At 40.2% G+C, this 230,686-nt stretch carries 219 protein-coding genes, 2 tRNA genes and 2 pseudogenes (2 of these 223 only partly in view); 127 read left to right on the top strand and 96 right to left on the bottom strand.

The features are described 5' to 3' along the window. Positions 1–294, bottom strand: partial view of a photosystem II manganese-stabilizing polypeptide gene (gene psbO / locus ACE1CA_RS02630; RefSeq protein WP_413280175.1) — the 5' portion only. The gene continues 534 nt to the left of window position 1, outside the view; only the first 294 of its 828 coding nucleotides appear in the window; the start codon lies at positions 292–294; its stop codon lies beyond the left edge, outside the window. 555 nt (positions 295–849) lie between these two features. Between psbO and ACE1CA_RS02625 the strand changes: the two genes are divergently transcribed. Beyond that, entirely contained in the window at positions 850–1,569 is a 720-nt protein-coding gene (locus ACE1CA_RS02625) for an MORN repeat-containing protein (protein ID WP_413280176.1), read from the top strand. A 44-nt stretch (positions 1,570–1,613) separates the two neighbouring features. Here ACE1CA_RS02625 and ACE1CA_RS02620 read toward each other — a convergent pair whose 3' ends face one another. Beyond that, positions 1,614–2,426: a tetratricopeptide repeat protein gene (locus ACE1CA_RS02620; protein ID WP_413280177.1), complete on the bottom strand. Its 813-nt coding sequence runs from the start codon at positions 2,424–2,426 to the stop codon at positions 1,614–1,616. Positions 2,427–2,655: 229 nt separating this feature from the next. On the opposite strand from ACE1CA_RS02620, the gene ACE1CA_RS02615 reads away from it, so the two are divergent. Further along, positions 2,656–4,959 (top strand): methyltransferase domain-containing protein, encoded by a 2,304-nt coding sequence (locus tag ACE1CA_RS02615; RefSeq protein ID WP_413280178.1) that lies wholly within the window; start codon positions 2,656–2,658, stop codon positions 4,957–4,959. Between the two features lie 375 nt (positions 4,960–5,334). Here the strand turns inward: ACE1CA_RS02615 and ACE1CA_RS02610 are convergent, their stop codons facing one another. From ACE1CA_RS02610 to ACE1CA_RS02585, 6 genes are all read right to left on the bottom strand, one after another. Next, complete coding sequence (locus tag ACE1CA_RS02610) at positions 5,335–7,560, bottom strand: O-linked N-acetylglucosamine transferase, SPINDLY family protein (RefSeq protein WP_486517629.1); 2,226 nt, start codon at positions 7,558–7,560, stop codon at positions 5,335–5,337. 126 nt (positions 7,561–7,686) lie between these two features. After that, positions 7,687–8,223 (bottom strand): type IV pilin-like G/H family protein, encoded by a 537-nt coding sequence (locus ACE1CA_RS02605; protein ID WP_486517628.1) that lies wholly within the window; start codon positions 8,221–8,223, stop codon positions 7,687–7,689. Between the two features lie 301 nt (positions 8,224–8,524). Further along, positions 8,525–9,061 (bottom strand): type IV pilin-like G/H family protein, encoded by a 537-nt coding sequence (locus ACE1CA_RS02600; protein ID WP_486517628.1) that lies wholly within the window; start codon positions 9,059–9,061, stop codon positions 8,525–8,527. Between the two features lie 301 nt (positions 9,062–9,362). Then, a complete protein-coding gene (locus ACE1CA_RS02595) occupies positions 9,363–9,899 on the bottom strand; it encodes a type IV pilin-like G/H family protein (RefSeq protein ID WP_486517627.1) in 537 nt (178 codons plus the stop codon). A gap of 109 nt (positions 9,900–10,008) precedes the next feature. After that, positions 10,009–11,340 (bottom strand): class I SAM-dependent methyltransferase, encoded by a 1,332-nt coding sequence (locus ACE1CA_RS02590; RefSeq protein ID WP_413276294.1) that lies wholly within the window; start codon positions 11,338–11,340, stop codon positions 10,009–10,011. Positions 11,341–11,424: 84 nt separating this feature from the next. After that, positions 11,425–12,756 carry a class I SAM-dependent methyltransferase gene (locus ACE1CA_RS02585; protein ID WP_413276293.1) on the bottom strand — a complete coding sequence of 444 codons (1,332 nt, stop codon included), beginning with the start codon at positions 12,754–12,756 and terminating at the stop codon, positions 11,425–11,427. A gap of 346 nt (positions 12,757–13,102) precedes the next feature. Between ACE1CA_RS02585 and trxB the strand changes: the two genes are divergently transcribed. After that, positions 13,103–14,473, top strand: a complete 1,371-nt coding sequence (gene trxB, locus ACE1CA_RS02580; protein WP_413276292.1) for a thioredoxin-disulfide reductase — start codon at positions 13,103–13,105, stop codon at positions 14,471–14,473. A gap of 118 nt (positions 14,474–14,591) precedes the next feature. Beyond that, on the top strand, positions 14,592–16,370 hold the full coding sequence (locus tag ACE1CA_RS02575) for a tetratricopeptide repeat protein (RefSeq protein WP_413276291.1): 1,779 nt from the start codon (positions 14,592–14,594) through the stop codon (positions 16,368–16,370). Between the two features lie 17 nt (positions 16,371–16,387). Here the strand turns inward: ACE1CA_RS02575 and ACE1CA_RS02570 are convergent, their stop codons facing one another. Then, positions 16,388–16,948: a class I SAM-dependent methyltransferase gene (locus ACE1CA_RS02570; protein ID WP_413276290.1), complete on the bottom strand. Its 561-nt coding sequence runs from the start codon at positions 16,946–16,948 to the stop codon at positions 16,388–16,390. 219 nt (positions 16,949–17,167) lie between these two features. Here ACE1CA_RS02570 and ACE1CA_RS02565 point away from each other — a divergent pair, with 219 nt between their 5' ends. After that, positions 17,168–18,052, top strand: coding sequence for an ABC transporter permease (locus ACE1CA_RS02565; protein ID WP_413276289.1), 885 nt, complete (start codon positions 17,168–17,170; stop codon positions 18,050–18,052). A gap of 33 nt (positions 18,053–18,085) precedes the next feature. Continuing rightward, a complete protein-coding gene (locus ACE1CA_RS02560; RefSeq protein WP_413276288.1) occupies positions 18,086–18,967 on the top strand; it encodes an ROK family protein in 882 nt (293 codons plus the stop codon). Between the two features lie 44 nt (positions 18,968–19,011). Here ACE1CA_RS02560 and ACE1CA_RS02555 read toward each other — a convergent pair whose 3' ends face one another. Together ACE1CA_RS02555 and pyrG are read right to left on the bottom strand one after the other, a co-directional pair. After that, positions 19,012–19,437, bottom strand: a complete 426-nt coding sequence (locus ACE1CA_RS02555; RefSeq protein WP_413276287.1) for a hypothetical protein — start codon at positions 19,435–19,437, stop codon at positions 19,012–19,014. Positions 19,438–19,673: 236 nt separating this feature from the next. Beyond that, positions 19,674–21,407, bottom strand: coding sequence for a CTP synthase (pyrG, locus tag ACE1CA_RS02550; RefSeq protein ID WP_413276286.1), 1,734 nt, complete (start codon positions 21,405–21,407; stop codon positions 19,674–19,676). A 190-nt stretch (positions 21,408–21,597) separates the two neighbouring features. On the opposite strand from pyrG, the gene ACE1CA_RS02545 reads away from it, so the two are divergent. Genes ACE1CA_RS02545 through ACE1CA_RS02535 form a run of 3 tightly spaced genes read left to right on the top strand, consistent with a single transcriptional unit; the run spans position 21,598 to position 24,523 of the window. Continuing rightward, positions 21,598–22,146, top strand: coding sequence for a pyridoxamine 5'-phosphate oxidase family protein (locus tag ACE1CA_RS02545; RefSeq protein WP_413276285.1), 549 nt, complete (start codon positions 21,598–21,600; stop codon positions 22,144–22,146). A gap of 16 nt (positions 22,147–22,162) precedes the next feature. Beyond that, positions 22,163–23,935, top strand: coding sequence for an N-acetylmuramoyl-L-alanine amidase (locus ACE1CA_RS02540; protein WP_413276284.1), 1,773 nt, complete (start codon positions 22,163–22,165; stop codon positions 23,933–23,935). A gap of 36 nt (positions 23,936–23,971) precedes the next feature. Continuing rightward, entirely contained in the window at positions 23,972–24,523 is a 552-nt protein-coding gene (locus ACE1CA_RS02535; protein WP_413276283.1) for an NUDIX hydrolase, read from the top strand. 62 nt (positions 24,524–24,585) lie between these two features. Here ACE1CA_RS02535 and ACE1CA_RS02530 read toward each other — a convergent pair whose 3' ends face one another. The 4 genes from ACE1CA_RS02530 to aroC form a co-directional block, all read right to left on the bottom strand. Beyond that, positions 24,586–25,035 carry a DUF29 domain-containing protein gene (locus ACE1CA_RS02530; protein ID WP_413276282.1) on the bottom strand — a complete coding sequence of 150 codons (450 nt, stop codon included), beginning with the start codon at positions 25,033–25,035 and terminating at the stop codon, positions 24,586–24,588. 318 nt (positions 25,036–25,353) lie between these two features. After that, positions 25,354–27,468 carry a bifunctional arginine dihydrolase/ornithine cyclodeaminase gene (gene argZ, locus ACE1CA_RS02525; protein WP_413276295.1) on the bottom strand — a complete coding sequence of 705 codons (2,115 nt, stop codon included), beginning with the start codon at positions 27,466–27,468 and terminating at the stop codon, positions 25,354–25,356. A gap of 490 nt (positions 27,469–27,958) precedes the next feature. Then, positions 27,959–28,813, bottom strand: coding sequence for an MBL fold metallo-hydrolase (locus ACE1CA_RS02520; RefSeq protein ID WP_413276281.1), 855 nt, complete (start codon positions 28,811–28,813; stop codon positions 27,959–27,961). Continuing rightward, on the bottom strand, positions 28,803–29,915 hold the full coding sequence (gene aroC, locus ACE1CA_RS02515; protein ID WP_413276280.1) for a chorismate synthase: 1,113 nt from the start codon (positions 29,913–29,915) through the stop codon (positions 28,803–28,805). The genes ACE1CA_RS02520 and aroC overlap by 11 nt, the downstream gene beginning before the upstream one ends. A 600-nt stretch (positions 29,916–30,515) precedes the next feature. Between aroC and ccmS the strand changes: the two genes are divergently transcribed. Continuing rightward, positions 30,516–30,950, top strand: a complete 435-nt coding sequence (ccmS, locus tag ACE1CA_RS02510; RefSeq protein WP_459563565.1) for a beta-carboxysome assembly chaperone CcmS — start codon at positions 30,516–30,518, stop codon at positions 30,948–30,950. Between the two features lie 4 nt (positions 30,951–30,954). On the opposite strand, the gene ACE1CA_RS02505 is transcribed toward ccmS, so the two are convergent. Further along, positions 30,955–31,851: an alpha/beta fold hydrolase gene (locus ACE1CA_RS02505; protein WP_413276278.1), complete on the bottom strand. Its 897-nt coding sequence runs from the start codon at positions 31,849–31,851 to the stop codon at positions 30,955–30,957. Positions 31,852–31,947: 96 nt separating this feature from the next. Between ACE1CA_RS02505 and ACE1CA_RS02500 the strand changes: the two genes are divergently transcribed. The 15 genes from ACE1CA_RS02500 to ACE1CA_RS02430 all read left to right on the top strand — a co-directional run bounded on the left by ACE1CA_RS02500 (position 31,948) and on the right by ACE1CA_RS02430 (position 49,800). Beyond that, a complete protein-coding gene (locus ACE1CA_RS02500) occupies positions 31,948–32,742 on the top strand; it encodes a DUF928 domain-containing protein (RefSeq protein WP_413276277.1) in 795 nt (264 codons plus the stop codon). 31 nt (positions 32,743–32,773) lie between these two features. Further along, positions 32,774–34,996, top strand: coding sequence for a CHASE2 domain-containing protein (locus tag ACE1CA_RS02495; protein ID WP_413276276.1), 2,223 nt, complete (start codon positions 32,774–32,776; stop codon positions 34,994–34,996). A gap of 93 nt (positions 34,997–35,089) precedes the next feature. After that, positions 35,090–35,938, top strand: a complete 849-nt coding sequence (locus ACE1CA_RS02490) for a glycosyltransferase family 2 protein (protein WP_413276275.1) — start codon at positions 35,090–35,092, stop codon at positions 35,936–35,938. A gap of 121 nt (positions 35,939–36,059) precedes the next feature. Next, positions 36,060–36,734: an FkbM family methyltransferase gene (locus ACE1CA_RS02485; protein WP_486517626.1), complete on the top strand. Its 675-nt coding sequence runs from the start codon at positions 36,060–36,062 to the stop codon at positions 36,732–36,734. 10 nt (positions 36,735–36,744) lie between these two features. Continuing rightward, the gene (locus ACE1CA_RS02480) at positions 36,745–37,866 is read left to right on the top strand and encodes a glycosyltransferase family 4 protein (RefSeq protein ID WP_413276273.1); all 1,122 of its coding nucleotides are present in this window, start codon (positions 36,745–36,747) and stop codon (positions 37,864–37,866) included. An 8-nt stretch (positions 37,867–37,874) separates the two neighbouring features. Continuing rightward, complete coding sequence (locus ACE1CA_RS02475) at positions 37,875–38,939, top strand: NAD-dependent epimerase/dehydratase family protein (RefSeq protein WP_413276272.1); 1,065 nt, start codon at positions 37,875–37,877, stop codon at positions 38,937–38,939. Positions 38,940–38,992: 53 nt separating this feature from the next. Then, positions 38,993–40,306 carry a glycosyltransferase gene (locus ACE1CA_RS02470; RefSeq protein WP_413276271.1) on the top strand — a complete coding sequence of 438 codons (1,314 nt, stop codon included), beginning with the start codon at positions 38,993–38,995 and terminating at the stop codon, positions 40,304–40,306. Further along, a complete protein-coding gene (locus ACE1CA_RS02465) occupies positions 40,306–41,373 on the top strand; it encodes an NAD-dependent epimerase/dehydratase family protein (RefSeq protein ID WP_413276270.1) in 1,068 nt (355 codons plus the stop codon). The genes ACE1CA_RS02470 and ACE1CA_RS02465 overlap by 1 nt, the downstream gene beginning before the upstream one ends. A gap of 27 nt (positions 41,374–41,400) precedes the next feature. Next, positions 41,401–42,879, top strand: coding sequence for a glycosyltransferase family 39 protein (locus ACE1CA_RS02460; RefSeq protein WP_413276269.1), 1,479 nt, complete (start codon positions 41,401–41,403; stop codon positions 42,877–42,879). Between the two features lie 66 nt (positions 42,880–42,945). Continuing rightward, positions 42,946–44,040 (top strand): hypothetical protein, encoded by a 1,095-nt coding sequence (locus ACE1CA_RS02455; RefSeq protein WP_413276268.1) that lies wholly within the window; start codon positions 42,946–42,948, stop codon positions 44,038–44,040. A gap of 57 nt (positions 44,041–44,097) precedes the next feature. Then, the gene (locus ACE1CA_RS02450) at positions 44,098–45,051 is read left to right on the top strand and encodes a radical SAM/SPASM domain-containing protein (protein ID WP_413276267.1); all 954 of its coding nucleotides are present in this window, start codon (positions 44,098–44,100) and stop codon (positions 45,049–45,051) included. Positions 45,052–45,241: 190 nt separating this feature from the next. Next, positions 45,242–46,153 (top strand): FkbM family methyltransferase, encoded by a 912-nt coding sequence (locus ACE1CA_RS02445; RefSeq protein WP_413276266.1) that lies wholly within the window; start codon positions 45,242–45,244, stop codon positions 46,151–46,153. Beyond that, on the top strand, positions 46,150–47,160 hold the full coding sequence (locus tag ACE1CA_RS02440) for a glycosyltransferase family 4 protein (protein WP_486517625.1): 1,011 nt from the start codon (positions 46,150–46,152) through the stop codon (positions 47,158–47,160). The genes ACE1CA_RS02445 and ACE1CA_RS02440 overlap by 4 nt, the downstream gene beginning before the upstream one ends. A gap of 140 nt (positions 47,161–47,300) precedes the next feature. Next, positions 47,301–48,581, top strand: a complete 1,281-nt coding sequence (locus ACE1CA_RS02435) for a hypothetical protein (RefSeq protein WP_413276264.1) — start codon at positions 47,301–47,303, stop codon at positions 48,579–48,581. Next, positions 48,526–49,800 (top strand): glycosyltransferase family 4 protein, encoded by a 1,275-nt coding sequence (locus ACE1CA_RS02430; protein ID WP_459563563.1) that lies wholly within the window; start codon positions 48,526–48,528, stop codon positions 49,798–49,800. The genes ACE1CA_RS02435 and ACE1CA_RS02430 overlap by 56 nt, the downstream gene beginning before the upstream one ends. Here ACE1CA_RS02430 and ACE1CA_RS02425 read toward each other — a convergent pair. Next, positions 49,773–50,576: an FkbM family methyltransferase gene (locus ACE1CA_RS02425; protein ID WP_413276262.1), complete on the bottom strand. Its 804-nt coding sequence runs from the start codon at positions 50,574–50,576 to the stop codon at positions 49,773–49,775. The two genes, ACE1CA_RS02430 and ACE1CA_RS02425, sit on opposite strands and share 28 nt — an antisense overlap. A gap of 94 nt (positions 50,577–50,670) precedes the next feature. Between ACE1CA_RS02425 and ACE1CA_RS02420 the strand changes: the two genes are divergently transcribed. The 6 genes from ACE1CA_RS02420 to ACE1CA_RS02395 all read left to right on the top strand — a co-directional run bounded on the left by ACE1CA_RS02420 (position 50,671) and on the right by ACE1CA_RS02395 (position 57,042). Continuing rightward, positions 50,671–51,777: a glycosyltransferase gene (locus ACE1CA_RS02420; protein WP_413276261.1), complete on the top strand. Its 1,107-nt coding sequence runs from the start codon at positions 50,671–50,673 to the stop codon at positions 51,775–51,777. Further along, the gene (locus tag ACE1CA_RS02415; protein WP_413276260.1) at positions 51,774–52,946 is read left to right on the top strand and encodes a glycosyltransferase; all 1,173 of its coding nucleotides are present in this window, start codon (positions 51,774–51,776) and stop codon (positions 52,944–52,946) included. The genes ACE1CA_RS02420 and ACE1CA_RS02415 overlap by 4 nt, the downstream gene beginning before the upstream one ends. Before the next feature lie 22 nt (positions 52,947–52,968). After that, complete coding sequence (locus ACE1CA_RS02410) at positions 52,969–53,697, top strand: class I SAM-dependent methyltransferase (protein WP_413276259.1); 729 nt, start codon at positions 52,969–52,971, stop codon at positions 53,695–53,697. A gap of 7 nt (positions 53,698–53,704) precedes the next feature. Continuing rightward, a complete protein-coding gene (locus ACE1CA_RS02405) occupies positions 53,705–54,274 on the top strand; it encodes a YdcF family protein (protein WP_459563564.1) in 570 nt (189 codons plus the stop codon). Positions 54,275–54,356: 82 nt separating this feature from the next. Further along, positions 54,357–55,391, top strand: coding sequence for an SGNH/GDSL hydrolase family protein (locus ACE1CA_RS02400; RefSeq protein ID WP_413276257.1), 1,035 nt, complete (start codon positions 54,357–54,359; stop codon positions 55,389–55,391). Between the two features lie 295 nt (positions 55,392–55,686). Further along, positions 55,687–57,042, top strand: coding sequence for a glycosyltransferase family 4 protein (locus ACE1CA_RS02395; RefSeq protein ID WP_413276256.1), 1,356 nt, complete (start codon positions 55,687–55,689; stop codon positions 57,040–57,042). 6 nt (positions 57,043–57,048) lie between these two features. Here the strand turns inward: ACE1CA_RS02395 and ACE1CA_RS02390 are convergent, their stop codons facing one another. The 8 genes from ACE1CA_RS02390 to sufB all read right to left on the bottom strand — a co-directional run bounded on the left by ACE1CA_RS02390 (position 57,049) and on the right by sufB (position 65,170). Next, positions 57,049–57,522 (bottom strand): TspO/MBR family protein, encoded by a 474-nt coding sequence (locus tag ACE1CA_RS02390; protein WP_413276255.1) that lies wholly within the window; start codon positions 57,520–57,522, stop codon positions 57,049–57,051. A gap of 313 nt (positions 57,523–57,835) precedes the next feature. Then, positions 57,836–58,405, bottom strand: coding sequence for a hypothetical protein (locus tag ACE1CA_RS02385; protein WP_413276254.1), 570 nt, complete (start codon positions 58,403–58,405; stop codon positions 57,836–57,838). 243 nt (positions 58,406–58,648) lie between these two features. Beyond that, the gene (locus ACE1CA_RS02380; protein ID WP_413276253.1) at positions 58,649–59,104 is read right to left on the bottom strand and encodes a hypothetical protein; all 456 of its coding nucleotides are present in this window, start codon (positions 59,102–59,104) and stop codon (positions 58,649–58,651) included. 107 nt (positions 59,105–59,211) lie between these two features. Next, the gene (locus tag ACE1CA_RS02375; RefSeq protein ID WP_413276252.1) at positions 59,212–59,847 is read right to left on the bottom strand and encodes a type I restriction endonuclease subunit R; all 636 of its coding nucleotides are present in this window, start codon (positions 59,845–59,847) and stop codon (positions 59,212–59,214) included. A gap of 98 nt (positions 59,848–59,945) precedes the next feature. Next, positions 59,946–61,208 carry a SufS family cysteine desulfurase gene (locus tag ACE1CA_RS02370; RefSeq protein ID WP_413276251.1) on the bottom strand — a complete coding sequence of 421 codons (1,263 nt, stop codon included), beginning with the start codon at positions 61,206–61,208 and terminating at the stop codon, positions 59,946–59,948. Positions 61,209–61,408: 200 nt separating this feature from the next. After that, positions 61,409–62,755 carry a Fe-S cluster assembly protein SufD gene (gene sufD, locus ACE1CA_RS02365; RefSeq protein ID WP_413276250.1) on the bottom strand — a complete coding sequence of 449 codons (1,347 nt, stop codon included), beginning with the start codon at positions 62,753–62,755 and terminating at the stop codon, positions 61,409–61,411. Then, complete coding sequence (gene sufC, locus ACE1CA_RS02360) at positions 62,752–63,540, bottom strand: Fe-S cluster assembly ATPase SufC (protein ID WP_413276249.1); 789 nt, start codon at positions 63,538–63,540, stop codon at positions 62,752–62,754. Before sufC ends, sufD begins: the two co-directional genes overlap by 4 nt. A 193-nt stretch (positions 63,541–63,733) precedes the next feature. Then, complete coding sequence (gene sufB, locus ACE1CA_RS02355; RefSeq protein ID WP_413276248.1) at positions 63,734–65,170, bottom strand: Fe-S cluster assembly protein SufB; 1,437 nt, start codon at positions 65,168–65,170, stop codon at positions 63,734–63,736. 265 nt (positions 65,171–65,435) lie between these two features. Here sufB and sufR point away from each other — a divergent pair, with 265 nt between their 5' ends. Both sufR and ACE1CA_RS02345 read left to right on the top strand, forming a co-directional pair. After that, on the top strand, positions 65,436–66,095 hold the full coding sequence (gene sufR, locus ACE1CA_RS02350) for an iron-sulfur cluster biosynthesis transcriptional regulator SufR (protein ID WP_413276247.1): 660 nt from the start codon (positions 65,436–65,438) through the stop codon (positions 66,093–66,095). Positions 66,096–66,111: 16 nt separating this feature from the next. Continuing rightward, entirely contained in the window at positions 66,112–66,369 is a 258-nt protein-coding gene (locus ACE1CA_RS02345) for a hypothetical protein (RefSeq protein WP_413276246.1), read from the top strand. A gap of 71 nt (positions 66,370–66,440) precedes the next feature. On the opposite strand, the gene ACE1CA_RS02340 is transcribed toward ACE1CA_RS02345, so the two are convergent. Continuing rightward, a complete protein-coding gene (locus ACE1CA_RS02340; protein ID WP_486517950.1) occupies positions 66,441–67,553 on the bottom strand; it encodes an IS630 family transposase in 1,113 nt (370 codons plus the stop codon). Between the two features lie 100 nt (positions 67,554–67,653). Between ACE1CA_RS02340 and ACE1CA_RS02335 the strand changes: the two genes are divergently transcribed. The 3 genes from ACE1CA_RS02335 to ACE1CA_RS02325 all read left to right on the top strand — a co-directional run bounded on the left by ACE1CA_RS02335 (position 67,654) and on the right by ACE1CA_RS02325 (position 68,821). Further along, entirely contained in the window at positions 67,654–68,034 is a 381-nt protein-coding gene (locus ACE1CA_RS02335) for a hypothetical protein (RefSeq protein ID WP_413279219.1), read from the top strand. Between the two features lie 102 nt (positions 68,035–68,136). Continuing rightward, a complete protein-coding gene (locus ACE1CA_RS02330; protein ID WP_413279218.1) occupies positions 68,137–68,400 on the top strand; it encodes a hypothetical protein in 264 nt (87 codons plus the stop codon). Then, entirely contained in the window at positions 68,384–68,821 is a 438-nt protein-coding gene (locus ACE1CA_RS02325) for a PIN domain-containing protein (protein ID WP_413279217.1), read from the top strand. Before ACE1CA_RS02330 ends, ACE1CA_RS02325 begins: the two co-directional genes overlap by 17 nt. 162 nt (positions 68,822–68,983) lie before the next feature. On the opposite strand, the gene ACE1CA_RS02320 is transcribed toward ACE1CA_RS02325, so the two are convergent. After that, positions 68,984–70,066, bottom strand: a complete 1,083-nt coding sequence (locus tag ACE1CA_RS02320) for an ATP-dependent 6-phosphofructokinase (RefSeq protein WP_413279216.1) — start codon at positions 70,064–70,066, stop codon at positions 68,984–68,986. A gap of 186 nt (positions 70,067–70,252) precedes the next feature. Between ACE1CA_RS02320 and ACE1CA_RS02315 the strand changes: the two genes are divergently transcribed. After that, entirely contained in the window at positions 70,253–71,392 is a 1,140-nt protein-coding gene (locus ACE1CA_RS02315; RefSeq protein WP_413279215.1) for a M14 family metallopeptidase, read from the top strand. Positions 71,393–71,473: 81 nt separating this feature from the next. On the opposite strand, the gene ACE1CA_RS02310 is transcribed toward ACE1CA_RS02315, so the two are convergent. The 3 genes from ACE1CA_RS02310 to ACE1CA_RS02300 form a co-directional block, all read right to left on the bottom strand. Then, positions 71,474–72,652, bottom strand: coding sequence for a class I SAM-dependent methyltransferase (locus tag ACE1CA_RS02310; protein WP_413281891.1), 1,179 nt, complete (start codon positions 72,650–72,652; stop codon positions 71,474–71,476). Positions 72,653–72,843: 191 nt separating this feature from the next. Then, the gene (locus ACE1CA_RS02305) at positions 72,844–74,028 is read right to left on the bottom strand and encodes an NAD(P)H-quinone oxidoreductase subunit H (protein ID WP_413281892.1); all 1,185 of its coding nucleotides are present in this window, start codon (positions 74,026–74,028) and stop codon (positions 72,844–72,846) included. A 373-nt stretch (positions 74,029–74,401) separates the two neighbouring features. Beyond that, entirely contained in the window at positions 74,402–74,695 is a 294-nt protein-coding gene (locus tag ACE1CA_RS02300; RefSeq protein ID WP_413281893.1) for a hypothetical protein, read from the bottom strand. A 308-nt stretch (positions 74,696–75,003) separates the two neighbouring features. On the opposite strand from ACE1CA_RS02300, the gene rsmH reads away from it, so the two are divergent. Next, positions 75,004–75,903 carry a 16S rRNA (cytosine(1402)-N(4))-methyltransferase RsmH gene (gene rsmH / locus ACE1CA_RS02295; RefSeq protein WP_413281894.1) on the top strand — a complete coding sequence of 300 codons (900 nt, stop codon included), beginning with the start codon at positions 75,004–75,006 and terminating at the stop codon, positions 75,901–75,903. Positions 75,904–75,920: 17 nt separating this feature from the next. Here the strand turns inward: rsmH and ACE1CA_RS02290 are convergent, their stop codons facing one another. Further along, positions 75,921–77,786: an ATP-binding protein gene (locus ACE1CA_RS02290; protein WP_413281895.1), complete on the bottom strand. Its 1,866-nt coding sequence runs from the start codon at positions 77,784–77,786 to the stop codon at positions 75,921–75,923. Positions 77,787–78,539: 753 nt separating this feature from the next. Between ACE1CA_RS02290 and ACE1CA_RS02285 the strand changes: the two genes are divergently transcribed. From ACE1CA_RS02285 to ACE1CA_RS02270, 4 genes are all read left to right on the top strand, one after another. Beyond that, positions 78,540–79,286: a response regulator gene (locus tag ACE1CA_RS02285; protein WP_413281896.1), complete on the top strand. Its 747-nt coding sequence runs from the start codon at positions 78,540–78,542 to the stop codon at positions 79,284–79,286. 100 nt (positions 79,287–79,386) lie between these two features. Next, a complete protein-coding gene (locus ACE1CA_RS02280; protein ID WP_413281897.1) occupies positions 79,387–81,066 on the top strand; it encodes a SpoIIE family protein phosphatase in 1,680 nt (559 codons plus the stop codon). A gap of 3 nt (positions 81,067–81,069) precedes the next feature. Further along, a complete protein-coding gene (locus ACE1CA_RS02275; RefSeq protein WP_413281898.1) occupies positions 81,070–81,501 on the top strand; it encodes an ATP-binding protein in 432 nt (143 codons plus the stop codon). 386 nt (positions 81,502–81,887) lie between these two features. Then, the gene (locus ACE1CA_RS02270; RefSeq protein ID WP_413281899.1) at positions 81,888–82,328 is read left to right on the top strand and encodes a hypothetical protein; all 441 of its coding nucleotides are present in this window, start codon (positions 81,888–81,890) and stop codon (positions 82,326–82,328) included. 7 nt (positions 82,329–82,335) lie between these two features. Here the strand turns inward: ACE1CA_RS02270 and ACE1CA_RS02265 are convergent, their stop codons facing one another. Further along, on the bottom strand, positions 82,336–82,764 hold the full coding sequence (locus ACE1CA_RS02265; protein ID WP_413281900.1) for a ketosteroid isomerase family protein: 429 nt from the start codon (positions 82,762–82,764) through the stop codon (positions 82,336–82,338). 112 nt (positions 82,765–82,876) lie between these two features. Beyond that, positions 82,877–83,398 carry an orange carotenoid protein N-terminal domain-containing protein gene (locus ACE1CA_RS02260; RefSeq protein ID WP_413281901.1) on the bottom strand — a complete coding sequence of 174 codons (522 nt, stop codon included), beginning with the start codon at positions 83,396–83,398 and terminating at the stop codon, positions 82,877–82,879. 247 nt (positions 83,399–83,645) lie between these two features. On the opposite strand from ACE1CA_RS02260, the gene queG reads away from it, so the two are divergent. The 13 genes from queG (at position 83,646) to ACE1CA_RS02195 (ending at position 98,182) form a co-directional block, all read left to right on the top strand. Further along, positions 83,646–84,620 carry a tRNA epoxyqueuosine(34) reductase QueG gene (gene queG, locus ACE1CA_RS02255; RefSeq protein ID WP_413281902.1) on the top strand — a complete coding sequence of 325 codons (975 nt, stop codon included), beginning with the start codon at positions 83,646–83,648 and terminating at the stop codon, positions 84,618–84,620. Between the two features lie 28 nt (positions 84,621–84,648). Next, positions 84,649–85,299 (top strand): HAD-IA family hydrolase, encoded by a 651-nt coding sequence (locus ACE1CA_RS02250; protein WP_413281903.1) that lies wholly within the window; start codon positions 84,649–84,651, stop codon positions 85,297–85,299. Positions 85,300–86,075: 776 nt separating this feature from the next. Then, positions 86,076–86,978, top strand: a complete 903-nt coding sequence (locus tag ACE1CA_RS02245; RefSeq protein ID WP_413281904.1) for an MBL fold metallo-hydrolase — start codon at positions 86,076–86,078, stop codon at positions 86,976–86,978. 69 nt (positions 86,979–87,047) lie between these two features. Continuing rightward, on the top strand, positions 87,048–88,133 hold the full coding sequence (locus ACE1CA_RS02240; protein ID WP_413281905.1) for a bifunctional riboflavin kinase/FAD synthetase: 1,086 nt from the start codon (positions 87,048–87,050) through the stop codon (positions 88,131–88,133). 104 nt (positions 88,134–88,237) lie between these two features. Beyond that, entirely contained in the window at positions 88,238–89,146 is a 909-nt protein-coding gene (locus ACE1CA_RS02235) for an AAA family ATPase (RefSeq protein WP_413281906.1), read from the top strand. Positions 89,147–89,216: 70 nt separating this feature from the next. Continuing rightward, positions 89,217–89,777 carry a diheme cytochrome C gene (locus ACE1CA_RS02230; RefSeq protein WP_413281907.1) on the top strand — a complete coding sequence of 187 codons (561 nt, stop codon included), beginning with the start codon at positions 89,217–89,219 and terminating at the stop codon, positions 89,775–89,777. A 503-nt stretch (positions 89,778–90,280) separates the two neighbouring features. Then, the gene (secA, locus tag ACE1CA_RS02225; RefSeq protein ID WP_413281908.1) at positions 90,281–93,091 is read left to right on the top strand and encodes a preprotein translocase subunit SecA; all 2,811 of its coding nucleotides are present in this window, start codon (positions 90,281–90,283) and stop codon (positions 93,089–93,091) included. Positions 93,092–93,443: 352 nt separating this feature from the next. Continuing rightward, the gene (sbcC, locus tag ACE1CA_RS02220) at positions 93,444–96,473 is read left to right on the top strand and encodes an exonuclease subunit SbcC (RefSeq protein ID WP_413281909.1); all 3,030 of its coding nucleotides are present in this window, start codon (positions 93,444–93,446) and stop codon (positions 96,471–96,473) included. Between the two features lie 34 nt (positions 96,474–96,507). Continuing rightward, positions 96,508–96,579, top strand: a tRNA-Thr gene (locus ACE1CA_RS02215). Between the two features lie 104 nt (positions 96,580–96,683). Continuing rightward, on the top strand, positions 96,684–96,941 hold the full coding sequence (locus ACE1CA_RS02210; protein WP_413281910.1) for a hypothetical protein: 258 nt from the start codon (positions 96,684–96,686) through the stop codon (positions 96,939–96,941). Then, positions 96,938–97,345 (top strand): type II toxin-antitoxin system tRNA(fMet)-specific endonuclease VapC, encoded by a 408-nt coding sequence (gene vapC / locus ACE1CA_RS02205; protein ID WP_413281911.1) that lies wholly within the window; start codon positions 96,938–96,940, stop codon positions 97,343–97,345. Before ACE1CA_RS02210 ends, vapC begins: the two co-directional genes overlap by 4 nt. 179 nt (positions 97,346–97,524) lie before the next feature. Further along, a complete protein-coding gene (locus tag ACE1CA_RS02200) occupies positions 97,525–97,950 on the top strand; it encodes a PIN domain-containing protein (RefSeq protein ID WP_413281912.1) in 426 nt (141 codons plus the stop codon). Beyond that, positions 97,940–98,182 (top strand): DUF4926 domain-containing protein, encoded by a 243-nt coding sequence (locus ACE1CA_RS02195; protein ID WP_413281913.1) that lies wholly within the window; start codon positions 97,940–97,942, stop codon positions 98,180–98,182. Before ACE1CA_RS02200 ends, ACE1CA_RS02195 begins: the two co-directional genes overlap by 11 nt. Before the next feature lie 140 nt (positions 98,183–98,322). On the opposite strand, the gene ACE1CA_RS02190 is transcribed toward ACE1CA_RS02195, so the two are convergent. Next, complete coding sequence (locus ACE1CA_RS02190; protein WP_486517624.1) at positions 98,323–98,445, bottom strand: hypothetical protein; 123 nt, start codon at positions 98,443–98,445, stop codon at positions 98,323–98,325. A gap of 77 nt (positions 98,446–98,522) precedes the next feature. On the opposite strand from ACE1CA_RS02190, the gene ACE1CA_RS02185 reads away from it, so the two are divergent. From ACE1CA_RS02185 to ACE1CA_RS02175, 3 genes are read left to right on the top strand one after another with little or no spacing between them, the layout of a single operon-like run. Continuing rightward, the gene (locus tag ACE1CA_RS02185; RefSeq protein WP_486517623.1) at positions 98,523–98,723 is read left to right on the top strand and encodes a hypothetical protein; all 201 of its coding nucleotides are present in this window, start codon (positions 98,523–98,525) and stop codon (positions 98,721–98,723) included. Continuing rightward, positions 98,724–98,987 (top strand): hypothetical protein, encoded by a 264-nt coding sequence (locus ACE1CA_RS02180; RefSeq protein ID WP_413281915.1) that lies wholly within the window; start codon positions 98,724–98,726, stop codon positions 98,985–98,987. Positions 98,988–99,038: 51 nt separating this feature from the next. Next, the gene (locus ACE1CA_RS02175; RefSeq protein ID WP_413281916.1) at positions 99,039–102,932 is read left to right on the top strand and encodes a zinc-ribbon domain-containing protein; all 3,894 of its coding nucleotides are present in this window, start codon (positions 99,039–99,041) and stop codon (positions 102,930–102,932) included. A 9-nt stretch (positions 102,933–102,941) separates the two neighbouring features. Here ACE1CA_RS02175 and ACE1CA_RS02170 read toward each other — a convergent pair whose 3' ends face one another. From ACE1CA_RS02170 to ACE1CA_RS02145, 6 genes are all read right to left on the bottom strand, one after another. Further along, a complete protein-coding gene (locus tag ACE1CA_RS02170; RefSeq protein ID WP_413281917.1) occupies positions 102,942–103,511 on the bottom strand; it encodes a Uma2 family endonuclease in 570 nt (189 codons plus the stop codon). A gap of 184 nt (positions 103,512–103,695) precedes the next feature. Then, positions 103,696–104,025, bottom strand: a complete 330-nt coding sequence (cutA, locus tag ACE1CA_RS02165) for a divalent-cation tolerance protein CutA (RefSeq protein ID WP_413281918.1) — start codon at positions 104,023–104,025, stop codon at positions 103,696–103,698. Beyond that, on the bottom strand, positions 104,018–104,923 hold the full coding sequence (locus ACE1CA_RS02160; protein ID WP_413281919.1) for a pentapeptide repeat-containing protein: 906 nt from the start codon (positions 104,921–104,923) through the stop codon (positions 104,018–104,020). Before ACE1CA_RS02160 ends, cutA begins: the two co-directional genes overlap by 8 nt. A 352-nt stretch (positions 104,924–105,275) precedes the next feature. Beyond that, positions 105,276–106,259 carry a transposase gene (locus ACE1CA_RS02155; protein WP_413281920.1) on the bottom strand — a complete coding sequence of 328 codons (984 nt, stop codon included), beginning with the start codon at positions 106,257–106,259 and terminating at the stop codon, positions 105,276–105,278. Between the two features lie 15 nt (positions 106,260–106,274). Beyond that, the gene (locus ACE1CA_RS02150; protein ID WP_413281921.1) at positions 106,275–107,393 is read right to left on the bottom strand and encodes a hypothetical protein; all 1,119 of its coding nucleotides are present in this window, start codon (positions 107,391–107,393) and stop codon (positions 106,275–106,277) included. Positions 107,394–107,536: 143 nt separating this feature from the next. Beyond that, complete coding sequence (locus ACE1CA_RS02145) at positions 107,537–108,199, bottom strand: Npun_F0813 family protein (protein ID WP_413281922.1); 663 nt, start codon at positions 108,197–108,199, stop codon at positions 107,537–107,539. 538 nt (positions 108,200–108,737) lie between these two features. On the opposite strand from ACE1CA_RS02145, the gene ACE1CA_RS02140 reads away from it, so the two are divergent. Then, positions 108,738–108,811 (top strand) — tRNA-Arg (locus ACE1CA_RS02140). 148 nt (positions 108,812–108,959) lie between these two features. Here the strand turns inward: ACE1CA_RS02140 and ruvC are convergent. Further along, the gene (gene ruvC / locus ACE1CA_RS02135; protein ID WP_413281923.1) at positions 108,960–109,442 is read right to left on the bottom strand and encodes a crossover junction endodeoxyribonuclease RuvC; all 483 of its coding nucleotides are present in this window, start codon (positions 109,440–109,442) and stop codon (positions 108,960–108,962) included. A 301-nt stretch (positions 109,443–109,743) separates the two neighbouring features. On the opposite strand from ruvC, the gene ACE1CA_RS02130 reads away from it, so the two are divergent. Then, positions 109,744–111,147, top strand: a complete 1,404-nt coding sequence (locus tag ACE1CA_RS02130; RefSeq protein ID WP_413281924.1) for a gluconeogenesis factor YvcK family protein — start codon at positions 109,744–109,746, stop codon at positions 111,145–111,147. After that, the gene (gene tsaE / locus ACE1CA_RS02125; protein WP_413281925.1) at positions 111,144–111,605 is read left to right on the top strand and encodes a tRNA (adenosine(37)-N6)-threonylcarbamoyltransferase complex ATPase subunit type 1 TsaE; all 462 of its coding nucleotides are present in this window, start codon (positions 111,144–111,146) and stop codon (positions 111,603–111,605) included. Before ACE1CA_RS02130 ends, tsaE begins: the two co-directional genes overlap by 4 nt. Here tsaE and ACE1CA_RS02120 read toward each other — a convergent pair whose 3' ends face one another. Beyond that, entirely contained in the window at positions 111,606–112,937 is a 1,332-nt protein-coding gene (locus ACE1CA_RS02120) for a dihydroorotase (RefSeq protein ID WP_413281926.1), read from the bottom strand. It lies immediately after the preceding gene. A gap of 138 nt (positions 112,938–113,075) precedes the next feature. On the opposite strand from ACE1CA_RS02120, the gene lepB reads away from it, so the two are divergent. Further along, positions 113,076–113,705 (top strand): signal peptidase I, encoded by a 630-nt coding sequence (gene lepB, locus ACE1CA_RS02115; RefSeq protein ID WP_459563736.1) that lies wholly within the window; start codon positions 113,076–113,078, stop codon positions 113,703–113,705. A gap of 112 nt (positions 113,706–113,817) precedes the next feature. Here lepB and ACE1CA_RS02110 read toward each other — a convergent pair whose 3' ends face one another. Continuing rightward, complete coding sequence (locus tag ACE1CA_RS02110) at positions 113,818–115,056, bottom strand: dihydroorotase (protein WP_413281928.1); 1,239 nt, start codon at positions 115,054–115,056, stop codon at positions 113,818–113,820. A 162-nt stretch (positions 115,057–115,218) separates the two neighbouring features. Then, complete coding sequence (locus tag ACE1CA_RS02105) at positions 115,219–116,616, bottom strand: histidine phosphatase family protein (RefSeq protein ID WP_459563735.1); 1,398 nt, start codon at positions 116,614–116,616, stop codon at positions 115,219–115,221. 110 nt (positions 116,617–116,726) lie between these two features. Here ACE1CA_RS02105 and ACE1CA_RS02100 point away from each other — a divergent pair, with 110 nt between their 5' ends. From ACE1CA_RS02100 to ACE1CA_RS02070, 7 genes are all read left to right on the top strand, one after another. After that, positions 116,727–117,053, top strand: a complete 327-nt coding sequence (locus tag ACE1CA_RS02100; protein WP_413281929.1) for a type II toxin-antitoxin system RelE/ParE family toxin — start codon at positions 116,727–116,729, stop codon at positions 117,051–117,053. A gap of 4 nt (positions 117,054–117,057) precedes the next feature. Beyond that, a complete protein-coding gene (locus tag ACE1CA_RS02095; protein ID WP_413281930.1) occupies positions 117,058–117,345 on the top strand; it encodes a helix-turn-helix domain-containing transcriptional regulator in 288 nt (95 codons plus the stop codon). A 7-nt stretch (positions 117,346–117,352) separates the two neighbouring features. Continuing rightward, entirely contained in the window at positions 117,353–117,712 is a 360-nt protein-coding gene (locus ACE1CA_RS02090) for a DUF5678 domain-containing protein (protein WP_413281931.1), read from the top strand. Between the two features lie 133 nt (positions 117,713–117,845). Beyond that, positions 117,846–118,169 carry a hypothetical protein gene (locus ACE1CA_RS02085; protein WP_413281932.1) on the top strand — a complete coding sequence of 108 codons (324 nt, stop codon included), beginning with the start codon at positions 117,846–117,848 and terminating at the stop codon, positions 118,167–118,169. A 97-nt stretch (positions 118,170–118,266) separates the two neighbouring features. After that, positions 118,267–119,793 carry a CPBP family glutamic-type intramembrane protease gene (locus tag ACE1CA_RS02080; protein WP_413281933.1) on the top strand — a complete coding sequence of 509 codons (1,527 nt, stop codon included), beginning with the start codon at positions 118,267–118,269 and terminating at the stop codon, positions 119,791–119,793. A gap of 141 nt (positions 119,794–119,934) precedes the next feature. Next, positions 119,935–122,346, top strand: coding sequence for a heavy metal translocating P-type ATPase (locus tag ACE1CA_RS02075; RefSeq protein ID WP_413281934.1), 2,412 nt, complete (start codon positions 119,935–119,937; stop codon positions 122,344–122,346). Positions 122,347–122,506: 160 nt separating this feature from the next. After that, on the top strand, positions 122,507–122,923 hold the full coding sequence (locus ACE1CA_RS02070) for an FHA domain-containing protein (RefSeq protein ID WP_413281935.1): 417 nt from the start codon (positions 122,507–122,509) through the stop codon (positions 122,921–122,923). Between the two features lie 55 nt (positions 122,924–122,978). Here ACE1CA_RS02070 and ACE1CA_RS02065 read toward each other — a convergent pair whose 3' ends face one another. Then, positions 122,979–123,326 (bottom strand): hypothetical protein, encoded by a 348-nt coding sequence (locus tag ACE1CA_RS02065; RefSeq protein ID WP_413281936.1) that lies wholly within the window; start codon positions 123,324–123,326, stop codon positions 122,979–122,981. Positions 123,327–123,487: 161 nt separating this feature from the next. Between ACE1CA_RS02065 and tmk the strand changes: the two genes are divergently transcribed. Continuing rightward, positions 123,488–124,198 (top strand): dTMP kinase, encoded by a 711-nt coding sequence (gene tmk, locus ACE1CA_RS02060; protein WP_413281940.1) that lies wholly within the window; start codon positions 123,488–123,490, stop codon positions 124,196–124,198. Positions 124,199–124,225: 27 nt separating this feature from the next. Next, positions 124,226–125,194 carry a DNA polymerase III subunit delta' gene (locus tag ACE1CA_RS02055; RefSeq protein ID WP_413281937.1) on the top strand — a complete coding sequence of 323 codons (969 nt, stop codon included), beginning with the start codon at positions 124,226–124,228 and terminating at the stop codon, positions 125,192–125,194. A 3-nt stretch (positions 125,195–125,197) separates the two neighbouring features. Here the strand turns inward: ACE1CA_RS02055 and ACE1CA_RS02050 are convergent, their stop codons facing one another. Beyond that, positions 125,198–125,752 (bottom strand): Uma2 family endonuclease, encoded by a 555-nt coding sequence (locus ACE1CA_RS02050; protein WP_486517622.1) that lies wholly within the window; start codon positions 125,750–125,752, stop codon positions 125,198–125,200. 173 nt (positions 125,753–125,925) lie between these two features. Here ACE1CA_RS02050 and ACE1CA_RS02045 point away from each other — a divergent pair. Then, a pseudogene (locus ACE1CA_RS02045) lies at positions 125,926–126,387 on the top strand (DUF29 domain-containing protein). Positions 126,388–126,496: 109 nt separating this feature from the next. Here ACE1CA_RS02045 and ACE1CA_RS02040 read toward each other — a convergent pair. After that, positions 126,497–127,699 (bottom strand): quinone-dependent dihydroorotate dehydrogenase, encoded by a 1,203-nt coding sequence (locus ACE1CA_RS02040; protein ID WP_413279248.1) that lies wholly within the window; start codon positions 127,697–127,699, stop codon positions 126,497–126,499. Between the two features lie 237 nt (positions 127,700–127,936). Between ACE1CA_RS02040 and ACE1CA_RS02035 the strand changes: the two genes are divergently transcribed. Continuing rightward, positions 127,937–130,882 (top strand): GAF domain-containing protein, encoded by a 2,946-nt coding sequence (locus tag ACE1CA_RS02035; RefSeq protein WP_413279249.1) that lies wholly within the window; start codon positions 127,937–127,939, stop codon positions 130,880–130,882. Positions 130,883–130,899: 17 nt separating this feature from the next. Here ACE1CA_RS02035 and ACE1CA_RS02030 read toward each other — a convergent pair whose 3' ends face one another. From ACE1CA_RS02030 to ACE1CA_RS02015, 4 genes are all read right to left on the bottom strand, one after another. Next, positions 130,900–131,331, bottom strand: coding sequence for a hypothetical protein (locus ACE1CA_RS02030; protein ID WP_413279250.1), 432 nt, complete (start codon positions 131,329–131,331; stop codon positions 130,900–130,902). Between the two features lie 167 nt (positions 131,332–131,498). Continuing rightward, positions 131,499–131,687: a hypothetical protein gene (locus ACE1CA_RS02025; RefSeq protein WP_413275382.1), complete on the bottom strand. Its 189-nt coding sequence runs from the start codon at positions 131,685–131,687 to the stop codon at positions 131,499–131,501. A 30-nt stretch (positions 131,688–131,717) separates the two neighbouring features. Beyond that, the gene (locus tag ACE1CA_RS02020; protein WP_413275381.1) at positions 131,718–131,999 is read right to left on the bottom strand and encodes a hypothetical protein; all 282 of its coding nucleotides are present in this window, start codon (positions 131,997–131,999) and stop codon (positions 131,718–131,720) included. Positions 132,000–132,001: 2 nt separating this feature from the next. Further along, positions 132,002–132,181 (bottom strand): hypothetical protein, encoded by a 180-nt coding sequence (locus ACE1CA_RS02015; RefSeq protein WP_413275380.1) that lies wholly within the window; start codon positions 132,179–132,181, stop codon positions 132,002–132,004. Positions 132,182–132,506: 325 nt separating this feature from the next. Between ACE1CA_RS02015 and ACE1CA_RS02010 the strand changes: the two genes are divergently transcribed. From ACE1CA_RS02010 to ACE1CA_RS02000, 3 genes are all read left to right on the top strand, one after another. Then, entirely contained in the window at positions 132,507–133,268 is a 762-nt protein-coding gene (locus ACE1CA_RS02010; protein ID WP_413275379.1) for a hypothetical protein, read from the top strand. A 321-nt stretch (positions 133,269–133,589) separates the two neighbouring features. Continuing rightward, positions 133,590–134,153, top strand: a complete 564-nt coding sequence (locus ACE1CA_RS02005) for a cyclic nucleotide-binding domain-containing protein (RefSeq protein WP_413275378.1) — start codon at positions 133,590–133,592, stop codon at positions 134,151–134,153. A gap of 43 nt (positions 134,154–134,196) precedes the next feature. Continuing rightward, on the top strand, positions 134,197–134,901 hold the full coding sequence (locus tag ACE1CA_RS02000) for a hypothetical protein (RefSeq protein WP_486517621.1): 705 nt from the start codon (positions 134,197–134,199) through the stop codon (positions 134,899–134,901). A gap of 144 nt (positions 134,902–135,045) precedes the next feature. Here the strand turns inward: ACE1CA_RS02000 and ACE1CA_RS01995 are convergent, their stop codons facing one another. Further along, a complete protein-coding gene (locus ACE1CA_RS01995; RefSeq protein ID WP_486517620.1) occupies positions 135,046–136,398 on the bottom strand; it encodes a GAF domain-containing sensor histidine kinase in 1,353 nt (450 codons plus the stop codon). Positions 136,399–136,832: 434 nt separating this feature from the next. On the opposite strand from ACE1CA_RS01995, the gene ACE1CA_RS01990 reads away from it, so the two are divergent. Next, a complete protein-coding gene (locus tag ACE1CA_RS01990; RefSeq protein WP_413275375.1) occupies positions 136,833–137,153 on the top strand; it encodes a DUF3155 domain-containing protein in 321 nt (106 codons plus the stop codon). Positions 137,154–137,551: 398 nt separating this feature from the next. Here the strand turns inward: ACE1CA_RS01990 and ACE1CA_RS01985 are convergent, their stop codons facing one another. After that, complete coding sequence (locus ACE1CA_RS01985; RefSeq protein ID WP_413275374.1) at positions 137,552–138,088, bottom strand: cofactor assembly of complex C subunit B; 537 nt, start codon at positions 138,086–138,088, stop codon at positions 137,552–137,554. Positions 138,089–138,130: 42 nt separating this feature from the next. Beyond that, complete coding sequence (locus tag ACE1CA_RS01980) at positions 138,131–138,532, bottom strand: PadR family transcriptional regulator (protein WP_413275373.1); 402 nt, start codon at positions 138,530–138,532, stop codon at positions 138,131–138,133. Positions 138,533–139,336: 804 nt separating this feature from the next. Here ACE1CA_RS01980 and ACE1CA_RS01975 point away from each other — a divergent pair. The 4 genes from ACE1CA_RS01975 (at position 139,337) to nth (ending at position 143,442) form a co-directional block, all read left to right on the top strand. Further along, positions 139,337–139,918, top strand: coding sequence for a DUF3611 family protein (locus tag ACE1CA_RS01975; protein ID WP_413275372.1), 582 nt, complete (start codon positions 139,337–139,339; stop codon positions 139,916–139,918). A gap of 436 nt (positions 139,919–140,354) precedes the next feature. Continuing rightward, positions 140,355–141,650 (top strand): serine--tRNA ligase, encoded by a 1,296-nt coding sequence (gene serS / locus ACE1CA_RS01970; RefSeq protein WP_413278327.1) that lies wholly within the window; start codon positions 140,355–140,357, stop codon positions 141,648–141,650. Positions 141,651–141,688: 38 nt separating this feature from the next. After that, a complete protein-coding gene (gene rseP, locus ACE1CA_RS01965; RefSeq protein WP_413278326.1) occupies positions 141,689–142,780 on the top strand; it encodes an RIP metalloprotease RseP in 1,092 nt (363 codons plus the stop codon). Continuing rightward, entirely contained in the window at positions 142,777–143,442 is a 666-nt protein-coding gene (nth, locus tag ACE1CA_RS01960) for an endonuclease III (RefSeq protein WP_413278325.1), read from the top strand. The genes rseP and nth overlap by 4 nt, the downstream gene beginning before the upstream one ends. 351 nt (positions 143,443–143,793) lie before the next feature. Here the strand turns inward: nth and ACE1CA_RS01955 are convergent, their stop codons facing one another. Continuing rightward, positions 143,794–143,970 carry a hypothetical protein gene (locus ACE1CA_RS01955; RefSeq protein ID WP_413278324.1) on the bottom strand — a complete coding sequence of 59 codons (177 nt, stop codon included), beginning with the start codon at positions 143,968–143,970 and terminating at the stop codon, positions 143,794–143,796. Between the two features lie 56 nt (positions 143,971–144,026). Between ACE1CA_RS01955 and rpsN the strand changes: the two genes are divergently transcribed. Further along, the gene (gene rpsN, locus ACE1CA_RS01950; protein ID WP_413278323.1) at positions 144,027–144,329 is read left to right on the top strand and encodes a 30S ribosomal protein S14; all 303 of its coding nucleotides are present in this window, start codon (positions 144,027–144,029) and stop codon (positions 144,327–144,329) included. Between the two features lie 72 nt (positions 144,330–144,401). Here the strand turns inward: rpsN and ACE1CA_RS01945 are convergent, their stop codons facing one another. Then, complete coding sequence (locus ACE1CA_RS01945; RefSeq protein WP_413278322.1) at positions 144,402–144,731, bottom strand: hypothetical protein; 330 nt, start codon at positions 144,729–144,731, stop codon at positions 144,402–144,404. Positions 144,732–144,861: 130 nt separating this feature from the next. On the opposite strand from ACE1CA_RS01945, the gene aat reads away from it, so the two are divergent. After that, positions 144,862–145,437, top strand: coding sequence for a leucyl/phenylalanyl-tRNA--protein transferase (gene aat, locus ACE1CA_RS01940; RefSeq protein ID WP_413278321.1), 576 nt, complete (start codon positions 144,862–144,864; stop codon positions 145,435–145,437). A gap of 42 nt (positions 145,438–145,479) precedes the next feature. Here the strand turns inward: aat and ACE1CA_RS01935 are convergent, their stop codons facing one another. Beyond that, positions 145,480–146,298 (bottom strand): DUF3598 family protein, encoded by an 819-nt coding sequence (locus ACE1CA_RS01935; RefSeq protein ID WP_413278320.1) that lies wholly within the window; start codon positions 146,296–146,298, stop codon positions 145,480–145,482. A 737-nt stretch (positions 146,299–147,035) separates the two neighbouring features. Here ACE1CA_RS01935 and ACE1CA_RS01930 point away from each other — a divergent pair. The 3 genes from ACE1CA_RS01930 to ACE1CA_RS01920 all read left to right on the top strand — a co-directional run bounded on the left by ACE1CA_RS01930 (position 147,036) and on the right by ACE1CA_RS01920 (position 151,139). Further along, positions 147,036–150,290, top strand: a complete 3,255-nt coding sequence (locus tag ACE1CA_RS01930) for a Calx-beta domain-containing protein (RefSeq protein WP_413278319.1) — start codon at positions 147,036–147,038, stop codon at positions 150,288–150,290. Between the two features lie 69 nt (positions 150,291–150,359). Then, positions 150,360–150,923 carry a peptide deformylase gene (gene def / locus ACE1CA_RS01925; protein ID WP_413278318.1) on the top strand — a complete coding sequence of 188 codons (564 nt, stop codon included), beginning with the start codon at positions 150,360–150,362 and terminating at the stop codon, positions 150,921–150,923. A 21-nt stretch (positions 150,924–150,944) separates the two neighbouring features. Further along, positions 150,945–151,139, top strand: coding sequence for a hypothetical protein (locus ACE1CA_RS01920; RefSeq protein ID WP_413278317.1), 195 nt, complete (start codon positions 150,945–150,947; stop codon positions 151,137–151,139). Positions 151,140–151,330: 191 nt separating this feature from the next. Here the strand turns inward: ACE1CA_RS01920 and ACE1CA_RS01915 are convergent, their stop codons facing one another. The 4 genes from ACE1CA_RS01915 to ACE1CA_RS01900 form a co-directional block, all read right to left on the bottom strand. Further along, entirely contained in the window at positions 151,331–151,957 is a 627-nt protein-coding gene (locus ACE1CA_RS01915; RefSeq protein WP_413278316.1) for a hypothetical protein, read from the bottom strand. 324 nt (positions 151,958–152,281) lie between these two features. Next, positions 152,282–153,913, bottom strand: coding sequence for a CHAT domain-containing protein (locus tag ACE1CA_RS01910; protein WP_413278315.1), 1,632 nt, complete (start codon positions 153,911–153,913; stop codon positions 152,282–152,284). Positions 153,914–154,124: 211 nt separating this feature from the next. After that, a complete protein-coding gene (locus ACE1CA_RS01905; protein WP_413278314.1) occupies positions 154,125–156,440 on the bottom strand; it encodes a protein phosphatase 2C domain-containing protein in 2,316 nt (771 codons plus the stop codon). Positions 156,441–156,512: 72 nt separating this feature from the next. Then, positions 156,513–156,770 carry a DUF6737 family protein gene (locus tag ACE1CA_RS01900; RefSeq protein WP_413278313.1) on the bottom strand — a complete coding sequence of 86 codons (258 nt, stop codon included), beginning with the start codon at positions 156,768–156,770 and terminating at the stop codon, positions 156,513–156,515. A gap of 240 nt (positions 156,771–157,010) precedes the next feature. Here ACE1CA_RS01900 and ACE1CA_RS01895 point away from each other — a divergent pair, with 240 nt between their 5' ends. Next, entirely contained in the window at positions 157,011–157,268 is a 258-nt protein-coding gene (locus ACE1CA_RS01895) for a hypothetical protein (protein WP_413278312.1), read from the top strand. Between the two features lie 209 nt (positions 157,269–157,477). Here ACE1CA_RS01895 and ndhM read toward each other — a convergent pair whose 3' ends face one another. Together ndhM and ACE1CA_RS01885 are read right to left on the bottom strand one after the other, a co-directional pair. Next, positions 157,478–157,831, bottom strand: a complete 354-nt coding sequence (gene ndhM, locus ACE1CA_RS01890; RefSeq protein WP_413278311.1) for an NAD(P)H-quinone oxidoreductase subunit M — start codon at positions 157,829–157,831, stop codon at positions 157,478–157,480. Between the two features lie 150 nt (positions 157,832–157,981). After that, a complete protein-coding gene (locus ACE1CA_RS01885) occupies positions 157,982–158,530 on the bottom strand; it encodes a LeuD/DmdB family oxidoreductase small subunit (protein ID WP_459563624.1) in 549 nt (182 codons plus the stop codon). Between the two features lie 489 nt (positions 158,531–159,019). Between ACE1CA_RS01885 and hpsJ-B the strand changes: the two genes are divergently transcribed. The 10 genes from hpsJ-B (at position 159,020) to argH (ending at position 170,031) form a co-directional block, all read left to right on the top strand. Beyond that, complete coding sequence (gene hpsJ-B / locus ACE1CA_RS01880) at positions 159,020–159,844, top strand: hormogonium polysaccharide biosynthesis protein HpsJ (RefSeq protein WP_413278309.1); 825 nt, start codon at positions 159,020–159,022, stop codon at positions 159,842–159,844. Positions 159,845–159,961: 117 nt separating this feature from the next. Continuing rightward, positions 159,962–160,858 (top strand): glycosyltransferase family 2 protein, encoded by an 897-nt coding sequence (locus ACE1CA_RS01875; RefSeq protein WP_413278308.1) that lies wholly within the window; start codon positions 159,962–159,964, stop codon positions 160,856–160,858. Positions 160,859–161,504: 646 nt separating this feature from the next. After that, entirely contained in the window at positions 161,505–162,230 is a 726-nt protein-coding gene (locus ACE1CA_RS01870) for a DUF502 domain-containing protein (RefSeq protein WP_413278307.1), read from the top strand. Between the two features lie 180 nt (positions 162,231–162,410). Then, entirely contained in the window at positions 162,411–163,037 is a 627-nt protein-coding gene (nusB, locus tag ACE1CA_RS01865) for a transcription antitermination factor NusB (protein ID WP_413278306.1), read from the top strand. 122 nt (positions 163,038–163,159) lie between these two features. Then, positions 163,160–164,887 (top strand): signal recognition particle-docking protein FtsY, encoded by a 1,728-nt coding sequence (ftsY, locus tag ACE1CA_RS01860; RefSeq protein WP_413278305.1) that lies wholly within the window; start codon positions 163,160–163,162, stop codon positions 164,885–164,887. 598 nt (positions 164,888–165,485) lie between these two features. Next, positions 165,486–167,039 carry a PP2C family protein-serine/threonine phosphatase gene (locus ACE1CA_RS01855; RefSeq protein WP_413278304.1) on the top strand — a complete coding sequence of 518 codons (1,554 nt, stop codon included), beginning with the start codon at positions 165,486–165,488 and terminating at the stop codon, positions 167,037–167,039. Between the two features lie 138 nt (positions 167,040–167,177). Next, positions 167,178–167,429 (top strand): hypothetical protein, encoded by a 252-nt coding sequence (locus tag ACE1CA_RS01850; protein WP_413278303.1) that lies wholly within the window; start codon positions 167,178–167,180, stop codon positions 167,427–167,429. Between the two features lie 90 nt (positions 167,430–167,519). Then, positions 167,520–167,912: a helix-turn-helix domain-containing protein gene (locus tag ACE1CA_RS01845; protein ID WP_486517615.1), complete on the top strand. Its 393-nt coding sequence runs from the start codon at positions 167,520–167,522 to the stop codon at positions 167,910–167,912. Next, positions 167,825–168,466 (top strand): IS630 family transposase, encoded by a 642-nt coding sequence (locus tag ACE1CA_RS01840; RefSeq protein WP_413278992.1) that lies wholly within the window; start codon positions 167,825–167,827, stop codon positions 168,464–168,466. Before ACE1CA_RS01845 ends, ACE1CA_RS01840 begins: the two co-directional genes overlap by 88 nt. A 176-nt stretch (positions 168,467–168,642) precedes the next feature. Then, positions 168,643–170,031: an argininosuccinate lyase gene (argH, locus tag ACE1CA_RS01835; protein WP_413278397.1), complete on the top strand. Its 1,389-nt coding sequence runs from the start codon at positions 168,643–168,645 to the stop codon at positions 170,029–170,031. A 176-nt stretch (positions 170,032–170,207) separates the two neighbouring features. On the opposite strand, the gene ACE1CA_RS01830 is transcribed toward argH, so the two are convergent. Further along, positions 170,208–170,396 (bottom strand): hypothetical protein, encoded by a 189-nt coding sequence (locus tag ACE1CA_RS01830; RefSeq protein WP_413278398.1) that lies wholly within the window; start codon positions 170,394–170,396, stop codon positions 170,208–170,210. A gap of 198 nt (positions 170,397–170,594) precedes the next feature. On the opposite strand from ACE1CA_RS01830, the gene ACE1CA_RS01825 reads away from it, so the two are divergent. Continuing rightward, positions 170,595–171,050, top strand: a complete 456-nt coding sequence (locus ACE1CA_RS01825) for an NUDIX domain-containing protein (RefSeq protein ID WP_413278399.1) — start codon at positions 170,595–170,597, stop codon at positions 171,048–171,050. A gap of 111 nt (positions 171,051–171,161) precedes the next feature. Here the strand turns inward: ACE1CA_RS01825 and ACE1CA_RS01820 are convergent, their stop codons facing one another. Continuing rightward, complete coding sequence (locus ACE1CA_RS01820; protein ID WP_413278400.1) at positions 171,162–171,914, bottom strand: pantothenate kinase; 753 nt, start codon at positions 171,912–171,914, stop codon at positions 171,162–171,164. A gap of 113 nt (positions 171,915–172,027) precedes the next feature. On the opposite strand from ACE1CA_RS01820, the gene ACE1CA_RS01815 reads away from it, so the two are divergent. The 5 genes from ACE1CA_RS01815 to ACE1CA_RS01795 all read left to right on the top strand — a co-directional run bounded on the left by ACE1CA_RS01815 (position 172,028) and on the right by ACE1CA_RS01795 (position 176,809). Further along, positions 172,028–173,749, top strand: a complete 1,722-nt coding sequence (locus tag ACE1CA_RS01815) for a diflavin flavoprotein (RefSeq protein ID WP_413278401.1) — start codon at positions 172,028–172,030, stop codon at positions 173,747–173,749. A 364-nt stretch (positions 173,750–174,113) separates the two neighbouring features. Next, positions 174,114–175,838: a diflavin flavoprotein gene (locus ACE1CA_RS01810; protein ID WP_413278402.1), complete on the top strand. Its 1,725-nt coding sequence runs from the start codon at positions 174,114–174,116 to the stop codon at positions 175,836–175,838. Between the two features lie 84 nt (positions 175,839–175,922). Continuing rightward, positions 175,923–176,114, top strand: coding sequence for a DUF2281 domain-containing protein (locus tag ACE1CA_RS01805; protein ID WP_413278403.1), 192 nt, complete (start codon positions 175,923–175,925; stop codon positions 176,112–176,114). After that, the gene (locus ACE1CA_RS01800; protein ID WP_413278404.1) at positions 176,101–176,499 is read left to right on the top strand and encodes a type II toxin-antitoxin system death-on-curing family toxin; all 399 of its coding nucleotides are present in this window, start codon (positions 176,101–176,103) and stop codon (positions 176,497–176,499) included. The genes ACE1CA_RS01805 and ACE1CA_RS01800 overlap by 14 nt, the downstream gene beginning before the upstream one ends. A 28-nt stretch (positions 176,500–176,527) precedes the next feature. Then, entirely contained in the window at positions 176,528–176,809 is a 282-nt protein-coding gene (locus ACE1CA_RS01795) for a hypothetical protein (RefSeq protein WP_413278405.1), read from the top strand. 24 nt (positions 176,810–176,833) lie between these two features. Here ACE1CA_RS01795 and ACE1CA_RS01790 read toward each other — a convergent pair whose 3' ends face one another. From ACE1CA_RS01790 to ACE1CA_RS01775, 4 genes are all read right to left on the bottom strand, one after another. Beyond that, positions 176,834–177,364 (bottom strand): phycobiliprotein lyase, encoded by a 531-nt coding sequence (locus ACE1CA_RS01790; RefSeq protein ID WP_413278406.1) that lies wholly within the window; start codon positions 177,362–177,364, stop codon positions 176,834–176,836. A 287-nt stretch (positions 177,365–177,651) separates the two neighbouring features. Continuing rightward, complete coding sequence (locus ACE1CA_RS01785) at positions 177,652–178,869, bottom strand: glycosyltransferase family 2 protein (RefSeq protein ID WP_413278407.1); 1,218 nt, start codon at positions 178,867–178,869, stop codon at positions 177,652–177,654. Between the two features lie 179 nt (positions 178,870–179,048). After that, positions 179,049–180,566, bottom strand: coding sequence for a carotenoid oxygenase family protein (locus tag ACE1CA_RS01780; protein ID WP_413278437.1), 1,518 nt, complete (start codon positions 180,564–180,566; stop codon positions 179,049–179,051). Between the two features lie 86 nt (positions 180,567–180,652). Next, positions 180,653–182,110 (bottom strand): folate/biopterin family MFS transporter, encoded by a 1,458-nt coding sequence (locus ACE1CA_RS01775; RefSeq protein WP_413278408.1) that lies wholly within the window; start codon positions 182,108–182,110, stop codon positions 180,653–180,655. A 316-nt stretch (positions 182,111–182,426) separates the two neighbouring features. On the opposite strand from ACE1CA_RS01775, the gene ACE1CA_RS01770 reads away from it, so the two are divergent. Further along, the gene (locus ACE1CA_RS01770; protein WP_413278409.1) at positions 182,427–183,635 is read left to right on the top strand and encodes a hypothetical protein; all 1,209 of its coding nucleotides are present in this window, start codon (positions 182,427–182,429) and stop codon (positions 183,633–183,635) included. A 114-nt stretch (positions 183,636–183,749) separates the two neighbouring features. Here ACE1CA_RS01770 and hisB read toward each other — a convergent pair whose 3' ends face one another. Both hisB and fabI read right to left on the bottom strand, forming a co-directional pair. Beyond that, positions 183,750–184,394 carry an imidazoleglycerol-phosphate dehydratase HisB gene (hisB, locus tag ACE1CA_RS01765; protein WP_413278410.1) on the bottom strand — a complete coding sequence of 215 codons (645 nt, stop codon included), beginning with the start codon at positions 184,392–184,394 and terminating at the stop codon, positions 183,750–183,752. 27 nt (positions 184,395–184,421) lie between these two features. Further along, positions 184,422–185,201: an enoyl-ACP reductase FabI gene (gene fabI, locus ACE1CA_RS01760; RefSeq protein ID WP_413278411.1), complete on the bottom strand. Its 780-nt coding sequence runs from the start codon at positions 185,199–185,201 to the stop codon at positions 184,422–184,424. Between the two features lie 463 nt (positions 185,202–185,664). Between fabI and ntcA the strand changes: the two genes are divergently transcribed. The 3 genes from ntcA to ACE1CA_RS01745 all read left to right on the top strand — a co-directional run bounded on the left by ntcA (position 185,665) and on the right by ACE1CA_RS01745 (position 188,872). Beyond that, positions 185,665–186,336, top strand: a complete 672-nt coding sequence (ntcA, locus tag ACE1CA_RS01755; protein WP_413278412.1) for a global nitrogen regulator NtcA — start codon at positions 185,665–185,667, stop codon at positions 186,334–186,336. A 145-nt stretch (positions 186,337–186,481) separates the two neighbouring features. After that, positions 186,482–188,152, top strand: a complete 1,671-nt coding sequence (locus ACE1CA_RS01750; protein WP_413278413.1) for a DUF3084 domain-containing protein — start codon at positions 186,482–186,484, stop codon at positions 188,150–188,152. Positions 188,153–188,404: 252 nt separating this feature from the next. Then, positions 188,405–188,872 (top strand): pre-16S rRNA-processing nuclease YqgF, encoded by a 468-nt coding sequence (locus ACE1CA_RS01745; RefSeq protein ID WP_413278414.1) that lies wholly within the window; start codon positions 188,405–188,407, stop codon positions 188,870–188,872. 31 nt (positions 188,873–188,903) lie between these two features. Here ACE1CA_RS01745 and ACE1CA_RS01740 read toward each other — a convergent pair whose 3' ends face one another. Further along, complete coding sequence (locus ACE1CA_RS01740; RefSeq protein ID WP_413278415.1) at positions 188,904–189,167, bottom strand: DUF3146 family protein; 264 nt, start codon at positions 189,165–189,167, stop codon at positions 188,904–188,906. Between the two features lie 182 nt (positions 189,168–189,349). Between ACE1CA_RS01740 and ACE1CA_RS01735 the strand changes: the two genes are divergently transcribed. Then, the gene (locus ACE1CA_RS01735; RefSeq protein ID WP_459563626.1) at positions 189,350–190,780 is read left to right on the top strand and encodes a GTP-binding protein; all 1,431 of its coding nucleotides are present in this window, start codon (positions 189,350–189,352) and stop codon (positions 190,778–190,780) included. Positions 190,781–190,838: 58 nt separating this feature from the next. Here the strand turns inward: ACE1CA_RS01735 and ACE1CA_RS01730 are convergent, their stop codons facing one another. Next, positions 190,839–192,536, bottom strand: a complete 1,698-nt coding sequence (locus ACE1CA_RS01730) for a mechanosensitive ion channel (protein ID WP_413278417.1) — start codon at positions 192,534–192,536, stop codon at positions 190,839–190,841. 377 nt (positions 192,537–192,913) lie between these two features. On the opposite strand from ACE1CA_RS01730, the gene ACE1CA_RS01725 reads away from it, so the two are divergent. After that, complete coding sequence (locus ACE1CA_RS01725; RefSeq protein WP_486517619.1) at positions 192,914–193,375, top strand: SRPBCC family protein; 462 nt, start codon at positions 192,914–192,916, stop codon at positions 193,373–193,375. Positions 193,376–193,511: 136 nt separating this feature from the next. Here ACE1CA_RS01725 and ACE1CA_RS01720 read toward each other — a convergent pair whose 3' ends face one another. The 5 genes from ACE1CA_RS01720 to ACE1CA_RS01700 form a co-directional block, all read right to left on the bottom strand. Beyond that, a complete protein-coding gene (locus ACE1CA_RS01720) occupies positions 193,512–194,336 on the bottom strand; it encodes a SirB1 family protein (protein ID WP_413278419.1) in 825 nt (274 codons plus the stop codon). Then, on the bottom strand, positions 194,337–195,059 hold the full coding sequence (locus tag ACE1CA_RS01715; protein WP_486517618.1) for an actin-binding WH2 domain-containing protein: 723 nt from the start codon (positions 195,057–195,059) through the stop codon (positions 194,337–194,339). Positions 195,060–195,209: 150 nt separating this feature from the next. Then, the gene (locus ACE1CA_RS01710) at positions 195,210–196,001 is read right to left on the bottom strand and encodes a tetratricopeptide repeat protein (RefSeq protein ID WP_413278421.1); all 792 of its coding nucleotides are present in this window, start codon (positions 195,999–196,001) and stop codon (positions 195,210–195,212) included. A gap of 349 nt (positions 196,002–196,350) precedes the next feature. Further along, positions 196,351–196,842 (bottom strand): DUF29 domain-containing protein, encoded by a 492-nt coding sequence (locus ACE1CA_RS01705; RefSeq protein WP_413278422.1) that lies wholly within the window; start codon positions 196,840–196,842, stop codon positions 196,351–196,353. Between the two features lies 1 nt (position 196,843). After that, entirely contained in the window at positions 196,844–199,060 is a 2,217-nt protein-coding gene (locus ACE1CA_RS01700; RefSeq protein ID WP_459563627.1) for an amylo-alpha-1,6-glucosidase, read from the bottom strand. A gap of 156 nt (positions 199,061–199,216) precedes the next feature. On the opposite strand from ACE1CA_RS01700, the gene ACE1CA_RS01695 reads away from it, so the two are divergent. Continuing rightward, entirely contained in the window at positions 199,217–199,474 is a 258-nt protein-coding gene (locus ACE1CA_RS01695; protein ID WP_413278424.1) for a CRR7 family NDH-1 assembly protein, read from the top strand. 108 nt (positions 199,475–199,582) lie between these two features. After that, positions 199,583–199,954, top strand: coding sequence for a hypothetical protein (locus ACE1CA_RS01690; RefSeq protein WP_459563625.1), 372 nt, complete (start codon positions 199,583–199,585; stop codon positions 199,952–199,954). Between the two features lie 78 nt (positions 199,955–200,032). On the opposite strand, the gene ACE1CA_RS01685 is transcribed toward ACE1CA_RS01690, so the two are convergent. Together ACE1CA_RS01685 and ACE1CA_RS01680 are read right to left on the bottom strand one after the other, a co-directional pair. Next, a complete protein-coding gene (locus tag ACE1CA_RS01685) occupies positions 200,033–200,806 on the bottom strand; it encodes an SDR family oxidoreductase (protein WP_413278425.1) in 774 nt (257 codons plus the stop codon). Positions 200,807–201,098: 292 nt separating this feature from the next. Next, positions 201,099–201,965 (bottom strand): Cif family virulence factor, encoded by an 867-nt coding sequence (locus ACE1CA_RS01680; protein WP_413278426.1) that lies wholly within the window; start codon positions 201,963–201,965, stop codon positions 201,099–201,101. 46 nt (positions 201,966–202,011) lie between these two features. Here ACE1CA_RS01680 and murG point away from each other — a divergent pair, with 46 nt between their 5' ends. The 6 genes from murG to ACE1CA_RS01650 all read left to right on the top strand — a co-directional run bounded on the left by murG (position 202,012) and on the right by ACE1CA_RS01650 (position 205,438). Next, the gene (gene murG / locus ACE1CA_RS01675; protein ID WP_413278427.1) at positions 202,012–203,124 is read left to right on the top strand and encodes an undecaprenyldiphospho-muramoylpentapeptide beta-N-acetylglucosaminyltransferase; all 1,113 of its coding nucleotides are present in this window, start codon (positions 202,012–202,014) and stop codon (positions 203,122–203,124) included. A 127-nt stretch (positions 203,125–203,251) separates the two neighbouring features. Beyond that, the gene (locus ACE1CA_RS01670) at positions 203,252–203,401 is read left to right on the top strand and encodes a hypothetical protein (RefSeq protein ID WP_486517617.1); all 150 of its coding nucleotides are present in this window, start codon (positions 203,252–203,254) and stop codon (positions 203,399–203,401) included. 26 nt (positions 203,402–203,427) lie between these two features. Further along, positions 203,428–204,042, top strand: a complete 615-nt coding sequence (locus ACE1CA_RS01665) for a Uma2 family endonuclease (RefSeq protein WP_413278428.1) — start codon at positions 203,428–203,430, stop codon at positions 204,040–204,042. A 14-nt stretch (positions 204,043–204,056) separates the two neighbouring features. After that, positions 204,057–204,644 carry a Uma2 family endonuclease gene (locus tag ACE1CA_RS01660; RefSeq protein WP_413278429.1) on the top strand — a complete coding sequence of 196 codons (588 nt, stop codon included), beginning with the start codon at positions 204,057–204,059 and terminating at the stop codon, positions 204,642–204,644. 84 nt (positions 204,645–204,728) lie between these two features. Continuing rightward, complete coding sequence (locus ACE1CA_RS01655) at positions 204,729–204,941, top strand: PASTA domain-containing protein (protein ID WP_413278430.1); 213 nt, start codon at positions 204,729–204,731, stop codon at positions 204,939–204,941. 89 nt (positions 204,942–205,030) lie between these two features. Further along, positions 205,031–205,438, top strand: a complete 408-nt coding sequence (locus ACE1CA_RS01650) for a hypothetical protein (RefSeq protein WP_413278431.1) — start codon at positions 205,031–205,033, stop codon at positions 205,436–205,438. Between the two features lie 139 nt (positions 205,439–205,577). Here the strand turns inward: ACE1CA_RS01650 and ACE1CA_RS01645 are convergent, their stop codons facing one another. Then, a complete protein-coding gene (locus tag ACE1CA_RS01645) occupies positions 205,578–206,180 on the bottom strand; it encodes a thioredoxin family protein (protein WP_413278432.1) in 603 nt (200 codons plus the stop codon). A gap of 67 nt (positions 206,181–206,247) precedes the next feature. Here ACE1CA_RS01645 and ACE1CA_RS01640 point away from each other — a divergent pair, with 67 nt between their 5' ends. Further along, complete coding sequence (locus tag ACE1CA_RS01640) at positions 206,248–206,652, top strand: NIL domain-containing protein (protein ID WP_413278433.1); 405 nt, start codon at positions 206,248–206,250, stop codon at positions 206,650–206,652. Between the two features lie 7 nt (positions 206,653–206,659). On the opposite strand, the gene ACE1CA_RS01635 is transcribed toward ACE1CA_RS01640, so the two are convergent. The 6 genes and pseudogenes from ACE1CA_RS01635 to ACE1CA_RS01610 all read right to left on the bottom strand — a co-directional run bounded on the left by ACE1CA_RS01635 (position 206,660) and on the right by ACE1CA_RS01610 (position 214,898). After that, positions 206,660–207,697, bottom strand: coding sequence for a DUF3616 domain-containing protein (locus ACE1CA_RS01635; protein ID WP_413278434.1), 1,038 nt, complete (start codon positions 207,695–207,697; stop codon positions 206,660–206,662). Between the two features lie 134 nt (positions 207,698–207,831). Beyond that, positions 207,832–207,942 (bottom strand): annotated as a pseudogene (locus ACE1CA_RS01630) (DJ-1/PfpI family protein); the annotation flags it as partial. A gap of 184 nt (positions 207,943–208,126) precedes the next feature. Beyond that, positions 208,127–210,997 (bottom strand): Calx-beta domain-containing protein, encoded by a 2,871-nt coding sequence (locus tag ACE1CA_RS01625; RefSeq protein WP_413278435.1) that lies wholly within the window; start codon positions 210,995–210,997, stop codon positions 208,127–208,129. Between the two features lie 445 nt (positions 210,998–211,442). Continuing rightward, positions 211,443–213,584 carry an aminodeoxychorismate synthase gene (gene pabB, locus ACE1CA_RS01620; RefSeq protein WP_486517616.1) on the bottom strand — a complete coding sequence of 714 codons (2,142 nt, stop codon included), beginning with the start codon at positions 213,582–213,584 and terminating at the stop codon, positions 211,443–211,445. Positions 213,585–213,606: 22 nt separating this feature from the next. Beyond that, entirely contained in the window at positions 213,607–213,993 is a 387-nt protein-coding gene (locus tag ACE1CA_RS01615) for a hypothetical protein (protein ID WP_413277530.1), read from the bottom strand. After that, positions 213,990–214,898 carry a TIGR02587 family membrane protein gene (locus ACE1CA_RS01610; RefSeq protein ID WP_413277531.1) on the bottom strand — a complete coding sequence of 303 codons (909 nt, stop codon included), beginning with the start codon at positions 214,896–214,898 and terminating at the stop codon, positions 213,990–213,992. The genes ACE1CA_RS01615 and ACE1CA_RS01610 overlap by 4 nt, the downstream gene beginning before the upstream one ends. A gap of 139 nt (positions 214,899–215,037) precedes the next feature. Here ACE1CA_RS01610 and ACE1CA_RS01605 point away from each other — a divergent pair, with 139 nt between their 5' ends. After that, complete coding sequence (locus ACE1CA_RS01605; protein ID WP_413277532.1) at positions 215,038–215,925, top strand: Uma2 family endonuclease; 888 nt, start codon at positions 215,038–215,040, stop codon at positions 215,923–215,925. A 43-nt stretch (positions 215,926–215,968) separates the two neighbouring features. Continuing rightward, positions 215,969–216,142 (top strand): hypothetical protein, encoded by a 174-nt coding sequence (locus ACE1CA_RS01600; RefSeq protein WP_413277533.1) that lies wholly within the window; start codon positions 215,969–215,971, stop codon positions 216,140–216,142. A gap of 72 nt (positions 216,143–216,214) precedes the next feature. On the opposite strand, the gene ACE1CA_RS01595 is transcribed toward ACE1CA_RS01600, so the two are convergent. Together ACE1CA_RS01595 and ACE1CA_RS01590 are read right to left on the bottom strand one after the other, a co-directional pair. Then, positions 216,215–218,512 carry a DUF3769 domain-containing protein gene (locus ACE1CA_RS01595; protein WP_413277630.1) on the bottom strand — a complete coding sequence of 766 codons (2,298 nt, stop codon included), beginning with the start codon at positions 218,510–218,512 and terminating at the stop codon, positions 216,215–216,217. A gap of 116 nt (positions 218,513–218,628) precedes the next feature. Next, positions 218,629–218,745 (bottom strand): photosystem II reaction center protein I, encoded by a 117-nt coding sequence (locus ACE1CA_RS01590; protein ID WP_413277631.1) that lies wholly within the window; start codon positions 218,743–218,745, stop codon positions 218,629–218,631. Positions 218,746–218,971: 226 nt separating this feature from the next. On the opposite strand from ACE1CA_RS01590, the gene ybiA reads away from it, so the two are divergent. The 3 genes from ybiA to ACE1CA_RS01575 are packed head-to-tail and all read left to right on the top strand — an operon-like array spanning position 218,972 to position 221,365. Beyond that, entirely contained in the window at positions 218,972–219,436 is a 465-nt protein-coding gene (gene ybiA, locus ACE1CA_RS01585; protein WP_413277632.1) for a riboflavin biosynthesis intermediates N-glycosidase, read from the top strand. A 58-nt stretch (positions 219,437–219,494) separates the two neighbouring features. Next, positions 219,495–220,238: a 16S rRNA (uracil(1498)-N(3))-methyltransferase gene (locus ACE1CA_RS01580; protein WP_413277633.1), complete on the top strand. Its 744-nt coding sequence runs from the start codon at positions 219,495–219,497 to the stop codon at positions 220,236–220,238. Positions 220,239–220,297: 59 nt separating this feature from the next. Continuing rightward, positions 220,298–221,365, top strand: a complete 1,068-nt coding sequence (locus ACE1CA_RS01575) for a tetratricopeptide repeat protein (protein WP_413277634.1) — start codon at positions 220,298–220,300, stop codon at positions 221,363–221,365. A 41-nt stretch (positions 221,366–221,406) separates the two neighbouring features. On the opposite strand, the gene ACE1CA_RS01570 is transcribed toward ACE1CA_RS01575, so the two are convergent. Beyond that, a complete protein-coding gene (locus ACE1CA_RS01570) occupies positions 221,407–221,898 on the bottom strand; it encodes a hypothetical protein (protein ID WP_413277635.1) in 492 nt (163 codons plus the stop codon). 502 nt (positions 221,899–222,400) lie between these two features. Here ACE1CA_RS01570 and sir point away from each other — a divergent pair. Beyond that, positions 222,401–224,431, top strand: a complete 2,031-nt coding sequence (sir, locus tag ACE1CA_RS01565; protein ID WP_413277636.1) for a sulfite reductase, ferredoxin dependent — start codon at positions 222,401–222,403, stop codon at positions 224,429–224,431. Positions 224,432–224,650: 219 nt separating this feature from the next. Here the strand turns inward: sir and ACE1CA_RS01560 are convergent, their stop codons facing one another. Then, the gene (locus tag ACE1CA_RS01560) at positions 224,651–225,487 is read right to left on the bottom strand and encodes a pentapeptide repeat-containing protein (RefSeq protein WP_413277637.1); all 837 of its coding nucleotides are present in this window, start codon (positions 225,485–225,487) and stop codon (positions 224,651–224,653) included. Positions 225,488–225,885: 398 nt separating this feature from the next. On the opposite strand from ACE1CA_RS01560, the gene ilvD reads away from it, so the two are divergent. After that, positions 225,886–227,559, top strand: a complete 1,674-nt coding sequence (ilvD, locus tag ACE1CA_RS01555; RefSeq protein WP_413277638.1) for a dihydroxy-acid dehydratase — start codon at positions 225,886–225,888, stop codon at positions 227,557–227,559. Positions 227,560–227,574: 15 nt separating this feature from the next. On the opposite strand, the gene ACE1CA_RS01550 is transcribed toward ilvD, so the two are convergent. From ACE1CA_RS01550 to ACE1CA_RS01530, 5 genes are all read right to left on the bottom strand, one after another. Beyond that, the gene (locus tag ACE1CA_RS01550) at positions 227,575–228,207 is read right to left on the bottom strand and encodes a nucleotidyltransferase family protein (RefSeq protein ID WP_413277639.1); all 633 of its coding nucleotides are present in this window, start codon (positions 228,205–228,207) and stop codon (positions 227,575–227,577) included. Positions 228,208–228,359: 152 nt separating this feature from the next. Then, positions 228,360–228,641, bottom strand: coding sequence for a hypothetical protein (locus ACE1CA_RS01545; protein ID WP_413277640.1), 282 nt, complete (start codon positions 228,639–228,641; stop codon positions 228,360–228,362). 20 nt (positions 228,642–228,661) lie between these two features. Beyond that, positions 228,662–229,186 (bottom strand): hypothetical protein, encoded by a 525-nt coding sequence (locus ACE1CA_RS01540; RefSeq protein ID WP_413277641.1) that lies wholly within the window; start codon positions 229,184–229,186, stop codon positions 228,662–228,664. Between the two features lie 160 nt (positions 229,187–229,346). After that, positions 229,347–229,574, bottom strand: a complete 228-nt coding sequence (locus ACE1CA_RS01535; RefSeq protein ID WP_413277642.1) for a type II toxin-antitoxin system HicA family toxin — start codon at positions 229,572–229,574, stop codon at positions 229,347–229,349. Next, on the bottom strand, positions 229,567–229,776 hold the full coding sequence (locus ACE1CA_RS01530) for a type II toxin-antitoxin system HicB family antitoxin (RefSeq protein WP_413263608.1): 210 nt from the start codon (positions 229,774–229,776) through the stop codon (positions 229,567–229,569). Before ACE1CA_RS01530 ends, ACE1CA_RS01535 begins: the two co-directional genes overlap by 8 nt. A 186-nt stretch (positions 229,777–229,962) precedes the next feature. On the opposite strand from ACE1CA_RS01530, the gene ACE1CA_RS01525 reads away from it, so the two are divergent. Together ACE1CA_RS01525 and ACE1CA_RS01520 are read left to right on the top strand one after the other, a co-directional pair. Continuing rightward, a complete protein-coding gene (locus tag ACE1CA_RS01525; protein WP_413277643.1) occupies positions 229,963–230,211 on the top strand; it encodes a helix-turn-helix domain-containing protein in 249 nt (82 codons plus the stop codon). A 44-nt stretch (positions 230,212–230,255) separates the two neighbouring features. Then, a protein-coding gene (locus tag ACE1CA_RS01520; RefSeq protein WP_413277644.1) for a DNA-methyltransferase crosses the window boundary here: on the top strand, positions 230,256–230,686 show its start. The gene runs 547 nt beyond the window's last position; the window shows 431 of its 978 coding nt (coding positions 1–431); the start codon lies at positions 230,256–230,258; its stop codon lies beyond the right edge, outside the window.

Genomic DNA, 230,686 nt, shown 5'->3' with positions numbered 1-230,686 from the left:
CAGTAGTTTGCCGGGAATGAATTCTGCTTGTTGGCGTTTGTTAAGTGGTTCTTCTTTAACAAAGAAAGTTGTGGGTTGTAAGCACAATCCCCTAATTACGTAAGATTCACCGGATTTAAGTGCGATCGCTCCGCGAGTAGTTTCTTCTAACTGCGGGCAATTATTAGCTAAACCAGTGCCTTTAATCTGATCGTATGTCAGTTGCTCGGTAGCTGTTGCTGGGCTTTCGCTACAAGCAGTTAGCACACACAAGCATAATGCTAGGAGTGCAACGATAAAACCGCGATACCTCATGGTCAACCTCTGTACCTAACTTCAATCTCTACTTAAACTCAAATGTGAAAATTATTGCCCTGCCGTCAAACATCATGCCAATCTACTTAGGCTTTGCAAGCTCTGGCTGTGATACCTTGAGACGGGGGTAGTCGGCTTGACTATTCTCCTTCTCTAGGAAATCTTTTGAACTATTGCCTAATTCTAGACTGGATTCATTAGATTTTTTATTGGCTCGGCTAAATCTCATACAGCATTTTACAGAAAAATGTGCTCACTCCCACTGTTAAATTAACTATTAATTGAAGTTAAGTAGTTTGTGTTATGGAGTAACTGGGAGAATGGTGAGAGCAAAATTTTTCCTTATATTTCTCGCTTTCCAACATTAAATTAACTATATTACGATTGATTAACTTTGTAGCGTTTTTAAGTAATTATGTGCTTTGAGCCTGACTAACTTATAGCGAAAATCTCAAATCTAAAATCGAATGACATAATTAGATTGCCAGGTGACAAATGATGAAAAATTGCGATAAAACATTTTGTTGATAGGAGATAAGGGAGATTGTTTACCGTATGTTTAGCCCAATTCAGAAGTTAGGAATAGTAGTATTAGCGGCTTCTAGTTTGGGAATCATTACTAATATGATGAAACCCATGCCTTCGGTTGGTCAAGTTGTGATTAAATTTGCGGATGGCACTTATTGTGAGGGAGCTTTTCAAGGTAACAGGCTCAACGGTAAAGGAGTTTGCGCGTATAAGGATAAAGGTTCTTACAGAGGACAGTTTCGTGATGGTCAACCTAATGGAATAGGTGTGTTTATATTTAAGGAAGGCGATCGCTATCAAGGACAATTTGTTAACGGTCAACCAAATGGCTATGGGGAATTCATATTTAAAGATGATAACCGTTATCAAGGAGAATTCCGCAATGGTCAGCCTAATGGTACGGGTGCATTCATATTTACAAATGGCGATCGCTATCGTGGCGAATTTCGCAATGGACAATTTCACGGTTTGGGAGTATTTTCTTATGCTAATGGCGATCGCTACCAAGGTCGGTTTGTCAATGGTCAAATTCTTGGCGGCGGTGTATTTGTTAGTAATGATGGTACGCGATGTCAAGGAGAATTTTTTAACAATACTTTAGATGGCAGAGGAGTTTGTGTCGATAATAAAGGTAATCGTTATCGGGGTGAACTTCGTAACGCTTTACCTCATGGCAGAGGTAATATTGTGTTTGCTGATGGACGCAGCTTTTCTGGACAATTTCGTAATGGTGAACCAGTCCGCTAAATAAATTTAAAACTAGAAGGAGCGGGAATTGTCAATTCGTTAAGTTAAGTAGACTTAGGCTTTGGTAATTTGACACTTACGGCTCCTTCTGGTGAAATAATTACTTTTCCTCCCTGTGCCTCTATTTTCTGTATTACTTGCTTACGAGTCCGATCGTCATTGGAGTTTAACGCATTTACTAATACCATTGCCCAAACAGCTTCTTGAGCCGATGTAAGGTCAGGATCGTTACCTAAAAATTCCGCAGTTTTGCGAGAAAGTGCCGCAATATTTTCACTTTCTGCATCCAAATGTTCGCCAGCCCATTCTGCTGCTTTCGTAAAGGATTTTTCGGCTCTTTTAGCATCTCCTAAAAACAATAGTTCATCAATACCTTTATAGCGCCAAACATAATAAGCTCTAGGTTGTTTGGAACTAAGCAATTTTAATCCTTTTTCCATCAACGCAATAGATTTTTCTGGTTCTCCACCAAATAGAGAAACACTATTAGATAAAAATAGATATGATTGCAAAAAGTGGGGATCGCGGTTTACAATAATCTCAAAGTACTCTGGGCTTAATTCATATCCAGTGCGACTGCGGGCAACATCATCACCAAAATATTGTAGGAAACTCAGCATTACCCAATCAGCTATTAAGTTGCTAAATCCCAAAGAAGGTATTTTTTGGATCAACTCTAATCGGAGTTTTTCTGCCGCTACTTCTCTTTTTAAATCTTCGATCGATGCAGTTTTTGATTTGGTGATGAGTTGATTCAACTGAGGTACTTGCAGCCCTACTAGTGCTAATAAACACACAAGAGCTACTAAAGAAGTTACTAAAGAAGAGGAAAATTTAAATCGAGATAGTGTAAACATAAACTTCAACCCAATTTTTGTCCCTTAACCAAGTGTCAAAACTATCTATAATAACTAATAAACTATTTTATAGCGTTTTTCTTGCCTTGAGAGTCCACCCAAGTTTTTTACTGTTCCCTGTCTGCTAAAGGGAAGAGATTTGGGCTTCATCAGCATAAGAATTGCTACATATAGCGTAACTTTTCTCATGAAACCAAGTAATTATATCCTTTTTTAATCCTTTAATCCAATGATGAAATGCAAAATTTGTCAATCACCAGCTATTCATTTTGCCAATGCTAGAATTCTGAATAAATATGATGTTGATTACTTCAAATGTGAAAATTGCGGATTCGTTCAAAGTGAAGAACCTTATTGGCTTTCAGAAGCATATACTAATGCCATAGCCAGTAGTGATGTAGGCATAGTCTTCCGAAACTTAGAATTTTCCAAAATTACCAGTAACATAATATTTTCTATTTTCGATTATGATAAGCAATTTTTAGATTACGGTGGAGGTTACGGTTTATTTGTGCGCCTCATGCGAGATGCTGGGTTTGATTTTTATTGGTATGATAAATTTTGTGAAAACATTTTTGCCAAAGGTTTTGCCACAGGATTAGAAGATAGTGAATACGAACTAGTAACTGCTTTTGAAGTATTTGAACATTTTGTCAATCCCTTAACGGAAATTGAGAATATTTTAAGGTTTTCACGAAATATATTGTTTAGTACTAGATTACTACCAGGAAATAATCCTAAACCGGATGAGTGGTGGTATTATTCTTTATCTGAGGGACAATATAATGCCATTTATACAGTTAAATCTTTATTTCTACTTGCTGAAAAATTGGGATTGAATTTCTATTCAAATGGTTCAAATCTATATTTGCTCACAGAAAAGCAGATACCAGAAATTTTATTTGAGAGTTTATGTTATGCTCCTCCACCAAATAATAAACTTCCTTCTTTGATTACGAAAGATTATTTAAAAATAATTGGGCAAAGTGAAGAAATTGAGGAAGAATTACCTCCGCCAAATGTTAGATATTTAGATAAAGATAAATTTAAAGTAATTATTGATGGAGTGTTTTTTCAGTCGTTTAAGACAGGGATTGCCCGACTATGGAAATCTTTATTAGAAGAGTGGGTAAAAGATGGTTTTGCAGAACATATTTTAGTATTAGATAGAGGGAAAACTACTCCGAAAATTTCGGGAATAAATTACCGAGACATCCAACTTTACAATTATAGTATGGCATCTTTCGATCGAGAAATGCTCCAAAAGATTTGTGATGAGGAGAATGCTGATTTATTCATTTCTACTTACTATACAACACCAATTTCAACGCCATCAGTATTTATGGCTTATGATATGATTCCTGAAGTTTTAGGATGGGATCTTAGCGAACCCGCTTGGCAAGAAAAGCATTTTGGGATTCGGCATGGAGTTGCTTACATTACTATTTCGGAAAATACAGCCAAAGATTTAGTAAGATTTTTTCCCGACATTTCACCAGAGTCAATTACTGTAGCTTATTGTGGTATCGATCGCAATTTAAGCCCAGCAAGTACTGAAGAAATCAATAATTTCAGAACTAAGTACGGAATTACGAAACCTTATTTTTTATTAGTAGGCGCAAGAAGCGAGCATAAAAACGGCATTTTATTTTTTCAGGCATTCGACAAACTTTATAATAAATTTGGATTTGATATTGTTTGTTCAAGTTTCGATCCTATATTTGAAGATGAATTTCGTGTCTATACTTCCGGTTGCACTGTCCACAAACTACAACTGAACGATATAGAATTAAAAGCTGCTTATTCTGGTGCTGTCGCGTTAGCTTTTCCCTCTCAATATGAAGGATTTGGTTTACCTGTTTTAGAGGCGCTTGCTTGTGGTTGTCCGGTGATTACTTGTTCTAATTCTTCAATTCCAGAAGTAGCAGGAGAAGCAGCATTATATGTAAACTATAACGATGTTGAGGGAATGGTAAATGCTTTATGCGATGTGCAAAAACCTGGAGTACGCAACTTATTAATTGAGCTTGGATTGACACAGGCGAAAAAGTTTGCTTGGACAAAAATGGCAAATGAAGTGCGCTCAGTTCTAATCAACACATCTCTGCTAAATTTAAAACTAAGAGCAGTTAATATGATAATTTTCCCTGATTGGTTACAGCCAGAAGAATCTATATATTTGGAATTAGAAGCAATAATTAGGGTTTTGGGAACTCATGAAGATAGAAACCAAATTACCCTGTTAATCGACATTAGTAGTATTTCCGAAAATTCCGACTTAGATGTGAATCTGTTGTTATCTAGTGTGGTGATGAATCTGCTTATGCAAGAAGATGTAGATGTTACTCATGGACTGGAAATATCAACTGTTGGCAAACTAGATTTTCCACAATGGGAAGTTTTGTTAACCCGCCTTCACTCTCGAATTAGTTTGGGAAATGAAAATCAACAGACGATCGCAGCAACAGCAGAAACAATACCGTTAATTACATTAGATAACCTTGCCAATACGCGATTCGCTTCGGCAACTTAAATAAGTAATAGTAAAAGACTACACAGCCAAAGATTACTATACTAATTATGGCTTTGCCTCCCACTTTGAAAAAGTTGTCCCAGAGGGAGTTATGGTATTATCACCTTATTACCATCGGAAAATATTAGAGAAAGTTTATTTTGATTATAAAGCAATAACATTTAAAAATGGCTCTCCCGTACTTGTGGTGGAAAACTCTGGTTTTAGGGACTGGGGACTGGGGACGTTCGGCTGAGCGCTCACGTCGAAGCCTAGGGACTGGGAAACTTTGTGGAGTAAGCACTTTGCTAATTAATTAGGTTTACTTATCACCATGAGTACTGGAGAGCCTTAAAAATTTAAATATAAAAGGCTTTTAGCTTCTGCCTTTTTGCACTATTTTTGAATATACCTCGCCCACATTTCTTGGAAAGCAGTTTCCATTTCACGAGTAAATTGCTCGGCATTCCATAGAAGTGATGTTTGCCTTGACTGTCGCAATTTCTCCGCAACTTTTTGCCGCAAAGCTGCATCTTTCCCTAACTTTACACCCCAGTTTACATATTCTTCATCTGTCCAAGCAATTCCTTCAGTTACACCAACATTCATCATCATAGTGTAACTATTACGACTGGCAAATTGTTCGCCCACTTTTGTCACCAAAGGAATACCCATCCACAAGGTTTCTAAAGTGGTAGTTGCTCCATTATAAGGATAAGTATCTAATACGATATCAGCAATTCCTAGATTAGCTCGATGAATTTCTTCAAAGGCGACATCTGGAAGAAATCTGAGTCGATCGCTACTCAAACCTTCTGATTCTGCTATCTTAATAAAGAAGCTTTTTAGGGAATTTTGTTCAGCAGAACCTTTAATTAAAAAATAGCTATTAGGTACTTGTTTCAAAATTTTCATTTGTAACCGAACTGTGTCGGGATGTCGCTTAAAGCCCATTTGAGAACTAAAGTAGATAATAGCATCTTGAGGAATTTCTAAGCGATCGCGACGTAAAGTAGGAACTCCAATTTCAAAACCATCTACCGCTAAATAAGTTTTTGGTAATCGCCAAAGAGTTTCGCTATATTCTTGTTGCGCTGTTTCCGGTAAAACATAAGGATCGACTATAAAATAATCAACTGCTGGTATTCCTGAAGCATCCCAACCTAACCAAGTCACTTGAATCGGTGCTGGTTTAAGAGAAGTAATTTCCGAGATTACATCTAATGTAATACTATCTAAATCAACTAAAATATCTATTTCATCCTGATAAATTTGCTCGGCAATTTCAGCAGCATCTAAACCAAATTTATAAGCTTTATGTACTTGGCTAATATACCATTCCTGTAAGGGATCTTGACGTTGTTGAGCATTAATTAAATAAGCGTAAGTTTGAAACCGATCGCGATCATGATATTTAAACAACCAACGTGCGATCCAACCTACAGAATGTCTTTTTAAACAGTGGGAAACATAGCCAATTTTTAAAGGTTTATCTAGAGTGGGTTTTTGAATATCAGCTTTTCTTGGTGGATATAGAGAGTAGCGATCGCCAGCATGAGATTTAATATTGAACTGACAAATTTCAGCCACTTGATTTTGCAAGCGTCTATTATTTTTCAGATCGTCTCGAAAATAGGGTAAAAAGTAAGTAGAAGAAAACAACCGAATAACTGTCGTTAAATCAAGCGTTTTATCTTCCATTGTAAATAGAGACTGCAACAGCGATTCATGTCTTTGAAAAACCGAAACAGCTTCCGACCAATATTCACCAGCTGCCACCATTAATCCCCGAATAATCAGATGATTAGCAAAAACTTTTTCCGCTAACCCAGAGAATAAAGAATAGCAGAGTTTAGCCATTTCTATTCCTTGAGAATACTCGCCTGCATCCTGATAAAAATTAGTTAATTGAATCAAAACCTCTGGACTAATCGGATCGAATTGTAAAGCCAATTCCAAAAAACGTGCTGCCAATGCCGCTTTTTTAGCAGAGTAAGCTATTTTAACAGAAGTTATAATTAAGCGATCGATAAAAATATAAGGTTCAGGCACAAACGGTACACAAGCAGAGGCAAATTCCAAAGACGATGGGTGCAAAGGAACCACATCTAACACTCTTTCCAATACCTGCATTAACAGTTGAGAATCTAAATCTTTCAATTCGGAAGACTGAAGAATTTCCACCACTCCAAAAGAATTTAATTCTTCTCCTGTAAAACTTTCCAAGTTAATAGCTAACAAAATTAAGCGTAATAAATTGTTAATATTGTTAATATTTACCGGATTAATTTCTCGAATATGTTGACGAATTAACCAAGCAACCGAATAATCTAATATAGCCTCTCGCCGTTGAGCTTCTGTTTCGAGAACCTGGATTAATTCCTCTGTCCACAGTTCAATTTGTTCTGGCTCTGCCTCTGCCATTGCTGAGAACCAAGTCATCTGAGCCTCAGTTTCTTTTTCTTGCAAAAGCAAAACTAATCCTAAATACCAATAATAAGATTGGTTGTTAGGTTCAGATGAAATTGCTTGTTCGTATAGGTTTACAGCTGGAACATAATTCCCAGTCACCAAACATTGATAAGCCTGTTGTTGCCAATTCATCTCATTACTAGGAGTCATACGATAGAGCAAGAAAATTTTTGAGTTTCAACAAAAACAAAGTGGGTAACGTACAGTTTGCACTACCCACCTTACCAATTAATTCAATTGAAGATTTAACAAATCTTGCCAATGGAAAATCTCATCCTAGATGCTTTGCATTGGGTCATTACACTTGACTTCAGTATCGCTAACACTTGCGGGCTGAGGGTCTTGACCTGCGGTTTTATGTTCGCAGACCACTGCTTGGGAGGTTTTGTCGGCTCCCGCAGGTCCAATCAAAGCGACGGTGCCACTGTAACCTTTGAGTGCGGTACTGAGCATTTTACCCAGAACGATCGCTTTCTTGTCATCTCCAGACAGTTCATATTTGTAGTTAGTGGTTTGTGTCTTAATCCCTACCCCTAAACTCGCCCAAGCGTTTGTGTCTGATTGGGTGACAAATTTGCTGTTTTCTGTGTAGAAAGCTTGTTGGGATTTGTTGACTGAGCTAACATATTGCTTCGCTTCTGCCTGTTTGCCTTTGTTGGCTTGGTTGAGGAAAGATGGTAAAGCGATCGCTGCCAGAATCCCGATGATGATGATTACCACTAACAGTTCAATCAGGGTGAAACCTTGCTCTCCTGATGCCCGTTTCTTTTGGTTTAGGTGGAGCAAGAATTTAGCCTTAAATGTAGAGTTCATGGAAGTTTCTCCTTTAGTTATTGATTAAGTGTTTCCTTCTTTCTATATAGAACTTACCCACATTTCTCTGGTTTCATATCACCTGAATCCCAAATTTTGGAAAATTCTTCAGTTCAATTTTGTTCAAACTAGGACTGAGGCAGAGAAATATCCTAACCGCTTTGGCGACGGTTACATAATAGAGCGAGAAAATTTTTCAGTTTCAACAAACAACAAGGTGGGTAACGTACAGTTTGCACTACCCACCTTACCAATTAATTCAGTTGAAGATTTAACAAATCTGGTCAATGAGAAATCTTTCCTAGATGCTTTGCATTGGGTCATTACACTTGACTTCAGTATCGCTAACACTTGCGGGCTGAGGGTCTTGACCTGCGGTTTTATGTTCGCAGACTACTGCTTGGGAGGTTTTGTCGGCTCCCGCAGGTCCAATCAAAGCGACGGTGCCACTGTAACCTTTGAGTGCGGTACTGAGCATTTTACCCAGAACGATCGCTTTCTTGTCATCTCCAGACAGTTCATATTTGTAGTTAGTGGTTTGTGTCTTAATCCCTACCCCTAAACTCGCCCAAGCGTTTGTGTCTGATTGGGTGACAAATTTGCTGTTTTCTGTGTAGAAAGCTTGTTGGGATTTGTTGACTGAGCTAACATATTGCTTCGCTTCTGCCTGTTTGCCTTTGTTGGCTTGGTTGAGGAAAGATGGTAAAGCGATCGCTGCCAGAATCCCGATGATGATGATTACCACTAACAGTTCAATCAGGGTGAAACCTTGCTCTCCTGATGCCCGTTTCTTTTGGTTTAGGTGGAGCAAGAATTTAGCCTTAAATGTAGAGTTCATGGAAGTTTCTCCTTTAGTTATTGATTAAGTGTTTCCTTCTTTCTATATAGAACTTACCCACATTTCTCTGGTTTCATATCACCTGAATCCCAAATTTTGGAAAATTCTTCAGTTCAATTTTGTTCAAACTAGGACTGAGGCAGAGAAATATCCTAACCGCTTTGGCGACGGTTACATAATAGAGCGAGAAAATTTTTCAGTTTCAACAAACAACAAGGTGGGTAACGTACAGTTTGCACTACCCACCTTACCAATTAATTCAGTTGAAGATTTAACAAATCTGGTCAATGAGAAATCTTTCCTAGATGCTTTGCATTGGGTCATTACACTTGACTTCAGTATCGCTAACACTTGCGGGCTGAGGGTCTTGACCTGCGGTTTTATGTTCGCAGACCACTGCTTGGGAGGTTTTGTCGGCTCCCGCAGGTCCAATCAAAGCGACGGTGCCACTGTAACCTTTGAGTGCAGCACTGAGCATTTTACCCAGAACGATCGCTTTCTTGTCATCTCCAGACAGTTCATATTTGTAGTTAGTGGTTTGTGTCTTAATCCCTACCCCTAAACTCGCCCAAGCGTTATCGTCTGATTGGGTGACAAATTTGCTGTTTTCTGTGTAGAAAGCTTGTTGGGATTTGTTAACTGAGCTAACATATTGCTTCGCTTCTGCCTGTTTGCCTTTGTTGGCTTGGTTGAGGAAAGATGGTAAAGCGATCGCTGCCAGAATCCCGATGATGATGATTACCACTAACAGTTCAATCAGGGTGAAACCTTGCTCTCCTGATGCCCGTTTCTTTTGGTTTAGGTGGAGCAAGAATTTAGCCTTAAATGTAGAGTTCATGGAAGTTTCTCCTTATAGTTATTGATTGAGCGTTTTTTCTTTATATACAGAACTTACCCACATTTCTCTGGTTTCATATCACCTGAATCCCAAATTTTTGGAGTTTTGTTCAACTCCCTTGAGGAGAGCGTTCTAGAAGTACAAACCCAATTTGCTCCAGGGTAATTAGCATCTGCTTGACGGTTTCAAAGGCGGTCATCTCGTCAGTCGGTTCTAGAGTGACCGGATTGACTGGTCGCACCTGGCACCAATGTTTGACCAAGGACGACATTGACTGTGACTTTTCCAGTAGAGGAATTAGGCCCGATATTACTGTACTGTCCATCAATAAGAGTGGTTCTTTGGTAAAGTTTAGGTATTTGGCGATTTCCATTGCTTGAGGCTGGCTGGCGCTGTCTAGCATTTCTTGTTTCACTTCTGGTACTTTCAGATTGGGATGGAGATGGACTTCCGCTCCTGACCAGTCTTCGTCAAGCCAGTCTGTTACAAGTACTGGGCTAGGGGCTGCGTTGGAGTGTCCACACCAAAAATCCAGCAAGCGGTGGACAGGATTTAATAGTTCGTATAAATGGAGACGCTCTTCTAGGGAGAGACCGGGTAGACTCATGCCGAGAAATACGGGTAAGTCTTCTGGTTCTTTAAACAGATCCATTACGTCCCACCAAGGCCAACGTATCATAGAGATAAACTCTAAGTCAGCACTTTTCAATGCGGCAAACATTTCTGGAATGGTGTATCCCGTATCTCCTTGGAACAGGTAGTTCATTAGATACCATTCTTCGTTCTCTCTGAGTTCGGGTTTCCAGGTACGCACTTTTAGCACGACATCATCTTTTAATGCTTCGATCGTTTCTCGAACTAGCTCTATTTCTAATTCCCCTGGATTTTCGTCCATAAAACCCATCAACTTAAATACTTGTTGAGCCGTAAAATAGCTGTGTCGTTGAATTGAGCTATGGAGATTAGTCCGAATAATGCCTTCTGGTTTTAAAACTGATTTCATAGCTCGTAGTCCGGCTACTAAATCGGGGATGAGATATAATACTTCGTCGCAGTTAATGTAATCAAATTCTTTTCCTAATTTGGGTAAATCCTCTATGCCAAGGACATGGAATTCTGTATTTTGAAATCCGTGATATTTTAGGCGCTGTTCGGCTAATTTAATGGAAGCTTCGGAAAGGTCGATTCCGATTATTTGTGCTCCGGGATTAGCGATCGCTAATGCTAATGATTTAAATCCGCTACCGCAACCTGCGTCTAATATAACTTTTCCTTCATTCTTGACAACTTTTTGGTATCTCAAGTAGTAAGGAGTGATCAGGTTATGGATTGATAGGAATTTAACGTTTTTTGGGTAATTATCTAGAGGAATTCTGGGATAGGGGGCTGAATCAAATTGTTGACGGATTTTTTCTATTGAATCAGGTGTTTGCTCGTTCATTGTTAAATTAACTTAATGCTTAAGTTTGGCAGTTGATAACAAGTCTAAGTTCTGGTAATGAGTGAAGGCTCAAAGCGAGAAAGCTCAATTGTTTATTGCTCTTCGCTCTATAAATACAAAGCCGAGTTGTTCTAGGGAGATTAGTAATTCTTTGACAAATTTAAAGGCAGTTTGTCGATCGCTGGCTTCGTAGCTTGCTGGATTAATCGGTCGCAACATTAGCGATCGTTCCCATAATGATTCTACAGATTGGGGTTCCTCTGTTAGAGGCAGCAATGTTGCTACTGCTGCACTGTCCATCATCAAGGAAGGATCTTTGCTGAATGCTAAATATTTGTGCATTTCTAATAATTTGATGTCTACAACGCTGGCGATCATTTCTTTTTTTACTTGTGGGACTTTTAAGCTGGGATGTATATATACCCAAGCTTCCAGCCACTCTCGATCCGTCCATTCTGTGAGGGGAACTGGGGGAGTAACTGCTCCTGGATGTCCGCACCAAAAGTCTATTAAACGGTGAATAGGATTTAATAGTTCGTATGTATGTAGCTTTTGTTCTACTGATAGATTTGGTAAGTTAGTTGCCATTAATGGCGGTAATCGATCGGGTTCTTCAAGCAAATCAACTATGTCCCAAAACGGCCAATTTACCATACTGATGAATTCTAAATCTGCTGCTCTGAGCGCCGCAAACATTTCTGGGATGGTATAACCGCGATCGCCTTCAAGTAAATAATTTGCTAAATACCATGCAGGGTCGTTCTCATACTGAGGTTTCCAGGTGTTAACTTTCAGAGAAACATTATTTTTGAGGGCTTTCATCGTTTCCCGAACTTTTTCTATTTCTGGCTCTCCAGGAGCTTGATTCATCAATCCCATTAAATCAAACAATTTTTGAGCCGCATAAAAGTCTGCTCTCACTCTTGAACTATGCAGGTTAGCCCGGATGATTCCTTCTGGTTTTAGCACTGACTTCATTGCTTGCAATCCCGCCACTATGTCGGGTAGCAGGTACAAAGTCTCATCGCAGTGAATATAATCAAATTCTCTGCCCAGTTTGGATAAATCGTAGATAGAGAGAGGATAAAACTCTACGTTTTTAATACCGTGATATTTTAAGCGTTCTTTTGCTAATTTGACAGACTCTTCGGAAAGGTCAACTCCAACGATTTTTGCTCCCGGATTGGCGACTGCTAACGCTAAGGATTTGAAGCCTGTGCCACAGCCCGCATCTAAAATTACTTTACCTTCTGTCTCTACAACTTTTTTGGCTCTTAGGTAATAAGCTGTCGCCATGTTATAGAGGGTCAGATATTTCATGTCATTCGGGTAATCCTCCAAGGGAATTCGCGGATATGGCGCTGCATCAAATTGCTGACGAACTTTTTCTAGGGAATCTAATGCTTGCTCATCCATTTATTCAGTTCTCCTAGTTTATCTATGCTGGTAAGTAAAGATATATAATACCTACGCTACCTTCAGTATTCCCGTTTTTTCCGCAAAACTACCATTAAACCTCTTAAGATAAATCCCTGGAGGGTAAAGCATTTGTGCCGGAAAATGCTGATGCCTACGGTACGCACTCGCGATCGCCTGTACAGCCATCGATTTTCGCAAGAGGTTTACTGGCAACTTGTTGTCGGCTCTAGGCTGCTGATAAGGGATTAGATAAATTTTCTATTACTTGCTCAAACTAAGCTCAATAATGTTACAAAACCTTATGCTATATTATTAAACGTAGTCGTTATGAGTTTAATTAACTATGACAAATACGAATGTAGAGAATGTGGTAATTATTGGTTCTGGGCCTGCGGGATATACAGCAGCGATTTATGCGGCGCGGGCTAATTTAAAACCGTTTGTATTTGAAGGTTTTCAAGCAGGGGGGTTGCCTGGTGGTCAGCTAATGACGACGACGGAAGTGGAGAATTTTCCGGGTTTTCCTGAAGGGATTACTGGGCCACAATTAATGGATCGGATGAAGGCGCAGGCGGAACGTTGGGGTGCGGAGTTGTTCACGGAGGATGTGACTTTTGTGGATTTAAGTCAACGTCCGTTTGTGGTTCGTTCTGAGGAAAGGGAAGTTACAACTCACAGTATTATAATTGCTACAGGTGCGACGGCGAGACGGTTAGGTTTACCTAACGAACACCAATATTGGAGTCGGGGAATTTCGGCTTGTGCGATTTGTGATGGCGCGACTCCGATTTTTCATGGTGCTGAGTTGGCGGTTGTTGGTGGGGGTGATTCGGCGTTGGAAGAGGCGGTTTATTTGACTAAGTATGGTTCTCGCGTGCATTTGTTGGTGCGAAGCGAGAAGATGCGTGCTTCTAAGACGATGCAGGATCGGGCCTTGAGTAACCCAAAAATTACGGTACATTGGAATACTCTGCCAGTGGATGTGGTGGGTGAAGGCGATCGGATGACTGGGATCAAAGTCCGCAACACACAAACAGAGGAAGAAAGTGTAATTGAGGTGAAGGGTTTGTTTTATGCGATCGGTCACACTCCCAACACTTCTTTGTTTAAAGGACAATTAGAACTTGATGATGTGGGTTACATTGCCACTAAGCATGGTTCGGTAGAAACTAGTGTGGAAGGCGTGTTTGCTGCGGGTGACGTGCAGGATCATGAGTTCCGCCAAGCGATCACGGCTGCTGGTACTGGTTGTATGGCAGCGATGTTGGCGGAAAGATGGCTTTCAGCTAATAGTTTAATTCAGGAATTTCACAAAACACCTGATGCGGAAAAGGCTGATAGCCCTGAAGAAGTGAAGGAAAGCAAGGAAGTTTTAGAGGCTGAGTTTAGTATTGATGATACTCGCCATGAGGGTGGCTTTGCGCTGCGGAAGTTGTTCCACGATAGCGATCGCTTATTGGTAGTTAAGTACGTTTCTCCTCATTGTGGCCCTTGTCATACTCTCAAGCCAATTCTTAACAAAGTTGTAGATGAGTTTGAGGGCAAAATTCACTTCATCGAGGTGGATATTGAGAAAGATCCAGATATTGCAGAAAATGCTGGAGTGACGGGAACGCCGACAATTCAATTCTTCAAGAATAAGGAATTGTTGACAGAACTCAAGGGAGTAAAACCAAAGAGTCAATACCGTGAGTTAATTGAAAGTTATCTTTAGTGTTTGATCCCCCCTAACCCCCCTTGGTAAGGGGGGAACAAGACTTTACTTTAAATCTGCTTCTTAAGCCAGTTATGCTAGGAATGTCAGATTTAAGTAAAGAAATTAATTTATAAAAATGGTGAATTTGGCACAACAAGCAGCGGAATTTTTACTTCAAGATGAGTACGATCAGGCGATCGCTATCTACGAAGAATGTATTGCTGCCGATCCTAACGTTATGTTTAATTATTGGATGTTGGGATTGACTTTCCTTTTACAAGGAAGAGAAGAGGAAGCACAAGCTTGTTGGTTATCAGCAATACTATCAGGAAATTCTGTAGAAATAGAAACTTGGACAAGGGAATTAATTGAGATTTTGGAAACCGAGGGAATACAACGTTTAGAAGCTGGTAAATACGAACAAGCAGAAAGAATTTATTTGCAGATTATAGAACAAGTACCCGATCGGGCTATTGCTTATAAAAATTTAGGTAATGTTGCGTTGCATCAAGGGAAGTTGGTGGAGGCGATCGCTTATTACCAGAAAGGGATTGAATTAGAACCTAATGAGGCAATAACTTATTACCATTTAGCGATTGCTTTTCATCAGCTGGATCGGTTAGAAGAAGCGATCGCTTGTTATCGTGAGTTTCTTGGTTTTAATCCCAACGATCCGATAACTTTAAACAATTTAGGTAATGCTTTGCAGAGACAGGGTAAATTTGCCGAAGCGATCGATTGTTACCAAAAATCACTGGCTTTAGATGACACCAATGCTTTAGCTTATAATAATTTGGGAACTGCTTTTAATAGTCAAGGCAATTTAGCAGCAGCACTTGCTTGTTTTGAACAGGGTTTAATTTTAGAGCCAAACAACGCTGAATCTCATTATAATCTAGCTACATTTTATCAGGAACAACGTCTGTATGAAAAAGCATTAGCTTGCTGCGATCGGGCTATAGAAATTAACCCAAATTATGCTGATGCTTATTGGACTCGTTCATTAATTTTACTTAGATTAGGAGACTATAAACGCGGTTTTATTGAATACGAATGGCGTTGGCAAAGAAAGGAAAATAAACCACGTACTTTATCAAAACATATTTGGGATGGCGCAAATTTAGCAGGTAAAACTATTTTACTGCAAGCCGAACAGGGCATGGGAGATTTGATTCAATTTATCCGCTATGTACCTTTATTAGTAAAGCTTGAAGGTTGTGTAGTAGTCGAATGTCACCCGCCACTTGTCAGGTTATTAAAAAGTGTTACTGACATCAAAAAGGTTGTAGCTATAGGCGATCGATTGCCTGAATTTGATGTTTACATTCCCCTGCTTAGTTTACCGAGAATTTTGGGGACAACGCTAGAAACAATTCCAGCCGAAATTCCCTATTTAAAACCTTGGGAATCTGTTAGTTTAAAATTGGAAATACCATCTAGTAATTGTCTAAAAGTTGGGTTAGTATGGGCTGGTAATCCCGAACATCCAAGCGATCGACAAAGATCCTGTTCGCTACAGGATTTTTTACCCATTTTAAATTTGCAAAATATTGTTTTCTATAGTTTACAAAAAGGTGTCAAGTCAGCAGAAATCAACGAAATTTCTTGCCCGACAAACTTATTAGATTTAAGCAGTAAAATTAATGATTTTGCTGATACCTCGGCGGTGATATCGCAACTGGATTTAGTAATAACTGTGGACACATCTGTTGCCCATTTAGCTGGAGCATTGGGTAAGCGAGTATGGGTACTTTTATGCTACAATGCTGACTGGCGATGGCTGACTGAGCGAGAGGATAGCCCTTGGTATCCAACTATGCGTTTATTTCGGCAAAATCGACGGGGAGATTGGCAAGAATTAATCGAAAGGTTAGCCCAATCTTTGCAAGAATTAGCAACAAATAAGCAGGGCTAATGCTACTAATGAATTCCTTATTTTACAACTTCTAAAACCATTTCAATTTGTTCAATCAAGTTATTGTAATAAGTGCTTTCTGAAAGGAGAAATTCCACGTCTACTTCTGGTTCTGGGTGGAGATTAAACCAAAAAGAACTAGGTTTATAAAATGTTTCAATTAATTCAAAATTAACACCTAAATATAATCCAAGTGAGGAATTAGCAGCTTGTTCTTCTATCCATTTACGATTTAATCGTTGGGAAAAAAGCGACAACCCCATAGGAGTTACTACCCGCACATGAGTAGGGTCATCAAAAAAGAAATCGTGACGGTGATGAGGTACAACGATCGTAATTTTTGCGCCCGGTTGACAGATGCGATACATTTCTTTAATAAGATTCAGATAAGTTTTGCTATCTTGCCCTAAATGTTCCAAAACGTGAATGAGCAGGATTTCAATTACTGAATTATCTTTCCAAGGCCAAGGAAAAGTTTCTAAGTCGTGTTTGACATCGGGATTACCGTATTTATCTACGTTAATATAACCCTCAAAGTGTCTTTCACCACAACCTAAATTCAGCCGTAAGTCAGTCATACTTGTAGTTTCCCTTTGAAAAAATGTATTGAATTTGAGTCAGCTAGTGCAAGAGGGGAGAAAGCAAAAGGTAAAGAAAGTTTGTCACAAGCTTTTTAAGTTTAGTTTAGATTAATCTTAGCGCTTAACATAGACTTTACTCCAGTGATAGATGGAATTGCGGAAATTAAACGGACATTACGAAGTATGATTTAATTTAAGTAGTTTTCTCGCTCTGCAATGACTCCGACAAAAGTTCAGTTTCCTAAATTGTTACGATTTTCCCAAAGTGCAAGTCTCTCGATGCAATTAATGACGATCGGGTTTATCATTACTCTAATCTTCGTCTTAGTTGCTATCTTAGCCCCAACATTCCAATCTTGGGGATGGTTACAAGACCCCACGCAATCATTAAAAAACCCGATTAACGAACCTCCTTCTTGGCAACATTGGTTTGGTACAACTAGCCAAGGTTACGATGTTTTTTCCCGGACTTTGTTTGGTAGTCAAGCAGCTATACAAGTAGTAATTCTCGCCACAATATTGAGTTTGTCGATCGGTGTACCTTTAGGTTTAATCAGTGGATATTTAGCCGGAAGATTAGACCGATTATTGCTATTTTTGATGGATAGCATTTACACTTTACCAGGATTATTGTTGTCAGTAACTTTGGCTTTTGTGGTCGGTAAAGGAGTTGTAAATGCTGCGATCGCACTTAGTATATCCTACATTCCTCAATATTACCGAGTGGTGAGAAACCACACAGTTAGCGTCAAAAACGAATTATTTATTGAAGCGGCGCAAGCAATGGGTGCAGACACTTGGACAGTGCTTTCTCGCTACTTATTTTTAAATGTAATTCAAAATGTTCCGGTGTTATTTACTCTTAACGCCGCTGATGCTATTCTCATACTTGGAGGATTGGGATTTTTAGGATTAGGACTTCCCGACGAAGTACCAGAATGGGGACATGATTTAAAATTAGCTTTGGAAGCATTACCCACAGGTATTTGGTGGACAGCCCTTTTTCCTGGTTTAGCCTTAACCTTATTAGTAGTAGGATTATCTTTATTAGGTGAAGGATTGAGCGAATTTTTTAATCCAAAATCCCGAAGACAACAGTAAAGCAAAATCAAATCAAAAATCTAAAATTGCCAGATGCAAGCAGAAGTAATAGGCATAGACTTGGGAGGAACCGCAATTAAATTAGGTCGGTTTTCTAAAGATGGTAAATGCGAACAATCTTTAACAGTACCGACACCCCAACCTGCAACACCAGAAGCAGTTATTCAAGCATTGGTAGCAGCAATAAATAGTTTGGAAATAGCATCAGTAAAAGCGATCGGAGTGGGTACTCCAGGGCCAACTGATGCGGCGGGAAAAGTTGCTAAAATTGCAATTAACTTAGTAGGTTGGCAAGATGTACCTTTGGCTGAATTACTGGAAACAAAAACAGGTTTACCAACTATTATTGCTAATGATGCTAACTGTGCTGGGTTAGGGGAAGCGTGGTTAGGTGCAGGAAGAAATTTTCGCAATTTAATATTACTAACTTTGGGTACTGGAGTAGGCGGCGCAATTATTTTAGATGGCAAACTATTTACAGGACATCAAGGCGCAGCAGGGGAATTAGGGTTAATTAGTTTAAATCCAGAAGGGCCAAAATGTAATAGTGGAAATTGTGGTTCTTTGGAACAATATGTCTCAGTGCAAGCAATTCGTCGCCTCACGGGTTTAGAACCTTTGGAATTAGGGGAATTAGCTGAAAAAGGCGATCGCCAAGCTTTAGAATTTTGGCAAAATTATGGCAAAAATTTAGGTGTAGGTTTAGCAAATTTAATTTATATTCTCACCCCGGAAGCAATTATAATTGGTGGCGGAATTAGCGCCAGTGCTAAGTTTTTCTTTCCCGCAGCTTTAGCAGAAATAGAACAAAGAGTTTTACTTAGTTCTCGCGCAGGTTTGCAACTTTTGTTAGCAGAATTAGGCAACCAAGCGGGAATGGTAGGCGCAGCCAAGTTAGCATGGCAAATGTTATAAACAATAAATCCCCGACTTCTTGAAGAAGTCGGGGATTTATTAAATTATTCTTCAATTAAAGATAAACCAGTTGATTGTTTAATATAATTCTGAATTTTTCTGTATGCTTCTGCGTTATTACTGGGCTGAATTATAATCGGTAACGACCCTTCCGGCAACCAAAAAGTAATTCTGCCATTTGGTTCTAAGCAAAAAGTACTAATCTTTTTAAGATTAATTATATACTCCTTTTGTTCGTAATCAAATCTTACCCAGTGTTCCTCGAAAGCTATGTTGGTGGATTGCTGAATGTAAGCCGTTATGATGCGATGTACTTCTGGATTTGCATCGGGGCTAATGACAAAGGGATAGGAACTATCTGGTAGCCAAAACGTGATCCTCCTGTTTGGTTCGTAAGCAAAACCAGTAAGGCGGTCTAGGTCTACTATATATGCTTTTCTGTCGTAATTAAATTTAATCCAGTATGTCACAGAGATTCTTCCTCGCGATCGCTATTTCCTCTATTCACTCGTTTTTTAATCAATCCGTATAAATCTGTTTCCTTGAGTATAAAATAGTTCAGCTAATTCATATTGAAAGTTTTCAATTGACTCAGCTGATAAAGCTAGAGGGAAAGGCTAAAAAGTATTTTTTTCACCTTTCCCTTTTTTCCCTTTCTCACTTCTGCCTTTCCTGGGTGAAATTGTCCATTTTAAGTGGTTAATTTTCAGTATTTAATTTCTGTTGTAGCATTCAAAATGGGGTCTTTATCAGCATCAGCAATTATCACTTGTTCGATGGTATTTACTGTTGGTGAAATAATGAATTTTTGACTGGGTATAGAAGTTACGCTTTCTCCAGATTTAACTTTGTTAAAGGCTGCTTCAATAAAGCCTTTAAATAAAGGGTGAGGTGTACTCAGACGCGATTGAAATTCTGGGTGAAATTGGGTAGCAATGAAGAACGGATGACTGGTAAGTTCGATAATTTCTACTAAGCGCCCATCGGGTGAAGTACCGCTAATAATATAGCCATTTTCTAAAAACAGGTTGCGATAAGCGTTGTTAAATTCGTACCTGTGACGATGGCGTTCATAAACTACTTCTTTTTGATAGAGTTGTTTAGCCAAAGTATTCGGTGCTAATCGACAAGGGTAAAGTCCCAATCTCATGGTACCGCCCAAGTTTACTACATCATGTTGTTCGGGCAAAAGGTTAATCACTGGATTAGGAGTATTCGGATTAAATTCGGCACTATTTGCATCTTTTAATCCAGCGACATTTCTTGCCCATTCCAAAACAGAACATTGCATTCCTAAGCATAAACCTAAGAAGGGAATTTGATGTTTTCGGGCGTATTCTACAGCGCTAATTTTACCATCTACACCGCGACTGCCAAATCCTCCGGGCACAACTATACCATCAACATTTTGCAGATATTTTTCTGCATTTTCAGCTTCAATATCTTCTGAGTTTACCCATTTTAACTTTAGGTCGAGGGAAAGTTCGATCGCACCATGACGCAAGGCTTCTACCATTGATAAGTAAGCATCACTTAAGCTGACATATTTACCTACAATAGCAATTTCAATGCTATTTTTAGGACTATAAAGGCGATCGACTAAAGTTTGCCAATTACTTAAATTAGGTTTGCGCTGTTCTAATTGCAATAATTCTAATGCTTGTTGAGCTAATCCTTCCCTTTCTAAAAGTAGCGGTACTTCATAAATACTTTTAGCATCAATGGAAGCAATGACACATTCTTCTGCTACATCGCAAAATTCGGATAATTTACGTTTGAGACTATTGGGAATTGGCCGATCGCTCCGACATACTAGAATATCTGGTTGAATCCCGATCGATCGCAATTCCTTTACTGAATGCTGCGTTGGTTTAGTTTTCATTTCCCCCGCTGAGGGAATCCAAGGTACTAAAGTAACGTGCATATAAAGCACATTTTGCCTTCCCACATCTTTCCGAAATTGGCGAATTGCTTCTAAAAATGGCAGCGATTCAATATCTCCTACTGTGCCACCAATTTCTGTAATTACCACATCAGGATTAGTATTTTTAGCAACTCGGTGAATGCGCTCTTTAATTTCATTAGTAATATGGGGAATTACTTGCACTGTTCCCCCCATATAATCACCACGTCGTTCTTTATTAATTACCGCCTGATATATTGCGCCTGTAGTAACACTATTGAGGCGAGACATTGATGTATCTGTAAAGCGTTCGTAGTGTCCTAAATCTAAATCTGTTTCCGCACCATCTTCGGTGACAAAAACTTCTCCATGTTGAAAGGGACTCATTGTTCCCGGATCGACGTTAATATATGGGTCTAGTTTCAGGATGGAGACAGAATAATCCCGCGACTTGAGCAACCGCCCCAAGCTTGCTGCTACAATTCCCTTGCCAATACTAGAAACTACACCGCCTGTTACAAAGACAAACTTAGCCATAAAATGCTTAAATTGAGAGCGTTCTTCCAAGCTACCCGGTTAATTGTGCCACAATCCTAACCTTTGTGATTATGGTCTACAACCCCTTACACAGGATAGCATTTTTGTCAAAGAGTTATTCCGTTAATTTTACCCAAAATTTCTTTTAGTCGATCTTTTGTAAATCTCTAATGATGTATCGAGGTTATTTATGGCTAAATTTTACACTCAGTTGGACGATCGTTTACGCCAATTTATTGAAGAACAAAAGGTATTTTTTACTGCTACTGCGCCAAATTCTGGGCGAATTAATTTATCACCCAAAGGTATTAATACTTTTCGTTGTCTTGATGCCAAAACTGTGGCTTATTTAGATTTAACTGGTAGTGGCAATGAAACGGCGGCTCATTTATATGAAAATGAGCGAATGACAATTATGTTTTGCAGTTTTACGGAGAAACCTTTGATTTTAAGACTTTATGGCAAAGGGCAGGTAATGAGTCCGAAAGATGTAGAATGGTCGCAGTTTTATAATTTGTTTGATTCTTTACCGGGAGAACGACAAATTATTGTCTTAAATATCGATTCAGTGCAAACCTCTTGCGGTTATGGCGTACCAATTTTTGAGTTTAAGGAGGAAAGGCAAACTTTGAAAGAATGGGCGATTAAAAAGGGCGAACAGGGAATTTTTGACTATTGGCAACAGAAGAATCAAACCAGTATTGATGGATTGCCAACCAGAATTTTAGAAAATCGTTAAGGATGCAAGATTACTCATGGAAAAACCTGTAAAATTAGCTGGGTTAGGAATTGGAATTGCTTTTACTATATTTAGTTCAATTACAGAGATTACTATGGCACAACAATCCTTAATTATTTCTTTCCCTCCACAGAGCGAATATCAAACAAGTTCTGATAAAATGTTTTTTTTGGGTTCTGCACCACCCGCAGGCGATGTGTTAGTAAATGGGCAACCAATTCAAAGGAGTCCGGCAGGACATTTTGCGCCGAGATTTGCTTTAAAAGTAGGCGAAAATGTCTTTGTTTTCCGCTATCAGAATCAACAAAGACAGATTAAAGTCAATCGGATTTCTCAACAAGCAAATTTACCAAAAGGTTTAGCTTTTGCTCAAGGTTCCTTGTTACCTTCAGTAAATATTGCTAGATTACCGGGAGAGTTGATTTGTTTTAGTGCGATCGCACCAAGCAACGCTAAAGTTACTGTTAAATTAGGCGATCAAAATATTCCTTTATCTCCTCAAGTAAAAAATGTAGAATTGCCCTCCAATTCAGCAGTTTTAGCCAATCAAAATCAACCAATTACTACTTCAGTAATTGGAAAATATGAAGGTTGCGCTGTTCCTTCAGAAGCGGGAGAATTAGGATTTCCAGAATTTCAATTAACTGCAAATGGAAATACTGTATCTCAGGTAGGTAAAGGCAAAATTTCCATATTAACTCCCGCAGATTTAGAAATAGCTGAAATAATTGTAAATGAAGGAGTTGCCCGCACTGGGCCAAGCACAGATAATTCACGTTTAACACCTTTACCAAAAGGCACAGTAGCAACAATAACTGGGCGAGAAGGTGACTGGATAAGATTAGATTATGGTGGTTGGATTAAAGCCGCAGAAGTGCGAATTTCCAGAGGAAGTGTACCACCAAAATCGATTATTCGGAGCGTGAGTGCGCGAGAAATTCCCGGTGCAACTCAAGTAACATTTCCCTTGCAAGTTCCTGTACCTGTGAGCGTACAACAAGGCGATCGTACTTTCACCCTTACACTTTACAACACCACAGCCCAAACTGATACTATTCGCCTTGATGATAACCCGTTAATTTCTCGTTTGGATTGGCAACAAGTCGCACCAAATCAAGTGCAGTATACCTTTAATTTAAAGTCCGATCGGCAATGGGGTTATCAACTAAAATATGAAGGAACGAGTTTAGTTTTAACTTTAAGACATTCACCAACACCTTCCTCACAAATTGAGAAACCTTTAACGGGTATTACTATTTTATTAGATCCCGGACATGGGGGAACAGAACCAGGGGCAGCAGGGCCAAATGGTTATTTGGAAAAAGATGCTAATCTGAGTGTATCTCGATTATTGCGAGACCAATTAGTTGCCAGGGGTGCAACAGTTTTGATGACGAGAGAGGATGATAAAACTGTATCTTTGCCAGAACGGGTAGCGATGATTGATAGTGTACAACCTGCGATCGCAATTTCCATTCATCATAACTCCCTTCCCGACTATGGCGACGCTTTTAATACTAGCGGTGTGGGAACTTTTTGGTATCATTCTCAAGCCCATAGTTTAGCAGTATTTTTGCAAAAATATGTAGTGCAAAAATTAAACCGCCCTTCCTACGGAGTGTATTGGAATAACCTCGCATTAACTCGCCCTTATTCCGCCCCTTCAGTATTATTAGAATTAGGTTTTATGAGCAACCCTTTTGAATTTGAATGGGTAACAAATCCTCAAGAACAAAGTAAGTTAGCTGCAATTTTAGCAGATGGAATTACAGAATGGTTTAAGCAGTGATTGGGGATTGGGGATTGGGGACTGGGGACTGGGAAAATGACAATAAAAAAATGGAAAATTCTTAAATCAAAACTCGTTTTTAATAATAAATGGGTGTCAATTCGGCAAGATGAAGTAGAATTGCCGAAAGGGGAAATCATTGATGATTTTTTCGTCGTAGTTCGTCCAGATATTGCCTTAGTTTTCCCCGTTACTGAAAATCAAGAAATTGTGTTTGTGCGCCAATATCGACACGCGACTGGGGAAATTTTATTAGAACTTCCAGCAGGAAGTTTTCACCCAGAAATAGAAGATGCGGAAGTTGCGGCGCGAAGAGAACTAGAAGAAGAAACAGGTTATGTTGCAGAGGAGTTGATTAAATTGGCAACTTTATACGATAATCCGATTAAAGATACGAATAAAATTCACTTATTTTTGGCAAAAAATGTGCAGTTAACCGGAAAACAAAATCTTGATATTACAGAAGAAGTGGAAGTAGTTTTAATCCCAATTGCTCAGGTAATGACTAAAATTACTAATGGGGAAATTCGAGTTTCAGGAACGATCGCAGCTATTTTCTTAGGATTTAATTTCTTGTCTGAGAGTTAACAACAATAGAAATTACTGCCTTTTTTACATCAGTCCAATTTGTCTGCTTTCAACAAGTGGAATTATCTAGGCCACCAAGTCCGATCGCGTAGTTCATCAAGAGAGTAGGGGCATTGAGAAGGAAACTCAACCGAATTCTGAGTTTTTAATTCCACATAACCTTTTGCATCCTGGTAGATCTGTTCTAATTCATCTTCTAAGTAATTAAGAAGGGTTGTTGTTAATTTTCGATTTAGTTGTACTCTAAAATTATAAATTTCACTTTGCCAATGAGCAGAATTATTATCTCTTTCATTTGTCCAATATTCTAGCAATAATAAGTGCCGAATTATCTGCTCTAAAAGACTGACTACAGCATTTCTCTCTCTTCTACCCAATTCTTCTAATTCCTCAATTAAATTTTCCAGATCGAGTGAGTCAAATTGTCGATTTTTCAGAAGTTTGATGGTCGTATCCAACCATTTAATGTCATCGACTTCATAAAGCTCTTTTAAATCAGTGATACTTATCATGATTTCCTCTTTGTTGGCAAAGAATATGTTTTACTGAGTTTATTAGCAGGAAATCTATATGTTTACAGGTAATATGTTAGCATAACAGGCGACCTTCCCTGTCTCTAACTTAGATCTTGCACTATGAGTCTGGAACTTGAGTCTCAGGCGTATTTTAGAACTGGTGCAAGATCTGAACCCCCAAAAGGGCGAAGAAACTCCCACAATAGATGAAATGAACAAGAGTTTGAGCAAATTTGTTTCTTAGGAATCTCATAAAAAAAACTGCCCAAAATTTGTAAATTAGGGCAGATGAAATATCTAAAAGATTGGGCTAAACTAAATAGTCTTAGCGATTTGATAAGGACTAGTTAATTTATCCAATTGTTTGGTTAGCAAACTGAGGAATAAACCCACATCGGTAACAACACCGACAGATTCGATCGAACCCCGATCGCTTAACTTAGTAACAACAGCTGGGTTAATATCCACACAAACCATCTTCACGCCCGCAGGTGTCATATTACCCACACCGATCGAGTGCAACATGGAAGAAAGCATTAAAATCATGTCGGCACCTTGCAGCAATCTGGCATACTCTTCTTGTGCCTTAATCAAATCCATTTCGGTATCTGGTAAAGGGCCATCATCACGAATTGAACCAGCTAAACAGAAAGGCACATTGCTGCGAACACATTCGTACATTACGCCATTTTTAATTACGCCATTTTCCACAGCTTTGGCGATACTTCCATAACGACGAATGGTGTTAATTACCTTTAAGTGGTGACGGTGCCCACCGCGAACAGCAACACCTCGCTTCATATCCACACCTAACGAGGTTCCCATCATTGCTTGTTCGATGTCGTGAACTGCGATCGCATTTCCACCCAACAAAGCTTGCACGTAACCTTCCCTGATCAACCAGGAAAGATGTTCTGCACCACCAGTATGAATCACCACTGGCCCTGCTGTCACCACCACTTTACCGCCTTGATCGCGGATTTGGCGCAATTCCCAAGCGATTTGTTCCACCACCAATTCTACACGGCGTTCGCTGGAAACACCCGAACCCATAAAGCTGAATTCTTGAGTATTTCTTTGTTCGCGAGACTCTGTTTTGCGAATTGTGCGGATACCTTCCACACCCACAATTACATGATCGCTAATTTCCAAATCTCTGAGTAATTTACATTTAGCGATCGGTCCGTCTGGAGTAAAGTTTACTGCGATCGCACCATCCATCCGCTGATTTTGTACCTTCACCCATTCGCATTGTACGCGCACTTCCGTTGGGTAAATTGTAGTAACGTAAAAGTCATCTGGCGCAACACCAGGAATAGTTACAGGTTCCGTATTTACATCACAAATTTCTTGAGGCGGAGGTAACGCACCCAGATCGATCAACTGAGACATAATCTCTTCCATAATCTCACGATCGGGAGCAGAAACTTTTATCTCAGCAGAAGAAGTGCTTTGGCGTTGTTCTCCCAAATGGAAATTTAGGACTTGAAAACTACCACCATTTTCTACAATTAAGTCTAAAGCCTGATTAATTAAACCAGAATCCAACAAATGACCTTCCAAGCGAATAGTGCGACTTTCCACAGAAACTAAACTGTGAACTTCCACTCTCACAGGTTCAGTTACCCGCAAAGTCAAGCATTTCGCCGCCCCACCAGCTTTTAAAAACTCAGTTAATGGTGTTTCTATTACCTGAAAACCACATTCTTTCAACCGTTGCTTTAAGCTGTCACTTGTTTTATTCATCACCACTACGTCATCAACGTTGACAGCGTTACAAGCAAAGTTAACTGCGTCTGCTTCTGCGATCGCAATGCGTTTTTCTGGCGCAACTCGCATTTCAATCAAACGATTTGAATAGGAATCAAATGCTGGAGGATAGTAAAGTAAATAACCACCAGCTAAAGGACAAAAGCAAGTATCTAAATGATAGAATCGCTCATCAATTAAGCGCAAAGAAAGCACTTCAATATCTAACCATTTTGCCAAATAAGGGTGAGAATCTAATTCCGAACGGAAACCATAACCCGCCCATAACCAACGACCTTCGCGATCGAGTAAAGCATCACCCGCACCTTCAAAAGGCAAATCTTTCGGTAACTCGTAAACAGTATAACCTTGGTCTTCAAACCACTTTTTGAAATAAGGTTCTTCCCCTTGACGTTCCTTATGATAAAAACGACTTAAAACTACAGTTTTACCTAATACTAAACCAGCATTAGCGGTAAATACCATATCAGGCCAACCTTTCTCCGGGTTAACCAAATCAACTAAAGCATGATCTTTTAAGACGTGGTGCAGTTTTTCCCACTGTTCGACGGCGCGATCGCGCGAAGACTTGTGTATATTGCCCTCCATCCAGGGATTAATCACATAATCTACGTCGTAGTGATCGGGAGGACACATCAGGAAGCGAATCGGATCGATCATAATAAAATTAGCTTGCTCAACTTTACGGCTTGGGTTTATATACATAAGCCGCAGCGAACCTACCCCTAGTCAAACTCTCAGGAATAGATGCGGGTCATACATATTAAAAGCCAAATCTCTATTTTAGAGTACAAGGGTAGAGAAAGAATAAATTGTTTGCCCCATTTTTTAGTTTAATTGCCCAGAAACATCCTCTAATCTAGATGCAGAACTAGCAAAAAAAGACCGCATCATTTGTTACAAAATGTAATTAAACAACAAAATATCTAACCTAAATTTTTACCCGCTGTAGAGACGTTTCATGAAACGTCTCTACATACCTGACAAACGCTCTCCAATCAAAGGCAACCCAAAGTTTCCAGGTGGTAAAGGTAATGTCCGAGAATTATCAGTTGTCATAGTCATCGTTGCTTATCTCAGGGAAAATAGGGTTGAGAATCTAAATATTTCAAATTGTAAACTCTTTGCCAATTTCCAACTGATAATTCTCCTAAACTACTTTTAAAATCATTCCTTCTTTAGCTAAGACAGCATTGGAAGAAGCAGCGAGGATTTTTTCTTCGAGTTTATCGAGAAAGTCATCGCTATGAGCAGGTTCGTGGTGAAATTTCACAAACCTTTTAACTCCAGCTGCTTCGCATACTTTTACCCCTTCTTCCCAAGTTGAATGCCCCCAGCCAACTTTCGGAGATTTGGGATTATGATATTCCTCATCGGTATACATGGAATCGTAAATTAACAGGTCTGCATTATTAGCTAATTGCAGCACATTTTCATCTATATGGTCAGGATAATGTTCTGTATCCGTACAGTAAAATACCGAATGTCCTTGCCAGGTGACGCGATAACCCATAGCGCCATTTGGATGATTCAGGGGGCCTGTTTCAATGATGATATCGTCAATTTTGAATGTATCCCCGCAAGAAATGTGAGAAAATTCTATATTTGCCTGCATTCCTTTAATGGGAACTGGGGAATTGGGGTGAAGCACTCGCTCCATAAAATGTTGTTCTAAAGAGCCATTTTGATCGGGAACTGCGCCAAAAATTTGAAAATGATTACCCTCAACAAAAGCTGGGATAAACATTGGTACGCCTTGAATATGATCCCAATGGTAATGGGTAAAGAACATATATGCTTCTACAGGCATAGTTTTGAGTAGTTCTCTACCCAAAACGTGCAAACCGCTACCGCCATCGAAAATTAGGCGTTTGCCACCGATTTGCATTTCGATACAGGAGGTGTTGCCTCCGTATCGCGCAGTTTGGTTTCCAGGGGTTGGGATACTACCTCGGACACCCCAGAATTGAACTAGAAATTCGTCAGAAGAATTGCTATTTTTCATGTGTAACTTCAAATTTCAAGGTGCCGCATTGCCCCTGTTGCCGCAGAAGGTGATCGCACAACACTAAGGCAACCATTGCTTCTACCATAGGCACTGCTCTGGGTAGTACGCAAGGGTCATGTCTGCCTTTGGCTGCCAAGGTGGTTGCTTCTCCTTCATGGGTTACAGTACGCTGTTCTTTTTGGATCGTAGCAGTTGGTTTAAACGCTACTCGGATGATGATATTTTCACCGTTGGAAATGCCACCCTGAATACCGCCCGATCGGTTGGTAACGGTTCGGATCTGTCCTTCTGCATCAGTATAAAATTCGTCGTTGTGTTCGCTGCCTGTTAGTAAAGTACCAGCAAAGCCGGAACCAATTTCAAATCCTTTACTGGCGGGTAAGGACATCACACCTTTAGCTAAGTCTGCTTCTAGTTTATCGAATACTGGCTCGCCTAATCCGGGAGGAATGTTACGTGCCACGCATTCTACTACGCCACCGATCGAATCGCCTTGTTTCCTTACTTCCTCAATTAGTTCGATCATCCGATCTGCACATTCGGAGTCGGGACAGCGAACGATGTTACTTTCTACTTGTTCGATCGTCACTGTGTTGGGGTCAACCACTGCTTCGAGGTCTTTGATGCGCTTAACGTAACCGATAATTTCGATGTTGGCGGTTTGTCTAAGGATTTTTTTGGCGATCGCACCCGCTGCCACTCTCCCGATTGTCTCTCGCGCCGACGATCGCCCCCCGCCTTGCCAGTTGCGTATCCCATATTTCGCGTCATAAGTCGCATCGGCATGGGACGGGCGATATTTTACTGCCATTTCATCGTAATCTTGGGGTCGAGTGTCTTGATTTTTCACCAAAATTGTGATAGAGGTTCCTAATGTTTTTCCTTCAAAAACACCAGAAAGAATTTCGCAGCGATCGGCTTCTTTACGGGGGGTAGTAATTTTACTCTGTCCAGGTCGTCTTCTGTCTAATTCTTGTTGAATTTCTGCCGGAGTGATTTCTAATCGTGGTGGACAACCGTCAATGACTACTCCGACTCCGCCGCCATGAGATTCACCAAATGTGCTAATGCGAAATAAATGTCCGAAAATGTTACCCATGATGTTGTTGAGGATGCTGAAAACTTCGATCTTATCAGCGATTGGTGTTTGGGGTTCCAGGCTGGGTAGCTGAACTTAACTAAATTTTAGCTAACTGCTTTCAATACAGAGGGCAAATAATGGAAAAATCATGTCTTGGTTATTGATCTGGGGAAAATAGGCGTTAATATTAATGATGTTAGTTTGAGTTAGTTTGGTCTGCTACAGGTGCATTTGAGTTTCTTTGCCTATTCCTGCAAAGAGAAAGTTGGGCAGAGTTGGTTTTGTCAGAATTAAATGAGTAAAATTCATTTTAGATGCCCAGGATCTGATTTCGATTTTCGGACAAGATTGCCACAAATATTACTTATGGTAATTTTAAATTATGCTTCTAGGGGTGATAATAGCCGTTAAGATAGCAAAAGTTTAAGATTTAAGCGGAAAACTACCACCTGTTTGATAAAACAATGCTATCTTGTGTAATTAATTATGGCAAAGTGGTAGATTCTGAAGCAAAACAAACGAGTACTCGAACTAGGGAAAATTTATGCTAACCTTTGGCGAGTAATGTTTGAGCAAGAAATTTGCATTCACATTGGCAACGACAGAAAACAAGTAATTATGATGTTTGGTAGTACCCAGTCAAATCAGGGCGCGAATAACTGGCGACAACAGTTAAACGAATTTGTCAAGCAAAATCAGAAAGAGTTGGCTGCCCTAGCTTGGGGGTTAAAGTTACAAAGGGGAGAAAGTGAAGATACTTTGGGTATCGATCTGGAACCTAAACCGCATTTTGTATACTGCCCCAGAAATGCGATCGAAGCATTAAATCAAAAGGTCGAGAATCAACTTCAGGAAATTCTGGGCATTTTAGATGCACATAATCCGAAGCAAGAAGTTTTGATTATCGGCATTGGTAGTGGTCAAATTAAGTTGGTGCAGTTTGAACCGGAACCTTCACCACCTGATTGTTTTACTGAGGTGGCGAGAGATGTGGATAGTTTGTTAGATGATTTAGAACAACGGATGTGTGAACAGATAGTGCTGCAAAAGTAAGCAATCACCGATCGGTTTCTGTGATGAAGTTGAAAATATGTTGCGCGGTAAGTTCTGGTTTTTCTAGATGCGGTACATGACCACAATTGGCAATCCAGATTAGTTTGCTTTTGGCGATCGTATTAGCGAATTTTTCCGCATCAGCAGTGCCTAAAATTCGATCGGACTCTCCCCATAAAATTAAAGTTGGTTGCTCAATATCTTTAAGTTTTTGCCTAAAAGAACTGTAACCTCCGCTTTTGGTAAAGGCAATTAAAGCTTGTGCCCAACCAGAGGTTTGTAAATGTAATGCTGCACATAATTGAGCATCAACAGAAGCAAAACTAGGGTTGCAATAAGCGTTAATACTAATGCGTTGACGAACTTGAGGATTTCGGAGAAATTCAGTAGCTAAATAACCCAAAGGGGGAAATAAAAATTTGCCCATTGCGGGTCCGGCGGTGAAACCTGCACTATCAATTAAAATTAATTTTTTTACTACTTCGGGATAAGTTAGGGTAAAGTCGATCGCTGCTGCACCTCCCATAGAAGCGCCGACTAAAATTACTGGTTGGTTGATTAAAGTTTGCCAGGAATGGTAGAGGTGAGTGGCGATCGCACTAGGATTAAGTTTAAGTTGCGGGTTTCTTTCTGTAAAGCCAAAACCTAAGAGATCGATCGCCCAAGTTTCCTGTTTTTCCGCCAGAATAGGTAACAAGCGACGGAACTCTAATACCGAACTATCGAACCCATGAACTAATAAAATTGGGGTTCCCAGTTTACCCAAATTGACGTAAGTTGTGCCAATTGGTTGTTCGCTCAAGGGAGTGAAAATTGGCTGATATTGGATGTTTTGTGCCAGAGCAATCGAGGTAGATTCTGTTAGTTGCTCGACGGAATTGGGAAGAAAAGAAGGCCACATGAGATTGAGTATAACTAATATGCTGACACTTAGGAGCAATTTGAGCCAAACTAGAGTCTATCTTGTAATAGATAGGAAGAAAATTTGAGGAAAAATATGAAATTTGCTTTCTCTGGGAAGACTTTGCTAGTAAGCCTGTGTTTAGGATTAGCGATCGCTCCTAACTTAGTATCAGAGGTAAAAGGACAAAAGCAACAACTAACTAGGAGCAAAAATTTAGCTTGGCAAGTAAGCCAGAGTTACCAGCCACCAGACAGAGGCGCACCTGCGATTACTGCGGGAGGTGCGTCGCGGGGAGGTTGTATAGAAAGTGCAGGAGTTCTCACTTCCTTAATGCCCCAAAATAATTTAGGATTAACGATAACAGGCTACCCTACATTCTTTTGGTATGTTCCCCAATCTAGGGCTAAAGCATTGGAATTTAAGCTGCTAGACAGTAAAAATGGTCGGATAATTTACCAAAAAACTCTTGCTGTTCCTAAGAATTCAGGTATTGTCAGTTTTACTTTACCCAAAGATGAATTATCTGCACCTTTAGAGGTGGGCAAAATGTATCATTGGTTCTTGACAATGGTCTGTTCATCTAAGCAAAACGAAGAAGACATTACAGACAAAAGTGGAAATGTTATCGTAGATGGATGGGTGGAGCGAACGGAATTGAGCCCTAGTTTAGTGAATAAACTAAAAAATGCTGCACCAAGCGATCGTCCAGCCTTGTATGCAGCCGCAGGTATTTGGCACGACAGTTTAACTACTTTAGTTGAGTTGCTGCGCCAAAAACCTAACGATCGAAACCTAAAAAATCAGTGGAAAAATCTCCTAGAGTCTGTCGGATTAAATGTAATAGTGGAAAAACCATTACTTAATTGCTGTACATCCGAACCAAACTAGGATTTAGTGATTACAAATTGGTATATTTAATATGTTTTCTAAGCTAAAACAGCTAATTTGGGAATGGCGAGGAGTCTTAATTACGGCACCAAGCGTCACTGCATTAGTAATTGGTTTACGTTTTATAGGATTGTTTCAATTCTTAGAATTGTCAGCTTACGATCAAATGTTTCACCTGCGTCCCAAAGAAGCTAGAGATTCTAGAATTGTGATTGTAGGAATTAATGAAAAAGACTTACAAGAGTTACAGCAATGGCCGATAAAAGACAAGATTCTAGTAGAATTATTGCAAAAAATTAAACAACAACGACCTAGAGCTATAGGTTTAGATATTTATCGAGATTTACCTGAAGGAACTGAAGCCGAGCATCAGAAATTATTACAGTTATACCAGACTACACCAAATTTAATTGGGATTAAAAAAGTCGTAGGTAATGATAGGGGTCCAGCAGTAAATCCGCCGCCAATTTTAAAGGAAAAAGGACAAATTAGTGCTAACGATTTGCCTTTAGATACAGATGGGAAAATTCGGCGACAGTTCTTATATATTTCCCAGAACGGTAAACCAGTAGAAAGTTTAGGCTTGAGATTAGCCTTAATGTATTTAGAAAAAAAAGGTATATTGCCTAAAGCAGCTAAAAATAATGATTTGCAATTGGGAAAAGTAGTTTTTGTTCCTTTTGAAGCAAATGATGGTGGTTATGTTCGTACCGATGCAGCTGGATATCAGGTAATATTAAACTTTCGTGGGGCAGGGAATTTTAAAATTATTTCGGTTTTAGATGTGTTAAAAAATCGCATTCCTAGTGATTTAATGCGCGATCGTATTGTCTTAATTGGTTCGACAGCAGCCAGCGTAAACGACCTATCATATACCCCTTATAGTAGCAGTTTAGTCGGCATTCCTCAGAGAACTTCTGGGGTAGAAGTTCACGCTCATTTAACCAGTATGATTTTAAGTGCGGTTATGGACGATCGTCCTTTAATTAAAACTTTACCTGAATGGTTAGAGTGGTTGTGGATTTTCTTTGGTGCTACCATCGGCGCAGTTTTAATTTGGCAATGGCGATATCGAGGAGGTGTGGGCAAATTTTCTGTAAAAAGAACGGCTGGTATATTGTTAGTAATCGGTAGTTTTTTCTTAATAAGTTATCTCGCTTTTTTAGCAGGTTGGTGGATTCCGGTAGTGCCGCCAGTAATTGCCTTTATTGGCTCGGCAGGCGTTATTATTAGCTATATTGCCCGCACAGCTGGAGAAATTCGCAAAACTTTTAGTCTCTATTTGACGGATGAAGTAGTAGCTAATTTGCTGGAATCACCCGATGGATTTAAACTTGGTGGAGAACGACGAAAAGTAACAATATTAATGTCAGATTTGCGAGGTTTTTCTTCAGTTTCCGAAGAGTTAGCGCCAGAAACAGTTGTTTCGATGTTGAATATTTATTTAGGAGAAATGGCGGATCAAATAGTCAAGTATCAGGGAACGATCGATGAATTTATTGGCGATGCAATTTTGGTGCTGTTTGGTGCGCCAACGCAAAGAGAAGATGATGCAGAAAGGGCGATCGCCTGTGCCATATCAATGCAGTTAGCAATGGACAGTGTAAACAAAAAAAATGAGCGTTTAGGACTGCCCAAAATCGAAATGGGAATAGGAATTAACACCGGAGAAGTGGTAGTAGGAAATATCGGTTCCGCAAAACGCGCCAAATATGGTGTAGTCGGACATCATGTAAACTTAACTGCCCGCATTGAATCCTACACAGTAGGCGGGCAAATTTTAATCTCTGAATCTACCTTCAAAGAAGCAGCAAAAATCGTAAAAATAGATGCGGAAATGAACGTACAACCTAGAGGATCTACCAATCCAATTTCAATTTATGAAGTAGGTGGAATAGAGGGAAAGTACAACCTCGATTTGCGGAAAGAAGAAAATATTCTGCTGCCATTGAAAGAGGAAGTTTTGTTACAGTACTCTATCTTAGAAGACAAACATATAACTGATAATATATATGAAGCAACTATAGTCAAACTATCAATCAAAGGAGCAGAAATCAGAACCGAGCAAAATATAGAAATTTTTAAAACTATCAAGTTAAATCTATGGACGAACTGTGAAAAAAAATCGCTTACTGGAGATATTTATGCCAAAGTATTAAAGAAATTGCCAGATGAAGAAAAGATTTATTATATAGGATTGACAACTGTAGCACCAGATGCAAAACTGCTATTAGAGCAGATATTAGATACTTAATGTCCGTGCAGTTCAAGTAGAAAATAATGTGGTTAAATGAGCAATTGAGATAATAAAGTGTAGAAGTAAAATCAGGAAGTTTTGGGGAATTTTATGCAACTGCCATCAAAGCAAATTAGATTAAGTATTGCCTTGGTGACTAGGAATAGACCAGAGAGTTTAGATCGTTGTTTGAAAAGTTTGCGCTCTCAAAGTGTGCAGCCATACGAAGTAGTAATATCTGACGACTCAGATCCAGATTTCACAAAAGAAATAGAAGCGATCGCTTCTCGTTGGGACTGCCGATATATTATAGGGCCACATCGTGGTCTTTATGCTAATAGAAATCATGTTGCTTTAGCGTGTGAAGGGACTCACATACGCACAATGGATGACGATCATGTGTTGCCAGACGATCATATTCAGCAGTGCATGGAAGCTGTTTTGTCAGATCCAACATCTATATGGACGACAGGAGAAATTGGTTTTATTAATGGCGAGTACTGTGCGACAGCAGAAACAGCTGCTCAACTATATCCATCAGGAGTAGGTGGGCTTGTAACAGATATTAACAATAACTGGGCGATCGCAGATGGCTCAACAATTTACCCCAGAGAAGTGTTCGATCGAGGACATAAAATGGTGGAGTGCTTTCCCTTCGGTTCTAGCTACTTAGAATTCGGAGCTTATTTATACCATCATGGCTTTCGCAGCCGCTGCATTCCAGGTGTATTAATTGAACATTATGCTGAGCCAATTACAGTTACGCGAAAAAATAATATTAAAGTGATTAAAAGCCAGCTTTATGCTAGCATTTGTTATAATTTTTATTTTAAACGTAATTCTTTACTTGGATTAAGATATAGTTTGTCATTTATACGCAGAGCTAACTTCGATCGAAGTTTAATCCTATCTTTAAATAAACTGATAAACATGGTTAAAGAGCGTTGGGATAGAAATTAAATAAAGCCATTAAGTATATCTATTAAAATAAGGGAGTAACTAAATGCAATCAATTAATAAAAAATTAATTAATTTAAAAAACATTTTGATTCGCTCTAATTTTCATTATTTTAGAATGGCAATGGTACATCCGCCATATTGGATTTCCGCAAATGGAAAAAGTTGCCAAGTATTTGCTGATGATAATTTAGGGTCTATAACTTGTTACCGAGAAGTAATTATTGATGATTGCTACGATATTTTTAATTATTCAAAACAAGTTAATCCATCGGTAATTGTAGACATTGGTGCTAATGTCGGTATGTTCAGTAAGTTATGCAGCTTGTTGTTTCCTAATGCTGATATTTACGCTTATGAACCAAACCCAAATGCCTTAAAATGGTTAGATAAAAATTCAAAAGATACTCGAATAAAAGTATTTCCTTATGCAGTTAGTAACGAAATGGGCGTTTTAATGCTCGATACAGAATGCGACTCAACAATTGGGCGGATTAATCAATCGGGTAAAACATCTGTTAAATCTATAGCTGCATCCGAAGTAGCTGAAAGTCGCCAAATCGATCTGCTAAAAATGGATTGTGAAGGCTCGGAGTGGTCAATATTGCGTGACAAAAGCTTGTTACAACGAACACAATATTTTTGTTTAGAGTATCATTTGTATGACGAGCGTAGCATTAAAGATTTAAAAACTTTAATTCAAGAATCGGGCCATCAGATATCACGTATATCTTATAATACAGCTTATGGCGAAAAATTTGGTTTACTTTGGTCAAGTCGTATTTCTAGAAAAGAATAATAGATAGTTAATGAGAATTCTGTCCATAACAAACTGTCCTTTAGATCCCAAATCCGGTTCGGGAAAGACTGTGTTAATGTACTCCCAAGGATTACAAAATCTGGGACATTCAGTTGATGTCGCTGAACCCAAGGATTACGAAACTTGGCATGGTGTAGGTAGAGCTAAAAAATTCCGTCAAGCTTGGGGTGCTTGGAATTTGGTTCAACAAAAACTGCGAGTAACTCAATATGATGTGATTGAGTTTTATGGAGATGAATTTTGGTTGGCGACTTGGCAATTATCTAAGTTGCCAAAACGACCTTTGCTGGTTGCTCACACAAATGGATTAGAATTAATCGATCGCCAACGTTCCCAAAACTACAACCCAGGACGCAACATATTATACAATTGGTTCGCGCAACAAACTCACGCCCGATTTTCTCTCATGGCTTTCGCTTATGCTGATGCTTTTGTCTCACTTTGCGAATTAGACCGAAAGTGGGTCTTGGATTTAGGGCTTTACCCTGTCGAACGAACCGCTGTAGTAGAACCCGGATTAGATGAAGAATATTTGTCTATGCCTTTCATCAGTCAAAAGCAAAATCGGGTGGCTTTTATGGGAAACTGGATTGCGCGTAAAGGTTTAAATCAGCTAAGTGCAGTTATGAGTCGGGTCTTGACAAAAAACCCAAGTGTGTACTTTGATGTCTATGGCACAGGAGGAGCTAGGGATACTGTATTTGGTTATTTTCCTACCAATTTACATCCCCAAATTGTAGTTCATCCGCGTCTTTCTAATCGGGAAATAGCTGACGGTTTAGCCAAAGCAAAAGTGTTTTTCTTTCCTTCACAATATGAGGGATTTGGAATTGCACTTGCTGAAGCGATGGCTTGTAGCTGTGCAGCTGTAACTACGCCGACGGGTTTTGGTGCAGAATTGGGCAATGAACAGCAAGCTATATTATGCGATTTCGATGATATTGATGCTATGGAAAATGCCGTTATACGTTTGTTGGAAGATGAAGAAATGCGAATAAAAATTGCGAAAAACGGCTGGGAGCGTGTGCGATCGCTAACATGGGATGGTAATATCTATAAATTGTCAAACCTCTATTGCCAGTGGACTGCATCAGATTTTCAACGGAGTTAAAACGTATTATGACGATTATTCTTGTAACAGGATCTGCGGGTCTTATTGGTTCGGAATCAGTGCGTTTTTTTTGCGATCAAGGTTACACAGTTGTCGGCATAGACAACAACATGAGAGAGACTTTTTTTGGTAAGGGCGCTTCTACAGAATGGAATCGCGATCGCCTTTTAGAAAAATATGGAGATAAATATATTCATTATTCTATTGATATTCGCGATCGAGAAGCAGTTTCTCATTTATTTAATACCTACAATAAAGATATTAGCCTGATAATTCATACAGCCGCCCAACCTTCTCATGACTGGGCTGCTAGCGATCCTCATACCGATTTTACTGTTAACGCTAACGGCACTTTAGTATTACTAGAAAATACCCGCGACATTTGCCCAGATGCAGTATTTATTTTCTGTTCAACTAACAAAGTTTACGGAGATACACCAAATTATTTACCCATGATCGAGCAAGAATTTCGTTGGGAAATAGATGCGAATCATCAGTATAACCAAGGTATTGATGAGAGTATGAGTATTGATAACTCCAAGCATTCTTTGTTTGGAGTTTCTAAAGTAGCCGCCGATCTATTGGTTCAGGAATATGGGCGTTACTTTGGCATTAAAACTGCTAGTTTTAGAGGTGGTTGTTTAACTGGCCCTAGCCATTCGGGAGCAGAATTACACGGATTTTTATCTTATTTAATGAAGTGTACAATGACCGGAAAACCTTACACAATTTATGGTTATAAAGGCAAGCAGGTAAGAGACAATATTCATAGTTACGATTTGGTAAATGCCTTTTATCACTTCTACCAAAATCCTCGCGTAGCTGAAGTATATAACATTGGAGGAAGCCGTTTTAGCAATTGCTCAATGTTAGAAGCAATTCAACATTGTGAGGCAATAACTGATAAAAAATTAAATTGGGTTTATGCAGAAACAAATAGAATTGGCGACCACATCTGGTGGATTAGCGATATCCAGAAATTTAAAAATCATTACCCTGAATGGAGCTTAACTTATGGAATAAAGGAGATATTGAAAGAGATTTATTCCCAAAATGTCAATCGATGGGTATAAAAGTAATTCAAGAAAAGTGAAGGCTTGATTTTGTTGTTTATCAATTGACAAAAATGTTGACAAAGTTATTTCGTGGACGAGTATTTAAGTTCCTTTTAGGCGGTGGAGTAGCAGCACTAGTCAATTTGCTTCTCATCCACTGGATGATCGATCGACTCGGATTTAATACGCCTGTTTTGCGAAATGTTTCCAATGTAATTGCCATTGAAATTTCATTATTACTAAGTTTCTTTATTTACCGGATTTGGGTATGGCCGGGAGGTGCTTGGACAGTTAAAGAAGTGTTGTTAAAGCAGATTCCCCTTTATCATTTGTCCGCAGGTGCAGCTGTTATAACTCGTATTTTTGTAATATTTCCTGTTTTGGATTGGTTGAAAGTAAACTATGCAATCAATACTTTAATAGGTGTAGCGGTAAGTGCTTCAATCAACTATTTAATCAGTGATAAGTTAGTATTTAAAACTCCAACTAAAACACCAAATTCTCAGAGTTCTGAACTTTATTATCCAGAGGGGTTAGAACCAGCTTTAGCAGATAGTTCTGATTTAAAAAGAGTTTTTTTAGGAGAGAAAGTTCGATCGCAATCGCCAAATAACGGTCAAATTAAACTATTATCAGTGGTAATTCCCGCTTATAACGAAGAAGGTTCGATTGTAGAAACAGTTCAGGCTATCAGCAAAGCATTAGAGGAACATAAAATTGCTTATGAAATTCTGGTGGTGAATGATAATAGTCGCGATCGTACCGAAGAAATTTTACAACAGCTGAATTCTGAAAACAGCAAAGTGCATTATATCAACAACTATTATCCTAATGGTTTTGGCTTTGCAGTGCGCTGTGGCTTAGAGAATTTTCAAGGAGATGCCGTAGCCATTATGATGGCAGATAATTCAGATTCTCCCGAAGATTTAGTTAATTACTATTACAAACTTCAACAAGGCTACGATTGTGTTTTTGGTTCCCGATTCATTAAAGGTGGCAGAGTAATAGATTATCCAAGCCATAAACTGATGATCAATCGTCTAGCCAACACATTCGTTCAAGTCTTATTTGGATTAAATTTTAATGATACAACTAACGCTTTTAAAGCCTACAGAAGAGAGGTAATTGAAGGAGTATCGCCGCTTTTATCTCACCACTTTAACTTAACAGTTGAAATTCCTTTAAAAGCCATAGTCAGAGGTTATTCTCATACAACCATACCGATTACTTGGCGCAATCGCAAAACCGGAATTTCTAAGTTAAAAATCAAAGAAATGGGAAGCAGATACTTATTTATTGTCCTCTTTATATTTCTAGAAAAATGGCTTTCTAGAGGTGATTATGTTCGCAAATACCCTCAACCGCAACTTCGGAGCAAAGCCTAATGAGTAAAAGAGTTTTAATTACAGGAGGAGCAGGTTTCGTAGGCAGTTCTTTAGGTTTGGGATTAGCAGAGCGTTATCCAGACTGGAAAATTACTGCTTTAGATAATTTAAAAAGGCGGGGTTCGGAGTTAAATTTACCTAGATTAAAGCAAGCTGGAATTGAATTTGTTCACGGTGATGTCCGAAATACAGAAGACCTCGATCCAGTAGCATTACAACCAAATTTAATTTTAGAATGTTCCGCTGAACCATCGGTATTAGCTGGATATAATTCTCCTGGCTATGTTCTCCAAACTAACTTGGTAGGAACTGTAAATTGCTTGGAATTAGCTAGACAAACTCAGGCAGATTTTATCTTTTTGTCTACAAGTCGAGTTTATCCGATCGCAAATCTAAGCAAATTAAAATATATAGAAACAGAAACTCGGTTTCAACTTTTAGATGAGCAATCTTTACCTGGTGTATCGAGTCAAGGAATCTCGGAAGAATTTCCTCTAGATGGAGCAAGATCTCTCTATGGTGCAACCAAATTAGCTTCGGAATTATTGATAGCTGAATACGCCGAGGCATATAAAATGAGAACTTTAATTAATCGCTGTGGTGTCCTGACAGGACCCTGGCAAATGGGAAAAGTAGATCAAGGAGTATTTGCTTTATGGATGGCATTTCATTATTTTCAAAAATCGCTTAAATATATCGGTTATGGAGGAACAGGTAAGCAGGTAAGAGACTTTTTGCATATTGCAGATTTATTAGATTTAATAGATATTCAAATTGAAAGGTTTGAAGAATTAAAAGGAAAAACTTTTAATGTTGGTGGTGGGATGGAAAATACACTTTCCCTGTATGAAACAACTCAGCTTTGCCAAAAAATTACTGGGTATGAAATACCTATTACTCCAGTTTACGAAACGCGATCGGGCGATGTCCCGATTTATATTACAGATTCTCGAAAGATTACAGAAGTTACAGGATGGAAACTTCAAAGAAATGCTGAAAATACTTTAACTGAAATTTATGAATGGATTCATAAATATAAAGACATAGTGAGTAATATTTTTAGGTAATTTAATTTTTATATTGTAGAGATAAAGATGGAAAATACTTACTCTTTAAGAAAATTTGTCATCACAGTAGCAATACCTATAGTCACATTTTGGACTGTGCTATTTCTGTTTCGTTATCCTTTACCTCATGAAGATGATTTATTCTTTATTGGCGCAGCGATTAACTTAGCTAAAGGAGGAGAATTTACTAACCCACTTTTAGAAGCATGGAACTCAGTATTTAGTAGTGGCAAGTTTTACTATCATCCCCCCTTTCATTCTTTTACATTGGCAGCATGGTTAAAATTGGCAGGAATTAGCACAACTAGCCTATTATTTTTCCAGTATTTATGTTACAATATATTCTCTTTGTGCTTGGCGTTGCTCTTAAGATTTTATGCTTTTCCCAGAGTGACAGCACTTTGTACAACAATTATTTATGCGGCATGGCATTGTAATCCTAATCCATTCCAAAGCTCAGGTTTTCGTCATGATGCTCTGGGAATGGCTTATTTGGCATTAGGTCTATGGTTACTTACAAAGGATAGCTGGCTGCGTTACTTTTTAGGCTTTTGCTTTCTTGGGATTGCTGTTTTCACTTCACCAATTACTTCTGCATACGCAATATCTTTTGGTATAGCAATAATAATAATTAACTTTATTAATAATAAAAACAATAAAAATTTTCCTAAATACAAATATGTTACTCTAAGATTGTTAGCATTCGTGGCAGCAATATGTTTAGTGGTAATCCTATTTTTAATTTGTATTAATTTTGATTTTCATGGTTTTAAATCAGTTTTTGCTCTCCACGCTTCCTATAGAAGAACCTCAACTATTGAAGCAATTCCGGTATTTATAAAATTTATTACTCGTTATTATGGATATATTTTGCTCTTGCCTACTTATATCTTATATATATTATTGAGTTTGGGAATTTATTGGAAAAAAGACAGAATTAATAATTGGAAGTTAAAAATTTTGTTGGTTGGTTCAAATATAGGAATTATTCTAAATGTATTATTTTATGCAGGAGCAATTTGGTTTAGCTTTTACTTTTGCTGGGTTGGCATTGTATCGATTATAAGTGTAATGTTTAAGGAGCGATCGAAAATAAGAATTTATGCCTTTTTAGTGGCAACACTAATTTTTCTGTCAAGCCAGAGTCTAAATATATTATCTTTAATTGAGAGAGAATATGTAACAGAATCGCAATACCAAAAAATTAGAGAAGTTGTATTAGATAAACCAAAGAGAAAATATGCTATCGATGAAATAGCTGCTAGGTTTGTGTTTGATTATAAACTACCGAAAAACTCTATTGCGTGGAACTTTATTAAACCAGCACCAGATGCTTACCCAATCTCAGCAAAGGATAAGAAACCTGGTACGATCTGGATAGTTTCTAAATCTAAGTTGGGGCATTACGTTCCAGAGATGCAGCCAGATTATCCAAGAGTAGAATTTATGGGGCGAAAGTTTAATTCGCTGCCCAAAAAGCCTTTTGATGTTATTTTAATTCCATAGTATTAGCTAATGAGTACTCTAAAAAATGTTAAGTAAAATTTTTAATCTGACCAATTGCTGAAGATAATGCAAATAATTTCTATTGTTTCTGGTCTGCCTCCTGCTATTGATGGTGTAGGAGATTATGCACTTAATTTGGCTCGGCAACTTCGTAAAGATTTCGCCATAAATACAGATTTTATTATAGGCAATACTAATTGGGTAGGAGAATCTGAAATCGAAGGGTTTTCAGTTCGTAAAGTAAACGATCGCACCATCTCCACTCTACTATCCCTACTAAACCATAATTCTCCCCCATCAACGACAATTTTGCTACACTATGTCAGCTACGCTTATGCCAAGCGGGGTTGTCCTTTTTGGTTAATAGATGGTTTGCAAAAATGGCGAAATGCTCAAAGCGATCGCACTCTCGTCACCATGTTTCACGAACTTTACACCTCTAGTCCAATTTTGAGCAGTTCCTTTTGGTTATCTCCAATTCAAAATCACTTAGCATCTCGTCTTTCTCGATTAAGCGATCGCTGTATTACCAGTAAACAAATATATGCTAACTTGCTATACAAATTAAGTTTAGGGCAGCAAAGCCAAGTTCCCACACTGCCAGTTTTTTCCAATATAGGCGAACCAGAGCAAGTGCCACCATTGGCAAAGCGTTCCCGAAAGTTAGTAGTATTTGGTGGTAGCAGCACTAGACAGCGGGTGTATCAGCGATCGCTAACTGCTTTGGGAAACACTTGCCAAGAATTGGGAATTGAGGAAATTATAGATATCGGACCACCAATCGGGTTAGAAATTTCCGAAATCAAGGGAGTGCCAGTGGTAGCTATGGGAAAAACCGCAGCTGTAGAAGTCAGCGCAATTCTATCTAGTGCTATAGTTGGTTTCTTTGACTATCCCTTGGATTATCTTGCCAAATCAACTATATTTGCTGCCTATTGTGCCCACAGGATGATTCCTATTGGGACTTTTTACACCGCAGAGTCAATGGATGGACTCGAAGCTGGGAAACATTATTGGCTGGCAGATTGTCCATCAGATAAACTGAGTCTGGAACTAGGGCAGGCGATCGCAGATAATGCCTACACTTGGTATCAAAACCACAACTTGTCACAACAAGCAAAAACCTTTGCCGCTTACCTCATGAAAGACAAAAAAATCTAGTTAGTAAATAACAAAAAAGTTTAAAACTTCCTCGCAAAATTTAAAGGAGCTAATTAAATGCAAGTGCTTTCTCGGATCAAAAATACCGCTTATGATGTTTCGGAAATTATTAAAGATAGTATTCGATCGCCCTATTGGTCAGAACGACCTCAAAGCTTAAATTTTGAAATTACAGCTGCCTGCGATTCTAGATGTATTCATTGTCCGCGACTAGACATGGATCGGCCCATGCGTCCCATGAATTTCGACTTATTTAAAAAGCTGATCGACGAAGCAGCGGAAATGAAAATTCCTTATCTTTGTCCTAACGGATATGGGGAAATTCTCACTATTCCTAATCTCGGTGATTATCTGGAATATATCTCCTCAAAAGAATACAAATTTAAAGTCATTATCAACACCAACGCCCACCGACTTTTTGAAGACAAAATCGAGCTTTTCATCAAGCATAAAATCCATCTGTTAAACATTTGTATTGATGGTGCAACCGCAGAAACAGCCCAATCAATTCGCATCGGTTTAAAAACCCCTCAAATTGAAGAAAACATTCACAATGTTATGGCAATTCGCAAACAACGCCATCTCAATTTTCCTCAAATTAGGGTTGCAATGGTAATCATTCCTCAAAATGAGCATGAAGTAGAACAATTTTCTCAAAAATGGAAAGGAGTTGTAGACTTTGTGGGATTTTCTGGTTTCTCCAATAGATTAGGAAGTTTGAATAATAAATTCAACGTCGGCGAGTTCGGAAATAATACTCCTGCTTGCGTCCTTCCTTTTAAAGATATGAACATTTGGGCAGATGGTAGAGCCGTACTTTGTTGTGAAGACTGGAACCAAGAAAATGTAGTAGGCGACCTGAAAACTCAATCATTAAAAGAAATTTGGCATGGGCCAGAATTAACAGAAGCTCGTCGTCTCCATATCCAAGGCCAAGGTGCCCAATTAGAAATCTGCAAAAATTGCAATCTTTGGCGACAACCAAGTGCAGGCGCTAAACTATGGAGCTAAATTAAGCTAGTGGAAGAATGCAGAAGGCTCCAAGGAAAGCAGATGCAGCCAAGGAGGTAGAACCTCCCAGACCTCGTTCCCAGGTTCAACCTGGGAACGAAAACACATAGGCTCTGCCTATTTCTTGGTACAGATCTGATTAGAGTGAATTATCCTCACCCTTAAGCATTAAATAAGGAAATAATTTGAAATGAAACTTATAGAATACCTTAATCGACCAGAATATATTTTTAGACCAATTCAAATATATCGTCGTCTGCTTCGACCAGATAAAAGCCCAACCAATGAATTTGAAGACGTAATATTACCTTGGGGAGCAAAAATTAAGATTCGGCCTGCGGAAGTGATTGGACGTTCAATCTGGATCATGGGTATCTATGACTTAGGACTCAGCGAACTAATTTGGCGCTTGTTGGAACCGGGAGAATTGGCGATCGATGTTGGTGCAAATATCGGTTATATTACCAGTTTAATGGCTCAAAAAGTCGGACAAAAAGGAAAAGTTTTATCTTTTGAACCATTGCCTAAAATCTACGAAGAATTATCGGAAAATATCAGTTATTGGCAAAACCAACTCGGCTGGCATCAAATTACAATTAACCAAAAAGCTCTTTCAAATCAATCCGGTCAAGGAATACTATATTTACCGAGAGATTTTAATGAAAACAGAGGTACAGCTTCCCTGAGTAATCCTGAAAAAGACGTTCTAGAAACTTGTCCTGTTGATTTAGTAAAACTAGATGAAATTATTCCCGAAAACGAACATATTGGCTTAATTAAAATTGATGTTGAAGGACACGAACTTGAAGTTTTGCAAGGTGCCGATCGCCTAATTTCTAATCAACAAATCCGCGATATTGTCTTTGAAGAACATCGTGCTTATCCCTCTCCTGTGACTCAGTTCTTAGAAGATCGGGGATATAGTATATTCAGAATTAAAAAAGGTTTTTGGAAGCCTCTGCTGGAAACACCAACTAAGGACAGTATACCTCACCCTTGGGAACCACCAAATTACCTGGCAACAAAAGAGCGATCGCGAGCAATCCAACGCATGAAAAATAAAGGTTGGAGTATACTTTTTAATAGCAAATCTTCCCAATGAAAATTCTAATTTATTCACCTCTATTCTATCCTAGCGTTGGCGGAACAGAGACAGTTGTTTCTATCTTGGCTGATGAGTTTGTCGCTCAAGGAAATGAAGTAAAATTAGTCACTCAAACATTGGCAACTAACTCAAAAGTTTTCCCGTTTGAAGTAATCAGAAAACCGAATTTTCAAACATTACTAAAGTTAGTTAATTGGTGTGAAGTTTATTTTCAACCTAGTATTAGTTTAAAAGGGCTTTGGCCTTTAATGATTCATCCTAAGCCTTGGATTGTATCTCATAATAATTGGTATACTCGCCCAAATGGTAGGATTTCCTGGCAAGATTATTTGAAACAATTTTGTATTCGATTTGCCAGTAATATTTCAGTTAGTAAAGCAATTGCCTCTGGTTTGTCAACTCGATCGACTATAATTTCTAATCCTTATCAAGAAGAGATTTTTTCCGAAATTCCCGAAATCTCCCGCGACAAAGAACTGGTATTTTTGGGACGTTTAGTAACAGATAAAGGTGCAGATTTATTACTAGAAGCTATGGGTAATCTCAAGAATTTGGGATTAACTCCAAAACTGTCTATAATAGGCAGTGGTGCAGAAGAATTTAATCTACGTCAACAAGCAAAAAATTTAGGAATTGATGCTCAGGTAGATTTTGTTGGTGTAAAGTTGGAACAGGAATTGGCTCGAATATTAAATGCTCATAAAATTTTGGTTGTACCATCACGTTGGCAGGAACCTTTTGGAATTGTAGCATTGGAAGGAATTGCTTGTGGCTGTGTGGTTGTTGGCTCAGAGGGAGGGGGTTTAAAAGATGCGATCGGCCCTTGTGGAGTCACTTTTCCTAACAACAATGTTTCAGCTTTAACTCAAGTTTTGCTAGATTTATTAACAAATACCGAAAAGTTGAACCAATACAAAGAAAAAGCGAAATTACATCTAATGAATCATAAAAAAGCCGTAGTTGCTAAACAATATTTAAAAGTTTTTGAGAGGGCAAGGCAGTGAAATTACTTTTTGCTCTAATTATAGTTATAAGTATAATTGTAGTTTCGTTTTCTAACTGGCGTACTGCTATTAAATCTGTATTTTTTATCCTGGTAATTGAGGGAGCACTGCGAAAATGGATACTGCCTCAAGCCAGCGAAATGATTTATTTTTTAAAAGATTTAGTTTTATTGGGAGCTTACATTAAGTACTTTTTCTTTTTACCAAATAAGCCAAAAATACCTATTAGTAACAATTTTATTAATGTAATAATTTTTATAGTTGCAGGCTGGTGCTTGGTTCAAGCATTAAATCCTAGTTTAGGTTCGCCACTAGTAGGAATATTAGGGCTAAAAGCTTATCTTTTTTATGTTCCTTTAGTGTGGATATTGCCAACATTGTTTGAAACGGAAGAGGATTTTTATAAATTTTTAAGAGCGCAGTTTTTATTAATATTTTTCACTGGAATTATCGGCATATTACAGTTTTACAGTCCTGCTTCTAGCCCAATAAATGCCTACGCTGGAGATACAGATGTGAAAGTGGCTACATTTGGTTTTGGAGCAAGTGCAGCAGTAAGAGTTACAGGAACTTTTTCTTACATTAACAGTTATTCAGGGTATCTGTTTGTCTGCTTTGGTTTACTAGTACCCATGCTGACTATCAGACAGACAAAATTGTGGTTGATTCTTACTATCTCGGAATTTTTTCTAATAATTATTAACTCTGTAATGAACGGTTCTCGAACTGTTACTTTGGCTTCTGTGTTATTTTTATTAGGTTTTATAGGAATCAGAGGTATCAGTCAACCTTCAAACACTTTACGTTGGTTGTTCAAATTTTCATTACCAGTTATTGTGGTGGCAATTGTAGCTAGTTTATGGTTTGCTCCAGCGATCGATCAATTCTCACGAAGGACAACTAAAAACCAGGATATAGCCGAAAGAATTTCTGGTAGTTTGTCAGAGCCTTTACAATTTATTAAATATAAAGAATTTGACGGTTTTGGTGCAGGAGCAACACACCCAGGAACTCCCGCACTTCGCAGAGGATTAGGTTTACCAACTGGCGAAATAATTCCGGTAGGATTTGAGGGAGAAATGGGACGAATAGCTTTAGAATTAGGGCCGATCGGGTTTATTTTATGGTATGGAATGAGGATAAGTATTGCTATTGCTCTTTTACTGGTATTCTGGAAACTTAAAAGACCATTTTTGCGCCAATTAGCACTAGCAGCTTGCTTAATTCAGGTAATTTGGCTCAATGGACAATTAGTTTTTCACCATACTTTTTCAGTCTATTTTTGGTTTCTTACTAGCTTCATTTTCCTATTGCCTAGACTAGAACAAATGGCAAATTGGCAACAACAATTATACTGGTGGCACAATGTCCAATCCGCGCATCTCTCTGATTCACCCGATGGGGAATCCGAACTCCCGTGAAGCTGCATTAGCTTTGGCAGAAGCAGGTTTATTATCGGAAATAATTACCACAATTGCCTACAATCCAAAAGGAACTTTTTCCCGCTATTTAAATTTACTGCCAAGTTCAATTAAAAAACGAGTAGCTGATGAATTAGGAAGAAGAACTTGGATTGCTCCAGAAGGTGTTTTTTTGCGATCGCATCCGCAAAAAGAAGCACTCCGAATCGCTTTAGTCAGAACTGGATTGCATAACCGTTTAGGCATTAGTTTACAACAAACGGTTGATTGGATTTATGCTTCGATCGATCGCCATGTCTCCCAACATCACCTAAAAAATTTAAACGCCGTTTACGCTTACGAAGATGGCGCTGCTGCCACATTTCAAGCTGCTAAAAAACAGGGAATTTTTTGCTTTTATGATTTGCCAATTCTCTTCTATCATGCTAATCGTGATATTCAAACTCAAGAAGCTAACAACTTTCCAGAATTAGCCTCAGCATTACAAGCAGCGAAAGAACCAGCTTGGAAAATCGAACGAAAAGAGCAAGAAATCCAGTTAGCAGACCACATTTTTGTCGCCTCTTCTTTTGTGAAAAATTCTGTGGTAGAAGCAGGAGTAAAACCAGAAAAAATTAGCGTTATTCCTTTTGGTGCACCGATCGATTATTTCCAACCAAAACCCAAGACTGATAAAATATTTCGAGCTTTATTTGTCGGTAGAGTTAGTCCCCGAAAAGGTGTTCACTATCTATTCCAAGCATGGCAGAAATTGCGCTTACCAGAAGCAGAATTGTTGTTAGTAGGATTGAATGAATTTCCCGAAAATTACTTGCAGCAATACCAAGAAAAAGTTCGCTTTATTCCCTCAGTTCCCCACGCTTCTTTAAATAATTACTATAGCAGTGCTAATGTTTTAGTTTTGCCAACTTTGGTGGAAGGAATGCCTTTAGTAGTTCTAGAAGCAATGGCTTGCGGTATTCCAATTATTACTACCCTCAACTCTGGTATTGGTGATATCATCACTAATGGAATAGAAGGTTTTATTATTCCTGTTCGGGACGTAGAAGCACTTAAGGAAAAACTCGAATGGTGTTATCTTCACTCTTTAGAATTAACTGAAATGGGAAAAGCTGCTCGTCAGAGAGCCGAGCAATTAACTTGGAGTTTATATCGGCAAAAATTGGCAAATCGGGTGAAAGAACTTCTGAATTACGGTACAAATAATCCATTAGTGTAGATAGGTAATTCATTAGGAACGTAAAGGTTGCCGTTTGGTTTAAACAAGTAACATTTATAGCCAAAATTAGCTAAATATTCTCTAATTCGTTGACCGTTTTCTTTCATTAATTCTGCATAAATAACCCGAATTCGCTTTTCTTTAATTAGTTCTTCTGCTCCTTGTAAAGCTGGTATTTCGTAACCTTCAACATCTAGTTTCCACAAGTCAACTTTTTCGATCGCTCTCTTCTCCAATTCATCTGCTAATCTAACAATTTGAATTGGTTCGCCTTCAGTTTCTGATACTTGACACCAGTAACCATGAATGTATTCTGGCCCATGAGTGCGAAGTTTCAATTGCGTGGTAGTTGCTCCCAAACCGCAACGAATCAATTCTACTGGTAAAGTGGAATTAACAGCTAAACATTCTGCTAACCAGTCTGCTTGCTCTTTTCCCGGTTCAAATGCTAATACTTTGCCTTGTGGTACAAACTGAGCCAAGTATAGTAATATTTGACCAATGTTGGCACCAGAATCTACAATGATTCCATCGGTCGGTAAAAACTTTTTCGCCCAATTAATAAACGGTGGGCCTTCATATTTACCATACACGATCCAGCGATGCACGGGGTTTGCCAAATCCAATTTCCAGGGAATACCAGCGGCAGTTTGTGCCCAGCAAATTCTTTGTTTGGCGATCGCTTTTCCGAAAATTCGATCGCATATTCCCAGTTTGTAAGGAAAGTCAAATGGCTGCAACCAAGGTAAACCAAAAGGAAGAGAAATAGTATCCATAAATTTACTTTAAATGCCTACTTATCAAATAATATCAACTTCTAATCAAACTATGCTTTCTCAAAAATCGTTGCTCCATCTTTGGATTCCTAATATGTTTCAATTTAAAGGGGGAATTCAAACTTATTCAGCTTTTTTTCTGGAAGCATTACAGAGTTTATACCCAGATCTAGATTATCATATTTTTCTTAAACACGATACTTTTTTATCAACAGATTTTTCCTTTCTACCTGATACTAAATTTCACTTTGCCGGAATTGCACCAGCCAATTTTAGAACCATATTTTTTGCTACGCAAATATTTAGATATGGACTTTGGCAACGACCAAATTTAATTATATCTACCCATCTAAATTTTACTATGGCTGCTTATTGGTTAAAACGGATAGCAAATATTCCCTATTGGGCGGTTGCTCATGGTGTTGATGCTTGGAATATCGATCGCCCTGCCCTAAAAACTGCGTTGCAAAATGCAGATAAAATTATTTCAGTTAGCGGTTACACTCGCGATCGCCTACTCACTGAACAAAACCTAGACCCAACTAAAGTTGTCCTTTTACCCAATACTTTTGATGCCAGTCGTTTTCAAATTAGTCCTCAACCAGAATACCTATTAAAACGTTATGAATTAACAACTAATCATTCTATTATTTTAACAGTAGCTAGACTCGATCGTAGCGAACAATATAAAGGGTACGATCGAATTATTCAAGCATTACCAGAAATTCGCCGTTATATTCCAAATGTACATTATATTCTAGGGGGAAAAGGTAACGACAAATCGCGGATTATGCAATTAATCTCTCAGTTGGATTTACAAAATTGTGTTACATTAGCCGGGTTCATTCCTGACAATGAACTGAGCGATCATTACAATCTTTGTGATGTCTTCGCTATGCCCAGCAAAGGTGAGGGATTTGGTATTGTTTATTTAGAAGCTTTAGCTTGTGGCAAACCAACTTTAGGAGGAGACAAAGATGGTGCTGTTGATGCTCTTTGTCACGGCGAATTAGGCGCTTTAGTAGACCCTGATAACCTCACAGAAATTAGCCAAACTTTGATTAAAATATTGCAAGGTACTTATCCTCACCCAATTATGTATCAGCCAGAAATATTACGCCAAAAAGTTCAGGAAATTTATGGTTTTGATCGCTTTAAACAGAGCTTAAAAGAAATTATGCAAAGTGAGTTAGTAAAATGAAAGTTTTGCACGTTATTCCCTCAATTAGCCCCACTCTTGGTGGCCCAACACAAGTAGTTTTAAACTTAGTAAAAGCTTTGCGAGAATGTAAAATTGAAGCTGAAATAGTTACTACTAATGATAATGTAGATGTGCCCTTATATCAATGTGTTGAATATGCACAAGTTCCAGTGTGGTTTTTGCCAAAATCTTCTTTATCTTTAAAAGAATATTTTTTCTCGCCAGCTATTACTAAATGGTTGTGGCAAAATATCAGAAATTACGACATTTTAGATAATCATTATCTTTTTTCTTACGCTTCAACTTGTGCAGGCGCGATCGCACGTTGGCAAAAAATACCCTACACAGTTCGCACAATGGGACAACTTGCACCTTGGGCACTAGCGCAAAGTCAGCGCAAAAAACAAATATATAGCTTACTCATAGAAAGGCATAATTTGAATCGTGCAGCAGCTATTCATTGCACTTCCGAAGGAGAAGTCAAAGATGTCCGAAATTTTGGCATAAAAACCCCTACTGTCACTCTACCTTTAGGAGTAAAACAACCAGAAACTTTGCCAGACGCTAAACAAAAAATCCGCGACAAATATCAGATTAATTCCACAATTCCCATAGTCTTATTTCTCTCTCGATTACATTATAAAAAACGTCCAGATTTATTAATCCGTTCCCTGGAAAAATTGGCATTCAACCAAACTCAATTTCATCTAATTTTAGCTGGTACGGGTGAGCCTGAATACCTACAATATTTACAAAAATTAGTTTTAGATAGCGGTTTAATTGCTCAAACTACCTTTTCTGGGTTTGTGACTGGGAAAGATAAAGATTTACTTTTGCAAGGATCGGATATATTTGTATTGCCATCTTTTTCCGAAAATTTTGGCATTGCTGTAGCGGAAGCATTAGCAAATGGATTACCAGTGATTATTACCCCAGATATTCAAATTGCGCCGGAAATTTCCAGGGCTAATGCTGGGTTAATTGTAGCAGGAGAAGAGGAGACAATTGCCAATGCGATCGCTCAACTAATTTCAACTCCAGAACAGCGGTATCAATTAGCAGAAAATGGCAAAAAACTAGTCAAAGAGCGTTATTCTTGGAATGCGATCGCTTATCAACTTACCGAAGCTTATCGCACCATTATTGAAAAACAAACACTATCCCAATAAATCAAATTTCCTTAATCACAAAATGACTTACTCTCAACGTTTATTACAGCAGGGAAATCCCTTAACAAGGTTAGCACATCGCTCTCGATTTAGTGCAGTTTTAAATCTCCTGGGTAATACTAAATATCAGCAAGCACTCGACTACGGTTGTGGTGATGGTTGGTTACTAAAAATTGCTTATGAACAAGGCATAATCTCATCAGGAATTGGCATTGACGTGGCAGATTATATGTTAGAAGCTTGCCAAGAAATGTTTGCAGAAATCCCAGGATTTAAATTTTGTAAACCAGAAGAATTATCTAAAGTAATACCCCCGCAAAGTAGCGATCTAATTTTCTGCACCGAAACCTTAGAACATATAGGTAATACTGAAAGTGCTTTAGCTCAAATTTTAACTTATAGTCAACCGGGAGCCACAATGATTATCTCCGTTCCCATTGAAATTGGGCCATCACTTTTCTTCAAACAAATCGGACGCTACTTTGCCAATCTCAAAGGCAATTACGGTTACGAAAAATACACCCCAAGCGAGATGATATCTGCCGCAATTATGTGGGACGTGGAAAGTTTTCCCTCATCCCATTCCCTAAAAAATGATTACACTGGTCACAAAGGGTTTGATTACCGTAAAATAGAGCAATTACTGAGTAAAAAAGTCAAAATTCAGCAACGAAAATTTTCTCCTTTTCCTTGGGGTAGCAATCTACTTAATAGCACGGTAATTTGGGTATGTAAAATTGAAAATACCTAAAATGGGTATGTTGTTGCGCTTTAGCGCTCTGAGATTAATTAAATTAGCAATCATTGGCTTTTTAGTAGTGCTAATGACTTTTATTCCAGTGCGAATAGCGATCGCCAATATCCAAGCACCCCAGCCACAAGCTATACTGACTCTGGGTAGTTGGCTCGATCGAGAATACTTTACCGCCCAATTCGCCACCAAACATCCTAACTTAGAAATTTGGGTTTCTTCCGGTACCTCTCCCGAATTTGCCAGACCAATTTTTCGCGCCTTTGGCATCCCAAACAGCAGAGTACATCTAGACTACCGTGCAGTTGATACCGTCACCAACTTTACAACATTAATCAACGACTTTAAAAGTCGAAAAATTCAACATCTCTACCTGATTACCTCTGCATATCACATAACCAGGGCAAAAGCAATTGCTACCCTAATTCTAGGTAGTCAAGGTATTATATTTACTCCCCTAACTGTTTCATCCAATGAACCATCCGAATCTTGGCTTCGTATCTTACGTGACATTTGTCGCTCCTTACTTTGGATTTTTACAGGTCGTACAGGAGCCAGCCTTAACTCTCACTTCTAGGCAAAAATTTACCTTCACAAATTACCTAAAAAGCAGGAGTAAATAATTACTAATTATCACTTTTAAACCTTGAGGTTACAGCATGAAAATACCTGCAAAGTACTGGATACCTGGTTCTGTACTTGCTGTTTTTGTTGGGATGGAGGTAATACTAAGAGTAGGATTCGGATTAGGAAACCCAGTATTAGTACAAGCAGACTCTTTTACTGGTTATCGATTTCAACCCAATCAAAATTTATTCCGATTAGGTAAAAAAGTTCAGTACAATCAGTACTCGCAACGCTCCGAACCAATTACACTAAAAAAGCCGCCTGAAAAACTCAGAATATTAATGACAGGAGACTCAGTTCTCAATGGTGGCAATCCTACAGATCAAAGCCGAACTATTACTGAACTATTTAAAGCCAAACTGTCTGCATCTGGACATCCAGCAGAAGTATTAAATGCTTCAGCAGGTTCTTGGGGAATTGGCAACGCCTTGGGGTATCTCCGGGAATTTGGTACTTTTAACGCCGATGCAGTAATTTTACAAATAGGCATTCATGACCTTACTCAGCCTACCAGTACTAGCACAATTGTTGGACATCATCCAGCTTTTCCCACTCATCCACCATTGCTGGCAACCCAAGATGCCTGGAATCGCTATATTTGGCCTCAAGTAGCTGGTAAATTAGGTTACAGCTTACCCAATGGCGATTTTGCCTCATCTCCCAGATCTCTGTCCCCAGATCAGCAATTTAAGCAAAATATGCAGCACTTTAAAGAAATAATTACTCTGGTTCGTAGTAAAAATATACCTGTTTTTGTCCTATTTACGCCCAATCGTGACGACTTATTACCAAAAACTAATGTGCCAAAGTATAAACCAGAGTTTTTTCGGTTGCTTAAATTTTTACAGATTCCTGTCATTGACACTCAAACCAATTGGTCAACCTTGTCACCAGCAACAGTAGCAACCTACTTTCGTGATGATGTGCATCTTACTGTACAAGGTAATCAAGCTGTAGCTCAAAATCTCTTTGGGCTACTTTGCCTAAAGCGTCAGTTAAAAGCCTGTGCTAGTTCTCAACTTCCTTCTGGTTCTCCATCTACACTAAACCAAAAACTACGTAGTTGAAGAATCTTCGATTAAAGTGGCTATATCGCTAAATTTAGTGGTAAATGTATTACAGCGCTCTCCTCACACAAAAAAATTTATACTCTTTGGTTGCCTAAATTATGGAATAAGGAGAAAGGTTTTGTAGAGTTAATAGGTGTAATGTGTGACCTGAATTCTTCAGTAGATAAACAGGTTACTTTAGGAAGCTGCCTTTCCATAAATTTACTATAGAAAAATTAAACTCTCTAAGGAAAGAAGTGGCGGCAAATTAGTCTTGAGTTTTATTTTCACAGACACCTTTAGGGCATTATCAATGGAAATCACCCAAGCGAAATGGAAATTGCAGAGATTCTTAACCCCACAGCCAAGTGGTATTAAGGAAGAAGATACAGCTAAAGAGCAACTCCCAGTCAGGCTGTCTATTATTACTCAGTTTTATCCGCCAGATTATGCTCCCACCGGGCAACTTATTGAGGAGTTATCTACCCAGTTAAGGCATCAAGGTTTACATATCCACATCTTTACAGGTCAACCAGGTTATGCTTTTAAAAAAGAGTCAGCCCCTTCGATTGAGCAAAGGGATCGACTTTTGATTAGGCGATCGCGCACCGCCAGACTCTGGCCCCAAAGAATCAGAGGAAAAGCCGTTAATGGCTTATTATTCTGTTTACGTTCAGCTTTCCATTTACTTAAAACCTGTTGGCGTGGCGATATCCTCCTCCTCACTACTGCGCCTCCTTTTTTGCCAATTTTAGGTTACTTAGCTAATATTTGTTTTGGTTTACCTTATGTATGCTTACTTTACGATTTGTATCCCGACGTGGCAGTGCAGTTAAAAGTGGTTCGGGGACAACATTGGGTGGTGAGATTCTGGAATTTTATTAATAGAGAAATTTGGAAAAATGCCAAGGGAATTATTGTTCTTAGTTCCACAATGAAGGAACGCATTATTGCCAAATGTCCAGAAGTAGCTGACAAAATTACCGTAATTCACAGTTGGGCTAATCCTAATTTAATTGTTCCCATATCCAAAAAAGATAACTGGTTTGCTCACAAATATAATTTGGTAGAAAAATTCACGGTTCTTTATTCTGGTAATATGGGTCGCTGTCATGATATGGAAACGATCGTGGAAGCTGCTAAACAATTACAAGAGCAACCTATTCAATTTGTATTTATAGGTGATGGTGCTAAACGGAAACTTTGTGAGGAACAAGTAGCTTTGTTTGGTTTAAAGAATTGTCTATTTTTGCCCTACCAAGATAAACAATATCTTCCTTATTCTTTGACTGCGTGCGATTTATCGTTAGTTAGCGTGAGTCAGGGTATGGAAGGACTAGTTGCTCCTAGCAAACTTTACGGCATTTTAGCAGCTGGTCGTCCTGTAGCAGTGGTTTGTGAGGAGCATTCTTACCTTTGCGAGTTAGTAGAAGAAGCTAAATGTGGTGCAACTTTTCGCAATGGTGATGCTAGTGAATTAGCTCAATTTATTAGTTGTTTAGCTAGTAACAAACAGTTAGTTAATCAAATGGGTAAAGCGGGTCGTCGTTATTTTCAATCCCATTTTACACTGGAGATTATTGCTAAGGAATATTCACAAGTTTTGTGTAAAGCCTTAGTACCGGAGCCAAAATGCGATCGCTCAATTTTGATGAAACAAGTAAATTAATTAATCTTACTGATCTTTAGGATTGAGTTGCATCATTTCATAAGTTGTGTAAGTTCCAATGGGACTCCAAATTACATAAGGAAGTAATAACAAACTTGCCCAAGGGGAAACAGACCAAACTGTTATGGCTAAAATAACGCCTAAAATTGAACCAATAGCACCAACAATGGTGCCAGCTTTTAAACTATGGAGCCTAAACATTACTGGGTTATAAGCTACGATCGCAATTTCCACCAACAAGTAAAAACCCATTAACCACCATGTTTTTTGGCTCCCTGGATCTGTTTCCCAAACAATATAAGCTGACCAAGCTCCACAAATAAAAATAATCGTCCAAATAATTGGAATAAGACCTTCAAAAGTTAGCCATCTGGGACGCTGCAACCGCTTAAACCATTTCACGTCTTGTGGCAAAATTATATTACTACCTAGCGCGACCACTAATGTCACTGCCCCAATTACCATCCAGGATTTAATCATTACTTTAATACAGCTTTTACAAATACTTTCTTTAGTGATTGTGTCAGTTTTTTTAAATAAGTTTAATCAATCTTTGGTAGTAAGATTTTGTGCATCTATCTTGGGGTGGAGGTTGGGCGATCAATCTTTTTTAAACCGCAAAGAACGCAAAGGAAAGAGAGGGGCAATCGCACTTTACTACTTTTACTTATCATCTTCTTGTTTAACATCGGGCCAGCGATCGAAACCTAGTAACTTACCAACTTTAGAATTTCTCCAAAAAGCTTGCCTTTCAGCATGAGTCATGATTGTATTAGTCCCAACTCGAACTTGTTCAGGAGTCAAGAATTCGGGGGACTCCCCATTGTCTTTCTTGTCTTTCGCAGAAGGTAAAGGCATTTTCTCTTGAGAATTTGAACACATATCCATCCTCTCCTGGGGCAATATTTGTCGCCCCTACATACTCCATCTCTATTATGTCCCTGTAGTAGTCAAAGGCTGAATCGACGGACACTAACACAATTAGTGTGTCTCTTACGCCTCCAGAACAATAGCGCAATCCCAGTTGTGTTGCATACCAAATTAGCCATTTGCCTATGGGTATAATTAGGCGATTAGCTTGCTGACCTCTACTAATAGGATTTGTTTCTAATTGTTCGATTTCTAAAGTTTCCGGTAGCCCTGGATAGGGAAAAACAGTGTACCTAATTAGTCCCCAGATTTGCTGGTTATAAACAAGTTTAACTATATTTTGTAAGTCAAAGTCGGTACGCCGCCATAATTCTTGCCAGTTAAAAGTCCAATTAGTCGGCATATCATCTACTGTGGCAAGAGTAATTACAGCCTCTTGTTCGCCAGCATCTTGTGTCATGACTCGCACCCGATACGAGCCGATGTCTACCATTCGGTTAATCCTCACTCTCTTGAGAGAGATAATACTGCTTTAGAGGATGAGAGTGCGATCGCATTTCCCTAGTTTCTGTCTGTTTGCTTGGTGCGATCGATCTTTTTTAAACCGCAGAGACGCAGAGAACGCAGAGTTTTTTTTGAACCGCGAAGACGCGAAGGACGCGAAGAAAAGAGGGCGATCAAATTTTTTATTCTGTTTTTCTTAGTTGAATTAAATACTGAGAATATCTAAAATGCTTTACTCTTGTATCTTTTCAATTCTCGTAATTTTCCATATCCCGTAAGGCTTTTCTGGACATAATTCAATGAAAACTCGGTCAGAATCTATATGTTTAACAGGTACAAATAGCACACTAATGTTACTTTTAAAGTCTATAACTGCTTGGAATACCTCTTTACTATCTTCAGTAACTTGATAAATATTTATAGTTAAAGATGGGTTAAATCCTAATGGTATAGTATTAAAAGTACCTTTAAATAGCCCCCAAAGTTCAGTTTTATTTTTTGTTCCATACAAAGAGCCTGAATAAGAATCTGAAATAACTTTACTTAATTTATCTGCGTTTTTAGCATCATAAGCAGATTTAAAAGCTTGAAAAACAGCAAGCATATTATCTCGTAATTGCGGTGGATTATAACCCTGCTGATACCATAGGTAAATTCCTTGTGCAACTTTTATGCAAACATCTAACATAAAACATTACCTCTAAGATTAATTAATTAATAATGGTAATTTATAAATAGTACACCAAAACAATAAATTATAAATTTTATTACAAAAATTTGCTTTATTTAAACCTACTACACATCCCTTAAAATCATAATTTTCTTAATCACTCTCACAACCTCATAAAGTTCATTCTCCTGCGGATTAACAAGCGTAAACTTTCTCGACAAAGCATACTGCCCCAACTGCTGATTTAACTTAACAAAAATATAATCTTCACCAGTCATTATTAACCCAAAAACTGGCGTTTCTATATTAGGATTTGCCACCATATATGCTAAAGTTTGCGGCAATGCTTGTAAAACGCTAAAACTATATTGTTTCGCTTCTATTACCACAACCCAAAATAAATCTTTAATTACTAAAGCATCAATAAAACCCTCTAATTGAGTGTTTCCGTTTTCAATTTCCACTTTGACAAACTTTTCGCCGCGAATCTTAAAAGGAGAATCACATAATCCCAGCAATTCTAAAAGAGGCGATAAAATAATAATGCTGACAGTTCCTTCTAAGACAAAACCATCAGCAGCATAGTAAAGATAGCGATTTTTTAATCGATTTAACGCCTGTTTCTCTTCTTCCGTCAGTTCAGGTAAATCTTGCCACCATTCAGTAAAAAAATTTGGCTCATTAGTTGGACTTAAATTTAACCTTTCATGAGCTACATTTAAATTAGTAATCGCTTTGGCAATTCCAACAGATTCGGGCATAATATCATCTAGTTTATATCTGATTGTAGGGGCGGGTTTAGCAAACAATCTATGATTCCCAAAAACAATTTCTCAACAAAACCCGCCCGACTACGATTTTACCCAAAAATTCCGCCAAAAAATTCGATCGCTTCCCTCAAAGCAGCAATAAAAACATCAATCTCTTCCTTCGTATTGTAGAAATACAAACTCGCTCTCGCCGTAGATTGAGCTTTCAAATAACGGTGTAAAGGTTGGGTACAATGATGCCCCGCCCTAATCGCCACCCCAGCTTGATCTAAAATCGTAGATAAGTCATGAGGATGCACATTTCCCGACGTAAAAGAAGCGAGTGCCGCTCTATTTCCTCCTGTAGAATTAGCTTGAGGGCCATAAATTCTAATTTCGGGAATTTGGCGCAATTGTTCAAACAAATAAGCTGTTAATTCCGCTTCGTAAGCATGAATTTTTTCCATGCCAATATTAGAAAGATAATCAACAGCAGCACCAAGTCCAATTGCTTCCGCTATTGCCGGAGTTCCCGCTTCAAATTTATGAGGAATATCCGCATAAGTTGAATTTTCTAAAAACACATCGGCAATCATTTCACCACCACCCAAAAAAGGTGGCATTGCCCGCAGGATTTTTGCTTTACCATACAAGAAGCCAATACCTGTTGGCCCACACATTTTATGTCCAGATGCTACCAGCCAATCACAATTAATTTTCTGAACATCAATAGGCAGATGTGGTGTACTTTGGCAAGCATCAATTAATACTTTTGCGCCATATTTATGAGCAATTTCGGTAATTTCTTCTACCGGATTGATGCAACCCAAGGTGTTAGAAACATGAACTACTGAGACGAGTTTGGTTTTATCGGAAACTAGGGATTTGTACTGTTCCAAATCGAATTCTTCGCTGGGGGTTAGTTCGACAAATTTTAATATTGCGCCTGTAGTTTTAGCTACTAATTGCCAGGGGACTAAGTTGCTATGATGTTCCATAACGGAGAGGATGATTTCATCTCCGGGTTGTAAGTGAGTTAAACCCCAAGCATAAGCTATTAAGTTAATTGCTTCGGAAGCGTTGCGGGTGTAAATGATTTCTTCGGGTAAATTAGCGTTAACAAATTTGGCAATTTTTACCCGCGCACCTTCGTAAGCGTCGGTAGCTTTTCCGCTTAAAGTGTGAACTCCGCGATGCACGTTTGAGTTGTATTGTTCGTAGTAATTTCGCAGTGCGTCGAGTACTGCTACGGGTTTTTGTGAGGTTGCGGCGTTGTCGAGATAAACTAAGGGTTTGCCGTTGACTTCTTGGTGTAAAATTGGGAAGTCTTTACGGACTATTTGAGCGAGGGTTCTTTCTTTTGTGATGGTCATTTGTTTTTTTAACGCAGATGAATGCAGATGTTTTTTAGAGTTTTTGGTGAAGTCAGAAAGTTTTATTTTTTAACGCAGATGAATGCAGATGAACGCGGATGAACGCAGATGTTTTTGTAGGTTACTGGTGAGGAGGCGAGAGGTTATTTTGTATTATTTCCCAGTCCCCAGTCACCAGTCCCCAATCCCCAATTCCCCGTCTATCTCTCCATTTGTTTCACTACTGAATAAAGGGTTTCTCGCAGTGAGGGAATGGGTAATTTGTTGATGATTTCAGCGGCGAAGGCGTTAATTAAAAGGTTGCGGGAATCGTTTTCGTTTAAACCTCTACTTTGAAGATAGAAAACTTCTTCTGCATCCAGTTGACTAACTGTTGCGCCGTGCGAACATTTGACGTTATCAGCGGTAATTTCTAGTTGAGGTTTGGTGTCAACTCTTGCTTTGGGGGAGAGTAACAAATTGCGATTTAATTGTGCTGCATTGGTGAGTTGTGCTGCTTGGGGAACGAAGACTTTTCCGTTAAATACGGCGTGCGCTTTATCAGCAACAATACATTTATGTAATTGGTTAGTTGTACCGTGAGGTTTGGTAAGATTGATGGCGCTGTGGGTGTCGGAAAGTTGTTCGCCAGCAATCATTGTTAAACCGTTGAGAACAGTTTCGGTTTGTTCGCCAGTTTGGAAAACTTCTAGGTTATGACGGGAGATTTTCCCACCTAAACTAATCGCATTACAAGTATAGCGACTGTCGCGGGATTGCGCGATCGCACTCCTCCCCACATGAATCGCTTCCCTACCCTCTCTCTGCAAGCGAATATGATTAACCTCAGCGTTTTCTCCCAACCAAATTTGTGTTACTGCATTGGTGAAAGTGGCAACATTACCGATAACAGCAAAATCCTCAACAACGGTAACATTACTACCAGATTCAGCAACTATTAAACAGTGGGGTTGTGCCAAAATAGGTGTTTCACCTGGCATAGTAATAAATAACAGATGAATCGGAGTTTCAATCTGTTGATTTTTTGGCACATACACCACTTCTGCATCCGCCAACCCTGCAATATTTAGGGCGGTGAACACATCATTATATTGTTGTTCTTGGTTGAGTAATTCGCGGATACGGGCGTGATAATTTCCCGGCGCATTCGATAAGTTCCCAGCAAAAAACTCCATCGCCAAAGTTGGGAGAAGTGATGCTTCCATCGTTGACAACTGAGGTGCATAGTAACCGTTAACAAACACCACCCGCAACGGCAAAGCATCCTTAGCACTAACGGGCAAAGTTAGCGAAGACAAAGCCAAATTTGGTTCATGAGTTAAATCAGGAACTTGCAAAGGAATTTCTAAAAGTGGCGAGATATCAGTAAACCGCCATTCCTCATCTCTAGTAGTAGGAAACTTAGAAGCAAGCACATATTCCGCAGCAGCATCGCGCAAATCTTTCAACCCATAAGCGCAACCTTCCCGCTTACCTTTACCCAACTTGCGGCACTGATTTACCAACTCAGGCAGAAAACTTTCTCTATTAGCAACTTGTGTAATCATCGTACCACCTCAGCTGCCTTTTCTTCCGTTACCCAATCATAACCGCGTGCTTCCAATTCCAAAGCTAATTCCTTAGTTCCAGTAGTGACAATTCTGCCACCTTCCATCACATGAACATAATCAGGAATAATGTAATCCAACAATCTTTGATAGTGGGTAATTACCAACATGGCATTTTCCGCATTTGCCAATTGATTAACCCCATTTGCCACAATCTTCAAAGCGTCGATATCTAAACCCGAATCAGTCTCATCTAAAATTGCCAACTTCGGTTCCAACAACGCCATTTGCAGAATCTCATTCCGCTTCTTCTCCCCACCAGAAAAACCTTCATTCACACTGCGGATTAAAAAACTGGCATTCATCTTCACCACTTCCAACTTTTGTTCCACCAAATCTTGGAAATCAAAAGCATCCAACTCTTCCAAACCCTTACTCTTCCGGTGAGAATTATAAGCCACCCGCAAGAAATCCAAATTACTCACCCCAGGAATTTCCAAAGGATATTGAAAAGCCAAAAACACCCCAGTTCTAGACCTTTCCTCCGGTTCCATTTCCAAGAGATTTTGCCCTTGAAAAATCACCTCACCGCCAGTCACCTCATAAGCAGGGTGCCCAGCCAAAACCTTAGAAAAAGTACTCTTACCCGAACCATTTGGCCCCATGATAGCGTGAATTTCTCCCGCCCTCATTTCCAAATTCAAACCCTTCAAAATCTCATTCCCATCAACATTTGCCCGCAAATCGCGAACCGACAAAATAACCGGACTATTCTCAACAATCATCTTCCTGACTCTCTTTTATCTCTTCTTCTTTCTTCCTTCTTCCTTCGTTACCTTCGTGTCTTCGTGGTTCAAAAAAAAGATTTGTAACCCACAAAAAAAACCAAAGAAACTCTCATTCTTCCCTCTGCGTCCTCGCGTCTCTGCGGTTCAATAAAAAAGATTTTTTAACCGCAGAGACACAGAGAACAAAGAATTAACCAACTGAACCTTCCAACTTCAGACTTAATAAACGATTAGCTTCCACAGCAAATTCCATTGGCAACTGATTAAAAACATCCTTACAGAAGCCATTAATCATCATCGAAATCGCATCCTCTTCCGAAATTCCCCGTTGCGCGAAATAGAACAACTGTTCCTCACCAATTTTAGAAGTCGAAGCCTCATGCTCTAATTTCCCAGTGTTATTCTGCACTTGAATATAAGGGAAAGTGTTCGCTTGAGCATTATCCCCAATTAACATTGAATCACATTGAGAATAATTTCTCGAACCTTCAGCTTTCGGCCCAATTTTCACCAAACCGCGATAACTATTCTTAGAATTCCCAGCAGAAATACCCTTAGAAATAATCGTGCTAGTGGTATTTTTGCCAATATGTATCATCTTGGTTCCCGTGTCAGCTTGCTGTTTATGATTTGTCAGCGCCACTGAGTAGAATTCGCCAACAGAATTGTCGCCAACTAACACGCAACTGGGATATTTCCAAGTAATAGCAGAACCAGTTTCTACCTGAGTCCAAGAAATCTTGGAATTCACACCTTGGCAAAGTCCGCGCTTGGTGACAAAGTTGTAAATTCCACCTTTGCCGTTTTCGTCTCCGGCGTACCAGTTTTGTACGGTGGAGTATTTAATTTCGGCATTGTCTAAAGCTACTAATTCCACAACTGCGGCGTGTAATTGATTTGTATCAAACATCGGCGCAGTACAGCCTTCTAAATAGCTGACATAACTGCCTTCTTCGGCAACAATTAATGTCCGTTCAAATTGTCCCGACTCTCCGGTGTTGATGCGGAAGTAGGTGGACAATTCCATTGGACATTTGGTGTTTTTGGGAATATAAACGAAGGAACCATCGCTGAAAACTGCTGAGTTAAGTGCAGCGTAGAAGTTATCAGCTACCGGAACAACGCTTCCCAAATATTTCTGCACTAATTCGGGATATTCTTGCAATGCTTCGGAAATTGAGCAGAAAATTACGCCTTCTTTGGCTAATTTCTCTCTAAAGGTAGTGGCGACGGAAACGCTATCGAAGATAGCATCGACCGCAACGTTGGAAAGCCGCTTTTGTTCGGAAAGGGGAATTCCCAATTTCTCGAAGGTTTCTAACAGGGTGGGGTCTACTTCTTCGATGCTGTTGAGCTTTTTCTTTTGCTTGGGTGCGGAGTAGTAGATGATGTCTTGGTAATCTATTGGTGGGTAGGTAACATGGGGCCATCTGGGCTCTGTCATCTTTAGCCATTGCCGATACGCCTTGAGGCGAAATTCCAGCATGAACTCTGGTTCGTTCTTTTTGGCAGAGATGAGGCGAACTACATCCTCGTTTAGTCCTTTGGGGATGGTGTCTGCTTCAATGTCGGTGACAAAGCCGTATTTATATGGCTGATTGACTAAAGTTTTGACAGTGGCACTCATTTTATCGGTTCTCTCGTGTTCTCTATGTGTTCTACTCTTTGATGGAAGACGGGTGGTTGCTGACAGGGAGTGACAGGCAGGATGCCTGTCCTACGTCCCGGTTCTACGTCCCTGTGCTTCCAGTCCCTCTAGCAATCTGGGGCTAGACAGGTTAGGATCTAGTATGACTAAAACAACTAATTTGTTTTCTAAGTCTATTTTAAGCTACATTAACAACTAGTAAGTTGTCAAAGTAACATTTTCTGCATGGAGTCCTGGGAAGAAGATGACGACCACAGAGCAAACTTCGACTAAGCAAGATATCCTGGAACATCTATTGCAGCGAGGTCAAGCAACGGCGCTGGAATTGGCTGAGAGTTTGGATATCAGTCCTCAAGCAGTTCGCCGTCATCTGAAAGATTTGGAAGCGGAAGAACTTATCGAGTATGAGTTGGTGCAGGCGGGGATGGGGCGACCTCAACACGCTTACCGTTTGAGTCGCAAGGGGCGCGATCGCTTTCCCAACAATCATGGTAAATTCGCTGTGTCGCTGTTGGATACGATGGCGCAAACTTTGGGAAAAGAGCAGGTCAATAATATCTTACAGAAACAGTGGCAACAAAAGGCGCTGGAATATCGCGATCGCATCGGTAGCGGTAAACTGGGAGAGCGTGTTGCTAAATTGGTTGACCTGCGTCGCGCCGAAGGTTACATGGCAGAATGGTATCCCATTGAATCGGAAACTCCTCAAAATGGGAATTGTTCTCAATTCATGTTTACCGAACATAATTGTGCTATTTCTGATGTCGCGGAAACTTTCCCCAGCGTTTGTTCTCACGAATTAGAAATGTTTGCCACGATTTTACCAGACTGCACTGTTGAGCGTACTCACTGGTTAATTAATGGTCAACATCGCTGCGGTTATATGATTACGAAAAAATCCTGAAGTTAAGTTTTTAATTATGAATCAACAAGGACAACCAGGAGCGCAATTTTTAACTTTAGAAGAGTCAGCAATGGTTGATGGAGCTTTGTTAGCTAATCATGAAAAGTTTTTAACTAGATTAACTATTTCCTCTTTAAAATTATTGCAGCATATCGCTCAAGAATATGGGGTAGCAATTGAAGATTTAACAACTCAACAAATTATTGCTTGGTTTGAAAAAGATGGAAAAATTCGCCGGGAACAAGGGATTGAAGCGGCGTTTTTGAAGTGGTGAGTCTTTGTTGCTAATTTTATCTGCAAATACTATAAATTTTACTATTTTTTTGGGAATAAGCTGTTAAGCATTTAAACAGGGATAAGAGCATTACCTTTATTTTTAAGTTTTCGCTCCCATTTAATAATTAACTGTCCTTCATTTAAAAGTTGATGTAATAAATATTCTAATTCTTCGATTGATTTAAATAGTCGATTAGCAATAAATTCTTTTGTTGAATGCCAAACTAATTCAATTAAGTTATAATCCGGGCTATATTTCGGGAGAAACTCTAAATGAATATTGGGCATTTCAGCGGCAACTTTCTGGAGATATTCTGCCTTTTTATGAAAACTAGCATTGTCGAGAATTATCACTATTTTGGCTCCTTTTTCAGCAAATTCATCGGCTTCATTGCCAGCAGCTACCCATTCACCAATCAATTCTTGATAAAACAGTTTTAGCACTTGATAAAAACTTTCTGAATTGCTTTTATCCAGAAATTCCACAAACCTTTTCTTGTCGGAATACCTCAGCCCTCCCATTACATTAATCCGACCCTTTCTTCGATCTCCTCTCACCTCTTTTCGGCTACCTTTTTTACACCAATTCTTTCTTTTTATCACGCTTAAACTAAAACCGCTTTCGTCCCAAAACCATACTTGTAAACGTTCTGGATTCTCTTTTTCTATTTTTAAATATTCGGTTATCTTCTTTTTAAATTCTTTTCTTTTTTCCGGCTCTCGCTTTCCCTCTAAGCTGTACTTCGCCCAGAGGTAAACGAACTTTTTTTGCTCTAATATTCTCCTAACTTGCGACCCACTTAATTTTATTCCTGTCGTTTCTGCTAAATATGTTGCTAACCTTTGTGCCGTCCATCTGCCAAATTCGTATCCTAATTCTTTGGGTTCTTTATCTACTGTCTCTAATAATATTTCTCTATATTTATCTGTAGCTTTTTGATGATTACCCTTCATCCTTTCATCGACTAGGCTTTCTAGATTATCTGGATCTCCATGTACGCACCAATAAGATACTTTATTTATTGAACAGCCCAGAAATTCCGCTATTTTAGCTTGAGTTTTTCCATCATTTAGCAACAGTAACATCAGAATTCTTTCTCTAATGTTTCCATTTTCTTCTTCTTTTAGGGCTTTTTGTAGCTTCTCTACTTGTTCTAAGCTCAGATGATTCTTTGCTGGCATTTCCTGACTCATTTTGCTCGGTTGACTTTTCCATTTTACCCTATTTAAATGATTAACAGCTTACTACTGTTGAGTAGAGTTTCCCAGTGGGTAGATAAATATGGACGAAGTAGCTCGTAGGATTGCTTCACTTGGTCTTCCAGGTGTTATGCTCGCAGTAGCTCTGTCTATTGCAGGTGGAATGGGTCTAGCAGGTGCAGCCGCTATTACAACAGCATTGGCTATGCTTGGTGGCCCTCTTGGAATGATGGGTGGAATCGGAGTTCTCTTGGCTGCAACAGCAATTGGAGAGGCTGTAAGTCGGTACGGAATTCAAGCGGTATTGGTAGCGACATACTTAGAAAGACGTAGGCAAGGAGAGCCATGCCACAGGCTTTGTCAGGAAATTAGCACTTTATGGATTTCTGAAGAATTAAGGCGGGAAATATCGAGACAAATTAGACTTTCTGGTTGTTGTAACGATTGTCCCAATCTTCGTTAGATAAAGTATCAAGGTAGTAAGAGCGATCGCACACTTTCTCCTCAACTTGCAATATCAAAGTACGATAAAATTTGATTACAATATTTAATTTGGAGTTGAATTATGAAACAAGTGGGAGTAGAGGAATTGAAAGAACGATCGCTCGATTATTTAACTGGTAATGAAGCTTTAGCGATCGAACATAACGGCGAAGTAGTAGGATTTTATTATCCCAAAAAACGACCAAATCAGGAAGAAGTCGAGTGTGCTGTTAAACAATTGAGTGAGACAGTACAGCGCGTACTCGCTGAAACTGGGATGACAGAGGATGAATTAGCTGACCTTTTTGATACAAGCAAGCCGTTTCCTTATGATACTAATAGTTGACGCAAACATTTTAATAGGAGAACTGCTGCGACAAAGAGGGCAAAATTTAATTCAAAACCCCGAACTGATGCTTTACATTACTGAACAAGTTTTAGATGAAACTCAGTATGAGATCCGACGAAGGATACCATTAATGGTAAGCCAAGGTAGACTCACGGAAGCAAACGCACAACTTTTACTTGCTCAAGCCATACATTTGATTGAAACTAAAGTTTCAGTAATTACAGAACCTAACTATATCCACTTAGAAATAGAAGCCAGAAATCGTATTCCCAGAGATCCAAATGATTGGTCAACGGTAGCGTTAGCATTATTAATGAATGCGGCAATTTGGACTCAAGACTGTGATTTTTTAGGTTGTGGTTGTCCGACTTGGACAACAGAAACTTTACTAATTCAAATGCAGACAAATCAAATATAAAAACTGCTGATTTTTAACCGCTGTACAAACAAAAAATGCTCATCCCACAGCATAAATGAATGAGCATTTGTGTTAAACACCAATTCCTCAAAAGTAATTGGTAATGCCAAAATTCCTATCACACATTATTTACTACCCATTTTTCCCAGTACTAATTTGTGGTTAATCTCCCAAACAAATGCCTAAACCTCTGGCGGTTTTAACTAGCATTCCTTCGGGATCTACTGTACTATATTTGCCGATCGCTTCAGGAATTGGTACGCTTACTACTTGGCGATTTTGCCAACTTACCATGCAGTCATATTTACCTTCAGCAATTAAATCAATTGCTGCGACTCCAAACACAGAACCAGTTAATCTATCTAATGGTGAAGGTGTTCCGCCACGTTGGATATGTCCTAACACAGTTACCCTGGTTTCTGCACGACTACAAGCACAAATTTGATCGGCTAAATATTGACCGATACCGCCATATCTGGTTTGTCCTAAACGATTTATATTCTTAATTGTTTCGCCATTTTCTGCTTTCACAGCTTCCGAAACAATTATCAAAGAATAGTTTTTTCCCGACTCTTGGCGTTCCCGAATTTTATTACAAATACTCTCCAGATTGTAGGCAATTTCTGGGATGAGAATTATATGCGCTCCACCAGCAATTCCGGCACTAATTGCAATATGTCCAGCATCCCGTCCCATGACTTCTAAAATCATGACTCGGTTGTGACTAGCAGCTGTAAAATGCAAACGATCTAAGGATTCTGTAGCGATATTAACAGCTGTATCAAATCCAATAGAACGTTCTGTACTTCCCACATCGTTATCAATTGTTTTAGGAATAGCTACTAAATTTATCCCGCCTTGTTGAGCAATTTTTCGCACGATTTCCATGCTACCATCGCCACCAATTACTATTAAGGCATCTAACCCTAATTGATGATAACCAGCGATGATTTCCGCCGAGCGATCGCGTGTAGTACCATCAGGCATAGGAAAAGCAAAGGGATCTCCCGTATTTGTTGTTCCTAAAAACGTACCGCCCATGATTAACAATTCATCAACTTTATCAATTTCTAGCGGAATAAAGTCAGGCGGAGAATTCATTAATCCCATTGTAGCTTGGCGAATCCCTAAAACTTTCCAATTATAAGAACCCACCGCACGGCATACTGCACCTCTAATAGCTGCATTTAAGCCAGCACAGTCGCCACCACTAGTTAAAATTCCAATGCGTTTTTGTTCTTGCATATTTTTTGTCTTCAATAGTAACTGGCATTATTTAAGTAGTGCATTATTGGCAAGTTGCTATCGCTTAATTATTGGGGAAACATCTGGGCTAAAATTGCCGCTCCACTACCTAATATTTGCTCCGAAAGTGCTAATCTCAGAGGAAGTAATCTTGGCATTTAGTTTAATCTATCTAGGAGTTTATAGATGATTCCGACAATTTCTCTGCTTCCTCTGGTACAACTCGCCTCTGGCGATCGCTTTTCCCTCCAAATATACAAATTCATTGGTTCCACTCCCGGTAAAAAAGCTTATCTTCAAGCCAATTTACATGGTGCTGAAATTGTTGGTAATGCCGTCATTCATCAGTTAATTGAGTTTTTGATGAGTATCAATGACACAAATATTACTGGTGAAATATGGCTTGTTCCCCTCTGTAATCCTTTTAGCACAAACCAACGTACACACTACTTTTCTACTGGAAGATTTAACATTTATGATGGTAAAGATTGGAATCGAATATTTTGGGATTTTGAAAAAGAATGTAAAGATTTAGAAATATTTGTTAAAACCCAACTAAATTGTGATGCTGATGTTATTAGACAAAATTATCTTCAACAAATTAAACAAAGCTTTGAAAAACTAGCAGACAAAATAAATTCTCCCAGTGGAGTACCTTTAAGCGAGTTATACCGATATCAACTACAATCTTTATGTTTAGATGCCAATTATGTTATTGATATTCACAGTTCTAGCAATCAAGCCATAGATTACATTTACGGATTTAAAGGTAGAGAAGAAAGCGCCAAATCCTTCCTTTTAGACTATGAGATTTTACTAAACGAATATGACGGAGATGCCTTTGACGAAGCCTTCTTAAAGCCTTGGTTAGCCTTGGAAAATGCCCTAGATCAACAAAGCAAACCAATCCAATTTGATTTAGAATCGTGGACATTAGAATTAGGTTCAGGGATGCAAATGAATCCCGAATCAGTTGCCAAAGGAGTGCGGGGAATTAAAAACTATTTAGCCCAAAAAGGTATCTTATCAATTCCAGGATTTCCCCTGCCAGAAACAGCAAACCATCAAATAAATTATACTCGAAAAACCCAACTAAAAAAATACTACGCGCCCATTGGCGGAGTAATTCAAAATCGTCTAAAATTAGGAAATTCGGTAACATCAGGAGAGCGAATTTACCAAATAATTGCCTTTAACAAAGAAGGCAAATTACCAGTTATAATAGACGTTAACGCTGAAAAAAATGGCATAATCTTTGACCTATCCATCAACCATTCAGTCAACCAAGCAGAGTATGTATTAACAGTCCTAGAAACCGACAGTTAAACTAACTCTAATATTAAAATAGTACGTTGTTGCGCTTTAGCGCCTTTCTTTAGCGCTAAAGCGCAACAACGTACCTAAAAACTACCTTTTCGGAATAGTAAAACCCTGCAAAGGCTGAGTTATTTCCTCATCTGTTAAACCCCGACATTGCAGCAAAACACCGAAACCGCCCAAACCCATTGGGTTAATCATTTGGTGGAGGGAATCTCGACGTTGTAGAACTTTTTGAATATCCTGATAATCAGAACCGTTACTATCAGAAATAGCGGAAATACGATCGCCCAACCCCAACGCCATCAAAAACAACCCTTGCTGCGTAAAACCCAACCGCCGCAAACCGCACAACTCGCCCCACTTTTCCAAACCCGTAAAATCAACATGAGCAGTAATATCTTGATGACCTATATTGATATAAGGATCGTTATGATGACTGTGGCGATAATAGCATTGTAAAGTTCCCTGACTCCGCCCTAAACTATAGTAACGATGGGCAGGATAGCCATAATCAATGGTTAACAAATAACCCCGTTGGATTTTATCAGCAATCATGCTTAACCAATCCAAAGCCAGCAAATTTATCTCTGTGCGATAGCCCTCTGGATAAGCATTTTTCGCCAAATCAATTCCCACCAAATCAAAATATTCAACTAACCGATTTGTAGAAGCTTCTCCGGTTACTTCCACAAACTCCCCTTCCTTCCCTAAAGTTACATAAATTTCTTTTAATTCCCCTTGTTCCCAAATTACCTGATGTACCGGAAAAGCATCTACCAGTTCATTAGAAAAGCAACATCCAACCAAGGAATTAGCGGGTATTTCCTCCCATTCACACCACCGCAGCGGGAAATTAGACAAACGTTGTTGTTGTTCCAGCCTTAAAGCAGATGATTTTTCGACAATGATGTAATCTAATGCAGAGAAAAACTCGAAATGATGCTTGTGTAAATAACGCAGGATATCTCCGGCTAAAATTCCCTGTCCTGCCCCCATTTCCACTAAACTAAAAGGAACTGGACAACCTAAAATCTCCCACATTTGACAAAATTGCCCAGCTAACAACTCACCAAAATCTGCGCCTAAATGGGGAGAAGTAAAAAAATCACCTTGCGAGCCAATGTTAACTTGATTTGTAGAGTAGTAACCATGTTCTGGGTGATAAAGTGCCAAATTCATGAATTCAGCAAAAGTAATGCGCCCTTGGGGGTGGGAAGTGATTTGATTTGCGATCGCCCCCCGCAAACCTAAGTTAAAATCATCCATAAAAATAAATAGTTGTGAATTTTGAGCCTTGAATTTCGAGCCCTAATACTCAGACCTTGCAGAGTATGGAGGTAGAACCTCCCAACCCTCGTTACCAGGTTCAACCTGGTAACGAGAAATAGAGGCTCCGCCTCCTAGTCCAAGATCTCAGTAATAACTTTATTAACTCAAAACTCAAAACTCAAAACTTCCTAACGGTCTACCGAACCCATGATAATGTCGATACTGCCCAAAATTGCCACAACATCAGCCACCTTCACACCCTTTAACAGGTGAGGCAGAATTTGCAGATTCACAAAATCAGCAGCGCGAATTTTCCAGCGCCAAGGGAAAACATTATCATCACCAATCAGATAAATTCCCAATTCCCCTTTACCACTTTCCACACGGGCGTAGTACTCACCTTTAGGAATTTTGAAAGTTGGGGCGACTTTTTTAGCGATGTACTGATAATCGAAACCATTCCACTCAGATTTCGGCCCAGCAGCTAACCGCTTCGCTTCCAAATTCTCAAAAGGCCCACCGGGAAGACCCTTCAAAGCTTGGCGAATAATCTTCACCGACTCCCGCATTTCCCGAATTCTCACCAAATAACGGGCGAGGCAATCACCAGCAGTTTCATACTGCACTTCCCAATTGAAGTCATCATAACATTCGTAATGATCGACCTTCCGCAAATCCCACTTCACGCCAGAACCGCGCAACATCGGGCCAGAAAGACCCCAGTTAATCGCCTCTTCACGAGTCACAGTTCCCACGCCTTCAGTACGACGACGGAAAATCGGGTTATCTGTGATCAAGCGTTCGTATTCGTCAACCACAGGCATGAAGTAGTCGCAGAAATCGTAACACTTATCTACCCAACCGTAAGGCAAATCTACCGCTACTCCCCCGATGCGGAAGTAGTTATTATTCACCATCCGATAACCAGTCGCCGCTTCCCACAAATCGTAAATGTATTCCCGTTCGCGGAAAATGTAGAAAAACGGAGTTTGTGCGCCAACGTCAGCCAAAAATGGGCCAAGCCACAATAAATGGTTAGCAATGCGGTTCAACTCCAGCATAATTACCCGAATATAGCTGGCGCGTTTGGGAACTTCAATCCCTGCCAACTTTTCCGGCGCATTCACGGTAACAGCTTCGTTAAACATTCCCTCTGCGTAGTCCCAACGACTAACATAAGGAACATACATAATATTGGTGCGGTTCTCGGCAATTTTCTCCATGCCGCGATGCAGGTAGCCAATTACTGGTTCACAATCAACTACATCTTCCCCATCTAAGGTAACGATTAACCGCAATACCCCGTGCATCGAGGGATGGTGCGGCCCCATGTTCAGAACCATTGGTTCTGTTCTCGTTTCGATTCTTGCCATAGAACAGCAATTTTAAATTTTGTTTAGTTCCCTTAATTATATTGGCTTATGAAACGCCCTTTGGGTTAGCACTGACAAGGAAAGGCATAAAAAATTCTATGGTAACAGTTGACTCAGATCTTGCACTCAAAGGAGGTAGAACCTCCCAGATCCTCGTTCCCAGGTTGAACCTGGGAACGAAAAATGGAGGCTTTGCCTCTTGGTACAAAATCTGAGTTGACTTAGCTTAGGCTTCTTAGTTCCGATCTAACCAGATATCAAACAGATGCAGAATTTATTGATTTATTGCTTGACGAGCTAAACTTATGTCAAAAAAGAACTGAGTTTTGTTTCTAAAAACCCAGTTCTTTCCTGAATTTTAACTTCTTATAAATTATCTTCTGTCAGGTCGGCAGGAAATCCGCACCTGATAATACCGTCCGTTCCAATACCTCTCGCGACAGCAATAAAAAACTCGTCTACCACGACGTTCATAGTAGCAGACACGACGATCGCGCCACCGATCGTCCCTGTCTCTATCCCAATCTCGATCGTACCTCTGTGCATATTGCTGTGTTTGTGCTTGACTAGACACCTTTTCCGCAGCAAATGAAGGAACTGTGGAAGCAGCAGTAAGTACCGTTAATCCAGCGATCGCTACTCCAGCGATTAATCTATTTAAACTCATGAATTTCTCCTTAACAAACTGGTGAAAAAATTTACTTAAAAACAAGCTATCCTTGCTTTATTCTTCATCAAGAAGCACCATTTTTAAATAGCTATCAACCAAATTTACTTACGTAAAATTGGCTATTTGTTTACTATGATATTCTCTCTAATTGTGTGATGTCCAGGATTTTTTTTAAAATAATGTGAATCTACTAAATTTAAGTAGGTGGCACTTCAAGAAAATAAAATTTTATACATTCTATTATCGTCGCTTGCAGACAAAAAATCGGTTAAAATCTATCTATTATCATTTGACGATCATTAACTATGGATGCGATCGACCGCAGCGCCAAAAATCAGGAAAAAGAAGTTGATTTTGTGCATATTTCAGTTTTAGCAGATGAATTAATTTCTGGGTTAGCAATTAATCCTGGAGGAATTTATCTTGATGCGACAGTAGGTGGTGGTGGACATAGTCAGTTAATTTTGCAAGCGAGATCGGATATAAAAGTGATTGCGATCGATCGCGATGCAGAAGCTATTAATGCTGCTAAAAATAAATTGGCTGAGTTTAGCGATCGCCTCACCTTTTGGCATGGTAATTTTGCCGAATATCATCCAGAAAATCTAAATTTTGATGGTATAATCGCTGACTTAGGCGTAAGTTCTTTTCATTTAGATACAGGTTCTAGAGGTTTTAGCTTCCGCCAAGAGGCAGAATTAGATATGCGAATGGATCAAAGAGATAACTTAACCGCTGCTGACATTATTAATGAATGGGAAGAAGCAGAATTAGCAGATATTTTTTATAAATATGGTGAAGAAAGATTATCGCGCCGCATTGCTAAACAAATTGTCGAAAAGCGACCATTTAAAACTACAACAGAATTAGCAAACGAAATATTTCATAGCGTTCCCCGTTCCTACCGCTACGGAAGAATTCACCCAGCAACTCGCGTATTTCAAGCATTGCGAATAGTCGTCAATCAAGAATTAGCATCTTTAGAAACTTTCTTGAAAACCGCACCCAATTGGTTAAAATCAGGGGGAAGAATTGGGATTATTAGCTTTCACAGTTTAGAAGATAGATTGGTGAAACATTCTTTCAAAGAATCGCCAATTTTGCAAGTGATTACTAAAAAACCAATCATACCCCAAGAAGAAGAGATAGAGAAGAATTTGCGATCGCGTTCCGCCAAACTTAGAATAGCAGAAAAACTGGGATAACCTCAATAACTAATCAATCATTTGAGTACCCTTCTCCCACAATTATTTGTGTAATTAAGCGGCGGTATATGACGAGGAATTTCTACTTGGAAACAAGAACCTTTCCCCAACTCACTTGTCACACTCACCTTTCCCTTCATTAGTTCCACCAAAGATTTAATAATCGCCAAACCTAAACCAGTACCATAATGCGTTTTGGTGAAACTTTGATCTACTTGCCAAAACTCCTGAAAAATATTTTTTAAATGTTCTTCAGCAATGCCAATTCCCGTATCTGTCACCCGAATAGCTAATTGCAGCGAATCAATTTCAAATACTTCCAATTCTACTTTACCAACTGAAGTAAACTTAATCGCATTCGACAGCAGATTCATTAAAACTTGCTTTAAACGATAGCTATCATTAATGATTATTGGATTGCTCAAATTAATTGTTAATTGTAAGTTTATATGCTTTTCCTCTGCTGACAAACGCACTTCTTCTATCGCTTCTTTAACTAATGATTCCAAGTTAAATTGTTGGCGTTGCAAATCCATTCTACCTGCTTCAATTTTGGAAAGGTCGAGGATGTCGTTAATTAATTCTAGCAAGTGTTTACCATTATTTAAAATCCTTTCCAACATACTCATCTGTTCTCGCGAAAACTGCGAATTAGATGTGTTATTTTTAATCTGGCGCAACAATAATTGAGAAAAGCCAATTACTGCATTCATTGGAGTGCGTAATTCATGAGAAACTGTTGCTAAAAACTGAGACTTTAATTTAGCTGCTTCTAAAAGCTGCAAGTTTTGTAAGTGAATTTGTTGTCGTTGATTTTCTAGTTCTTCATTTTGCTTTACTAAAATTTCATTTTGAACGGCTAACCGTTCTTCCCGTTCTTCTAAAATTCTAATAATTCTAGCATTATTAATAGCTATAGCGGCTTGTTCACCCACAGCAATTAATAGTTTTTGTTCCTCTTTAGTAAAAGCATTACTATTATCCCAATTCCCGATCGCTAACAATCCTAAACGTCCAGCTTGCGCCGATTCAATGGGAACTGCATAAACACAAGCAGGTAAATCATCTCTACCTTGAATATGTTGAGAAAAACCTGTAACAGCTACTTTTGCTAACCAACCTTCCCCCTTGCCAAACGCATCTTCTATGCGTAATTTTTCTGTACCAATTCCGGTAGTAACTGTTAACATCAAGCGGTTACATTGGGGGTTATGTAATACTAGTAAGGCAAACTGTGCTGTGGGAATTACATCACAAACAGATTGCACCATTAATTGCAGCAAATTCGATAAATTCGCCAAGCGTTGATTCAGGAGATTGGTTAAACGTTGCAGAGTTCTTAACTGTTGTTGTTGTTGTCCTAAAATACCGATCGCTCTCCGCAACTTCTCATTCATTTTCAACTGAGAATCTGTCTCTTCCCCAAGATTAACAGATAAATTATCCCAACTTATTAAGCGATCGTCCTTTTCTGATTCAGACTCTAAAAACACTTGTTTCTTAGTTCGATAAAGTCTCATTAAATGCGCCAAATTACTTTTAAGTAAACTCGACACCTTAGCCTTACTCACATAATCAGATACCCCCGCTTTTAACAGTTGTGCGAAAGTCGCTTCATCCTCCTGATTAGTTAACACGACAATTGGTACCTGCATATCCACAGCAGATAACCTCTCCAATAACACTAACCCTTGAGCATCCAGTAAACTCTCATCTAAAAATACACAATCCAACTTTTGTTCTTGCAAAATTACTAAAGTCTCAGCTAAATCAGATGCTTCATAGAATTCTACTAGCTCATCAGTATCTTTGAGACACTGACAAACTCTCATACGTTCCACTGCGTCATCATCGACCACTAAGACTAGAAAATTTTTCGCCATAATCACTAAAAATTTGACCGATCAATTAAAATTCTATTAATTAGAAGTTCATAGTTGTTTTCCTCGCCACTCTTACGAGCAAAATAGAGATATAACACCTATAACCCACAACTGCGAACCGAAAAATGCTAATATTTGGGAAAAATCGCAACTTGTGAGATTAGACAACTGCTAACTGAGTACCGGGTAATCAAAATTAACCCCATCAGGAGCTATTACAATGCTTTTGGGGGTCAAATAAAAAGTTTTTTAGAATTACCCTCTCCGATCGTCTCACCCCTAAGAACAATTATTCTCCTACCATTTACCAGGTATACTGAATAAATGTTAACTACAAATTAAAGTTAACCCTTGGAGATTAAGAAATCGGACTCTAGGAGGAATTTCTGCCATCAAACTCTAATACCCCAGCCAGCAGTTCCTAGCAGCTACTCAGCAAAACCCTTGATTCAGTGGCATTTCCTACCCTAAATGGCGTAGAATCTCCACACTCAAGAATTAGAGGAGCAAGCATTATGATAATCTCGTAATCCAAACAGTATCAAACAGGTTAAATTAAAACCCTCCTTGGTATTAGTTTCACAGCTGAGTTTTTCTAAGCGAAACTTGAAAAAATTATTCTATTACATAGAATCTATCGAGATTGAGGAAGATATCTCTCCTGCCAAGGGGTGTAATTTAACTAAACCTCTGGAAACATTTGTAAACTAGTGTGGCACAAGTCAAACTCATAAATAATTGGGAACGTTGACAATGGACAAAATTCGCGTTGCCCTCATTGAAGATCATGACCTTACCCGCGTGGGGATTAGGACAGCATTGCAACAACGGCAGGAAATTGAAGTTGTAGGTGAAGCTGCTAATGGTAATGATGGGCTTAAATTAATAGAGACAGAACAACCTGATATTGCCATCGTTGATATTGGATTGCCAGATATGGATGGCATTGAGTTGACAAGAAAGTTAAAAGAAAGTAAAACTGACGACGACACAGTGCCAAAAGTGGACACAGTGCCAAAAGTGTTGATTTTGACTTTACAAGATAACGAAAAAGCTGTACTAGCAGCTTTTGCTGCTGGTGCAGATTCTTATTGTATGAAAGACATTAGCTTCGATCGATTATTAGAAGCATTAGAGGTGACACAACAAGGAAACTCTTGGATCGATCCAGCGATCGCCAGAATTGTACTTAGTCAAACCAGACAACCTCCACAGCAAGTTGCCAACGCTACTCAAGAGCCAATCTCTTCTAAAACCGTATCAATAGGAGCCGAAAATTCAGAATTTACCCACATGATAGAGGCATACCCATTAACTGAAAGGGAATTGGAAGTGTTACAACTGATTGTGGAAGGTTTCAGCAACGCGGCGATCGCAGAAAAACTGTACATCACCGTCGGGACAGTGAAAACTCACGTCCGTAACATTTTAAACAAACTTTGTGCTGATGACCGTACCCAAGCAGCCGTGCGAGCTCTACGCTCTGGATTAGTAGGGTAAAGCATAAACACGGATTTTGAATTTTGGATTTGGAAATATAAAATTTTAGAATTCAAAATTCAAAATTCCCAATTACTATGACTTGGAAGTGGAGTAATAGATGAGTCGGGGAGACGGCAGCAAACTCAAACTCATGGTAGTAGATGACGAGCCTGATAACCTCGATTTGCTGTACAGAACTTTTCGGCGCGAATTTCAAGTATACAAAGCCGAAAGTGGGCCAAGTGCCCTAGAAGTACTCGACAAAGAAGGCGAAATGGCGGTAATTATCTCTGACCAGAGAATGCCCCAAATGAACGGGACAGAATTCTTAGGTCGGACAGTAGAACGCTTTCCAGACACGATTCGCATCCTGCTCACAGGTTACACAGATGTAGAAGACCTAGTAGAAGCAATCAACTCAGGTCAAGTCTTTAAATACATCACCAAACCTTGGAATCCTACCGAATTAAAAGCCGTAGTTCAACAAGCTTCCGAAACTTATGGGGTTCTGAAGCGTCGCACTGATGAACTACGCCGCGCCTTACAGCGAGAAACGATTTTTAATGCTGTAACTAGTGCGATTCGGGAATCTTTGGACTATCGCAGTATGTTACAAAAAATTGTGGAAACCATCGGTCACACCTTTGGTACCGCTGCTTGTTTACTGCGACCAGTGGAAAGTTTACGCTTACTATCAGAGTCCTTTTCCTATCATGCCCCTGGAACGGAGATAGAAATAGCGATCGATCCAGTAGGTTTACAAACAGTCCTAGAAACCCAACAAGCAAAAACCATTCAAAGCAACGACAACGAAGGCAAACAAACAACACAGCTAATCATTCCCCTAATCTGTCAGCAGGAAATACTCGCCATCCTGTGCCTGTATCACCAAAGCAACCGGGAAACTTGGTCATCCGAAGACGTAAAACTAATCGAAAGCGTCTCAGAACAAGCAGCACTAGCTCTTTCCCAAGCCAAACTCTACCAGCGCACCCAAGAACAAGCACAGCAAATGCGAGCCGAACTCGAAGTAGCTCGGCAAATTCAAAATAACCTGCTCCGCCAAAGTTGGCCCGATTTAGAAGGAATCAGAATCCAAGCTTGTTGCTTCCCCGCTAGAGAAGTCGGAGGCGATTTCTTTGAAGTTTTTGTTCATCCAAAAGGAGACATTTGGTTAGCAGTGGGAGATGTTTCTGGGAAAGGCGTTCCCGCAGCTTTGTTTATGGCAAGTGCCATCTCAGTTATGCGAAGAGAACTTTCCCAAGAAAATCCTCCCATGCCTCACACCCTAATGCAGAATCTCAACAGCAGTCTTTCCGAAGACCTCATCGGTAATAACTGCTTCATCACTATGGTTCTGGCCCGTTACACCACCGCAACTGGCGAACTAGTCTACGCCAACGCAGGTCATATTTACCCCTTGGTCTGGTCGTATAAAGACTTAGCCAAAAAAATTGATGGAGTTCAACCCAACTTTCTTAAAGCTAGAGGCGTTCCTTTGGGCATACTACCAATATGGAAAGGTACTGCTGGTAGCTTAGAACTTAAACCAGGGGAAGCACTTCTGTTAGCAAGCGATGGCATCACCGAAGCTACCGTTACCCAAGAAGACCTCACCCCAGGTAGTAGTGATGGTAGCGACCCCAGCCAACGGTTTATGCTGAAACAGGAAGGTCTATGGACTTTACTCGCTCAAGAGGCTAGTCCCTTAGATTTGACCCGGTTACTCGATCGCATCCGTGGACAAAACCAAGTACAAGAAGACGACCAAACCATACTTTCTCTGGAGGTTCTGTAATCAATGAGAACGGAGTTACATATTCCCAGTGACCTGAAATTCCTGAATATAGTTGAAAGCTGGTTACTAGGGTGTTTAGAAGTAGAACTAGGAGACTCGGTTGACTGGCCTCGCCAATCTAATCGCCTACGTTTAGCTTTAGTAGAAGCCTACTCTAACGTAGTCCGCCACGCTCACAAAGACCAGCCTAACTTACCCATCTTGATTCGCTTAGAACTTCAAGAACGAGATTTAGCCCTGGAAATTTGGGATCACGGCAAAGGCTACGATATCTCTACTTATCTACCACCTAGCCCAGAAGATAAACAAGAAAGCGGTTATGGTTGGCTAATTATGAATCGATTGATGGATAGAGTAGAGTACCGTTTACAAGTAAATGGTCGCAACTGTCTAAAGTTAGAAGCTAGTCTACCCAGTAAAACTAAAGATAACTGAAAGCACGTAACCCCCAATCAGCCAGTTCACTTGGAGCACTTAAATCAGCTATTCAAGTTGCTCTAGATTCAGGGTGCCAAAAACTGGCAAAGTATCGCAGCAGGTGAAATCCTAAGAAAAACCATAATTTCAGCCATCAAGAATTTTTTAGCTTTTACTTCCCTGTCTTTCGATTTACAAAAGTTCATGAAAGAGTGAGTAAAGTTAATAGGTTATATAACTTTTGCTAATTTTTGTTACAAACCCATTCACCATTAGATAAACAAACCTTAAGATTCGTACAAGATTTGCAAAAGCCTCATACCTCCTTACCGTAATAAGGAGGTAATTAAAAGCCTAAAGGTTTTTGCCTAAGATAAAAATTTTTGTAATATTAACCTACTGTCATGACCCAGCTGTTTCTCCTTTGCCCCCGGTATCGTTTAGATGATGAATCCCCTTGGCTTTTAGGTATCGATCCCGCTCGTCATTACTGGATTAGTATAAATGGCGATGCTGCTTTCACAGAATCAATTCCGGGATTGACCGTATCTTCTGTAACGGAATGGAAGCAAATTATGCGCCAATTTCGTGGGTTACAACCAGGAGAACAAATAAAATTAGCACGTATTTCGCAAAGCGTGAGTATTATCTGCATTAGCGAAAATTGCTTTGCGATCGCCACCGAATCCAAAAACGCCCCAGTATGGCACCTATTTGACCAAGAAACATTAGAAAGCTTATTAAGAACAGCACATCCAGACTGGCAATGTTCTGAAAAAGATATTGATTTAGGTCGTCAGATGCTATTCCGTTCCCTCCAACAATCAGAAGTTTCCGTCGCTTAAAACCAGCTTAACGACGCAAATTTAATAACTCTTGGGGAGAAGCTAGCAGCTTAATCGTAGCAGCAGCAATTTCCTGTCGGTTATTTAATAAAAATATCCAACCCACATTCACGCTAAATAAAGGTGTTTTAACTTTGCCTTTCACCTGAATTTGAGTGTAACCATCTTCTGTTTTTTCAGCAGTACCTTCTCTGGGTAGTAGCTTAATTTCGGTTGCTTCTTGTTGTAAATAAGCTGCGATCGCATCTCGCCCCACAACAGGCGACTCAAAAGGAGGATTTAACTCTCCCTCAACAGCAAACAAAGCCGCTGTTGCCGAAAAGTCACCTGCATTTATAGTTTGAAAATAGCTTAATATCGTACTTTCTGTTATCCCTTCAATAATTAAATCAGCTTGCTCATCCAAAGCAACAGGTGTAGCATCAATAGTCTGCATCGTTATTCCTCATCCTGCGGAACTTATAAACCCAACTTAAACAGAGGAGCAGGCTGAATTACCTGCTCCTCTAGAGGGAAATCTAAATCACTGCTTCGTTAGCAGCATCGGATTAGTCTGCCAATGGATCGACACCCATATCAATTACTGTGTTACGCAGAACAGTAATTTGTTGACCAAAATCCAACTGCTTAATCGCGCCTAAAACCTTTTCACCATCGCGAGACAGCTGGTAGCCTGGTGGCATGGGAACCACGAAACTTTGTACCATCCATTCTGCTAACTGATACCAGAATGCCAACTTAGTATTTGGGCTAAGAATACCGTAAGAGCGGCTGATTTGACTGTTCCGCTTCGCAGCTAAATCGCGCATAACTTCTAGCTGCTGAGCATGGGACATTTGCTTAATTTGATTCAACAGTCCTTCAGCTAACTGTAAACGTGCTGCTCCTGGTGCAGCAGGAGTAATGGAACGACCACATTCTGTATAAACATACCACAATACAGCTAATTGGTCATCCACAGACAAACGCTTGAATAATGCTGTAGTTGCAGGTACGGCATTAGCTAGCTGATTGTCGGAAGCAAAAGCATTAGAGAAGCTAGTTGAAGCTAAGTCTGCTGTAAAAGTCATATCTGTTAAAGAGATTCTTGATAACTACTGGTACAGCCGATGGGCTTCTTGAATCTCGTACTCCTTGATTTACATAATGCAACATAAATTTACAAATTGCAAATAAATATTACAAATACTTGAGTTAGGCAAAAACTAATGTAATAAGGTTGCTATTATATATAGATTTTCTATATGTATACTCGATCGTTGACGAAATAGGTTAGCAATTGTTAGCGTAATTATCCACGTAAAATCCAGAATACTTGTGGTCAATGCCATAATTGATAGCGCTCAGATCGAGCAAAAAGCTGCTGAGCTAGGATTTCATCAAGTTGGGGTAGCATCTGTTGAGATAGAGAATGAATCCGAAACTCAAAGATTGCAGCAATGGTTGGCTTTGGGTTATCAAGCGGAAATGGAATGGATGGCAAATCCAAAGAGAGAAAATATCCGCTTACTGATGCCAGAAGTTCAGTCAGTGATCTGTGTGGCGCTAAACTACTACACACCGCACCAACGTCCAGAGGGTAAAGAGTATGCCAAAATCTCTCGTTATGGCTGGGGGCGGGATTATCACAAAATCATGCACAAAAAACTAAAATTGCTGAGTAATTGGTTACAGCAGCAAGGAGAGGGAATTTTAGCACGTTATTATGCTGATACTGGCCCGATTCAAGATAAAGTTTGGGCGCAACGGGCGGGAATTGGCTGGATTGCGAAAAATACGAATGTGATTACTAGGAAATACGGTTCTTGGGTGTTTTTGGGCGAAGTTTTAACTAACTTGAAATTGACTCCTGATACCCCGCATACTCATCACTGCGGTACTTGTACTCGTTGTATCGCGGCTTGTCCGACAAATGCGATTCGTCCTTTGGTTAATTCTGACGATCGCCATCCCCAAACTTTTGTGGTAGATGCTAATCGTTGTATTGCTTATCATACGATCGAAAATCGGAGTGAAAAGCTACCTGATGCGATCGCACCCCATTTAAATAATTGGGTAGCGGGTTGTGATATCTGTCAAGATGTTTGCCCTTGGAATCAAAGATTTGCCCAAGAAACAGACGTTTTAGAATTTCAACCTTACCCAGGAAATGTTGACCCTACCCTAGAAGAATTAGCCCAAATTTCCCAGCTAGAATGGGAAAAAAAATTTCCCGCATCCGCACTACGAAGAATTAAACCAGAAATGTGGCAACGAAATGCCCGGACTAACTTAAAATATTTGCATCCTTAGCAGAGCTTTCCTTATAAATTATCAAGCTATGACTATAAAAGTAATTATTTTTGATTTTGATGGCACAGTTGCCGATACTTTTGATGCCTTAGTGACAATTAGCAATAATTTAGCTCCAGAATTCGGTTATTCACCTGTTACTTCTGAAGAAATCCCGCAAATTAAAGATTTGACAACTAGAGAAATTATTCAGCGATCGGGTATAGCAATTTATAAACTACCTTTTGTACTCCGAAAAGTTATCACCGAATTAAACAGTAAAATTCATAGCTTATCTCCGGTAGAGGGAATTAAAACAGCCTTATTTGAACTAAAAAAACAAGGCAATAGACTGGGAATTATTACTTCTAATGACCAAGAAAATGTTCAAGTTTTTTTGCAAAAAAATAGTTTATTAGATTTGTTTGATTTTATTTATTGTGGTACTAGAATATTTGGCAAAAGTCGAGTGATTAACAACTTCTTGCGCCAAGCTAATCTTCGACCAGAAGAAATTGTTTATGTTGGAGATGAAACCAGAGATATAGAAGCAGCAAAGAAAAGTAATATCAAAGTAATTGCAGTTAGTTGGGGATTCAACTCTGGAAATATATTGAAGCAACAGAAGCCTGATTTTTTAATCGAGCGACCCCAACAACTAATAGAAGTGATTCAACTTCTGCAAAACCCTCCATCTTAAACGATAAAACAGCACTTTTAGGAAGAGATAACCTAAAAACACAATTAAAGCAAGCTATGGGAAGTCACAATTGCTAAAGGATATCCACAACTTACAGAATCCATCAAGAAAATCTGGAGAAATCACTTCTAACAAAATAACAATATTTCAGTGTTTTAGATCACTGCTCCTTTTCCTAACAGACTGATAGGATGTGAAATCGATCCTTTAGGGCTAAATTTTAGGCAACTTGCTTAAAAATTTCTGCGGCAAAATCTTAGGATAAAAGTTTCTAAAGTATGGAACCAGTGCTTGATATCACACTCACAGGTAATCATCTTTAGGTAAACTGAGTATAAGCGCAGTAGTCAGTGGAAGTGAGTATAAAAATTCACAGCTACCACAACAAGCAGCTAAATTGTTACTGGTGAGGTTATGCTTAAATGCTCCTGTACTAACCCAAATTAGCAGCAGAGGTGAGAAATTTTATTTTAAAATTAAGCTAAAAAGTTGTAACCTCACTTGCAGTTGATCACCAAACCTAAAACCTATGGGAATCAATTGTCTCAAGAAAGCTGCTTTTGCTACTAAGCTGACCCAAATTATTTTGCTGCATCCTGTGAAAACAAACCCCAGCGTTTAAGCTGGTTTTCCTGGTGAAGGTTAACATAAAAATAAATTGATGGAGTAGTGCAAATTACCTTTTGAGATTACTGAGGTATGATTGTACAAAGCCATCCGAAAAGATGTAAAACCATAATCAGGGACTGCTTGAGGAAGAAAAGCGAGCAACACCCATGTCTGTGATGCAAAACCAATTTTTAATTAACTTCTGGGGCGTTAGAGGTAGCATACCCTGTCCAGGCCCACACACGGTACGTTACGGTGGCAATACACCTTGTATCCAAATGCAAGTAGGTGGCAAGCACCTAATTTTTGATGGTGGTACTGGGTTGCGGGTTTTGGGACAAACGTTGTTGTCTCAAATGCCATTAGAAGCTTACTTATTTTTCACCCACTCCCACTGGGATCATATTCAAGGGTTTCCTTTTTTTACGCCTGCTTTTATTAAAGGAAATCGCTTTAATATATATGGGGCAATTGCTCCCAACGGTGCCACGATCGAGCAACGGTTGCACGATCAGATGCTTCATCCTAACTTTCCCGTGCCATTACAAATCATGGGGGCGCAGTTAGAATTTTTTGACTTCAAGCCAGGAGATATCATCAAGCTAGAAGAGCATGATATCACTTTGGAAACAGGACTATTAAATCATCCTGGAGAAGCTGTAGGTTACAGAGTTAACTGGCGTGGTTGTGCCGTTGCTTATGTGACTGATACAGAGCATTATCCCGATCGCTTGGATGAAAATGTGTTGTATTTGGCACACAACGCTAATGTATTAATTTACGATGCTACCTACACCGACGAAGAATATAGTTCTCCCAGGACAAGCAAAGTCGGTTGGGGTCATTCCACTTGGCAAGAAGCAGTTAAAATTGCTCAAGCAGCTAATGTCGGAAAATTGGTAATTTTTCATCACGATCCCCTACATGATGACAATTTCCTGGATTTAGTTGGAGAACAGGCAGCAAAAGTATTTCCAAACACAATTATGGCAAGAGAAGGAATGTCCATAGAACTTCCCGTACCAGCACCCCTACCAGAAGATGTAGAGGATGTCAAGATTTCGGTATAAATTATGGAATCTCAGGGGTAACTTGTTGGGAAAGATGAAACTTGCCTAATTTGTGTCAAAATGTAAAGCGTGTGGGTTACCTCATCGTTAGCTACTGCTTTAACTCCAACTGCTGTTGCCCTGGGAAATTTCGACGGCGTTCACCAAGGGCATCAACAGGTAGTTAAACCTGTATTGCCTGTATTACATAGTTCGGATGCACGTAGTCCAGCAGTATCAACTCAAGGGGGTCGTAGATTAGACAACGGATTATTAATAGATGTAGACCATGATTGCTGGGAAAGTGATTATCGAATTAGCGCCAGCGATCGCCCATTTTCCACCGTTGTCACTTTTAATCCTCACCCGCGAGAGTTTTTTACCGGACAACCCCGTGCTTTACTAACGCCGTTAGATGAAAAAGTAGCGCAATTGACTGCATTGGGAGTAGAACAGTTAGTTTTACTACCATTCGATCGGGAAATGGCAGATCTAAGCCCTGAAGAGTTTGTCGAACAAATATTAGTCCGACAGCTAAAAGCTAAATGGATTAGTGTAGGGCAGGATTTTTGCTTTGGAAATGGACGTTCAGGAACTTCAGCAGACTTAAAAAAGATAGCTGTCAAGTATGGCGTAGAAGTAACGATCGTGCCAATACAAAACAACGAAGGGGAAAGAATTAGCAGTTCTGCGATCCGTCAGTTTCTCTTAGAAGGAGAAGTTGAACGGGCGAATCAATTATTGGGAAGACCTTATACTTTAATCGGTTGCGTGATCCAAGGTCAACAGTTAGGAAGAACGATCGGATTTCCTACCGCTAACCTGCAATTACCCGCTAATAAGTTTTTACCTCGGTTTGGTGTTTATGCGGTGCGAGTGGCGATCGATCGTGCTAAAGAAACGGAAATCTCAGCACCAAACGCAGCAACAGAAGGGAATTCACCTATTGTTACTCCCATAAGAGGAGTGATGAATATTGGTCGTCGCCCTACAGTGGATGGTACTAATCAAACTGTGGAAGTTCACCTGTTAGACTGGTCAGGAGATTTGTACGGGAAAACTTTAACTGTTAGTTTAGAAAAATTCTTGCGCCCAGAACAGAAATTTGCCTCCCTAGAAGAACTTAAACAACAGATTACAGCTGATTGTTGGCAAGCTAGGTCAGTTTTGAGTTAATAAATTAGGTGAAGTTTGATGGAGATTGGAGATTAGGAACTGAGAAATGGGAAAACTAGAATAGAGATTTCTTTGCTCTTAACTATTTACTTTTTACCTTAAATATGAGAACAGGTATTGAGCGGCTAACTGAAAACTTGAGTTTAACCTTGGTTGGCAAAACTGAAGCAATCCGTTTAGTATTAGTAGCACTGTTAACTGGCGGTCATGCTTTACTAGAAGACGTACCAGGGGTAGGAAAAACTTTACTTGCTAAGTCGTTAGCTCGATCGATCGACGGTAAGTTCCAAAGAATTCAGTGTACTCCAGATTTACTCCCTAGCGATATTACCGGAACGAATATTTGGAATCAAAGTAAGGCGGAATTTGAATTTTTACCGGGGCCAGTATTTGCTAATGTCGTATTAGCAGACGAGATTAACCGCGCCACACCCCGCACTCAGTCGGCGTTGTTAGAAGTAATGGAAGAACGACAGGTAACGGTAGATGGCGTATCCCGACAGGTACCCCATCCCTTTTTTGTGATTGCTACGCAAAACCCGATCGAATATCAAGGTACATTTCCTCTGCCAGAAGCGCAAATGGATCGATTTACCATATCCCTTTCACTCGGTTATCCTTCCGAAGCAGAAGAACTGCAAATGCTACAAAGGATTAAGGGAGGAATCACCGTTGAAGAATTAAAACCTTGCATTTCCTTAGAAGAAGTTCTAGAGTTACGCCGTTTGTGTAGCAATATCAAATTAGAAACTTCTCTGCAACAATATATTATTACCTTGGTTCGTGCCACTAGAGAACATGAAGAAATTACCCTTGGCGTAAGTCCGCGTGGTACAGTCGCTTTACAAAAAGCCACTCAAGCTTTAGCTTTTCTGTTGGATAGAGATTATGCTATTCCCGATGATGTTAAGTTTTTAGCACCTTATGTACTTTCCCATCGCCTCATTCCTTCAGGAGGAAGAAGATCCAATACCATAGTAGAGCGACTGTTAAAGGAAGTTGCTATTCCTTAGTAACGGGTTCATAGTTTATTGTTATTGAGCAATAAACTATGTATTTGGTACTTTAGCAAGATTGTATAACATGACAAACCTTGCCCGGTCAAAAACTCAGAAACGAAAACAAAGGCGACGATCGCTCACTCTATTCTTATTGCTCCTATTTTGGAGTAGCATCATTGCTTGGGGTTTAACTTTATTTACTCAACCTCAATCTTTACACAGTCAAACCGTAGTTGATACTTCCTCAATGGGAACTGTGGATGTAATTCCCCAACGTTACCGACTTGGACAAGAACTTTACTTAGATAATTGTGCCACTTGTCATATAGGAGTACCGCCAGCAGTTTTACCTACAGAAACTTGGGCAGATTTAATTCAAGATGCTCAACATTACGGAGTTCAAATTAAACCCTTGATCGATCCACAACGGACATTAGTTTGGCAATACTTGCGGACGTTTTCTCGCGAGCGATCGCAATACGAAGAACGAACTCCCTACCGCATTGCCCAATCTCGCTATTTTAAAGCATTACATCCCCAAATCAAAATACCCCGACCTCTCCCACTGGCTAGTTGTATCACCTGTCACCCCAGAGCAGATAAGTACGATTTTCGCAGCCTCTCTGCTGAGTGGCAAGATTAGCAGAGTATGGGGAGGAGGGGAGAATCTCAAGCGATAAACTCTACCCAGTCCTCCATCCCCAATCCTTCTGCCATAAAATGATAATATTATTAAGTTAGATTAAAATGCCAGTCAGCGATCGGCTCAGATGGGAGCGATACGTGCTACGCACAGGCTACGCCAACGCCAAAGCAGCAGATAACGATCGAGCAGACGAAAACAGGTGAAAAGATGCTCAAATTCCTCTGCCCTCTCTCTCTTTAGCCATTGAACGCTATACTGGCACTGTCCCGAAGTCCGTCCAGCCAAAAGTTAAAAGGTTAAAGGCAAAAAGAATGGATTCTTGCGCTTACTCTTGCTTCATTAATGCCAAAAAAATTTTTTCATTGAGTCTAAATTTTAGTGAATATTTAAGCCACTTCAGAGGTGAACATTTACCATATAAAAATAATTAGTAAAAGCTAACAAAATTTTATCTCCCAATCACATTGCACTAAACAACTAACAACATTTAAGCTACTGCCATGTTAAAAACTCTGTTAGGCGACCCCAATGCTCGTAAGCTAAAAAAATACCAACCTTACATTACCGAAATAAACTTACTGGAAGAAGAAATTAAAGCCCTTTCAGATCAAGAATTAAGGGGTAAAACAGCGGAATTTAAACAGAAACTCAAAGCCGCTAAAAATCCAACACATGAAAAAGAATTATTAGAAGAAATCCTCCCCGAAGCTTTTGCCGTAGTCCGAGAAGCAGGTCGGCGCGTATTAGGAATGCGCCATTTTGACGTTCAATTACTCGGCGGAATTATCCTGCACAGCGGACAAATTGCCGAAATGAAAACAGGTGAAGGAAAAACTTTAGTTGCCACACTACCTTCTTACTTGAATGCGATTTCTGGCAAAGGCGTTCACGTCGTCACTGTTAACGATTACCTCGCCCGTCGGGACGCAGAATGGATGGGACAAATTCATCGCTTCTTAGGATTATCGGTAGGATTAATTCAACAAGGGATGACACCCCCGGAACGGCAAAAAAATTACGCCTGCGATATTACTTACGCTACAAACAGCGAACTTGGGTTCGATTATCTGCGCGATAATATGGCAGTTGCCATGTCAGAAGTCGTACAACGTCCCTTTAATTACTGCATCATTGACGAAGTTGACTCGATTTTAATTGATGAAGCAAGGACTCCTTTAATTATTTCGGGTCAAGTAGAACGTCCCGGTCAAAAATATATTGGTGCTTCCGAAATAGCAGTCCAATTAAACAAGGATGAGCATTACGAAGTAGATGAAAAAGCTCGTAACGTGATCCTAGCTGATGAAGGTTTTGCTGAAGCAGAAAGATTGTTGGGAGTCAAAGACCTTTATGACCCTAATGACCCTTGGGCACACTACATTTTTAATGCTATTAAAGCTAAAGAATTGTTCATTAAAGATGTAAATTACATCGTTCGCAATGACGAAGTAGTAATTGTTGATGAATTTACTGGAAGGGTACTTCCGGGACGGCGTTGGAGTGATGGTTTACACCAAGCGATCGAAGCGAAAGAACGAGTAGAAATTCAACCGGAAACTCAAACTTTAGCGACAATTACTTATCAAAATCTGTTCCTGCTTTATCCGAAATTGGCGGGAATGACGGGGACAGCAAAGACCGAAGAGGCAGAATTTGAGAAGATTTACAAGCTGGAAGTTACCATTATTCCCACTAACCGTCCCACAGGTCGCACTGACCTCTCCGACGTAGTTTATAAGAAAGAGTCGGGTAAGTGGGTGGCTATTGCGGAAGAATGCGCGGAAATGCACCAAATTGGTCGCCCGGTGCTAGTGGGTACAACTAGCGTAGAAAAATCAGAAGTGCTCAGTAGATTACTTCACCAGAAAGAAGTTCCCCACAACTTGCTGAATGCAAAACCGGAAAACGTAGAACGGGAATCGGAAATTATTGCCCAAGCAGGACGTAGAGGTGCAGTGACGATCGCCACTAACATGGCAGGAAGAGGTACAGATATCATTCTGGGTGGTAACGCCGATTATATGGCGAGACTGAAATTGCGGGAATATTTATTGCCGAGAATTGTTCGCCCAGAAGATGACGATTTTTCACCTTTTCAAGTGCCTGGGGCAGAACATAACCGCAGTGGTGGTGGAGGTTTTACGCCAGGGAAAAAGGTGAAAACTTGGAAAGCTTCGCCGCAAATTTTCCCCACCGAACTTAGCAAGGAAACTGAAAAAGCCCTGAAAGAAGCAGTAGATTTGGCTGCCAAGGAATATGGGGAACGCAGTATGCCAGAATTGGAAGCAGAGGACAAAGTAGCTGTTGCTTCCGAAAAAGCACCAACCGACGATCCCGTGATTCAAAAATTGCGGTATGTTTATAACCGGATTCGGGAAGAATACGAAGTTTTGACCAAACAGGAACACGAAGAAGTAGTAAGATTAGGCGGTTTGCACGTAATTGGTACGGAACGTCACGAATCTCGCAGAATTGACAACCAATTACGGGGAAGGGCGGGAAGACAGGGAGATCCTGGTTCTACTAAGTTCTTCCTCAGTTTAGAGGATAACTTATTGCGGATTTTTGGGGGCGATCGCGTTGCTGGATTGATGACCGCCTTAAGGGTAGAAGAAGATATGCCCATTGAGTCGGGAATGTTAACCCGTTCCTTAGAAGGTGCCCAAAGAAAAGTCGAAACCTACTACTACGACATTCGGAAACAAGTATTCGAGTACGACGAAGTAATGAATAACCAACGTCGGGCAATTTATGCGGAACGGCGCAGGGTATTAGAAGGGCAAGATTTGAAGGAACAGGTGGTTAAATACGCTGAAAAAACGATGGAAGACATCGTAGATGCTTACGTTAATCCAGAGTTACCTTCGGAAGAATGGGATCTCAAGAGTGTGGTTGGTAAAGTTAAAGAATTTGTCTACTTGCTTTCTGATTTACAACCAGAACAATTAGAAGATTTATCGGTTGGGGAAATCAAATCTTTCCTCTCGGAACAGGTGCGAATTGCTTACGATATCAAAGAAGCGCAAATCGACCAATTTAAACCCGGACTAATGCGGGAAGCAGAACGTTTCTTTATCCTGCAACGCATCGATACTCTGTGGCGGGAACACTTACAAGCAATGGACGCATTGCGGGAAAGCGTGGGACTGCGGGGTTACGGTCAAAAAGACCCGTTGATCGAGTACAAGAGTGAAGGTTACGAAATGTTCTTGGAAATGATGACCGCTATTCGTCGCGATGTCGTCTACTCCTTGTTCCAATTCCAACCCCAAGGACAACCACAGGTGGAAACTGCATCGGAAATGGTTTAGAAGAGGCAGAGGCAGGGCTGTTTCATGCTAAAGTAAAATCCGCAAAAGAAAAAGCGAGCATTATCAAGTAAAGTAGATAATGCTCGCTTTTTTGTTGCCAAATAATAATATGGATAACTTAATTGAATACTTGAAAAAAGTCTAGGAATTATTGGCTAAACACCTGACTACGGTGGGGTGAGAGAACTGGAAAAAATTAGCGTGAAACAGCCCTGCTGGGATTTAGGGGGATCTAAAACGTCTGGGCTAATAACTAGCAACTTACGTTAATAGTTTTACAATTTAACTATGCAAAAGTGCAAATGTATTGGTATTAATAAATAAAGAAAGAAAGGTAGGGCACACAGCCTGCATGATTCCTCTACAACTCTCATTAACAAACTTCCTCAGCTATCGTAAAGCAACCCTGGATTTTCGGGGATTGCATACTGCTTGCATTTGTGGCGCGAATGGGGCGGGGAAATCTTCGCTTTTAGAAGCTATCACTTGGGCGATTTGGGGCGAAAGTCGGGCGGCGACTGAAGATGATGTCATCCACTCTGGCGCGGATGAGGTTCATGTGATTTTTGTTTTTGAACATCAAGAAGTAGTTTATCGCGTTTTGCGATCGCGTCGTCGAGGTGGAGGCGCAAGTTTAGAATTTCAGGTACAAACCCCTACAGGTTATCGCGCTTTAACCGAACGGGGAATGCGTTCAACTCAGCAATTAATTTCTGAACACCTGAGATTAGATTACGACACTTTTATTAATTCCGCTTATTTGCGTCAAGGTCGAGCCGATGAATTCATGCTCAGAAAACCTACCGAACGCAAACAAATTTTAGCAGATTTGTTGAAGCTAAGTCAATATGAAGAATTAGCGGAAAAAGCCAAAGATTTATCCCGTCAATTTAAAGGACAAGCGGATCAAATTCAGCAGGATTTAGACAGAATTAAAATTCAGTTACAGCAGCGAGATGCGATCGCTCAAGAACAAGCAACTGTAGAAGCACAAATTAATACTCTCCAACAAGCTCAAGCAGCCGATCATCACGAATTGCAAAGATTACAGGTGCTACAACATCAACGCCAAACTTGGGAACAACAACTAACTTGGCAACAACAACAATATCAGAATCTCCGGGGAGATATTGAACGACTCCAGCAAGATTTGGCGAGTAGTCAACAGCAACAAAAGGAATTAGAAAATCTCCTGAGTCAGGAAGCAGAAATTAATGCTGGTTATGCTCATTTTCAAAACTTACAATCTCAGGAAGAAGCTTTAGCTGGGAAGTTTCAAGCGCATCAAAAAGCAGTTGAACAAAAGCGTAAGTTGCAAGAACATCAAACTGGGGTAATTAACGACTTAAATCTGCAATTGCGTCAGATAGAAACGCAGTTACAAGAGTTAGATAAACAGGAACAACAAAACCAACAAATTTTAAATCAAACTGGTGAAGTTGAAGCAGCTTTAGCGAAGTTACAACAAGCACGAATTCGCTTAAATCAATTGGATGAGTTGCAATTGCAAGTTAGTCCTTTGTTGCAGCGTCGTCAACAGTTGCAAAACCAGATCGATCGCACTCATGCTAAACTCAGCGCCAGACTAGAGGAAATCTCCGCTTCCGCTTACCAATTGCAAGCACAGCAGCAACGTCAACCAAAATTGCAACAAGCAGTCATGGAAGTGGCGACGCAAATCGATCAGTTGGAGAAAAAGCGAGTTTACCAACAGCGAGTGCAGGAGAAAGGTTTAGAAAGACGCAGCTTTATGGAGCGTTTGCAAGAAAATCAGCGAGAATGCCAGAAAAAAATCGCAGAATTGCTGCAAAAAATCGAAATGTTGCAAAATCCCGATGCAATTTGCCCATTGTGCGATCGTCCCCTCGACGAACATCATTGGAATAGAGTCGTACACAAAACTCAAAACGAACATCGAGAAATTGAGCAGGAGTTTTGGGTAATTCGAGAGCAATTAGCAGTCTGCGAACGAGAAATCCAAGTGCTAAGGGGAGAATATCGCCAATTATCCCAAGAATTAGCGCCCTATGAAAATTTACGGGAACAAAAGGGAGAGTTGCAAGCTCAACTTCAGGCGACAGGCGACGTACAACAACGTTTGCAACAAATGAGGGCGGAAGTGGAACAACTTGAGCGATCGATCGCTACCGGAAATTATGCCACAGAAGTCCAGCAAGAACTCAGTCAAATAGAGCAACAGCTACAAAACCTGAGCTACGACGAGAAAAACCACGCTTTAGCCCGAAATGAAGTCGAAAGATGGCGTTGGGCGGAAATTAAGCAGGATAGAATCAAAGAAGCGCAACGTCGTCAAACCCAAATTAGCAGCAGAAGACCTGAACTGCAAGCGAAAATTGCAGAAATTCAAAGTCAAGTTGAGCAACAACAAACTAATTCCGAATTATCCCATCAAATAGTTGCAATTAACCAAAAAATTGCCGAAATTGCTTACAAAGAAAGCGAGTACAACTCTTTAAGAACTGCGGTGCGTCAAGCGCGAAATTGGGAAATGCGCTATCAACAATTGATTGCTGCTCAACAACAATATCCGCAAATTCGCCACCGCTGTCAAGAGTTAGCGGGAGTGTGGGAAGTGCGATCGCAAGACGTAGAAACTGCTAACTTACAAATTAAAAATATCATCAAACAATTAGAGCAAATTCCCAACACAAACAATGAAATTCAAACCTTAGAACAGCAGATGCAATGGCGCAAATTGCAACTAGAAGAACAGTTGCGTCAAATGGGAAGTTTGCAACAACAATTACAGCATTTAGAAGCCCTAAATCAACAATATCAAGCTCAAAATTCCCAATTACAACAAGCAAAACGTCAATACAAAGTACATAGCTCTTTAGCAGAAGCTTTCGGTAAAAAAGGCATTCAAGCTTACATGATTGAAAACATTTTACCGCAATTAGAAGCTGAAACAAACTCTTTATTGGCAAGACTTACAGGCAATCAATTGCACGTTCAATTCGTCACTCAAAGAGCAGGAAAAAGCGGTAGAACCTCATCTAAAAAAGAAGTAAAAATGATTGACACCCTGGATATTTTGATCGCAGATGCGCGGGGTACTCGTGCTTACGAAACTTACTCAGGTGGCGAAGCATTTCGGATTAACTTTTCGATTCGTTTAGCATTAGCAAGACTGCTAGCGCAACGTGCAGGAACAGCCTTACAAATGCTGATTGTAGACGAAGGTTTTGGAACTCAGGATCAGGAAGGATGCGATCGCTTAATTGCAGCAATAAATGCGATCGCCAACGACTTCGCCTGCATCCTCACCGTCACCCATATGCCATACTTCAAAGAAGCCTTCCAAGCACGAATCGAAGTCAACAAAACTCCCAACGGCTCTCAATTAAGCTTATCTATGTAAAATCCCAAGAACTTGTGATACAATAAATAATTGTGCCGATATAGCTCAGTGGTAGAGTAGCTGATTCGTAATCAGTTGGTCGTGGGTTCAAATCCCACTATCGGCTTTATAAATCAAGGGTTTCAACAGTTCACTTTCCTACCTTACACCCGACTATCACCTAAGATTTACCTAATACAATTAACTTAAAAGCGTCAGAAGATAAACATAATGGAACATAAAATTTTAGTACATTCTCATGTTGGCTCAGACGGTATATTGCAATTACAAGTCCCAACAGAATATAAAGATACAGATTTAAAAGTGACGATAACTATTCAATCTGCCACTCCACCACAAAAGAAAACACCAGAAGAATTAGGTTGGACTCCAGGTTTTTTTGAGAGGACAGCAGGTGCTTGGGAAGGTGAACCTCTCAAACGTGGTGAGCAAGGGGAATTTGAAGAGCGTTTGTGGGAGTTGCTATGATTTACCTTTTGGATACTAATACCTGCATCCAATATATTACTCGTCGTAATTCTTCTATTATTAACAAATTAACTACAGTAGCGCGTGAAGATGTGGTTTTATGCGATGTTGTGAAAGCAGAACTCTATTATGGTGCTTACAAAAGCTCTCGGCAAGAAAGTAATTTGGCATTATTTAGAGAGTTTTTCAGTGAGTTTGTTAGTCTACCGTTTGATGGGAATGCAGCAGTAATCTTTGGACGCATTCGATCGCACTTAGAATCATTAGGAACTCCGATCGGTCCTTACGATCTTCAAATTGCTGCGATCGCACTCGCCAATAATTTAATTTTAGTGACTCACAATACAAGTGAATTTAGTAGAGTCGAAGGGTTACAAATAGAAGATTGGGAATTGACGGAGTGAAAGAGCGATACGCGATACGCGATACGCGATACGCGCACACTTCGCGATCGCACTCCCAAAATTAGCTAAAGTTGAGAAGGAAAGATTGTCAATTTGGTGCAAGAAATTAAACGGGAAATAACTACTGAACGTCAAAATAATCTGTAAATTAACATCACTATAATTCATAAAGGTAACTGATGAGTGTTACTCCTTCACGCATATTTTTAGATACTAATGTTTACATTATTGGTGCTGCCGATCGCTCTAGCTACGAAAACCAGTTATTAGAATGGATCGGGTTTAGAGAAAAAAAGATAAATGCAGTTGAGGTAGTGGTTTCTGAAGAATTGTTTGCTCAAATATTGCGAGTAGCGAGACGTTTACAGAATAAAGATTGGGGAGGGGAATTATTAGGGAGAATTTGGCAGAATCTCAATATTTGTTATGTACTGCTTGACTGGGATGAGTTTTCTAGGGTGCAAGCGTTGGGAGTAATTCCCCGTGAAGATATAGGTGTTTATTTAACTGCTAAAACTGGTAAAGCAGAATGTTTTATTTCTGCTAATCATAAGTTAATTAGTGCTTTGGTAAAGCAGACAGGGAGAGATAGATATGAGCTTTGAATTGTTTACACAGGTAGTTTTAAAAGAAGACCTTCCTAAATACAATTTAAAAAAAGGCAATGTAGCGACAATTGTAGAACATTATCCCAGACCTGAAGGAGAAGAAGACGGTTACAGTCTTGAGGGTTTTGAAGGAATTGTTAATGATACAGTTGAAGTCAGAGAATCACAAATTGAATCTTTGGAAGTTAAACAGGAAATTTGGAGCGATCGCACTTTTCTAATTAGTTGAATTCCAGGGAGAGCGATCGCACTCCCAAAATTATCTAAAGTTGAGAAGGAGCGATCGCTTTTTACCTGAGAGTGATTAGAGCGATCGCACTTTTCTAATTAGTTGAATTCCAGAAAGTGCGATCGCACTCCCAAAATTAGCTAAAGTTGAGAAGGAGCGATCGCTTTTTCCCTTCGAGTGATTAGAACGATCGCACTCCCAAAACTAGCTAAAGTTGAGAAAGAGCGATCGCTTTTTCCCTGTAAATGAAAATGAGCGATCAAGTTCTAGGTTGCCTAACACAAAAATTTTTGCTGTGCTAGAATTTATTGGAAATAAACGAATATTCATAATAACTCAAATGTCTACAGATCGTGATTTACTCTCTACATTAGATCAACACCTTCTCAATAACTTTCGCCCTACAGCAGAGCAATACTTTCGAGAAAATCCCCATTTTGGATTTAGATATTTTGAAATTGCTGAAGATGAATATAGCTCAGAAAGAACTCAAAAAAATATAAAGAAAATATCCAAAGGTCAAAGGCTGCAAATCCAATGAGTGAAAGTAGAATTTACAATAAAAGCTAACACTGATGAACTTGATATGCTTTATCAGGTTGCGAGTGAATTTGAAACCATGATAAATGAAGAAATTAAGGAATGGAGCAATAATATGATTACTAATTATAACTCTCTATTAAAGGAACCCATTACTGAAATAAGCGGTCGAATAGATTGGCAGAACATACCAAATGCAGCACGACAAGTGATCGGTAAAAAAATTACTGTAATTCGGGAATTTGATTTAGTTTATGCTGCCTAGCTTAGAGTAGTTCTTTTTATAAATGTGTAGATACTAGAGAAGTTAAGCTGAATGAAAAACCCTCTATCAATTACTCATCCCCAGTTAGCAGATCAGTGGCATCCCACAAAGAACGGTGGACTAACTCCAGAGCAAGTTACGGCAGGTTCTAATAAGAAAGTTTGGTGGAAATGCCCCGTAGCTTATGACCATGAATGGGAAGCAATAATTGCTAACAGAGTCAAAGGTAACGGATGCCGCTGTTGTTCAGGCTACCAAGTCTCCATCACGAACTCTCTGGCAAGCCTTCGTCCTGATTTAGCAGCACAGTGGCATCCCACAAAAAATGGTAGCCTGACTCCAGAGCAAGTGGTAGCAGGTTCAGCAAAAAAAGCTTGGTGGAAATGCCCCGTAGCTTATGACCACGAATGGGAAACTTCTATTGAGAAAAGAGTTAAAAGAGGGGATGGATGCTCTTGTTGTGCTGGACTAAAAGTATCAGTTACTAACTCCTTGGCAAGTCTTTATCCTGATTTAGCCGCACAGTGGCATCCGACAAAAAACGGTAGCCTGACTCCAGAGCAAGTAGTAGCAGGTTCAACCACGAAAGCTTGGTGGAAATGCCCCAAAGGTTCCGATCACGAATGGCAAGCTTCTATAGTCAGTAGAGCAGGAGAGAATGGGAATGGATGCGGCTTTTGTGCTGGGCAAAGAGTATCAGTTACGAACTCCTTGGCAAGTCTTTATCCTGATTTAGCCAAACAGTGGCATTCGACAAAAAATGGTAGCTTGACTCCAGAGCAAGTAGTAGCAGGTTCAACCACGAAAGCTTGGTGGAAATGCCCCAAAGGTTCCGATCACGAATGGCAAGCTTCTATTGAGAGTAGAATTCGAGGGAATGGATGCCGTTTTTGTGCTGGACATGAACCTTCAGTAACTAATTCTCTAGCAAGTCTTTATCCTGAGTTAGCACAACAATGGCATCCGACCAGAAATGGAAAACTTACTCCCGATCAAGTTGTGGCAGGGTCAAACAAAAAAGCTTGGTGGAAATGCCCCAAAGGTTCCGATCACGAATGGCAAGCTTCTATTGAGAGTAGAGTCAGAGGTAGAGGATGCCGTTTTTGTCGTAATCTAGAATCATCTATTACTAATTCTCTAACAAGTCTTTACCCGGAGATAGCAAAACAGTGGCATCCGACAAAAAATGGTAAGCTGACCCCAGATAAAGTTGTAGCAGGTTCAGCAAAAAAAGCTTGGTGGCTCTGTCCAGAAAGACCGGATCACGAGTGGTCCGCGACCATTGTAAATAGAATTCGTGGGAGAGGATGCCCTATTTGTAACAGTGGATGGACAGTTCAAAACATCCGTAAGTTCGTTAGCTCATTACTCAACCATCTTTCAACCTTCACCCCAGCAGAACTCTACCTACTATTCCAACAAAGCGGACTACTTCAAAGCAAAGCCAAAGGAAAAGGCTTTGTAAAAGCTCTGGCTACTGGACGGTTTCCAATAGAAGAAATTGAAAAATTTGTTAATGGTGAACCATCAATTGTCGATCGCTTCATCCAAGATCAAGACCTAACACTCGAAGCACTCGAAACCAACAATAATAACCACAACCCAGAAACCCAAAAACCAACCACAGAAGACCAAATCGACGAAACAATAGACCCATCCGACGCACAAGACGACCTAAACCTTCCCATCGTCCAAACAAAAGAAGTCCTCAAATCCTTAGATCATCACATCGTATCGACAGCCGATGCAGAAGCCGTCGAATTTCTCATCGCCTCCGCAAAAGCCAAAATTTGGAAACACACCTTTCAAGATGAAACAACAGCCATCACCCAAGCCCAAGCATACACAGGCGACAGCTACGCCGATCGAGTCAAAAGCGAATTCCTAGACGAATATCACCGCGCCAAACAACTCCAAATCCCCACAGGTTACGCCTTCCAAATCAACGGCAAACCAGCAGAACCAAACCTGATGCAACGACTCATAGCCGTTCGAGTCCGCGACAACAAACGAGTCGGAAATTGGTCAGGAACAGGTGCAGGCAAAACCCTCTCCGCAGTCCTCGCCAGTCGTGTCATCAACGCCCAACTCACCCTAATCTGTTGCCCCAACAGCGTCGTCGAAGGTTGGAAAAACGCCATCCTCGACATATTCCCAGAAAGCCAAATCGCCACCAAAACCTTCACACCCAACTGGCAAAAAAGCCCCTCCCCGTTGCGGGGAGGGGTTGGGGGTGGGGTTCCCCGCTACCTCATCCTCAACTACGAAATGTTTCAGCAACCCAATTCCCGGAATTTGTTACGTACCCTCATCAACAGCGAACAAATCGACTTTATCGTAATCGACGAAATACACTACACCAAACAGCGTAAAGTTGAGGATATGTCCCAACGCAAAGAACTGATTGGTTCCCTCATCAGCTGGGCTAATGAACAAAACCCCAACTTGCACGTGATCGGAATGTCCGCCACCCCAGTCATCAACAACCTACAAGAAGGGAAAAGTTTAGTCGAAATGGTCACAGGAGTCGCCCACAACGAACTCGACATCCGCCCCACAATACCCAACTGCATGAAACTGCACCAGCGACTCGTCACTTTGGGCATTCGCTGGATGCCAGAATATAACCTGGAATACGAACAAATCGAAATCCCTGTTGACTGCGGCGACTACATCGATCGAATACGCGCCCTTGGTAAAAACGGCACTCCACTAGAACTAGAAAAAATCCTCACCCACGCCCGATTACCCGTAATTCGCCAACAAATCCAACCAAAAACCCTGATTTACACCCATTACATCCAAGGAATCGACAGTTTACTCAAAAACGCCCTAGAAGCAGATGGTTGGCGAGTCGGATTTTACACAGGCGATGACAAATCCGGTTTACCAGGATTTCTCAAAGGCAAAATTGACGTACTCATCGGTTCCAGCGCCATTGGGACAGGAGTAGATGGTTTACAGCACGTCTGCAACCAGCTAATTATCAACGTCCTACCCTGGACTCATGCCGAATTTGAACAACTCAAAGGACGCATCTATCGCCAAGGACAAGTGAGCGATCGAGTAAAATTGGTCATCCCCCTGACCTTCGCCACAGTTAACAGTCAACATTGGTCATGGTGTGAATCTAAAATGCAGCGCCTTCGCTTCAAAAAATCCATTGCTGATGCAGCCGTTGACGGCGTAGTTCCCGAAGGACATTTACGCACCCCCGCCCAAGCCTACCAAGATGTGATAACTTGGCTAGAACGCCTCGAATCTGGCGAACTGCAAATCATCACCCGCCCGAAAATCATTATCCCAATTCCAGACACCGACCCAGCAGATGTGCAGCAAAGATTGCGGCGTTACGGCGACTTCTCCCAAATGAACCGTCTCTGGAATCAAACTCACAGCGCCAAAACTCACCAACGCCTGCAAGAAAATCCCGAAGAATGGGCGCAATATCATACTTTATATCAAGAATCTCGCAAAGATTGGGCGATCGTTCCCTACGAAGAAATGATTGGTTGGTGTCAACAACGTAGCGGTTATGTTATTGGTGATTTCGGTTGCGGAGAAGCAAAATTTGCCGAAGCAATTTCCGACAGACATACAGTTCACAATTTCGATCATATCGCCATCAATAATAATGTAATTGCCTGCGATATGTCTCACGTTCCCCTCAACGATGAAGAACTTGATGTGGCTATTTTCTCCCTTTCCCTAATGGGTTCCAACTTTACAGATTATCTCCGAGAAGCTTATCGAACACTGAAACTTGACGGTCAATTACATATCATTGAAGCAACTTCTAGATTTAACGATATCAATCAATTTCGCACTAATTTAGAAGCTTTAGGATTTACAATTATCAGCGTTAAAAATATGTGGAAATTCACCCATATTCGCGCTATAAAAACGGAAAACAAACCTCAAATAGGAGGAAAATTAAAATTTTAAAACTATTCATTAAACAAAAAACCTCGATACAACACAACTAAACCCAGGCAACAAAGGCGAAGTTAATTCATCATCATCGATCAATGTTGCAACTAACACCAATCTTGCATTCTCTCTACGATAAACTTCAACTTTTTGCGATCGCCAATCAGCAATCCAATACTCTGCAACTCCCCGCGTAGAATAAAGTTTCAATTTCGCTTCTCGATCGCGCCTCACATTCTCATTACCAGCAGATAAAACTTCAACTACCAACTCAGGAGCACCAGTTAAATGTCCCGCTTCATCTAATAGTAAATCTAATCGTTCATTACTCGCCCAAACCACATCAGGAATCACATCATCTGACTCACCAAAAAGCACACCAGCAGTAATACTTGCCTCTCCCAAACCACTTAATTCTGACCAAGTATCAAGTTCTCGAAAAAATTTACCACAAGTCCGTTGATGTTTCCAGTGAGGCGCTCTTGTCATAAATAAATCCCCATCTACAACTTCGTAGCGCGTACCCTCATTTTCCGGTAAAAGCTCTATATCTGCGGTAGTCCAACGTACTCCCTGAGTTGTCTGATAACTCATAGCAGAACTCCTGTTTAGCAGAACTAATATAAATAGTATAATAAAATTAATTCATAGTATTTAGATACTAAAGTTTTATTTCCATAGTTATATGTGGCTCAGAAATCTTCATCACATAAAAACTTCAACAACACAGCCAAATTTTCTCCTCTCTTCCTCTGCACCTGAGTAGTTTAATAAAAAACTAAGAAACATTTTCCGAAATCCAAGCCAAATAAGGCGCATATCCAGCAACCAAAGGTAAAGCAATAATCTCAGGAACCTCGTAAGAATGTAACTCTTTCACCTTCGCCGCTAAACTTTCAAACTTCGCCAAATCCGTCTTAATCAATAGTTGCCATTCTTCCTCTTTATACAACTCACTTTGCCAAGTGTAAATTGATTTAATTGGCACTAAACTAACACAAGCTGCGAGTTTAGACTCCACTAAATTTTGGGCTATCTTCTCCGCCTCAGTTTGAGAAGGTACTGTCACCAACACTACACTATATTGAATTTCTGAATTTTTATTCATTACCTAAAACCGATACTGCTTCTGCTTCAAAATTTAACGCAGTTTGGGTAAAAGTGAAGGATAAGTTAGATTTTTCTTGGTGTGCGATCGCACCTCGCCGCATAGTATCTTCAAGATCCGTACCTTTTAACATTGCATTCGTTAAATTAGTATCCGTCAAATTAGCTTGATTCAACCTTGCCCAATTTAAGTTTGCCCCTTCTAAACAAGCTCCAACTAAATTTGCTCCCATTAAATCTGCTCCTGCTAAATTAGCATTCCGCAAAATTGCTGTACTTAAATTTGCCCCAACTAAATTTGCTCCTTCTAAATTTGTCCCAATTAACTTTGCCCCACTTAAATTAATACTTGCCAAATCTACTCCACTCAAATCTAAACCATTTAAAAATGCCTTTCTTAAATTAATTCCACTGAAAGAAGAACCATAAAGCATTGATCCAATTAACCTTGCAGCTTCAAAATTCGCCCAATTTAAATTAGATCCGCTGAGATTTGCTCCTCGCAAATTAATCCCTTGTAAATTAGCTCCACAAAGATTTGCTCCCCACATATTTACCGATCGCAAATTAGCACCTTTCAAATTAGCACCACTCAATTTTGCTCCTGGTAATTTAGATTTTACCAAAAAAGCACCGCTCAACTCAGCTTTAGTTAAATCTACATCAACTAACTTCGCTTCACCCAATTTAGCAAACTTTAAATTCGCCCAATTTAATAAAGCACCACTCAAATCTGATTTATCCAGCAAAGCATGAGCTAGATTTACTCCCCTTAAATTCGCTCCTGATAAATTTACCCCAATTAAAATCGCTTTCGTTAAATTAACACCACTTAAATCAATTCCAGCAAAATCTCTTTTTCCTTGTTCGTAAAGCTCTAATAAAGTACTAACTTCCATAATGATTCTGCCCCTTTCTCTTTAGCGATCGAACAATCTAAAAATCTGGATTACCAACAAAATTTAAACGAATCACACCAAGCAATAGAGCATCGAACAGGGAACTATAAATTATTAAAGATGCCTTATTAATTACAAATTTTACTCTTTAATTTTTTGATTGTTATCCCTAAAGCTAAATAGTGTTACAAATATTCTCAAAATTTCATTTATAGCAACCATCAAAGAGTAACGAATCAATTGCTGAAAACAATGCTTTTCTTTTCTTGCCTTTTACTAAAATCAAAGCTGCCTTGAGTAAGAAACAAAATTCCCCAAAGCAGCTTAATTCCAGATTAACTCAGAGCGAAATTCAACTAGGTGATAAAGAATAAACCTGACCATCTATTAACAAACGGGTAATCCCTTTTGCTTTCAAATAAGGACTAGTTTTTTGCAGCATTCTGCCATCAGGAACCTTAATCACCCGTTGATTCCGGTTAGAAAAACGCCTAGCTATGCGATGATTATCAAACACAGGCAGAGTTCTTTGTTGAATTTCATCTTTCGGAATTTGACCCAAATCACCGAAATCCCTTAAAGGTCTTGTAATTAATTCTGCCGATCGATCGACCACCAAGTAACATGGTCTAGGGAAGGAAGCCTCCGAAAGTGGTAAAACCTGAATCAGCGCACCAATCTGCACTCTTCTTCTCGGAGAAATGAATCCTTCCTCATCATCCAAGTCATCATCTTCATCGTCTAAATCATCGTCATCTTCCAAATCTTCCTCGCCATCGAGCAAATCTTCGCCCAACATTTCCCGAATCGTGCTGACATCAGCATCGTATGCCTCTTCAAGCAGTTCATCACCTGTCTCGGCTTCTGGCGAGTCTTCCTCAAATTCTACTAGTGGAGGATCAAGTTCTCTTGCCGTTACTTCTTCTACTTCACTCACAGGTGAGACAACCGCTTCATCCACAGGTGAAGCAACAGCAGAAGAACGCTTTCTAGAGCGTCTGGAAGATCCCTCTACTGCTAGAGATTCCGCTTCTGGTTCTGGTTCTGGTGCTTTAACAACCTTTTTTGGTTGTGGTAACACTGGTTTAGGCTTTTCCGGTTCTGGTTCTTCTACTTCTTCCGGTTCAACCACATCAGTAGCATTTTGTCCGCGAGACGATCGCTTTTGTTGAATCAAAACTTCATACTCATCAGGCAACAAAGTGCTTTTCAGCAACCGACTAATCGTCGAGTGACTAACACCATACCGCACCGCCAGAGTAGAAGTTGTCTCCTCCGGGTTGTAATACAACTTAAGAATTTCCGACTTATCCTTTTCAGTTAATTTTTTAGCCATTACACTTTACTTCCCCTAACCCCTTTTTCGCGCCCCAGAACGCCGAGAACGGCTTGATGTCGAGGTGTCATATTCTAAGGCAGCGCCAATTGCAAACAACACTCCACTGAACACCCAAAAAACTTCTGGCAGAGAACCACTTTGGTAATCTCGTTGTTTTTCTGCCCATTTAAACCACATATCGGCAATGTATAAACACAAAGCAGCTGCGGCAATCATCCGCCAAGACTGAGAAAAACGTCCTCCCCAGAAGGCTAATAGTAGCATTGTGGCGATGATTAGTAGGAGAACATCTGCAACCACATAAAACAGACCAATCGGCCCAGCGAACGGTTTTAATCGTTCATCGATCGCGACAACCCAAGGTGGTGCTGATGTAGCCTCTTCTGTAGTTGCGGCTGCTGATGGTGTCACCGTAGGCTTTGTCACTGTTGTTGGTGTTGCCGCTGGCGTGACTTTTGTTTCCTTAGCAGGAGCAGGAGCAGGTACCGGGGTTGGCTTAACTGCGGGAGTTTTAGCAGCTGGGGGTTTGGCAGCGGGTGGTGTAGCTGGCGGAGAAGCTTGAGCAACTAGGGCGATGTTATTGCTCGATGGTAGGGTAGCAGCTTGAGCAGGTGAAGTACCCAAGGTTGTCACCCTAACAGCTAAGGCTATACCAATAGCAGCGATCGCTAATACAACTGCCCATTGCCACTTCTCCAAATTTAACCTGCGTGCCACTACTGCTTGGATCATGCCCCAACCCAAGGCGAGATAAGTACCGATAAAAAACAGATCGCCTAAAGAGACATCTGGTTCCAGTTTCCAAACTAATTCCCAAAGACCAAATAAAAAGTTGCCCAAAAAATAGAACAGCATCCCCAAACCTATTCCCAGCCAGACTTGGCGACCGCTGACAATTTGTGGACTACGCCAGTTTCTAAAGCAGAGGATAGCTGCGAATAGGTAAGCCACCTGTTCAAAAATATAAGTGCCGATTAAATACCATTTCGGACGCTCCTCCCCTGGTGGTGTAATGCTAAACAGTAAAAAGAACAGCAGCGCCAGAACAGCCCAAACAATGCCAGCGATGACGATCGTTTTCACTGAAAACAGGGGTTTAGGATTAGATGATTTATCCGAAATGTTGCTCATAGCAGTTCACAAAATAGCTTGGGGAATGGAAAGCACAACCTGAATCAAGTTTGAGAGGTATTGCACTCAACAGATTACTACTAAACAGCATATTTTTTAATGCCCACATAAGTCATAGTAACTTTGATGGAGCATTTCATCAGCTATTGCCACAACTTACCCACAACTGGAGTTTGATTTAGCCAACCGACAAACTGAGTACGCTCAGGAGGCGGCAGGTCTTGTAAAGCAACCATTGCGCGACTAACAAAGTTAGTATTCCCAAAAGATTCTTTACCAAGTCGATGTAATTCTCGCAAGAGGGTAATCAAATGATGCTCTTCCCAAGGGGGAAGATGGTTAGTACTCAACGGATCTATTAACAGCAGATTCTTTACTACTGCTGCTGAGTCAGTCTGAGGAAAGCGCCACTGCTGAAAAACTTCCACGAGATTTTTTTCAAATAATCCCGCTTGCTTGTTACCTAAAATATCCTCAATGTCTATACTTACTGCTTGGAGCAGCAAAACACAGGCTTGGATAAGGATCGTAGTTTTCGCATCACCAGCACCATCTGTGCCTAGCTGGTCTAGGCGAATTTTGCCCCATACACTGTATCTTTCCGGTTCTTCCAATAATACACAGGCTTTGCCTCGGTTATCTGTTAGGTCTCGCCAAAAGGCTTTAGCTTCTTCCTCTTGGTTGGCTCTAAAGACGCTGACTAAGCGAAAGGTTTGCCCTTGGTAATTGAGAATCGGAATTTGCTGATCCTTTGTTGGGTGCTGAATGCTAGTTATTTCAACATCCTGCCGTTTCAATATAAACATGACACTGGCAATTGACTCCTGTCAGAACCGGGGGTGCAGCAAGTGAGAACCGTAACCTCCCAGAGACTAGCTTTAAATGCAGAATGCTGGTGCTACAGGTGCGGCTCAAGCAGCGATCGCAACTTACACACTATCCTATCTAACACTTTTGGTGACATAGATAGATTCTTGCGCCTTTCCCCCTCAAAACCAGAAGAGCAAGTATCCCTTGCCTCTAGTTCTGGGATCTTTAATTCTTACTTGCTTTTAGATGAGAGTCTAGGTGATTTTAACTTAGATACCGTAAGCATAGCGTTGAACAAGTGGTATGGGAAGGGAACAGGAAACAGATATTTCTCTTATTCTCTCCTAGTTTCGATTCCTAGCCTTTTTTCAACGCATCCCAGGCAACTAATTGCATCACCTTTTGACTATCTCTTGCTTATTATGCCCAATTAAGTCTCTTTAACCTGCCAATATCTGAGAAATTTTGCCTAAAATTTCTGTCCCGACCAGACAAATGCCCACAAATTTTGATAATATAAGCAAACGTATGTTTGGGTGCGTAACTCAGCTGGATAGAGTAGCAGCCTTCTAAGCTGCGAGTCACAGGTTCGAGTCCTGTCGCACCCGTTGTCTCAGCTAGTCGATTCAGGGTTCTAGGGGCAGAGGAGCAGAGGGGCAGAGGCGCAAAAAAATTCCTTAACTTAAAACTCTCTCAACTCCCCAACTCCCCAACTCAAAACTCAAAACTCAAAACTCAAAACTTTCCCAATCCCTGTTAATCTTCATTAAACCAGGCTGTAATCGCTAACGCTAGTCCATCGGCGGCATCGTCGGGTTTGGGAATGTAATCTAAGTTTAATTCTCTGGCTACTGCTTGTTGGACATCTACCTTATCTGCATTTCCCATTCCGGTTAATGCTTGTTTAACTTGTGCGGGTGTAAATTCAACAATGGGTAATTTGTGTTGGGCTAATACTAAAGTTAGTACACCTCTGGCTTGGGCAACTGCGATCGTATTTCCCATGCGATAAAAAAACAGTTTCTCTATAGCAACTAAATCTGGTTCTAACTGTTTAATAATTGTGTTTAAATCTTCATAAATTGTGCAGAGTCTTTCCCCGATCGGAGTTTTAGCGGAAGTTTTAATTACCCCAAAATCTACTAATTTAGCGGGAATCTGGGGCGAGTTTTCACAAACAATTACCCCAAATCCCACTACCGCTAATCCCGGATCTAATCCTAAAATTCTCTGCTGCATACCGAAATTTGTCCTAGTATTAAATAAATAAATAAAAATTTTATATTAGATTTCCTAAAATCATGAAATACTGTATGCCGATCGCACTAACTTTTAGGATATCTCTAAAGAAATAGTTGGACTGATTGGCAACTGACCAAAATTGTATAGGGGTTAACAGTTGCTTAATAGGGGACTTTTCTGGTACAAGTACCTAGACAAATCTATTGGAGACCCGAAATATTTTTCTTATCAGAGTCAAAAATTTTTACCATACGCTCCTCTGACACACATTTCCTAATTCTTTATTTCTGAATCAGTCATGTCAATCGGTTTATTCAAACAAGCACTGCTTTTCCTATCAAATGAATCCCGCAGTCGCACCCCTGAGCGATTTAACAGGCGGTTTAACAGGTGGTTTAAATGGTTAGCTCCTGGCTTGTTCGTGAAACGATGGTTGTTAATTAGTGCTGGCGGTGTCTTGCTGACGGCTTTGGGTTTAGCGATTTGGATCAAGCTGACTCCCATTAACCGCTTAATTCAGCTAGTTAATGATGTTTTAGAGAAAATTACCACGATCGTTCCCAATTACATCAGTGGGCCATTGGTGATTGTGGCTGGCTTATTACTGATTTTTTGGGGACATACCCGCAGTTTTAATTCAATTACGGAAGCTCTCAAGTCGAGTGGAGAGGAAGAACTAATTGATGTGTTGCTGACTCACCGGAAGTTGAATCGAGGGCCAAAAATTGTCGCAATTGGTGGTGGTACGGGACTGTCAACTTTGTTGCGGGGTCTGAAGGCTTACAGCGCTAATATTACCGCTATTGTTACCGTAGCTGATGATGGTGGTTCTTCTGGACGGTTACGGCGCGAAATCGGGGTTTTACCTCCGGGAGATATTCGCAACTGCTTAACTGCTTTGGCGGATGAGGAAAAGTTGTTAACGGAACTGTTTCGCTATCGTTTTAGCGCTGGGAATGGTTTGATGGGACATAGTTTTGGTAATTTGTTCCTAACGGCGATGAGCGAGATTACAGGAGATTTGGAACGGGCGATCGCTGCTAGTTCTAAAGTATTAGCAGTAAGGGGTCGAGTTTTACCCGCTACGCTTTCTGATGTTCGTCTCTGGGCTGAATTAGAAGACGGACGGCGCGTGGAGGGCGAGTCTCATATTACGGAAGCGATGGGGAAGATAGTCAAAATTGGCTGTATTCCTGCTAATCCTCCGGCTTTACCCAAAGCTTTACAGGCAATCAAAGAAGCTGATTATATTGTGATTGGCCCTGGCAGTCTTTACACCAGTATTATTCCCAATTTATTAGTACCAGAAATTGCCGAAGCGATCGCCAAACGAGATGTTCCCCGCCTCTATGTTTGTAATATGATGACTCAACCAGGAGAAACTCAAGGTTACACGGTTGCCGATCATATTAAAGCGATCGATAAAGCTTGCGGTAAAAAACTATTCGATGCTGTATTAGTTCAGCGCAAAGTTCCTTCAGCAAAAGCTTTAATTCGCTACGCCCAAGAAGATTCGCACCCAGTTTACTTAGACAGAGAAGCAATCAATTTATTAGGTCGGCGAATCGTTCTATCTAACATCATGTATGAAGACGAAAAAACTGGTTTGGTTCGCCATGATTCAGCAAGACTAGCTAGAGTTTTACTGCGTTGGTACAGTCGCGCTCAATCAGAATCTATCATGGGATTCTATAAGTTATGACGTTTAAATTACAAGAAATTCCCTTAGCAAATGCTGAAGAAACTCGTCAGCTAGGAATTAACTTAGGGCGCAATCTCACTGCTGGTACAGTAATTTTATTATCAGGTGATTTAGGTGCTGGCAAAACTACTTTAGTTCAAGGAATTGGTGCAGGTTTAGGAATTTCTGAACCCATAGTTAGTCCTACTTTTACTTTGATTAATGAGTACTCAGAAGGGCGTTTACCTTTATATCATTTTGATTTATATCGGTTGTCATCGCCAGAAGTAGAAGCATTAGGTTTAGAAAATTACTGGGAAGGTGGAGAGTTTGCTTTGGGAATTATGGCAATTGAATGGGCAGAAAAATTAACTTATATGCCGAGTAGTTATCTACAAATTCAATTGATTTATACTCCTAACGATCGACGTTTAGCTAAACTGCTTGCTATGGGAGATTTTACTCTAAATTTGAGCTAATTAAGCATCAAATGTTAAGGCTTTACCTCTGATTTCTGTAAATAATTTCCCTTTTTCATAAACCACATTTCCCCCGACAATAGTAATAACAGGCCAACCAGTTAACTGCCAACCTTCAAAGGGACTCCAACCGCACTTTGTTTGCAATTCTTCGCGCAAAACTGGACGATAATTATCTAAGTCTACCAGGACTAAATCGGCATCGTAACCAGGAGTGATCGCACCTTTATGCGGAATCTTATAACCTTTAGCGACAGCCGTAGACATCCAGTTAGCAACTTGGGCAATTGTACATTTTCCCTGCATCGCTTGAGTTAACATTAAAGGCAAAGAAGTTTCTACCCCTGGCATCCCTGATGGCGTATTTGGGTAGCCTTTGGCTTTTTCTTCTAAAGTGTGAGGGGCGTGATCTGTGGCGATAAAATCAATTACACCATCGAGTAAAGCTTGCCAGAGAATTTGGTTGTCTTTTGGCGATCGCAAAGGCGGATTCATTTGCGCCAAAGTGCCAATTTCCTGATAAGCTTCTGTATTTAGCAATAAATGTTGTGGCGTGACTTCAGCTGTTACCCAACTGGGTTTATCTTGACGCAACAATTCAGCTTCTTCTCCAGTGGAAAGATGCAAAATATGTAAACGTCTTTCATACTTTTTAGAAAGTTTTAAAGCCAACTGAGTTGCTAACAACGCCGCTTGATTATCTTGAATTTGAGAATGAATAGCTGGATCGGTTATCCCAGCAAACTCTTGTTTTCTTTGGTTGATTCTCGCCTGATCTTCCGCATGAACAGCAATTAATCTTTTTCCCTTCGCAAAAATAGCCTCTAAAGCCGTTTCTCCATCTACTAATAACTGTCCGTGCATCGACCCCATAAAAATTTTAATCCCCGGAGTCGGATTGGCTGTCAACAAATCTGGTAAATTCTCTGCTGTCGCCCCAACAAAAAAACCATAATTAACTAAGCATTTCTGGGCGGCGCGTTGTAGCTTATCATTTAAAGTTGCTTGAGTAGTGGTTAGAGGACGAGTATTGGGCATTTCCAGAAAAGAAGTTACCCCACCCTTAGCACAAGCACAGCTTGCCGTAAATAAATCTTCTTTGTATTCTAGTCCTGGTTCGCGGAAATGTACTTGCGGGTCAATTACCCCTGGTAACAAAGTTAAACCAGCAGCGTCGATAATCTTAACAGCAGTTTCATCTACATTGGTGCTAAGATCCGATGAAACCTGGTCGATTTTCCCATCTGAGATTTTTACATCTCCCACCAGAAACTCTCCAGTAGGTAAAAGTATTCTGGCTTGTCGAATTAATAAGTTAGTAGCAGATGACATGGCAATAATTAATTTAAAGTAGATGTAGAAGGTAAAACTTTGTAGAGAATCATACTCTGAAAGTATATCTGACGAAAGCTCCTTAGAGCTAAAACTCTTCTTCCCGTTCGCTTAATTGATTAAATATCTATGACTGAAATTCAGAAGCAAAATCCTGAAAAAAATCTTCAACAAAAATATGATAATGCCTGGTTAGAGGTATTGAAAACCATTTTACTGAGTGGTGTTTTAGCTTTGGGGATTCGTACTTTTGTTGCTGAAGCCCGTTATATTCCTTCGGGTTCTATGCTAGAAACTTTACAAATCAACGATCGCTTAATTGTTGATAAGCTAAGTTATAATTTTAGTTCACCTCGACGTGGTGATATAGTAGTTTTCAATCCTACTGTTGCCTTAGAAAAGCAAAATTTTCATGATGCGTTTATTAAACGAGTAATTGGTTTACCAGGGGAAAAAGTAGAACTCAGAAACGACAAAGTATACATTAATGGTAAAGTTTTACAAGAAAAATATACTGAGGGACAGGAAACAAGTACTGATGTTTGTCCAGCAGGACAACCAGCTTTTTTAGCAAAACCAGTAGTTATACCTCCTAATTCTTTTTTAGTTTTAGGTGATAATCGTCGAAATAGTTATGATGGTCGTTGCTGGGGTTTAGTACCACGCGATCGCATTATCGGTAAAGCTTCAGTGCGTTTTTGGCCTCCAAAGAGTATAGGCGAGATCGATCGTCAACCTCTCTACCCGAAGACGGGGAATTCAAAGTGAGACAAGGGGACTTTCGAGAAAAGGGGACAAGGGGACAGGGGGAAATTTCTTAACTCAAAACTCCCCAAACTCTCCCAAACTCAAAACTCAAAACTTTCCCCTACCTTCAAAATTAACACCAAGTTTGTAAAATTTTTCCGGTTAATTCTTTGCCTAACCAAGGGGTATTCGTAGCTAGTGAAGAAAGATTGTTAATATTTACTTGCCAGGTTTCTTGGGGGGCAAAAAGAGTTATTTCGGCGGGGGAACCTGGGTTAATTTTAGGAGGAGTTTGTTGTAAACATTGGGCGGGGCGAGTACTCAAAAGTCGCCAGAGTTCTAAGGGGGAAATTTCGCCCGTTGTTACTAAATTTTGCCAGAGTAAGGGTAAGGCTAATTCTAAACCAATGGCACCAGGAGGGGCTTCTGCAAAAGCGACGGTTTTTTCTTCATAAGTATAAGGTGCGTGATCGATCGCGATCGCATCAATTATCCCCTGCTTGATTCCCCGTCGCAAGGCTAAACGGTCATTCGGTGTACCTAAAGGCGGTTCTAATCTTAATGATGGGTTGTAAGTGGCGATCGCTTCGGTGTCTAATAATAAGTGCATCCAAGTTGTGCTAGCGGTAATGGGCAAACCGCGCGATCGGGCATCCTCGATTAGTTGTACACTACGAGCAGTAGAAACTCGCATAATGTGGACTGGCGTACCCACAGCAGCGACAACTTCCAACAAAGCAGCAAGGGCGGAAGTTTCTCCCATTGCAGGGTTTCCCGATAGTCCAAAACGAATGGAATTAGCACCTTCTCGCATTACCCCATTGCCGACTAATTCGGGGTACGATGCCCATAGTGCGATCGGTTTATTTAAAAGTTGAAGATATTCTAAAACTCTCCGCAGCAAAGCTAAATTAACAATAGGTTTACCATCAGCAAAACCTACCACTCCCGCATCGGCTAATTCTACCATTTCGGTCATTTGTTGACCTTGGACACCTTGAGTTATTGCGCCCCAAGGAAGCAACTGAGGACAAGTTTTTTGCAAGTTGGCGACAGCAGCAAGGTTATCTATTGGAGGTGAAGTATCTGGGAGGATGGCAAGACGGGTAAAACCTCCAGAAATAGCAGCTTTTTGTAATGATTGTAAGGTTTCTCGTTCTTCAAATCCTGGTTCTCCAGAATGACTGTAAAGGTCTACTAAACCTGGGCCTAAAATTAGATCGTAACAGTTCCGTATTTGGGTATCGGACGGAAACTCATAAATCTGATTTTCTACAGCTTTAATGTAACCATCAATAATTAAAACATCAGCTGTTTTATCTGTCCCGGAAACAGGGTCTAGTAATCTTACTTGTTGGAGTAATTCATTCATTTGTCATTAGTTTAGTTATCACTTGTCATTTGTCATTTGTCATTTGTCATTCGAGAGTAAATAATGATAGCTGACAACTAAACAAATGATTAAGGCTTTTGCCGCAACAGTTTTAAGTTTTAACTCAAAAACTTAAAACTTAAAACTCAAAACTCAAAACTTTTACAATGCGCCAGCTGCGGTTTTATCTAAAACTCCTCCGCCTAAGTGAGAGGTAATATTCATTGATTCTAGGACTGGTAATGCTTCTATTCCATCAGGATAATCGATGACGCTGACAGCACCATTGCCTTGTTTAAAGTTCCAGAAATGTGCGGGGCTTAAGTTGAATAAATGGGCGAGAATGGCTTTATTAATTGCATCATGGGCAACAACTAAAATTGTTTTTGGTTGTTGGCTATATTTAACTATAATCGATCGCCAAGCTGCGATCGCTCTTTCCCAAACCTGTTGTAAGTTTTCCCCTTCTGGCATTTGTACAGTTTCCGGCGCATTCTGCCATTTTTTCAACAAACCGGGATATCCCTCTTCAATCTCGCTTTCGTACTTTCCTTCCCAAAGTCCGTGACTAATTTCTTGCAAATCAGGAAGTAACTCTAATTCAATTTCTGGGTGATATTTCAGAATAATCTCGGCTGTTTCTTTCGGGCGCAATAATGGACTAGTAATAGCCACATCAATTTTTATATCTTTCAGAAATTCTGCTGCTGCTTTTGATTGTTCTTTGCCATTGTCGTTCAAAGGAACATCAATTTGACCTTGGAATTTTTTCTGCCGATTCCACTCAGTTTCTCCATGTCTAACTAATAATAACCTGGGGCCTTTGTGACTGGGGCGAGGTTTAGGTAAACTTTCCTCTAAATGAGTAGTTACGTTCATTGATTCAAGTTGTACCTGTTGAACTCCTTTGCTATTTTCTCCCGTTCCATCGAAGGAGAAATTATCTGGGAAATTCAAAACACTAACGCCACAATTCGACTGTTGAATTGAATGATAGTAAGCTGGGGGAATGCCTGTTGCGGTAGAAATTAAAGAGCGATTAATCCCGTTATGCGCCACAATCATAATTGTTTGACCTTGATGGCGCGGTAATATTTCTTTCCAGAAGAACTTAGCTTGTTCAAATAAAGCTAGTACCGGAAAATATTCTGCTGTTTCGCCTGTTTCTGTTGGCACTAACATCCGCAATTCATGAGGGCGATGCTTCCAACATTTGTAATCTTCAGGAAACTTTTCTTTGACCTCTTCTTTTAACATTCCTTGCCAAAGAGGTAAATGAATTTCCATCAAACTATCTTTGACTTCTACTAAAGTTGAATCTGATGTTTCTAAACAGGAAGCAATAGTTAATGCTGTTTCTTTAGCACGTTGTAAAGGACTGCTATAAATTGCAGCAAATTTCAGTCCTTTGAGGGTGTTAGCAACTTGAACGGCAGTAGCACGACCTTCTTCCGTTAAGATAGACGCATCTAAGCGACCTTGGATTCTTTTTTCTTTGTTGTAGCTGCTTTGTCCGTGACGGACAAGGATAACGCGAGTTGACAGGGGTTTATCCTCCACAAAGGTTTTAGGTGAGGGAACGACAGAGCATCATTGTGTCAAGAAGATTTTACCTCATGCTGGGACATTTCGATGCTGTTAAATTTGCGATCGCGATTACAATCTAAATCATGGAAGCTCAACCAAGACAAATTCAACGATACGTCACTCCTGATGGGAGAATTCCTTTTGAGGAGTGGTTTAATTCCCTGCGTAATCAGAAAGCTCAAATTAAGATTGATACCAGACTCAGGCGTGTTACACAAGGTAATTTAGGAGATTATCGTTCTGTCGGTGAAGGTGTTTTTGAGTTAAGAATTGACTACGGCCCTGGCTACAGAATTTACTTTGGACAGCTAGGATCTACTATCGTACTTCTTCTTTGCGGAGGAGATAAAAATACCCAAGAACAAGATATTTCAATTGCTAAAATGTACTGGGAAAATTATCGGAGTTGAGAACATGGGTAAAAGTGTAAGTTATCACGAATCTTTAATTGAACGGCTGAAAAATCCTGTATATGCTGCTGCTTACATCGAAGCTATTTTAGAAGAAAAAGATCCAGAACCAAATTTACTCAAAGCGGCGTTGCAAGATGTGGCGGAAGCACTTGGTAATGAACAGCATTTGGCAAAACTCGATCGCATTTTATCCGTCGAAGGTAGCGCAGAAATATACAATTTAAGTCTTTGGTTAGAAGAGTTGGGCTTAAAATTAACTGTAACTGTAAAATCTGATGAAAACGAGTAGATTAACAATGATCTATAACACACCTGAAGAATATATTAGTGCAGCCGATCGAGAATTAGATCGCTATGATTGGAAAGCAGCATGGCAGATAGCAACTGAAGGACTGAAGCATTATCCCGAACATAAAGAATTACAAAAGTATGCTTATATTTTAGCTCCTGCTAAGATTACTACTGTCGATCGGGGAGGGCATCCTGAAATAGGAGAAAATATGAAATGGATCAAGAACAACTGCACTCAGTATCGCGGTCAATGGGTGGCTATTAAAAATGGTCAACTTTTGGCATCTGGTAAAAATCACGATGAAGTAATCAAACAGGTAGGTGATATAAAAAATACAGGTATATTGGTGACTGCAATTTATTAAACTAATGGTAATACTATTTCCAAATAACGAATTTTTTGCAACAGGATCGCTTACTTATGATTATCGTCCTGCAACCTCAACAGAAACGACAAATCGTATTATTTTTGAGGTATAAATTCAAGGAATTAAAACTTTGGCTGTGCTGGATACGGGTGCGCCTTATGTCATTTGTGCGCCAAAAGTCGCTGCTGATGCTGGAGTCGATATAATATCAGCACTGGAAAGAAGAACGATGCTAATTAGAGGAATGCGACTGGAGGGTTTTATAGTTCGTTTGAATATAAAATTACAGGCTAAATATGGTACAGATTTAGATGTAGACTCTACGGTTTTTGTGCCGGAAGTTGAGGAATATTGGGGTAATTTTCCTTCTTTTATTGGGTTAAATGGATTTTTGGAGAGGATACGATTTGCGATCGATCCTAATACAGATACTTTCTATTTTGGTCAAGTTTAAACTGAACTAGTAAGATTTTGAGAACAGAGACATCAACAGCTACACTCATTAGATCCCAAATAAGCTTTAATGGTAAGGGTAAAGTGCGGAGAATTAAATGACACTCAAAAGGATAATTTTAGGGGTTCTCACTGTTTTTTTAGTTGTGTTTTTCATTGGCCCATCTTTGTTGGGGAGTTGGCAACAACCGCAAATTCAAAGCCGTTTGGAACTGTACCAAACTAATTTACTACTTTACGCAACCGAATGGCAAGGGGAACCAGGAGAGGATGCAAATAGTAAATCTTTGCGAGATGCTTTAATTGGCGCGGAACCTTTGAAAAATGCCCAAAAGCAGTATCAAGAAGCGCGAGAACAAGCTGAGACTAATTTAGCAAAAGCTAAGGCGCAAGCGGAACTTTTACCAGATGAAACTAAACAACTGAAAGGAACAATTACCCAATTAGAAGATTTCATCAATCAAGTAGATTTGCGGTTGGGAATTTTACAAGCTAAACAAGGAGAAAGAAAAGGTGCTGTTGAGACTTGGCGATCGGAAATTCAAACATTAGAAGCAAAAAGTTCTGATTCTGAATCTTTGAAAAGTGCTGAAGTTTTGCTTGGTTTGTGGAGTACACCACCACAAATTCTACCTAATTCTGAGTCGATAATTAAAAAATCTTTAGATGGTTGGTTTCGCAATCAAGCTTTAACTAAACTCTACTATTTACAACAAAGAGATGAGGCTTTAGCGCAACTTATAGCAGCAGAACAAAAAATGGCTGAACAAGCTATTTTAAAATTAGCAATTGTGGGGGCTGTACCGACAATAGGATTTTTAATAGGAGTGGGATTACTGCTTTTCTTGTTAATTCAAAGAGCAATAAAAGGTAAGGATTCTCTCTTGGCGCAAAATGGCAATTTAACTTTTTCTACTCCTTGGGATGGGGAAACTATTTTACAGGTGTTTGTTGCTGGCTTTTTTCTGATGCAGATTTTGGTGTCTATTTTGGTTCTACCAATAACGCTGAAATTGCTAAATCTCGACCCGACAACTTTCGATTTACGGTCTAAAGCTCTTTTAGTTTTTGTTAATTATGTTCTAGTAGCTGCTGCTGCTTTGTCGGTTTTGTATGTGTCTATTAAATCTTTCCTACCTTTACCTGAAGGATGGTTTCGGTTTAAACTGTTAGATAAATGGTTATTTTGGGGATTTGGTGGCTATTTGGCGGCTTTGCCTTTGGTGATTTTAATTTCTTTGATTAACCAAAGAATTTGGCAGGGACAAGGTGGTAGTAATCCGTTGTTATCTTTAGCTTTGGAAACCAAAGATTTGGTAGTTTTGGCAATATTTTTTGTCACTGCTGCGATCGCAGCACCGATATTTGAAGAACTCCTATTTCGGGGATTTTTGTTGCCTTCTTTAACTCGTTATTTGCCAGTTTGGGGCGCAATAATTGCTAGTAGTTTAATATTTGCGATCGCCCATCTCAGCCTTTCCGAAGTTCTGCCATTAACAACTTTGGGCATGGTTTTAGGTGTAGTGTATACTCGATCGCGCAATCTCCTAGCATCTATTTTCCTCCACAGTCTTTGGAATAGTGGAACTTTGATTAGTTTGTTTATTTTAGGTAGTGGCGTGTAAAAACGCGAACCTATCAAAACCTCAGTTTCCAGGTAGAGTTAAAAAAGTTGTGGATTTACAGCCAATTAACCTACCTTTGACCTACCCTCAAAATAGGTAAACTAATGAAGCGCGTAGGTGTCACGGTAAATTATAAAGTCTATGCAAGTGCAGAGCGAATTAGCGATCGCCAACCCTCACCCAGAATCAGAAACCATTACCCTGGATGTGACAGGGATGAAATGTGCTGGATGCGTCAAAGCTGTAGAAAATCAGCTGACACAACATCCTGACGTGATTTCTGCCTGTGTCAACCTGATTACAGAAGTGGCAGTTTGTGAAGTAAAATCCGGTAAAGTCGAACCTGCTACTTTAGCCGCTAAATTGACAGATGCAGGTTTCCCTAGTCAACCGAGAACTTCCCAAAATCAGCTAACTAACAGCGATTATGTTAGTCCAGCCGATCGCCACCGTCAGGAAATAAAATCTTCAATTAAACAACTGGTAATAGCCACAATTCTGATTATTTTGTCAGGAATCGGTCATTTTACCAGACATTCCCTAGTTCCAGGCGAACATTCCACCATTCTCACTTCATTCTGGTTTCACTGGGGACTAGCTACCGCTACCTTATTAGGGCCAGGTCGTTCTATTTTAGTAGATGGGTTTCGCGGACTGCGGCATAATGCGCCCAATATGAATACTTTAGTTGGTTTGGGGGCTTCCACTGCTTACACTGCGAGTACGATCGCGCTACTATTTCCCCAATTAGGTTGGGAATGCTTTTTTGACGAACCAGTAATGCTGTTAGGCTTTATCCTCTTAGGTAGAACCTTGGAACAACAAGCTAGAGGAAAAGCTGCTGCTGCTTTTGAAGCCTTACTTTCTCTACAACCGCCCCAGGCTAGATTAATCGCCGATCCTAGTGTGGCAGCATTTGGACAAAATAGCGTCGAAATTCCTGCCGATCGAGTGCGTGTGGGAGAATTTTTACAGGTATTACCCGGAGAAAAGTTTCCTGTCGATGGCGAAGTAGTGGTAGGACAAACAACTGTAAACGAGTCAATGCTTACCGGAGAAGCTATTCCTGTGAGTAAGACAAAAGGAGATTTTGTCGCTGCGGGAACTTTGAATCAAAGTGGAGCGATCGCTATACGAGCCACCCGTACAGGAAAGGATACCACCTTAGCACAAATAGTCAACCTAGTTGAAACGGCTCAAATTCGCAAAGCACCAGTGCAAAGATTAGCCGATACCGTAGCAGGTTACTTTACCTACGGTGTCATGACCATAGCTACTCTTACCTTTTTATTTTGGTACTTTGCCGGAACTCGGATTTGGCCCGATGTTTTAGTTAATGGAGCCATGAATCATGGCGCACATCATCTAACTCATCAGTTATCACCGTTACTGTTGAGTTTAAAATTAGCGATCGCAGTTTTAGTGGTCGCTTGTCCCTGTTCCTTGGGACTAGCCACCCCAACAGCCATTTTAGTGGGAACTGGCATCGGCGCAGAAATGGGATTACTAATTAAAGGTGGAGACGTTTTAGAACGAGTATCCACAATAGATACAGTAGTTTTCGACAAAACCGGGACTCTCACTAGCGGTTATCCTACCGTCACTGACTGCATTCCCAATCCAGATGTAACAGCAAATTACTCGCCTTTAGCTAACTTTTCCCTCCTACAACTCGCCGCAGCAGCGGAAAGCGGTAGTCGCCATCCTTTAGGTTCCGCCATTAACCAAGCAGCAACTCAAGCTGGTTTATTGATTCCCGCTGGTCAAGAATTTTATACTGAACCAGGACAAGGTGTATCTGCAATAATCGAACAGCAGTTAGTGTTAGTCGGAACTGAAACCTGGCTGAAACAGCATGGCATAGAAATTGAGCCAAATTTGAGCCAAAAAGCCAACAGATTAGCAGATGCCGGAAAAACTATAGTTTATCTAGCAGCTGGCAATAGTCTGTTAGGATTGATTGCTTTTACCGACTCAGTAAGACCTGATGCTGCTACAGCAGTAACCGCTTTGAAGCGACTAGGATTGCGAGTTATGATCCTGACTGGAGATCGGCAAAAAGCAGCTGTAGTAGTTGCCGAGAAATTGGGAATTGATGCAGCCGATATTTTGGCGCAAGTGCAACCAGATGGCAAAGCGCAAACGGTAGCTAATCTCCAAAGTCAAGGTCATCGAGTAGCTATGATTGGTGATGGTATCAATGATGCACCAGCCTTAGCTCAAGCAGATGTGGGTATTGCTATGCACGCCGGAACAGATGTAGCGATCGAAAGCGCTCAAATAATCTTAATGCGGGATGCAGTCATGGATATCGTGGCATCGATTAAACTTTCCCGTGCCACTTTTAACAAAATCCGTCAAAATTTATTTTGGGCACTTGCTTATAACATTTTGGGAATACCTGTAGCCGCAGGCATTTTGTTACCCAACTTTGGGCTAGTACTCAGTCCGTCTGCTGCTGGTGCAATGATGGCTTTTAGCTCTGTTAGTGTAGTGACTAACTCATTATTGTTACGTCGCTTCGCTCGGAGTCAAAACAAAACCAGTGATTAACTGATATCAGACACCATACAGTAAAAAGGGTCAAATTGTTAGAAACTTTATTATTATTTGCTCTTTTTACTGTGTCTTTCTCTGAAAGTGATTTAGTTAATTGATTTTGACACTAACTTGGATGATATTGTTATTAATTCATGACAGGATAGGTTTTTAAATGGCGATCTCACAAGGTAAACACATCTTAATGGTAGAGGATGACAAGGGGCGTAAAGAGTTCGTACTTACTAAGCTTGTTTATTCTATCGGTCGAGACCCAGAGTGTAATATTCGGTTATACTCGCAGTTTGTTTCGCGTCGTCATGCTACTTTACTTCAGTTACCCAAAAAAGATGGCACTTATGCCTACCGGATTGTAGATGGAGATGCTAAGGGTAAGACTAGTTCCAATGGTTTAATTATTAACAGCCGGAAAATGGCTGCTCATGACCTAAAAGATAAGGATGAGGTGGTCTTCGGTCCAGGTGTAAAAGCGACTTATTATCAGATGAAACCAGACACTACTGTACCCACAGGACCGCTTGAAGACCCTTATGACATTACATTGATTAATCCTGCTAGTTTTGACGATTGATACCGATTCCTGCGATCGGATAAATTTATATTAAACTCTCTTACAGCTTAGGCAGCTATCCGGCTACTGGTTCAATGATTTGCCAATTGCGACAGCCGACAAGCGCCTGACTCACCAATTGAAACATTTGATAGCAGTGGTTATCAACTTGCAAGGGCAACTCCGTGTTATTTACTACCAAAGTAAACTTGGTTTCCTTCGGCGTTGAAGTGGTACGTTCGATCAGAATTTCCACGCTGACGAGTTTGGAAAATGTCACCTGTCCTGGCTTTTCCTTCGCCATAATGTAATCCCCTGTGTTATAGGTGATTTCTAACGGACAGGATGTTAAAACTTCTACCACCAATTCGCCTATTTTTGCGAAGGGGAGGCTAACTATATAGGAGCTAGTGTAACGAGCCATCAATTCCTCCGGCTTTTGTTCTAAGACCCTCTTATAATACCTAACCTTTGCGGAGATCAAAGATATGTTTTGACCCTCTTTTGCCAAGATTATTATTCTGCTAGGACTGTCTTTAAATTATGTTCACATTCAGGAAAATGGGTCAAGGAAATCAGCAGGAAATGGTAAAAACTTCTAAGTCTTCAGGGAATAATTCTGGACAGTCTGGCAAACTGATTGTTTTTGAGGGAGTAGAGGGTTGTGGTAAAACTACTCAGTTGCGGCGGTTACGTGATTGGTTAACTCAAAGTAGCTGGGGGGAATTTCTCAGAGAACGAATTCAAGGTGAACCAGTAATGGTGACGCGGGAACCAGGTGGGACAAGTTTGGGTTTGGAGTTGCGACGATTGTTGCTAGAGCGAGGTAATCAGAAGACAATTCAGGAGAGAACGGAATTGTTGTTGTATGCTGCGGATAGAGCGCAGCACGTTGAGGAGTTGTTAAAGCCAAATTTGCTCAAGGGTATGGTGATTTTATGCGATCGCTTTACTGATTCTACGATCGCCTATCAAGGTTATGGTCGAGGACTTAATTTATCCTTAATTTCTCAGCTTAATGATGTAGCTACCAATGGATTAAAAAGTGATTTAACTGTTTGGCTAGATATTGATGTGGAAATTGGTTTAGCACGAAAGCGCGAACAAGGGGAAGTCACCATAATGGAAGAAGCCAACTTAGACTTTCACCTTCGAGTACAACAAGGTTTTACAGAATTAGCCAAAGCTCATCCCCTGCGAATCATTAGAGTAGATGCCAACCAAGATGAAGAATTAATTGCCGAACAAATCCAAATAATTTTAAATACAAAATTTACTCAGTGGTACAACCATTAGATTTTAGATTTTAGATTGAATATTTGCATGGACTTTTTTCAGCCAATTATCGGTCAAGAAAAAGCAGTGGAATTACTCAAACAAGCAGTAGCTCAAAACCGGATTGCTCCTGCTTATTTATTTGCTGGTTCTGACGGGATTGGACGCAGTTTAACAGCTAGTTGTTTCATTGAATTGATATTTTACAATTCCCTACCTCCCGAAAAAAGAGCAGAAAAGAGTGCGGTAATAAAAAAACGCATTCAACTGAGAAATCACCCCGATTTACTTTGGTTAGAACCGACATATTTACATAATGGTGTCAGAATTTCAGCAATTGAAGCAGCGGAAAAAGGTGTAAAACGCAAAGCACCACCACAAATTCGCTTAGAACAAATCCGGGAAGTTAGCCAATTTTTAGGTCGTCCGCCTTTGGAAGCTTCCCGAAGTTTTGTGGTAATTGAACAAGCCGAAAGTATGGCAGAAGCGGCGGCAAATGGTTTATTAAAAACCTTAGAAGAACCGGGAAAAGCCACAATAATTTTAATTGCTCCTGCGGTTGAATCTTTGTTACCGACTTTAATTTCCCGATGTCAAAGAATCCCGTTTAATCGGTTAAATCAGGAAGCAATGGAACAGGTATTAACCAAAACCGGGAACCAGGAAATTTTACAACATCCAGAAGTTTTAGCATTAGCAGCAGGAAGTCCGGGAGAAGCAATTTTTGCTTGGCAACAATTACAAGCGATTCCCGAAGAATTGTTAAATAAAGTAAGAAAAGTCCCGCAAAGTTTGCGCCAAGCTTTAGATTTAGCACGAGATATTGATAAAGATTTAGATACGGAAGCACAACTTTGGTTAGCCGATTATTTACAACAATATTATTGGCAGGAATTCCGTCATACAGTAATTATTGAAAAGTTAGAAAAAACTAAAAAGCTATTGCAAAAATATGCTCAATCTAGGTTAGTTTGGGAAGTAACTTTTATGGAAATGAAAGATATTTTTGTGGCTTAGAATTTATTCAAATACGGGAGGCCAAAGTTCAGAAATAGGCAGTTCCCAACCGGGAAATAATTCTGGGATAGTTAAGATATCTGAGTTAGTTAATATTTCTGGTTCGCTATTGCGACGATAAATTGTTAGAGTTAAGCGATCGGGATCGATAAGTATCCCAATTTGAGAACCTAAAGTGAGAAAGAGTTGAATTTTGTCTTGGAGTGGGGGAATGCGATCGCTCTGTGATTTAATTTCAACAGTTAAATCAGGAACCATTTGAGCAAAATAACGAGGACTTTGCCGCAGTCTAGCCGCCGCAATAAAAGAAACATCTGGCGCTTTTAAATCAGAATTTGGCAAAATAAATCCACCACTTGAATCTAAAACTCGTCCCAAACGCCGAGGATAAACCCAGTTGCCAAGTAACCGACAAAACTGAGCACCTATTTCGCTAGATTGGATATCAGATGGCCCCATAATGATTATTTTCCCATCATCTAATTCTAATTGGTAGTCGAGTTGTTCTTTTTGGAGAATTTCTTGGATTTGTTCTAAGTGTTTGACAGTAAGTTTCATGGTAAGTGTTTAGGGAGTGGGTGAAGCTATGGCGATTTTAACTTAATTTAACGCTACAAAAATTGTAGAGACGTTTCATGAAACGTCTCTACAGATTGCTTTAAAATTTTTCATGTACAATAATTGGTGAATAATGAAAGCAATTACTACTTAGTTTGATGAGATAAAGTTTTATGGCTGAACTATATGAGATAGATTTTCACGCCTGGACACAAGAACAAGCAAAGTTTCTGCGTAATGGTGCTTGGGACTGTTTAGATATTGCAAATTTGGTTGAGGAGATAGAATCTTTGGGTAAATAAGAAAGACAAGAATTAAGAAACCGTTTGGGAGTTTTATTAGGACATTTACTTAAATGGGAATTTCAGCCTTATTACCGTTCTAAAATTTGGTTTTCTACACTGCGAGAACAACGCCGCCGAATTCGAGATTTGCTGGATCAAAGTCTTAGTTTAAAACCTTATTTACCGGAAGTTTTAGAAAAAGCTTATCAAGATGGTGTAGATTTAGCCGTGCGGGAAACTTCTTTTAAGTACAAAGATTTTCCTGCTCAATGTCCTTACAGTTTAGAACAGGTTTTAGATTTAGAGTTTTTCTCTGGTGAAAAATCTACCTTAGATCCAAATATCGAATAAAGCTAGTAGGTGCGATCGCTTTCCCAAATATTCCTTAAGCGATCGCACAGATATTGCAAATTATTACATTCGTGTCTTACGTGCTACGTACACGCTACGCGAACGTGGTTCAATTTTCTTCTAATCCCACTGCTTGAGAAATATTCGACAAACCCCTTTCTTCCAACTTCAGCAACAAGCCTTCTAAAATGCGTTTTACCATAAAAGGGCCTTGATAAATCCAACCAGTATAAGTTTGTAACAAACAAGCGCCAGCAGTAATTTTTTCCCAAGCATCATCAGCGGTGAAAATTCCCCCGACACCCATAATGGGCAATTTTCCCTTTGTTTCCTTTCTAATAAAACGGATTACTTGGGTCGATCGCGCTTTCAAAGGCAAACCACTAATCCCACCAGCTTCATCTTTAATTAAATTTCCCGTTTCCCGCAGAACTTTAGTCTTTAAACCTTCACGACTAATAGTAGTATTTGTAGCAATAATTCCTGCCAAATTATGAGATAAAGTAACATCTAAAACATCTAAAATTGCATCCCATTCCAAATCGGGCGCAATTTTGACTAGAATTGGCTTATTAAGCTTCTGGTTTTCTTGTTGCAAAGCAGACAAGATTGCACCTAACATAGGCGCATCTTGCAGAGTTCTTAAACCTGGAGTATTGGGTGAGGAGACATTAACGACAAAGTAATCGCCTAAATCTTTTAACAGGCGAAAACTACCCAGGTAATCTGCGGCTGCTTCTTCGAGTGGTGTTACCTTAGACTTACCGAGATTAATTCCGATCGGGATAAGTCTGGGTCGTCTTTGTAAAGCTGTGGTTAGTGCGGTTGCCATTGCTGCTGCACCATCATTGTTAAAACCCATACGGTTGAGTGCGCCTTTGTCTGCCAACAGCCGAAACAAGCGTGGAGTCGGGTTTCCCGGTTGAGGTTTCATGGTGACAGTACCAAGTTCAGCGTAGCCAAAACCAAAACTTGACCATACACCGGATGCCTTACCATTCTTGTCAAATCCAGCTGCTAATCCCATAGGGTTCTTAAACACCGCTGATTGGGGAATAATAACTGAAGACTGAGTTGGATTTTCCGATCGCACTTCCGTTTGATTTGGGCAATCCCAAATAGTTTGTTCCAGACGTGCATCTACAATCGAGAAGTTTTGTTGTAGTTGGTTGAGTATCCAACTACTTGGGGGGCGATCGCTATGACAATCCAACCAAGTCGAAATTTGCATAAATTGTTTATGCAAAAATTCTGGATCGGTTTTTAATCCAGAAAATACAATGGGGCGTAAAACAGCTTGATATATGTCCAAAGCTATTAAGTGGTAGATGGTAAGTAAATTTTACCTATTACCTGGGGAAAAGGTTTTTAGGAAATAGTGAAAATTTTTTTCTTTTCACCGATCCTTTAAATTTTTACCTGACAGCACATTATAGTTAGTAAACTGGTGCAAGTTATAGCTTCTGCCGATCGCTGTCCACTACTTTAACTAATTACTTAATTACCAACCCATTATCGACTACCCATTACCCAACGGGAGTGACAGTAAATGGCCCAACAACAAAAGCGATATTCTGAAGATAAAAAAATTGTTAATTTGGGTCGGGTTCTTCAAATCCTTCGGGAAGAAGAAAACGTTGATGTACTAATTGAAACCACCCTAAATTATCTCCAATCAGAATTTCAATACGATTTAATTTGGTTAGGTTTGTACGATCACATAGAACACCGCATTTTGGGTAAAGGTGGAATTGCCCCAAATGGAGATGTGAGTTTTTTGAAGCAAAAGTTTTTCCTGCAACCTGGCGATCTATTAGAACAGGTAGTCATCCAGCAAAGACCGATCGGCGTTCCCGATTTAGGAGACGCAAATCGGGCGGGAGAATGGCGCAAAGCAGCAATTAATTATAAGATTCGGGGAACTTTAATTTTTCCGATTCGCCATCGCGACCGCTGTTTTGGTGTAATTTTGTTGGGATTATTAGGTTGGGGAATTTCGCCGCAAGCGGAAGAAAAAGCGCAATTATCTGTACTTTTAGGCACTTTAGCCGCTTCATTAAATCAGATTGAAATTAATTGGAATCACCAGCGGATTAAGCGCCCTGATGAACCTTTATTAGCAATCATGCAGAAGTTGCCTTCTCTGCCGACAATGTTGCAGCGACTAGAAGCGATCGTTTCAGAAACCCATCACTTTGTCAACCCAACTCGGACAAATATTTACTGGTTTGAACCAGATAAACGCTACTTTTGGCGTTATATGAGTAATCGTTTAGCGGGGATTGCTGGCGATAGTCAACAACCAGCTTCCGGGATAACTGTCCAAGAATCAGGCAGTTTTTATAGTGCCATGTTGGGCGATCAAATTGTGGCGATCGGGGAAAGTTTGAGTTCTCTAAAGGCTGACGTTACTAGTAGATTATTGCAGAGAATGGGAGCTAGATCCTTACTGGCTGCACCAATTCTTTTACAAGATGAACTATTAGGATTTTTATCAGTAGAAGGTAACGAACCGCGAATTTGGAAAGAGGAAGAAAAAAATTACTTACGAGGTGCTGCCAGAATAATTGCTTTAATTTCCCCGATCGAACAAATGGAAACTACAATTAAGCAAACCAAGCAAGACCAATTATTATTAGCAGAAATAGCTAAAGGTATTTATAGCGATGAAGATTGGTTGAATACTTTAAAGGAATCTAGCGATCGGCTAAAAGAACGTTTTCAATCCGAGCGATTTTTAGTATTACTTTTTGATAGCGACCACAAACAATTTGAAATCTGCTATCAAAATCATCCCAGTAATCGCCGACCTTTAGGTTCCACTAGTAAACCAGCAAAACGTAACGGCAAAGAAAGCAGAGTAAATAATCCCACTAATTCCCCAGAAAATCCTTATATATTGCCTCATTTAAGCGATGTAGATTGGAAATTACTAGAACGTAGTTCAGAATCAGTAGTAATAGAAGACTTAGCAACAGATTTAAAATTACTTTCTTGGAGAGACGGATTTTTAGAAGCAGGAGTACGAAGCGTTTTAGTTTGTAACACTAGTATTGGTCGATCGCTTAAAGGCTTGTTAATGATTACCTGTGAAAGTGCCCGTACTTTTTCTGCCGCAGAAAAAGAAGTTTTTCGCATAGTTAGCCAACAAATCGGCTTAATCTTACAGCAATGGCAAATTTACAAACAATCTGCCAGGGAACAAAGAATCTACCAAACATTGCAGTGGGGTTTAAGCATGATGCAGCAAAACTACCAAAACCTGCAACAGTTGGAAGAAAGTGCTTTACGGGCTTGTGCTAGTCTGCTAGAAGCACCTGTAGCTGTCTTAGTTTCTTGGCAACCAGGGGATGAAATAGCCAAAATTACGGCGACAACACCTCCTAGTGCTGAGTTTGCCATCAACACCGAACAAACTGTTTCAATTTACACTGATGAATTGATTCAAGAAGCTTTAAATACCGATGGTTTACTCTACAAAAATATTCAACAACTAACGCCTAATACTAGACAATGGCTAACAGGTTCAGGAGTTGAAGAAATTATCGTTATGGCGTTGCGAACTACACCGGAACATTTCCCCACAGGTGTAGTAGTGCTTTGTAATAGCTTAGGTTTTCATTGGCCTGAAAGTGCTCTACCAGCCTTCGGTTTACTTGTAGCACAATTTGCTTGGTTCCGCCGAGCATCTTTTAGCAGTAGTAGTTTGCAGCAAGAACGCCAAGAACTGCAATGCTTAAATTGGTATAAACATCGGGCGATCGAAGATTTTTGCCGCACTGTAGCATCTACTTTAAAGATATTCGTCTCTCTTGCTCCCAAAGAAGCTGCCCAAGAAGTGCGCTATCAACAACTTTGTTCTCATTTAGGCGGTTCTTTAGCAACACTTTCGAGAATGCTGGCGAGGGAATTGTGGAGTACGGATTCTGTTTTACGATCGCAGTCAGAAGATCCGATTCGAGTCACAAGTTTGCTGCGTCGGAGTTTGGAACGGGTAGATGACTTAATTAAAAGTCGCCGTCTCTGGGCAAAAGTACATGATGTCGGAGACTGGCGTACTGAAAAACAAGGAAAAACCGCTGTCAATTCTGCGGCGTTGTTACTCAATCGGGGTTCTACGTTGGTACAGTTAGTAGTTTACGAACTATTGTTAGCTGCCTGTCAACGTGGCGAAGAAGGTGGAAGAATCGATATTTGGTATCGTCAACTAAGCGCCCAAGATACGGGAATACCTTATCCGCAATGTTTCCATTCTGACTATTTTTTGGAGTTGTCGATTACTGACACTGGTAATATCGATCCACAATTAATTGCTGATTTACAAAAGCAACCAAAAGATGATTTAGCGCCTCATACTTTGCGCCAACCCCCCGGACTACACCTGCGAATTTGTCAGTTACTCATCAGTGCGATCGGAGGTTTCCTCAATCTCTATATTCTCGATGATGGCAGAATTCTGTCTCAGGTGTTAGTGCCGATCGATATCTCAACTTAGGGAACTGGGGACTGGGATTATCTCAACATTTCTTCAGTCATTTGTGGCTGAAATTCGTTATTTACGAAATTGCGAATTACATTGAGTAAATTATTAGAATCAAATTCGACTGGTCGATCGCACATCTCCAAAAACTCCTCTGCTATCAGCTTTAAAGCCTCTGTGAACTCAGAAATTTGGGAAATGGAGAGAGTGCGATCGCCATAAGATATTCGCATTCCTTCCCCCCAAGGTTCAAATACAATTAGTTCTGGTTCTTCGACAATTTCAACTGCGATATTTTTACCTTGGGTCACAGTTTTCAGTCCGGTAATTAAAGCATCAAACCAAGAGTCTAAATAAGTGGATTTTTCCTGAATAGTTGTTGTATCATCGGTTAGCATGATATCGCCGATCGGATCGATCGGGTCAATTGTTTCTGATTCATCAAGATTTACTACTATTTTCATAATGGCTCTCCCGTACTTACGGTGATAAATTTTGCTAATCAGTTTGTGTTTTAGCTTGATTAGTGGGGATCTCAACGATCTGAGGTTAATAAGTTAGTTTTTGTACCTCTGATAAAGCTAAAGTCCAAATACCACAATCTTTAGGAATCATTTATTAGGTTTTTTTATCACTTCAAGTAGGGGAGAGCCAATTTGTTATTCACGAAATGGCGGATTACATTGAATAAATTATTAGAATCAAATTCGACTGGTCGATCGCACATCTCCAAAAACTCCTCTGCTATCAGCTTTAAAGCCTCTGTGAACTCAGAAATTTGGGAAATGGAGAGAGTGCGATCGCCAAAACACATCCCCATTCTTTCCCCCCAATACTACTTAATTGAAAATTACGCCTCAACTTCATTTTTGAGCAAAGATGAATTATCAGGCAATTTCCAAGACTTTCCCTGACAATGAACATATCCATCTTTAACAGTTACACCAAAAACTTGTCGCCCTAAATTAAAAAACTCTTGCCTTTCCTCTTCCGTTAAATAATCATCATTATCGATCGCACTTGCACTACGTCGAGGATTACCCCCAGCATCTAAATATCTTTTTCTTCCCAACTCAAACAACTCTTTAAATCTTGAATACTGCTGCTTTTCCAGTTCTGTTGGTTCTCTCATCTTTATGACTCCCATGTAGTTGGTACAATCTCACCATTTGGCAAAATCATCGAAATTGGTAATGCTGAACTAGTAGTCAAAATATACCAATGTCCCGTTTCTCTATCATAACGGCTACTGATGAGCAGTTCCAGAGTTTCTAGGGCGTTGACAATTAAATACTGTTCTTCCGTTGGTTCCATCAACTGTTATGCTATGAATTAACCTCAGCAATTTTACCGGAAAGAAAAACTATTTCATCTTCAATGTAAGAAAAAATATAGATTTACCGGAACTAATTTTTGCGCTCTACGTCTTTATCAATTCAGAAAAATCTCCTAGCCAATCACATAAAATATCTATAGATAGTTGTACCTCAAATGGTTGATGTACTTCAATATTAACCTTGTTAATCTAGAAAAAAGTAATTACAAACTCGCTCTCAATCAATTTAAAAAATATTGGAAACAAACCTTTTAAACCAGCGTCAAAAAGTTCAACAGAGAAAACCCAGGAGGGTGCTAAAGAATGTTTAAAATTCGCAACTGGAAATCAACAACAGCGCTAATTGTTGCTTTGGGAATGAGCGCTTCTGCGATCGCACCAATTTTAATTGCTTCTCCTGCTTGGGGACAATACCGAGATTCAATTAGTCAAAGAGGTAATTACAGAATTCCTGCGGGAACAGCGATTCAAGTCAGATATGATTCAGCAGAAAAAATTGTGGTTTCTCCTAATGAAACTACTAATTTAACTCTGAGTATCGATCGCGATGTAGTTTCTCGTGATGGAGAAATTTTAATACCTGCTAGAAGTCAAGTTACAGGACAATTACGACCAGCAAGTGGTGGTTCTCAATTTGTGGCTAGAGATTTAATTTTACCCAATGGAGAACGCCGATCGATCAACGCCTCCTCTGACATCATTACCAGAACCGAAGAAGTTCGCAAAGGTACAAATCTTACCAGTCTCCTAGCAGGTGCAGCTGTTGGTTCTGCTGCTGGCGCATTAATCGCTGGCGTTACAGGCGATCGCCGCATCGACGCATTAGAAGTTCTCGCAGGTACAGGCGTAGGAACTGTAGGCGGATTACTCTTAGGAGGACGCAACCGATCCAATAGAGTTGTAGTCATCGATCCTGACAACGACCTGGATCTTAGATTAGACTCGGACTTAGTAGTTAATTCTTTTGGACGCGCCCCTGGTTACAATTCAGGTTACAGTGACCCATATTATAATCCAAGTTATAATAACCGAAATTACGATCCAGGGTACAACAGAGGCATCTAGATGCACGAATCTTTCCAAGCAAAAAGCGATCGCTCTACAATTTGTCATAGCGATCGCTTTTTTATTTAATATTTATTGACAGCTTCCCTAGAAAACAAAAAAACTTATACAATAAAATTTTGCGGTGAATCATCGTCTGTCGTGATAGAGCAATATGTCGTGAGCGATCGTACTGACAACCTGCAATAATCATATTTCCAGAAGGGTCGCTATCTTTAAACATCTTTCTTTAATCTGAATTTTCCGCCTCGAATTGCTTAATTAGGGTGCTTTTAGAAATTATTTAACTATCCTTAGCATCAATTTACCAGGAAATCATTTATGGAAAAAGTTTTCTTAATTTTGGGAGAACTCAGCGATGATGACGTTGACTGGATAATTCAAACAAGTATATGGCAAGAAATTACAGCCAACACTGTGCTCATTGAAGAAGGAAAACCCGTAGATGCAATTTATATTCTCTTAGAAGGAACTTTAACAGTTTCTGTTTCTACCCTTGGGGGTAAAGAAATTGCTACACTAACAAGCGGCGAAGTTGTTGGCGAAATGTCTTTCATCGATTTTCGTCCCCCATCTGCTACAGTTACCTCTTCACAAAACTCTTTAGTTTTGTCCATTCCTCGTAAAGAATTAGCCAGAAAACTTCAATTCGATATTAGCTTTGCTTCCCGCTTTTACCGTGCATTAGCAATTCTACTTTCTCTGAGAATGCGTGGTTTAGTCAGTCAATTAGGTTACGGCAAAGCTCAAACCGAAGAAGTAGAATTAGAACAACTGCATCCTTACCTTTTAGAAAACATTAACCTCGCCAGAGCTAGGTTTGATTGGATAATTAGAAGGCTAAGGACAACCGAATTTCAACCTAAAACCCGACTAGATGAGTAAATAAATCAAATTAGTAGTAAAATTCATTAAACCTAGTTTTGTGATGAGTTACTTTATGTATAAGGGTAATTTCACCAGCACGAAAAAAGTTCTACTAATTGCTTTGTCAATCAAGTTTGCTACAACCATACCTTTAGTTTTACCATCTCCTAACTTCGCTCAAAATAATCCTAACTTACAGCAAGAAGAAAGACCTAGAAGACAAATTGCTATTAGAATTCCCGCAGGAACAAAACTTCCAGTAAGTTACAATGTAGCTAAGAAAATCCTAGTTGCACCTAATGAACCTGGGCCAATTACTTTAACTCTAACTTTAGTACGAAACGCCCCTTCTTTTAACGCCAGTTACTTAATTCCTGCCAGCAGTCAAATTATTGGCGAACTAGTAACAATGCAAGATCAAAAAACTGCTCAATTCGTCGCTAAAGAGTTAGTTTTATCGGATGGTCAAAGAATTGAAATTAGCGCTAGTTCGAGAATTATTGACAGAACTTCCGAAATTTCTAAAAACCAAAAAGTTGACAGAATTGTGAAAAATTCTGCTTTGGGTACAGCAGCAGCAGCAGCTTTTGTTGCGATGTCGGGAAACCCGCTGGTTGCTTCCCAACAAGTCTTATTAAATTCTGGCTTTGGTTCTTCTGACGCATTAATTGGCACGTTTCGCAATCAAGAGAAAGCCACAATTATTACGATATTTCCTAATAGTGATTTTACCCTAACTTTAAACTCCGATTTAGTTCTTAAATAGCTCATTAGCTTAGTCTGTTGGGAACAATAAAGAGTTGGCAACGAACTATTTATTACTCCTTACCGCTTAATCATAGCCCCTCTCTGTGGACGGGGAGGGGTTTCGGGTGGGGTGAATTAAGCGCATCTTCATAGAGAATTAGTATCAGTTAAATTCTGGTAGCCAAACAATAAAAGTAGTTCCTAATTGCTTGATTTTTGGATGTTTAGCAGGACTAAAAACCTCTATTTTTCCTTGCATTTGTTGGATTAATTCTTGAGCGATCGCCAAACCCAAACCAGTCCCCGGAATTTCGGTATTCTCTTTTACTCCTCGAAAGCCTCTTTCAAACAAATGCTCTAAATCTTGCGTCGGAACACCAGAACCATTATCGCTCACCGCTACGCCCAAAAACTTACCATCAGCGGTATTTTTCCGCTTAATTTCCACAAAAATTTTGCCCCCAGAAGGCGTATATTTCAAAGCATTATCTAAAATATTACTCAAAACTTCCGTTAAAGCCTTACTATCACATTTTATAATGGGTAAACGATCGGGAATTTCCGCTTTAAAAGTTAAGTTTCGCTCAAGTGCGATCGCCTCAGCCGCAGCCAAAACCGAATCTAAAACCTTCACCAAAGAACAAGCCGACAAACTCGGAATTTCCATCAACCCTGACTCCGGTAATAACAGCAAAGGTTGCTTAACATTCTTCGCCTTTTCTGTTTCCACCTTCGCCTCAACCGGAGAAATTGTCACCAAATCACCCAAAAATCCATCTTCTGGTGACTCATTCACATCATCAGTTAAATCAATTACCCGATCGAACTGTTGCAACAAATCTTGAATCCGATCGCTCTCTCGTAAAATATTAGCCGCAAACTCCCCATTCTTATCATTCAAACCCAATCTTTTCACCAGCAACTTTCCAAAAGTTCTTAACGCCGTCAAAGGATTTCGTAACTGATGTAAAAGATTATGTAACAAATCATTTTGTTGCGCTTGCAAACGTTGTTGTTCGCTAAATCTATGCTCCAACCATTGGGAACGTCGATCTAGAATACAAGCGATCGCGATCGTCTGAGCAATCTCCTCAATCTGACTCCTCTCCGACTCATTCCACGCCCTATCCCCCCGACTCGTCACCAACAAACCCATCACCACCTCCTGATGAATCAGCGGGAAAACAATCTGTCTTTGTTGCAGCAAAAAACTATCCTTCCCCTCATCCCCCGCCCACCGATCCAAAATTAACTCATTCTCATCCTCAGCCGCAGGTAAACGCCGTTTCGGATTCATTCCTTGCAACTCTTTTGGCAACAAACTGAGCGATCGTCTCTCCTCCCAAATTACCCCAGCTTCCGGGTAAGCCACGATCGGAATTAACTTAGTCTCCTTCTGTTCCACCACTTCCTGCGTCACATAAACCGCACATAAAGCCGCACCCAAAGATTGCCTCAACAAATCAACCTGCGCTTGACAAAGAGTTACGAATTCTGAACTGGCAGGCATCAACATAGCAGATCGGCCTATACAATCAATAATAGTTTGCCTAATAAACTGCCCTAACTAACCATCAGCTAGTTTTCTTGGGGCATCAGATGTGAAGAGATAAAATATATCCAATCCAGGCAATGATTAATGCCATAAATGCTTTTTCACTTCACCTAAACTTATTATCACCTTCCTTCCATCATCTCTAGCACTTCCTGTAGGACACTTCCCTCCCAAGACTGTTTCTCCCACCACCACCCCAGCCTGATACCATAAACCGTCTAATTATTCTACCCTTTCAATCCCTCTTCATCAAAATTTTTCATTATGCACTCTATCGACTGAAAGTTTTGTATCAAAGGGTTAATAAAACTTGATTTTTTTTACTCAAGCCGATATACTTGCGACGGTTTTGTAAATATCATTACAATTATTACCTTAAAGAGGAGGTAGACAGCTTGGCAAGGAGACGGAAGCGGAAAAGTCGTCGTCGCCAAGAAGGCCGGAGGATTCTTGAGCACGTGCCTCAATATAGCATCGAAAGTGGGCAAGAAAAACCTGTAACGGCGGCACGAAAATTTATTCAAGCCGAAGGGATTTTACCACCTGCATTATTGCTAGTGAAACGAAACGAGCATACTACAGATCGGTACTTTTGGGCAGAAAAGGGATTATTCGGGGCGCAGTACGTGGAAGAAAACCATTTCTTGTTCCCTAGCTTGCGGGAGTTAGAACACCCAAGCGACAAACCCCAACTAGCCACAGTACCAGCAGTCTGAAGAGATAAATTAAAAAATGGGTGGGAAATAACCACAATTTTCCTCTCAATTCTGCTATTTACCCCTTATTCAACCAGAATTAACTCAATGGTGAATCAGGTGTCAGGGTATGGAGTTAATTAGCAGGGCAAGGCTAAGAAGGGTTTTAACAAACCCAAAGAACGGCTCATTACCCCATACCCCCAGGCAGAGATGAGATTTTAAGGGGCGATGGAAAAACAAAACTCATTAGGATTTCTGTGGCAAATTCAACCAAATTAGAATCGTCTCGGATTAGCTAAGTGAAAATATTAAATCAACCCCATTCAAACCTTGGTTTGAATGGGGTTATACAATTTTGGGGGACTAAGGGACTTTTTTACTTTCTGCCTTCTGACTTCTGCCTGTTCCCTTACCCGCTACGGAACTTGTTGCCAGCCTAAAGTTGCTTGTAAAACGGATAATTCATCTCTGTGCCCAGTAACAGTAATTAGATTCTCTGTTTCTTGGGTATTTTCTGCGGCTGCACTTTCCAACTTTAGCGAAACTTGCTCTTGACGACCAGCTTTTTGCCAGTAGAAGATGCCTGCGACAGGTGACAACAGTTCCAAACCTAAAAATAGTAAACCTATCTGGGGGAATAGAAATGATAACACCAAAACCAAGCAAAGAATTCCGATCGCCGCCAAAAAAGTTAAGAAAATTGCTAAAAACCAACTTGGACGCACGAATCCGGCAAAAGTTACTTGGTTTTGCGTGGCATCTAAAGCGACGACCTTATAAGATCTCTGCCTGAAATACTGCTGCAATTGGGCTAAAAGCGAATCTGTGGATTCTGTGGACATCAATTTCATTACTTGTGTCCTATCCTTCACAGAAGCCCTGATAAAGAAGAATAGCCCGATCGCTAGCAGTATCGTCAGCAGCAAAGTTGAAGAAAGAATCGTCGTAATCATTCTAGAAACTCAATCAGAGAAGTATCTTTACTTTACATAAATTTACGTTCTCTCTGAAACCTCCTTCACAGGTTCCCGATGGTTACTCAATTCACCAGGTTGGTGATTTTTCGTCGCATAATCATGCCAAAGACCCGCTAAATTCTGTGCCTGTTCTCGCCAATCCGGTTTGATGCGGTACATCCTCCGGGGACGACCCCGCCCTTCCACCTTTTTCCAGTAACCGCTGATTGCCTGTTCCTCTTCCAGAAACTTTAAAGCGCTGTAAAGCACTGTATCCGAAAGACGATAAGCCGGATATTCCGTCTCGATTAACTGAATTAGTTCGGTTCCGTAGGATTCTCCCCTGGCTAATACAGAAAGAACGTAACAAACAGCTAACTCCTTGGTCAAGTAAATCGGGGGAGGATTATCGAAAAACTGGTAAATATCGTCGAATTTCATTTGCATAACCCGCTTAACACTCCATTGTTTTTTGCTTTATTTGCATTGCGTTGAACACGAACCGATCTCTTCATCATCAGAATAGCCAGCTAGTCTTAATTTAATCTGGGTTTATGGAACTCATCAGTATCAGCATCAATGATGATGAGATTGTATTTTTTCCGATGGGAGACTGCTGAATATTACGATCAATTTTAGACAGTCAATTGTTAGTCTGCTTGCCGATTCAGAAAATTATTTTGCCTTGCTTCTCACTGAAAGTTTAATTGCCAATCTATAAAGCTTGGAATAGAATCCTTTCAGCTAAGAAAAACAAAGTAAAGCGAACGATCGGCGTTCAATTTCACGCTAGGTGTAACAGAATCACTTGAAACTCTTATATTTTATTGTTTCTAAAAAGATTTAGCCTAGTAAGACGCATCTTTTCTCCTTGGTGTTCTCTATCCATACCATAGGGTTTTACTAAGGATAATTTATTTCTAGAGCATAGACCTCTGCTGGTGATGGGATTATGAGTATCATAAGCTCGCCAGCTTCTTTGGTCTGGCACTCCCTTATCAGTTAAGACTGCTTGGTGGTACAGTGCTAAAGTACCGCAAGTTATTAACTGTTTTTCTAAGTTTTTGGGGAAATCACAGGGCATCAGAGGCGATCGACAATGTTATTTACGAACACTTTGTTTTGTTGACTTACTCTAGCCAAATCGGACAATACTAAAATGAACTGAGGATTCGTATAGCGACCGAAAGCAAAGCGATCGCAGCAATTCCTTTTTATCTTAAATTAGCTAACAGGTTGATCGGTATGGCAAATAAATCAGATTCCTCATCAGTTCCTGCGGCTATTCGCCAAATAGCCGGAACTTTCCGCATTGCAGGCTGGACTAGTTTCTGGCTGCAATTAGTGTTAGGTGTAATTTCTATAGTTGTGTTGCTGTTGTTTATTGTTTTCAGTCGTTCACCTAATACCAATAGTCCCAACAGTGGTAATCCGGGAACTAATTTTGGTGTGTTTTTGGCAATTTGTGGAATTGTCAGTTTGGGTATTGGTGTTTACATGGGTTTCCGTTATGTTCGCATTGGCAGACAATTGCAATCATCCAATCCCACTATGCGTCCCCGGAAAGCAGAAACTATCCCGATCCTCCGCATGGGGTTAATCATTAATTTAGTAGGAATGTTATTAACTATTCTCGGTGCTTGGGCGATCGTTGGTTCTTTAGCAGCAAGATCGATTTCTCAAGTTCAAACCGCCATTTATGCCGATCCTTCTCGTTTGATTAGTTCTTTAGATATTCTGGCAGTACAAGCAAATATTAATACCATTGCTGGACATTTTGCCGGAATTATTGTAGCGCTTTGGTTGATCGATCGCATCAGTCGCTAACGCTTTGGGGACTGGGTACTGGGTACTGGGGACTGGGGATTGGGGATTGGGGATTGGGGATTGGGGACTGGGGATTGGGGATTGGGGATTGGGGATTGGGGACTGGGGATTGGGGACTGGGATTCCTTGTAGATTAAGCACTTAGTCTCAGATTATAACGATTACAACAATTCTGGAAGCAGGGAAGACAACTGAAAGATCGTCAAGACTAATCAAGAAATCTGGTAAATCTGTTAATCCTAGTTAAACTTTCCCAATCCCCAATCCCCAATCCCCAATCCCCAGTCCCCAATCCCCAATCCCCAATCCCCAATCCCCAGTCCCCAATCCCCAATCCCCAATCCCCAGTCCCCAATCCCCAATCCCCAATCCCCAATCCCCAATCCCCAGTCCCCAAATGATATCCTAATTAATTGGCTCCAATGAGTAGAAACCTGTGCTAGACCTCAAGCAAATCCGGGAAAATTCACAATACGTCCAAGAGCGCTTAAATCTGCGTAGTGCTGGTCAATATGACCTGCAACCGATTTTAGAATTAGACCAACAGCAAAGACAATTAGAACAAGAACGCAGCCAACTACAAGCGCGTAGCAACGAAATTGCTAAACTCATTCCTGCCAAAATTAAACAAGGTAGCGACCCCAAAGGCGCAGAAATTTTAGAATTGCGGGAAGAAGGAAACAAAGTTAAAACCGAAATTGGCGAACTAGAACCAAGAGAAAAAGAACTTAAATCCCAACTAGAAACCCTACTTTTAGCACTTCCCAATTTACCAAGCGAAACTACACCCATTGGGAAAAGCGAAGAAGATAACCCAGAAGTGCGGCGTTGGGGAGAAGAATATAAACCGCAACATTCGGTGTTACCGCATTGGGAGATTGGGGAAAAGTTGGGGATTTTGAATAGCGATCGCGCAGTCAAAGTCGCCCAAAGTCGGTTTATCATGCTTAAAGGCGCAGGTGCAGCCCTAGAACGAGCATTAATCAACTTTATGCTCGACAAACAAACCGCAGCAGGTTACATCGAAGTCCTTCCCCCATTGTTAGTTAACAGCCAATCTCTCACCGCTACAGGTCAACTACCCAAATTTTCCGAAGAAAGCTTCAAATGTCAAGATGACGACCTTTGGCTAATCCCCACCGCAGAAGTACCCGTCACCAACCTTTACCGTGAAGAAATCCTCGAAGCATCTCAATTACCCATTCGTCACTGCGCCTACACCCCTTGTTTTCGCCGGGAAGCTGGCGCTTACGGCAGAGATACCAAAGGATTAATTCGCCTGCATCAATTCAACAAAGTCGAATTAGTTAAATTCGTCCATCCCGACAACTCAGAAGCAGAACATCAAGCACTCGTGCGCGACGCAGAGGCAATTTTACAAGCCCTGAAGCTACCTTATCGAGTAATTGAACTTTGTACCGGAGACTTGGGTTTCGGGGCGGCAAGGTGCTACGACTTAGAAGTGTGGCTACCTTCTGCGGATAAATACCGGGAAATTTCTAGCTGTTCCAACTTTAGAGATTTTCAAGCCCGACGAGGTGGTATTCGCTTTAAGGAAACAGGGAAAAAAGGCACTCAGTTTGTCCATACATTGAACGGTTCTGGGTTAGCTGTAGGCAGGACAATGGCAGCAGTGTTGGAGAATTACCAACAATCAGACGGCACAGTAAAAATACCTGAAGTGTTGCAACCTTATCTAGGGCGAGATGTGCTCTACGAAACAGCAACGTAAAATGAAGAAATGTGTAGATTTAGCAGCATAAAATATCTATGTCAGTTTTGGCAGCGATCGCAGTCCTAGCTATCCTAATTGTGGTACACGAGTTAGGTCATTTCATGGCAGCTCGTCTTCAAGGCATTCATGCCAACCGTTTTTCCCTTGGTTTTGGCCCTATACTTTGGAAATACCAAGGGCCAGAAACCGAATACGCCATCCGTGCTTTTCCCTTGGGGGGATTTGTCGGTTTTCCCGACGATGAGCCAGATTGTAAATATCCCGCAGACGATCCAAATTTACTCCGCAATCGTCCCATTTTAGACCGGGCAATTGTCATCAGCGCCGGGGTAATTGCTAACCTAATTTTTGCTTATTTAGTGTTAGTAATTCAGTTTGGAATTGTCGGCGTTCCTAAAGGAATTAACTATCAACCTGGAGTACTTGTTCCCCAAGTTATTTCAGAAAATTCACCAGCAGCAGTTGCCGGAATTAAAGCCGGAGATGTGATTCTTTCAGTTAACGGTAAAGAACTCGGTGCTGTTAAAGAAGCCCCAGAATTACTGAAAACAGAAATTCAAAACTCTGCCAACAAACCCATTACAATCACTGTAGAAAGGAATGGGAACACAGGCTCTGTCAACCTCACACCAGAAGCGGGAACGGATGGTAAAGGGCGAATTGGCGTTCAATTAGTTCCTAATGGCAATCCCATTTATCGTCGTCCTAATAATATTTTGGAAGTCTTTAGCTTAGCCGCAGACCAATTCCAACAAATTTTTGTGGGAACGATAAAAGGATTTTATCAGTTAATTACCAATTTTCAGGAAACTGCTTCTCAAGTAGCTGGCCCTGTGAAAATTGTTGAAGCTGGCGCAAAGTTGGCACAATCTGATATTAGTCGGCTATTTTTGTTTGCCGCTTTAGTTAGTATTAACTTGGCAATCATTAATATTTTGCCTTTACCAGCTTTAGATGGTGGACAATTGGCTTTTTTGGTAATTGAAGGGTTGCGTGGTAAACCTTTACCAACTCACATTCAAGATGGTGTCATGCAAACTGGGCTAATGTTACTCTTAGGACTAGGAATCTTTTTGATTGTCCGAGATACAACCCAACTTGAGTGGGTACAAAAGTTACTTCAGTGAGCATCACTCGTAAACTAGCCAGTAAGCAGCAAAGAGCGTTGGAGATTTTGATTCGTTTAAAGCGACTTTATCCCAACGCTACTTGCACGCTTAATTATGAAACTCCAGTACAATTACTGGTGGCGACGATTCTCTCGGCGCAATGTACTGATGAGCGAGTGAATCAGGTAACGCCAGAATTGTTTCGCCGTTTTCCTGATGCAGAAGCGATCGCCAACGCCGACCTCAGCGAGTTAGAATCGTTGATACGCTCCACAGGCTTCTACCGCAACAAAGCCAAAAATATCCAAGGCGCTTGTCGCATGATTGTAGAAAAATATCGTGGTCAAGTTCCAAAACTCATGGAACAATTGCTGGAATTACCCGGAGTAGCCAGAAAAACCGCTAACGTAGTTTCAGCGCACGCTTACGGCATTTTTCACGGTGTAACAGTCGATACCCACGTTAAACGCCTGAGTAATAGACTAGGTTTAACCGAACATCAAGACCCAATTCGCATCGAACGAGATTTAATGACCCTTTTACCCCAACCTGATTGGGAAAACTGGTCAATTCGCCTAATCTATCACGGTCGCGCCATTTGTACCGCCCGAAAACCTGCCTGTAACGCCTGTGTCTTAGCTGACTTGTGTCCTTCCGCAAATTTAGATAGTAGAGAGTAGGGGAACTATCTTGCTGCGAATTCATAAATAAAATTTTGACGCAGATGAACACAGATAAACGCAGATAAACACATGAACCTAAGCAGACTTCTCTTCTAATCCAATATCTCCTAACAACAATAGTTAAGCTGCAACAGAAATTGCTTTTGCCTTCAGGGGAGCATCCCAAATGTGTAAATTGCCCCTCAGACTGGAAGTCTGGGGCTATACAAACCAAGTCCGCCTACGCGGACTTTTAGCCTGCGGAGGCAGGCTTTGTCTGTGTAGCCGCGATTTCTAATCGCTTGGTATTTTAGCAAAATTGGGATGCTCCCGCCTTCAGGGATGGTTCGGGAATAGCTTGACCATCCTCTAACGTGGTTTAATTGTTTGAATCATTAGGGCTTCTATTTCCAGGGCTTGCAACCACAGCTGATAGGTTAACACCGTTGCAGCTATTTTTACATCATTTGGGTTGAGGCGATCGATAAATGCCCAAGTTAAGCAGTTTAACCCACTTTCCCTACTCCCTGTTAAAAAAATGCCCAAAAAAGCTAAGATAGAAAATGCTGTCTTAATCGTTCTAGAAGGAACAATAGTTTTTCATGGCTAAAAAGAGCATGATTGAGCGCGAGAAAAAGCGCCGCAAGTTAGTGGAAAAGTACGCCGAAAAGCGGGAAGAGTTACTAGATCAGTTTGCTAGTGCGACTACTCAACAAGAAAAGTTTGCAATTCATCGTCAAATTCAACAATTACCTCGAAATAGCTCTCGGACTCGGTTGCGGAATCGTTGCTGGGTGACTGGTCGCCCTAGAGGATATTATCGTGATTTTGGTTTGTCTCGCCACGTTTTGCGGGAGTGGGCGCACCAAGGTTTATTACCTGGGGTTGTTAAATCTAGCTGGTAGAAATAAAAGTGTTGAGTTGTGAGTCTTGAGCTAATTGTGAATTAAAAACTCAAAACTCAAAACTCAAAACTATTATTGTCCACAACAGCGATCGATCCCTAAACTATCTAAAAGAATGTCGCTGACAGCGTTGGCGATCGCAAATTCACTATAAAAACTTTGGGAAAAGTCAAACGCCTGCATCTCTGTCACAATGGCAATTACCAGAGATCCTAAATCGTTTTCCCCTTCCATACGTTGTCGCGCATAAATTTGCGCGGCGCGATGAGCAATTTGCTGATTGACTGTTTCCGGGATAAATTCTCGATCGAGCCATCTCTGCAAATTTGTCCGCAACCATTCCGCCTCTTGTTGAGGGTTTTGTGCGGATGGTAGTGTAATCGGTGGAATTGGTTCAGCCATTTTCACTCAAAATACTGTGGGAGGGTGAGAATTTTACCTTTTAACAAATACTAAGGTTATCATTTCAAGACAAGTTAAATATTAAAAACGGATAGGTTCATAAATAGCCACTTAAATTAGTAACTAATCCATGCAAGTGGAAATTAAAGGAATTATAGAGGGATACGCCCAAGGTTTCTTTTTAATGGCAGACGAATCTGGTATTTTAAACTGGTATTCTAGTCATAAACGTGCGTTGATCCCGCTTGACGATCGCTTTCGTTACCCAAAATCACTACGTCGGGCGATTAATCAAGAAAGATTTCAAGTTGCCATAAATCGAGATTTTTCTGCTGTAGTCGAAGGTTGCGCCGATCGAGAAACTACTTGGATTTCTCCCGAATTAAAGCAGATCTATAAAGCACTTTACCACGCTGGTTGGGCTTATAGTTTTGAAACTTGGCAAGAGGATCGATTAGCTGGGGGGATTTTAGGAATAGTTATTGGTGGCGCATTTATTGGCGAATCAATGTTTTACCAAATTCCTGAAGCCTCAAAGGTGGCAATGGTAAAATTAGTAGAATATTTGCGATCGCGTCAATTTGTCTTTTTTGATGCTCAAATGAATAACCCTCACCTAGAAAGGTTTGGCGCATTTATAGTAACAGATAAAGAGTATCAAACATTACTCAAAAAAGCCCTCAAATATCGAGGTTCTTTTATTTAATCTCTGAGATACCCGACTTCTTGAAGAAGTCGGGTATCTAGTTCAAACCTTTTTTTCTGTTACTAAAGTCAAACTTACCCATTCCCCTTTTTCATTATAACTGCGAATTAATCTTTGTCTTTCTTCAGGAGAATGTAACCAACCAACTTCTAAAAAACAGGTTTGTCCAAATATAATTTTAGTTGGACAAGTAGCGGAAGCACCATTAGGTAATAATAAAACTTGTACTTTTTGGGTGTTTTGTGCAAAAGAGAGAATAGAACCTTGAACTTTAGCAGTTGACTCAATAGTGCGATTAGCAAAACTTAGCTGTTGAACTAAATCTCCTGAGTCATTGAGATAAATTTTTAATCTAGTGGGATAGGTATCAGGCGATCGCCAATCAGGATAGATTGTTACTGCTTCACCTACCCATTCTCCCAACAATTGTTCTACAGTTAAATCAGGAATTTCTTTCGCTTGAGTACCAGCTAAAATTTCCCGAATTAAAGTAATTTGTTCTAACTCACTATTTTTATTAAACAACTGTACTAAGCGCAAACGGCGATCGCCATTTATCAAACCCAACTCCGCCCCAAACTCCGAAAAAGGCGCAATCTGTATCGATCCCTGAGAAAAAGCCCCATTTTCAAAAAACAGAACACCCCGCCCCAAAGAACTATACTCTAAAACCTTTTCCCCTACTTCTCCAGTAGGTAAAAATCGCCGAATTTTTTGGCGAATAACTTGATTGTTATCCAACCCTTCCAAAGACACTACTGTACGAGTATCTTCCACTAATTTTCCCCTTGGCGAGAATCGAGTAAAAGAACCTTGCCATTCCCCCAAATTTTCTAATAAACATTCCCACTGAGATTTCATTTTTTTTACCATATTGCTTTAGTATAAATTCTCATCTTTATATCATATTAAGCAACTTTCCGCTAGACCTATAAGTAACATAGTTGATTTTTGTCTCTTTGCCAACAGAAAATTATAAAAATCTGCTAATTTTTTTAATTAAACACTTGGCAAAATCAGCTGTGATTTGAGTAAAATATTAATAACTTTAGGTGCTAAATTTGGAGAGCAAACGCCTGACGGCACACTACGGGAAAGTTAAATTCTCCTTACCCAATATTGGCTAAAGCAACTATGCAGGGTTAACATTTTACCTGGGTGGTATCAAGTAAATAAAGCATAGGGATACCCGTGTTTTTATTTACACTACTACTACATTAAACCCATCTATTATTCTGATGAGAAAAACTTTATCAGTAAAAGTAGTGTAGCAAAACTAGCTTGCTAGAGGTAAAGGTAAATTAAACTTTGGATTTCACAAATAATGACAATCAACTTGCCATAATAGTCCGATCGGAGATTAACTAGAGTAAGAGCCAGTAAAAAACTTGTATAGTTTACCTTTACGGGCATAACTCCCTGAACTCAGGCTATCAGCTTCAGTGGCACGAAGCCAAAAAAAAGTGCATCATTGCATTCTACTTAAACCAATTAAACCAACACAAAATAGTATATTTGTGGAAATAAATGCTAATAATCACTCTTTTTAGACCTAAATCGTTAGATTATATGGATTAGGTAGTGAGGAGATATAGACAATGGCGACTATCATCGGTACCCCAGGTAACGACTTTCTAAAAGGAACCATAGACGCTGACCTAATACTTGGGTTAGCAGGTAATGACACCGAACTAGGTTTAGAAGGAAGAGACTCCCTCTTCGGTAATGAGGGGCAAGATTTCCTCTTTGGCGGGCCAGGTAACGACCTAATCAACGGCAACCAAGGTAACGACGTAGGAAACGGCAACGAAGACAATGACTCAGTATATGGTGGGGCAGGTAATGACGAAGTACGCGGAGGAAAAGGTAACGACCTGCTATTTGGAGACTTAGGCAATGATTCTATCTTTGGCGACCTAGATAATGACACCATTTTTGGTGGTTTCGGATTTGATTTTCTGAGCGGCAATGCAGGTAATGATGTCATTAACGGTAACGAAGACAATGACACCATTTTTGGTGTTGACGGCAACGATTCACTATACGGTGGTCAAGGTAACGACTTTGTAGTTGGAGACACAGGACTTGACACCATTTTTGGTAATTTAGGAAACGATACCCTCTATGGTGGTGAGGATGATGACTACATCAACGGTAACGAGGGTGATGATTTCCTAAGTGGGAATGACGGCAACGATACCGTTTTTGGTGGTCAAGGTAATGACAGCATTTTTGGCGGCAAAGACAACGACAGACTTTTCGGTGATAAAGGCAAAGACACCATTTTTGGTAACTTAGGCCGTGACAGCATCTTAGGCGGTGAAGACGATGACTTTCTCAACGGTAATCAAGACAGAGACACCATTTTTGGTGGGCAAGGCAACGACAGCATTCTTGGCGGCGAAGACGACGACTTACTTTACGGTGACAAAGGTAACGATACAGTCTTTGGTAATTTAGGTAATGATAGTGTATTTGGTGGTGCCGGGGCAGATTTCCTGAACGGGAATGAAGGTGACGACACTCTCAATGGTAATGAAGACAACGATACTGTTTATGGTGGTCAAGGTAACGACATAGTAAGGGGAGGCAAAGGTAATGACTCCTTATTTGGCGATAAAGGTTCTGACACTATTTACGGTGATATAGGTGCTGATACTCTTACGGGAAATAGTGGCGATACAGGTACCGCAGATCTCTTTGTTATAGGTTTAACTGGCGATCCAACGAATAAAACCACTGGTGGTCTTACGGTTGCAGATGCCGACTTGATTACTGATTGGGATTTATGTATAGATCAGATTTCGCTTACAGGTGGGCTAAGTTTCGACGATTTAGTTCTGGCACAGGGTACTGGAGCAAATGCAGCTAACACCATTGTTTCAATTTCTAGCAGCTTTAAAGGTAATGGTGCAGGTGAGTTTTTATCCATTCTCAAGAATGTCAATGCGAGCAGTATTGATGGCACTTCGTTTATCGATAGTAATGGTAAAATCGGCCCAGCTAGACCAATTATTGTTGCTACTGATGGTATAGCGATCGAACCAATAACCACACCTAATGGCACTCTGGAAAACAACGGCGAATTTACAGTTCTGATTCCCTGTAAAGCTGACAGCGATTTAGCAATTACTTATACTGTCACCTCCACTGGTACTGGGGTAGCTACTCCAGGTGTTGATTATCAAACTTTAAGTGGCACAGTCGTTATTCCTAAAGGTTCCGACAGAGCAACTATTCCTGTAATTCCAATTGGAGATACTGTAGCTGAAGGGCCAGAAACCGTTACACTCACCTTAACGCCTAAAGGTACAGGCTTTGTATCAGGAACTCCTCAAAGTGCCACAGTCACAATATTAGATGCAGTAGTCACCAATAAACCGATCGTCTTTGTCACCGCACCTCAACCTACCACTAAAGAGGGTACTGGCCCTGCGGGTTCATTTCAGTTTGCACGCACTGGAGGCGATATTACCCAACCCCTAACAATCAACTACACTGTTGCTGGTACAGCTACCCCTGGTGTTGATTACAATCCTACTTTGAGCGGTACTATCACCATTGGCGCAAATCAGACTGTCTCAACCCAAATTACAATTACAGCTTTAGGTGATTCAACTATCGAGCCAACTGAGACAGTAGTCGTATCAACAAAGCAAGACTCTAATTATATTGTAGGCTCGCAAAGCACTGCCGCTGTCAGTATTTTGGAAGCTAACCCTTTAGTCGCTCCTCCTGCTGGTCGAGGTCCTATTGTTCGGTATAACTCCAGTGGAACTCTACAGCCAGGAGATTACACTACCTTTACTGCTGCGGTTACAGCGTCTAACGATAACGACATTATTGTGGCGCAACCAGGAACATATAATGAACCGGGTGCTGTCGCTATCAACAAACCTTTAACTGTGCGTGGGTCGAATGCTGGTCTTAGTCCAGGTAGTGGTTCTTTAGGCCCCCAGAGTATTGTTAATGGTGTCAGTGGTCAACCAGTGTTCGCGGTTAACACTAATCAGCCTGTTACTATTGAAGGATTGACCATTAAGGGGAATGCTACCGATCAGAATTTGATCCAAGGAAATATAAGCAATACTGGTCTTGTAATTCGCCAAAACCAATTTACAGGGACTGGGCCATCTAACGGTGGAGTGATCCGTGCAGACTTTAGCAATAGTACTGGTTCGTTGACAATTGTAGACAACTTAATTCGTGATGTGCAAACCACTGGTGGTAGTGTCACCAGTGCTATCCAGGCATTTCGGATTAACAACGTGACAATTACAGATAACGTAATTGCTAACCTCACCGGGCCAGGTATTGTGATGGATTCGATTACAGGACAAGGTGTAGTAATCAATAACTCTGTAAGTAATTTAGGGGAGTATGGTATACAGTTAGCAGGTGGTAACGCTACAATCTCGAACAATAACATCACAAACGTGGTTTTGGGGCCAGATCTAACCCCGAACACAGGTGATGAAGACCTTACTTATGGTGGTATCCGTCTGAGAAATTCTGGCTTTAATCCGGCAACTTCAACTTTAGGTACTGTGAATGTTACCAGCAATGTGATCACCAACTCTGTTAATGCGTTTGTAATTAGACCCCTGCAAGCGGGAGATCCGGCAGCAGCGGCAGTAACAGTTCCCAATACTGTTAAAGTCAATCAAAATAATTTCATCGGTAACGCGAAATCTGGTCTTTTAAATGGCGGTACTGGTGGTACCCTCGATGCGACAAATAACTGGTGGGGTGTCCCAACAGGGCCAGTAGTTGGTGGTACTGGGCAAAATGCTATTACTGGGGTGGGTGCTGGTTCTGTCACGTTTATTCCCTTTGCTAGTGCGCCCTTCTAAGCTGAAAATGGCAAGATAAAATGAAGGAAAGAGAAAGTGTGAAATTAGTCCTATTCGCCATTATTTTCCATGACATCTGAGGTTGTAGTCGAAAAGAAAAAGTTAGATAAGCCACCTTTGGAAATTCATACTTTGGGCGATCGCGTTTTGCGCCAACCAGCAAAGCGCGTTGCCAAAGTAGATGCCGAAATTCGTCAACTAGTGCGGGAAATGCTGCAAACTATGTATACTGCTGACGGCATTGGTTTAGCAGCACCCCAAGTAGCTGTTCATAAGCAATTGATCGTCATTGATTGCGAGCCTGATAATGCAGCTAATCAGCCTCTAGTTTTGATTAATCCCGCTATCAAAGCTGCCAGTCGAGAACTTTGTGTGGCTCAAGAAGGCTGTTTGAGTATTCCCCAAGTTTACTTGGATGTGAGACGACCAGAAGCGATCGAAGTTTCTTTCAAAGACGAATATGGTCGTCCCCGCACCATCTCAGCTAATGGTTTATTAGCACGCGCCATTCAACATGAAATGGATCATTTGAATGGGATTTTGTTTGTAGACCGTGTAGAAAATGGTTTAGCTTTAAACCAAGAACTGAAAAAATACGGCTTTTCCACTCAAGCTGTTAAGCCAATCGAATAAGGAGAAATAGTTGTGGGTACAATGACTCCCAAAAGTGGTTTGTTTTTGTTGGCTTCTTGTGTATCTGCGATCGCCGCTGTTGGCTCAATTTTTGAGCTATCTTCAGGAAATCCAGATCTAGGCAACCTGACTACTGGGATTATTCTCGCTATTAGTTTGCCCTTGGGAGGATTATTCTTCTTTGCAGCTGTTCGGAGTGCCCAAACTAATCAGTAATAATCCATTAAATAGAGAACAGGCAACAGGGAATAGTTTTTTCTATTCCCTGTTCCTTTTTTTTATAAATTCTTGTAAGTTAAGTAGTGACAAAATCTCAAATTTAGCAATCTATAAATAAAAAGTAAGGAGCAAACTTTCACTACTTTTAGGAGAGAGACAAAAGTAAATAGCTAAAGCTTTCAAATTTATTATTGCTGCTCTAATTCTGCTAAAGCATAACGAGCGATCGCTAATCCTAAACGAGCTTTTTCTATATCCGACAACTCAGCAAAAGGTAATCCCCTTACCGTCGCCAACATTGAATCAATCGCTGCTGTTTCGCTTCCCCGCATCGCAAAAGCTAAAGGACGAGAAAATAAATATAAATCTCCTTCATGCCAATTAGGTAATAATTCTTGTACGCAGCGCACCAACTGATCTGCTAAACTCATTTGACGATCGACCCGATCCTCTCTAAACCTTAACTGATAAGCTTTCTGAGCAATCAGTTCTAACCAATCACTTGGTACAAGAGTGGCAAACTTTTGCCGCAAAATAGCCAAAAGATCTGGTGCTGCTACATGGGGAACATGAATAGACCAAATTGCATCTAATTGATTAAATAAATTTCTCGCCTTTTGTTCTACTTCTTCTACCCAATCATCAAATTGAAATGTCTTTTCTAACTGAGCAAAATGAGCATCTGAATCTGCATCTGTGGGATTCCAATAATAAACAGACTCTTCCTCTGTTTGCAGTAAAACATCTAACAACTCTTGTTCAGCTTGAGAATGAAAAGAAGGGAAACATCCTGAACCACTAATTTGACTGGTCATAATTTTAACTCCTGAGTCTTATTTTTAACTAACGCTGTCCGTAGTTAGACTACATCAGCAGTTTTACCAGTTCCGTAACTTTCCGATTTTTTACGATCAAACAGGAATTGAGTAGCGGAAGTAGCATTAGGATACGATCGCTGCTGATGTTTTCCTTAATTAATCGCTACTCAAGTGAAGTACTAAATTATTAATAATACACCGAATCTTTACAATCTACTAACTTCTTTTGATTCCGAACTTTAAAGACTAGCAAAATCTTCACTCTCGGATCAGGAGTTCCTTACCCGAAGTAGAACGTCTTACTCTAGGCAAACAGTCATCTCAAGTTCCAATAACGAACTCCCAAGCCTGACCTTTGGAACTGCCAAATTTTAGTTCCATTCCTGATTGAAGAGACACTTGATCGTGATGAACTTTCTGTGTACCATTAGGCCCGGAAACTAGAGTACCAAACCGAGAAAAATCTCGTAAAAAGTAATTCGGTCTAGCACCATTAGCGCTTAAACTCGTACAACGGCAGATGATTTCTGCATGAGTTTGGGAAACCCACTTCTCCTCAATTACTAAGTCATTTTTCTGCGCCCGTCCAATACGGAGCAAACTGCTGTTGATATTATAGTTATTTGCTGTAAAACCCACTGGACGTAGATAAGCATTTAGGTGAGGACGACCGACGGAAGTGGGCGAATCAGGTGGTAATTCGGTAATATCGGGGATAACTTCCAGCAGTTGACCATCAAATTCTGGGTGGATGTAAAGTACGGGTAAAGTCCAAGCTGGCTGATTGAACTTATAAAGAGTTAATAGCTGCTGTCTAGCTATAGCTACTGCTTGGTCAATTGATTTTCTTTCTGCTAAAGCACGGGCAAATGCTTCAATAAAACTTATTGCTTCTTGGTCTGCGATCGCATCTCGCATCGCCAGCACAGCGGGTACTCCATGATGAATCAACACCTCAGCTAAACTACTGCGGGGAATTGCTTGGTTATCAATTCTAGCTGATTGCGCTCCCCAACAAGAATTAAACACCGCCAAGGTGACTCGGCATCTAGTTAACACCTGCGCCAGTTCCGTACCGTTCATCGTCACGCCGGGACGCAGAAACAACAAACCGCCATTTGGTGCTGGTACTCCATGTCCGGCATAAAACAGCACATTGTACACTCCACTTTCTAAGGCGGAAATTAACTCAGCAGCGGTAGGCGCGATCAGCGTGTCTACCTGACAAGGAACTAATGTTCCGATCGCCTTAGTATTATTCAACACGCTATTCTCTAAAATTGAAGCCAGTAACCTAGCTTCCTGTTCCAACTTCAAACAGCCACCATTGGAATTTTGCCCAGTTGATTCTTCTCCTAAAACTAAAAGAATATTTAAGCATTGCTCGGTTCTAAGTGGAGGTAAAGGAGCAACATCGCTGCTAGTACGACTAAATAATAATTGTTGGCTTAGAGAAATTGCCTGTTTGCCAATTTGTGGCTGCATAATTTCCCAAGGCATGAGAATTAAATCTGGGTCGCGGACTTCTAAACGTAACCGTAAAGCTTGATTAGATCCAATACCAATAGCAATTCCCTGACTACGTTCCAAACAGTTTTGAATTGGCCCATCAAACAACCATTTCCACAGGTCAATTCCCAGCTGTTGCATCAGATGTCCGCTGTAGGTAGCACCTAGTCTACCGGAATTGCCTGATAATACTACTACTGTTGGTGCGATCGCTACTTGATGCGCTGGCATCCTCGAAGACTGCGACCAACTAAAAGGAGAAAACATATCCTGCCAAACCAACCAGGTTTGAGCTAAAGATTCGGATAAAACACAATCATGATGGACGTGCCCACCAGGATAAGGTGCATTCCAAACCCAAATGGCGAAGTGTTCTGCCTTACCAGGTACTTGATGCAGTCGGTCAATAGAGATGTTGAGGCAAAGGCTTTTAGTTGGCAACATTCAGAACTCTTGAATATTTGACCTGCATGGAAGCTATTTCTACTTTCAATTATTAGTTTATCGATTCTTTCACCCTTTCTGATGCTATTCTGGCGACAAATCTTGTTGGGGATTGGGGATTGGGGACTGGGGACTGGGGACTGGGAACTGGGATGGGGTTAGTGTTTAGGGAAAAACTCCCTGCACCTCTGCGCCTCTACCTCTGGAACTTCTAGCACCCTCCTGTTGGTAATTCTGAAGGGGAATACTCTTGGAGGTAAGGTTCTATCTCTGTTTGTTTGATCCAACCTTGTTCTCCTGGTTTAATTACTCGAAAAGTAGCGGGAACTGCTTGACTCGGTTGTTGCTTGGGGTTATTAATTTTTGGTTGTTGGGGAATTGAGCAAACTTTCACTAACAGCCAGCGTTCTTGTTCCCTTAAGTCTTTACGTTCAATCTCTAAAATACTAGCATGAGGAATGCTACCAATAATTGCTTGATTTTGGAGAGGTTGCGAACTTTGCCGCAGCAATAGGGGTTTCTGATTTTGGTTAGTTGGGAGTGGGGGAATTTTTACTTGAATCCGAGTTCCAGGAGTCAGAGAAGCAGCAGATTTTGTCTCATTAGTTGGCAAAGGAGTGGTGGTTGAAGTTGTTGAAATTGTTGAATTTGTTGAATTTGAAGTTGGTTGTTGCTGCGGCTTAACTTTATTAATTAAACTATCAACTCGATAACCTATTGCTGGAACCCAAAGGTAAACTAATAATCCACCTAAACCTAATAAAAAAACAATTCCAGCTAAAAGTGGTAATAAGTTAGGTGGGTGATTTTTAGTTACTAATAAACGAGTTTTCAGTTGGGAGAATTGGTTATTCTCTGGTTGTTTTCCCGGTAAAACATTAGTTGCTATTCCCTGTTCTCCAGCTTCTTTTTTTTGTTTTTGTTGTTGGGGGTTTTGTTTTACTTGGTAGTAAACTAAACCGACAGTAACGTTATCATGACCGTTTTGATTGTTGGCAATTTCAATTAGTTTTGTTGCTGCTGCGGATAAATTGATTTTCTTTTCTAAAACGGGGAGAATTTCTTTATCCCAATTTTGTTCTACACGATCGTTATCGCTAAGTCCATCCGAACACAGCAGAAAAATACAATCTTCGTCAATAATAAAACGTTGCACTGTGGGATGGAGATGATGAGAGGAACTCATTCCCAATGCTTGAATTAAAGCGCCTGTTCCTGCTTGTTGTAAACTTTCCCGATAGAGCGAGTAACCTAAGCGAACTTCTCGCGATGCGATGTCATCATCTATGGTGACTTGATGGCAACCTGTGGGGGTAATCCAGTAAGCACGACTATCACCAATGTGGGTAATATAAACTTCGTGGGTGTAACCTTTTGCCATGACTAAAGTAGTACCCATTCTTTGCCTTTCCGATCGCCCTTCGTTATCATTACGTTGGCTGATGCGATCGTTAGCTTCAAAAATAGAACTTTCTAATTGAGTCACTATATCAAAGTGATTGCTATCTAAATGCGGTGGGAATCTATCTAACCATTCTTGTATAGTTTCAATGGCTAAATTAGAAGCTACATTTCCGCCATCATGTCCGCCAATTCCATCACAAACAATTACTGTAGGTGATGAACTATAGCAATTTTCGCCATGTTTTGCTCCCGGTGGCGATGGGGGAGGATAACAAGAATCTTCGTTGCGTTGTCTGGTCGGCCCGGTATCTGTTAAGGTAATAATTTGATAAGTGCAAATTTGCGATCGACCCACTACCTGTAAAATTTGGTCTAATTCCCTAATCAACTCTTCACTACTCACCAACTCTTCTGCCATCATTTTTTGACAGAGTTGTTCGAGAGATTGCTCAATTTCTGGGTGAGCTTTAGGTACTAACTGCCACCAAAACTGTCCTAATTCTCTTAAACTCGGTTCCGGTTCGGGCGATCTCTCTAATTGTAACAGCCGCACCACTTGACCTTCTACCCGCAATAACTGCGAATTTAATAAACTAGCAGCTACCCCTTCACTTTCCAAAGGTTCCCACAAATGAGCCATTTGCCACAACCAATTTAACTGACGCATTGGCGTAGCATCTTGCCAAACCTTAGTTAATTCTGGTAATAAAACTATTACAGGCGATTTTCCTGGTTTCTGATTCGGAATTACCTTAATCGGAGCTTCTTCCAATAACCAAATATCTTTATACTTCCCTTTCTTATGTGGTGGTAATTTTCCATAAACTTGAGGAACGTGCAGCTGATAAGGAAACAAGCGCAGATAAGGTGAAATCCCATCAGCAATATCCTCTGTATAAGGCAAAGGTATCCCCGGTTGAGTATCAAGCAGAATACGCTCCTCTTTGAGTACAAAACGTTCCGCTATTAACTTCCCAGGTTTTAAAGCTTCAACTCCTTTCCCTATCACCCATAAATAACGCTTTACTAAAGGAGTGCGACATTGCTGGCAAAATCTGTGAGTCTCTGGGTTGGGAGCCTGACAGTTTAAATTGAAGCAAATAATTTGTGCAGTATCTCCCATATCATTTTCTCATGCCGATCGCCATTGGAACCAAAGAACGAACCGTATCTCATTTTAGCGCTTGAGTCTGGATCAGTTACTCTCATCCTGGTCTGATGTTGGTGTAGGATACTGTTCAAGAATGCCACTTTGTCTCATTAATTGCGGCCAAACTAGCAAAAAGAAACCCATCCAAGCCAATATTGGCAGAGATATCACTAATGTTAGCCAAACTGTTCGCCAAATGAACCAACTACCACTAATTAATATAGTACCAGTTAGCACAACTGACCAAGGCTGACACCACCAAGGTTTATAATTCCAGGGATTAAGAGGCTTTTGTCTACTCATTCATTTTTCGATTTTCAATTTTTGATTTTCGGTTTACTCAGCAGATGAATTATCAATAGGATAAATTTCAAGTAGGGGTTTCACCCCGCTTTTAGTTTTCCTATTGTTGGTCTAAATTAAAAGATAATTCTGTTTGGTTAAACAGCAAAGCTGTCACTATTTTACCTAAAGATACTTTTTCTTCAAATTTATCTTTAGTCTCGCTGTTTGTGCTTCCTTCTACATCTCAGGGTGTCATTTATGTGGAAAATTTTCTTGCATCATCCCCCAAGAGAAACTTCGCCAATTAATCCTTCTTCCATTAGTGAAATTCAAGAAAAACTTACCGATCTGAAAGCTTCTCACCAATACCTAGCTCAGTTGATGAACTTAGAAACTTGGGCTATTGTTATTACAATGGATGATTTTTTTCCCGGATTTTGGCATCGATTTATGAGTAATCGTCAGCTGGCTTTAAAAAAATTACTCCAACAAAAAGGCTTAGATAAAAATATCTAAACTATTTGTTTTTCTCATAGTTACAGTCTCTTTATACTTATGGTGGAAACCCTGGTTTAGAGAATTGGCTCTCCCGTACTCATGGTGATAAGTAAACATAATTAATTAGCAAAGTGCTTGCTCCACAAGGTTTCCCAGTCCCTAGTCCCCAGTCCCTAAAACCAGGGTTTTCCACCACAAGTGTTGGAGAGCCAACAGATTTTTAATTGCTAAGATGGAGTGAGTTTACCTTCGGTATCAACTCTTGGTAAACCCATGCTGTAGTTGACTACACGACTGTTGAGATTATAACTAATTTCACCTTTTTGGAGCAGGGTGCGAACCAAGTGTTCTAAGTCAGAACCAATGCGACGGAGATTATATTCAGTTAAATCTTCGCCGTTATAAGCTTCTACTAGTTCATCAAATTTGCGATAGACTTTTTGCAAAGATTCTTCCGACCAATTTAATTCGTTATCTGGATCGACATCCAAAGTTAAAACATTTTCACTAGGAACTAATTCGTTGTTTTCAACTTCAGCGCTAAAGATGCGGATATGGCGGGTTGTAGATTTAAGTAGCATAGTTGGGATAGTTCTGATGCCAAGAATTGTTTGATTAAATTGTATTGTAAAGCCTTGTTAACTGAATCTTGAAGTTTTGCAGGCTAGGGGAAGAGGGAATTGGGAACAAATACTTTTGTCACCATATTCCAGCGGTTAAGTTAGTAACAATCAGACTTTACTAGAAATCATGCCTGTTTTTCTAGCGTAGGCGAAGATGCCGCCTGCATCAATGACTGGGCCGACTTCTCCTAGTGGTTTGAGGCTGAAGGTTTTTTCTAGTGTATGATTGATTAATTGATTGTTGGTAAAGTCAATGGTGACTTCTTGACCAGTGGTAAAAGAATTGCATAAACGTTCTGTAGATTCCCAAGGGTAGAGTTCTCCGGTAGCGGAACAGTTGCGGAAAAAGATGCGGGCGTAGGATTGGGCGACGACTGCTTGTACGCCGGATGCGCCTAGTGCGATCGGGGCGTGTTCCCTGGAAGATCCACAGCCGAAGTTTTCCCCAGCTATGATAATTGGATATTGGGTTTTCATTTCCCTAGAGGCGATAAACTGTCCGTAGCGATCGGGTAATCCTGCCATAGCGTAACTACCTAGCTTTTCATATTCATCCGGCTTCGAGGGGACTAAGGTTAAATATTCTGCGGGAATGATTTGATCGGTATCAATGTTGTCATCTACAACAAAAATAAGTCCCCGAATTACTTTGTCCATGATTAAATTTTCTAATTTTAAGACTAACAACTGTTTGGCTTTACTCAGCATTAGATGATGGGAAGTTATTTTTATCATCAACCTGAAAGTAACTTTCCACAATTGTACAGGGAATTTACCGATCGCACAGGTACTAAAAGCTGACTAGAAGATCGGCAGATCTGACTAGAGAACAAAAAACCAGGAAAAAGGTTTACAAATTGTGAGTTTCTGGAAATTACAGGGCATTCTAGGTAATAGAATATGATTTGCAGGGAATTCTGATGCTCATCCATACCAAATCTAAGTAATGAGAGGAACTCCTAAATCATTCTTAAATGTCGGAATCAGCGCCGAGAAAAAATTAACGATAAAAAAGTCTGTTGTTCTTGATAAATCAAGGTTTCAGACAACTCGGAACGCTATGGGCATCGGCAAACCCATGACAAACTAGATGTAGTTAGCGATCGTATTCAACTAAACAATTCGAGATTTTAAGTAAAAAGAGCCATGAAAGCCAGTACAAACCGTCCATTATCACCACCAGCTGCTTTAATTCTCAAGTTGATTGGATTAATATGTATAGTCTCTTTTCTAGTAGACGCATTCACCCTGCTAATTCCCTTCAATCCTACCGATCGCGGATGGCAAATCAACCTAACAACACAGTTAGTTGAAAGAGGAATTATCCCTTTAGTGGGAATGGCATTCTTATTTGCTGGTACTTGGATCGATAGTGTAGCCGACACTGGGAAAACTGCCCCGATTTGGGAAATTCTCAAATTAGTAGCATTGGTACTTTCGGGAATTTTAGGATTAGTTTACTTGGTAATTGCACCTTTGCACGTCAATAATGTACGGATTCAGAGTAACACGGCGATCCAACGAGTAGCCGAACAAGCCAAACAAGCAGAAACTCAATTATCTAGCGATGCTTTTAAAAACCAAGTAGAACAGCGACGCACCTTAATTAAAAACCAAATTGGGGAATTAATCAAAGACGACCAAAAGTACAACCAAGCATTACAAAATCAACAAATACCCAAAGAAGTCAAAGATGTACTTCAACAATCCAAAGCAAATCCCCAAGTGCTAGACGACTTCTTAAATCAACAAGCAAAAAGCTTTAGTAACCAAACTCTAACCCAAATTCGGGAACGCCAACAACAATTAGAAAATCAAGCAAAAACTGCGGAATTAAAATCTCAACTTCAAATTGGACTCAGCAGTGTTTTATTAGCATTAGGCTTTTTTATGACTGCGGGAACTGGATTAAGAGGTATTGTATCCCTGCCATCAGCACCTCGCAAAAGCAAAACACCACCAAAACGCTAAAGAAAGACTTTGAATTGTCAAAGTCGATACGCCTGACGGGACACTACGCGATCGTCAGGGTACTCTAAGGCAAAGATTGCATAAATCTTTATCTTTTCGCCTAATTGGAAGTTTTACATGATCTCGATTTACATCCTGACCTATAACGAAGAAATTGATATCGCCGCTTGCATTGAGTCAGCAATGCTGTCTGACGATGTGATTGTAGTAGATTCACTGTCAAGCGATCGGACTTTGGAAATTGCCGATCGATACCCAGTGCGAACATTTCTGCATAAATTTGAAAGTCACGGACAACAGCGTACCTGGATGCTGCAATCAATCCCCACCAAACACGAATGGGTATACATCCTCGAAGCTGACGAACGCATGACTCCCGAATTATTTCAGGAATGTCTACAAGCAACTCAAAATCAGGAATACATTGGTTATTACGTAGCAGAACGAGTCATGTTCATGGGTAGCTGGATTCGCCGCAGCACCCAATATCCTCGATACCAAATGCGTCTGTTCCGCAAAGACAAAGTTTGGTTCACAGATTATGGTCACACAGAACGCGAAGTCTGCAACGGTGCTACCAGTTTCCTCAAAGAAACTTACCCTCACTACACCTGTAGTAAAGGATTAAGTCGCTGGATTGAAAAGCATAACCGTTACTCCACAGACGAAGCAAAAGAAACTCTGCGTCAGCTACAACAAGGTAAAGTTAACTGGCGAGATTTGTTATTTGGGCAAAGCGAAGTAGAAAGAAGAAGGGCACTCAAAGATTTATCTCTCCGTTTACCATTTCGACCCTTAATCCGATTCATATATATGTATTTTTTACTCGGAGGGATACTCGATGGTAGAGGAGGATTTGCTTGGTGTACTTTACAAGCTTTCTACGAATATCTGATTATGCTCAAAGTTTGGGAACTAAAGCATCAGCCTTTACCCAACTTTGAAGTAACTCACAACTTCCCCGTTGCTGAGGAAGCAACTACTGATTCAGCTAAGTTGAGTTCTTCTACTTAATCAGGGGACTGGGGATTGGGGACTGGGGATTGGGGACTGGGGATTGGGGACTGGGGTAGGGGCAATTCATGAATTGCCCTTACCCTAGTTCGTAGGGTGCGTTAGTGTGAACGTAACGCGCGATCGACCATATTCATGTCGCATCATTTACAACCACTACTCAGATCTTGCACCAGGGCTAAAAACCGGGTTTCTTGCAAATAGCTAACCCTGAAACCCTAGATTTTCCGTCAAGAAACCCGGTTTTTCCAAGGCTTGTTGAGAATGGTGCAAGATCTGAGACTAATTGCTTAAGAGTTTCCATCTGTTCTTCAGTCAAGGTAATTGTTTGCTCAGAAAGAACTTTGTAAATTCTTTCGAGTTTATCGTTGATGTTTTCAGAATCTCTGAAAGCGTTCCTTTCGCTTAATAGAGATATTACATATTGATTAAAACTGAGATATAAACTTGATTTACTCTGCTCTCTTAGCTTTAAACTAGATGCAAAAAAGTGTAATCTCTGATACTATCATCATTAGTCCCTTTTTCTGCTGACTTGTCTGCCAAAGTGGGAAAACCGCAATTTAAGGTACGGCAAAGTGAAAGAGGGATTACTTTTTAAGTTTTATAATTTTTCCAGCAGGGTAGATAGTAGAGTGGGCGGTCTGTGTTGCAACGCTTGAAGCAGGATTTAAAAAATGACCTGATTGCGGGTCTTTTGGTAGTGATTCCCCTTGCTACCACTATTTGGTTGACAGTAACTATCGCAACTTGGGTAATTGATTTTCTGACCCGGATTCCCAAGTGGTTGAATCCTTTTGATGGACTACATCCGATTTTAGTTAATTTGCTGGATCTGGCTGTGGGATTAGCTGTTCCGCTGTTGAGTATTTTGCTAATTGGTTTGATGGCGCGGAATATTGTTGGTCGTTGGTTGTTGGATTTTGGTGAGAGAATAGTACACGCGATTCCGTTAGCTGGTTCGGTTTATAAGACGCTGAAACAATTATTGGAAACGGTATTTAAGGATAGTGGTGGGAAGTTTCGTCGGGTGATTTTGGTGGAGTACCCTAGAAGGGGAATGTGGGCGATCGCATTTGTAACAGGCACTCTCAGCAATGAGATGCAAGCTCACTTGTCCAATAAACCAATGCTGAGTGTGTTTATCCCTACAACACCCAATCCGACTACAGGTTGGTATGCAGTTGTCCGGGAAGATGAAGTGGTAGACTTAGGTATGTCGGTGGAAGAAGCCTTTAAGGTGATTATCTCTGGTGGGATTGTTAGCCCTAGTCCTTTAGCTCCTGCATCTCTCGCTAGACTCCCTGAACGGCAGTTGGAAAGTTCTTTACCAGAAAGTAAGCTGCAAGTTTTACCCGTAGAAGAAGCTTAGGGGAAAATTTTGAGTTTTGAGTTAAAGAGAAAGTTTTTAGTTAATGAACTTCCCCTAGTTTCGTTTTCTTCCCTGCCTAATTTGTCTATCTTGTATGAGAAATTTATTTTCTATCTGATATGTGAATTAGATTTTCAGCAGTCAACAACAAGGCAAAAATTAGTAAGTTTAGGAAATATTATGCAGTCTCGTCAAGTTGCGCGTGAATTGGCTTTACTGAGTTTATCTCAGATGCCGACAAATCCCGAAAAGATTTCGGAGCAAGAAATCCCTGATTTTATTATTGCGGCGATCCGCACTTTGACTACAGAAGTTAAGGAAGCTTTGGAGGAAGCTGCTGGAGAGTTACAGCGGGCGGACGATCGCTTATTGAGCAGTCAAACTCGTGCTGTGGATATCCAAAGTGCTAGAACCATGCTACAAGAAGCGATCGAATTAGCTTCGCAAGCGATTAACCGCATGGGAACTTCTGTGGAAATTCCCGAATTTATTCAGCTGGCTAACCAAAAAGAGGTTCGCAATTATGCTGAAGATATTGTGCGGAATATGATGGTTAAACGGGAGGAGGTCGATCGACTCTTGTCGGAAGCAATGGTAGATTGGCAGTTGAATCGGTTAGCTAGGATCGATCGCGATATCCTCAGAATTGCTGTTTGTGAAATGCTCTTTTTAGGCATTCCCGAACGCATCGCCATTAATGAAGCTGTAGAATTAGCTAAACGTTACAGCGGTGAAGACGGTTACAGATTTATTAACGGAGTTTTACGTCGAGTTAGCGACAAACTCAAATCGCCAATTAGTAATTGATAATTGCTGTAAAGTGATGCTGAAAAGCCAAGGGAAAAAGGAAAAGGTAAAACTATCATTTAACTTTTTCCCTGATGAAAAAGCTGGATAACTGTTTAGTGACAAAATAAAATATAAGCGCTATGGTTTTTAATTGGTTCCGTCGTCAATATAACGACAAAGAAAAAGAAAAAACGGAAAAACAACCAGAGACGACTCCGCCTCCAGAGTCTCAGGTAGAATCAACTGAGCCTTCAGCTTCTCCAGAAACACCAGCTGCGGATAATTATCTAGCTTGGGCAAAAGCTGCTTATAAAAATATTCAAGCTAAACAGAAGTCAGAAACACCTACAGAAACTAGCATTACTGCGGAAGAAACAGCTACAGAAACTAATGTTACTGCTGAAGAAGTAACACCAGAAATTCCTGTCACTGAAACAGTTACAGAAAGTGCTGTCACTGAAGAAGTAACACCGGAAATTCCTGTTAGTGAAACATTGCCCGAAACTGTAGTTACGGAAGCAATAACTGGGGGAATTCCTGTCACTGAAAAAGTACCTGAAAGTGTAATTACGGGGGAAATTGCACCGGAAACTCCTGTAGCTGAAATAGTAACCGAAAGTGTAGTTAGGGAAGAAACTGCACCAGAAACTCGTGAAATTGAAACTGTTGGGGAAACTGGTGATGTAGTTGAGGAAGTGGAAACTGCGGTTCAAGTTCCTTTTTGGGCGAAGGACGATCGCCAAGCTAGATTAGAACGGTTAAAAGCTACAGCAATTGAAGAAGCAGAACCGGAAGTGCCACCAGCGGCGACGGTAACGAAACCGGAAACAATTGTAACTGAAGAAGAAATTCCTGATTTTGCTTTTGATGATGGTTTTTTGTGGTCTGCGGAAGTTTTAGCCGCCCAAGGTCGTCGCCCGGAAGATGTTTCAATTGAAGAGATTACTTGGTTAAAGAAACTGCGTCAAGGTTTAGATAAAACTCGACGCAATATTGTTAATCAGTTAAAAGCGATCGTCGGTCAAGGGCCACTCAATCAAGATGCGGTTGAGGAAATTGAGTCTTTGCTACTACAAGCTGATGTGGGAGTAGAGGCGACAGATTATATCATAAATGCGCTACAAAGTAAACTAAGGCAAGAGGTTTTGCCGCCGGATGCTGCGATCGCCTACTTAAAGCAAATCCTCCGGGAAATGTTAGAATCACCCCTGCAAAAATCGGCAAAACGTAGCCTTGCCCCGGAAAAAGATACATTTAATATTTGGCTAATTACTGGAGTAAATGGAGCCGGAAAAACCACGACAATTGGTAAAATTGCTCACATTGCAGAAAAATCAGGTTACAAATGTTTAATTGCTGCTGCCGATACCTTCCGCGCTGCCGCAGTCGAACAAGTCAAAGTTTGGGGACAGCGCAGTGGTGTAGAAGTAGTCGCCAATCCCGGTAATAATACTGATCCGGCAGCAGTAGTATTTGATGCCATCAGTGCTGCAAAATCACGGAACACGGAATTGCTCTTAGTAGATACAGCGGGACGATTGCAAAACAAAAAAAACTTAATGGATGAATTAGCAAAAATTCGCCGGATTATAGATAAAAAAGCCCCAGAAGCAACTATTGAATCCCTGTTAGTTCTCGATGCAAATCTCGGTCAAAATGGCTTGCGCCAAGCCGAAGTTTTTGCTCAAACAGCCAAACTTAGCGGTGTTGTGTTAACTAAATTAGATGGAACTGCTAAAGGCGGAGTAGCTTTAGCAGTAGTGAAACAGTTAGGTTTACCAATTCGCTTTATTGGTGCAGGAGAAGGAATTGAAGATTTACGTCCCTTTTCTAGCTACGAATTTGTAGAAGCTTTGCTGAGTGGCTAAAGCTGAAGTTTTTTTAATTTTTCTGAAAGAATGGGTCAACGAAGCAGTCGATCCATTAGTTTTTTATTTGTAAACTATTTTAAAATTTTAAGTAAATTTATAGGGTGCTTTTACGAAAGTAATTCATACTGGGAACGGAATTAGGTAAAAATAAATGAGTATAAATACGGTAAAGTTGAGAGAAATTCTAAAACTATTAGGAGATACTATCCCTAGATATACGTGAGTGGTAGATATCAATACTCTTATGGTGGAGTAATTCGTTAGAATTTATCCCAATAGATAAGGGATCGTTCTACCCAAACTCAGTTAAAATGTTGACCACCCTGCCTTAGATCTGATAGAACTTTGTTTCCTAGCATTAATAAAGGCAGGATCGAGAGAAACTACATACTTTTGTCTATCCTTCTTGCTGCGTTGTACAAAAAGGCTTAGGCAGAAGGCTCTAAGGCAGAAAGTCAGGAGAGAAGGTTTGTAGCAAGCTTTCTTATCTGTTTTTAACTGTGTAGTTATTTCTGCCATTCGGTTAGGTTTACTCTTGCTATTCAATTTGCTATTGCTTTGATTCCTAAATAAACTAGTCCAGATGGCTTAGGTAATGAATACTGTGCCCCTTTCTCAACTTTCATCTGAATCAGGCGATGATTCGCGTAGCGACCACTCTTCTGATGTTACGCCTGTGTTTGCGCTCAAACAGTTGGTAGCGCGTTTGTATCGGGAACAGCATAAAATTCAAGATTTGTTGAGTTCTTTAGGGTTTGCGCTGAGATCGTTCAACAATCTGAACCAATTTTTAGAGCTAATTCCCTTAATGGCAACCAGAGTCACGGATGCTGATGGTAGTGCTTTGGTATTACTAAAACCCAATGGTCAAGTAAAGCTGGAACAGTTACACTGCCAAGAAAACCTGCAAGGAATAGATATTCGCAAAGCGATCGAAACCGCAACTTTAAAGGTGAAGGATGCGACGGCAAAAAGTACGGCTTTAGAAAGTTCCGAGAGCGATCGATTCAATTTAGAAGCAGCATCGGGAGTGGAAAAAGGACTGGCGCTTTTAGATGCTCAAGTCAGCCGCTGTTTAGGATCGGATATTCATTTGTTTGGTACGGCAATTTTAGTCAAGCAGATGGAACGAGGACGGTTATATGTATTTAGCCGCGATCCTGAATATACTTGGACGGAGACGCGACAGAAGTTGGTGCGGTTGGTGGCAGATCAGACCGCAGTGGCGATCGCTAACGATGAACTAACTGTCGAACTCCGCAAAAAAGAACGTTTAGACAGAGAATTAGAAATTGGCGCAGAAATTCAACAACGGTTGTTACCTCGCCAATGTCCGCAAATTCCCGGAATTGAATTAGCGGCTCGATGTCAACCTGCAAACCGAGTTGGCGGAGATTATTATGACTTTATCCCCACTCATTATGTCCAGCCAGACCGAACAGACAGCACAGATGGTAACGATAGTGCAGTAACATCTGCTCAAGAACGTTGGGGTATCGTGATTGGCGATGTGATGGGTAAAGGCGTACCAGCTGGTTTAATTATGACCATGACTAGGGGAATGCTACGGGCAGAAGTTCTCAACGGTCACAGTCCCGGTCGAATTTTGCAACACTTAAATCAAGTGATGTATGCCGATTTAGAAAATTCCCATCGATTTGTCACTTTGTTTTATTCGGAATACGATTTACAAACTGGCATTCTTTCTTACAGCAATGCAGCGCATAACCCGCCATTGTTGTGGCAAGCAAGTACTAATTCTGTTCGCCGCTTGGATACTTTGGGAATGTTGATCGGTTTAGATTCAAATTCTCAGTATGAAGAGGGGCAAATTAATCTGGCTGCTGGCGACACAATTATTTATTACACTGATGGTTTTACCGAAGCTGCTAACCCTAATGGGGAACGCTTTGATGAAGAAAATTTGATGCAAGTTTTTCAGAAAGCTTGTCAAAGTTGCCAAGAACCCCAGGCAATTTTGGAGTATCTATTTGATCAAGTACAGCAATTTATCGGTAAAGGAAATCGCAATAGCGATGATATGACCTTAGTAGTGATGCGGGTACAAAATAGAACCAAGGGACAAGGAGACAAGGAGAAATTGAACAGAAAATCATTAATGGATTTTGACTGGACAGGTACAAAATAATACCTGAAACCGAATTTAACAATCAATTTCTCAAGGAATTATTTTTTTACTAATCCAGTCAGTTTTATGCTAAAAATTTTCTGGAGGTTGTCTCAACATAAAATAAATAACAAGAAATTTTTGTGAGGAAAAGTGGCTATGGTCATTAACCTAATGCAAACAATGACTAGTTGGTTATCGGTTCAAGTTTATGGAAACGACTCACTGCCAATGTTGGTGGCGAAAATGCCTTACTGGTTTTTAGTGCTGGCAGTTCAAGTCAGAGATACCAATCTCTGGGGACAGGTGCAAGGTGCTTGGAATCATTTTGTACAAACAGGTCAAATTTGGGCTTTGATTATTGGAATAATTTTAGGCTACTTCATTAAAGGGTTTACTACCTTTGGTTAATTTGCTGCAAATCGTTGAGAGTAGTTTTCCGAATTACAGCATATTGCAGGTAAATGAGGTACAGTAAATGAGAGCGAATAAATGGAGAAAATGAAAGCTTACTCAATGGATTTGCGAGAAAAAATAGTCAAGGCTTATGAACAAGGTAACACCTCAATCAGAAAAGTTGCCTTGAGATTTGGCGTAGCCAAAAGCTTTGTCCAAAAACTACTGTTGATGAAGAAAACTCAAGGTCATGTAGAGCCAAGACAACAAGGTGGAGCAATGAAGGGGGAGTTGGACGGAGCGGAAACACAACTAGCACTTATGGTTGAAGAATACCCAGACGCAACATTATGGGAATACTGCGAATATTGGGGTACAACTTACGATCATTGGGTAAGTACCAGTACCATGTGCCGTGCATTGCAAAAACAGGAACTAACGCGAAAAAAAAGACGCTCCGCAGTAGCCAAGCCAAAACAGAAAGGGTTCAAAAATTGAGAATGGAGTACTGGCAGCAAGTCAAGCAAATAGACCCGGAAAACTTAGTTTTTATTGATGAAATGGGTGTTTTATTAGGGTTAACACCAACTCATGCCCGCAGCCAGAAAGGAACTAGAGTCTATGGTTTTCAACCATTTTATCGCGGGGCCAAGGTGACAGTCATTGGGGCGGTCAGCATTTCTCAAGTTTTGGCGGTGATGACCTTGAATGGTTCGATGAATGGAGAGGCATTTAAAGTGTTTATCGAACAGTGTTTACTACCGCAACTTTGGACAGGTGCTGTAGTCGTGATGGATAATCTTCCTGCCCATAAAGTTAAAGAAATTGAACCTCTAATTGAATCTGTGGGTGCTAGAGTTCTCTACCAATCTCCTTATTCTCCTGACTTTAATCCCATCGAACATTGGTGGTCACAATTGAAAACTTTTTTGCGCGACTTTTCTCCCCACACTGCCAAAATGGTTGATATTCTGATTGCTACTGCTCTCGATTTGTTTAATCCAGAGCATTTAAAAAACTGGTTTACCAACTGTTGTTACTGTACCTCATAAACCTGCAATACGCTGTAAATCGGCTGGTAAAGCAGAAAATTTTGCATTATATACTTTACTTACCAATGTCCGATCGCCTGAAGTCGTGGAGAGAAAAATTTTTTGTGTTTAGTCCAGTGGCTACAGATCGATCTTTGGGGGCAATCTAAAATCTAAAATCTAAAATCCAAAATCGAATGACCGAACAACAAACCTGGAGTCAGCGCTTTGAATCAGCTTTGCATCCAGCGATCGCTCGTTTCAATGCTAGTATCACTTTTGACATTGAACTGATTGAGTATGATATTAGGGGTTCGATCGCTCATGCCAAAATGCTTGCCAAAACAGGCATTATTTCGCCCGCAGAAGGCGAACAATTGGTGGAGGGATTAGAACGGATTCTGCAAGAATATCGTCAGGGGCTTTTTCATCCCGGAATAGATGCGGAAGACGTGCATTTTGCGGTGGAACGTCGCCTCACGGAACTTAAGGGCGATGTGGGGAAAAAGTTACATACTGCTCGATCGCGCAACGATCAAGTAGGAACAGATATCAGGCTGTATCTACGCGACCAAATTACCCAAATTCGCCAGCAAATTCGAGAATTTCAAGGAGTGTTGCTGGATTTGGCGGCAGCTAATATAGAGACTTTAATTCCTGGTTATACTCACTTACAACGTGCCCAACCTGTATCTTTAGCGCATCATTTATTAGCTTATTTTGAAATGCTAAATCGGGATTGGGAGAGGTTGGGAGAAATTTACCAACGGGTAAATATTTCGCCTTTGGGTTCTGGGGCTTTGGCGGGGACTACTTTCCCGATCGACCGTCATTATACAGCCGAGTTACTCAATTTTGGCGGAGTTTACGCTAATAGCATGGATGGGGTGAGCGATCGAGATTTTGCGATCGAGTTCGTCTGCGCCGCTAGTTTAATTATGGTTCACCTCAGCCGCATGAGTGAAGAGGTAATTCTTTGGTCATCCCAAGAATTTGGCTTTATCACTCTCAAAGATAGTTGCGCCACTGGTTCCAGCATTATGCCCCAAAAGAAAAACCCCGACGTGCCAGAATTAGTTAGGGGAAAATCTGGGCGGGTTTTTGGACATCTGCAAGCTTTATTAGTGTTGATGAAAGGATTACCGTTAGCTTACAACAAAGACTTACAAGATGATAAAGAAGCTTTGTTTGATAGCGTGAAGACGGTAAAAGCTTGCTTAGAAGCAATGACTATTTTATGGCGCGAAGGTTTAGAATTTCGGACTGAACGACTAGCCGCAGCAGTGAACGAAGATTTTTCCAATGCTACAGATGTGGCTGATTACCTAGCTGCTAGGGGTGTTCCCTTCCGGGAAGCTTACAACTTAGTTGGTAAGGTGGTGAAAACTTGTATTGCTGCGAATAAGTTGTTGAAGGATTTAACCTTGGAAGAATGGCAAGCACTTCATCCAGCTTTTGCAGCCGATATTTATGAGGCGATCGCTCCCAAACAAGTAGTAGCAGTCCGCAACAGTTACGGGGGTACTGGTTTTGAGCAGGTAAGACAAGCTATTCAAGCTGCTCGTTCTCGCAGTAAAAACTCTTAGGTAAGCGAACAGGGAACAGGGAATAAAAATTATTTCTGTTACCTTGTTCTGGCTGGGTTTTGATAGCCGTGCTTGATTATCGCTAAATTAACAGGGAGAGCAGGGTGCAGGAGAAAAACATTAATTTAGTTTTACTTTCCCTACCCAAATTGCTCTCTTTGTGCTATGGGGACGGATTAATATTGATCTGCTCCGCCTACCTCTAGCTCATCATCTTGATTTTCTGCGGCATTGTCACTGCTTTTCCCGCCCTTCCAGTTACGATTCTTAGAGAATCGACCTGTAGTTTGACGTTTCCGAAACTTGCGAGCATAAGCTTTATTACGCTGCGCCTTTTCTTTTTTGGGATTGCGGCGCTTCGACATATTCACCTCATTAATAAACTACCAAAAGTATCGCTTTAGGGGATTTGTAGATCATAACAGCGAAAAGCAAAAAATGAAAAATCGATCGTCGTCTTTTTAGAATTTTGCTTGCGATCGTCTTCAAACTATAATCAGAAAAGTCTTTTATTGAATAAACAAAGCTAAAATTATCGCTAGGTTGTACTACCCTTGGTGTATATGCTTCGACTAGGGCAATTTTTTCAAACTGTACTTGGTATTATATTTCGGCATCCAGTTACAGGAGCGACAATTATTCCGATTTTGCCAGATGGTCGAATTGTATTAATTCGTCGGCACGATACGGGAAAATGGAGTTTACCTGGAGGAATTGTTAATTGGGGTGAGGATATTCCGACGACGGTGAAACGGGAGTTAGAGGAAGAAACGGGACTAACTTTGGTCAAAATACATCGTTTAGTTGGTGTTTATTCAGCACCCGATCGCGATCCCAGACTTCATTCGATCGCGGTGTTGGTGGAAGCATCGGTTCAGGGAACTATGGGGGCGCAAGATACTTTAGAGGTGAGTGAAGTTGAGGCTTTTGCGATCGGATCTTTGCCCAAAGGCGACTTAAGTCACGATCACGATCGACAATTACAAGATTACCTCAGCGGCGTGACTACTGTCGCCTGAAAAGTTTTGAGTTTTGAGTTTTGAGTTTTGAGTTGGTAAGAGTTGAGGAAGTTTTGAGTTATTTCTTCTGCTCTTCTACCTTGGAAGTCTCTGCCTTGGAGCTTTCTTTCACTAATGACTAATGACTAAATCTCGAATTCCCCAAAAAATTAAATTGGGATCGACTTTGACTTTTTTGGCTATATCGGGGAATAAAGATTGTAAATAGCTAAACAGGACTGTACGATCGCCACCAGTGAACACAACTTGCCCTTTGGGAAATTCGCGCCACCAAGCTTGAATATAATTGGCGATTCCTGCCAACACAGTATAAATTATGCCGCTTTGAATTGCGGATTTTGTATCTAATGCCCAACGGGGGGGAAGCTGAGTAGGTAAGAAAATTTCTGGTAATGCAGCAGTTCCCTGTGCTAAAGATTTGATTTGTAATTTTAATCCGGGAAAAATTGCGCCGCCTACTAGTTGATGTTGTTCGTCTGCACTTGTCAAAGTGAGTGCTGTACCACCATCAATAACTAATATAGGCCAACCGCAAGTTGCTCCTGCACCTAAAACTGCTAAGGCGCGATCGATCCCTAAGCTAGGATAAATCCCTTTGAGGGGAATTTGCTCCCGGTTAATTATCTTGACGTTGGGCAAATTTTGCCAAAACACCGTTTCTGAGGGAACTACTGACGCTACATATAGAGGAATTTTTTTCCATTCTCCAGAAGCTAACCTCTCATCACTAGCACCAGCGCCAAAACTGTCTATATCCCAAGCTTCTACCAATTTTGTTCCATTAAACTTAGCCCAGTGTAACCGGGAGTTGCCGATCGTCAAAGCTAACCAAGGATTGAATTTTTTATCGTTCTGCCGTTTCACTCTTTTAGGTTTTTTAACTGTGTTATAAATTTTTTAATAATTCTTTAAACTTCAATCATGTCAGAATAAAGTCAGATAAATTTCCTCTGGGTTGCCAGCTAAGGAGGCTAGATATGGTATTGCTCACTGAGAAAACCCAAAAGCGTTTGACAATACAGACACAGGATATTGCGCCGGAAACGAAGGCAATTCGGTCGTTGGACTGGGATCGCGACCGCTTTGATATTGAATTTGGTCTGCAAAATGGCACCACTTATAATTCCTTTTTGATTCAGAGTGAGCAAACTGCGTTGGTGGATACTTCCCATGAAAAGTTTCGCCAACTATACTTAGACACTCTCAAAGGCTCGATCGACCCAGCAAAGATTGATTACTTAATTATCAGCCACACTGAGCCCGATCACAGCGGGTTAGTCAAAGATATTTTACAACTAGTGCCGGACATTACAGTAGTTGGTTCAAAAGTTGCCATTCAATTTTTAGAAGATTTAGTTCATCATCCTTTTGAACGACGCATTGTTAAAAATGGCGACAAATTAGATTTAGGTAACGGTCATGAGTTGGAATTTGTGATTGCTCCTAATTTACACTGGCCCGATACTATTTTTACTTTTGACCACAAAACGCAAATTCTTTACACTTGCGATGCTTTTGGAATGCACTACTGTTCTGATAGCTTGTTTGATCAAGATTTGGCAGTAATTGAAGAAGATTTTAAATATTACTACGATTGTTTGATGGGGCCAAATGCTCGATCGGTACTCTCAGCATTGAAGCGGATGGCAGAGTTACCAGAAATTACTACTGTGGCTACAGGTCATGGCCCTTTGTTATTTCACCATGTTAAAGAATTAACTGGTCGCTATCGGAAGTGGAGTCAAGAACAAACCAAAGCTGAGACTAATGTAGCAGTATTTTATGTTTCTGATTATGGCTTTAGCGATCGCCTTTCCCAATCGATCGCTCACGGGATTACCAAAACTGAAGTAGCAGTAGAAATGATGGATCTAAAATCAGCAGATCCGCAAGAAATTACCGAATTAGTAAGCAATGCTTCTGGTATTGTAATTGGAATGCCACCTATGTCTGGTGCTAATGTGGCACAAGCTGGTTTAAGTACAATTTTGGCAGCGGCAAAAGCGAAACAAAGTTTTGGTTTGTTTGAGTCTGGTGGCGGCGATGATGAATCAGTTTATCCCCTACGAAACAAGTTTAAAGAGTTAGGTTTAGCTGAAGCTTTTGCTCCAATTCGAGTTACAGAAACTCCCTCCGAAGGAACTTATCAACTGTGTGAAGAAGCGGGTACAGACTTAGGGCAGTTTTTGAGTCGCGATCGCAGCATTAAGCAAATGAAATCCCTGGATAGTGACTTAGATAAAGCTTTAGGAAGAATTAGCGGTGGACTCTACATTATTACTGCCAAAAAAGGTGATGTAAGCAGTGCGATGCTTGCATCTTGGGTAGTTCAAGCTAGTTTCAAACCTTTGGGTATTACCATTGCTGTGGCGAAGGATCGGGCGATCGAATCTTTAATGCACACCGGAGATAAGTTTGTTTTAAATATCTTGGAAGAAGGCAATTATCAAACATTAATGAAACACTTTTTAAAGCGTTTTGCTCCAGGGGCCGATCGCTTTGCTGGCGTGAAAACTCAACTAGCAGAAAATGGTTGCCCAATTTTAACCGATGCTCTAGCTTATGTAGAATGCCAAGTAATTAGTCGCATGGAATGTAGCGATCATTATGTGGTTTATGCAACTGTAGACAGTGGCAGAATTAGTAAGTCTGATTCTCTCACCGCAGTTCACCACAGAAAAGTAGGAAATCACTACTAATTTATATAGGACTTACGCACCATAAGCCAAGAAACCCGGTTTTTCGTTAATACTCTAACGCTGAAATAACGGAATTATGTTAAAAAACCGGGTTTCTGCGTAAGTCCTATTATACTTAACTGCTGTCCTTTAGAGGTGGGTATAGTAATTTAGTGAATGAACATCATTAAATTATACTCAGACTTTCACCAAGAGGTTCCAGCCGCTCTTTTCGTTCCCTGGTTGAACCAGGGAACGATGATCTGAGAGGTTCCACCTCCTAGTTGTGCAAGAGCTAAATTATATCGGCTATTTTTTATAAATTGTCGAATTTCCCTAAGCGTTGATTGTCCCAAACTACCTCGATCGAATACCAAGCAAAATTATGATCCAAGCAATTAAGAAAAGAGATGTACAAGTTCTCCCGATCGGTTTAGATACAATAGTAATGCGATCGCGTACTTGGGATCGTCTTAAGTTTGAGATTGAATACGCTTTACAAAGAGGAACAACGGCTAATTCCTACTTGATTCAAGGCGAAAAAAATGTTTTAATCGACCCTCCGGGAGAGTCATTTACGGAAATTTTCTTGACAGCATTACAGCGATATATTGACCCAAAAACTTTAGATTATGTGATTTTGGGTCATGTGAATCCGAATCGTGCAGCGTCTTTAAAAGCTTTGTTAGAATTAGCACCGCAAATTACTTTTGTATGTTCTAATCCAGGTGCGATCGCTCTCCGCAGCGCTTTTTCCGAACAACAATTAAATATTTTAATAGTCAAGGGAGAAGAAGCTTTAGACATTGGTAAAGGACACCATTTAGAATTTATTACCACACCGAGTCCTCGTTGGCCCGATCAACTCTGCACCTACGATCCGCAAACAAAAATTCTCTTCACCGACAAACTTTTTGGAGCACATATTTGCGGCGATCAAGTATTTGATGAAGGTTGGACTATTTTCCAAGAAGACCGACGTTATTATTTTGATTGTTTAATGGCTCCTCATGCGCGTCAAGTGGAAACAGCCCTTGACAAATTAGCACCATTTAATGTCAAATTCTATGCTACAGGTCATGGCCCTTTAGTGCTTTATAGCTTAACTGATTTGACCAAATCTTATCGAGAATGGTGTCAGCAACAGAAGAATCAAGAAGCAAATGTAGCGCTTTTATATGCTTCTGCTTATGGTAATACTGCTGCTTTGGCGCAGGCGATCGCTCATGGAGTGACTAAATCTGGAGTCAGCGTTGAAACTATCAATTGTGAATTTTCTGAACCTACAGAAATTCAAGCTGCAATTGAAAAAGCCGATGGATTTATTATCGGTTCTCCCACATTAGGAGGTCACGCACCAACCCAAATTCAAACAGCTTTAGGAATAGTTTTATCCACAGCAACAAAAACCAAATTAGCAGGCGTTTTCGGTTCTTTTGGTTGGAGTGGCGAAGCAATTGATTTAATTGAAGGTAAACTAAAAGACGCAGGTTATCGCTTTGGATTTGAGCCAATTCGCGTTAAATTTAAACCCGATGATACCACATTACAATATTGCGAAGAAGCCGGAACCGACTTCGCTCAAACTTTGAAAAAATCCAAAAAAATTCGCCCATCACGCCAACCAGTAGGCGACTCTCAAGCAGCAAGAACTGAACAAGCTGTAGGGAGAATTATCGGTTCTTTGTGCGTAGTTACGACTAAAAAAGGCGACCTCAAAAGTGCCATGTTAGCTTCTTGGGTTTCCCAAGCAACTTTTAATCCACCAGGACTTACCGTTGCTGTCGCTAAAGACCGCGCCATAGAAACAATGACTCACATTGGCGATAAATTTGTATTAAATATTTTGGCAGAAGGGCGACAATTACGGAAGCATTTTATGAAAAGTTTTGCTCCCGGAGAAGACCGTTTTGCCAACGTGGAAACTGAAGAAGCAAAAAACGGTTGTCCGATTTTAACTGGTGCTTTAGCTTATTTAGAATGTACCGTACAAAATCGGATGGAATGCGGCGATCATTGGTTAATTTATGCTACAGCAGATGAAGGAAAAGTGTTGAAAGCTGATGGTGTTACTGCTGTTCATCACCGCAAGTCTGGTAGTTATTATTAATTGAGCATTGGTCATTGGGAATTTCACTAATGACTAATGACCAATTTTGCTATTAAACTGGAGTTAGATTAACCAACAGAAACTATGGCTACTAAAGAACAACTAATTCAGGAAATTGATCAAATGCCAGACTCTATGATTGAAGAAGTTTTAGAGTTCGTGCTATCATTGAAAACTAAGCATTCTTCAGAATCACATTCTAGCGATGTTTGGAATGCTTATTTAGCATCTAAGCGAGAAAGAGAAGAGGTTTATCGTCGTCTTGCTAACTCCTAAGTTTCTCTCCTTTTCTGAGATTGAGGAGATTCATACAGATATAATTTCTAGCTTTGGTGGTAGTTTTGGTATTAGAGATGAAGGCTTGTTAGAGTCTGCATTAGCTCAACCAGAAGCAACTTTTGGTGGCGAATTTTTACATTCAACAATTTATGAGCAAGCTGCTGCTTATCTCTACCATATCTCAATGAATCATCCATTTATTGATGGAAATAAACGCACGGCTTTTGCGGTAATGGATACTTTTTTGCGGGTGAATAACTATTATTTGAATTTAACAAATGAGCAAGCATATAATTTAGTTTTACAAGTGGTGCAAGGTGAAATTAGCAAATCAGAATTGGCTAATTATTTACAGCAATCTGTAATTTATATTGATAGCTAGATTAATAATTTATGGCTAAATCACCCAATTGGATGACTCAACTGTAGGAGTTTATCTAGCCAACGTAGTAGTAAATTGGTTAGCAAGACGATTTCAGGAAAAAGTGATGAAAGTTTGGAAAGTCGGACAAAAGCTAGTAAGCGATCGCAAAGGTACCGAGGCTTATATTGTAGAGGTTAGCGAAACAAACTCAGGAATCTATGCCACTCTTTACAATCCTACACTTGGTATTAGCCTCTATTGCAATACAGAAATTTTAGCTGCATCTGGTTGGAAATTATCAACCCAAACTTTTGCTCAAGCTAACTAAATTGCCAATAGAGGCTAAAAAGAACTAAATTCTTTTTTCCAAATATTGACCGATCATCAACTGTTCTCCAGCGCGAGAAATAATTGATTGTCTAGTGCGGTAATTTTTTCCCACTAACTTTAACTCTTCTTCAAACACAGAATCGTTATATTCTGTTCGTAAACACAAAGTTTGAGGATTGGAGAAATAATACTTTGCTGTTACAGGTTTTGAAGTGGCGAAACCGCGATCGCGATACAAAATATTTCCCGAAGCACCAAACAAAGTTTTCCCTTTCGACTGCTTTTTCTCACTTACCGATTCCTTACTTTCCCAACTCACCTTTGCACCACAACTGAGAATCACTTCGTCACTTAAACCGTGCAATTGCGCTAACTCTCGTAGTTCTTCCCTTCCGCGATCGAGAAACTCAATAGTCAGGATACTCACCATCTCTTTAGTTTCCACTTGTGGCAAAGTGTAATAGCGGCGTTCAGAATGCCAAGTTCCCTCTGACTCTCGGAAAAACGCAGCGATTAGCTCTTCTATTTGGGAAAGTTCTAGCAGTAAGGTCACAAAATTTCGTCCTAGTACAAACTAATTTTCAGAAGCCTTTGATAGGCTTTGTTTTACATTTCGTAACTTAACTTAATATAGCGTAACAATACCTACTTTTGGTCTACCTCAAGAGTTAATAGTAAGTACGATCGCGCCATCGTCACGTAATCATTAGCATTCGAGCCACAATTTATTAGTTAAAACCTAACTTCAGCAGATCGAATACTTGCCTACTTCCAACGTTACAATGTCCAAATCAAAAATGTCTTACTTTAAACAATTACTTTATTTTTGGTTGTCATAAATTAATTAATCAACACAAGCTTACGAATCAGACTATCCTTCTGTAGTTGGTGAAATGTGATTATTGATTTAATTATCAGTTTCCAAGCAGGGAGGGAAAATGCAGAGGGAAAAGCGAGTTGGATAGCCAGTAAAAATTTATATCGCTGAATTGCATCCCAACTATGGCGTAACCGCAAATAATTACGGAGATTGTCAAAATTGCCATAAGTAGAACATCGATTGTTGCCAACTAAAAGTGAAAGTTTCGTCCATACCCAAATGTTTTTATCTAATTGTTTTTGTAATAAAAACTGTTGATTGTAACGGGTAAGGATGGCTATAAATAAAAGTTGCCAAGCAGGAATACAAAAAATAGCAGGTAAAGCAAAATACACAGCCTCGCTCATGCTATGCTGTTTAGCAGCAACTAAAGCCCAGTGTAATCTGAGATAATTACGGAAAGCCCAGATACTAGGAATATTGTGGCGATAATTTTCGTCAACCAAATTATAAATCTTTTCCTTGAGTTCAATATGAGTATTTAGTCGCTTTTGCAGGGAGAATTTTTTATTATAACCACCAGGCCAAACTGTGCGATAAGCTAAACATTGATTAATAAAGATAGCATCGCCAAATTGAGCAATTTTTACCCAAGAATCGATGTCATCAAAGTTAACATCTAACCGAGAATCCCAGCCTCCTGATTTGATGAAAGCATCACGAGAGAAAGCTACTTGAATCGGAGTACCAAAGGGAATTTGTTCTAGTAGCATTCCATAGTGGATGTCTTGTTGAGGAATATAATAAGCTTTACCGGGACCAGCTTTGCGGGTGCGGCTAAGTTCATTTTGGTTAACATCAACTTGCGCTGCTTGACAGGAGCAAATTACAGCTTGAGGACGGAGAGCGATCGCTTTTATAATCTCTTCAATACAATCATTTGCTAAATAATCATCATCATCTACAGGCTTAATCCAATCTCCTGTAGCCACTTTTACTCCAGCATTAATAGTCGCCGCATGACCCATATTATGTGAGTTGCGATGATATATTAAACGATAGTCTCCTTGAGCATAAAGTTCTTCCTGTAAATTACAGATGTATGCTTCCGTACCATCAGATGAGCAATCATCAGCTACTACTACTTCACAGGGTACACTTTGAGCTAAGGCAGAAGCAATTGAGCGTCTTAGCAAAGACAAGCGGTTATATGTAGTAATAACTATCGTGAATTTCATAGGGGTTTTACCTGTCTAGCACCCTGCTGATTGACTAATCTGGGTAGCAAACTAGTTGCCTTGATAGGCATTAGTTCTACTGTTTATATTTTTCCCCGTCAACCCCCTAAAGTTTACAAATTCTACAAAAGTTAAAAAACTAATGTTTTACACATTAGTTTTTTAATCAACTTACTAGTTTAAGCGCTCAGACGATCGATCTCAAATACCTCCGGTGTAAAATTTCCGTGTAATCCGTAAGGAATATGATGTTTTAGATGTAACAGAGCTACAGGGTTTTGATGTAAATTTCGCGCATCTAAAATTGCTAAGTTCGATCGATGATGTTGTGAATCATACACTAAAGTCAAGATCCAACCATCATCTTCATTGACAGCATCAGCAGCAGGAACAAACACAGGCTCGCTAACAAAACCCTCTGGTGCAGCACTCCAAAGTTGTCTTTCCCCAGAAACTTGGTCAATTTTCAAAATTGCCTGAAGTGGTGCATTTCCTGACGCTGCATGAGCCGCACCAAGATATAAATAACGGTGAGGTCTTCCCACTTTCCCAGGATGCACCCAAGGAAACTCACAACAGCGACTTTCCAACATTTGTCGTCGTACAGTTTGCTCGTTTAAATTAATCACAAACCGCCAAAGTTGTCCGGGAGAAAGTGCATCAAAATCCGTTTCTTGGTAATCAGATTTCGGATCGACAGTAGTGAGAGATTCATAACAAACTGAGTCTATATAAATCTCGTTATCCTGCTCAAAAGCATTAGCATGGTGGAAAACAAAACCCGCTTGAGTTTCTAAAATTTTTACTCCCGAAATAGCAGTATTAGAATGACGGGGAATGATGATAATGCGTGTCGGCTCTTTGGGATTAAATTTAATAGATTGACCTGCTCCTTGCAAACCAAATACAAAAGGCAAAGGATTAAAAGACACAGGATTTTGAAATAGAATACAGTAATTTGGAGTAATAGCAAAATCGTGAATAAAGGCGAAACCCGGAACAGAGTGAGCATGACGCTGAACAATTTTGCCAGCTTCATTTAGCTCGTAAATAGTAATGGTAGTAGAAAGTCCGGGTTTAATGGAAAAATTAACTAATCTTGATTTTCCATCATCCCATTCGCAACTTGGATCGATGCGAGGATGCGCTGCAAAAGCATCTCCTTCTTTTAAAACCCGATCGAAATATTCCATTCCCAAAGTTGCCAAATTATTTGGATTCAGAAGATGTGGTTCAGCAGCTTCCCAAAGTGCTAGGAGTTTTTTACCCCAATAAATTACATTAGTATTGGCAATGTTTTTTACTCGTAAATCAAAAGCGTTAGCTAACCAACCGCCAGGTTTTTGAGTACCAAAAACGCCACGATACAGAATTTTACCTGCTTTTTGTTCTTCAACAAAACCTTTAGTTCGTACAAAGCGATTTTGAAAGTACGCTTTGCCATCAATAAAAGTGAAAGCGCAAATCATCCCATCGCCATCAAAAGGATGATGTATTTTTTGACCGTTAATATCTAATAAACCGGGGCCATTACGAAATAGAGTTCCTTGAAGATTGGCGGGAATTTCTCCTTCTATGTCATCAATCCAGTAATTAAATTCTTGTTTAAGGGATTGATAACCTTTTTGCCATTTTTGGCGATCGTAAGATTTAACTGGAACTGTGGATGCGTGTTCGTAAAGTTGGAAGTTTTGCATATTTGGTAATGGGTAGTTGGTAGTTGGTAATGGGATAATTTCATTTGGAACAGCTATTACCCATTTACTAATCATCAATCAGCTATTTATTCAGCCGAATTTTCTGCTTCTCTTAACAAAGAGTGAGGCACAAAATCTGATACTAAATCAGGTAAAAAAGGTGGCGTTATATGTTTAGAAGCAGTAGAATTTGATTCTAAAGCGGGAACTGGTTGAATATATTGCTCAGAAATTTCTGCTTGAGGATCGCCTTTAGGCAACCAATTTACAAAAAGTAAAGGTAGAAGAGTGCTTAAATTAGCAATTATTACTAATAACCAGAGAGATTGAAAATTATGGTCTGTAATTCCCAGCCAGTGCATTAATAAAGCACCAAATTGATAAGAGAGAAACCCTGCTAAATTTGTCACAGACATTAGTAATGCAAATAAAGTTGCTTCCACACCGGGAGGACAAAGCCTTGCTGCCAAAACCAACACTGGCATATAAGCTATTTGTCCCATAACTGTGAGAATCAAACTATCTCCCAAACTAAACCAATGGTCGTCAATTCCTAAAGCACGGTTTGTGTGAGTAACAAGTAATAGTGCTGTCATTCCCAAACCCGCAGATAACAGACTTGTGCAGAGAAAATAGTTGCGGAAAGGAACGTTTTTAAAGAATCTTTGAAACAGCCAAATTCCCAGTAAAGAAGCCAAACTAGTCACTAAACGAACTCTGCCTAGAAATTCTGGTTGAAAACCCAATTCATTAGTTGTGAAGAAGAAAAATGCTGCGTCAGCTGTAGGAGTACATTGCCAGATAAATAAAAATGCTGTGGGCAACCAAATTGCCTTTTGAGTAACAGCTTTTTTTAGTTGTTTAATTTGTTCCCAGACTGTGGAAAAATCAGGTTTTTCGATCATAGGTGATTCCGCAATTAACCAAGCGGCGATCGACACAATGAGGGGAAAAGTTGCGGTAACAGCAAATACAGTACGAGTGCTGAAATGTTGTAGTAAAAAGCCGCTTAAGTAAGCAGTGATTAAGCCTCCTAATGCGGAAGCGCCCCAAGAAAGAGATTGTAAAGATCCGGCATCACTGATTGATTCTCCTCTAGCTCTTTCTACGACTAAGGAATCTACAATTACGTCACTGAAAGCAACTGAGAGGGAAGAGAGGGCGATCGCCAATGTTGCAGCCCAAGCACTATGCACCACAGTTGCTAAACTAATCCAGGCAGCTGATCCCAACAACCCAGAGAGAATTAAATAAGGTCGTCTTCGATAACCCAAAATTGGCAACCCATCAGAAATAAACCCAAATAAAGGTTTAACCATCCAGGGTAAAGCTGCAATTCCCATAAAAGCCGACACTTGAGCCGGAGTCAGCCCTAATTCATCTTTGAGGAAAAAGCTGACAGCTAGGCGTGCCAACCCTAAAACACCTTGAACTACGTAGACCAATAAAATAGCAATTAACTCAGGTGTGAGTTCTTTACCAAACAAAGTTCTTTTTGTCAATGAATTTTTTAGCTTGGACAAACTAGAGGAGGAATCAACCATCGATAAACAATCGTTAAGAATTATGACTTTTATAACACATATATTCTGGTGGCTGAAGTCTGTCTCTAGGAGGAAGGGTAGTTTAAGTTTGCTAATTACCTGAAAATTGCTTAATTCCTGCTAATGTTGGAAATTGAATTAAGGAAACAGAGAATAGTGAAATCTATCTTTGTACGCCATTTTATGAGTACAAGCTTTTACAGTATATTTACGGTTGAGTTTATTAGAAGTATTGTGACTAAATTTAATTAGAGAGGATTGTTACTGTTAAAACAATCTTTCAGCAGGTAGGCAATTTAAGTCAGCTAATCATAATATGGCTATTTCTAACGAAAGACTCAAAAGCTTTGAAGGACTGATTACTTATTGTCGTAAGATATTTCCTCCACCTCCAATTTTACTAGGATGGAATATTGAAAATTATCTAGATGAAATTGATATTTTAATATTAGCAAACCGTGCGCCTCGTTTTCTCATTTTCGGTGAAAGTGGTGTTGGCAAATCATCGTTAATTAATGCAATATTTGGAGCAAACGTATCAAGTCAAGCAGCTTCTAATTTATCGGAAAAGTCTACTTTAGATAGAGTAGGAAAAACTTGTCCAGATGTAGCTCTTTTTCTTTATCAAGCTAACCAAGAGAATGGTGGTATCGATCGAGTTCTAGAAATTGCCGAGAAGACGCTAAAGGAAATTAAGAATATTCATCAGCGAAACGTACCTCTGATTGGTGTAGTCACGCAATGCGATCGAGTTGAACCCTATATTCACAAACTTCCTACTAGCAAAGCTCGGAAAAATCCTGATATTGAAACAGCAGTTTTTGCGCTGAAAAACCTTCTTGCAACCAGAGATATTTTGGCTAAGAATCTGGTAAATGTTATTCCGGTAGCAGCTTATGCCGAATATCACACAAATGGATTGATCGAATCTGATTTTCGTTGGAATATTGACCAATTGTTTGCCGCAATATTTGAGAAACTTCCAACAGAAGCTAAAAATGAAATGGTGCGTTTAACTAAAATAAAAAAGTATCAAAAAAGCGTAGCTAAAGCGATCGTTAAAAGCCGCATTCTTGCTTCTAGTATTGTTGCTGGCGCACCTATTCCTATTCCCGATGCAATGACAATTCCTTTAATTCAAGTAGTTATGGTGACAGAAATTGCTTACATTTCTGGAGAAAATTGGTCATTAGAGAGGAGCCAAAGTTTTTTAGCAAAATTAGGTTTAGGCACGAAAGAAAATACAAATATAATTGTTGATGAATTAATTGGGCAAATGAGAAATTTATCTGTGGATAATTTATTAAATATAATTTTCCAAACTTTGCCTAATCTTATCTTTCAAGGAACGCAGGATTATCTAATCAGTAACTTTTTATCATTCTTGCCTGGGTTAGGGAACATTATGGATAGCCTCGGTGCCGCAGAAGCTACTGACAAAATAGGAAAAGCAGCGATCGCTTACTTTATCGACAAAATTGCCATCGAAAAAGTCAAACGGAAATTTGATTCTAGTTTGGCTTAAATAGTTTAATAAAAAATAGTTTTCAGGACTGGTTCAGGAAACTAAATATAACAGTGCGGTGCGTTACGCGATCGCTAACGCACCCTACAAATAGCTTCTTCTCTGCCAAAAATCTTACAAAACTCCTTTAGAACTAGGAATACTTCCTAAACGACGGCGATCGAATTCCACAGCCATTCGCATTGCTCTAGCAAAAGCCTTAAAAGTTGCCTCAATAATATGATGAGAATTAATCCCGTCCAACTGACGAATATGTAACGTCATTTGGGAATGATTTACCAACGCGACAAAAAATTCCCTAACTAACTGAGTATCGTAAGTTCCTACTCGCTGCGTCGGTATTTCCAAACCATAACTTAAATGAGGTCTGCCTGAAAAATCCAAAGCTACTTGAATCAAAGCTTCATCCAAAGGCGCGAGAAAATTACCAAAACGGACAATGCCTTTGCGATCGCCTAAAGCCTTCGCCAACGCCTGACCCAAAGTAATCCCTACATCCTCATTTGTGTGGTGATCGTCTATTTCCAAATCACCCGTTGCTTGCACCTCCAAATCTATCAACCCATGCGAAGAAATTTGGTGCATCATGTGATCTAAAAAGGGAATTCCCGTCTTAGAAATACAGACACCAGTACCGTCCAAATTAACAGTTACCTGGACATCTGTTTCGCCCGTAGTCCTTCTGACAGTCGCTATACGGGCGGGAGTAATTTGCTCTGGATGTTCGTTGGCAAGAACTTGGCGATCGCTAATCTGCATAAACTCTTTTCAAAACAATAAATAAACCTATCCCATTCCCATGATTTCATAACCAGCATCCACATACAAAACTTGCCCTGTGATGCCGCTAGATAAATCACTGCATAAAAAAGCAGCTGCATTACCCACCTCAATTTGGGTAACAGTTCGTCTTAAAGGTGCCACCTCTTCAACATGGTGAATCATATCTAAAATTCCGCCAACTGCCGAAGAAGCCAAAGTCCGAATCGGGCCAGCCGAAATCGCATTTACCCGAATATTTTGGGGGCCTAACTCAGCCGCTAAGTAACGAACATTCATTTCCAAAGCTGCTTTAGCGATCCCCATCACATTATAGTTAGGAATCACCCTGACACCGCCTAAATATGTTAACGTAACAATGCTGCCGCCTTCTGTCATCAGAGGTTTAGCCGCACCACTCAATTGAATCAGCGAATAGGCACTAATTTCTAAAGCCAAATTAAAGCCTTCTCTTGTGGTTTTGCTAAAATCCCCTGATAAATCATCTTTATTGGCAAAAGCTAAACAATGAATGAGAATGTCTAGCTTACCCCATTTGTCGCGGATAGTTTCAAATGTGGACTGGATTTGAGGTTCATTTCGGACATCACATGGTAAAAACAAACTGGGGTTGAGAGGTGCTACCAACTCAGCTACTTTATTTTCCATGCGTCCCTTCTCATCAGGCAGGTAGGTGATGCCAAGGTTGGCTCCAGCTTGATGAAGTTGTTGGGCAATGCCCCAAGCGATCGATCGATTGTTGGCAATGCCAGTTACAAGTGCGTTTTTTCCGGTTAAATTCAGCATAGTGGTTCATTATATCTGAGAGTTGCCCTAGAAACATTGCCAAATTTCTCCTAATCTCACTCAAATTATCGGTTATTTGGGAAAAATGTGTTTTAGGATACAGAAAATTCCTAAAAATCCGCCAAATTTTCCCATAGTTTCTTGAGTTGAACCGCGAGGAATTAACTTGCTTTTCAGGCTGGCAAATTTCTGTAAACATGAGGAGTTAAAATATAAATACGTAAGTAGCTATTATGTGTTATATTGCACAGAAATTTTCTATATCTCCGATTCGATCGGCAAAACAAATTATGGAAGTGCTAAGACTAATAGCCATAAACCCAAACATCAAACAAACTACATCTTGACCAAACAGCAAAAACTCTTAAGCTAGATTTTGGGAAACGGCATGGTACGAGTTATTACTAAGGTTAATTGCCAAGAATTAAACAAGTTTCTTGGGTGTCGGTGAGGGCAAAAAAACATGGTCGTTTTAGACGATAGACCGTTAGCATCTGTATTTCGGCAAATAGGAGGTGGTGCGTTTCCACCAGTTGTAGAAACCTTTGAAAGGGGAAAGACCATTTTTTTCCCCGGAGATCCAGCCGAAAGGGTATATTTTCTCCTTAAAGGTGCGGTAAAACTTTCACGAGTTTACGAAGCAGGAGAAGAAATTACAGTCGCTCTACTGCGAGAGAATAGTGTATTTGGGGTATTATCTCTGATTACAGGGAACCGTTCGGATAGGTTTTATCATGCGGTAGCTTTTACACCAGCGGAATTACTTTCCGCACCGATCGAGCAAGTAGAACAAGCTTTGAAGGATAACCCTGATTTGGCAATGTTAATGCTGCGAGGTTTGTCTTCACGCATCCTGCAAACAGAGATGATGATCGAAACCTTAGCTCATAGAGATATGGGTTCAAGATTGGTGAGTTTTCTGTTAATTCTTTGCCGCGATTTTGGCGTTTCTGGTCAAGATGGGATTACCATAGATCTAAAGCTATCCCATCAGGCGATCGCTGAAGCCATTGGTTCCACTCGCGTAACGGTGACTCGTTTGCTAGGGGATCTCAGGCAAGAAAAAATGATCTCCATCCACAAGAAAAAGATTACCGTCCATAACCCAGTAGCGTTAAGCCAACAGTTTACCTAATTGCGGTTTGACAGGAATCAAAATTACTTCTCCCCTGATAGGGAAAAAAGTTAAATAGGTGTAAAGTATTTACTCTATTTAAATGAGTAACTTCAATATTTGTAGGGTGTGAGATAGTTTGGATATGGAGCTAATTTAGCTGAGTATGACCACCGGGTTAATCCTAATAGCAGCAGTTTTGGTGTTGGGAGGCGTGATCGCATCGGTGGGCGATCGAATTGGTACGAAAGTGGGCAAAGCGAGACTCAGCTTGTTCAATTTACGACCAAAGAAAACAGCGGTGTTGATTACCCTCCTAACAGGTAGTTTGATTTCTGGTTCCACACTGGCAGTTTTATTCGCCGCCAGCGAACAGTTGCGTACTGGTGTTTTTAAATTGGGCACGATTCAGAGAAATCTGAAAAACGCTCGTCAGGAGGTTGAAAGAACTAAAGGAGAAAAACTGCTTTTAGAAGCAGAAAAATTTCAAGTAGAAAGGGAAAAAAGTCAAGTAGAAAATGAGTTAGCGCAAGCTAAAGCACAGCAAGCAGCAGCGCAGAAACGCTTGGATGATACAAACAAAGCGTTACAGATGGTATTGGCAAAACTTTCGGAAGCAATTGCCAAACAAGCCGGAACGCAAGCAAAATTAAATCAGACACAAGCACAACTGAGCGAAACGCAGGAACAGTTAAAATTAGTTTCTCAGCAAACAGAAAATCTGCGGGGAGAAATTGCTCGCTTGCAGTCAGAAAGGAAAGAATTGATTGCTCAAAGGGAGCAAGTACAGCAACAAATTAGGCAGTTAAAAGCGCAATTGGATCAAAGAGATGAAAAAATTGCTTCGCGCGATCGCACAATTAGACAGCAAGACCAACAAATTGCCGTTCGCGATACAGCAATAAATGAGCGAGATCAAAGAATTAGAACACAGGATCGACGGATTTATCAAAGAGAGCAAGAAATCGGGATTCGCGCTCAAAAAATGCGAATTCAAGACGAAATAATTGCTCAACAAGAAAGCCGTTTAAAGGTTTTAGAAGCCAAACTTAACGAAAGCGAACAACTAATTGTCGAACGGGAAAAACTGATTACAGAAAAAGAAAAACAACTTAGTCAAAGAGGTAAAGAATTAGACCTCCTGCAACAGGAAGTTGCCACATTAGAGCAATATTATCAGGATTATCAAGTATTACGTCAAGGAAATGTGAGATTGCTGCGAGGTCAAGTACTCGCATCAGGTGTATTTCGAGTTGTCGATCCCACCGCTGCTCGTTCGGTGGTAGATCAATTATTATCGCAAGCTAATCGATCGGCAATTCAACGCACAAAACCAGGAGAAAATAACTTTAAAGAACAGATTATTGTGATTAGAGAAACAGAAGTTAATCAATTAATTGACAAAATAGATGATGGCAATGATTATGTAGTTCGGATAATTTCAGCAGGTAATTATGTTTTGGGAGAATCTCCCGTGCAAGTATTTGCTGATGTGGCTCCCAATCGAGTAGTCTTCCAAGCAGGGGAAGTGTTAGCAGTAACTTCTACCGACCCGGCAAAAATGACAGACGAACAATTGCGTCAACGCATTGAGTTTCTCATTGCTGCGTCTCAGTATCGTGTCCGACGTGCGGGAATTGTTGCCAATACCATGCAAATCGGAGACGATCGCATTGAAACCTTAACCCGCTTTTTAGAGCGACTAAAACAATATAAAGAACCTCTAGATGTGCAGGTGGTAGCATCAGATGTCACCTATACTGCTGGGCCAGTCAAAATGGATTTAGTCGCAATTCAAGGCGGACAAGTCGTTTTTCGGACAACGCCGACGGGGTGAGGGGAGGGAGGACTTTGGGGTGGGGGGATGGGGAGATGGGGAGATGGGGAGATGGGGGGATGGGGGGAAAGAGATGCTTGATGATTCTTCCAAAGGATGAATCGCAAGGTATATCTCAATCCCGACCAAATTATTTTCTCCTCCAAACATGAATTAGCCCTGGGGGAATGATGATGTAATTACGTTTTACCCTTTTACTCTCGATCTGTAAAGGTTAATCTAAAATTTAAATCTAAAATCTAAAATTGACTCATGTTTTCTCCTGATAAACCTAATAATGAAGTTAGTTCTACACCCAAACAGCCTGTAATTTTGGGTTTCGATCCGGGTCGGCAAAAATGTGGCTTAGCGGTAATGGCAGTCGATCGCAAGTTACACTATCACGAAGTTATTATGGCGGAAAATGCGATCGCAACCATTCAAGAATTAAGAGAAATTTATCCGATTTCCGTGTTAGTAATGGGAGATCAAACTACTGCTAAATCTTGGAAAAATCGACTCAATGAAGAATTGCTAGAACCTTTACGGATTATTTTAGTTGACGAGCGATATAGTACTTTGGAGGCACGCGATCGCTATTGGCAAATGTATCCTCCTAAAGGACTTTACAAATTAATTCCCCAAGGAATGCGACCTTTACCCCGTCCAGTAGATGATATTGTCGCCATTCTGCTCATTGAAAGATATTTAGGACGTTTGGTGAGTAGGGATAATTCATGAATTACCCCTACTTTTGAATTACTTCTACTTTTTAAAACTTCGCCCGAATCTTGAAAGCATAGTCTCCACCTGGCTCTAATTGATAATCGGACTGTTCTAAAAATCTACCCAAAGGCTCGATAATTAAAGCACGTCCTAGAGTAGGTTGAACAGACAACTTACCCTGTTTAAAACACCATTGGAAATGCCACTCATAATCTTCGGCTCTCACTTCTCCGGCAATTTTACCCTGTAGCCAACACATTTCTGTAATGCGGACAAAGGCAGTGGTTTCTGGTAGAGGTTTTGCGCTCACGATTTCAAGACAATCTACTTTAACTCTCATTTTCCATACTAAACTGATGGCAATTTGAGTCAATCTCATTAGGATCGAAATAGATACCTAACCTAACCCTATAGTCCACTGGAGGATATACTTTGACTGCTTTTTCTGGGTCACAAAAAAGTTTACAAAATAATTCGGCAAATTCCCCAGACCTGGAAAGGGAACTGGACAATGCTATTTTTAGCTTTACCGATATTCAAGAAGAACTAAATTATAAACAGGCACAAACAGCCTTAAGAGAGATTGTTGCTAATTTAGACCTTTCGCCTCAAGAACAAGCTGGATTAGAACCAGTAATTCATGATTTACAGAATATGCTGGATAAGCTGGAACGATCGGTCGTGCAAATTGCTGTGTTTGGCATGGTAGGACGGGGTAAATCTTCTTTACTCAACGCTTTGTTAGGGGAAAAAGTATTTGAAACTGGCCCTTTACATGGGGTAACTCGTAGCAGTCAAAAGGCGAATTGGTACTATTCTCAAGCATCAGTAGGCGATGGTAATTCTCAGGTATTAAAAGTTGCTTTGCCAGGAAAAGGTAATTCGCAAGTAGAATTAATTGATACTCCGGGATTAGATGAAGTAGATGGCGAAACTCGTGCTGCTTTGGCGCGAGATGTGGCAAAACAAGCAGATTTAATTTTATTTTTGATTGCTGGCGATATGACGAAAGTGGAACATAGTGCGCTTTCGGAATTACGATCGGCTGGTAAACCAATTTTATTAGTATTTAACAAAATAGACCAATTTCCCGAAGTCGATCGCATGGCAATTTACCAGAAAATTCGGGACGATCGCGTGCGAGAATTACTATCACCCGATGAAATTGTTATGGCTGCCGCTTCTCCTTTAGTTGCTCAAGCAGTGCGCCGTCAAGATGGTAGTTTAGGCGTACAAATGAAAGCAGGAGAACCGCAAATTGAGGAATTAAAATTAAAGATTTTAGAGATTTTACATCGAGAAGGTAAGTCTTTAATTGCGCTTAATTCAATGTTGTTTGCTGATGAAGTAAACGATCGAGTTTTAGAGCGAAAAATGGCGATAAGGGAGAGTAGCGCCAATCGTATTATTTGGAATGCTTCGGTGACAAAAGCATTGGCGATCGCACTTAATCCACTAACAGTAATAGACTTATTTAGTGGCGCAATTATTGATGTAGCTTTGATCTTAACTTTGTCCAAACTTTACGGCATTTCTATGACTCAACAAGGAGCAGTATCTTTATTAAAAAGAATCGCTCTTTGTATGGGTGGTTTAACTGCTAGTGAATTAGTCGCAAATTTAGGTTTAAGTTCTTTAAAAGGTTTGTTAGGTTTAAGCGCACCAGCAACCGGAGGTTTATCTTTAGGCGCTTACTTTTCTGTAGCATTAACTCAAGCAAGTGTAGCTGGTGTTTCTTCTTATGGAATTGGACAAGTTACTAAAGCTTATTTAGCAAATGGTGCTTCTTGGGGTTCAGCAGGGCCAAAAGCTGTCGTAGATCAAATTTTATCTTCTTTGGATGAAGATTCAATTTTGAACCGCTTAAAAGATGAATTGCGGACGAAATTGTATAGCAGAATATCGACGAACACAAATCTATGATAAAAGTTAGATCACTGACTTCTTGAAGAAGTCAGTGATCTGTTTAGAGGTATATTAACTACAGTCGAGGTGGTTCATTCTTTTTGCGTTTAAAGGATTCTAACCAATCTCGCACTTGTTCGCCAGCGACATCACGACTACCTAATCCAAATGCTATTGCTGTTGCTACTGCTATAGCACCAAGCAATAAACCAAAGGCTAAATTAACGATATCCGCAGCAATGCCCATTTGTTGTAATGCCATTGCTGAAACTAAGATAATAATCGCAATTCGCGCCGCATTTCCTAGAATAACTGCTTGTTGATTGCCAGAACTGGTGATGATATTGAAAGCGAGATTTGCTAAATACAAACCGATCGCAAATATCACTAAACCAATTAAAATTTGCCCAGCAATAGCGACAATTCCTGTCACAATTGCGGTGAGGGCTGCAAAGTTGAGTACTTCTACAGCTGCAACTGTAGCTAACAGGACAATCCCCACTAATACAATAATTCCGACTATTTCGGAAGGAGTTCTTGCAGCAGTAGTTTTTTCTTCAACTACTCCCGGTGTTGGACTATCAATAGGAGTAGTTGAAGGAGAAACAACTATTCTACTACGGGTTTGTCTGGGTGTTGAAAAACCAATCCAGTTGAAAACATTGTTGAAACCAATACTGCTTAAGATACTAGTGACAACATCAGCTAAAAATCTCCCGATCGCATAAGCTATCGCTAAGATAATTCCAGCTGCAAAAATTCTCGGAACTGCACTGAGAATATCATTGAGCATGGCGATCGCGGGAATCGAAATCGCATTAATTCTCAGTGCATTTAGAGCTGCGATCGCTACCGGAATTAAAATCAGTACATAGACGATCGTACCAATAATCCAAGATAGAGATTGTCCAGTTGTTGAAGGATTAATTCCCACACTTGCACCAAATCTATCTGTTCCCGTAGCTACTAACAAATTGGTGACTATTCGCCTTACTACTTGAGCAACTACCCAACCTACCGCACCAATTAAAATCGCCGCAAATATATTCGGCAATACTGACAGAATATCATTGAGTAATCGCTGCACTGGCTGTAAAGTTCCCTCTAATTCTAATGTACTTAAAATCGAGGGAAGAAACAGTAAAAAGATGAACCAATACAGTGTATTACCAATCGTTTCACTGACAGAAAATTGGTTATTTGTTTCGCTAACTTCTTGGTTAAGACGCTCATCTAAACGCACTACTTGTAATGAGCGTGTAACTACCAATTTAACTACCGTTGCTATTACCCAAGCAATAGCTAAAAGAATAGTGGCTCCTGCTAATTTTGGCAGGAAAGTAAATACCTGATTGAGTAAATTATTCAGAGGTTCATAAACCGCTGTCAGCTGAAGTGCTTGGAGAAAAGCGACTAGAGCAAAGATAAAAATGAGCCAAAATACTATGTCGGAAATCCACTTTTCTACAGGTAAACTTTCCGCATCAGCTCGCCCTGTCACCCAACTTGTAATCCTATTATCAATGTTAGTGCGATTTAACAGTTGCTTGACTGCCCAAGCGATGACGATCGCTAATAACCAGCCTAAAACTAAGATGACGATCGCAGCTAACAAATTGGGTATAAATTGACTAATGTTGCTAGTAGTTCGCTGGACAACATCAACCGTTTCATTTACTGGGTTAGCTGTTCTTGTAACCTGCGCCACAATTTGCTGAGGAGGTGTTGGCACACCTATGACTAAGTGTGCTGTACTTTGCCAAATGTTATTCATAGTTTTTCTGATTTATTGTCAGAATTGTTGGTTAACATACCATAAAATTGGCTTTGGCAAGCATAATTTTACGATTTTTTCTTGTCATCTATCTTAATGGGTAAATAGTTAACTAGATATTTTACTCATATCAATAGTAAATTATTTAACAAATTAACAACTCTTCAAAATAGTCCGTTTTAGGAACTAAGTAAAATTAACTTCTTGACCAAAATCAACAAAAATTGTAACTTCTGCTAATCCAAAAGTGCAAACTTGATTAATAATTACCTTGGAGAATCATTCAAAGGTTAAGATAGGGTAAATAAAAAATTTTACTCATACCTTATATTTGAAGATTGTTCTTGAAGTTTGAGCAGAAAGGGATATAATTGGACGTGACCTCAGATTGGCAAGTTTTCGAGCAATCAATTCCCATCAAAGCTAGTGCTACGGTGGTAGAACGCTGTATTACCGATCGCGTTCTAATGCACCGATGGTTAAATCCGGCTTTGCGCTGCGATCCTGTAGGTGAGTGGAGTACAGAAATTGGTAGTCGCAGTCGATTTGTGATTCAAATTCCCCTGTTAGAACCTACATTAAACAGTACAGTAGTGGAAAGAGAACCCGGTTTAATTGTCTGGGAATTTAGTGGATTTTTCCAAGGACGCGATCGCTGGGAATGTCAACCCATAGCTGATGGTACACTATTAGTTAATCGCTTTGAATTTACAGTTGCTAACCCGCTGATTCGCTGGGGATTTAATACTTTTGCGGCAACTTGGACAAAAGAAGATATGCAAGCACAATTACGAAGGTTAAAATTAGTTGCTCAAGAACAAGCTCAAGGATTTAAGTAGTTAACAGATGAAAAAGATTTGTTAATTTTACCCTACTTATGGCGATCGCCAATTTTGATTAATTCAGACAAAACTTAATATATCAGAAATCCCGATCCCCAGTCCCCAGTCCCCAGTCCCCAGTCCCCAATTACATTTATAAATTGCGCTTAATTTGCATTACTAACTGGCTAATAAAACTAGCATCCTCAGCGTCAGGAACCTGGATCAGATAACTCTCTAAATCTTGACAAGCTGTTGCTAATTCACCAATTTGATAATAGAGCAAACCGCGATCGCGCAATTCAGTCGCAGTCCCAGGAAACAACAATAAAATCCGTTCAATACTCGCCAAAGCCTTTTGCCATTCTCCCCGATTAAGATAAATCATTTTTAGATTCATCAATATTCTTGACAAAAAACGACTGGGAGTTACAGGTTCTAATAAATTCGGAGAAATTCTCACAGGTTGCTGATAAATTTGACTCAATCTTTGCTCGCAATCCTGCTCAAATAAAATCTCTCCTCGATTAAAAGCATCCACATAAATTCCCACATCTTGAAAATCGGGACGAATTAAAAAATGACCTGGCATTCCAATCCCCACCATCGGAAAATCTATGCGTCGAGCTACTTCTAAATAAACTAAAGAAAGAGTGATTGGAATTCCAGTTCTCCGTTCCAGTACTTGATTTAAATAACTATTGCGGGGATCGTAATAATCATCGCTGTTACCAGTAAAACCCAAATCATTATAAAGATAATTATTAATACATTGAATAATGCGTAAAGGATAAGGTTCACCCGGTAATCGTTCTTCAACTTCCTCCGCCATTGTATCTAAAGCATTGAGATATTCCTCTGGAGCGAGGTCTGAATATTCTTCCTGAGCAATATACAAAGCTGCTTTTGCCAGATTGATGTTTTTCTCAGCCTGATGAATCTCTCTGTAAAAATATTGTCGCGCCAGAGGAAAGTTCATTTAGTGAAAACCTAGTACTTCAGAAATTGCCTTGATGATATCAAGATAGATGTTACCTTGTAGCTGACGAAATAGCTCAAAAGGAGTGTTTGGTGAGCCAAAAATCGGTCGCAGTGTCCATCCTAGCTGACTACCAACAAACCCATAGAGGACTAACCAAAATTGTAGCAGTCTAGTACGGGTTAGTTGACCATCTGAGTCAGGATCGGAAATTAACTGCATTCCTTGATAAAGGAAGTGTACACCAATTATGCCTGTAAAGATGAAAATGGCAACATTTAGTAATTTAAAAAATTGGTAATTATTAGTAGTGATCAAGAAAAACAAAGTTACTGGTGCAAAGGCAATTAACAGCGCACTAATCACCGATGCAGCCGTTAATACAACTAGAAAATGCTGGGCTAGACTACGACTAGAACCGAAGAAAATATTAAAAATGTACAGAGTAGGTAAGCAAATTAAGACTGTTAGTAGATAAAGAATAGGTAATTTTATCGCAGCAGACATTCCTTGAATTGGACTATGGGATAAACCGATGATTGCTCCATAAACGGCAAAAAATAAAGAACTACAAACCAGTAAGGCAATAATTTTATGGTTGATTTTAGTGCCTTGACGAATTTCTTCTAAAAAGCCTTTGCGATCGCGCAAAAGTCCAATCAAAACCCCAAAATAATTACTCATTTTAAAAGAATGCTGCATTTTCCCTTCTCCCGAAAACATTTTGATATCCTCCATAGCTACATAAAAACTTTTAACTTTTCCAGAAAGCTTGAGCAAAATGTACGTTGTTGCGCTTTAGCGCTGAAGCACAACAACGTATACAATTACAATTTGTGATATTCACGTAAGTTTTTTTGGGCTAAACTTTTCCTACCCAACTTGAGACAATGCTTGTTGAACTTCGCGAATTTGGCGCAGAGTTTGTTCTATAGCCTCTACATCACCAACTTCCCGAAATAAAGACAATGCTTGTTGATAGAAATCCATAGCTTTTTGTTGGCGGTTTAGATAACTGTAAGTTAAACCAATCATATAGTAAGTAACAGCTTTAGTTCTTGGTTGATTTAGAGATTCTTCAAGTTTTAAAGCTGTTTGGAAACTGTTTAATGCTTGTTCGTATCCTCCTTGTCCCAGGTAAGCCAAACCTAAATTGCGGAGAACAATTGCTTCGCTGCGAGGCGCTTTTAATTGCCGAAAAAGTGCTAAGGATTGTTGATGATAATCGACTGCTTGGGTATAATTTTTTTGATTTTTATAAACCACACCCAAATAATCTAAATATGCAGCTTCATTAAAGCGATCGTTCAACTTTCGGCTAATCAAGAGTGCCTTTTCATAAGCAATTTGCGCTTGAGGGTAATTTTGCAAATTTTCGTAAATCATCGCTAATCGATAAAGAGTTAACATTTCTCCCCGACTGTGACCAAGTTTCTGCATCATGCCTAAAACTTGGGTAAAAGTTTGTAAAGCTTGAGAAAATTGTTGCTGTTTGTACTGTTCTAATCCTTGCTCATACAATTGAATTGCCGCTTCTAATTTAGAGTCATCTACTTGCGCTTGAATAACAGGCGTTTTGACACTGGTGATGGCAGAAACCGGAGTACCCAAAGCAATTAATAAAGTTAAAGGAATCAAGCTGAGATGTTTAAAATTAAATTTCATAGTCCCTATACCCAGAATCACTTGTAGCAAGATTTTTTGCTTTTCTACTCCTCTATATGTCTGGGTAAAAACGACCTATGCAGTTATGCTGGAAAAATTTTTGGTTCTCTCAGACTTGTGGTGATAGTGAACCTAATTAATTAGCGAAGTGCTTAGTCCATAAGAAATCCCAATCCCTAGAACACCAATTCAGTAATCCCAGAAACCGGGTTTCTTTGGCTTGGGGTAACAAAATATCGACTGCGCTAGGGAAAGAAACCCGGTTTCTCATCCCCGACTACAATACTGAATTGCCCCTACCCCACCCTAAAACCAGGGTTTTCCACACCACAAGTCTGGGGAAATTGACCTAATTAAGCAAGTCTTTATCAGAATTACTTAGCAATCCCGGCAAGAAATCCGGGCTTTCTATTTGTTGCCAAGTGTAGGAAACTTCGGATGGAAAAGTTCGATATTCCATTAACGTTTCCCTAACAGCTAAGTCAACTCCATCTGGATAACTCTCTTGTATTGCTTCCTCTAGGTAAGGTTTCAAACTAGGGTTTTTCTGGAGTAACTTAGCAATTTTTCTCCTCTGTTCGCGAATTGTTGCTACCCAACTTCTAGACCTTTTGCTAGGCTGATATTCCCACTTCAACAAGTGTCCAAGTAAAACTCCCAGTCGATTTACTAACTCTTGCTGCTGTTGTTTCCCCAAAGAGTCTATTTCCTCAATTAAATTTTCAATGTCAAGACAATCTAATTGGTGTTGACGCAACAACTCTACTTGTTTTTGTGTCCAAGCATAAAAGTCAGTTTCGTACAGGTTGATAGTTTCATCTTCAGATGGCTTGATATTCATTTTAAGCCTCAATCACAACTCGTAAATTGCCACGTTTTTTAGCGACTCTACAAGAAGTTGTATTTCCCGATCGCTGAAATTCCAAATCCAGAAAAGTGGAACCAACTTTGAGATTTTGCAGGTACAAAGAACCAATTGATTCTGGCAAAGCTGGATCGATAATTCGTAAGCAATTATTCGGCGCATCTGGAACTAAATTAATCATCATTTGTAGCAACTGAAAAATGCTACCAGTCGCCCAAGCTTGCGGCGAACAAGCCACAGGATAACGCACCGGATCGTTATCTCCGTCGCGTTCGTAACCGCAAAAAAGTTCTGGGGGACGTTGATAAGGTTGGGCTACAGTCATGTCAATTAAACCTTGGAAAAGTTCCAAAGCTTGATCGATTAAACCCAAACTTCTGACTCCTACAGCAATTAAAGCATTATCGTGAGGCCAAACTGAACCGATATGATAACCCATTGGATTGTAAGCAGGAGATAAACTGCTTAAAGTGCGAATTCCCCAACCATTAAACATATCTGGTGCCCGCAATCTTTCGGCAACACTATAAGCTTTTTCGGGGTTAAGAATTCCCAAAGCTAAACAATGACCTGGGTTAGAAGTAATGCTATCAACTTTATTACCATCTCCATCTAAAGCTAAAGCACAAAAACCTTGATCTTCTACCCAGAAATCTCGATTAAATCGCATTTTTAGATCTCTAGCTTCATCTTGCCAGCGATCGGCTAAATCCAAGCGTTTTTTCATTTTGGCAATTTCGGCTAATCGCACTTTTGCCGAATAAACATAAGCTTGAACTTCGCATAAAGCTATTGGTGGTTTGGCTAATTTTCCTTCGCGATCGACAATACAATCACCAGAATCTTTCCAACCTTGATTAACTAAACCTCTTTGCGATCGCACAGCGTAACGTAAATAGCCTGTTTCTTGTAAATTGCGATCGATCCAATCCATCGCCGCTAACGCATTAGGCCATAATTTTTCTAAAGTATCTCTGTCAGCTGTCCAAGAATAATATTCCGCATAAAGCATCAACCACAAGGGCGTAGCATCCACAGTTCCGTAGTAGGGAGTATGGGGAACTTCTTGACAACGTGCCATTTCTCCAAAGCGTAATTCGTGTAAAATTTTTCCCGATTGTTCGTCGCGCCAATCATTATCTACTTTGCCTTGATATTGGGCTAAAACTGTTAATGTTTCCTTAGCAATGTCAGGATTTAACATTAAAGTTTGGGAAGCAGCAATAATCGAATCTCGCCCAAATAAAGTAGAAAACCAAGGTACACCTGCCGAAAGTGCGGTAAACTTTTCAAAAGATTGTCGCAGTAAATAAACGTCTTGTTGGGCGCGATCGATCACCTGATTAAAAATAGCTTTATCCAAACTAATTCTCGTAGTTTGTTGCGTCCAACTTTGTTCCTCCATCAACTCAGCTGCTTTCGCTTGGTTGAAAGTAACAGGCGCATCTAGTCGGGAAGTTGGTCGATTATTGGTAAACATTTGTAACCGATAACCGATGGTTTCTTTTTGATGCGATGCTAAAGTTAACTCCCAAACTGCCGTGTTACCTTTAAATAAGTCGGGTTGGCGATCGTTAAATTGAATCCGCGACTCCATAATCACCCCATCTAAACCTTGATAAGCTAAAACTAGCTCTCCTGTTTCTTCTTCGATCGGTTTATCATCTTTAATCGCCCGTAAAATTCGCCCCCGCTTTTCCCGATTAAACCCCCGCACTTCAAACAAATCCACAAAATCAGCATCAAAACTTAAGCTGAGTTGAAAATTCACTTCCTTGGTACTATAATTGCAAATTTCTATTGTGGAAAACAAAGCACCATTCAAAAGCAATTCTCGACGAATTCCCAATGTATCAGGTGGCAAATGATTAGCAATTTTCGGATTTGTACATAAAACTGCTAGGGAAAAACCTTTATTTGCAGTACTATTGAGCAAAACTGGAGAATGACCATCTATTTGTAATTCTAAGCGACTGAGAAATCTGGTATCGGAGCAAAATAAGCCCATGCTGGCATTAACATCACTTCTTAAATTAGAAGCGATATTACCCAAAGTATCTGTCACCAAAAATAAATCATTATCTTTAATTGTCAATGTTGGCAGTGGTTCTTCGTTGAACACACAAGGCCATTCAGCCATTGGTAATTCTTCAACAGCAACAAAAGATCTGCCTTCTAGTTCGATCGCATTCATAGTCATAAACAAAAACTAAAAAAATGTCCATTCCTGTATTTTAAAAACTAATTACCAGCAATGCAGGTAAAATTTACAATTAAACTGCTGAGATTCAGGAAGCAGTTAAGATTAAATTAACAACCTCTCAGAATTTGCAATTACCAAGGCGGAAAAATGCCAGATTCATTAATGTATAGCGAAGATAACTTCGTCGTCCTAGAAACTAATCAGCCAGAACAATTCTTAACTGCCGCCGAATTACTAGAAAAACTCAAAAATATTTTGGCACAGCGACAAGAGGATTTACCGAGAGATTTACAGAAACTCTCAACTGTAGAAGAGCAAGCCCAGCATTTACTCAAGACTTATTATGAATTCGATCTCGGCCCAGGAGAATATTTACAGTGGTATGCTGTACGTCTGGAGAAATGAGTTCTCGAAGCAGAGGAGATAGGGAGAATCATTCCACAACTCTTCCCATTCCCCAGTCTCCACTCCAAGTCGCTATGCTAGATGCAGACCAAGATCGAGATGCAGGAAATGAGCATCAAAAATTTTCAGTTTAATTTTTCGGGTTTAACCTGTGCCCTCACCGTGTTATTGTCCTTTTGGCTGCTAAGTGCGATCGGACTTGGCTGGTTAGCGAAATCTGTGTTAATTCTAATGGTGTGTTTGGTGACACTACCTGCGATCGCATTTTTTGTGTTTCGCTGGTGGTTAAAGCGCAATTTGGTAGAAGATAATTGTCCGGTTTGCGGCTATGAATTCACTGGATTGAATCAAACACAAATGCGCTGTCCAAGTTGTAGCGAACCTCTATTAATAGAAGAAGGTCATTTTAAACGAGTAACACCACCTGGGACAATTGATGTCCAAGCGATCGAAGTTTCAAGTCAACAAATAGAAGATTAACAAAGTTTGTTGTAACGACTTCAGTCGTTTTTTTGCTTAATCATGAGGACTGAAGTCTCACAACAAACCTGTTTTTTATTAATTACGACGGTGAACGAGAGTAGTAGTTGCTTGGTCTACTGGTACTAATAAAATTTCGCTAATATTAACATGATTTGGTCTAGTTACACAGAAAAAAACCACATCTGCAACATCATCTCCGGTTAATGGCGTGAGTCCTTGGTAAACTTTTTCGGCGCGTTCAGTATCGCCATGAAATCGCACTTGACTAAATTCAGTTTCGACTAAACCTGGGTCAATGCAACTAACGCGAATTGGTGTTCCTAAAAGGTCTTGTTTTAACCCTTCAGAAATTGCTCTAACTGCGGCTTTAGAACCACAATAAACATTACCGCCTGGGTAAGTTTGCCGACCTGCAATTGAACCAATATTCACTACATGACCTTTACCACGACTGACCATTCCGGGAACTACATAACGGGTAAGATAAAGTAAACCTTTGACGTTGGTATCAATCATTTCTTCCCAGTCTTGAAAATCGCCTTCGTGGAGTTTGCTTAAACCGCGACTTAAGCCAGCGTTGTTAATTAAAATATCGATGTTTTGCCAAGGTTCTGGAAGAGAGTTGAGGGCTATTTCTACGGCTTGGCGATCGCGCACATCCAACTCGATCAAATATACTTGAGTAGCAAACTCTTTGCCCAGTAGATCTGCAATTTCTTGCAGTTTTTCTTTCCGTCTTGCTGCTAAAATTAACTTTGCGCCAGCTTGAGCAAATACTTTAGCGCAAGATGCACCAATTCCACTACTTGCTCCAGTAATTAAAACAATTTCGTCTTTAATTGAAATCATAATTCAATCAATTTTTAGATGTAAGTTTAGTTTTTTTTAATCACAAATGAAAGAGCCAGAGCCTCTGTTTTTTGTTCCCAGGTTGAACCTGGGAACGAGATCAACACAGATTAACGCAGATAAATTACTAATTTTTGCAAAAATTGTAGAGACGTTAAATTCAACGTCTTTACTCTCCAAAGTGTTAACTGAGATCTTGCACTCAAAGGAGGTGTAACCTCCCAGCTCCTCGTTCCCAGGTTCAACCTGGGAACGAAAAATGGAGGCTCTGCCTCTTGGTGCAAGATCTCAGTTAACCTGAAGTTCTACCAGGACGGGAGGGACGTGCTGGTGAAGAAGGAGAGTTAGAACGAGAAGGTTTATTGTTATTTCTCCCACCAGTAACTACTGGTAATCTTTGAGAAACAATAGTAATACCATCCGATCGAACTAAGACAGCGGAAATCCAATATTTACCAGGGTCATTTGGAGCACGACCTACTTTAAAAATTCCCCCTGCATTTAACGGTTCTAATTGAATTTTTGGCGAATTAAGATATTTATCAGGGGCGATTTGTTCGAGTAAAGCTGTACCTACTAACAAGTTATCTTTTAGTGGTTCTTTAACTACTACATCGAAATTAAATTCCTCACCTGTGCCTACTTGTTCTGGTAATCTAAAATCAACTGTAGGAGGTTTTTCACCGGAGGTTAATTGAGTTTTTTCGCTCAAAATTTCTTGATTAACAATTTTTTGATCTTCTAAGCGTTGTCTGGCCCGAATGGTAGCATTAAAACTCCAAGTTCTGCCATCTACTGGCTGAGTTCCTGTAATATTTGTAACTGTTTCAACGACTATGCCATTACCTTGATTTTGCCAAGATGTTAATTCGGTACGGTATTTCAACTGAGGGTAACGTTGCCAAAGTTGGGTGAGAGTTTTTTCCATGCCTTCCCGATTTAAGCCGTCGCTGTTGCTAAAATTAGCCCCATAAAATTGCATTACTGCTTGAACGTTGTGGCTATTTGCTGCGGCATCGATTTGCGCTAAAGTGTTTTTCAATTCCGGTGGCGCGGTGTCAGGAGTAGCAGCTTTGACAGTCCACCCAGAGGATAGCCCTAATGTTAACAGGAAAGCTACGGGTAAGGTAGTGAATCGAAATTTCAGAAGATGTGGCATATTTTGATATTTTGAGAATCAGCTTAAAACACCAGATTTGTTATAGATGTTAACTGAGAAACAGAATTTAGATCGCCAAGCTGCTTCCCCAGAAGGTAATCCTTCCGCACCACGACGACTGCTAATTGCAGCTAGTGGTACTGGGGGACATTTGTTTCCGGCGCTTGCTTTAGCAGAACAATTGCCAGATTACCAAATTGAGTGGCTAGGTGTCCCAAATCGGTTAGAAAAAGATTTGGTTCCTGCTAAGTATGCCTTAAATACGATCGCAGTGGAAGGCTTTCAACAACGTTTTGGTTTAGGTACGCTAAAAATTATCGGTAAGTTTGCCAAAGCTATTGGCAGTTGTCGGGAGTTGCTGAAACGAGGAAAGTTTAACGGGGTATTCACCACTGGGGGTTATATTGCTGCACCTGCGATTATTGCGGCCCGATCGCTCAATTTACCTGTTATTCTACATGAATCGAATGCGATTCCGGGTAAAGTAACGCGATTTTTTGGGCCTTGGTGTCAGACTGTAGCGGTAGGTTTTGAATCTACGACGAAGTTGTTGCCTGGTTGTCAGACAGTTTACACGAATACGCCTGTGCGATCGCAATTTCTCGCCCCTGAAAAACACGATTTACCGATTCCCGATGATGTGCCATTAATTGTGGTAATTGGTGGTAGTCAAGGCGCAGTAGCGGTAAATAAATTTATTCGTCAAAGTGCAAAAAGTTGGTTTGATAATGGGATTTGGGTTGTGCATCAAACAGGAGAAAACGATCCTGATGTAGCTAATTTACAACATCCTCATTATTTCCCAATGCCATTTTACAATAATATGGCAGGACTGCTACAAAGGGCGGATTTAGTAATTAGTCGTGCGGGTGCAGGTTCTTTAACAGAATTAGCAGTAATGGGGAAACCTACAATTTTAATTCCCTATCCTTTTGCAGCGGAAGATCATCAAACATACAATGCTAAAATTTTTGTTGATTCTGGCGCAGCTTTAGTATTTAAGCAATCGGAATTAACGCTTGAAATTTTAGAAAAACAAGTTTTAAGTTTATTAGAATCACCGGAAAAGTTACAACAAATGTCTGAAGCTGCCCTTAGTTTAGCAGTAAAAGATAGTGCAGAAAGATTAGCAAAATTAGTGAGGCAATTTGTGGAGTGAATTAGGGGACTAGAGATTGGGCACTGGGGACTGGGGAAGAGTATTTAGATATCTGTTAAAAACCGATATCTATCTACTTTTATCTTTGCAGTCAATAAAAAGATAACGCTAACATCTGTGTTTATCTGTGGTAAAAAACCAAATCTACGTAACCGACAGAAGAGTTAACGCTAATATCTGCGTTCATCTGCGTTTATCTGCTTTCATCTGCGTTCAAAAAAGCTTTTTTCAATTTGCTGGATCGGCACTAGGATCGATCGCACCTTGCTACAATTAAGTCAGGATTTACGAGGAAAAATTGCCATGCTGCAAACCGAATCAAAAACCATGAACTTGGAAGAATTTTTGGACTGGTATCCAGATGGTTACGGTCGTTTTGAATTACATGATGGAGTGGTTATCGAAATGCAAGCAACTGGAACACACGAACAAGTAGCCTCTTTTCTCGCACTTAAACAAGGAATCGAAATTGAACGTTTAGCACTCCCTTATTTCGTTGCTAGACAATGTGTAGTCAAAGCTGTTGATTCTGATAAATCAGGTTATAGACCAGATGTTATTGTTTTAGATGAAAATGCGCTGAAAGATGAACCCTTGTGGAAAAAGCGATCGCTAATTACCAAAGGTGAAACAGCAAAATTAGTTATCGAAGTAGTAAGTACTAATTGGCAAGATGATTATCTTCTAAAATTAGGAGAATACGAAAAGCTGGGAATTCCTGAATATTGGATTGTTGATTATTTAGGTTTGGGTGGTAGACGCTATATTGGAAACCCGAAACAACCGACTATTTCGGTTTACCAAATGGTTGAAGGGGAGTATATGGTGACTCAGTTTAAAGGTGAAGAACGGATACAATCTGCGATTTTTCCAGAGTTGAATTTAACAGCAGAACAAATTTTTAAAATTGGCGAATAAGGAGAGCGATCGCAATGATTACAACCACGAAAAAACTAACTTTTGCTGAATATCTCAAGTATAATGATGGCACTGATACTAAGTATGAATTAGTTAATGGAGAGTTAATCCCAATGAGTTTAGGAACTGGGAAACATGGGGCGATTACTAAATTTTTAGAACGAACTTTTGATGATGAAATTTCCAGAATTGGAATTAATTGGACGGCGCAAAAGTTTGCCGTTGGAGTGCGATCGCCTCGTGGAGGACGTTGGGATACTTCCCGAATTCCAGATATTACAGTATTAACTATAGAACAATGGGAATCACTTGCTAATCGGGAAGCAGTAATTGAATTAGATGAACCTCCGCCAATTTTAGTAGTAGAAGTAGTTAGCGAATCAACTAAAACTACAGATTATCGTGCTAAACGTTCTGAATATGCTGTATTGGGTATTTCCGAATATTGGATTGTTGATCCAATAGATGAAGTAGTAATAGTATGTTCTTTAATCGAAGGTTTTTATGATGCAGTTTCCTTTCGCGGTGAAGAACGGGTTATTTCTGGGAGTTTTCCCGAATTAAACTTGAGTGCAATGCAGGTTTTACAAGCAGGAAAGTGAAAATGATTACTAAACTTGGTGAATGGAATTAGTTGCAAACGATATACTAAGCAATTACCATCGTGATTCGGTAAGAAATTTGAGATGAATTCAGCAGCTAGTAGCCTTCCCAATCTAACAGGAAAATCTAAGACAGAAGCAATAACAATTCTCAATGTCCAAGGCTTTCAATTTAAAAGTAGCACTAGTGGTGGATACGAAACTTTCGAGCATCCAGATGGCAGTATAATACATATTAGACCTAGTGGAGAAATTGTCCGTACTGGGCCGAAAATTTTAGCTAGTAGTGACAAATAATATTATCGTCGTCGTTACGATCAATTTGGCAATCAAATTCAATTTGTCCCAGGAGCAAATACCCATAGTACAGGAGAACAACTGAGTTTATGACTTTCAGCATTACTCAAAATTTGCAGACCTTTCTAGAAGATTTAAAAAGTGCAGACTTAGTTGGGATATCTTTACTTCCGCAAAATTTGGGACTGCGCTTAGACTTTACTTTTGGGCCAGAATTTAACGATGTTTCGATCGCATTCTCCCACATCATCCACCTCGTACTTTCCCAACCTATCAATACAAGCACAGAAGAGTTTTGTTTCTGGGTAGGAGAAGTAGAACTAAGAGAATTAGAGTCAGATGGCAAACAAATATTATCTGCTTTATCCTACCCTTTTAGAAATCAAAATGGCACAATTGATGCCAATTCTTCTTTGATTTATTTCCGTTTGGTAGGAGATCTTTGCCTAGAAATAGTGTGTAATAATTATCAAATTATTTCAGAAGTAAACAATTAATTGGTGTTCCTGATCTTTGGGCGGTTAAAACCGCGACTACACAAACAAAGTCCGCCTACGCGGACTTCCAAAACCAGCGAATTTTGAAACCTGCGTCGGCAGGTTTTGTCTGTATAGCCCCGACTTTAGTCGTAGGGTTTTAGCTTTTTACTTGGCTACCATGCAGCCTTGGATCGTCAGAATTTGCTTTTTTTATAGTGACAGATGGGGTAAATTTGGAAACTTGTCCGGTAGTTTTAGCATAAGGTAAAGATTGACCTGCAACTAAAGCTTCTAAATTTGCTGCCATAATGGTTTTAGGTTGTTCGCCTATAGTTTGCGCGATCGCATTTCCCTCTTTCCCAAAAAACACAAAATGGGGAATTCCATCCACTCGATAACGCTCAATTTCTGGCAACCATTTGTTATTATCAACATTGAGCATGACAAAATTAATCTTGTCAGTATACTGCTGTTCTAATTCATTCATATCACTCGCCATCGCCTGACAAGTCGTACACCAATTAGCATAAAACTCGACTAATGTTGGTTTCCCATTACTCATCGCTATATCTAACGGCATGGAGTTTTCTGCTAAAGTGGTTAAGGTAGCAGTACTTGTCTCAGTTCGCAGCCCAAAAACGAAAGCAACTGAAAGGATAATTGCGGCGAAAACAATCAATAAATTTCTGACTCTTGCGCCAACGGTGGAGGCTGATTTTTCGGGAGATTCTATAGTAGAGTTAGGTGAATTTTTAATCATCGGATAGCTGAAAAAAGATTAGGGATTACTTTTAATTTAACTGAAGTTGCAAAAAGCGATCGCCATCATGAAAAAACGAGTTACTTTAACTTTCCCCAAACGTTCCGTACAAATGCCAGTAACTTATCGATTAGCAAAAGATTTTAACGTCGCTGCTAATATTATTCGCGCCCAAGTTGCACCGAATCAAATAGGGAAATTGGTGGTAGAATTATCGGGAGATATTGATGCTTTAGAAGCAGCAATGGACTGGATGCGATCGCAAGATATCGGCATATCTCTTGCTAGTCGAGAAATCTTAATTGACGAGGATGTTTGCGTTCACTGTGGTTTATGTACAGGAGTTTGTCCTACTGAAGCATTATCATTAGAACCGCAAACATTTAAATTGACATTTTCGCGATCGCGTTGCATAGTTTGCGAACAATGTATCCCAACTTGTCCCGTTCAAGCAATCTCGACTAACTTATAAATTGCCTTTAAAGCGAAAAAAGATCGGCAAAAATTCCATCAATTCCTTGTAGTCTTTCCTTTGCCGGAGAATCATAAATTACTAACAACGACTTTTGTTCTCCTTTGTGCCAAAATACCATTCCCTCCGCACGATCTACTCCTTTACCATAAGGAATATCTAAAATTGCATCAGGCTTCAAAAGAGATTCTTCCGGCAAATTTACCCCATTTTTGATGCGATAAAGTTTTACCGAACCATCTAAATCCATCGTTGGCCCCGCTAATACTAACAAATCTTCTCCATCAACAGCAAGTTCCCGAACTCCCAACCCAGAAAGGTAAACAAAATGTTTCTTGTAAAGTTTATCTCCTAACTTTTTCAACTTTAAAGTATTCGGGCTACTTTCCTCCACAGAAATTTCTAAAATAATTGCCCAACCTCGTAAAACAGGCCCCCGCAAACCGAGAAAAATCTTATCTTGATAAACCGCTAGACCTTCTATGTCAAAACCGTTTTCTTTAGAAGGAATTTGACTGACCAAAAAAGGCGCTAAATGTGGATCTTTTAGTAAAGCATCAATCAGCAGATTGCCATTTATAGTAGATTCTAACTTAGCTGCTGTTAGATTAATTTCTGGTTTTTCTGGATGAGGGCAAGACTTGCATAAAGTATTATCTTTCACTGGTATTCTTGCCAATAAATAACGATTACTCTCTCGTTTAATTTCCGACATTTTTTGAATATTTTCTAAATCCGATCGCTTGGCTTTCAGTTTAGGACGTTTCCAGCTATGAGAACCAACCAACCATATATAATTATCGGCATAATCCATGCCTTCAATATCTATTTCTTCATCAGAATTACCTGATAACTCTATAAAATTTTCTAAAGCAAATATTTCGTGATTGGCAAAAGTGCGATCGTCAGTTTTCATCAACCGTTCAATACTTGTATTTTCATCGCATCCCAACCATAAAACTTCCCCTGGACTCATAGCGATCGCAGATAAGTCTTCCCGAACCTTGGCAAACTTAAATTCAAATTGCAGTAAAATCTTTTCCATTTTGACACCCACAACAAAGGTATAGAGGGCAGAAGAATTTGCTCAGTTCTTACTTTAGCCCTCAGATTTTACTAGTTTGACACTCTCTAGGAGAAAAATGCAAGATTTCTCACAAACTTTTTTGAAGAATTATTATTTGTTTCCGCAAAATGGCGAGTAATTTCTAACACCCTTTGATTTAAACGAATGTATTCCGGTGCTCTTCCCCCAGGAACAACCAAAGAATCATAACTCGTTGGATCTAGGATCTACTTCAGCAAAATGTCACCGACGAGCATTAAAATTTTTTTGGCAGCCATTTTTAAGTTCTTAATCTTTTGAGTGTTTTGCTAGATCTATTTTGTAACAAAATAGGGAATAAAAAAAGAAAACCCACAGCTTAATCAAGCAGTGGGAGTAATAATTAACTATTTGCAAACCTTGCTATTTTTAGAAGGGGGTAGTAGCGAAGGGGTTGAAGGTGACAAAAGAAGCACCTGGCCCAGAAATGGCATTTATACCAGTACCGCCAACAACTGGCCCATCATCATCATCCCACCAGTTGTTAGTTGCATCGAGAGTTCCCGTACCACCGTTATACAAACCCGAATTGTTATTGCCAATTAGGTTATTGAAATTCACGCGAACAGTATTAGGGATAGTTGTACCGTTACTAACTGCCACACCATTGTAGGAATTAGTAATCAGGTTGCCACGAACATTTACTGTGCCTAGCAAACTTCCGTTTAAGCCAGAATTCCGTAGCCGAATACCAGCCCGATCGATACCTTGGCTAATATTAGTATTGGCAATTTCGTTATTTTCAATTGCGGCGCTACCACCAGCCAATTGAATCCCCTGTTGTCCGGCATTTGTTACCCTGTTGTTGGTAATGATGCTGCCGGGGTTAGTAATTGCATCAGCTGCAATACCTGGGCCAGTTAGATTGGCAATTACGTTATCTGTGATTCTAGCGTCAGCGAATCGGAAAGCTTGCAAGCCACTAGTAACACTACCAGGACTTGTGGATACGTCACGGATTAAGTTATCGATCACGCTTACACTGCCACCGCCAACACCTGTATCTAAGAAGATTACACCACCGTTAGTAGGCCCTAAGCCATTGAAGACATTTTGCCGAATTACCAAATTATTACTTACACCTTGCAGTCGAATCCCGTTTTCGCCATTTACTTGAATTGTCATTCCTTCAATGGTGACATTATCGACACCGGGAAGGATGGTGAAAACAGGAAGACCGGGCGCAGTGGAAATTAAACTAGGAGCAACTGTCGAACCGCTACCAGCGCTCACACCTGCATTCGCTCCCCGGATAGTTAAAGGTTTGTTAATAGTAACGGTGGTGCCTTCGGAGTAAAATCCTGCTTGTGGCACGATCAGATCGTTGGCGACAGCCGCAACTACTGCATCGGTAATTGTGTTGTAGCTTTGCTGAAATACGCCTGATGAGTTGTAGCGGAGGACGCGCCCAGCACCTACAGGTGTACCTGTTAATCGATCGAGATCGCTGTCCAATACCCGAACTGTAGCAGTATCAGCTGAACCTACTTGGTAAGGTAGGTCTTCTAATATTTTGACTGTCACCGTCTCAGCTGTTTCGTTACGACCATCTGCTACAGGAGTAACTACAACAGGTGCAGAAACAGACTGACCAGCAGCAATGGTGACTGTACCAGTTAAAGCTGTGTAATCTGTACCGGGAGTTGCTGTACCTGTGGTGGTATAGCGGATAGTCAGAGGTTGGCTGAGATCGTCTCCTGTGCGGGCAAACTGAAATGTGCCATCGCCTGCATTATCGGCGCGACCGGGTTCTCCGGCAGTTGGGTCAAGGGCAGCAACGAAAACAAGTGGTTTTGGTGGTGGTGGATCGTCGTTGTCTATAATGTTCAAAATTGCGGTATTTTGTGTGCCAACGATCGCGCCGCCTGTGGGGTTAACTAAGGCTAAATTGACGGTTTCTGTTGGTTCTACTAAGGTGTCGTCAACGATCGGCACATTAACAACTTGTGAAGTTACCCCAGGCGCAAAGTTAACATTAATTGGGGTGTTGTTGTAGTCAGCTGGGGTAGTAGCAGTACCATTGCTGAGGTTAACGGTGGCGGAAACTGCCCCGGAAGTGTCACCACTCCGAACAACGGTAACAGCTAAAATAGCCGTGCCATCTTCGTTGACAACGTATTGTGGGTTGCTAAATTGAATGGTTGGCGGATCTATGATATTGAGGACTGCGGTACCTTGTGGTCCGATCGCTGCACCTGGGGAAGGGTTGACTAAGGATAAATTGACGGTTTCCGTTGGTTCTGGGATTCCGTCGTTAACTACAGGAACAGTAATTATTTGGGAAGTTTGCCCATCAGCAAAGTTAACTGTAATTGGGGTGTTATTGTAATCTGCTGGTGCAGTAGCAGTCCCATTGGTGAGGTTAATAGTAGCGGAAGCTGGCCCTTCTAAACCACCACTCCGAACTACTGTCACTGCTAAGATCGGTGTGCCATCTTCACGAACAGTGAATTGAGGAGCACTGAACTGAATTACAGGTTGATTTACTGTTGCCGAGTAGTCGATTTTCTGAACTAGGTAGTCGGAACTGTCGGTGATGATGCCGTTGACGATCGGTACAGTACCAGTTGGGTTAGCGTATGCTCTGGCGGTGAATCTCAGTTCGTCAAAATTAGCATTGGAAATTTGAAATTTAAAGTCGCCATTTAGGGCATCATCGGCGGTGAATTTTACGCCGATTCCAGAGTTGTCGATCGAAGAAGAAAGACCACCACCAACGCGAGTAGCGTTAATATCTACAAGTTGCCCATCTTTAAATGCTTGCAAAAAACCAACTTCATCGCCAAATTTCTCAGCAGATTTAGGCGCAAATAAACTCAAGTCAATTAAAGCACTTTGAACGCTTACATTTGCTCCCCATTTAAAGGTTAATTCTTGGGATTGATTGTTATTTGGGTTATAGTTGATTTCGGCACGGACTTTACTCGCGTCGTTCCACCAACCATCGTAAGAGTCGGCAACACCAATACCAGCAATATTACCAAAGGTGTCGTTACCTGCTTGACCAGTAAGGGCAAAACTTAAATTAGTCAGGTTTAGGTCGGGATTGGTTGAGTAATTTAATAATGAAAGATCGGCGCTACCAGGACTATTAAATGATGAGGCAGTACTTCCGTTAATTGTTATACCTTGGTTATCGGCAGCTGTCAACCATTCGTTTTGAAAGTTGGTTAAGCCTAGTGCATCGTTGCTATAGTTGGTCGATCGTCCCAAACTGCCTGAAATAGGAGTAATAGCCATAAATTTCCTCCATGAGTAAAATTAGAAATGATTTGAATTCAGGACAAAACAGTTGTTTTTTTAGTCCTTGATGGTAGGTAGCAAATTTCTGCAAAATCAATCTTTAGGAATGATAAGTTGCTGCCAAATTAACTTACTTAATAGGAAATAATGGAACTTGGCAGGAAAATATTTGCTTTTAGCTGTTGAGCTATTTGTCCAATTTTCAATTCTTAAACTTGTTCCAGAATCGAGAAATTTGAACTACACATATTTTTCTTAAGGTTAATATCAGATCCGGAAAGTTCCTTGACAATTTTTTTATTAATTCTCTGCCAAAAAAAGTCGTTCTCAATTTACTTTTGAGTATGATTAATAAGGGGCTATGTAAAATTACGATGTAATTAAGATGTAAATGAGTTTTTATCCGTAAGAATACTCAGACAGTTTTTTTCAAATAATCTGTTCACTCATAAGAATGTTCGATTGTCAAGACTAGTGCCGCAATTAAAGCTTTTGCTTTGAGTAACATTTCCTGAAACTCTATTTCGGGATTGGAGAGTGCAACAATTCCACCACCAATGCCAATTGAAGTGCGTTCAGGAGTTAGAATAGCGGTGCGAATTACGATATTTAAATCAGCTGAACCATTTAATGCTAAAAAACCGATCGCACCCGAATAAACTCCTCGCGCTTCTTGTTCTAAGCGATCGATAATTTCCATAGTCCGAATTTTCGGTGCCCCCGTCATCGATCCGCCAGGAAATGATGCTTGAATACAATCTATTGCTTGGAGATCCGATCGCAATTTCCCCCTTATTGTTGTCACTAACTGATGTACTGTGGCAAATGTTTCCACATCCATTAATTTAGGAACATGAACGCTACCGATTTCACAAACTTTTCCCAGATCGTTGCGTAACAAGTCTACAATCATCAAATTTTCCGCTTTATCTTTTTCGCTATTCCGTAATAATTCCCGCAAAATTAAGTCTTCTTCGGGTGTTTTTCCGCGCCTTTGGGTTCCTTTAATTGGCTTTGTTTCTACCCAACTTTGCCGATCAATCTTGAGAAATCTTTCTGGAGAAGAACAAGCGATCGCAATTTCTCCAAACCGCAAAAATGCCGAATATGGCGCAGGATTAATTTGCCTTAATGCGCGATAAAATTCTACAGGATTGGAAATAGTTTCGGTATAAAGCTGATTTGTCAAACAAACTTGGTAAGTCTCACCTTGATGAATTTCTTCTAAACATTGGTGAATATCTTCGATGTAAGTTGAGTAGGAACGACTTAAGCGAAAATCTAAAGGTTTGTGTTTTTTTGGGGAAACAAGCGGTGGAAGTGGTGGGAGATTTTCTAGTTGATGTTGTATCTGATTAAACCAATTTTCTGTTACTTCGCTTTTTCCGGTTTCAATTAGTTGTAATAGGTAAATTGTTTGTTTTTGGTGATCGATCGCAATTAGGCGATCGGCAAGTAAAAACATCGCATCTGGCAAAAGTGAAGAATGTACAATTTTAGAACCACATTCTCCCTTAAGTTCATAACCAAAATAACCGACAAAACCACAGTTAAAATCAAAAGGTAACTCATCATTTTGACATTTACGAAGGTTTATTTCTCGTTTAAGGTAATCGAAAATACTTTCCTGACGATGGGTTACTGTTTCTGATTGAGTAATAATTAACTCTTGCTTTTCACTGTAGTAGCGTATCAATAAACTATTTATTCCATCTCCATCTCCCATGAACGAGAAACGAGATTGATTAGTTTCTACCAAACTACTATCTAACCAAAAAGCATTTGTTTTATCTCGAAATAGTTGAACAAAAATTCGCTCTGAATCTGGGTAAATATTTAGTTTTCGTATCTCTAGTTTAAATTTTGGGGATTGGGAGGAAGAAGTGGGGGGATGGGGGGGTAGGGGGATGGGGGGAGTTGTTGATGTAGATTTGGGATTCCCCCCACCTCCCCACCTCCCCATCTCCCCATCTCCCCATCTCCCCATCTCTTCCTCTCTGGTAAATTTTTGGGTAATGTCTCGGAAATTTTCTAGTAAAGTTTGTCCATATTCTGTGCAGATTGATTCTGGGTGAAATTGTACGCCCCACAATGGCAAATGTCGATGTCGCAACCCCATTATTAATCCGTCTTCTTCTGTCCAAGCTATTTTTTCTAAACAGTCTGGAAGTTCATTTGCAACGAGTAAGGAGTGATAGCGCACTACCTTAAAAGGATTAGGAATTCCCCGAAATAGTTCGCAGCCATTATGATAAATTTTACTGAGTCTACCATGTCTAACTTCTGGAGCATTAATAATTTTACCACCATAACAATAAGCTATTCCTTGGTGTCCTAAACAAACTCCTAATAAGGGTAATTTTATATTTTGAATTACTTGTTTGCAAATGCCAAAATCTGCTGGTTTTTCTGGACGACCGGGGCCTGGTGAAATTACTATATTATCAAAATCTAATGTTTGGAGATCTGACCAAGAAATCTCGTTGTTGCGAATTACTAAAGGTAGTTCTTGATTCACTTGTGCGATCGCCTGATATAGATTGTAAGTATAGGAATCGTAGTTATCAATAATCAGTGTTTTCATAATACAGGCATCTGCCAAGAAATCAGGGTTTTTCAAATCCTACAGCACGAGTTTTAATTTTTTCCACAGTACGAGGGTCTGTTTCAAATGTAACCCAGCCCGATCGCTTTGCACCTCTGGGTAAAAATTGAATCTGCAACTCGGCACTTTCTGCTTCTTTACCATCATTTTCTAAGACTACTTCAATTTGTACTGTTTGCGCTGTTTGTTTTCCTTTGTTTATCGCTACAACAGGAACTAGAAATTTTTGTCCTTGGGGTTGAGTTTCTCCTAGTTGAACTTCAATATTAGGTGGCACTTCGCTAGTAGTTGTAGCATCATAAATTAAATATCCCAAAGTGCTAACAACCAAAACTAACCCTACAGCAAAAATTATCCATTCTAACCAATTTTTTTCTAGTTTACTCATTGTAGTAATATCCTCCCTGCCGAAGCGCCCAATGTGGCTGGTAATGCTAAAACTACTGTTTCTGCTAAATTTATGATTGGTGGAAGTCCATCGAAGCGCCCAAAAACCCAAAGAATTGATGCGGAAGCAACTAAGGCTACTGCATAAGTAACAATAGTACCTGAAACTATAGTAAATAAGCTATAGGGGCGAGTAAACTTTTCCGCATCTATGAAGTTACTATAAAATAGAATTCCTGCCCCAAAAATTATTGAAACTAATGATAAAGCAAGCAATCTTTCCGAAGTAATTTGTGTGGCAATGACAATTACTTCTTCTGTAGGTGCAACGTTAGCGGCAAATAATACCGCACCGCATAAAGAAATTACCGCTTGTCCCCAAAAATCAATATGTTTATCTCCTGGACTAGGAATATTTAGATTGTTTCGATCGCCGTGCATTCCCGTATCAGGTTTATTATTATTGTTATCTCCAAGTTGTGCAGTTCCAACAGAAACTCCGATCGCAACAGTCATTGCTTCAACAATAACTTTCCCGACAATTTCATTAAAGTTCATTTCTAAGGTAATGCGTCCTAATAACCACAAAAAAATAGCAGCAACAATGATTCCTAATCCCATTTCTTCCACAGAATCAATTACTACTTCTAATGAACTGGCATCCCTTCTTAATCCGGCATAGCGGTTATAACCAAGTAGTAAGGAAAATGTGGCAAGAACATACAGAAACATCCGCAATGGTTCAATAGAAAAACCTGCCCACCAGACTTCCATTGTATACAGAATTGGCAAACTAAACATTACGCCACCAACTATGCCCCGAAAATATTCTTGAGAAGATTTAGTGAGCGATCGCACCATCTCCATTGAAGTTTTATGGTGATTTTTATCGGCAGGGGATCTCATTTTTTGGTAATATTATAAATTGTAGTAAGTTATAGTAACTATTTCTGCTTTAACTTGCCCTCTATATATCGAAGTAAATACTGAGTTTTATAAGAAGCTACGCTAAAAAATAGCGATCGCGATCGGGGAGAACAACGCCATGACAGTTGAAGCCACAAAAGAAACAATCATCGAAACTTCGGTGGCTGATACTTGGGAACTTCATAAGCCTCCCAGTGATTTAATATTTGATGATGGAGAACCCTTGGAAAGCAATCGCCATCGTATTGCCATGAATGTTTTAATTCGATCGCTACAGCAAGCTTGGCGCGATCGTACCGACTTTTATACAGGCGGCAATATGTTCATCTACTACAGTAGCGCTCAAGCGCGTAACCGCGACTTTCGTGGCCCAGACTTTTTTGCCGTCCTTGATGTAGATGGAATCAGAGAACGCCAAGGTTGGGTAATTTGGGAAGAAGAAGGTCGTTACCCAGATGTAATTGTCGAACTAATGTCGCCTTCTACTGCTCAGGTAGATACAGGAATTAAGAAAGATATCTATCAGCGAACATTCAGAACCAGAGATTACTTTGTTTACGATCCTTTTAATCCCGATTCCTTACAAGGATGGCGCTTAAATAGCGAGTTTCAATATCAGCAACTAACACCAAATGAGCAAGGTTGGCTTTGGTGTGAAACGCTGAATTTTTGGTTAGGAACTTGGCAAGGAACAATCGATCGAGAAACCGCTATTTGGCTACGCTTTTATGATACTTCTGGCAACCTCGTCCTGTTACCAGAAGAAGCGGCTCAACAGCAAGCTGAACTTGCCCAACAACAAGCCGAACTTGCCCAACAACAAGCCGAACTTGCTCAACAACAAGCTGAACTTGCCCAACAACAAGCCGAAGCCGAACGTCTGCGTACTGAAGCTGAAACTCGACGCGCCGAAGCCGAAAGTCAAAGAGCCGAAGCCGAACGTTTACGCGCCGAACGTTTAGCTGCCCGTTTAAGAGAGTTAGGAGAAGATCCCAACAACTTTTAGACTGAGGGAGATTTTAAAAGTTTTGAGATGGGGAGGTGGGGAGATGAAGAGGTGGGGAGATGGGGAGATGGGGAGGTGGGGAGATGGGGAGGTGGGGAGATGGGGAGATGAAGAGGTGGGGAGATGGGGAGATGAAGAGGTGGGGAGATGGGGAGATGGGGAGGTGGGGAGATGGGGAGATGGGGAGGTGGGGAGATGGGGAGAAATCTGGAGCTAGAAATTCCCCCCATCCCCCTACCTCCCCACCCCCCACCTCTTCGTCCCCTCCATCTCTCCTTTACGCAGAAAACTAATCTGTTTCCCGAATCACACCCGTATCAACAAAACGGACACCGGAACCTTGGAATGGTTCAGCACCAATATTCCAATTAAAATCGCTAACCCGCAAGACAACAGCAGCTAGTTGTAAATCAGGATTATAACGAATGGTTACTCCGTAAGTCCGGCGACTATATTCTAAGAAAAAGTCGGTGCTAATGCTTTCTCTTGTATCCAAATTAATTGATGATTGAAAACCAATTCTCAAGGGTCCATAAATTTGTTGAGTAAGACCAAAAGAAAGGACTCGTTCATCTACAATTCGGTCAAAAAAGAAGGGAGATAACCCTTCTAAAAATACCTTACTGAACCGGATATTAAAAGCAGTGTAATCTAAATAGGGACGAGAAAAATGTCCGAATTGGCCTTGTAAACCAATACTGAAGGTGAAGGCACTTTGGGTATCTCCGCTTGTGTAAATACTAGTATTACCAGACAAAATGGGTACTAGTTGTACAAAAGGAATTACTGGATAAGGAGTGTATCTTAAACCTTCGGTTGCGGTTGCTGGTAAGGGTTTACCACGCCAAAGAAATATGCCTCGACTGACACTAGCAGCAGCTTGAAAACGACCTAATTGAGTGCGAGCATTATCGAATACAGGGGGTAATAAATCTAAGCGATCGGTATTCGCGGAAATATATTGTGCGCCTAATTGATAGGTGAGATTAATTCCAGTATTTCCCAAAGTAAAAACTGGAGAAAGTAAGATGGCACCAAAGGATTGATAAACATCTTGAAAACCTAAAGAACCATTGAATAAGCGATCGCGAAAACTGTACTCGACAGATAAGCGATGAGGATAAGTAGTCCCAATAATTTGTTGTGCCCTTAAAGAAGCACGAATTTTAGAATTTGGTTCTTCCCAAAAGTTAAAATTTCTCACAATTACGGAAGCTACAACCGCAGTTCGTTCTGTTAATCCTGCATTCACGAGAGTTCTTAAACCAAACAGTTCTGCCGGATTACCAAAACCTTGAGTTATTGCTCTTTGTAGGAAAAATTGTGGTACTAGACGTAATCTAACTTTTGGGCCTAAATAATAAGTTAAAGGTGCTTCAATAAACAAGCCACCTCGATCGCCATCATCGTAACCAAAACGGGCGATGGGTGGTTCTCGTTCCGTGCGATCGAACACAAACCGCGATTGTAAAAGTGGTAGAGAAAAACCCTGATCGAAGACGATCCTTGGTCTGACCGTAGTTACCACATCTCGCAGCGGCGACTCCCTGGTTAATACTGCTCTGGGGGTGCGGATTTCCAATTCTGGGGGTGAAAATGGGTCATTAGTAATGCGGACATTGGTCGCTGTCCAACCTCTAGGGTAAAATTCCAAATTTTCCGCTTCAAAGCGGATGCGATTTACTTGACCCTGACGACCGCTTCTGACGGCTGGTAAATTGACATTAGCCCGCCCACCACCTACGGCAAAAGTTAGCCCTGCTGCCCCTGTAATGCGCTGTGCTGGTTGGTCTTCGAGGAGGCGTTCGCTTAATGGGCGATCGACCACTAAAGCCGGATTCGCAAAAGCAGTTTCCGCGTCAAAAGTCAACTCCACACCGCTAGTAGGGGCAAAAATTTCGCCTCGACTTCTTTCTACGGTGCCCGTATCTTGGACGAAATTGTAAACCAACCTTTCCCCGCGTAACAGCTGATTTCCGCGCCGAAAAGCCACATCACCTTCCGCTACAGCCACGCGAGTCGCGAGGTTTCCCTGTACTCGGTCAGCATCGAGTACCCCGCCTTGGTAACGCAACACCACATTACCTTCAGCTGTAAAAACTTGTCGCAGGATATCGAACTCTTGACGGTCTGAGGACACCTCAACTATTCCCACCAAAGCCGGAGGATTTCCTGGTGTTTGGGAACTTGGGGATTGAATCTCGATCGGGCCAATAGTTGGAGCAATATGTTGTTCCAGGATTAAATTTATTTCCTGGGCGATTTGTTGAGACTCAAAGATGGGACTTGTCCCTTCCGGGAAAGCCTGTTCTTGTTTCCAATCACTAACTACCACTTGTCTTTGGCGGGGGAGTGCCAAACTTTGAGCTTCACCCAACAAAGCGGCGCTAGTAGCTGTAGTAGCAGGAAGCGGTGCAGAATCGCCTTTTTCGGGCAATTTTGCCGAAATGTCAGTATTCTGTGCAACTTCACCTGAACTTTTGCTTAAATCTTTAGCAGATAAGGATATATCTGCGGGGACGAGCTTTTCCGGTGATAAATGTTGCACGATCGCAGGTGGTTGAGGTGGTAAATCTGGGTAGGGCATTTTTCTACCCCAACGAAGCGATCGAACAACCCAGACCCACAGACCCAACTACAATAGTAGCTGTAAGGGCGAGGAAACCCCCGCCCAGAGAAGCTAGGAGGTGGTTTAACCTTGTATTATTCCAAATCGCGGCGTTTGGGATTACGAGCAGGGTCATTAGAGAGGAATCCAAAAACGAATAGTAAGACAAAGAAAGCAACAACAACATTGACAACAACTTTAAGGGTAAACATCGTGGTATCTCCAGAAGGTGTGAACAGCCGAACCTATCGGTCAACTAGGTAGGACAGTTCTCTATAATACCGAAAGATCGTCCTCTTTTTTCACTCCTTTTGGGGATTGGGGATTGGGGACTGGGAGAAACACCTGGCGAGAAATGACTTTACTAGCAAACCTTTGTTCCCGACAATCGGAAGTTGTCAAAACTTTATTTAACACTGGGGATAAATCGGCAAAATTATGACTATTTATTTTTACAGCACTCGCGGTACTTATGGTTGTTTTTCCAATTTTTCTCGTCACGGGTTTGAATTAGAAGGAGTTTATTGGCCTACAAGCGAACATTATTTTCAAGCGCAAAAGTTTGCCGGAACACCTCATTGCGAACAAATTCGCCAAGTAAAAAACCCTAAAGATGCTGCCAAAATGGGACGAGACAGAAAACGTCCTTTACGTCCCGACTGGGAACAAGTCAAAGAAGAAATCATGCAAAAAGGCGTATTAAAAAAATTTCAAACCCATGCAGACATTCAAGAAGTTTTACTTGCCACAGGTGAAGAAGAAATAGTAGAAAATTCACCGATCGATTATTATTGGGGTTGTGGTGCTGACGGAAGTGGAAAAAACAGACTAGGAGTAATTTTAATGGAAGTTAGAGAAATAATTCGCAACCATCTGGAAAAAACCTCGGCTTCCCAACAATAAAGATAACGCTAACATCTGCGTTCATCTGCGTTTATCTGCTTTCATCTGCGTTCTAAAAATGCCTCAACTTCAAAGACTAACCATTTCCGCAACCCAAATTGAAAACCAACAAATCACCCTAACGCCCGAACAATATCATTATTTAAGTCGAGTATTGCGCTTACAAACAGACGATCGCTTTATCGCCATGAACGGACAAGGGCAATGGTGGTTAGCTAAACTCGTAAATCAACAAGCAGAAATTATTGAACCAATTACAATTTACACCGAATTACCTATTTCAATTACCTCGATTGTTGCCTTACCGAAAAACGGATTTGATGAAGTAGTTAAACAAATAACCGAATTAGGAGTAACTAAAATTATCCCAGTAATTAGCGATCGCACTCTCCTAAAACCTAGCCCACAAAAAATCGATCGCTGGCGACGCATTGCGATCGAAGCAGCCGAACAATCCGAACGCCAAATAGTACCCGAAATCCTGGAACCAATCCCGTTTAAAAATAGCTTTTCCTTAATTAATGGGTCAAAATATATCTGTTATGCCAGAGGAAACTCACCTCATTTACTTAATTATTTAATCCCATTTCCCAACACAGAAATTACTATAGCAACAGGGCCGGAAGGAGGATGGACGGAGAGGGAAATTCAAGAAGCTCGCGCAGCCGGATTTCAAACAGTATCATTAGGAAAGCGTATTCTCACCGCAGTACTCGCGCCCGTAGTTGCCCTTTCCCTAGTAACAGCAACCGCAGAAGCTGCTAGCGAGAGCCCCAACTTCTTTAAGAAGTCGGGGCTCTAAAGTCAGTAGAAAAGGGAAGTATTAGATTAGAGAGATTATGAAAAAGGTTTCAGGAAAAAATGATTAACCAAGTCGCCGCTGCTTTCGATCGGAAAGACTATCGGGAAGCTGCACGTTTACTCAAACTTTTACTTAAAGAATCGCCGCAACACCCTTTGGGACGCTTGTATGCTGCCCGATTGCATGAAGTTACAGGCAAACTGGAAACAGCCGAAACTATTTATCGCCAGCTATTGCGAGATACTACCAACCCAAAAATTGTCTCCCAAGCGCGTCAGGGATTACAAAACATTGAAAAAAGCCGAAAAGAAAAACGCCGAGAGGAAATCGCTAAAGCTAAAGCCGATCCTAGCGACACTCAACCCGGCGTACTAATTTTAGAACCTGTGAGTAGCGAGGCTAAACAACAAGCCGCCCAAAACTTTGCCCAAATTATGAATATTGACCCCTACAGTGCCAGATTAAAATTACAAAGTAGAGGTTGGCGGCTATTCCGAACAGGTGCGATCGGAGAACTGCGATTTTACGGTCAACAACTACTTAACGCTCAAATTCCCTGCTTTTGGATCAAACTAGGTGATATCGAGAAAATCAATATCTTCCGAGTCAGCTACTTCCAAGTAATCTATCCTCACCCCACCGTAGTTTGCTACAACCAACAAAATCAGCTGGGTTCCCTAACTTTCGACTGGCAAGAAGTGACTCAACTTGTCCAAGGACAACTACCCATTTTTGAAGAAGTCGTAGACCTTGACTTCCGCAGAAAACTCCAACGTAAGGTACAAACCTTAGACTACGCTCAATTTTGTGACTTACACTTACCAGCAAGAAACTGCATTCTGCGTTTGTGGGATAGTAACTACCAGTTTCAGCAAGGTATTACCTTTGTTCCCGATCCAGAGCAAGCTACCACTAGAATTAACTGGAACGGCTTACTCGATTTCTTGAGTCATCAAACGCCACAAGCAAAAGTCTGGTCTGATTTCACCGCTTTTGCGGAAACTGTACTCGACCACGTTGAACTTTTAAACCAAATTCCATCCCACATTACTTTATTTCGCAGAGAACCAACCCACTGGGACCCAGCTTTTCAGCTGTACAGTAGCCTCGCTTTCCTCAAGCAATAGGTAGAAGGCAGAAGATAAAAATTCTTCTTTTCCTCTTTCTACTACTTGGAAGATTTGACCTGACGTGCCATTTCTAAGTAGGAACTCATATTTGCACCTGGACGGCGACGACCATTGCTACCTGTAGATGCGAGATACTTAGGTGCAAAGGTTTGTTCTGGTTCGGGTTGACTATTTTCTTCAGTAGCTACTGCGGGTGCAGGAGTTGCTACGGGTTCTGGTTTTTCTGCGGGTGCAGGTTTTGCTTTTTTAATTGAAGTTTTCGCTGGCTTGGTTTCAGCTTTGGCTGGTTCGGGTTTGGTTTCAGTTGTGGTTGGTTCAACCAATGTTACTGTTTCCTGAACTTCAGTGGGGGAAGTTTTTGCTACTGGTGCAGGTTCAGCTTTGGGGGTTTCGGCTGCTTTACTGCCATTTGTGGTTTGAGGATTTGCAGAATCATCTAGTTCCAAAAAGTAACCTTTTTGCTTTTTCGTTTTGGGTTTAGTTGAGTCTGATTTGTTAGAAGAGAATATATTTTTGATAAAACCAAACATTAGGAATACTCCTGAAATTGGTGTAAATGGACTGGTATGATCTGGAATTTTCGGGGGCAAATCTTTGCTGAGGTGCGATGTGATTTAATCGATCGCCACGATCGCAAAGACAGGCAGACTACTCCACAGTTGTCATTTTTTAAACTGTGACCATTAAAAAAATTAGAACTTGTCGTCCCTAAAGTTTAATTATCAAGTTATAAAGTAACAATTTGCAAGATTTTTTGACATTACTTAAAAAATATTAATATAACTGTTCCATTTCTTTAATGTCTGCTAGGTAATTATTCCTAAATGGTTGTCTGGTAAATATGAAGAAAATTGGTAACTAGCAAAAGTTTCTATACTAACAAACTTTTGCCCCCTAACTGTGATAAAATATAACAATATCCATAATTCCCATCGGATTACCGGAATTAATATACCAGAATTTCGCCATCCAGATTTAAGGGTGGGAAAGAAAATTTGAAGAAAGCCCCAAGTTCAAATTCAGAATAGTTCCATGACCCAGTTTGCCACACCAACAGCTACAGCACGAAAACTTTCTAAAGTAGAAGGTTTAAAAGAACAGAGTAATTATTTGCGCGAACCAGTTGCCACTGAACTTTTACAAGATACAAACAGTTTTAGTGAAAATGCCACTCAGATTTTAAAGTTTCACGGGTCTTATCAGCAAGACGATCGGGATAATCGGGTGAAAGGTCAGGAAAAGGACTACCAGTTTATGCTGCGAACTCGGAGTCCGGGAGGATTTATTCCACCTCAATTGTATTTGACGATCGATCGCTTATCGGATGAGTATGGCAACCAGACAATCAGAGCAACTACTCGTCAAGGTTTCCAATTACATGGCATTTTAAAGCAAAATTTGAAAACTGCGATCGCAGCGATCGTGAAAAACATGGGTTCCACCCTTGGCGCTTGCGGCGACATCAACCGTAACGTGATGGCACCGCCCGCCCCTTACAAAAACCGCCCAGAGTACAAGTATGCTTGGGAATATGCCAACAACGTCGCTGACTTACTCACACCCCAAAGTGGAGCTTACTACGAAATTTGGTTAGATGGGGAAATAGCGATCTCTGGCGAAGAAGACCCGGAAGTAGTTGCAGCGAGAAAACGCAACATTAACGGAAGTAATTTAGAAGACGAAAAAGAACCAATTTACGGGACTAATTATATGCCTCGTAAATTCAAATGTTCTGTGACTGTACCGGGGGATAATTCTGTTGATTTGTTTTCCCAAGATTTGAGTTTAGTTGTGATTACTAATGCTGAGGGAGAATTAATTGGATTTGATGTGTTTGCGGGTGGTGGTTTAGGTCGGACGCATAATCAAGAAGAGACTTTTCCCAGATTAGCAGATCCAATTTGTTATGTAGACAAAGCCGATGTTTACGATTTAGTTAAAGCAATTGTAGCGACGCAGAGAGATTATGGCGATCGCGCAAATCGCCGTCATGCCAGAATGAAATACCTGATCGAAGATTGGGGAGTTGAGAAATTTAAACAAACAGTAGAAGGATATTTTGGGAAACCATTAGAACCGTTTAAACCGCTGCCAGAATTTAAGTATTTAGACTTTTTAGGCTGGCACAAACAGGGAGACGGTAAACTATTTTTGGGAATTTCCATTGAAAATGGGCGGATTAAAGATGAAGGGGATTTTAAATTAAAAACTGCCCTGAAAGAGATCGTGCAGAAATACCAATTGCCGATTTATTTGACCCCGCATCAAAATTTAATTTTGACGGAAATTGAGGCGGGAAAAAAGGGAGAAATTGCAGAAATACTCGATCGCAACGGCATCAAAACCGAAACTCAAATCGATCCCTTAGTCCGTTACTCAATGGCTTGTCCCGCCTTACCCACTTGCGGTTTAGCAATCACCGAAGCGGAAAGAATTATTCCTAGCATTCTGGAAAGACTGCGAACATTACTCGTAAAAGTCGGACTCAAAGAAGAACATTTCGTAGTCAGAATGACAGGTTGCCCCAACGGATGCGCCCGTCCATATTTAGCAGAAATTGGCTTCGTTGGTCAAGGGCCGGATGCCTATCAAATTTGGTTAGGGGGAGATCGCGATCAAACGCGGTTAGCGCAACCCTATATGGACAAAGTGAGCATTCAAGACATAGAAACAACCTTAGAACCATTGCTGGTTTATTTCCGCAAAGAACAATCACAACAAGAAAAACCCGAAAGCTTCGGTGATTTTTGCGATCGAGTAGGATTTGAAGCACTCAGAAGCTTTAGCACCTCATACCAGACTGCACCAGCTGATGTAGAGTTAGCCAATGGTCATCTAATTAATTATGGTATGGAAAAAACAGAAGTTGTAACGCCTGTGGAATCAACCGAAACAACTGCAACCACTCAAAGCACGACTCCCAACAAAATTCGCCGTCGGATTAGCGTCCGCGATGATGTGTACGATCGTCTTAAACAAGCGGCTGCTCGTCAAGGTAAGCCACTGGTTCAGTTAGCAACCGAAGCCATAGAAGCCTATTTAAAGGAGAATGGAGACTCCTAAAGGCTGAAAAAGGGAAAAAATCGCTAAAAGCTAATTTTTAGCAGCTATTTTTCCCTTTAATGGAAAAGTCAATCTCTGATATTAAAAAAGATTATTTGAGGTTGACTTTTCTTACTAACAGAGTAAAGCAGAAGGCAAAGAGTAAAATTTGGAATCAATCTAAAATCTAAAATCTAAAATCTAAAATCGATCGATGCACCCTCACAAATAGCAATTTATTTACTCAAAAGTTCTGCCATCCGGCATAATTGCACCATCTAGTTCCGCATTTTTCAGATTCGTTCGATTCATATTGGCATCAATCAAAATTGCTCCCCGTAAAATAGCTCCAGTCAAATTAGACCAAGCAAGTTTAGCACGGTAGAGATTGGCTCCTTGTAGATTAACACCACGCAAGGTTGACCAACTAATACTTACACTCCTCATATTAGTGCTGCTTAAATCTGCGCCAGCTAAATTACAACCAATCATTTTGGCACGGCTTAAATCTGCTCCGCTTAAATTAACTCTTTCTAAAACTGCTCCGTTGAGAATCGCTTGGATTAATTTAGCTTTTTCTAAGTTAGCTCCGCTGAGAATCGCATTGGTGAGGTTAGCACCCTCTAAAATAGCACCACTGAGGACAGCATTAATTAAGTTGGCTCGATTCATCGGCGCATCAATTAGTTTTGCGCCGCTGAGATTGGCGCGACGCAAGTTAGCTTCGCTCAGGTTAGCTTCGCTCAAGTTAGCTCCCATGAGTTTACTATCTTCTAACTGAGCAGTTCTCAAACTAGCTCCTGAGAGGTTAGCAGCGCTTAAGTCGGCTCCAGCAATATTGGCACCAATTAAATTAGCTTCGCTAAGATTAGCACGGAGAATAGCTCCTTTAAGGTTAGCTTCCCGTAAATTTGCCCCGACTAAGGAAGCTCCAGTTAAATTAGCTTCGCTTAAATCTGAACCACGCAGGTTGATTTCGCTCAAGTCAACACCTATTAGAGACACGCCATGTAGGTTGAGATCCAAAAATTCTCTTTCGTTAGCAGCATATCGTTCTAAGAGTTCGTCAGCATTCATTATTCTTTACCTCATAAATGTAATAGCGGAGCATTCACCTTGAGAAAATTTTCTCGGATTGCCAGAGATTTGCAAAATTAAATATTCTGCACGCTGCATTTAAGATCTCTTCCTATAGGTAATTCCCAATTAACGGATGATTTTGGTAAACTTTCCTGTTTTTATGCGTCCAAATCACAGTGCATTTGAGAGAATCAGATACGAGCATCATTGGTTGTGAGAGTTGATGAGTTGTTGGTTAGTGGGTAAGAGAGCAATTAAGGAGGGGGAAGATAATATTTTCTCATGCTGCACTCCTTTACTCTTAATATTGCCCTGTTTTGGGATTTTACTCACATCAGGCTGGCAACTAATGATTAATGACCAATGACAGTTGATAAAGCATATAAGGATTTCCCATGCCTGATAATCTGAGAAGCCAAGTTGTTACCCAAGGCGTACAGCGAACTCCGAATCGCGCTATGCTGCGTGCTGTTGGTTTTGGCGATCGAGATTTTACTAAACCTATTGTTGGGATTGCTAACGGATTTAGTACGATTACACCCTGCAATGTGGGGATTAATGATTTAACGCTGAAGGCGGAAGCTAGTTTTCGTGTCGCGGGAGCGATGCCGCAAATTTTCGGCACCATTACTATTAGCGATGGTATTTCGATGGGAACGGAGGGGATGAAGTATTCTCTGGTGTCGCGAGAGGTGATTGCTGATTCCATTGAGACGGTGTGTAATGGTCAGAGTATGGATGGTGTTCTGGCTATTGGCGGTTGCGATAAGAATATGCCGGGGGCGATGATTGCGATCGCTAGGATGAATATTCCGGCTATTTTCGTTTATGGTGGTACGATTAAACCGGGTCATCACAATGGTAAGGATTTAACTGTTGTGAGTGCGTTTGAAGCTGTGGGAGAATACAGCGCTGGCAGAATTGATGAGACGGAATTGCTTGAGGTTGAACGCAAGTCTTGTCCGGGTGCTGGTTCTTGTGGGGGAATGTATACGGCAAATACGATGTCTTCTGCTTTTGAGGCGTTGGGGATGAGTTTGCCTTTTTCTTCGACGATGGCAGCTGAGGATGGGGAAAAGGCGGAGAGTGCTGAAAAGTCTGCTTATGCTTTGGTGGAGGCGATTAAAAAGCAAATTCTACCCCGTGATATTATTACTCGGAAGGCGATCGAGAATGCGATTTCTGTAATTATGGCTGTGGGTGGTTCGACGAATGCGGTGTTGCATTTTTTGGCGATCGCTCGCGCCGCTGGTGTAGAGTTAACTTTGGATGATTTTGAAACTATCCGCGCCAAGGTTCCGGTACTTTGCGATTTAAAACCATCGGGTAAATATGTGGCAATTGATTTACACCGAGTTGGCGGCATTCCTCAAGTAATGAAAATGCTGTTAGTGCATGGTTTAATTCATGGTGATTGTCTCACAATTACAGGTCAAACTATTGCGGAAGTTTTAGCCGATGTTCCCGATGAACCGCCAGCTAATCAAGATGTGATTCGTCCTTGGAATAATCCGATGTATGCTCAAGGACATTTGGCGATTTTAAAAGGTAATTTGGCAACTGAAGGTGCGGTGGCAAAAATTACCGGAATTAAGAATCCGAAAATTACTGGCCCAGCCAGAGTTTTTGAATCTGAAGAGTTGTGTTTGCAGGCAATTTTAGGGAATCAAATTAAGGCGGGAGATATCATTGTTATCCGTTATGAAGGGCCGAAAGGTGGCCCCGGAATGCGGGAAATGTTAGCACCAACTTCAGCAATTATTGGTGCTGGATTAGGTGATTCTGTTGGGTTAATTACTGATGGCAGATTTTCTGGTGGGACTTACGGAATGGTGGTAGGTCATGTGGCACCAGAGGCGGCTGTGGGTGGTGCGATCGCGATCGTCCAAGAAGGCGATACTATTACCATAGACGCTCATGCTAGGTTGTTACAATTGCACGTTTCTGACGAAGAATTAGCCCGTCGTCGTGCCGAATGGCAACCCCCAGAACCACGTTATACTACTGGCGTATTGTATAAATATGCCAAGTTAGTTTCTTCCAGTAGTATCGGCGCTGTTACCTGTTAGTAATTAGCCACTTTCTTAGGTACGTTGTTGCGCTTTAGCGCTAAAGCGCAACAACGTACTTTTAAACCATGTTTGGTAATGTTCAGGAGTATTTAAATCAGCTAAAACAATTGGGTGATCAAATTCTACTTTTTGAATTTTTGAATGGAATTCTTTAACTATTTGCCTCAATCCTTGAGTTGCTTCGGAAATTGAGTTTAAGTAAGGCAACATTTCTGGGGAGAATAGTAGGGGGTGTCCGATGCGATCGCTATAAGTCGGCGCGGTAATTAAAGCTTTATTTAATAGATGAAAATAGTGTAATTTTTGGTAAACTTCTCTAGGTCGTGGTTGGTCTACTGCTGATATTGCTAAAGCCGTAAAATCCTGGGGTATTTGAGTTAATCCTGTGAGAATAGAACTGGTTTTACCAAACTCAGGATTAGGGTTAATTATTATTTGAATTTCTGAAGGTAAGTTAGGCTGAGAAGCAGCATTTTTTGGTGATAAAACTACTATTGGGATGAAGTCTGCTTTGAGAAATTCTGTTACTTGATATTGCAGAAGTGTTTGATTGTTGTACCAGGGAATAGAGGTTTTACAAGCTCCCATTCTGGTCGATTTTCCGGCTGCTAAAATGATAGTAAAGTTTTTTTTGTAATTTGTCATTGCTATTCTAAATTAGTTATTAGGCTAGGTTGAATTAATAAAAATTAAGCTTAAACTTCTTGAATGTTTTCCAAAAACCATAAAGGATCACCTGGCTCTCCATAAAAAAGTTTTGGCTGATTCAAGAGAGGGTTAAACCCTCCCTGTTTAACCTATAATTGTTGCTGATAATAAAGCTCGATTGCGCCAACAGCATCCAATAAAGGTGAATTTAAAGGTTCTACCCAATCAGCTACTTCACGCGCCAACCCCAAGGTTATGGTTCCCTCTGATGGTTGAAGTCGATCGCTCATCACATTGGCTTTGATTCTTTGTAATTCGCTCACCAATGTGTTTAATTTTTCTGTACTATTCGGGGTAGTACCTTCCATTTTCTCACTGAGGCCGATCGCGCGATCGATTAGCTGCAAAAATTCCTGTTTTTTGGCTTCCATTTGATTTGTTTAGAAATTGTTTAGGGACATTTAAATTCTTCAACTTGCATTGGCGTACCTTCAGACCATTTTATATTCGGATCTTTTGAATCTTTAATAAAGGTCTGCTGACCACCACCAGGATAACAGGCTGGTGGATCTTGGGGCGCAACTATACCTTCATATACTTTAGTTCCAGCAGGCACAGTAACTTGTAACATAATTGTTGCTTTGTTCCCCCACTCTTGTTTTAAGGCTAAGTTCCTGATGACATCTACATTTTTTTCGTAGCGATTGGTGGTGAGATATCGACCAAATTTATTACTATCGCTGCTGTAGTAGCGGTAGTAAGTTCTAGGTTGTTGGAGTTGAACTTCCCGACACTCTGAGCGTAGAAATGTTACAGCAATATTCGCATCTAAAGGACAAGAAGCTGTGGTAGTTGTAGTTCCTTGCGCCTGCAAGGATTGCTGATTAAAGGGCTTAATTTGAGCAAAACTGCTACCAGTGAGAGTTGTGAGAGAGAACAGGGAAAGACTAGTCAAGAAAAGATGAAATTTCGCCATGTTTGTTTTATTTGCTATATTCACAAAATAATATACACTACTTCGTCAGCATCGATCTAGCTTTTACAGAATCATTAGGTTTGTTGGAGCAAATTTATTGATAGTGCGATCGATCAATCTGTGGAAATCATATTATCCAGAAATCAGCAATAGTGAGAACTCACAAATTCTCAATAAACTCTTCAACTGTAACTTGTGCTTGCTTAAGAATGCCGCTCAATGTACCAATTTTCAATTCTTGATGCACAGGGACAACACAGCCAATTGTCCCTTCCTGAGTTGCCTTTTTCATTACAACATGACTACCAGTTTGACGAACTTGCTCAAATCCTAAACGCTCTAGTGCGCGAATTGCCTCTCTACTTGAGATTCGTGGCAATTTAGGCATAGCTAACCTCGATGCTAGTTATGTATCTAGGAGAGGTTTCAGGTAAAGGAAATTCTTCAAGATAGAGGCGTGTTGCTTCTTTGAGTCCGGCAACTGCTTGTTCAATAGTTTCACCTTGATCGACTGTGCCAACTTCGGGACATTCGGCTATGTATGTATCCTCTTCTTTGTAGACAATGACAGTAAAGCTACGAGTTTTCATCGTGTTTTATCCCCAAAAGTCTAATCATAAAAAAACATTGTAGCTATAAGTTTAGGGGTTTTAGCGATCGGTCTACCTGTGGAAATGATTTTGTTTGTTAATTAGATTTATGTCTCACAGGACTTAAGTTACTCTTAAGAATGCAATGTAAAAAAAGTAGCTAGATGATTAAAACACCTTAATTGTATGACAGACTCCGATTCAAATGGCAACCCGGAATTACTCTCTGTAGCTCAAACTGCACAACTACTTGGTGTAACTCGTCAGCGAGTTCACGACCTAATTAAGAATGGTCAAATTGTAGCTCGTAAACTTGGGCGTTACTACTATATAGAAGATATTGAGTTAGAGAGATATCAAAATCAACCTACTGGAAAGCCTTATCAACCAAGAAGTACAAGTCCTCAAAGAAACTCTATTGACAATTGTCAATAGAGTTTCTAAACTCAAATCATACTAATGTACTAAAGGCTAAATTAATGCTGCCATTTGAATTGATTTCTCCTGATGTTGCAATTAAACAAAAATTACAACAAGTTTATCTGAGTGAGTATGGCATTCTTTATCAAGGAGATTGTCGGAAATTTCTGTCAGCTTTGCCTGATGAATCAGTAGATCTTGTATTTGCCGATCCACCTTTTAACTTGGGAAAAGAATATGGTGAAGGTGTGAGCGATCGCATGAAAACCGATCAATACTTAAGTTGGTCACAAAAGTGGCTCGATCAAAGCATTCGAGTACTTAAACCAGGTGGAAGTTTATTTGTATTTAATCTGCCTAGATGGTGCATAGATTATGGTGCATTTCTCAATCAGAAAGGAATGTGGTTTCGACATTGGATTGCTTGTAGAATGCCAAAGGCTTTTCCCAGAGGTAAAAAAATGTCTCCTGCACACTACGGGCTAATCTA

The organism is Floridaenema evergladense BLCC-F167 (assembly GCF_041929205.2).
GTDB lineage: Bacteria > Cyanobacteriota > Cyanobacteriia > Cyanobacteriales > Aerosakkonemataceae > Floridanema > Floridanema evergladense.
This window is presented reverse-complemented; position numbering and strand designations above follow the sequence as displayed.

Excerpts from the sequence above, each read along its gene's own strand:
- ACE1CA_RS02625 (WP_413280176.1), top strand. The coding sequence starts at position 850 with ATGTTTAGCCCAATTCAGAAGTTAGGAATAGTAGTATTAGCGGCTTCT.
- ACE1CA_RS02620 (WP_413280177.1), bottom strand. The coding sequence starts at position 2,426 with ATGTTTACACTATCTCGATTTAAATTTTCCTCTTCTTTAGTAACTTCT.
- ACE1CA_RS02615 (WP_413280178.1), top strand. The coding sequence starts at position 2,656 with ATGATGAAATGCAAAATTTGTCAATCACCAGCTATTCATTTTGCCAAT.
- ACE1CA_RS02610 (WP_486517629.1), bottom strand. The coding sequence starts at position 7,560 with ATGACTCCTAGTAATGAGATGAATTGGCAACAACAGGCTTATCAATGT.
- ACE1CA_RS02605 (WP_486517628.1), bottom strand. The coding sequence starts at position 8,223 with ATGAACTCTACATTTAAGGCTAAATTCTTGCTCCACCTAAACCAAAAG.
- ACE1CA_RS02600 (WP_486517628.1), bottom strand. The coding sequence starts at position 9,061 with ATGAACTCTACATTTAAGGCTAAATTCTTGCTCCACCTAAACCAAAAG.
- ACE1CA_RS02595 (WP_486517627.1), bottom strand. The coding sequence starts at position 9,899 with ATGAACTCTACATTTAAGGCTAAATTCTTGCTCCACCTAAACCAAAAG.
- ACE1CA_RS02590 (WP_413276294.1), bottom strand. The coding sequence starts at position 11,340 with ATGAACGAGCAAACACCTGATTCAATAGAAAAAATCCGTCAACAATTT.
- ACE1CA_RS02585 (WP_413276293.1), bottom strand. The coding sequence starts at position 12,756 with ATGGATGAGCAAGCATTAGATTCCCTAGAAAAAGTTCGTCAGCAATTT.
- trxB (WP_413276292.1), top strand. The coding sequence starts at position 13,103 with ATGACAAATACGAATGTAGAGAATGTGGTAATTATTGGTTCTGGGCCT.
- ACE1CA_RS02575 (WP_413276291.1), top strand. The coding sequence starts at position 14,592 with ATGGTGAATTTGGCACAACAAGCAGCGGAATTTTTACTTCAAGATGAG.
- ACE1CA_RS02570 (WP_413276290.1), bottom strand. The coding sequence starts at position 16,948 with ATGACTGACTTACGGCTGAATTTAGGTTGTGGTGAAAGACACTTTGAG.
- ACE1CA_RS02565 (WP_413276289.1), top strand. The coding sequence starts at position 17,168 with ATGACTCCGACAAAAGTTCAGTTTCCTAAATTGTTACGATTTTCCCAA.
- ACE1CA_RS02560 (WP_413276288.1), top strand. The coding sequence starts at position 18,086 with ATGCAAGCAGAAGTAATAGGCATAGACTTGGGAGGAACCGCAATTAAA.
- pyrG (WP_413276286.1), bottom strand. The coding sequence starts at position 21,407 with ATGGCTAAGTTTGTCTTTGTAACAGGCGGTGTAGTTTCTAGTATTGGC.
- ACE1CA_RS02545 (WP_413276285.1), top strand. The coding sequence starts at position 21,598 with ATGGCTAAATTTTACACTCAGTTGGACGATCGTTTACGCCAATTTATT.
- ACE1CA_RS02540 (WP_413276284.1), top strand. The coding sequence starts at position 22,163 with ATGGAAAAACCTGTAAAATTAGCTGGGTTAGGAATTGGAATTGCTTTT.
- ACE1CA_RS02535 (WP_413276283.1), top strand. The coding sequence starts at position 23,972 with ATGACAATAAAAAAATGGAAAATTCTTAAATCAAAACTCGTTTTTAAT.
- ACE1CA_RS02530 (WP_413276282.1), bottom strand. The coding sequence starts at position 25,035 with ATGATAAGTATCACTGATTTAAAAGAGCTTTATGAAGTCGATGACATT.
- argZ (WP_413276295.1), bottom strand. The coding sequence starts at position 27,468 with ATGATCGATCCGATTCGCTTCCTGATGTGTCCTCCCGATCACTACGAC.
- ACE1CA_RS02520 (WP_413276281.1), bottom strand. The coding sequence starts at position 28,813 with ATGAAAAATAGCAATTCTTCTGACGAATTTCTAGTTCAATTCTGGGGT.
- aroC (WP_413276280.1), bottom strand. The coding sequence starts at position 29,915 with ATGGGTAACATTTTCGGACATTTATTTCGCATTAGCACATTTGGTGAA.
- ccmS (WP_459563565.1), top strand. The coding sequence starts at position 30,516 with ATGATGTTTGGTAGTACCCAGTCAAATCAGGGCGCGAATAACTGGCGA.
- ACE1CA_RS02505 (WP_413276278.1), bottom strand. The coding sequence starts at position 31,851 with ATGTGGCCTTCTTTTCTTCCCAATTCCGTCGAGCAACTAACAGAATCT.
- ACE1CA_RS02500 (WP_413276277.1), top strand. The coding sequence starts at position 31,948 with ATGAAATTTGCTTTCTCTGGGAAGACTTTGCTAGTAAGCCTGTGTTTA.
- ACE1CA_RS02495 (WP_413276276.1), top strand. The coding sequence starts at position 32,774 with ATGTTTTCTAAGCTAAAACAGCTAATTTGGGAATGGCGAGGAGTCTTA.
- ACE1CA_RS02490 (WP_413276275.1), top strand. The coding sequence starts at position 35,090 with ATGCAACTGCCATCAAAGCAAATTAGATTAAGTATTGCCTTGGTGACT.
- ACE1CA_RS02485 (WP_486517626.1), top strand. The coding sequence starts at position 36,060 with ATGGTACATCCGCCATATTGGATTTCCGCAAATGGAAAAAGTTGCCAA.
- ACE1CA_RS02480 (WP_413276273.1), top strand. The coding sequence starts at position 36,745 with ATGAGAATTCTGTCCATAACAAACTGTCCTTTAGATCCCAAATCCGGT.
- ACE1CA_RS02475 (WP_413276272.1), top strand. The coding sequence starts at position 37,875 with ATGACGATTATTCTTGTAACAGGATCTGCGGGTCTTATTGGTTCGGAA.
- ACE1CA_RS02470 (WP_413276271.1), top strand. The coding sequence starts at position 38,993 with ATGTTGACAAAGTTATTTCGTGGACGAGTATTTAAGTTCCTTTTAGGC.
- ACE1CA_RS02465 (WP_413276270.1), top strand. The coding sequence starts at position 40,306 with ATGAGTAAAAGAGTTTTAATTACAGGAGGAGCAGGTTTCGTAGGCAGT.
- ACE1CA_RS02460 (WP_413276269.1), top strand. The coding sequence starts at position 41,401 with ATGGAAAATACTTACTCTTTAAGAAAATTTGTCATCACAGTAGCAATA.
- ACE1CA_RS02455 (WP_413276268.1), top strand. The coding sequence starts at position 42,946 with ATGCAAATAATTTCTATTGTTTCTGGTCTGCCTCCTGCTATTGATGGT.
- ACE1CA_RS02450 (WP_413276267.1), top strand. The coding sequence starts at position 44,098 with ATGCAAGTGCTTTCTCGGATCAAAAATACCGCTTATGATGTTTCGGAA.
- ACE1CA_RS02445 (WP_413276266.1), top strand. The coding sequence starts at position 45,242 with ATGAAACTTATAGAATACCTTAATCGACCAGAATATATTTTTAGACCA.
- ACE1CA_RS02440 (WP_486517625.1), top strand. The coding sequence starts at position 46,150 with ATGAAAATTCTAATTTATTCACCTCTATTCTATCCTAGCGTTGGCGGA.
- ACE1CA_RS02435 (WP_413276264.1), top strand. The coding sequence starts at position 47,301 with ATGATTTATTTTTTAAAAGATTTAGTTTTATTGGGAGCTTACATTAAG.
- ACE1CA_RS02430 (WP_459563563.1), top strand. The coding sequence starts at position 48,526 with ATGTCCAATCCGCGCATCTCTCTGATTCACCCGATGGGGAATCCGAAC.
- ACE1CA_RS02425 (WP_413276262.1), bottom strand. The coding sequence starts at position 50,576 with ATGGATACTATTTCTCTTCCTTTTGGTTTACCTTGGTTGCAGCCATTT.
- ACE1CA_RS02420 (WP_413276261.1), top strand. The coding sequence starts at position 50,671 with ATGTTTCAATTTAAAGGGGGAATTCAAACTTATTCAGCTTTTTTTCTG.
- ACE1CA_RS02415 (WP_413276260.1), top strand. The coding sequence starts at position 51,774 with ATGAAAGTTTTGCACGTTATTCCCTCAATTAGCCCCACTCTTGGTGGC.
- ACE1CA_RS02410 (WP_413276259.1), top strand. The coding sequence starts at position 52,969 with ATGACTTACTCTCAACGTTTATTACAGCAGGGAAATCCCTTAACAAGG.
- ACE1CA_RS02405 (WP_459563564.1), top strand. The coding sequence starts at position 53,705 with ATGTTGTTGCGCTTTAGCGCTCTGAGATTAATTAAATTAGCAATCATT.
- ACE1CA_RS02400 (WP_413276257.1), top strand. The coding sequence starts at position 54,357 with ATGAAAATACCTGCAAAGTACTGGATACCTGGTTCTGTACTTGCTGTT.
- ACE1CA_RS02395 (WP_413276256.1), top strand. The coding sequence starts at position 55,687 with ATGGAAATCACCCAAGCGAAATGGAAATTGCAGAGATTCTTAACCCCA.
- ACE1CA_RS02390 (WP_413276255.1), bottom strand. The coding sequence starts at position 57,522 with ATGATTAAATCCTGGATGGTAATTGGGGCAGTGACATTAGTGGTCGCG.
- ACE1CA_RS02385 (WP_413276254.1), bottom strand. The coding sequence starts at position 58,405 with ATGGTAGACATCGGCTCGTATCGGGTGCGAGTCATGACACAAGATGCT.
- ACE1CA_RS02380 (WP_413276253.1), bottom strand. The coding sequence starts at position 59,104 with ATGTTAGATGTTTGCATAAAAGTTGCACAAGGAATTTACCTATGGTAT.
- ACE1CA_RS02375 (WP_413276252.1), bottom strand. The coding sequence starts at position 59,847 with ATGCCCGAATCTGTTGGAATTGCCAAAGCGATTACTAATTTAAATGTA.
- ACE1CA_RS02370 (WP_413276251.1), bottom strand. The coding sequence starts at position 61,208 with ATGACCATCACAAAAGAAAGAACCCTCGCTCAAATAGTCCGTAAAGAC.
- sufD (WP_413276250.1), bottom strand. The coding sequence starts at position 62,755 with ATGATTACACAAGTTGCTAATAGAGAAAGTTTTCTGCCTGAGTTGGTA.
- sufC (WP_413276249.1), bottom strand. The coding sequence starts at position 63,540 with ATGATTGTTGAGAATAGTCCGGTTATTTTGTCGGTTCGCGATTTGCGG.
- sufB (WP_413276248.1), bottom strand. The coding sequence starts at position 65,170 with ATGAGTGCCACTGTCAAAACTTTAGTCAATCAGCCATATAAATACGGC.
- sufR (WP_413276247.1), top strand. The coding sequence starts at position 65,436 with ATGACGACCACAGAGCAAACTTCGACTAAGCAAGATATCCTGGAACAT.
- ACE1CA_RS02345 (WP_413276246.1), top strand. The coding sequence starts at position 66,112 with ATGAATCAACAAGGACAACCAGGAGCGCAATTTTTAACTTTAGAAGAG.
- ACE1CA_RS02340 (WP_486517950.1), bottom strand. The coding sequence starts at position 67,553 with ATGCCAGCAAAGAATCATCTGAGCTTAGAACAAGTAGAGAAGCTACAA.
- ACE1CA_RS02335 (WP_413279219.1), top strand. The coding sequence starts at position 67,654 with ATGGACGAAGTAGCTCGTAGGATTGCTTCACTTGGTCTTCCAGGTGTT.
- ACE1CA_RS02330 (WP_413279218.1), top strand. The coding sequence starts at position 68,137 with ATGAAACAAGTGGGAGTAGAGGAATTGAAAGAACGATCGCTCGATTAT.
- ACE1CA_RS02325 (WP_413279217.1), top strand. The coding sequence starts at position 68,384 with ATGATACTAATAGTTGACGCAAACATTTTAATAGGAGAACTGCTGCGA.
- ACE1CA_RS02320 (WP_413279216.1), bottom strand. The coding sequence starts at position 70,066 with ATGCAAGAACAAAAACGCATTGGAATTTTAACTAGTGGTGGCGACTGT.
- ACE1CA_RS02315 (WP_413279215.1), top strand. The coding sequence starts at position 70,253 with ATGATTCCGACAATTTCTCTGCTTCCTCTGGTACAACTCGCCTCTGGC.
- ACE1CA_RS02310 (WP_413281891.1), bottom strand. The coding sequence starts at position 72,652 with ATGGATGATTTTAACTTAGGTTTGCGGGGGGCGATCGCAAATCAAATC.
- ACE1CA_RS02305 (WP_413281892.1), bottom strand. The coding sequence starts at position 74,028 with ATGGCAAGAATCGAAACGAGAACAGAACCAATGGTTCTGAACATGGGG.
- ACE1CA_RS02300 (WP_413281893.1), bottom strand. The coding sequence starts at position 74,695 with ATGAGTTTAAATAGATTAATCGCTGGAGTAGCGATCGCTGGATTAACG.
- rsmH (WP_413281894.1), top strand. The coding sequence starts at position 75,004 with ATGGATGCGATCGACCGCAGCGCCAAAAATCAGGAAAAAGAAGTTGAT.
- ACE1CA_RS02290 (WP_413281895.1), bottom strand. The coding sequence starts at position 77,786 with ATGGCGAAAAATTTTCTAGTCTTAGTGGTCGATGATGACGCAGTGGAA.
- ACE1CA_RS02285 (WP_413281896.1), top strand. The coding sequence starts at position 78,540 with ATGGACAAAATTCGCGTTGCCCTCATTGAAGATCATGACCTTACCCGC.
- ACE1CA_RS02280 (WP_413281897.1), top strand. The coding sequence starts at position 79,387 with ATGAGTCGGGGAGACGGCAGCAAACTCAAACTCATGGTAGTAGATGAC.
- ACE1CA_RS02275 (WP_413281898.1), top strand. The coding sequence starts at position 81,070 with ATGAGAACGGAGTTACATATTCCCAGTGACCTGAAATTCCTGAATATA.
- ACE1CA_RS02270 (WP_413281899.1), top strand. The coding sequence starts at position 81,888 with ATGACCCAGCTGTTTCTCCTTTGCCCCCGGTATCGTTTAGATGATGAA.
- ACE1CA_RS02265 (WP_413281900.1), bottom strand. The coding sequence starts at position 82,764 with ATGCAGACTATTGATGCTACACCTGTTGCTTTGGATGAGCAAGCTGAT.
- ACE1CA_RS02260 (WP_413281901.1), bottom strand. The coding sequence starts at position 83,398 with ATGACTTTTACAGCAGACTTAGCTTCAACTAGCTTCTCTAATGCTTTT.
- ACE1CA_RS02250 (WP_413281903.1), top strand. The coding sequence starts at position 84,649 with ATGACTATAAAAGTAATTATTTTTGATTTTGATGGCACAGTTGCCGAT.
- ACE1CA_RS02245 (WP_413281904.1), top strand. The coding sequence starts at position 86,076 with ATGTCTGTGATGCAAAACCAATTTTTAATTAACTTCTGGGGCGTTAGA.
- ACE1CA_RS02235 (WP_413281906.1), top strand. The coding sequence starts at position 88,238 with ATGAGAACAGGTATTGAGCGGCTAACTGAAAACTTGAGTTTAACCTTG.
- ACE1CA_RS02230 (WP_413281907.1), top strand. The coding sequence starts at position 89,217 with ATGACAAACCTTGCCCGGTCAAAAACTCAGAAACGAAAACAAAGGCGA.
- secA (WP_413281908.1), top strand. The coding sequence starts at position 90,281 with ATGTTAAAAACTCTGTTAGGCGACCCCAATGCTCGTAAGCTAAAAAAA.
- sbcC (WP_413281909.1), top strand. The coding sequence starts at position 93,444 with ATGATTCCTCTACAACTCTCATTAACAAACTTCCTCAGCTATCGTAAA.
- ACE1CA_RS02210 (WP_413281910.1), top strand. The coding sequence starts at position 96,684 with ATGGAACATAAAATTTTAGTACATTCTCATGTTGGCTCAGACGGTATA.
- vapC (WP_413281911.1), top strand. The coding sequence starts at position 96,938 with ATGATTTACCTTTTGGATACTAATACCTGCATCCAATATATTACTCGT.
- ACE1CA_RS02200 (WP_413281912.1), top strand. The coding sequence starts at position 97,525 with ATGAGTGTTACTCCTTCACGCATATTTTTAGATACTAATGTTTACATT.
- ACE1CA_RS02195 (WP_413281913.1), top strand. The coding sequence starts at position 97,940 with ATGAGCTTTGAATTGTTTACACAGGTAGTTTTAAAAGAAGACCTTCCT.
- ACE1CA_RS02185 (WP_486517623.1), top strand. The coding sequence starts at position 98,523 with ATGTCTACAGATCGTGATTTACTCTCTACATTAGATCAACACCTTCTC.
- ACE1CA_RS02175 (WP_413281916.1), top strand. The coding sequence starts at position 99,039 with ATGAAAAACCCTCTATCAATTACTCATCCCCAGTTAGCAGATCAGTGG.
- ACE1CA_RS02170 (WP_413281917.1), bottom strand. The coding sequence starts at position 103,511 with ATGAGTTATCAGACAACTCAGGGAGTACGTTGGACTACCGCAGATATA.
- cutA (WP_413281918.1), bottom strand. The coding sequence starts at position 104,025 with ATGAATAAAAATTCAGAAATTCAATATAGTGTAGTGTTGGTGACAGTA.
- ACE1CA_RS02160 (WP_413281919.1), bottom strand. The coding sequence starts at position 104,923 with ATGGAAGTTAGTACTTTATTAGAGCTTTACGAACAAGGAAAAAGAGAT.
- ACE1CA_RS02155 (WP_413281920.1), bottom strand. The coding sequence starts at position 106,259 with ATGGCTAAAAAATTAACTGAAAAGGATAAGTCGGAAATTCTTAAGTTG.
- ACE1CA_RS02150 (WP_413281921.1), bottom strand. The coding sequence starts at position 107,393 with ATGAGCAACATTTCGGATAAATCATCTAATCCTAAACCCCTGTTTTCA.
- ACE1CA_RS02145 (WP_413281922.1), bottom strand. The coding sequence starts at position 108,199 with ATGTTTATATTGAAACGGCAGGATGTTGAAATAACTAGCATTCAGCAC.
- ruvC (WP_413281923.1), bottom strand. The coding sequence starts at position 109,442 with ATGCAGCAGAGAATTTTAGGATTAGATCCGGGATTAGCGGTAGTGGGA.
- ACE1CA_RS02130 (WP_413281924.1), top strand. The coding sequence starts at position 109,744 with ATGTCAATCGGTTTATTCAAACAAGCACTGCTTTTCCTATCAAATGAA.
- tsaE (WP_413281925.1), top strand. The coding sequence starts at position 111,144 with ATGACGTTTAAATTACAAGAAATTCCCTTAGCAAATGCTGAAGAAACT.
- ACE1CA_RS02120 (WP_413281926.1), bottom strand. The coding sequence starts at position 112,937 with ATGTCATCTGCTACTAACTTATTAATTCGACAAGCCAGAATACTTTTA.
- ACE1CA_RS02110 (WP_413281928.1), bottom strand. The coding sequence starts at position 115,056 with ATGAATGAATTACTCCAACAAGTAAGATTACTAGACCCTGTTTCCGGG.
- ACE1CA_RS02100 (WP_413281929.1), top strand. The coding sequence starts at position 116,727 with ATGGAAGCTCAACCAAGACAAATTCAACGATACGTCACTCCTGATGGG.
- ACE1CA_RS02095 (WP_413281930.1), top strand. The coding sequence starts at position 117,058 with ATGGGTAAAAGTGTAAGTTATCACGAATCTTTAATTGAACGGCTGAAA.
- ACE1CA_RS02090 (WP_413281931.1), top strand. The coding sequence starts at position 117,353 with ATGATCTATAACACACCTGAAGAATATATTAGTGCAGCCGATCGAGAA.
- ACE1CA_RS02080 (WP_413281933.1), top strand. The coding sequence starts at position 118,267 with ATGACACTCAAAAGGATAATTTTAGGGGTTCTCACTGTTTTTTTAGTT.
- ACE1CA_RS02075 (WP_413281934.1), top strand. The coding sequence starts at position 119,935 with ATGCAAGTGCAGAGCGAATTAGCGATCGCCAACCCTCACCCAGAATCA.
- ACE1CA_RS02070 (WP_413281935.1), top strand. The coding sequence starts at position 122,507 with ATGGCGATCTCACAAGGTAAACACATCTTAATGGTAGAGGATGACAAG.
- ACE1CA_RS02065 (WP_413281936.1), bottom strand. The coding sequence starts at position 123,326 with ATGGCTCGTTACACTAGCTCCTATATAGTTAGCCTCCCCTTCGCAAAA.
- tmk (WP_413281940.1), top strand. The coding sequence starts at position 123,488 with ATGGTAAAAACTTCTAAGTCTTCAGGGAATAATTCTGGACAGTCTGGC.
- ACE1CA_RS02055 (WP_413281937.1), top strand. The coding sequence starts at position 124,226 with ATGGACTTTTTTCAGCCAATTATCGGTCAAGAAAAAGCAGTGGAATTA.
- ACE1CA_RS02050 (WP_486517622.1), bottom strand. The coding sequence starts at position 125,752 with ATGAAACTTACTGTCAAACACTTAGAACAAATCCAAGAAATTCTCCAA.
- ACE1CA_RS02035 (WP_413279249.1), top strand. The coding sequence starts at position 127,937 with ATGGCCCAACAACAAAAGCGATATTCTGAAGATAAAAAAATTGTTAAT.
- ACE1CA_RS02030 (WP_413279250.1), bottom strand. The coding sequence starts at position 131,331 with ATGAAAATAGTAGTAAATCTTGATGAATCAGAAACAATTGACCCGATC.
- ACE1CA_RS02025 (WP_413275382.1), bottom strand. The coding sequence starts at position 131,687 with ATGGGGATGTGTTTTGGCGATCGCACTCTCTCCATTTCCCAAATTTCT.
- ACE1CA_RS02020 (WP_413275381.1), bottom strand. The coding sequence starts at position 131,999 with ATGAGAGAACCAACAGAACTGGAAAAGCAGCAGTATTCAAGATTTAAA.
- ACE1CA_RS02015 (WP_413275380.1), bottom strand. The coding sequence starts at position 132,181 with ATGGAACCAACGGAAGAACAGTATTTAATTGTCAACGCCCTAGAAACT.
- ACE1CA_RS02010 (WP_413275379.1), top strand. The coding sequence starts at position 132,507 with ATGTTTAAAATTCGCAACTGGAAATCAACAACAGCGCTAATTGTTGCT.
- ACE1CA_RS02005 (WP_413275378.1), top strand. The coding sequence starts at position 133,590 with ATGGAAAAAGTTTTCTTAATTTTGGGAGAACTCAGCGATGATGACGTT.
- ACE1CA_RS02000 (WP_486517621.1), top strand. The coding sequence starts at position 134,197 with ATGAGTTACTTTATGTATAAGGGTAATTTCACCAGCACGAAAAAAGTT.
- ACE1CA_RS01995 (WP_486517620.1), bottom strand. The coding sequence starts at position 136,398 with ATGTTGATGCCTGCCAGTTCAGAATTCGTAACTCTTTGTCAAGCGCAG.
- ACE1CA_RS01985 (WP_413275374.1), bottom strand. The coding sequence starts at position 138,088 with ATGATTACGACGATTCTTTCTTCAACTTTGCTGCTGACGATACTGCTA.
- ACE1CA_RS01980 (WP_413275373.1), bottom strand. The coding sequence starts at position 138,532 with ATGAAATTCGACGATATTTACCAGTTTTTCGATAATCCTCCCCCGATT.
- ACE1CA_RS01975 (WP_413275372.1), top strand. The coding sequence starts at position 139,337 with ATGGCAAATAAATCAGATTCCTCATCAGTTCCTGCGGCTATTCGCCAA.
- rseP (WP_413278326.1), top strand. The coding sequence starts at position 141,689 with ATGTCAGTTTTGGCAGCGATCGCAGTCCTAGCTATCCTAATTGTGGTA.
- rpsN (WP_413278323.1), top strand. The coding sequence starts at position 144,027 with ATGGCTAAAAAGAGCATGATTGAGCGCGAGAAAAAGCGCCGCAAGTTA.
- ACE1CA_RS01945 (WP_413278322.1), bottom strand. The coding sequence starts at position 144,731 with ATGGCTGAACCAATTCCACCGATTACACTACCATCCGCACAAAACCCT.
- aat (WP_413278321.1), top strand. The coding sequence starts at position 144,862 with ATGCAAGTGGAAATTAAAGGAATTATAGAGGGATACGCCCAAGGTTTC.
- ACE1CA_RS01935 (WP_413278320.1), bottom strand. The coding sequence starts at position 146,298 with ATGAAATCTCAGTGGGAATGTTTATTAGAAAATTTGGGGGAATGGCAA.
- ACE1CA_RS01930 (WP_413278319.1), top strand. The coding sequence starts at position 147,036 with ATGGCGACTATCATCGGTACCCCAGGTAACGACTTTCTAAAAGGAACC.
- def (WP_413278318.1), top strand. The coding sequence starts at position 150,360 with ATGACATCTGAGGTTGTAGTCGAAAAGAAAAAGTTAGATAAGCCACCT.
- ACE1CA_RS01920 (WP_413278317.1), top strand. The coding sequence starts at position 150,945 with ATGACTCCCAAAAGTGGTTTGTTTTTGTTGGCTTCTTGTGTATCTGCG.
- ACE1CA_RS01915 (WP_413278316.1), bottom strand. The coding sequence starts at position 151,957 with ATGACCAGTCAAATTAGTGGTTCAGGATGTTTCCCTTCTTTTCATTCT.
- ACE1CA_RS01910 (WP_413278315.1), bottom strand. The coding sequence starts at position 153,913 with ATGTTGCCAACTAAAAGCCTTTGCCTCAACATCTCTATTGACCGACTG.
- ACE1CA_RS01905 (WP_413278314.1), bottom strand. The coding sequence starts at position 156,440 with ATGGGAGATACTGCACAAATTATTTGCTTCAATTTAAACTGTCAGGCT.
- ACE1CA_RS01900 (WP_413278313.1), bottom strand. The coding sequence starts at position 156,770 with ATGAGTAGACAAAAGCCTCTTAATCCCTGGAATTATAAACCTTGGTGG.
- ACE1CA_RS01895 (WP_413278312.1), top strand. The coding sequence starts at position 157,011 with ATGTGGAAAATTTTCTTGCATCATCCCCCAAGAGAAACTTCGCCAATT.
- ndhM (WP_413278311.1), bottom strand. The coding sequence starts at position 157,831 with ATGCTACTTAAATCTACAACCCGCCATATCCGCATCTTTAGCGCTGAA.
- ACE1CA_RS01885 (WP_459563624.1), bottom strand. The coding sequence starts at position 158,530 with ATGGACAAAGTAATTCGGGGACTTATTTTTGTTGTAGATGACAACATT.
- hpsJ-B (WP_413278309.1), top strand. The coding sequence starts at position 159,020 with ATGAAAGCCAGTACAAACCGTCCATTATCACCACCAGCTGCTTTAATT.
- ACE1CA_RS01875 (WP_413278308.1), top strand. The coding sequence starts at position 159,962 with ATGATCTCGATTTACATCCTGACCTATAACGAAGAAATTGATATCGCC.
- nusB (WP_413278306.1), top strand. The coding sequence starts at position 162,411 with ATGCAGTCTCGTCAAGTTGCGCGTGAATTGGCTTTACTGAGTTTATCT.
- ftsY (WP_413278305.1), top strand. The coding sequence starts at position 163,160 with ATGGTTTTTAATTGGTTCCGTCGTCAATATAACGACAAAGAAAAAGAA.
- ACE1CA_RS01855 (WP_413278304.1), top strand. The coding sequence starts at position 165,486 with ATGAATACTGTGCCCCTTTCTCAACTTTCATCTGAATCAGGCGATGAT.
- ACE1CA_RS01850 (WP_413278303.1), top strand. The coding sequence starts at position 167,178 with ATGGTCATTAACCTAATGCAAACAATGACTAGTTGGTTATCGGTTCAA.
- ACE1CA_RS01845 (WP_486517615.1), top strand. The coding sequence starts at position 167,520 with ATGAAAGCTTACTCAATGGATTTGCGAGAAAAAATAGTCAAGGCTTAT.
- argH (WP_413278397.1), top strand. The coding sequence starts at position 168,643 with ATGACCGAACAACAAACCTGGAGTCAGCGCTTTGAATCAGCTTTGCAT.
- ACE1CA_RS01830 (WP_413278398.1), bottom strand. The coding sequence starts at position 170,396 with ATGTCGAAGCGCCGCAATCCCAAAAAAGAAAAGGCGCAGCGTAATAAA.
- ACE1CA_RS01825 (WP_413278399.1), top strand. The coding sequence starts at position 170,595 with ATGCTTCGACTAGGGCAATTTTTTCAAACTGTACTTGGTATTATATTT.
- ACE1CA_RS01815 (WP_413278401.1), top strand. The coding sequence starts at position 172,028 with ATGGTATTGCTCACTGAGAAAACCCAAAAGCGTTTGACAATACAGACA.
- ACE1CA_RS01810 (WP_413278402.1), top strand. The coding sequence starts at position 174,114 with ATGATCCAAGCAATTAAGAAAAGAGATGTACAAGTTCTCCCGATCGGT.
- ACE1CA_RS01805 (WP_413278403.1), top strand. The coding sequence starts at position 175,923 with ATGGCTACTAAAGAACAACTAATTCAGGAAATTGATCAAATGCCAGAC.
- ACE1CA_RS01785 (WP_413278407.1), bottom strand. The coding sequence starts at position 178,869 with ATGAAATTCACGATAGTTATTACTACATATAACCGCTTGTCTTTGCTA.
- ACE1CA_RS01780 (WP_413278437.1), bottom strand. The coding sequence starts at position 180,566 with ATGCAAAACTTCCAACTTTACGAACACGCATCCACAGTTCCAGTTAAA.
- ACE1CA_RS01775 (WP_413278408.1), bottom strand. The coding sequence starts at position 182,110 with ATGGTTGATTCCTCCTCTAGTTTGTCCAAGCTAAAAAATTCATTGACA.
- ACE1CA_RS01770 (WP_413278409.1), top strand. The coding sequence starts at position 182,427 with ATGGCTATTTCTAACGAAAGACTCAAAAGCTTTGAAGGACTGATTACT.
- hisB (WP_413278410.1), bottom strand. The coding sequence starts at position 184,394 with ATGCAGATTAGCGATCGCCAAGTTCTTGCCAACGAACATCCAGAGCAA.
- fabI (WP_413278411.1), bottom strand. The coding sequence starts at position 185,201 with ATGCTGAATTTAACCGGAAAAAACGCACTTGTAACTGGCATTGCCAAC.
- ntcA (WP_413278412.1), top strand. The coding sequence starts at position 185,665 with ATGGTCGTTTTAGACGATAGACCGTTAGCATCTGTATTTCGGCAAATA.
- ACE1CA_RS01750 (WP_413278413.1), top strand. The coding sequence starts at position 186,482 with ATGACCACCGGGTTAATCCTAATAGCAGCAGTTTTGGTGTTGGGAGGC.
- ACE1CA_RS01745 (WP_413278414.1), top strand. The coding sequence starts at position 188,405 with ATGTTTTCTCCTGATAAACCTAATAATGAAGTTAGTTCTACACCCAAA.
- ACE1CA_RS01730 (WP_413278417.1), bottom strand. The coding sequence starts at position 192,536 with ATGAATAACATTTGGCAAAGTACAGCACACTTAGTCATAGGTGTGCCA.
- ACE1CA_RS01720 (WP_413278419.1), bottom strand. The coding sequence starts at position 194,336 with ATGAACTTTCCTCTGGCGCGACAATATTTTTACAGAGAGATTCATCAG.
- ACE1CA_RS01715 (WP_486517618.1), bottom strand. The coding sequence starts at position 195,059 with ATGTTTTCGGGAGAAGGGAAAATGCAGCATTCTTTTAAAATGAGTAAT.
- ACE1CA_RS01710 (WP_413278421.1), bottom strand. The coding sequence starts at position 196,001 with ATGAAATTTAATTTTAAACATCTCAGCTTGATTCCTTTAACTTTATTA.
- ACE1CA_RS01705 (WP_413278422.1), bottom strand. The coding sequence starts at position 196,842 with ATGAATATCAAGCCATCTGAAGATGAAACTATCAACCTGTACGAAACT.
- ACE1CA_RS01700 (WP_459563627.1), bottom strand. The coding sequence starts at position 199,060 with ATGAATGCGATCGAACTAGAAGGCAGATCTTTTGTTGCTGTTGAAGAA.
- ACE1CA_RS01695 (WP_413278424.1), top strand. The coding sequence starts at position 199,217 with ATGCCAGATTCATTAATGTATAGCGAAGATAACTTCGTCGTCCTAGAA.
- ACE1CA_RS01690 (WP_459563625.1), top strand. The coding sequence starts at position 199,583 with ATGAGCATCAAAAATTTTCAGTTTAATTTTTCGGGTTTAACCTGTGCC.
- ACE1CA_RS01685 (WP_413278425.1), bottom strand. The coding sequence starts at position 200,806 with ATGATTTCAATTAAAGACGAAATTGTTTTAATTACTGGAGCAAGTAGT.
- ACE1CA_RS01680 (WP_413278426.1), bottom strand. The coding sequence starts at position 201,965 with ATGCCACATCTTCTGAAATTTCGATTCACTACCTTACCCGTAGCTTTC.
- murG (WP_413278427.1), top strand. The coding sequence starts at position 202,012 with ATGTTAACTGAGAAACAGAATTTAGATCGCCAAGCTGCTTCCCCAGAA.
- ACE1CA_RS01665 (WP_413278428.1), top strand. The coding sequence starts at position 203,428 with ATGCTGCAAACCGAATCAAAAACCATGAACTTGGAAGAATTTTTGGAC.
- ACE1CA_RS01660 (WP_413278429.1), top strand. The coding sequence starts at position 204,057 with ATGATTACAACCACGAAAAAACTAACTTTTGCTGAATATCTCAAGTAT.
- ACE1CA_RS01655 (WP_413278430.1), top strand. The coding sequence starts at position 204,729 with ATGAATTCAGCAGCTAGTAGCCTTCCCAATCTAACAGGAAAATCTAAG.
- ACE1CA_RS01650 (WP_413278431.1), top strand. The coding sequence starts at position 205,031 with ATGACTTTCAGCATTACTCAAAATTTGCAGACCTTTCTAGAAGATTTA.
- ACE1CA_RS01645 (WP_413278432.1), bottom strand. The coding sequence starts at position 206,180 with ATGATTAAAAATTCACCTAACTCTACTATAGAATCTCCCGAAAAATCA.
- ACE1CA_RS01640 (WP_413278433.1), top strand. The coding sequence starts at position 206,248 with ATGAAAAAACGAGTTACTTTAACTTTCCCCAAACGTTCCGTACAAATG.
- ACE1CA_RS01635 (WP_413278434.1), bottom strand. The coding sequence starts at position 207,697 with ATGGAAAAGATTTTACTGCAATTTGAATTTAAGTTTGCCAAGGTTCGG.
- ACE1CA_RS01625 (WP_413278435.1), bottom strand. The coding sequence starts at position 210,997 with ATGGCTATTACTCCTATTTCAGGCAGTTTGGGACGATCGACCAACTAT.
- pabB (WP_486517616.1), bottom strand. The coding sequence starts at position 213,584 with ATGAAAACACTGATTATTGATAACTACGATTCCTATACTTACAATCTA.
- ACE1CA_RS01615 (WP_413277530.1), bottom strand. The coding sequence starts at position 213,993 with ATGAGTAAACTAGAAAAAAATTGGTTAGAATGGATAATTTTTGCTGTA.
- ACE1CA_RS01610 (WP_413277531.1), bottom strand. The coding sequence starts at position 214,898 with ATGAGATCCCCTGCCGATAAAAATCACCATAAAACTTCAATGGAGATG.
- ACE1CA_RS01605 (WP_413277532.1), top strand. The coding sequence starts at position 215,038 with ATGACAGTTGAAGCCACAAAAGAAACAATCATCGAAACTTCGGTGGCT.
- ACE1CA_RS01600 (WP_413277533.1), top strand. The coding sequence starts at position 215,969 with ATGAAGAGGTGGGGAGATGGGGAGATGGGGAGGTGGGGAGATGGGGAG.
- ACE1CA_RS01595 (WP_413277630.1), bottom strand. The coding sequence starts at position 218,512 with ATGCCCTACCCAGATTTACCACCTCAACCACCTGCGATCGTGCAACAT.
- ACE1CA_RS01590 (WP_413277631.1), bottom strand. The coding sequence starts at position 218,745 with ATGTTTACCCTTAAAGTTGTTGTCAATGTTGTTGTTGCTTTCTTTGTC.
- ybiA (WP_413277632.1), top strand. The coding sequence starts at position 218,972 with ATGACTATTTATTTTTACAGCACTCGCGGTACTTATGGTTGTTTTTCC.
- ACE1CA_RS01580 (WP_413277633.1), top strand. The coding sequence starts at position 219,495 with ATGCCTCAACTTCAAAGACTAACCATTTCCGCAACCCAAATTGAAAAC.
- ACE1CA_RS01575 (WP_413277634.1), top strand. The coding sequence starts at position 220,298 with ATGATTAACCAAGTCGCCGCTGCTTTCGATCGGAAAGACTATCGGGAA.
- ACE1CA_RS01570 (WP_413277635.1), bottom strand. The coding sequence starts at position 221,898 with ATGTTTGGTTTTATCAAAAATATATTCTCTTCTAACAAATCAGACTCA.
- sir (WP_413277636.1), top strand. The coding sequence starts at position 222,401 with ATGACCCAGTTTGCCACACCAACAGCTACAGCACGAAAACTTTCTAAA.
- ACE1CA_RS01560 (WP_413277637.1), bottom strand. The coding sequence starts at position 225,487 with ATGAATGCTGACGAACTCTTAGAACGATATGCTGCTAACGAAAGAGAA.
- ilvD (WP_413277638.1), top strand. The coding sequence starts at position 225,886 with ATGCCTGATAATCTGAGAAGCCAAGTTGTTACCCAAGGCGTACAGCGA.
- ACE1CA_RS01550 (WP_413277639.1), bottom strand. The coding sequence starts at position 228,207 with ATGACAAATTACAAAAAAAACTTTACTATCATTTTAGCAGCCGGAAAA.
- ACE1CA_RS01545 (WP_413277640.1), bottom strand. The coding sequence starts at position 228,641 with ATGGAAGCCAAAAAACAGGAATTTTTGCAGCTAATCGATCGCGCGATC.
- ACE1CA_RS01540 (WP_413277641.1), bottom strand. The coding sequence starts at position 229,186 with ATGGCGAAATTTCATCTTTTCTTGACTAGTCTTTCCCTGTTCTCTCTC.
- ACE1CA_RS01535 (WP_413277642.1), bottom strand. The coding sequence starts at position 229,574 with ATGCCTAAATTGCCACGAATCTCAAGTAGAGAGGCAATTCGCGCACTA.
- ACE1CA_RS01530 (WP_413263608.1), bottom strand. The coding sequence starts at position 229,776 with ATGAAAACTCGTAGCTTTACTGTCATTGTCTACAAAGAAGAGGATACA.
- ACE1CA_RS01525 (WP_413277643.1), top strand. The coding sequence starts at position 229,963 with ATGACAGACTCCGATTCAAATGGCAACCCGGAATTACTCTCTGTAGCT.